Below are 170,629 nucleotides of genomic sequence, written 5' to 3' on the forward strand. Positions count from 1 at the left end.
CTCTCGCCCGTCTTGAATGTGCGATTCGTCATGAACAGAATCGTACATCAACTCCCCAAAATGCCGAGTTCTTGCTCAGCCTCGACGGGCAAAACACGCGAGCGCTAGGTCAATCCGCCTTGCCGAAAATATTCCACTTTACCGAAATTCGGAAAGGGCGTATGTGTCGCGGCAACCCGGCCCAAGAAGAGGGGCGTATCGCGATCGTCACGAACGCGGGCCGGGCGGCGGTGGACGCAGGTCACATCGGCGCGAAGAGCTTCGCAGGGCGGAGAGCCGTGAGCGAGAGCATCGCGCATAAGACCGGTGTGATCAGCGTACGGCAAAATCGTGTGGTCCTGACGCCCGGGGTCTGTGCGTCAAGTCTTGTGGTGATGTGTGTCGGCCAACCGGACGCACGCGTCAGCCATCCGCAAGGCGACGGGGGCAATAGTGCAACGCTCCCCGAGGAGAGCACGACATAAGCCGTCAAACCACTGCGCAGGGAAGGCCGGTTGTTGGGCTTCACCTGTATGCCGCTGTGCAGCTTTTTTTAAGCACACGCTTCGCACAGTGGACCGCGGGTGCCAGGTCAGCACCCGGTCTTCCCTGCGCCCTCCTTCAATCGAGGGTGAAGAGAGAACCAAAGCTCGGGCGAGATGAGCCGCGAGGATGCGAAGGTGTGTCTGCGATTTGAGCTGCGAATGATGAGCGACCATGCCACCCACACCCCGTCATTGCGAGGAGCCCTTGCGACGAAGCAATCCAGACTGCCTCCGCGGAGAAATTCCTGGATTGCTTCGCTGCGCTCGCAATGACGATGTTGAGACAGTTGTGTGCCCAAACACCAATCTCGTGCCCCGGACGCAGCGCAGCGTCTCTTCGACGGTGCGCTGCAGAGCCGGGGCCCATGTTGCCGCAGAATGCGTGGCCTCCTGGGTCCCGGCTCTGCGCAGCAACGCGAGCGTTGCAGCGCGTCCGGGACATGCGAGGAACGAGCGTCGCTCGCGCCTCACAGATACCGTGTCAGCTCGGCTTTGACCTGCCCGTACACCGCGTCCTCGATCTGGCTGCGCGTGATCCCGATGTCGCGCAGAGCGCGGTCGTCGAGCTCGGTCAGCGTCTTGACGGCGGAGCGGCGCTCCAGGCGTTCGAACAGCGCGTAGGCTGCGCTGGCGAGCGTTGCAAAAAATCCGCGCGATGAGGATGGGCGTAAGCTCCGCCCGGCAGTTTGTGAGATCAGGGTCATTCTTCTTCTCCGGCAGTCGTCCCGCGCGGCCAAGCCGATGCCGTTGGCGCAGACGCTACGAGCGCTTGCACCTCAGTGCCGTCGGATTGCTCTCGCTCTCCTCGGCTCAATCGCGGAACTTGATGGAACTTAAATGCTCCAGTACACTGCTCGGAGCAAGTAAAACATTGCTCTCGGTGCAATAATGTCCAAGTTCGAGTACGTGAAGCTTGCCGATGCCATTGCCGTCGATATCGCTAACGGCACGTTAAGGCCCGGCGACCGGCTGCCGCCGCAGCGCAATTTTGCCTATGACCGTGGCATCGCGGTCTCGACGGCGAGCCGGGTCTACACCGAATTGCTCCGCCGCGGGCTCGTGGTCGGCGAGGTCGGCCGCGGCACATTTATCTCCGGTGACATCAGGCGCGAGGTCGAGGCCTTGAGCGAGCCGCGCGATGCGCGGATCGATTTCGAGGTCAATTATCCGCTGCTGCCGCAACAATGGGCGATGATCGCCAAGAGCCTTGCAGGGCTCGAGCGCGTCGACGCGCTCGAATCGGCGCTGCGCGTCTCGACCAGCACCGGCACCAAGAGCGCACGCAATGCTGCCGCCGCCTATCTCGCGCGCAAGGATTTCGCGCCGCAGGCCGAGCAGATCGTCTTCACCGCCAACGGCAAGCAATCGCTCGCGGCCGCGCTCGCCGCGCTCGTCCCCACCGGCGGCCGCTGCGGCGTCGAGGCGCTGACCTATCCATATGTCAAGAGCATCGCGGCGCGGTTAGGCGTGACGCTGGTCCCGATTCCCATGGACGAGCACGGCGCTCGGCCCGACGCGATCCAGAAGGCGCATCGGGAGTCGCATCTGTCGGCGCTGTATCTCCAGCCCATCATCCAGAACCCGCTCGGAGTCACCATGAACGCGACGCGGCGCGCCGACATCATGCGCGTCGCCGAAAAGCTCGACCTCACCATCATCGAGGACACCGTCTACGGCTTCCTCGCCGACGATACGCCGCTGGCGGCGCTCGGGCCGAACCGCTGCATCGTGCTCGACAGCTTGTCCAAGAAGGTCGCGCCGGGCCTTGCGCTCGGCATTCTCGTGGCGCCGCCTCATTTGCGCGAAAGCGTGATGAGCGCGGTGCGGACCGGCGGCTGGATCGCTTCCGGCCACGCGCTCGCCTCCGGGCAGCGGCTGATGGCCGACGGCACCGTCGCCGAGTTGACCCGGCTGAAGCGGATCGACGCCGCGCGCCGCCAGCAGACCGCGGCACGGCTGCTGGCCGGCTACCAGCTCGCCGCCGATCCGCGCTCCTATCATCTGTGGCTGACGCTGCCGCCGCACTGGCGCTCGCAGACCTTCGTGGCGGCGGCAGCGAGGCGCGGCATCGCGCTGACGCCGTCCTCCACCTTCGCCATCGCCCACGGCCACGCACCGAACGCAGTGCGCCTCGCTCTCGCCCCGCCCAGCTTCGAGCAGCTCGATTCCGGCCTGCGCACCATCGTGTCGCTGCTCGGCACCAAGGAAGAGGATTTCGACTCGACGGAGTAGCGACCGGTCTATGGCAGTAACGACCGGGGCAATTGATCGAAGCCATAGCTCCGCGGCTGGTTGCGGCGCAGGAAGCCGCCGACCTGCCAGGCGAACAGCGCGGCAAAGCCGATGATGAACAGCGCGCCCGCGAGCTCGCCGATCATCAGCGCGCGGATCAACAGGGCCGTCATCGCGACCGTCAGCACCGCCAGGAATGCCAGCACGACCGCATAGGCGGTGCGGCCGAGCCCGGCGGTCAGCGCCGCGCGGCTGCCCGCCTTCGCCATCCGCGCATGCAGCGCGACGATGAAGGCGCGAAAGCCGTTGTCCTGCGGCGCCATCAGCGCCGCAGTCTGCCAGCTCGTCGACAGGATCGCGATACGGCGGCCGCTGGTGTGACTGACATCGGCGCGAAAACGGTGCTGCTGCATCGAGACCGGGCGGAACGACAGCCGGATCGCGGAGATCTCGTCATAGCGCCACAGGCCCGAGCGCCCGCCGACGTGCCAGGACAGCCCCTGCTCCGTCAGCGCGAAGCGGTGCGCCGAGCCGATCAGCGACGCCTTGTAGGCATAGCTCGTGGCTGAAGTGGTCTCAGCTTGCGAACCCTGCATCTTCACAATCAATCCCGTCCGCGATCCGCTTGCGCGGGCGCCCTCGCCCATCCTACAAGCGGGGCATGGCTGAGACGACATTTTTTCCGCGCCGCCTGATTCTCGGCGCCGCAATGATCTCAGGCGTGCTGCTGGCACTTGCGGTGCACATGCTGGGGGCGCGCTACGGGCTCGACCTCGGCGGGCTCTGGCACTCCGACACGCATGAGTTCATCCCCGCGGGCGCCGCGATCGCGTGGTGGCTGATTGCCACGGTCGGCTTCTCCGGCGGCTATTTCACGGCGACGTTGATGCAGAGTGCCGTCTCCGGCCAGATCCCGCAACGGATGCGGCAGTTCCTGATCGCGGTCGGCGTGCTGCTGCTTGCGGGCGCGGGCCAGGTGGCCTCGGCGCCGAGCCCGGTCCCGACCGTCTCGGGCGTGCTGGCCGGCCTCGCCGCGCTGTGCCTCGGCGCCGTGATGGCGTTCTGCGGCGCGCACTTCGCGCTGCGCCGCGGCTAACCTTCAAGCCAACGCGCGCAGCCGCGGGCGGTCGAGCATGATCGCCACGTCGGAGGCGGGCCGCGGCCTGCTGAACAGATAGCCCTGCGCCTGATTGCAGCCCTCGCGCCTGAGCAGCTCGAGCTGGGCGTCGTTCTCGACGCCTTCCGCGGTGGTGACGATGCCGAGGCTGCGGCCAAGGCCGGTCACGGCGCGGATGATCGCCATGGAATCCTCGCGCGTCGCCAGCTCCGACACGAAGGAGCGGTCGATCTTGATCTTGTCGAACGGGAAGCTGCGCAGGTAGCTCAGCGACGAATAGCCGGTGCCGAAATCGTCGAGCGAGATCCGCACCCCCAGGCCACGCAACTCGTGCAGCGTGGTCAGCGTCGCCTCGCTGTTCTGAAGCAGCACGGATTCGGTGATCTCGAGCTCGAGACGGCGCGCCGGGAGTCCCGAGGCGGCCAGCGCCGCGATCACGGATGTGATCAGGTTCGGATTCCTGAATTGGACCGGCGACAGATTGACGGCGAGATCGACATCGACAGGCCAGGTGGCCGCGTCAGTACAGGCCGAGCGCAGCACGAATTCACCGAGCTGGACGATCAGTCCGGTCTCCTCGGCCAGCGGAATGAAGTCGATCGGGGCGATCAGGCCGCGCTGCGGATGGTTCCAGCGCAGCAGCGCCTCGAAGGCGACGACCCGACCGCTGGCGACGTCACGGATCGGCTGATAATACGCCTCGAACTCACTGCGCTGCAGCGCCGCGCGCAGATCCATCTCCAACAGGCGTCGCGCCTGCGCGCGGGCGTCCATGCCGGTCTCGAAGAAGCGATAGGTGCCGCGGCCGTCCGCCTTGGCGCGATACAGCGCGAGGTCGGCATTCTTCAACAGCTCGTCCGGATCGCTGCCGTCCTGCGGCGACAGCGAGATGCCGATCGAAACGCCGATCACGATCTGATGGTCGTCGATCTCGTAAGGCGCCGAGATCACCTCGACGAGACGCCGGGCGAGCGATCGCGCAGCGGCTTCCTCGGAACGTCCGATCTGGACCACGGCGAACTCGTCGCCGCCGAGCCGCGCCACGGTGTCGCTTTCGCCGACGGCGGCGGTCAGCCTGCGCCCAACCTCTCTCAGCAGCGCGTCCCCGATCGGATGGCCGAGCGAGTCGTTGATGTCCTTGAAGTGGTCGAGATCGAGACAGAGCACGGCGAGTTGGTCGCCTGATCTGGTCCGGCGCAGTCCCTGCTCGAGCTGCTCGTGGAACAGCACGCGGTTCGGCAGGCTGGTCAGCGCATCATGGCGCGCCATGTGCGAGATCTTGGCCTGCGCGTCCAGCCATTCGGTGATGTCCTCGAAGGTCGCAACCCAGCCGCCGCCCTGCATCGGCTGGTTGACCACCCGGATGGAGCGGCCGAACCGGTTGACGACGTCGGTCGTGGTGCGGCCCTCGCGTGCGTCGGCGACGAGCCGCGCGAAGAATTCATCCGCGTCGCCCTGCCACTGGCCCTTGGCCTGCTCGTCCCGCAATATCTCGACCAGCCGGCGCCCGGTCAGCGCGATGTCGGTGCGGCGAAGCATCGCCGCGTAGCGCTCGTTGAACAAGATGATCTTGCCGTCGGCATCGAACATGCACAGCCCCTGCGACATGTTCTCGAGCGCGGTGTCCAATACCATTTGCTGGGCCCCCAATTGGCCCCTGGCACGCCGGTCGAGCAGCGCAGCCACGAGTGCGATCGCGATGATCGCGACCGCAGCGCTGGCGGTGAGGAAGGACAGCGAGGCCGGCGGGATCGACAGACCGCCGATCGCGAGCGTCGGATCCGGCGTCAGCAGCACCGCGCCCATCGCGGTAAAATGATGTGCGACGATGGCGACCGTCAGCAGGGCAGTCGCCGTCAGCGCGTGGAAGAGGTCGTCGCGTCGCGCCGCCACGAACAGCGCAAGTGCCGCTAGCAAAACTCCTGATAGCACCGAGACGGCGACCGTGCTTCCGATCCAGTCCACCCGCGCGGGCATCTCCAGCGCCGCCATGCCGGTGTAATGCATCGCCGCGACACCGGAGCCGACGATGGCGCCGCCGAGAACGATCCACACTGCGCGCGAGGACGATGCGGCGATGCTCAGTCCCACGAAGGTCACGGAGATCGCGAAGATCAAGGACAGGATGGTTACCGGGATGTTGTAGGCACCCGCGCCTCCCGGCCCGTAGGCGAGCATCGCAATGAAATGCGTCGCCCAGATGCCGCATCCGCTGACGGCGGCATCGAGGCCGAGCCAGACCAGACGCCCGACGCCCTGCGTCGCGCGCGCCCGGTGGAACAGGCTGATCGCCGCCGCGCTGGCGAGCAGGCACACCGCGCCGCCAAGCGCGACGAGCCGCAAATCGTGCTCTTCGGTGAGACAGTAGAGAACTTGATACATCGCGGGCCCCTATGGACCCGCACTTGAACCGACAGAGGTGGACAGTCGGTAACCGGCCCCCCACCCGTTGCGGCAATGGTGAACGGAAGATTTGCCCATTCACTCGGATTGTTCATCCTCGCACCGGCATGCTGCACGTCGGTTGCAGCCCCATGCAAAACATGCAAGCGCCGCGCGGATGTCCGCGCGGCGCCATCCTGGTTCAGCTTGGGCTAGCTCGCCGCGCGCAAATTCACCTTGCTCTCGGCGAGTGCCGTCAGCTTCTTGTCGGTCGCCTTCTCTTCCTCCAGCGTCTTGGCGAGCACACTGGCGCAGTCGTTGCGGCCGAGCTGCTTGGCCCAGGCAATCAGGCTGCCGTAGCGCACGATCTCGTAATGTTCGGCGGCCTGCGCCGCGTTGATCAGCGCGGCATCGAGCACGGCCTTGTCGGCGACTTCACCGGCGGTCTCGTCGGCCTCCTCGATGATGCCATCGATCGCCGGGCACTCGACCGCCTTCACGGCGACGCCATGCATCTTGAACACCTCCTCGAGCCGAGCGACGTGCTCCTCGGTTTCCTTGAGGTGCGTCAAAAAGCCCTGTTTCAATTGGGGATCGGTGGCCTTGCTCGCCATCTTCGGCAGCGCCTTGGTCAGCTGCTGCTCGGCATAATAGATGTCCTGGAGCTGGTGCACGAACAGGTCGTTCATGGATTTGATGTCTTTTGTGAACAGTCCCATCGTTCCGTCCTCTCGGATTTCTGGAACACGACGGCAGCGGCCCTGCACGAAAGCGCTTATTCCGCCATGTTCGGTTGCTGATTGGGCACAACGAGCGCGCGGCAGCGACGTTCCAAAAAGGCCCGTATTCGCTTTGCGCTGGAACAATGCGGACAGCGCCGAGGTCTGAGATCATGTCAGCATACGAAATGCGCGAGCCGGCCGGGTTCACGTTTCATATGCTTAACGCGCCTTCCGATGTGAACCGCGTATGACAAAAGGGCCGGTCCAGCGCAGAACCTATTGTTGTCAAGGGCTGCACAAGCCGCTGTTTTTGCCTTAAATGAGCTGGATCATGCCTAGCGATCGATGCCTGCCTTTGGCCATGATCGCACCCGACTGGCCAATGCCTGGCCCGGTCGGCCTTGCCCCCCGTCGGGAGGATGAATGCACGGACTGCTGCCCGCGCTGAAGCGCGGCTTCACGAGATGGATCGGCTGGCGACGGCTCGGAGTTGCCGCGAGCATCTTCATCATCGCCTTCGCGATCACCACGCTGGTGCGGACCCTCAAGGGCATCGATACCGGGGTCATCCTGACCGCGTTGACCGAGATTCCTCGCGGGAGTATCGGGCTCGCGGCGATCTGCGTCTTCTTCGCGTTCTGCACGCTGACATTCTACGACTATTTTGCACTGCGAACGATCGGCAAGAAGCACGTGCCCTATCGCATTGCGGCGCTCTCCAGCTTCACGTCCTACTCGATCGGCCACAACATCGGCGCCACCGTCTTCACCGGCGGCGCGATCCGCTTCCGGATCTATTCGGATTACGGGCTGAACGCGATCGACGTCGCCAAGATCTGCTTCCTGTCGGGCCTGACCTTCTGGCTCGGTAACATCTTCGTGCTCTCCATCGGCCTGGCCATCCATCCGGATGCGGCGTCCTCGATGGATCAGCTTCCCCCGTCGATCAACCGGCTGATCGCGCTCGGCGGCCTTGCCTCGATTGGTGCGTATCTGGTCTGGCTCTGCATGGGCGAGAAGCGGCGCGAGCTCGGCCAGAAGGGCTGGAAGGTGGTGCTGCCCTCGGCGCCGCTGACGCTGGTGCAGATCCTGATCGGCGTGGTCGATCTCGGCTTCTGCGCCTTGGCAATGTACCTGCTGATGCCTGCCAATCCGCCCATCGACTTCATGTCGCTGGCCGTGGTGTTCATCCTGGCGACGCTGATCGGCTTTGCCAGCCATGCGCCCGGCTCGATCGGCGTGTTCGATGCCGCCATGCTGGTGGCGCTGCCCCAATTCGGCCGCGAGGAGCTTCTGGCGACCCTGCTGGTGTTCCGCATCCTCTATTTCGTGATCCCGTTCGGCCTCGCCATCTCGATCATGGGCACGCGTGAGCTCTGGATGAACGTGGTCGCGCCGTGGCAGGAGCGCCGGCGGCTGGCGGAGGCCTGCGCCCAGGCCAATCTGCCCCAGCAGGTGGCCGCGATGGAGCGCGAGCGGGCGCTGCGGCAGGCCGGCAAGCGGTAGGCGGATCCTCAAACCCGTAAGACAAAGGTTGCAGGCGGGGGAGCAATCCTCTCTTATTTCCGCCTCAACTTTGCCGTTGAACACGCGGGCCATGATCCCTCATCCCCTTCGTACCCTTTCCGCAGGCGCCCTGCTGCTTGCGGGGATTCTGGTCGCCTTGCCGCCCGGGCGCGCCGCCGCCCAGGACGCCGGCGCCCTGCAGATCAGCTGGGAGGTGCGCAACCGCTTCCGCCTGTTCCGCGAGGAGCGCGACTTCCTGCTCCATGTCGAGAACGCGCGTAACCGCAACATCCTGGCCGCTGAGCAATCGCTGGAGCTCCAGAGCGAAGGCCGTGGCTGGGCCCGCAACATGGTCAACCGCCTCTGCATCGACCTCCAGGGCCGGGTCAACCAGCCCTGCACGCGCGACAACACCAAGGAAAACTACCTCACCCCGATCGACCACCCCGTCACCGTGCGCCTCATTGGCGCGGTGCCGGTCGGCGCCACCTGCGCCTGGTCGTTCGACGACGGCGACGGCCCGCAGCAATCGACCTTCGACTGCGCCGAGCCGATCAACTTGCGTGTCCGCTACGGCAAGCAGACGGTCGCAACCGTCGACGTCTCCTCCGGCTCCGATCCGACCCAGCGCGTCCAGACCGAGATCCAGGTCCGCGACATTTTCGTCGCCGGCCTCGGGGACAGCATCGCTTCCGGCGAAGGCAATCCGGACCGGCCGCTGGCGCTGTCGGACGAAGGCTTTTGCTTCCGCTCCTATCTCGGTACCGCCGGTGCGCAGTACTACCGTCCGAGCCGCCACGGCTTCAAGGGCGGCCGCGCCTGCGAGGCGCCGGATACGCTCGCCAACTGGCAACGCTACAGCGCGCTCTGGTTCGACGCGCCCTGCCACCGCTCGCTGTACAGCTACCAGACCCGCACCGCGCTGGCGCTCGCGGTGCGCTACACCCACATCGCCGTCACCTATCTGCCGCTCGCCTGCACCGGCGCCAGCATCGGCAACGGGCTGCTCGGCTCGCAGCGCGCCCGCGAATGCCCACCCGGCAAGACCGGAGTCTGCAACACCAGCGTGAATGCGCAGGTCGCCGAGCTGCGCGAGGCGCTGACCGCGGCGAAGAAGCGCCAGCCCGACCGTACGCTCGACCTCGTGCTGCTCTCGGTTGGCGCCAACGACGTCTATTTCTCCGGTCTCGTCGCCGACGTGATCGTCGAGACCGCGACCGAGCGCGCGCTGTTCCGTCGCTCCGGCGTGATGGCGAGCGTCGACGATTCTCGCGATGCACTGGCGCGCGAGCTGCCGCAGAATTTCGTCAAGCTGCGCGAGGCACTGAAGCCCCTGGTCGGCGGCGACCTTTCGCACGTGGTCTATGTCTCCTACGCCAATCCCGCGCTCGCCGATGGCGGCGTGCCCTGCCGCGGTGGCCGGGCCGGCTTCGACATCCATCCGTCCTTCAACGCCGATCCGCAGCGCCTCGCCCGCGTCTCGACCTTCGTCGACACTGAATTTCTGCCGCAGTTGAAGGGGCTCGCCACCTGCACCGGCGGCGCGCTGTGCCGCGATGTCGAAGCTGACCGCATGACCTTCGTCGATGCGCATCAGGCCGCATTCGCCGATCACGGCTTTTGCGCCCATTCGGGCAACGATCCCGAATTCGACCGCGCCTGCTTTGCCGAGAACGGCCAGAGCTTCAATCCCGATATCGTGAGCGCAGCGAGCCAGCCGATGCTGTGTGGCCGCGGCGCCTCGGAATATCGCGCCTATTTGCCTCGCGCGCGCTGGGTCCGCGACGCCAATGACAGCTATTTTGCCGCGATGACCTATCCGCAAGGATTGCCGGCGGCGAGCCAGCCGACCGACATCCACGACGCGACCTGGGGCGTGCTCTCCGCCGTCTATGGCGGCGCCGTGCATCCGAGCGCGGAAGGCCACGCCGCGATGGCGGATGCCGCCCTGCCCGCCGCGAGCGCCGTGCTCGGCCTCGACGCCGTGCCGCCGGGCGTGACGCGGGGCTTCCTGCCGCAGCTGTTGCCGAGCGCAAGGCAGTAGGGCCAGGCGCCGAGCTCTCTCCACACGTCATTGCGAGCGCAGCGAAGCAATCCAGAATCCCTCCGCGGAAAAATTCCTGGATTGCTTCGTCGCGAGAGCTCCTCACAATGACGAGTGCTGAGCTCGCGTCTCGTCACCTCACCAATCGTTCCCCCCGACCTGCCGTTCCATCAATCCAAAAACGGCATCGATCGATACTGCCTTGAACTTGGACACTTTGCCGCGCGCGCCTCTAGGACTCGTCTCGGGGAAACGGGCCGAGACTTAAGGGAGGCGCCTGATGAGCGCAGTGGTGTCCGCAGCGGACGTGAGGAGGTCTCGCGTCAGGCTGTTCATCGTGACCATGTTGTTCCTGGTCACCACCGTCAATTATGCCGACCGCGCCACGCTGTCGATCGCTGGCCCCGCGCTCTCCAAGGAGCTGCATCTCGATCCCGTCGCCATGGGATGGATCTTCTCGGCCTTCGGCTGGTCCTATGTCGTGGCGCAGGTGCCGGGCGGCTGGCTGCTCGACCGTTACGGCTCGCGCCTCGTCTATGCCTTCAGCATCATCATCTGGTCGCTGTTCACGCTGATGCAGGGCTGGGTCGGCTTCCTCAGCGCCGGCGCGGCCGTCGCCGTGCTGTTCGCGCTCCGCCTCCTTGTCGGCGTCGCGGAAGCGCCCTCCTTCCCCGCCAATGCGCGCATCGTCGCGGCCTGGTTTCCGGGCAACGAGCGCGGCACCGCGTCGGCCTTCTTCAACTCGGGTCAGTATTTCGCCACCGTGATCTTCGCGCCGCTGATGGGCTGGATCGCGCATGCTTACGGCTGGCGCTTCGTGTTCTTCGTGATGGGCGCGCTCGGCATCGTCATGGGCTTCGTCTGGCTCAAGACGATTTACGGACCGAAGGAGCATCCTTCGATCAACGACGCCGAGTTCGAGTACATCAAGGAGGGCGGCGCGCTGGTCGATCTCGACGCGCCCAAGAACGATCTGCCGCGCGCACGTGCGCCCGAGACCGGCTCGGGATGGGACCACATCCGCCAGCTGCTCTCCAACCGCATGATGCTCGGCGTCTATCTCGGCCAGTACTGCATCAACACGCTGACCTATTTCTTCCTGACCTGGTTTCCGGTCTATCTCGTCAAGGAGCGCGGCCTGTCGATCCTGCAAGCCGGCTTCGTGGCGACGCTGCCGGCGCTGTGCGGCTTCATCGGCGGCGTGCTCGGCGGCATCATCTCAGACGCGATCCTGCGCAGGACCGGCTCGCTGACCATGGCGCGCAAGATCCCTATCGTCGGCGGCATGCTGCTGTCGATGTCGATCATCGCCTGCAACTATGTCGACGGACAGGCTCTGGTGGTCGGCTTCATGGCGCTTGCCTTCTTCGGCAAGGGCATCGGCGCGCTCGGCTGGGCGGTCGTCTCCGACACCTCGCCGAAGGAAGCCGGCGGCGTCTCCGGCGGCCTGTTCAACACCTTCGGCAACCTCTCCTCGATCACCACGCCGATCGTGATCGGCTACATCCTGGCCGCGACCGGCTCGTTCAACGGCGCGCTGGTGTTCGTCGGCCTCAACGCGCTGGTGGCGGCGTTCGCCTATCTCGTCATCGTCGGCAAGATCGAGCGGGTGGCGCTCAAACGTTCCTCCTGAGGGCTCCCATGGGAGCTTGACCAGGCAACTCAACGGCGGCCCTCAAAAGCCGCCGTCTTTGTTTTTGGGGGTAATCGATGCTAGAAGTGCCAGGGAAACGCCTTATTCATCTAAGGCATGTATCGATGTTCGACCTCAACCAGCTCCGCTGTTTCGTCACGGTGGCGGAGGAATTGCATTTCGGCCGCGCCGCCGCGCGGCTGAACATGACGCAGCCGCCGCTGTCCCGGCAGATCCAGGTGCTCGAGCACATCATCGACGCGCCGCTGCTGGAGCGCACCAGCCGTTCGGTGCGCCTCACGCCTGCGGGGCGCAGCTTCCTGCCGGAGGCGCGCCGCATCCTCAAGCTTGCGGAAAGCGCGTCGCAAGTCGCCCGCCGCATCGCGCTCGGCAAGACCGGCTCGGTGAAGATCGGCTTCACTGCGGCCGCCGCCTATGGCTTCCTGCCGGAACTGGTCGCAGCCTGCCGCGCAAAACTGCCCGAGGTCGATTTCTCGCTGAAGGAGATGGTGTCGGGCGACCAGTTCGAGGCGCTGACCTCGGGCCAGATCGACGCGGGCCTGCTCAGGCCGCCGATCGCGCGTCCCGAACTTGCCAGCCGCCGCGTCGTCGCCGAGCCCCTGCTCGCCGCGATCCCGAAGAAGCATCCGCTCGCCAATGCCGACAGCATCACCATCAAGGATTTCGACGACCAGCCCTTCGTGATGTATTCGCCCTATGAGAGCCGCTACTTCCACGATCTCCTGGTGGCGCAATTCACCCGCGCCGACGTGCTGCCGCGCTATGTCCAGCATCTCAGCCAGATCCACTCGATCCTGGCCATGGTGCGCGCCGGCCTCGGGCTTGCCATCGTGCCGGCCGCGGCTGCAGGCCTGAAGATCTCCGACGTCCGGCTACGCCCGCTGAAGCTGCGGGGCCGCGTGCCGGTCGAGTTGTTCATGGTCTGGCGCCGCGACGACGAGAATCCGCTGCTCTCGGCACTGGTCAAAATCGCCGGTGAACTGTCCTCCGCGGAGGTGGCGGAGGATTGATGCTCAATCCGCATCGGTCGATATAGGCTTTGGCTTGGACCCGCATCGAACGGTCTCCTAAACCACGGCGCATGGACGCGCCGGCCTTAAGGCCCGTGTCCTCCACAACACGCACGAAGGGAACAGCGCCCGTGAGCAAGATGACCCCGCAGGAGATGGCCAAGAAGATCGGATCCGGCCTCCTGTCCTTTCCCGTCACGCCGTTTAGGGCGGACTACTCCTTCGACGAGGCGACCTACCGCGCCAACATGGACTGGCTGTGCGGCTACGACGTTGCCGGCCTGTTTGCCGCCGGCGGCACCGGCGAGTTCTTCTCGCTGACGCCATCGGAGGTTCCGCAGGTCGTCAAGGTTGCCGTCGACGAGACCAAGGGCCGCGTGCCCGTGCTCGCCGGCACCGGCTACGGCACCGCGATCGCCCGCGAGATCGCGATTGGGGCCCAGAAAGCCGGCGCCGACGGCCTGTTGCTGCTGCCGCCCTATCTCACCCATGCCGAGCAGGACGGCCTCGCCGCCCATGTCGAGGCGGTCTGCGCCGCCGTGAAGATCGGCGTCATCGTCTACAACCGTGACAACGCCATCCTCCAGCCCGACACGCTCGCGCGCCTTGCCGAGCGCTGCCCGAACCTCGTCGGCTACAAGGACGGCATCGGCGACATCGAGCTGATGACCCGCGTCTACACCAAGCTCGGCGACCGCCTGACCTATGTCGGCGGCCTGCCGACGGCCGAGACCTTCGCCCTGCCCTATCTCGACATGGGCGTGACGACCTATTCCTCGGCCGTCTTCAACTTCGTGCCGGAATTCGCCACCAATTTCTACACGGCCGTGCGCAAGCGCGACCACGCCACGATCCAGGCCGGGTTGAAGGATTTCATCCTGCCGCTGATCGCGATCCGCAACCGCAAGAAGGGTTATGCGGTCTCGATCATCAAGGCGGGCATGAAGGTGATCGGCCGTGACTCCGGCCCGGTCCGCCCGCCGCTGACCGACCTCACCGAGCAGGAGGTCGCGGAGCTGACCGCGCTGGTGAAGAATCTGCCCGCCATCCCATCGTCACAACAGGCTGCAGAATAGGACGACAACAAGGAGGAGCGTGCGATGGCCCCAACTGATATCTCAGGAGCACCTGTTATCACGGCGATGCAGGTGATCCCGGTCGCGGGCCGCGACAGCATGCTCCTCAACCTCAGCGGTGCACACGCACCGTTCTTCACCCGCAACATCGTCATCCTCACCGACAATGCCGGCCACACCGGCGTCGGCGAGGTGCCGGGCGGGCAGAAGATCTGGCAGACGCTCCAGGACGCCCGCGATCTCGTCATCGGCAAGACCGTCGGCGCGATGAACAACATCCTCGCCGACGTCCGCACCGCCTTCGCCGACCGCGATGCCGGCGGCCGCGGCAAGCAGACGTTTGATCTGCGCGTCATGATCCACGCGGTGACGGCGATCGAATCGGCGTTGCTCGATCTGCTCGGCCAGCACCTCAACCTGCCGGTTGCGGCGCTGCTCGGCGAGGGCCTGCAGCGCACGAGCGTCGAGACGCTGGGCTATCTCTTCTTCGTCGGCGACATCAGCAAATCCAAGCTGAACTATGTCCAGGGCGAGACCGGCAAGGCGGAATGGTTCAACCTCCGCCACCAGGAGGCGATGACGCCGGAGACTGTGGTGCGGCTCGCGGAAGCCACCCATGACCATTACGGCTTCGCCGACTTCAAGCTGAAGGGCGGCGTGCTGCGCGGTGAGCAGGAGATCGAGGCCGTCACCGCCATCGCAAAGCGCTTCCCGAACGCACGCGTCACGCTCGATCCCAACGGCGCGTGGTCACTGGACGAGGCGATCCGGCTCTGCAAGGACATGCACGGCATCCTCGCCTATGCCGAGGACCCCTGCGGCGCGGAAGGCAGCTTCTCCGGCCGCGAGATCATGGCCGAGTTCCGCCGCGCCACGGGCTTGCCGACCGCGACCAACATGATCGCGACCGACTGGCGCCAGCTCTCCCATGCGCTGCGCCTGGGGGCGGTGGACATTCCGCTGGCCGATCCCCATTTCTGGACCATGCAGGGCTCGGTGCGCGTCGCCCAGACCTGCCGCGACAACGGCCTGACCTGGGGCTCGCATTCCAACAACCATTTCGACATTTCGCTGGCCATGTTCACCCATGTCGGCGCCGCCGCACCCGGCAAGGTCACCGCGATCGACACCCACTGGATCTGGCAGGACGGCCAGGCGCTGACCAAAGAGCCGCTGCAGATCAAGGGCGGCAAGATTGCCGTCCCCGACCGGCCGGGCCTTGGCATCGAAATCGACAGGGCCGCTATCGACGTGGCGCATGACCTCTACAAGCAGCATGGACTTGGCGCCCGGGATGACGCTATTGCCATGCAGGACCTGATCCCCGGCTGGACCTTCGACGACAAGCGTCCCTGCCTTGTACGGTAAAACACTCTGGAGGAAACGATGACTGCGATCCTGAAGAACTTCATCGGCGGCGAATGGGTCGACGGCTCCGGCGTCACCAAGAACATCAACCCCTCCAACACCAACGACGTCGTCGGCGAATACGCCAAAGCCGACAAGGCGCAGACCGAGAAGGCGATCGCCGCCGCCAAGGCCGCCTTCCCCGCCTGGGCCCAGTCGACGCCGCAGGTGCGCTATGACGCGCTGAACAAGATTTCACTCGAAATCCTCGCCCGCAAGGAAGAGCTCGGCCGCCTGCTCGCGCGCGAGGAAGGCAAGACCCTGCCCGAAGGCATCGGCGAGGTCGCCCGCGCCGGCCAGATCTTTGCGTTCTTCGCCGGCGAGGCGCTGCGCCTGATCGGCGAGAAGGGCGCCTCGGTGCGTCCCGGCCTCGACGTCGAGCTCACCCGTGAGCCCGTCGGCGTCGTCGGCATGATCACGCCCTGGAATTTCCCGATCGCGATCCCGGCCTGGAAGATCGCGCCCGCGCTCTGCTACGGCAACACCGTCGTGTTCAAGCCGGCCGAGCTGGTGCCGGGCTCCGGCCATGCGCTTGCCGAGATCATCACCCGCTCGGGCATTCCCGCCGGCGTGTTCAACCTCGTGGTCGGCTCCGGCTCGGTGGTCGGCCAGACCCTGCTCGATCATCCCGATGTCGCAGCGATCTCCTTCACCGGCTCGGTGCAGACGGGGCGCAAGATCGCGCAGGCCTGCGTGCTCTCGAACCCGATGAAGAAATTCCAGCTCGAGATGGGCGGCAAGAATCCGCTGGTCGTGCTCGATGACGCCGACCTCAAGACCGCGGTCGAAGTCGCCGTCAACGGCGCCTATTTCTCGACCGGCCAGCGCTGCACCGCCTCGTCCCGCCTGATCGTCACCGAGGGCATCCACGACCGCTTCGTCGCGGCTGTGGCCGAGCGGCTGAACAGCCTGTCGGTCGACGACGCGCTCAAGGCCGGCGTGCATATCGGCCCCGTGGTCGACCAGAGCCAGCTCGACCAGGACCTGCGCTACATCAAGATCGGCCAGGACGAGGGCGCCAAGCTCGCCTTCGGCGGCGAGCTGCTCAAGCGCGAGACGCCCGGCCACTACCTGCAGCCGGCGCTGTTCACCGAAGCCAACAACAACATGCGCATCGCGCGCGAGGAGATCTTTGGCCCGGTCGCCGCCGTCATCCGCGCCAAGAACTACGAAGAGGCGCTGGCGATCTCCAACGACACCGAATTCGGTCTTGCGTCGGGCATCTGCACCACCAGCCTGAAATACGCCTCGCACTACAAGCGCAACAGCGAGTCCGGCATGGTGATGGTCAACCTGCCGACCGCCGGCGTCGATTATCACGTGCCGTTCGGCGGCCGGAAGGGCTCGAGCTACGGCGCCCGCGAGCAGGGCTCGTATGCGCGCGAGTTCTACACGACGGTGAAGACGGCTTATACGTTCCCGGGCTGATATCCGTAGGGCGGGTTAGCACCAGCGTAACCCGCCTCTTGGTTCCGAGCGTTGAGAGAAGCGGCGGGTTACGCCTTCGGCTAACCCGCCCTACAAGACGGAGTCCTCCCATGGACCAGGACGTCGCAGCGAAAGAGCAGCCCCGCTACATCAAGCTCAACGAGCGCGATAATGTCGCGATCGTGGTCAATGATTTCGGGCTTCCCGCCGGCGCCCGCTTTGCCGATGGGCTGACGCTGCGCGCCTTCGTGCCGCAGGGACACAAGACGGCGCTGGTTGATATCGCAGAAGGCGCGCCGATCATCCGCTATGGCGAAATCATCGGCTATGCGCTGTCGCCGATCCTGGCCGGCGAATGGGTGGACGAGGCGCGCATCCGGATGCCGGAGGCCCCTGACCTCGACAAGCTCGAAATCTCCACCGCCGTCCCCGCACCGCTGCCGCCGCTCGAAGGCTTCACCTTCGAGGGCTATCGCAATCCTGACGGCTCGGTCGGCACCAAGAACATCCTCGGCATCTCCTCGTCCGTGCAATGCGTCAAAGGCACGATGGAATATGCGGTGAAGCGCATCCGCGCCGAGCTGCTGCCAAAATACCCCAACGTCGACGATGTCGTGCCGTTGACGCACGCCTATGGCTGCGGCGTCGCCATCACCGCGCCCGACGCGGTGGTGCCGATCCGTACGTTGCAGAACATCGCGCTGAACCCGAATTTCGGCGGCGAGATCCTCGTCGTCGGCCTCGGCTGCGAGAAGCTCGCGCCCGAGCGGCTGGTGCCGGAGGGCGTCAGCGACGCCATCGTGCGGATGCAGGACGAAGCCTTCGACGGCTTCGGCGCCATCGTCGACGCGATCATGACCCAGGCCGAGGCCCGTCTGAAGGTGCTCAACGCCCGCAAGCGCGAGACCTGCCCGGCCTCCGATCTCGTCATCGGGCTGCAATGCGGCGGCAGCGACGCCTTCTCCGGCGTCACCGCCAATCCCGCCGTCGGCTTCGCCGCGGATCTGCTGGTACGCGCTGGGGCCACCGTGATGTTCTCCGAAGTGACCGAGGTGCGCGATGCCATCCAGCTGCTGACGCGCCGCGCGATCAACGAGGACGTCGGTCGCGCGCTGGTGCGCGAGATGGCCTGGTATGATTCCTATCTCGCCCGCGGCGGCGCCGACCGCAGCGCCAACACCACGCCCGGCAACAAGAAGGGCGGCCTTGCCAACATCGTCGAGAAGTCATTGGGCTCGATCGTCAAGTCCGGATCGAGCGCCATCACCGGCGTGCTCTCGCCCGGCGAGAAGGCGACGCAGAAGGGCATGCTGTTCGCGGCAACGCCCGCCTCCGACTTCATCTGCGGCACGCTTCAGCTCGCCTCCGGCATGACGCTGCAAGTGTTCACCACCGGCCGCGGCACGCCTTACGGCCTTGCGGCGGCGCCCGTGATCAAGGTCGCAACCCGCAGCGAGCTCGCCCGCCGCTGGAAGGACCTGATCGACTTCGACGCCGGCCGCATCGCCACCGGCGAGAAGACCATCGAGGAGACCGGCTGGGACCTGTTCCGCCTGATCCTCGACGTCGCCTCTGGCCGCACCAAGCCGTGGTCGGATCGCTGGGGCATCCACAACGATCTCACGCTGTTCAATCCGGCGCCGGTGACCTGAGGCTCGCGAGGCGGCTTCACTGACCTCCGATCAAGTGCATGTCACCGAACGTGACGGGCAGACTGCGCGTAATGAGATCGACGACGGCCGCGCGCAGGCGCTCGCTCGACGCGGCACCGCCCAGCGTCTCGTCTATCGGCCCGCTCGGACCGGCCAGTTGCATGGTTCCGGTGTTGTCGAGCGGCGCGGCCGCCCGCTTCTCGATCACGTCGAACGATCTGCCATCGATGATGCGAACTTCGTAGAGCGCGTGGATCATACCGTAGTCTGCAAGCAGCGTCCGGTATTCGGCAAGCCCGACGCCCTCGACGTTGCGACCGTTGCCGAGTTTCGATCTCGCCCGGGTGATGACGATGTACGCGTCCAGCCCCTGCGGGGCGACATCGCTGCGGACCAGTTCCTTGAACGGATCGCGGCGCAGGAGATTGACGGGCGCAACCGGCGAATCCCTGATTGCTGCGAACGCGGCGCGCCTGTAGCTCACCGGCTGCACGCGAAAGCGCCCGTCCAGCAGCCTGCTCGCCTGCTGGACGATCAAGTCGTCCAGCGCCCACGCGCTGATCGACAGGCTTTGCGCGGTGGCGCCCAGTCGGGTCAGACCGGCTTGCGTCAGACTCATCTCCTCGCCGATCGCCGAGACGATACCGACGGTCTTGATCGCCTGGAGACGGCTCGCGCGCGTCTCGAAGGCCGCGGCGGCGCCGAGAGCGACGCAAGCGGCGGCGAGGCCAATCCATAGAAAAGCGGTGCGGCGCATGGCCTATCGAATCCTGAAGTCGAACGAATAGGACGCACCGAGGCCGACGGTGGTCTGGTTCGACGATCCCCGCAGCTTCACCAGCGGGCTGTCCGCGGCATCACCGAGCAGCTTCTCATACTCGACATAGGCATGGACCTCCCACTGCCGATTGATGCGGTAGGAGATCTGGCTGCCGAAGCCGACCGAGTGTGCGCCACCTTTGGCATTGTAGGTCGGCAATCCCGATGCCAACGCCTGCACGGCGTCGACTCCGAAATAGGGCGCGGTCGCCTTGGTGCTCTTCCAGGTGAAGCGCGGACCGGCCGAGATGGTCAGCCTTTGAATCAGTGGCACGATGACGTCGGCGGAGACGTCGGCGACCGTGCCGGTATGCCCGCCGATGCCCTGGCGCAATTCGCTACGCAGGCGCAGCCAGTCGACGGGATAATATTCGACGAAGCCGCCCAGCTCGTAGGCGGCCTTGACGTCGCCAAGCCCGGTCAGCTCGGCATATTTGCCGCTCTTGCGCGACGAGACGTACTTGAACGCAGGCCCGGCGCGAAAATTGCCGACGTCCAGCAGCGCGATGCTGGCGCTGTCGCGCGGCCCCCGAAACTGGTCGACCGATCCGGCACGGCGGATGGCGAAGATCGGAATCGGGAGGAACTTTCCGTCCTTCGACCCGACGAAATCGGGCATGTACTGTCCGCCGATACCCACCATGACCGTCCAGTTTCCGGAGGGCGACGGCAGCATCGGCAACTCGAACGGCGGCGCCGGCAGCGTGACCGTGGTCTGCGCCGATGCGGCGTGAGGGATCGTCACGATCGCACCGAGTGCGGCAACGAGGGCGGTCGTCCGCCGCGCATTCACCGTGAGGCGGAAGGCGGCTTCGTCAAAATGCGTCATTACGGGGCCCCCGGACCGGCCTTGCTGGCCTGGTCGACTGATGTGGTTCGGAGCCCCAGCATGTGGTCCGGCAAAATTGCCCCAAGATTGCAAGGAGAGAGCCGCTGACCGGATCCGTTCCATTGTGCGACGGGCGCGGGCCACCGAACCAACATTGCCCGAACATTGCCGAGACGCGCTCCCGCGCCGAAACTTCGGCCGGCACCGCCGCCGGCCCGCTCGCGTCTGCCTTTCATTCGCCAAGCTCGCTGCCTTTATGGGAACCCTGCGCACGAGCCGAAACGCCAGACTTCGGCCAGGGAGCGTCACGCTCGGGGTTTGTTGCCCAGCAGAGTCTAAGGACGACCCGCGTGCGTTCCCTCGTGATCGAAGACGAACCGCAGATCGGCGCCTATGTCAGTCGCCTGCTCGGACAATTGCACGGAATCGTCGACATCGTCGGCTCGATCGCCGATGCACGTCAGGCGCTCGACAATTTCAAATATGATCTCGCGATCGTCGACCGGATGCTGCCCGACGGCGATGCGCTCCAGGTGGTCACGGCGTTGAGCCAGTCGTCGGAACGTCCCGCGATCATCATGCTGACCTCCAAGGACGCCAAGGAGGATGTCGTCGACGGCCTCAACGGGGGCGCCGACGACTATCTCGGCAAGCCGTTCGAGCCGCAGGAGCTGATCGCGCGGGTGCGCGCGGTGCTACGGCGGCCGCGGCTGCTCGCGCCTTCGGTGCTGTCGCTCGGCAATGTCGAGCTGCATCTCGGCAGCAACGAGGCCGTCGTCGCCGACACCAAGATCCTGCTGCGACGGCGTGAGGCGCTGATCCTGGGGGCGTTGCTGATGCGGCGCGACCGCGTCATCACCCGCGCCGCCCTGATCGAGGAGATCTACGGCTTCGACGACGAGATCGAGTCCAACACGCTCGAAGCGCAGGTCTCGCGCCTCCGCAAGAAACTGACCGAGCTCGGCGGCGACGTCGAGATCCGCAGCATGCGGGGCATCGGCTACATCCTGCGGCTGGCAACACCGCGATGAGGTCGATCGCCAGAACCTTTGCGCTGTCGCTCGGCATCGCCGCGACGACGATCTTCCTGATCATGGTCGGCATCTTCGTCACGCGCTACCCGCTGGAGGAACGCGAGTTCAGGGCCTGCAGGGTCGTGGCGACCGTTCTCGATCGTGCCACGCTGATCGAAGGGCAAAACCTGACGGTGCGTCCGACTCCCGCTCTTCAGGAATTGAAGGCGGACAGCCCGAACCTCTGGTACGTCGTGTCCGCCGGCGATCTCGTCAGCGAGTACGGCAGCGAGCACCGGCCACCGCTTCCGTTCGCATTCCCCTATCGCGGGCCCGTCGGCCTGTCGGTCTTCAGCACACTCGATCAGAACAGCACGTTTTGTCTCGCCGTTGCGCAACGGGGCTCCGTGCGGCTCTCGATGATGGCCGGCGAGCCTCAGGTTCGCTTTGGCCGGATTGCAAGAAGCTTCCTTGTCCGCAACATGTTTTCCATCCTCCTGGTGGCGCTGGCCTTTGCGGCAACCGTCGCGATCGGTTCGGCGCTTGCCGCGCGTTTCGTCTCACGCGGCATCGAGCGGGTCGCGCGGCGCGCCCTCGCGATCGATCCGTCGGCGCCGCAAGGACTGATATCCTTGTCCGAGGTTCCCTCGGAGCTGAAGCCGTTGGTCGAGGCGCTGAACCGCGCCTTCGGCGAGATCGACGCCTATATCAGGATGCAACGCCGCTTCCTCGGCAACGCCGCCCACCAACTCCGCACGCCGCTCACGCTGTTGCGTGCGAAGATCGAGGACGTGCCCGAGCCGGCGCTGAAGGCCGAATTGGTGCGCGACATCAGGCGCCTGACGTACCTGGTCTCGGCCATGCTCGACCTGGCCCGGCTGCAAAATCATGCGATCGTGAAGCGGCCGATCGATCTCGCCCAAATCACGCTCGACGTGCTGGCCGATTTCGGTCCCTCGGCACTGGACGCCGGCATCGAGCTCGCGCTGGAGCAAGACGGGAAAGGTCCGCTTCTGGTCCAAGGCGTGGACGCCGCGATTCGCAGTGCGCTTGCCAACCTCGTCGGCAACGCGCTCATTCACGCCCATGGCGCGCAACGCATCGTTGCCACGCTCAGCCGCGATGGCATCTCGATTCACGATGACGGTGCGGGCCTGCCCGGTGGCGCCGAACACGGGCTGACCGAGCCGTTTCAGACCGGCAACGCCGCCGCCGACGGCGCGGGCCTCGGCCTGTCGATCGTCCGCGAGATCATGGCCGCCCATGGCGGCGAGCTGGTCATTTCCTCCGCGCCCGGCCGTGGCACGACCGTGAGCCTGCGCTTTCCCGCGGCCACCGCGCCGGTCAAAGCCCCGCAGCTCGATCTGCAAGAGCACTAAGCAAGGCGCATCGTCGGTCCACGAAACCGTCCGGAAACATTGGCGCCAAATGCTTCTTGATCGTTTCGTCCTTTCGCATCAAGCAACCAATATGTGCGCCGGAGGCGATCGGAATGTTTGTACGCGAGCGAACCTGCTCCGGCGTCGACGCGACCAAACCTCCGATTGACATCTTCAACGGAGATTTTCCAATGCGTGCTCTCACAATGATTGCCGTCGCCAGCGCCGTGATTGCGAGCGCGACCGGTGCCTTCGCCACCGAGCTTCCCTCTTACGAAGTGACGTCGTTTCCGATCTCGACGACGCAAGTGCAGGTGCTCGGCGGCGCCGGCGTCGAGGAGCAGTCGGCCGCACCGACCATGATCGTCGCCGGCATGCCCGCCTCGCCCGCACAGCTTTCGGTGTTGTCGCCGCGGGTCAAGCGGCTGGCGAGCGCCGGTGCGACGAGCGAGCAGCGCTGATCGCGAGCGACGCAAGGCACACGACCTCATCTTGTCATTCACGCATTCGCGCGCCGGCATCAACCGGCGCGCGCTCGATTTATAGCAATACTAATTCCAAATCTGATGATTGAGGGACCATTGCGTCCTTCTCCACTTCAAGCCCGGGAATGCTCTTGTTAGTCGTGCCCGTCAGGAATGATGGGGTCGCGAATGACAACATATCTAAGGACGGCAACGAGATTGATCGGCGGCGCGCTGCCGCTGTTGGCGGGCCTGATCGACGCGGCGCCAGCCGAGGCGCAATCATCGTCGCAGGAATTGCCCGCCGTCGTCGTCGAACAGCCGTCGTCGCGATCGAAAGCCGGAGCACGTCCGCCCCGCTCGCAGCGGGCCGGGCAGACAGCGAACCGACGCCGTCAGACCCAGCCCGCACAGTTGAACGCCAATACACCGGCGGCGGGCGCTGCTGCTGCCGAGACCGCGACGGGCCCGGTGCAGGGCTATGTGGCAAGTCGCAGCGGCACCGGCACCAAGACCGACACGCCGCTCCGCGAGACGCCGCAGTCGATCAGCGTGGTGACCGCGGAGCGCATCATCGACCAGGGCGCGACCACCGTGCAGGAAGCGTTGCGCTACGTGCCAGGCGTGTTCGCCGACGCCTACGGCGCGGATTCGCGCGGCGACTATCCGCGCATCCGTGGCCAGGATCCGAACATCTATCTCGACGGCACGCGGATGGTGAACACCTGGAATTTCAATGAATGGCGCCCGGAGCCTTATACGCTGGAGCGTATCGAGGTTCTGCGCGGCCCCTCTTCCGTGCTCTACGGCGACACCTCGACGGCAGGCTTGCTGAACCTGATCTCGAAGCGGCCGCGGGCTGAATCCGCCAGCGAGATCGGCGTGCAATATGGCAGCTTCAACCGCAAGCAGGTGCAGCTCGACTCCACGGGAAAGCTGACAAAGGACGGCGAGTGGCTCTATCGCTTCATTGGCGTGTTCCGCGACAGCAACATGCAGACGGATTACGTCAAGGATGATCGCATCGTGCTCGCGCCATCGCTGACCTGGCGCCCGACCAACGATACCAGCTGGACCGTGCTCGGCACCTACCAAAAGGACACGAGCGGCTCCTCCACCGCGTTTCTGCCGCATGAAGGCACGCTCTATCCCGGCCCCAACGGCTTCATTCCGGTCAACCGCTTCGCCGGCGAGCCTGGCTTTGACAAATACCAGACCGAGACCGGGGCGATCAGCAGCTTGTTCGAGCACAGCTTCAGCGACGGCCTGAAGATCCGGCAGAACCTGCGCTACGCCCATGTCGAGGGCATCTACCGGTCAATGTGGCCGGATCTGAACTTCGTCGATCCAAGCGATCCGAACTATCCATTCCTCGATTCCAGCCGACGTACCATGGCACGCAGCGTATGGAGTCGTCAGACGGTCAAGGACAGCCTGACCTCAGACAGCAATGCCGAGCTGAAATTGCACACCGGGCCGGTCGCACACAAGGTGCTGTTCGGTATCGATTACCGCCAGATCAACGAGCGTGCGCAATCGGGCTTCGCCACGGACTCGACGCCGTTCGATCTCTACGCGCCGGTTTACAGCGGCGTGACGGCGCCGGCGATGTCTGCCGAACCCGATCTCCGTCAGACCCAGCTCGGCCTCTATGCACAGGACCAGTTGCGGCTCGGGCCATGGCTTGCGGTCTTCGGTCTGCGCCACGACTACGTCACCAGCGACACGCAGGGTTTACCGGTCGAGAACTACCAGGCGACCACCGGCCGTGCCGCGCTGATGTACGAACTGCCGTTCGGCCTCACGCCCTACGTCACCTATGCGCAGTCGTTCAACCCCATCTTCGGCGGGGGCATTTGCGCCACCGCGTGCGCGCCGCAACGCGGCGAGATGGTCGAGCTCGGCTTCAAGTACAATCCGACACCACGCAATGCGATCAACGGCGCAATCTTCGACATCACCGAGAAAAACCGGCTGACGAGCGATCCTGACAATCCCTTGCTCTCGATCCAGACCGGCAAGGTCCGGATCCGCGGCGCCGAGCTCGAGGTGCTCACGAACATTACTCCGGATCTCGATCTGATCGCCGCCTACACCTATCTCGATGCCCGCGTCGAAAGCGGCGACAATGCCGGCAAGCATGTCGAGACCGTGCCGGACCACCAGGCCTCGCTGTGGGCGAAATACCGCCTCACCTGGTTTGGCCTGCCGGGCGTCACCGTCGGCGGCGGCGTGCGCTACATCGGGCAATCCTGGGACGGCACCGACACCCTCCGCACGCCGGACTACACTTTGTTCGATGCCATGGTCCGCTACGACAATGGTCCCTGGCGGCTTCAGGTCAATGGCAGCAATCTCTTCGACAAGCGTCACGTCACCACGTGCCGTGCGCTCGGCGATTGCTTCCTCGGTATCGGCCGTACGGTGCTCGGCAGCGTGACCTACAGATTCTAGGACCGATCTCTACGTCATGCTGCCCGGCATGAAGCAGCGCACGCGCGGATGACCGTCGATATAGTGCTTCCACACCATGGTGCGGCCGATCTTGTTCGGCACGGTGATCACGGCACCATCGGGCACCACGACCCACTCGTCGTCGATGCGGACGCGGTAGCGACCGCGATCGGATTCCCAATCGGCGTCGGCAATGATGTAGCCGTCGGCGTCGGTGCAGCATTGTCCGAATTCGCTGTGCAGGCTTTCGAACCAGGGTTTCAACGGCGAGTTGGCGTAGCGCCCGTCATCGCGCGCCAGCGCCGAGGTCGCCAACACCGCTACCAGGCCCAGCGCTGTCAGGGCCAGCAACGGCGCTGCACCCAATCTTGCAAATCGCAATCTTGGAAGTCGCATATCGTCTCCGCGGGTCGAAGTGATCGCCGCGAGGGACGATGCGTGCCGCCCACCTTCCGCGGCTCAGCGAAAGGCCTAGAGGGCAGCGACTCATTCCCCCAGCCGCTTGCGGACAGCTATGCAAATCCGGCGCCAGCACGCATTCCGGGCAACTACTGGAGCGGGCCCGGGGCGCGTTCGTCTTTCGGCGAATAAATCGCTGCTGATCTTACTGCTTGGGCGCCGGCGCCATCATCCCGCCGCCGCTCTTCTTCGTCGCGGGTGCTGGCGGCTTGGTGGCCGCAGCCTGCGCGGGCAGATATTTTGCGACGATGGCGGGATCGACCTGGGCGATGTTGGCGTCAGGCAGGCGCGTCCAGGCCTCGTCCTTGCCGAGCAGCGAAATTCCGAGATAGCCGCGCAGCGTCAGGGTCTGGCCATCAGGACTGACCCTCATGTTGGCCTTCCAGATCTGGCCGTCACGCGGATTGAGCACGTTGCCGCCTTCGTACTTCATCCCTTCGCGCTTCATGTTGCGGACGAAGGAGATGCCGAGCACCGGCGCGTTCTTGCGATCGTCGGTGCACTTGCTGCAGACCTCGTTCGGGTCGTCGCCGGGCCGCGGGAAGGTTTTTGCGATCACGCCTTCGAAGACGCCGTTACGGTCGACGAAGAGGAACCATCCGACCGTCTTGCCGTCTTCGACCTTCTGCCACAGGCCCGCCGCCGTAGGCTCGGCGGTCTGCGCTGCGGACGGCGTCACCGTCGCGAGCGACAATGCCAGCGCGAGGAAGGGGAGCAGCCGAAAGCTGGAGGGATTCCGCATTAGATCACCTTGTTATTCCACGACCGGAATGGCCGCAGACTACGGCGATTTCGCGAACGGTTCCAGCACCAGAAACATGGGGCATTGCCTTCCCGCCCCGCCGCATCAGTTGACACCGAGTTTCTTTTGCAGGCTGGAGGACGAGGTCGTGTACTGGAACACGAGCCGCTTCTCCGGATAGACGTAGCGATGGGCTTTTTGCGACATCAGCGCGCCCTCGTGGAAGCCGCACAGGATCAGCTTGAGCTTTCCGGGATAGGTGTTGATGTCGCCGATCGCGAAGATGCCCGGCACGTTGGTCTCGAACGCGGATGTCTCGACCGGCACCAGATTGTTCTCCAGCGCAATGCCCCAGTTCGCGACCGGACCGAGCTTCATGGTCAGTCCGAAGAACGGCAGCATGGTGTCGCAGGCAATGTCGATCACAGCGTTGTCGTTGCCCTTGATGGTGGCGCCGGTGAGCTTGCCCTCGGCGCCGGAAAGAGCGGTGACCTGGCCGAGCCGGAGATCCATCTTGCCAGCGGCGACCAGCGCGCGCATCTGCTCGACGCTGTGGGGCGCGGCGCGAAACTCGTCGCGCCGGTGCAACAGCGTGATGCGCTTCGCGATCGGATGCAGATTGAGCGTCCAGTCGAGCGCGGAATCGCCGCCGCCGACGATCAGCACGCTCTTGTCGCGGAACGTTTCCATCTTGCGCACGGCGTAATGGACTGACGTGCCTTCATAGGCCTCGATGCCCGGCACCGGCGGACGCTTGGGCTGGAACGAGCCGCCGCCGGCCGCGATCACCAGCACCTTGCACTCGAACACCTTGCCCGCATCCGTGGTGCAGCGAAACAGGGGATCGCCGATCTTCTCCACGGTCTCGACCATCTCGCCGAGATGGAAGGTCGGATGGAACGGCTTGATCTGCTCCATCAGAGCGTCGGTGAGCCCCTGCCCCGAAACCTGCGGAATGCCGGGAATGTCGTAGATCGGCTTTTCCGGATAGAGCTCGGCGCACTGGCCGCCGATCTTGTCGAGGATGTCGACGAAATGCGCCTTCATGTCGAGAAGGCCAAGCTCGAAGGCGGCGAACAGACCGCAGGGGCCGGCGCCAATAATCAGCACATCGGTTTTGATCGCGTCGCTCATGTCGTCTCTTTGTCTGTGGTTATCAGCTGGACGGCGCCCTTTGGGCAGAGGTGACCCTGCCTGTCTAGCCAACGGGGATGGATCAGGGAAGGCATAAAAGCGGGAGCACCCCGCAACCGCGCCCACTTGCCGGGGCAGGATAACTGGGCTGTAACGAGCGAGGATATGACGGAGATCAATCGGTGAACGCACCAAGTCGCCTCGATACGACGCCGCGCCTGGAGGACTACCCCTACCGCCTCAGCGACAACGTCCGCTTCGGCGATCTCGATCCCAACCAGCACGTCAACAACGCGGTCTACGCCACCTATTTCGAGACCGGCCGTGTCACGCTGATGAAGAGCCCGGAGTACGGGCTGACGCCGCCAGGGCTCGCCTGGATCATGGTGCGGCTCGACATCCATTTCCGCGCCGAGCTGCACTGGCCGGGCACGATCGAGCTCGGCCTCGGCGTGGTGAAGTTAGGGCGAACGTCGGTGACCTTCGAGCAGGTGGTGTTTTCGGAAGGGCGATGCGTGGCGTCGGCGCAGGCCATCGCCGTCATGATCGATGAGGCCTCGCGCCGGCCGACACCGCTGACCGACGAGGTGATCCGCAATCTCAAGCCGTGGTGGCGGCGCGGAGCGGGCGAACCATGATGCGCCACGCGGCGCTCTGGCTTGTGCTGGCCGTTCTGGCCGCGCAGCCCTCCGTGGCCGAGGACTACCATCGGGAGGATCTGCGCATCGCGATGCCGGCGGCGGGCCCGCGCGGCCTCGAAGCGTTGCTGATCCGCCCCGCGGGCACACAGGCTTATCCGCTCGCGCTGATCAGCCACGGCACGGCCACGGATGCAGTGCAGCGGCGCGATCTCACCCCTTACCGCTTCTACCAACAGGCCGTCGCATTCGCACGCAGGGGATTTGCCGCGCTCGTCGTGATGCGTCGCGGCTACGGCGACTCGGGCGGCACTCACGCGGAGCGCGCCGCCTGTTGCGCCACCGCAAGCATTCTGCGCACGGAAAGAATGGCTGCGGACGATCTGCGCGCCGCGGTTGCAGCCATGGAGCATCGCCCTGATGTCAGCTCGCACGGAATGATCGCGGTCGGAGTTTCCACGGGAGGCCTCGCAACCGTCGCACTGACGACGAACCCGCCCCCTGGCCTCGCGGCGGCGATCAGCTTCGCCGGCGGCATTCGTCGCGACAACGCGAGCGATGCCCAGAAAACTGCCGACCAGGCGGGATTGGTCGACGCGTTCCGCACGCTGGGCGCAACGTCGCACGCACCCATGCTGTGGGTCTATGCGGCCAACGACAGCTATTTCAGTCCGGAGCTTGCCGGCCAAGCGTTCGACGCGTTCTCAGCCGCCGGTGGACGCGCGCAGCTGATCGAGGCACCGGCTTTCGGCAATGACGGCCATGATCTGTTTCATGGCGGCGTCACGGTCTGGCAACCGATGGTGGACGCCTTTCTGCATCAGCAAAATCTGGGCAGAAGTAAACCTCTGGCAGCGCCGCTCCTGCCCGATCTGCCGGTTCCGCCGCAATTCGGCAGCCGAGGGCGCGCGGCCTTTTCGGAGTACATGGCCGAGGGCCAACACAAGGCATTCGCAGTCTCGAAGAACTTCTATGGCTACTCGGTCGGTCGGCGATCGGTCGAGGATGCCAAACAGCGCGCGCTATCCGGATGCGGGAAACTCGCGCCCGATTGCGCGCTATATGCGGTCGACGATCAGCTCTCTGGACCGGCGACGGCCGCCGCTGAGCCCGTCAGGCCTGACGTTCCGGCGTCGTCACGATGAGACCGTCGAGATCGTCGGAGACCTTGATCTGGCAGGACAGGCGCGAATTCGGGCGCACATCGAAGCCGAAGTCGAGCATGTCCTCCTCCATCGGCGTCGGGCTGCCGACCTTCTCGCGCCAGGCTTCGTCGACATACACATGGCAGGTCGCGCAGGCGCAGGCGCCGCCGCATTCGGCCTCGACACCGGGAATGCTGTTGCGGATCGCGGCTTCCATCACGGTTGCGCCGTTCTCGATTTCCACCGTGCGGGTTTCGCCCTTGTGGTCGACAAAGTGAATCTTGGCCATGTGTGCTCGTGCTGCCGCGGTGCTGGAATGAAGGAGGGTCCGGGCTGTCCTATAACGGGTCGATCAGCCCGGCGCCATAGGGTTTTGATGCGAAGTGAATCCCGCTTTGCGGCAAGAAAATGCGTCAAAACAAGCAACTAGAGGCCGGCTCGGCCGCTTGGCCTCAAGCCTTCAGGATGGCCTCGATGGCGGCGCGGGCCTCGGTCACGGCCTCCTTCAGCGCGGCGAAGGCATGGCGCTCGTTGTGACCGGTCTGGATCGCGGTTTCCAGGCTCGCTGCGGCATCCGCCACCGCAAAAGCGCCGATCCCGCGGGCCGAGCCCTTGAGCTTGTGGGCAAGTGCACTGGCATCAGTCGGCAGCATCGCCATCGCCGCCATCAGGCGGACCGCCTGCTCGGCGAACATGGCCAGCACTTCCTGTTCCAGCTCCGCGTCGCCGAGCGTCATCCGGGAGAGGTGGTCGAGGTCGAGCGGGCTGTCGATGGGTGCAAGCGGGGGCGAGGGCATCCAGTCCATCCGTTGCAGTTCAGGCGTCATGGCGCAGGCCCCGGCATAGCGCGATGGTTCCGCCGGTCCGGCGGTAGTTTCTCCTTACCCAAGCATGGAAATGGTTAACGAAATGTTTGGGCTGTTTGACGCAGATCTGCCGGTTTATTGACGAAAAGTTGCCGCAATCGGCCGAGACCGGTGGAGAATTTCATTGATTGCTAAGGCGTTAGGGCGCGATCCTGTTAACGATGATTAAGATTGTCTTAATCGCGGGCATTTCATTCGCGACGCTCTGCCAATAGGATGTTGCAGAAATTGGCGGACAAGCCGTCCGGGTGGGGACGGCTCGGAGATCCGCGCAAGCGGCATGATCCGGTCTGTGGGCTTGCGTAGCGCGCAGGGCTCGCGGGGGGACGCGTACAAGTAACGAGGGCTCGGACTGAACATGGCGAACACTCCGAAAAAGGTCAAAGACCCCACAGAAGTTGCGCTTTCTGCGATCCAGGAAGCCCTCAACATCAGCGACACGGCTGCGGACACCAGCCGCAACGCCTCGATGCGCAACGAGACGGCGTCCTCGGTGGCGCCGCCGGCGCCCCCGATCTTCGACGAGCCGAGCTTCGAGCCGCGCCCCGCCGCCAACGAACGGTCGACCGTGTTCGATCCGGTCGAGGAGCCGCGCTCTTCGCGCCGCGCCGCCAATGACGACCGCGAGACCATCGGCCAGCTGCTCCAGGCGCTGCAGAAGGGCCGCCCTGCCCGCAGCGTCTATACCTTCGCCACCATCTTCGCCGGCGTCTGGCTCGCTGCCTGCGCTGCGCTGACGTTCGGCTTCCTGCCCTCGATACAGGCCGCCATGGGCCAGAGCGGCGGCGTGCTCGTCATCGCCGGCCTGATCGCGATGTTCTTCGCGCCGATCATGCTGTTCTACTTCCTCGCCAGCCTGGTCTGGCGCGGCCAGGAAATGCGCATGATCGCGCAGGCGATGGCGCAGGTCGCGATCCGCTTCTCCGAGCCCGAAGGCTCGGCCTCCGATTCCATGGTCACCGTCGGCCAGGCCATCCGCCGCGAGGTCGCGGCGATGGGCGACGGCATCGAGCGTGCGATCGCGCGTGCCGGCGAGCTCGAGACGCTGGTCGCCAACGAGGTCGCCGCGCTCGAACGCGCCTATTCCGACAACGAAGTGCGCATCCGCGCCCTGCTCCAGGACATCGCGCATCAGCGCGACAATCTGGTCGGCCAGGCCGAGCAGGTCCGCAGCGCCATCTCCGGCGTGCAGATCGATCTGCGCCACGACATCGCGCTGATCTCGGACGCGATCGCCTCACGCGTCGACGAAGTCGCCAAGTCCATCACCGGTGCGCTGGAAGAGCGCGGCGCCCACATCACCAGCGCGCTGAGCAATGCCGGCGACAACATGATCCTGGCGCTCGGCGAACGCGGCGGCGACCTGCTCGACCGCCTCGAGGAGGCCAGCAACGAGACCACGCGCGCGGTGCTCGACGCCAGCGAGCGGCTGACCACCAGCCTCAACTTCAAGACCGGCCACGTCCACGACGAGTTCGTCGACCTCGCCGACCGCGTCCACGAGATGCTGAACGAGCGCATCGACCGCATCACCGGCGAATTCGAGCAGCGCTCCGCCGCGATCGTCGACGGCATCTCCGAGCGCACCGAGCAGGTGCACGACAGCTTGAAGAATTCCTCGGACTCGCTGCTGCTCGAGCTCGAGCTGCGCTCCAACGACCTCTCCTCCAAGATCGACGACGCCGGCAACCGCCTCGCCGGCCAGATCATGACGAGCGGCGACAAGGCGAGCGAGGCGCTCGACGCCACCGTCAACACCCTCGTCGCCAAGGTCGTCAGCCAGACCGAGACCGCGCACGACTCGCTGTCGCTGCAGATGAGCGCGTTCGACGAGCTGGTGCGGAACCAGGGCACCGAGCTGGTCGAGAAGTTCGCCCGCGACTCCGGCACGCTGGGCGCCCTGATCACGCGCCACATCTCCGAGTTCGACCGCACCGTGAAGACCTTCGGCGGCGAGATCGTCGAGCGCATGGGCCAGCGCACGCAGGACATCCATGAGTCGCTCAAGACCTATGTCGACAATTTCGACACCCGCTTCACCGCGAACGGTGGCGAGATCACGGCCGTGCTCGACCAGCGCCTGGTGCAGTTCGAAACCACGATCGGAGAACGCGTCAGCAATCTCGACGCCTCGCTGAACGGCAAGATCTCCAGCCTCGACTCGACGATCGAAGGCCACATCAAGACCTTCGACGAGCAGCTCGGCGGCCGCGTCACCGCGCTCGAACAGTCGTTCGACACCCGTGCGAAGTCGGTCACCGAGACCGTCGACAGCCGTCTCGACACGCTGGCGACCACACTGACGGACGGCGCCACGCAGGCGATCCAGTCGATCGACTCCCGCCTCACCCACCTCACGACCTCGCTGACCGATGGCGCATCCCAGACCATCCAGTCGATCGACACGAGGCTGACCCACCTCACGACGACGCTCACCGGCGGCGCGTCGCAGGCGCTCGAGTCCATCGACTCCCGCCTCACCTACCTCACCACCGCGGTGACGAACGGCGCTTCGCAAGCGGTGCAGTCGATCGACACGCGCCTGACCCTCCTGACCTCGACCCTCACGGACGGCACCGCCCAGGCGATCGACGCGGTCGACCGCCGCATCACCGGCGTCACCGAGATCATCGACGGCCGCAGCACGCACCTGACCGACACGGTCACGGCGCGCTTCCAGGAGATCCATCAGGTCATCGAGACCAAGGTCGGCTCGGTCGCCAGCGACATCGACGTGCGCGTGGCGCAGTTCGAGGATCTGCTCGGCTCGCGCGTCGAGGCCGTCGCCGGCCGCATCGAGAGCAGCGGCCGCCAGGCCAGCGAGGACATGATGTCCCGCGCCGAGATGATCTCGACCGCGATCCGCTCGCATGTCGAGGACGCCGAGCGTTCGCTCACCAACCTCGTCGTCAACACCAGCGAGACGATCCAGACCGGTGCGCGCACCGCCCAGCAGTCGCTGATGACGGTCTCCTCCGACGTCAACGCCCAGCTCAAGATGACCTCCGCCGAGGTCGAGCGCGCGCTGACCGCGGTCGGCACCGGTTCGGCGAACTCGATCCTGAACAGCGCCCGCGAGGCGCAGTCGACCCTGGTCGCAGCGTCGGGCGAAGCCTCCAGCCAGATCAAGGGGCTCGCGGCCGACGTCGAACGCACGCTGTCGGCGGCAGGCTCCGCCACCGCGGCCTCGATCCTGGCCGGCGCCCGCGAGGTCCAGACCACCCTCGTCACGGCGTCCTCGGACGCGGCCAACCACGTCAAGACGCTCACCGCCGACGTGCAGCGCTCGCTGTCGCTGGCCGGCTCCACCACGGCGGAATCGATCACCGCTGGCGCTCGCGATGCGCAGAGCACGCTGATCGCGGCCTCGGCCGAGACCGCCAACCAGATCAAGGCGCTGTCCTCCGACGTGCAGCGTTCGCTCACGATGGCCGGCACCTCGACCGCCGAGATCCTCACCAGCGGTGCCCGCGAGGCCCAGAACACCCTGGTTGCCGGATCCTCGGATGCGGCGGCCCAGGTCAAGTCGCTCACGGCCGATGTGCAGCGCTCGCTCTCGATGGCCGGCACCTCGACCGCCGAAACCATCACCGCCGGCGCTCGCGAGGCGCAGAACGTGCTGGTGACGGCGTCCTCGGAGGCGGCGAACCAGGTCAAGTCGCTCGCGGCCGAAGTGCATCGTTCGCTCTCGCAGGTCGGCCAGTCGACCGCCGAGACCATCACCACCAGCGCCCGCGATGCCCAGACCACCCTGCTCACGGTCTCGGCCGAACAGACCAGCCAGGTCCGTTCGCTCGCGGCCGAGATGCAGCGCGCGCTGGCGACCGCCGGCGGTGCCACCATCGAGGCGCTCACCAGCGGCGTGCGCGAGGCCCAGGGATCGCTGATCTCCGCCTCGACTGACGCGGCGAGCCAGATCAAGTCGCTGACCACCGATATCGAGCGTACGCTGACCGCGGTCGGCGCCGACACCGCCTCGACCATCCTCAACAGCGCACGTGAGGCCCAGACCTCGCTGACCTCGACCTCGGCGGATGCCGCGAGCCAGATCCGCACGATCTCGACCGAGATCGAGCGTACGCTGAGCGCGGCCACCGCGAACGCGACCAACGACATCCAGACCAGCGCGCTCAACGCCCAGAACGCGCTGATCACGGCCTCCAACGAGGCGAGCTCGCGGGTCAAGTCGAGCTCGTCCGACGTCGAGCGCTCGGTGCTCGCCGCCAGCTCCAGCTTCGGCCAGGCCATGACCGGCAAGACCGACGAGATCGTCACCTACGTGCAGCAGCAGGCCGACCGCCTGTCGAACATGATCGATGCCAAGCGCGGTGCGCTGGTCGATGCGATCGGCTCGAAGACCAGCCAGCTCACGCTCGACATCGACCGCGTCACCTCGGACGCACTGAAGTCGATCGAGACGCGCGGCCAGGCCTTCTCGCAGACCATGATGGGCAACGGCTCGGAAGTCGCCCGCACCATCAACGCGGCGAGCGAGATCGCCACCAGCGCGGTCGGCAAGTCGCTCAAGGACCTCGAGCAGGCCTCGCGTTCCGCGATCGACCAGTCGCGCCAGGTCTCGATTGCGGCCGTCACCGAGATGCAGGAGACCAGCAAGATCCTGCGCACCGACACGGTGGCGCTGTTCGAGCGTCTGCGCGAAGGCAACATCCTGCTCCAGGAGGTGCTGACCGGTGCGCACGACAACCTCAACTCGCTCGAGCGGGCGCTGGTGACCCGTGTCGCCGACTTCGTCTCGGCGATGAACGACGTCACCTCGCGCAACGGCGCGGCGACGCAGAACCTGGAAGAGCAGCTCAACGTCTTCAACAGCAAGACCACGAAGGCGCTGCAGGATCTCGGCGAGCTGTCGACCCAGTTCGACGCGCACGGCAAGGCGCTGGTCGACGCCGCGCAGGTCGTCGAGCAGAGCAACAAGAACACCACCGCCTCGCTCGCCGAGCGCAAGCAGGCGCTGGAATCGCTCGTCACCACGATCGACCTGCGCACCGCCGATCTCGACCAGCGGCTGTCGCGCTTCACCGGCCTGCTCGATGAATCGCTCGCCGCGGCCGAAGAGCGCGCCCGCGACATCGCCCGCGTCGTCGCCGAGACCGCCGGCGCAGGCTCGGCCGCGATCACCCGCCAGTTCGAGGCGGTGCGGTCGGCGTCCGAGGAAGAGCATCGCCAGACCATCGAGGCGATGCACGACATCTACCGCCAGACCACGGACGAGGCGGACGCGATGTTCAAGCAGTCGACGGAGAAGTTCACCAACCTCGTCTCCAGCATGAAGCAGATGGCCTTCGAGATGCACAACGAGCTCGAAGCCACCCGCAACGAGCTGCGCCGCGGCGTGCTCGAGATGCCGCAGGAGGCCGCCGAGAGCACGGCGCAGATGCGCAAGGTGATCGTCGACCAGATCGAGGCTCTCGCCGAGCTCAACCGCATCGTGGCCCAGCATGGCCGCGGCCTCGACGTCACCACGACGAGCCGTGCCAGCGTGCAGCGCCAGGAAGAGCCGATGATGGCCGCGGTCGGCGTCCGCGCCACTGAGACCCGGATGCGGGACACCGGCAGCGCCTCGACGCTGCCGCCGCCGGACTTGGGCATGCCGGCCGCGCGCCGCACCGAAGCACCGCCGGTCGCGCCTGCGGGCAACGATCAGGGCCGTGACGGCTGGCTGTCGGACCTGCTCAACCGGACCGACGCCAATCAGGGCGCACCGACTGGTCAGGCTTCCCGTGGCCGCGCCGCACCCGCGCCGCAGCCGCAGGCTCCGCAAGCAAGCAGCAATCCGCTGGAATCGCTGTCGCTCGACATCGGCCGGCTGATGGACCGCAACCTCGCCGCCGAGATGTGGGACCGCTACCAGCGCGGCGAGAACAAGGCCTTCACCAAGCGCCTCTACACGCCCGCCGGCCAGAAGGCCTTCGACGAGGTCGCCCGCAAGTACCGCGCCGACCGCAACTTCAAGGGCACCGTCGACCGCTACGTCGCCGAGTTCGAGCGCCTGCTCGACGAAGTCGCCCGCGACGGCCGCGGCCCGCAGGAGCTGCGCAGCCACCTGACCTCGGAGACGGGCCTGGTCTACACGCTGCTGGCGCATGCAGCGGGGCGGCTGGGGTAAGCGGCTCGCGAATGGCGAGTGGCGAATAGCGAATGAAAGACGGAGCCCTCGCGGGCTCCGTTTTTGCTTGAGGGCGTCGTTGCGAGGAGAGATCGTAGCCCGCATGGCGCGCAGCGGAATGCGGGGAGCCAAGCAAAGAGCCCCGCATTACGCTTGCGCTCCATCCGGGCTACGAGAGCGACACATCCTCGCTCTCGTGCCCCGGACGCAGCGCAGCGCCCTTCGGCGGTGCGCTGCAGAGCCGGGGCCCATGTTGCAGCGGACGGTGTGGCTTGCTGGGTCCCGGCTCTGCGCAGCAGCGTTACACGCTGCAGCGCGTCCGGGACATGAGAGTGCGCGGCAACCCCACCTTGAGCCGTCATTGCGAGGAGCTCTTGCGACGAAGCAATCCAGACTGCCACAGCGGAGACGGTCTGGATTGCTTCGCTTCCACCTTCGCTCTTCGAGCTACGGCGGACAAGTCGCTCGCAGCCCGGACGACCGCCCCAGGACAGTTCGGAAACACGCCCCGCATCGACGACAAGTACCGATAGCGATTGGTCACCCGAGATGGGTTGACGATAACGGCTTGGTTGGTAGTGATTCGATAGGGATTGCACACACCGTTGGGCGGCCTTCGTCAGAAGGCAATCGTCGATTTGCTAAGTCGGTCCGACTAAATTCATGCCGTACTGTTGGGAAGCCAGCTCAATAAACGACTGAATGGTTTCTGATGATTCCTTACGACACGTTTCGGCATCGCCAACGATCATCAAAAAACCTAGCTTTCCAGATCGGTAGTATATTCCAACTCCTCTCGTCCCTGTGCAGGACGAAAGAAGAGAAAAGCCCGATTGCCCCTCTTCTGCACTGAGAGATACTATGCCGGCTTGCATGTACTCCAACTTGCCGGATGGCCATGCATCGCAAACCCGAATGACATTCCCGCCGATAGCGCCCACAGCCGTGTTCCTCTGCTGAACAAGTTCTTCCATGGCCGAGCTGACTTCCATAAATTCGATCTGACCTTTACTGTCGCTCGTCTTTTCGATCTGGAAAGTCCCATCGGGCTGCTGCACGTACTGTTCTTTAGGCGGGTCATACGGCTTTCTTAGTGCGTTCATCTGCTTATATTGAGCCTGGTCCCCAATGTACGCCCGCTCGCAGCGCTGTATACCTTCGGCGGTGATGTGGGCTAACCCATTGCTGCTAACGCCCAATTGCAGAACGAGAAATTCACAGTCCGGTTTTTCATCAGCCGCAGAGCTTAGGCTTTGCTGGTAGTCGTCCGACAGCTTCGCGCAGACGTCTACGTCAGGATCGGTCTGCAACGCACGCCACACGTTGGAGACTATACTTAGAGCCGTCTCGGCAGAGTTCGAGGACGAAAAGCCAATCGCAATCTTGTCATTCAGAATTTGAATCTTGAGACCGTGGAATTCGCCATTTACAGCACCAGTTGGATTTCCCTTAACCTCTAGTAATGGGGTTAGCAGGGTATCTCCCACCATGAAGCCTATTTCTGCATTGGCCATCCCGACTATGAGCGTCATAAGTCTCTACTCCAACCATTTCGCTCGTGGGCATCGTACCCGCCGTCGCCACGGCCAGCCTACTTTCTCTCTTTAACGAAGCACAACGTCTGTTCGGATGGACGGTTGTGGCGCAGGCATTCGCTTTCGCGAAGTCGTACGCTGCTTTTCTTGCGCCGTCGTCAGGCTCACCGGGTGGGAAAAGATCGGCGAATGTGTCGTGATGAATACAACACGCCGCCCCGGGCGCGAGCGCACTCAATTCCGCCTTCAGATCAGATAAAGTGAAAGCCACAAAATAGCTCCTCGTTTGTAAGGCGAGCTCGTCCAAAAAGGCAACTCTTACGTTTACTCGTTTGCCACGTGAGGTGCAAATTTGCACGAACCATCCATCCCCATGAGGAACGGCAGAAGGTCTTTGACGAAGCCGCCCGCGACGGCCGCGGCCCGCAGGAGCTGCGCAGCCACCTGACCTCGGAGACGGGCCTGGTCTACACGCTGCTGGCCCATGCGGCGGGACGGCTGGGGTAAGCAGCAACTGGCGAATAGCGAATAGAAAGCGGAGCCCTCATGGGCTCCGTTTTTGTTTGGGCTCGTCGTTGCGAGGAGAGATCGTAGCCCGCATGGCGCGCAGCGGAATGCGGGGAGCCAAGCAAAGAGTCCCGGATTACGCTAGCGCTCCATCCGGTCTACGAGAGCGGCGGACACTCTCTCCACATCGTCATTGCGAGGAGCCCTTGCGACGAAGCAATCCAGACTGCGCCCACGGAGACGGTCTGGATTGCTTCGCTACGCTCGCAATGACGTGGGTTAGAGCTGCGCAGACCGCTACTGCTACCGCCGGCCGTTCGCGGCGGGCGTGGGCTTCGGCGGCTCGGGCGGCGGGGCGGGTTGCGACGAGTTGCTGGCGCCGAACAGCACGCGGGTGGGGTTGCGGTCGAAGTTGTTCACGGCGCGGCTGATGTCGCCGAGGGTGCGGCGGCCGTCGGACATCAACGCACCGGAGCGCTTGTCGAAATCGTCGGCGAGCTCGCGGATCGACTTCACCGCCTGGAACAGCTCGCCGCCGTCCTTGCCGCCGGCGAGCGTGTTGAGGCCGAGCATGAGATTGTCGGCCTTGAGCATGACGCCGTCGACCTTGGCCATCACGCCGTCGATCTTCTCGGAGTTGCGCGCGAGCGAGTTGGTGAAGGTCTCCAGATTCTTCAGCGAGTTCTTCACCGATTCCTGATTGTCGGCGACGATCTTGTTGATGTTCTGCAGCGTGCCGCGGATCGCCTCGGTGACGTCCTGCAGCTTGTTGGGGTCGGCGGTCAGCGTCGGGATGCCGTCCTGGTCGAGCGGCGGCGGTGCCGCGGCCTCGTCGCCGCCCTTGAGCGAGATCGCGGCAACGCCGGTGAGGCCCTGGAATTCGAGGCCGACCAGCGTGTCCTTGCGGATCGGGGCATTGTTCTCGATCATGGCGAGTGCGACAACCCGCCGCGGGTTGTCCAGCTTCACCGAGACCACCTCGCCCACCCTGATACCGTTGAAATTGACGCTGCCGCCATTGCGCAGGCCCGCCGCCGGGCCCTCGAACACAACGCGCAAGGGGCTGCGCTGCTTGGTGGTGTGCAGCGACTGAAACCACAGCACGAAGCCGATCGCCGCGGCGATCACCGCCAGCGTGAACGACCCGATCAAGACGTAATTCGCCCGCGTTTCCATCAGGTGCTCCGGCTACTCATCCCAGCTACTCAACCCAGCTCTCAACCCATGACCGCGCGGGCGCGCTTGCCATGGAAATACTGCCTCAGCCAGGGATGCTGCGAGGCCTGCATGTCGGCGATCGACCCTGCCGCAATGATCTTACCGTTCCCTAAAACGGCGATGCGGTCACACGCTGTGTAAAGGCTGTCGAGGTCGTGGGTTACCATGAAAACCGTCAGCCCCAAAGTGCGCTGGAGCGTCCGGACCAGCTCGTCGAAATCGCCGGCGCCGATCGGGTCGAGGCCCGAGGTCGGCTCGTCCAGGAAGACGAGGTCCGGATCGAGCGACAGCGCGCGCGCCAGCGCCACGCGCTTGATCATGCCGCCTGAGAGCTCGGACGGGAAGCGCTCGGCGACCTCAGGCTTGAGGCCGACCATGGTGAGCTTGGCCATGGTGATCTCGTCCATCAGCCGCTGCGAGACCCGCAAATATTCGCGCATCGGAAACTGGATGTTCTGCCGCACCGTCAGCGAGGAGAACAGCGCGCCCTGCTGAAACAAGACGCCCCAACGCCGCTCGACGTTGCGGCGCTGCGAGGTGCTCGAGGAATCCAGGTCGACGCCGAACACCTCGATGGAGCCAGCGACCTTCGGCACGAGGCCGATGATGGTGCGCGTCAGCACCGACTTGCCCGCGCCCGATGGGCCGACAAATCCCAAAATCTCGCCGCGCTTGACGTCGAGGTTGAGGCCGTCGAGCACGCGTGTCGAGCCGAACTGCACGGTGATATCGCGCACGCGGATGATGGGATTTTGCATCTCGCCTGTCATCGTCACATCCCGATCGAGGCGAAGAAGATGGCGAAGACACCGTCCATGACGATGACGAAGAAGATGCCCTTCACCACCGAGGCGGTGGTGTGCTGTCCGAGCGATTCCGCGCTGCCCTGCACCGCGAGCCCTTCGACGCAGGCGACGATGCCGATCACCGCGGCCATGACCGGGGCCTTGACGATGCCGACGATGAAATGGTCGATCGAGATGGCATCGCGCAGGCGCAGCAGGAAGGCCTCGGGCTCGACGCCGCCATAGAGCCAGGCGACGAGCCCGCCGCCATAGAGCGCGGCCATCGCGCCGAGGAATGCGAGGATCGGCAGCGCCAGCACGAGGGCCATCATGCGCGGCAGCACCAAGACCTCGATCGGATCGAAGCCCATGGTGCGCAGTGCGTCGATCTCCTCGCGCATCTTCATCGAACCGAGCTCGGCGGTGTAGGCGCTGCCCGAGCGGCCCGCGACCATGATCGCGACCAGGAGCACCCCGATCTCGCGCAGCACCAGCACGCCCAGCATGTCGACCACGAAGATGTCGGCGCCGAATCTTCGGAAATGGAAGATGCCTTGTTGCGCGATGATGCAGCCGATCAGGAAGGTGATCAGCACGATGATCGGCACCGCGCGCCAGCAGACCTGCTCCATGTGATGCACGGTCGAGGTCAGGCGAAACGAGCGCGGGTGGATCAGGACGCGAAACCATGCCGCGAGCACGGCACCAAGCATGTCGACGAGGCCGGCGACCGTCCCGCCCACACCGGCCACGGTCCGGCCGATCTGCTCGAGCATGCCGGTGATGGTCACCGTGCCGCTGTCGACCGCGGTCGTCGCTCTGACCCGCCGCACCTCGTCGACCAGGCTGGAATAGTTGGCGGAGAGCCCCGCGATCTGCGCCTCGACGGGCCCTTTGGTCAGGCTGCGGCGCAGCCGCTCGATCAGCCAGGCACCGAACGTGTCGAGCTTGGCGACCTCGGAGACGTCGATGAAGATGCTCTGGGGACTGCCAGCGAGCTTCTCGGCGTCGGCCACGATCCGCTCCAGGACCGGCGCGAAGCTCGCGGTCCAGGTCCCAGTGGCGCAAAGTGCCAGCGCGTTGCCCTTGGCGATCCGTTCCAGCTTCGGATCGCTGTTCAAGATGTCCGCTCCCGTGCCGGGGCGGAGAAAATCAGATGGTTGCGCACGCGCCCTTACCCAGAGAAGGTATCCCCAAGTGGTTAATGTTAGTTGCTAGAGGTAACTAGCAGGTTCAGATTTCGCCAGAGTTCAAAATGACTTCCATGAAATTTGCGTCCCTGGCGGCGCGAATCGAGCGCTTCCCGATCGCGGGCAGCTTTACCATCAGCCGGGGGGCCAAAACCGAGGCCGTGACTGTCGTGGCGGAGGTCAGCCGGGACGGGCTGACCGGCCGCGGCGAGTGCGTGCCCTATTCCCGCTATGGCGAGACGCCGGAGGCGACGCTCGCGGCCATCCAGGCGATGCAGGAGGTCGTGGCCGGCGGTATCAGCCGGCAGGCCCTGCAGGCGGCCATGCCGCCTGGGGCGGCCCGCAACGCCCTGGATTGCGCCTTGATCGACCTGGAGGCCAAGGCGGCGGGCCTGCGGGCCTGGAGCCTGCTCGACCGCCCCCTGCCGGGGAAGCGCATCACCGCCTACACGATCTCGTTAGGGACCCCCGAGGCCATGGCCGCGGCGACCGCCAAGGCGGCGCACCGGCCGCTGCTCAAGATCAAGCTCGGCGGCGACGGCGATCCCCAGCGGATCGCGGCGGTGCGCAAGGCCGCGCCCGAATCCGAGCTGATCGTCGATGCCAACGAAGCCTGGACCGAGGCCAATCTGGAAGCCAATCTCGCCGCCTGCGCCGCCGTCGGCGTGACCCTGGTGGAGCAGCCGCTGCCGGCCGGGAAGGACGAGGCGCTGGCGCGGATCAAGCGGCCGCTCGCAGTCTGCGCCGACGAGAGCGTCCACGATCGCGCCTCGCTTGCGCCCTTGCGCGAACGCTACGACGCCGTGAACATCAAGCTCGACAAGACCGGCGGCCTCACTGAAGCGCTGGCCATGGCCGATGCGGCGCAGTCGCTCGGCTTCGAGATCATGATCGGCTGCATGGTCGCGACCTCGCTGTCGATGGCGCCGGCGATGCTGGTGACGCCGCAGGCGCGCTTCGTCGATCTCGATGGTCCCTTGCTGCTCGCGCGCGACCGCGATCATGGGCTACGTTACGACGACAGCCTGGTCTATCCGCCGGATGCCTCGCTGTGGGGCTGAGCATTGAGCCGATGCCGTGCCGACCAGATCAGGAGCGCGCCACCAGCAGCCATCGCGGCCATGACGTAGTACAGGCCGTCGCCGATGCGGGCGTAGATCGCGCCTGACGCGATCGAGGTGGTCGCGCCCAAGAGGCCGTTGCAGGCGGCGTAATAGCCCTGCCCCCGCGCGATCTGATGCGAGGGCACGCGCTGCACCAGCAGATTCATGGTGCCGACGATGGTCATGCCGAAGCTGAGGCCGTGGCCGAGCTGCACGATCGCGAGCAGCGCCAGCGGCGGCTCGCTCGCGGTGACGATCCAGCGCACCACCGCGCTCAAACCTCCGATCGCGATCATCGTGGATGGATGCAGCGAGAAGCGCGGCGACAGCGCGAACACGACGATCTCGGCGATGACGCCCAGCGTCCACAGCCCCGCGATCGTCAGCCCACTGATGCCATGGAGCTGCCAGTTGATGGCCGAGAAGGTGTAATAGGCGACGTGACTGCCCTGGATCAGCGCGGCCGAGGCGATGATCGCCCAGAAGCCGGCATCGCGCAGCAGCGCCTTGCCGGCATGCCGCTCCGTCGTCCTGCGCCTGACATCGTCGAGCGGCTGAAGCAGCAGACTGACTGCGACCGCAACGACCGCCCATGCCACGATGATCCAGATCAGGTCGCGGGCGGCGATGCTGTCGATGAGATAGCCGCAGGCGAGCGAGCCGGCGGCGAAGGCCGCCGAGCCCCATAGCCGCAGCGGTCCGTAATCGAGCCCGTAACGGGCGACGCCGCGTAGCGCATAGGCGTCGGTCAGCGGCATCGTCGGCGTCCACATCATGCAGGTCAACGCATAGATCAGAAACAGCGCCAGCGGCTGCTGCTGCAGGCCGACTGCCGTAAATCCGATCGCCGTCGCCAGCACCGACACCATCATGGCGGCTCGGATGGCATGCCGCTTTTCGGCAAAGGCGGTCACTTGCGGCAGCGTGGTGAAGCGCGTGATCGCCGGCAGCGCGTTGATGAGCCCGATCCAGGCGGCATCGATGCCGATCGCCTTCAGCCACACCGGAAAGAACGGCAGATGCGTGCCCGAGACCGCGAAGACGGCCGAATAGAACAGGGCGAGGCTGACGGCGAATCGCCGTTTCCTGGATGCCGCGATGGGGATTTGTGATTCGGACTGCATCAAACCAATTGCGATTCGGTCGATATCGTGGTGATCGTTACAATAACGCGTAGTGATTTGCGCGAAGAGATCGCCATGGCCAACGAAGCATTTGCCCTTTCGCCTATGTCGGCCCGCGCGGCCGAGCCGAACGAGCAGGATTACGAGGCGATCCGCGAAGCCTTCATGGAGACCGCGCGCGGCCGCTGGTTCCTTGGCGAATACGCCAAACGCAACCGCAATGCGGACACCCGCATGGTTCTCGATGCGGTCGCGAAGATCGAAGAAACCCTTGCGGCGCAGCGACAACCCGTCGTCGAAGACCGCCTGCCCGACGCATTGGTCGAGATCCGCCGCGCCATCCGCGAAGCCGAGACCATCGCGATCGCCGCGTTCGACCCCGCAGCGATCGAGGCCAGCCTCGCGGCGATTCCGCGCGGCGTGCGCATCATCAAGGAGATCTCGTGGCGCTGGCGCGAGATCGGCGCCGACGGGCGAATCTGCGACCTCATTGATTCGCAGCTCGCCTCGATAGAGGCCGCCTGCGGACAGGTTTCGACCATTGACCCCCGGGTCGAGCTCAAGATTGCCTTCGATCTGCTGAGGGATCGGGTCGAGCAGACCGACGTCGGCGCAACGCCGCAGGCGGCGCCTTCGGCTCCAGCGCAAGAGGCGCCCTCACCCGCCGCTGAAGCCCCGCCTGTCGAGACCGCGCCTGCAGCAGCCGCAGCGGCAGAGATGGCCAGCGAAGCGCCCGTGGCTTTTACGGAGTCGCCGCCGGACGTCGCGGCAGCTGCCGAGCCCGATGCCGCCGTTGAAGTGGCCGGCGCCACCGAAGCGTTCGCCGAGACCGAACAGGCACCGCAGGCGGCCGTCGCTCCGGAGGTTGCGGCCGAAAGCGAGATCGCCGTCGAAAACGCCGCGCTCGACCATGTCGGGCCGGAAGATGCCCGGCCGGAGGCCGTCGCGTTTTTTGAAGAGCCGGCCACGGACACCGCCGCCTTCGCGGAAGACGCCGACGCGAATGCCGCTGACGCATTCGCGCTCGACGCTGCCGCGCAAGCCGAGGACGACGCCGTGCTCGAGGCCATCGCGCTGGAGATGGCCGCGCCCGATCCCGAGTTCGACGAGATCATCGCGCCGGTCGAGATGGAAACGGCCGTTCCGGAGCCGAGACCCGCGGAGACCGCAGCACCGGTCGCCGCCGAGCTTCGGGATCCGGTCGCTTCTCGGCCGATCGTTGCCCCGGCGATGGAAGAGCAGGCCGCGGACGCACCGATCGCGATGGATTCGCTCGCGCGCCTCACCGACGCCATTGCGGAAGCCGCCGCCGAAGTGATGGAGCAGCAGGCGATGGCGGCGACGGCGACATTCGCCACAGCGCCAACGGCGTCGCTGCCACCGATGCCCTCGCCGCTGTCCGGATCCTCGACCGAGTTCTCGCTCGGCGCCACCATCCTCGCCAGCGGCATTCTGCAGAAGCCCCGCGCCCCCGCCAACGATCCCCTCGCGCCGATCCGCCGTATGACCCAGGCCGAAAAGATCGCGTTCTTCTCGTAAGGGCGAGTGCGTGTCCCGGACAAGCTGCAACGCGCGAGCGTTGCAGCGCAGAGCCGGGACCGAGAAGCGCCGAACTTCTGTGCAACATGGGCCCCGGCTCAACAGCGCACCGCTGAAGGAGCGCTGCGCTGCGTCCGGGGCACGAGGCGAGCATTGAGGCGCACACACTCTCGCCGCATCGTCGAAGCCTCATCACCCGCAATTCCACACCGCTCCGATCGGCGTACGCGTCCAGCACGGACCAAAGCTGCCGCCGTTGTAGCGGCCGCCGTTGAAACCCGGGCGGCCGAAATAGTGCCACTCGCCGTCCCAGCGGTAATATTGCGGAACCGGGTCGATGTACCAATGGCGCCGGTCGGCGCGCGACATTCGGCGCATCGCGTCCTTCTGCTTGTAGAGCGGAATGCTGTTGCTCAGCGGCTGGCGATAACCCGGCAGGAAGCCGTAGCCTTTCCAGACCGGCTTGGGACGCTTCTGCACGGGTTCAGCGGGCGCGACGGCCGGCAACAACGACAGGATGAATGCAACAGACAGGCACATAAGGCGAGACATGAATCGACAATAATCGGCCGGTTGTGCGGAGGCCATTCAAATTCAAGTGCAGAATTCTCGGCAACCTTGAATGATTCCGCCTAACCGATCACGCCCTTCCTGATCAGGAAGCAGCCATAGCCCCTGCTGTCGCCGACCTGCACGACGCCGAAACCCGCCGCCGCCGCGCGATAGAAATCCGCCCGTGAGAGCTTGCCGGGACTGACGGGACCGCCGCTGGCGCGTTCGATCTCGGCCAGCACGGCGCGCTGCACATCGGGCACACGGTCGGGATTGTCGACCGGCATCATCACGCGCACCGGGTCGGGATCGAAATCATCGAGCGGATAGACCGACATGATGGCGCGGACAGCCGTCTCCATCGTCATGCCCGGCAGCTGGATCAGGCGCTGCGACGACGTAGAGCGGGCGATGTGCGTGGCCGGGTGGTTGGCGTCGACGACCACGAGGTCGTCGCCGTGGCCCATGGAGGCGAGCAGCCAGAGCAGGTCGGGCGTCAGGATCGGATCGATCGATTTCAGCATGTCCGGCGGTTCCTGTTATCGGTCGTTCACCATAGCAGGTTCCAAGCGTGATTCAGATCACATCCGCCGCCATGGTGATGGGGATCACGGACCTCAAACTCGAACGCGGCCAGGCTTCCTCGCAACCAATCTCGCATCGAGATCAGTGCCAAAGGAGCACGCCATGTTCCGCCTCAAGCCTTTCCTGATGACGGCTAGCCTCGTGGGAAGCCTGTTCGGCTTCGCCTGCGAGCCCGTTTCCGCGCAGGTCGCCCCGGTCCAGCCTGCCCCCACCGCGCTGCAAGGCCCGGAGCAGCGGGTGGCGCTAGTGATCGGCAATGCGAACTACCAGAACGCGCCGCAGCTTGCGAACCCCGACGACGACGCGCAATCGATGGCGCAGTTCCTGAACTCCGCCGGCTTCGAAGTGGTCTCGGCAACCGATCTGACCCAGAACGACATGCTCCGCGTCGTCCAGGACTTCTCCGCCAAGGTCACGTCGCGCGGTCCGAACACGGTGGCGATGGTCTATTACGCCGGTCACGGCGTGCAGCTCGCCGGTGAGAACTATCTCGTTCCCGTCGATGCCAAGGTGTCGAGCCCCACCGAGCTCGTCAACAATTCGGTGCGCCTGGTCGACGTGATGTCGACGCTGGAGACGATCCCGAGCCGCATGCGCATCGTCATCCTCGACGCCTGCCGCAACAACCCGTTCCCGCAAGTCAACGATGCCGGCCGCGGCCTTGCCATTGTCGATGCGCCGAACGGCTCGATCGTCGGTTACTCGACCGCGCCCGGCGCCGAAGCGCTCGACGGCACGGGCGGCCACAGCCCCTACACCCAAGCCTTCCTGAACGTCGCGCGCGAGCCCAACGTGCCGATCGAGCAGCTGTTCAAACGCGTGCGCCTGCAGGTGAACCAGACCACCAGCGGCGCGCAGATCCCGTGGGAGAGTTCGTCGCTGACGAGCGACTTCACCTTCTTCGGCGATACCGCCGTCGCCGCCAACCGTGCGCCGGTGAAGGCGCCCGTCGTACAGATGGCCTCCAACCTGCCGAGCCGCTCGACGCGCCAGGCCTATGACTACGTCGTGTCCGAGGGCCGGCCGGAATATTATCAGGAGTTCATCCAGATGTATCCGCACGACCCGCTGTGCGACCACGTCCGCTGGCTGCTCAACAACCTTCTGCTCTCGCAGGCCTGGCACAAGGCGGTGCTGGTGAACTCGCCCGTCGCGTACAAGAGCTTCTACGACAGCTACGGCAACAGCCCCTATGCGCAAGTTGCGCTGAAGCTGCAGGCGCAGCCGAAGCAGATTCCCTTGATGCAGGCGACCAAGTTCCTGGCGCCGCAGAACATTGCCCCGACCTTCAAGATCGGCAATCTCGGCCAGCCCAAATACATGCCGTTGCAGCAGGGTAATGGTGGGCCGCAGATGGGCGGCAACGTGCCGGTCGTGCAGAAGCCGGTCGACGGCAATGTCATCGGCAAACCCGGCAATGGCGGCCAGATCGTCAACCTGCCCTCTGGCAATAACCAGCCGAACGGCACGCCGTCGCAGATCCCGGGCAAGATCGTCACCCTGCCCGCGCCGACCAACACCAACACGAATGGCGGCACCGGCAAGATCGTGACCCTGCCCCCGACCGCCAACACGCCGAATGCCAGCAACGGCAAGCCGGGCAAGATCGTGAGCATGCCGGTGAATGTCGGCAAGGGCGGCGCGAACGTCGAGTCGAAGCCGGTCAATGTTCAGACGCAGAACAATCCGATCCGCATCAACAACGGCGTGAAGATCACCAACAATCCGGTGAGCAAGGTGCAGGTCCAGAACAACGTGCAGAACAACCGTCCGCAGCTCAACACCATGCCGAGCCGCATGGTCAACAGCAACACCAACTTCCGCCAGTCGATGAACCAGGCGCCGAGCATGAGCGGCGGCAACAATCGCCGGAGCTTCATGCACTGACGGTGCGCAAACGTAGGCAAGACAAAGGGCGGAGCAGCGATGCTCCGCCCTTCTTCATGCGAGGGATTCGAACGTGGCGATTGAAATCAGGCCACCAGCTCCGCGAACAGATCGGCATCGACATTGCCGCCGGAGAGCACGATGACGACGTTCTTGCCGGCAACGTCGAGACGTCCCGCAAGCAGCGCGGCGAGACCGACCGCGCCGCCGGGCTCCACCACGAGCTTGAGCTCACGATAGGCGAAGGCGACGGCGGCACCGACTTCGGCATCCGACGCAGTGACGCCGCGTGCGAGCAGCTTGCTGTTGATCGCAAACGTCATCTCGCCGGGGATCAGGGCCATCAGCGCATCGCAGATGGTGCGGCCCGCGGGCGGATGCGGCTCGCGATGGCCTGCGGTCAGCGAAATGCCGTGATCGTCGAACGCCTCGGGCTCGGCCACGACGATCTGGGCCTGCGGATAGCGCGCCTTCACCGCCGTCGCGACGCCCGCGATCAGGCCGCCGCCGGAGGCTGGCGCCACCACGATGTCGGGGCTAAGGCCGAGCGTTGCCATATCTTCCGCGATCTCGCGGCCGGCGGTGCCCTGGCCCGCGATCACGAAGGGATCATCGTAAGGCCTGACCAGCGTCGCGCCGCGCTTCTCGGCGATGCCGCGCGAGATCGCCTCACGATCGTCCTTGTCGCGATCATAGAGCACGACCTCGGCGCCGTAGGATTTGGTGCGCTCGCGCTTCGACAACGGCGCGTCCGCAGGCATCACGATGGTCGCCTGCATGTCGAGGATTTTTGCCGCCGCCGCCACGCCCTGGGCGTGGTTGCCGGAGGAGAACGCGACGACACCGCCGGCGCGCTTATCCTGCGGGATCGAGAACACTTTGTTGAAGGCGCCGCGGAACTTGAACGAGCCGGTGCGCTGGAGCATCTCCGGCTTCAAGAACACCTTCGCACCGACGCGCTCGTTGAGCACGGGAAAGGACAACAGCGGAGTGCGGATGGCGTAGGGCGCGATCACGCGCGCTGCGGCATCGATGTCGGCAGGGCCGATCGGGAGGAGCTGTTCGGTCATGTCCGAGCTTATCGCGGCCGATGAGGCCCGGGCAAGACACCTGCGCGCGGGGATTTAGGCCACGAAGCGCGGCTGTTCCGCACCGGTCCGGCCCGGCAGCACGGCGCCAACCGCCTCGATGCTGGCCACGAAAGCCCTCGCCGAGGCCTCCCAGGTATAGTTGGCGGCGAAGGCCACGCAGTCCTGCCGGGAGATGTCGAGTGCGGCGAAACAGGCGCTGCGCAGATCGTGATCGAGAGAGCCGACCGGCGCATTGCCGATCACGTCGCGGGGGCCCTTCACCGGGAAGGCGGCCACCGGAAGGCCGCTTGCCAGCGCCTCCAACAGGACCAGGCCGAACGTGTCGGTCTTGCTCGGGAACACGAAGACGTCGGCCGCCGCATAGATGTCCGCCAGTTCCTCGCCGTGCTTCTCGCCGAGGAAGATCGCATCGGGATAGGCCTCTTCCAGAGCGGCGCGTGCCGGGCCGTCGCCCACGATCACCTTGGTGCCGGGCAGATCGAGGTCGAGGAACGCTTCGAGATTCTTCTCCACCGCAACGCGGCCGACCGACAGAAAAACCGGCGCCGGCAGGCAGAGGTCGATAGCGCGGGGATGGAACAAATGGGTGTCGACGCCGCGTGGCCATAGCACGACGTTGTCGAAGCCGCGGTCGGTCAGCTCGCGCGCGAGCGCCGGCGTTGCCGCCATCACGGCGCGGCTGGGGCTGTGGAAACGGCGCAGCGCCCGCCAGATCAGCGAGCCCGGAACCGGCACGCGGGCGCGGATATATTCGGGAAAGCGGGTGTGGAAACTGGTCGTGAACGGCAGCCTGCGCTGGCGGCAATAGCGGCGGACCATCAGGCCGATCGGCCCTTCCGTTGCGATGTGGATGCTGTCGGGACGCGCCTCCTCGATCAGCTCTACGATCCGCGCCGGGCGCGGCATGGCGAGGCGCACGTCGCGATAGCTCGGCATCGCAAAGGTGCGGAACGATTGCGGCGTCAGGAACGCGAATTCGACGCCGAGACTTTTGCCGGCATCGGCGAGTTTGGTCAGCGTCCGAACCACCCCGTTGACTTGCGGGTGCCAGGCGTCGGTCGCGACCAGGATGCGCATCAGGCGGCCTCTGTCATGCAGCTCTGGCTGCAACCTGCGGGACGGTTGCCGGCTTCTGCAAATGATCCGCCCAGGTGATGATCTCGAAATGACCGTCATCGTGCTCGACGAGCGCGGTGCAGCTCTCGACCCAGTCGCCGCAATTCATGTAGCGAATGCCGCCCTCGTCGCGGATCACGGCGTAGTGGATGTGGCCGCAGATCACACCGTCGGCGTCGTAGCGTCGCGCCTCGGCGGCGAGCGCCTGCTCGAACGCGCCGATATAGTTGACGGCGTTCTTGACCTTCTGCTTGGCCCATTGCGACAGCGACCAATAGGGCACGCCGAACAAGCGCCGGAAGAAATTGACGAAGCGATTCATCTGGATCGCGAAGTCGTAGGCCTTGTCGCCGAGATGGGCGAGCCAGCGCGCGTTCTGCACTACGAGATCGAAGATGTCGCCGTGGATGACGAGATAACGCTTGCCGTCGACGCCAGTGTGGACGGTGTTCTCGACCACGTCGATGCCGCCGAAATGCGTGCCGTAATAGTTGCGCAGGAATTCGTCGTGATTGCCGGGGATGTAGACGACCTTGGCGCCCTTGCGGGCCTTGCGCAGCAGCTTCTGTACGAGGTCGTTGTGCGATTGAGGCCAGTTCCAGCTCGATTTCAGCGCCCAGCCGTCGACGATGTCGCCGACGAGGTAGATGGTATCGGCATCATGGTAGCGCAGGAAGTCGAGCAGAAGATCGGCTTGAGAACCGCGGGCTCCGAGATGAACGTCGGAGATGAACAACGTGCGAAAGCGCCGCTCCGGGCTCTCGTCACTCACATCGTAACTTCCCATGCGTCAGCCTGTAACAATGTCCCGTGACAGGGGAATGACCGATTGAACCCTTGAGGCACCTTCAGATACGAATCACGCCTTGCCTCGCCCACCCCGCGAATATCAGTCGGATGCGACAATCAGGCGACATGGCGCCGCAGGGGGTGGATCAGATTGACACTGGAAGCCGCGAGAACAGGTGCGCTCCCTCTCCCGCTTGCGGGCCCGCTTGCGGGAGAGGGTTGGGGAGAGGGTGTCTCCCCAATCGATAGTCTCCGTGTGGAGAGAGCCCTCACCCGCGCCTTCGGCGCGACCTCTCCCGCAAGCGGGAGAGGTTGAGCAAGCCCGCGTCAGTAGAACTTGTGGAAATGATGGATCGGGCCGTGGCCGTGACCGACGGTGAAGCGGTCGGCAGCGCCAATCGCGGCGCCGATCCAGGCCTTGGCGTTGCGCACGGCGCTTTCCAGATCCTCGCCTTTGGCCAGCCCTGCCGCGACCGCCGAGGACAGCGAGCAGCCGGTGCCATGGGTGTTGCGGGTGGCGAGGCGAGGCGCGGCGAGCGCGATCGTGTGGTCGGCGTCGATGAGATAGTCGATGCTGTCCGCACCCTCACCGTGCCCGCCCTTGATCAGGACCGCACGGCAGCCGAGCGCCAGCAGGCGCCGCCCCTGGCTTTCGATCTCGGCCTCGCTTGCCGCGACCTGCTCGTCGAGCAGCGCCGCAGCCTCCGGCAGATTGGGCGTGATCACGGACGCCAGCGGCATCAGCCGGGTGCGCAGGGCGTCGATGGCCTCGGATGCCAGCAGGCGGTCACCCGATGTCGCCACCATCACGGGATCGAGCACCACGTGCCCAGGTTTCCAGCGCGAAAGCGCCGCCGCGATCGCATCGATGCTGGCGACTTGGGCCACCATGCCGATCTTCACGGCACCGACCTCGAGATCGGCGAACACGGCATCGATCTGTGCGGTGACGAAGTCGGCAGGCACGGCGTGAATGCCGGTGACGCCGCGCGTGTTCTGAGCCGTCAGTGCCGTGATGGCGGAAGCGCCATAAACCCCGAGCGCGGCAAAAGTCTTCAGGTCGGCCTGGATGCCGGCGCCGCCGCTCGAATCGGAACCGGCGATGGTGAGTGCGACCGGGTTCGTCATCGCCGGGCACATTTGCTGGATAGGGACACCGCCATGGCCTGTCCTAGCGCGACCGTGGAACACCGGCAAGCGCGCCGAGCCCGCGGCCGACCGTGATTCGCGATACCGTGGCGCGCTCGCCGAATCAGGCGGACATTGCGGGGCTCGCCCCGCAATGGTGCGGGCTTAAAAATGCAACCACGCCGGAGCCTTGGTATAGTCGTGAACCTGCTTCGCCGATGAGAGGTGGTGGAACTATTTGCGGGCCGCCCGGCCGCAAGCCGCCTGGAACGGAATCTTGGGGTGGAACGATGTGGGCCTTTTTTGAACGTCTCCTCGACTCGTCCATGCTGTCACCGCACGGCATCTGCCTGTTGTGGGAGCCTGAGCTGATCTGGCTCCACGTCGTTTCCGACGTCTGCATTGCCGCCGCCTATTTTTCGATCCCGTTTGCCCTCGCGATCCTGGTCACCAAGCGGCGCGACCTCAAATTCGGCTGGGTCTACTGGGCCTTCGCGATCTTCATCATGGCATGCGGCCTGACCCACGTGCTGTCGATCTACACGCTCTGGGTTCCGGTCTACGGCATCGAGGGCATCGTCAAGGCAGCGACAGCGGTGGCATCCGTGGTCACGGCGGGCGCGCTCTGGCCGCTGCTGCCGAAGATCCTGGCGATCCCCTCGCCGTTCGAGTTGCGGCAGGTCCAGGCCGCGCTCGAGGAGGAGGAAATCAAGACCCGGGACGCCACGCTGCTGCTCCAGCAGGTCAGCGACGCACAGCGCGCGATGCGCGAGAGTGTGGCGCGCCTCACCGCGATCGTCGAGACCGCCGTCGACGGCGTCATCCTGCTCGATGCGCAGGACCGCATCCTGCTGTTCAATCCGGCCTGCGAGCGCTTGTTCGGCTACTCTGCCGACGAGGTGATGGGCCGGAACGTCGGGATGCTGATGCCCGAGGCCGGCGCTGCGCCCGACAGCCACGCGCGGCATTTCGCGACCGCGGGCGAGGCCATTGGCCTGCGCAGGGACGGATCGACCTTTCCGATGGAGCTGTCGGTCGGCCAGGCGCGGCAGGACGGCGAATTGATCTTCGTCGGCATCGTCCACGACCTGACCGCGCGCAAGCTGACCGAGCGGCAGCTGCAGCAGGCGCAGAAGATGGAGACGGTCGGTCAGCTCTCCGGCGGCATCGCTCACGACTTCAACAATCTCCTCACCGTCATCATCGGCAACGCCGAGCACTTGAGCGAGCAGCTCAAGGCTCGGCCCGATCTGCGACGCTTTGCCGACGACATCTGCCAGTCGGGCGAACGGGGCGCCGAGCTGACGCAGCGGCTGCTCGCATTCAGCCGCCGCCAATTGCTGCAGCCTCAGTTGATCGATTGCCGCGGCCTGCTCGATTCCATGTTCAAGCTGCTCAAGCGCACCTTGCGTGAAGACATCGAGATCAGGACGAGCTCCGGCCCCGGTACGATCGTGGCGTTTGCCGATCGCGCCCAGCTCGAATCCGCCGTGCTCAATCTCGCGCTCAATGCGCAGGATGCCATGCCTGCAGGAGGACATTTGTCGCTGAGCACGGAGCTGACCGCGATCGACGAGGACTATCGCGTCCTTCACCCCGAAGTCGCAGCCGGCCCTTACGCGTTGATCTCGGTCACTGACGACGGCGAAGGCATGACAGCTGACGTCATCGCGCGCGCGTTCGAGCCGTTCTTCACTACCAAGGAAGTCGGTAAAGGCTCGGGTCTCGGCCTCAGCATGGTCTATGGCTTTGCGAAGCAATCAGGCGGCCATGTCTCGATCTACAGCGAGACAGGCCTTGGGACGACGGTCCGGATCTATCTGCCGCGCGCCGACACCGGACAATCGCAGGCCGACCTGTCCGATGGCGAGGACGCAGCGCCGCGAGGATACGAGACGATCCTGATCGCCGAGGACGATCCGTTCGTTCGCTCCTCCGTCATTCGCAGGGTGGAAGCGCTTGGATATCGCGTCGTTGCCGCGGTCAACGGCAAGGAGGCCTTGCAGCAGCTGCGCACCGACCCCAGCATCGACATGCTGTTCACCGATATCGTGATGCCGGGCGGCATGAGCGGCTGGGAGCTCGCCGATCAGGCGCGGCGGATTCGTCCCGCGCTGCCGGTCCTGTTCACCTCGGGCTACGCACTGGAGACCCTGGTCGAGCAGGGCCGTGCGCATGCGCAGGCGATCGTGCTGACCAAGCCCTATCGCAAGGTCGAGCTCGCCCAGCGGCTCAGGGATGCATTCGCCGCGGCGGTCGTGACGTCCTGAAATTCCGACCGGCATCTGGCGGCCGGCAAGTCCGCTTGCTAAACCATGCCGGTTTTGGCCTATTAGCCGCCAGATACGCTTTCGGAGTGCCCGCGATGGTTCCTTTTTTCGTCCAGATCAAATGCAAGCTCGGACAGTCCTATACGGTCGCCAATGCGCTTGCCGAAGCCGAGATCGCTTCCGAGATCTACTCCACGGCCGGCCAATACGACCTCCTGGTGAAGTTCTACGTCGACAAGGACACCGACATCGGCCATTTCGTGAACGAGAAGGTGCAGGTGCTGCCGGGCATCCAGGACACCCTCACCATCATCACCTTCAAGGCGTTCGGCGCGAGCTGAGCTCGTAAGCTAACCGGCTTCCTTGCCAGCTTCCTTGCGCTTGGGCCGCGGCGGCCCCTCCACCGGCGGCAGCGATTTGAGGTAGTCCGCCATCGCCGCAAGGTCCTCGTCGGACAATTGCGAGGTGTTCTTGATCACACGCCTCATCGCGCCGCCGACGCTGTCGCCGTCGGGCAATTCGCCGTTTTTGAGGAAATAGGCAATATCCTTCGCGCTCCACTCGCCGAGGCGCTTCTGTGTGATGTTGGGCACCCAGCCCTCGCCTTCCGGATTGGGCCCGCCGGCAAAGCGCTGCCCCGAGCGGATGCCGCCGAGCGCGTTGCGCGGGCTGTGGCATTCGGCGCAATGGCCAAAACTGTTGACGAGATAGGCGCCGCGATTCCATTGCGGCGACTTCGCACCGTCGGCAATCAGCGGCTTGTCGTCCAGAAACAGGAATTTCCAGATCCCGACATTGCGGCGGATGTTGAAGGGAAGGCTCATGTCGTGGTCGCGCACCTTGCCGGTCACAGGCGCAAGCGTCTTCAGATAGGCGAAGAGATCGAGCACATCCTCGCGCCTTGCGTGCCGATAGGACGTATAGGGAAAGGCAGGAAAATAATGCTGCCCGCCCGGCGAAACGCCGAGCATCACCGCGTTGACGAAGTCGGTGTCGGTCCATTTGCCGATGCCGTCATTCGGGTCGGGGGAGATGTTCGGCGCGTAGAACGTTCCGAACGGCGATTTGATCGCGACGCCGCCGCCGAGCCTGACACGATCGGGCTGGTCGGGCGTGGCATGGCAGGACGCGCAGCCTCCGGCGTTGAACATCGCCTCGCCATTGGCAAGGTTTGCCACATGGGCCGGCGCATTGCCCGCCGCTGCCACCACCGGCGCGCTGAGCCACCAATAGACGCCCGCGGCAGCGAGCGCAGCGAGCAGCCCTCCGAGAATTGTTCGTTGCAACATGCAGATCCATTCACGCGTCGCGGCAAACTTATGCCCGATATCGTCGCGGCTCCAACCACGAAGAATTTAGCCCGCCCTCGCCGGAAACGGGAATAAACTGAAATGCCGGCTGTTGGAAGTTTGTCAGCCCAAACGGGTTCAGCAGGGAGAATGTCATGAACAAGACCGTCATCGCCGTGTTAGCGCTCGGTGCCGTCGCTTTTGCGGGCCCAGCCACCGCCGAAAAGCTGAAAGCAACGCTCGACGGCAAGTCCGAAGTGCCGGCAACAACCACCAGCGGCACCGGAACCGCCGATCTGGATTATGATGCCGCCAGCAAGAAGCTGTCCTGGACCGTCACCTATTCCGGGCTCTCCGGCCCTGCGACCGCCGCGCATTTTCATGGGCCTGCGGAGGCCGGCAAGAACGCCGGCGTCGCAGTCGCGATCCCGAATGCGACGGCGAGCCCGGTGAAGGGCGAAGCGGTGCTCACGGACGCGCAGGCCGCCGATCTGCTCGGCGGCAAGTACTACATCAACATCCACACCGCGGCCAATCCGGGCGGCGAGATCCGTGGTCAGGTGACGAAGTAAGCCCAATGCTGCTTCGCCGTGCGAAGGCCGGACGCAGGAGGGGCGTCCGGCCTTTTCGATTCGGGGTGCGCTCTAAAGCATGATCCGGAAAAGTGCGCAGCGGTTTTCCGAAAAGATCATGCTCAAACAACAACCTAAAGCGCGATGGCGATTCATCCTAACCGCATCGCGCTTTAGGCCGCGTTCAGCGCCTGCGTGAGGTCGGCGATCAGGTCCGACGGGTTCTCGATGCCGATCGACAGCCGGATCGTGGAATCGAGCACGCCGATCTTCTGGCGGATGTCGGCGGGAACGCCGGAATGGGTCATGGTTGCAGGCAGGCTCGCGAGCGACTCAGTGCCGCCGAGACTCACCGCCAGCTTGAGGATCTGCAGTGCGTTGAGGAATTTCACGGCGGCCTCCTTGCCGCCGACGATGTCGAAAGAGAAGGTGGAGCCCGCCCCCAGGCACTGCCGCGCGAACGCACGGCCGGCCGGCGACGTCTCCTCGTGATGACCGAGGTAGTGGACCTTGGCGACCTTGGGATGATCGCGCAGGAAGTCCGCAACGAGGCGCGCGTTGCTGTTGGCCTTCTCCATGCGCAGGCTCAATGTCTCCAGCGAGCGGTTGATCATCCAGCAGGAATGCGGATCGAGCTGGGTGCCGATGGCGCCGCGCAGCGCCTTGATGCCCTTCATGATCGCCTTCGAGCCGAGCGCTGCACCCGCGATCAGATCGGAATGTCCGCCGACATATTTCGTCAGTGAATACAGCGAAATATCAGCGCCGTGCTCGATCGGCCGCTGAAACACCGGCCCGAGCAGCGTATTGTCGCAGGCGATGATCGGCGTGTGCCCTTGCGCCTTTCCGATGGAATCGGCGACACGGCGGATCATGGCGATGTCGACCAGGCCGTTGGTCGGATTGGCCGGCGTCTCGATCAGGATCATCGAGACGCGACCCTTGGCCATGGCCTCTTCCGCGGCCTGCTTGACCGCGGCTTCGTCGATCCCGTCGGCGAAGCCGACGGCGCCGATCGACAGGCGCGCCAACGTGTTGGTCAGCAGCGTTTCGGTCCCGCCATAGAGCGGCTGGGAGTGCAGGATGACGTCGCCGGGGCGGACGAAGGCCAGGATCGTGGTCGCGATCGCCGCCATGCCGGACGAGAACAGCGCGCAGCTCTCGGTGCGCTCGTAGATCGAGAGCCTGTCCTCGACGATCTCGCTGTTGGGATGATTGAAGCGCGAATAGACCAGGCCCGCGCCCATGCCCTCCGGCGGCTCGCGCCGGCCGGCAACGAAATCGAAAAAGTCCTGCCCGTCATCGGCCGTCCTGAACACGAAGGTGGAGGTCAGGAACACCGGCGGCTTGATCGCGCCTTCCGACAGCTGCGGATCATAGCCATAGGTCAGCATCAGCGTCTCGGGATGCAGCATGTGATTGCCGATATGCGTCTTCGACGGAAACGGTTTTGCCATGGCCTGTCTCGCTGTTGATTGAGATCCTCGCCGCGCGCTGGAACTCCTGATGTCATGCACTCGGGAACAGGATGCGCCGACTCGCATCAACGCCGCGGCCGTCGGTACGAAGATAACTGCTCCGGCAGCGATCCGTCAGACCTTGCGAACAGAAAAGGGCGGTCGCTTTCGCAACCGCCCTTCGATTCCCGTAGCCCGGATGAGCGAAGCGACATCCGGGTTAGGTCCATCAACTCGCACAGGCTTCCCGGATATCGCTTCGCTCATCCGGGCTACGAAGCCTCTCTTCGGCCTCAGCCGTTCTTGACGCGGTAGGTCTCGTGGCAGCCGCCGCATTCCTTGCCGATGGCCGGCATATTCGCCTTCAGCGAGTCCAGGTCCTTGATCTTGCCCTTGGCTTCGCCGACGAGCTTGGCGAAGCCTGCGATCTTGGCGTCGAAGCCGGCCTTGTCCTCCCAGACCTTCGGCGAGGTCGAGTAATCACCGTCGAGCTTCACCCCCTTGGCGCTGGCCGGAAACAGATTCGGCAGCTTCTTGGCGGTATCTTCGAACTGCGCCAGCGCGCTGTCCACGGTGGCCTGGTCGTAGGGCTTCTCGCCCTTGACCATCGCCGACATCGCGCCGGCGTTCTTGCCGTTGCCCTTCATGAGGGTCTGGACCTCCTTGACGGCGTCCTGTTGCGCCCAAACGGCGCCCATCCCGAGCAGCAGCGAGCCCCCAACAACCAACACTCGCTTCATTCGCAAAATCCCCTTCGCTGAGACAGGATCGTGCCGACCCCACATTGAGCCAACCCCGACTGGCAGTTTTCATTCCATCCAGAGCGCGACGATAAATCGGCGCACCCTGGATCATTGGCCGAGCCCGCAAAACGCGTTCCGCGTTTACTTGGACTTACAGGCTGTGACGGCGGTGGTGCTCGTTGATGGCGATCCACACTCGCTCCGGGGTTGCCGGCATGTCGATGTGGTCGATCTTGTATTCGCGCCAGAGCGCATCGACGATGGCGTTGACGACGGCCGGACAGGAGCCGATCGCGCCGGCCTCGCCCGCCCCCTTCACGCCCAGCGGATTGGTCTTGCAGGGGACATTGGCGGTCTCGAACACGAAGGCCGGGCCGTCCGCCGCACGCGGCAGCGCGTAGTCCATGAAGGTTGCGGTGATGAGCTGGCCGTCACTGGGTCCATAGACCACCTGCTCCATCAGCGCCTGGCCGATGCCCTGCATGGCGCCGCCATGCACCTGGCCGGCCAAGAGCAGCGGATTGAGCGTCTTGCCGAAATCATCGACGATCACGTAGTTGACGATCTTGATGATGCCGGTGGCCGGATCGATCTCGACCTCCGCCAGATGCGTGCCGTTCGGATAGGTGCCGTCGGCGCTGGCGAAGGTCGCGCTGCCGTTCAGCTTCGACGGATCGGCGCCGGGCCGCTTGGCGAGGTCTGCAAAGGAGATGGAGCGGTCGGTGCCGGCGATCCGGATCACACCATCGGTGATCTCGAGGTCCCCGGCGCTCGCTTCCAGCGCCTGCGCTGCGAACTCCTTCAGCTTCTTGCCAAGCTCGCCCGCAGCGCGCTCGACGCAGACACCGCCGGTCGGGATCGAAGCCGAGCCGCCGGTGCCGAGGCCCGTCGCGATCTCGCCGGTGTCGCCCTGGCGGATATGCACGCGCTCCGGCGGCAGGCCGAACTGCTCGGCGACGATCTGCGCATAGGCGGTCTGATGGCCCTGCCCGCTCGATTGCGTGCCGATCAGGACAGTGACATCGCCACTGGGATCGAGGCGGACGTTGGCCGTCTCCTCACCCATCACGCCGCAAATCTCGACATAGCTCGCAAGACCAATGCCGCGGATCAAACCCTGCTTCTTGGCCGCCTTGGCGCGCTTTGGAAACTCCTTCCATTCCGCGATCTCCATCGCGCGCTTGAGATGCGCGGCGAAGTCGCCGGAATCATAGACCTTGCCCGTGGCCGTCTTGTAGGGCAGCGCCTTCGGTGGGATGAAATTCTTGCGGCGGATCGCATCCGGCGTCATGTCGAGCTTGCGCGCGCAGGCGTCGACGAGGCGCTCGATGACATAGGCGGCCTCGGGCCGTCCGGCACCGCGATAGGCGTCGACCGGCACGCTGTGGGTGAAGATGGTGCGCACGCGGCAGTGAAAAGCCTGGATGTCGTAGAGGCCCGGCAGCATGCCGGCGCCGCCATGGGGAATGTAGGGGCCGAAGGTCGACAGATACGCGCCCATGTCGCCCATCAGGTCGCAATCCATCGCGAGGAATTTGCCGTCTTCAGTCAGCGCCATCTTCGCGGTGGTGACGTTGTCGCGGCCCTGCGCATCGCCCATGAAATGCTCGGTGCGGTCGGCCGCCCATTTCACCGCCTTCTTCAGTTGCCGCGCCGCGACCGCCATCAGGGCGTATTCCCGATAGGGAAACAGTTTTGTGCCGAAACCGCCGCCGACGTCGGGGCAGATCACCCGCATCTTGTCGGTCGGGATGTTGAGCACGTTCTGGCAGAGGATGTCGCGCAGGCGATGGCTGCCCTGGCTGCCGACGGTCAGCGTCAGTTGATCGCGCTTGGCGTCGTATTCGCAGACCGCCGCGCGCGTCTCCATGAAGTTCGCGACCACGCGCGGGTTGACGATGGAGATTTCGGCGACCGCATGTGCCTTGGCGAAGGCAGCTTCCGTCGCGGCCTTGTCGCCGATCGAGACGTCGAACAGCACGTTGCCGGCCTTGTCCGGCCAGACCTGCGGCGCCCCCTTCTTGACGGCGTTGACGACGCCGGTCACTGACGGCAGCGGGCTCCATTTGACGTCGATCGCCTCGATCGCGTCGCGGGCCTGATCAATGGTCTCGGCGACGACGAAGGCGACGGCATCGCCGACATGGCGCACTTCGCCCGCAGCCAGGATCGGGTAAGGCGGGCCAGTAAACGGATCAGTCTCGAGATTGAACAGGCAGGGCAGATTGCCGAGATCCCCAACGTCATCGGCGGTCAGGATCAGCGCGACGCCGGGAAGCCCGCGAGCACGGCTCACATCGACGGTGTATTTGGCATGCGCATGCGGCGAGCGCAGCATCAGGCAGCGCAGCGCGGCCTGCGGCGCGTAATCGTCGGTATAGCGGCCCTTGCCGCGGATGAGCGCGTCATCCTCTTTACGCAGCACGCTTTGGCCAACGCCGAACTTGATGGGAGCCGCCATTTTATCTTCCCGTTCTCATGGTTGTTTTGCCGGCATATTGCCGTGGAAAAACTGGCAAGGCAAACGGGTTTAGGTGGCCGTTCCCATGGAGATCGATGATTCGAGGCGGCCCTCGCCGGTCTGGGGCAACCCCGCCGCGCAGCCGCGCCAGAGCCGTGTCAGCGGCTGAACTTCCTGACCATAAGATATTTATCATACGTGGCGTCACCTATGCGGATGGCAGCGGGATCCGTGCCGTAGATTTCAAACCCATTGCGCTTGTAGGTCCTGATTGCGGCGGTTGCTTCGAGCAGGACCTCAAGATGCACCTGCTCGACGCATGCCTCGGCGTGGGCGAGAAGCTCTTTGATGAGGCGATCTCCGACACCCTGACCTCGGCCGTCTTCCCTCACGTAGACCGTGAAGATGTGGCCCCTGTGCCGCGATCGTCGATCTGGCGATACGTAGAAGCCGCCGACTCCGATCATATCTCCGCATTCAAAGGCGCCTAAGATCACTCCGCTCAACCAACGGCGATAGGCCCCCAGCACCGCCTCCCCGCCCTCGTCCTCTTCACGAGAACCAAACGTTTGAGGGTGCGTCCGAAGCGCCTCGGCGCGAATGTCGCGAAAGAGTTCGAGATCATCGACAGTCAATCGTCGGATTTCCACGTCCGTCTGGGCACACGCAGCATGCGATATCATGATCGCCTCCTCTCCTTGTCGCAGCGAAGGTCGGGGGGTGACGGCCGTCACAGCCCACCACGGCCCCACAAAGCCCTCACATTGTCCCTCAACCTCTCGATCGCGCGTTCAGGCGCGATGCGGTCGAGCTCGCCGCGCGTCAAGCCGATATCCATCAACTCCCTGTCGCTGAGGTCCTGCAAGGTGATGCGCGGGCGCCGCTCCTGAAACGCAAGCCGGTATCGCCTGAGCAGGCTCAGGACGATGGAGAGATCGAGGCTGCGCCCTGCGGCGTCGCGCTCAATTTCGGATGAGATGTTCGTCTGTTGTGGTGGCATCGGACGCTCCTGCTGTTGTGCCGGCAGGGAGCGTGGCCAAAAGAAAAGGCCCCGTCCGATGCCGGCGGGGCCTGGTGGAAAAGATGTCGTTGAATTCCTAGCGCACGACTCCTTCCACGGCCCAGCCGAAGCGGGTGATGTGGTTGCAGGTGACGATGCGCGACGATTTGATCATGCAGCGCTGATACCACGGCAATCGCGCAAAATCAAGAGATGTATGGATGCTGCTTGCAGCCTGGAGGCGAGTGCGTGCTCGCCTAGCCCCGCACCAGCGAGACCAGCCAGTTGCGGCCGAACAGGATGAGGATGGCGAGCGCGTAGACGATCGTCCCTCCGACGGCGAGCAGGAGCAGAGTCACTTCGTCCCGGAAATGTATCGCGCCAAGCCAAGATCCACTGAACCGCGCGATCAGCCAGAACGCGGCAGCCAGGATGATCCCGGTCAGCAGGAATTTGACGAGCGACGTCAGCCACGCGCGATCCGGCACGAGAAAGCCGCGCCGCACGGCGAAGAACAGCACGAGCAAGAGATTGGTCCAGACGCCGATGGCGGTCGCCAGTGCAAGGCCGATCTGGGCCAGCGTTCCCATCAACGCGACCTTCAGCGCGACGTTGACGGCGATGCCCGTCAGCGACGCCCGAACCGGCGTTGCCGTATCCTTGCGCGCATAAAAGGTCGCCACCGCGCTGCGGATCAGCACGAACGGGATGAGGCCGATCGCATAGGCCGCGAGCGTGGCGCCGGCGGCAGCGGCATCGGCCTTCGAGAACGCGCCGCGGGCGAACAGCGCGCGCATGATAGCGTCGGGCACGGTGATGAAGGCGGCCACGAACGGGATCGAGAACAGCAGCGTGAAATCGAAAGCGCGGCGCTGCGCCTTCATCGCGCCGTCATGGTCGTTGGCGGTGATCCGCCGCGACATCTCCGGCAGCAGCACGGTGCCGATGGCGATGCCGATGACGCCGATCGGGAGCTGGTTGAGACGGTCGGCATAATAGAGCGCCGACAGTGCGCCGGCGGGCAGGAAGGTCGCGATGATGGTGTCGGCAAACAGCGCGACCTGCGTGCCCATCGAGCCCAGCGTCGCAGGTCCCAACGCTTTGAAGAAGCCACGGACGTCTTCGTCGAGCTTCAGCGGGGCAAAGCGCGGCAGGCCACCATGGCGCGCGAGGTCGCCGGCGAGCAGGAAATATTGCAGGAAGCCCGAGATCAGCACGCCCCAAGCGGCGGCATGACCCGCGGTCGGAAACCAGACCGCAACCGCCAGCGTCATCATCATCGCGACGTTGAGGAAGATCGACGCCGCCGCCGCGCTGGCGAAGCGTTGCATCACGTTGAGCATGCCGCCATAGAGCGTCACCAGCGTGATCAGCAGCAGATAGGGAAAGGTGATCCGGGTCAGCTCGATCGCGAGCTTGCGCTGCTCGGCATCCTCGCTAAATCCTGGCGCGAGGATGCTCATGGCCTGCGGCATGAACAACCAGGCGGCGATCAGCAGCAGAACTTGCGAGGCCAGCAGCAGCGTGAAGATGCGGTCGGCGAACAGTTTTGCCGCCCCCTCGCCGCGCTCGCCATGGACATGGGCATAGGCCGGCACCCAGGCGGCGTTGAAGGCGCCCTCGGCGAAGATCGCACGGAAATGATTGGGCAGACGCAGCGCGACGAAAAAGGCGTCGGCCATGGGGCCGGCGCCGAGGATCGCCGCGAGCATGATGTCGCGGGCAAATCCCGTCAGCCGCGAGAGCAGCGTGTAACCACCAACCGTGAAGATGCGTCCGAGCATGCGGACACTTCTAGAGGCTTATCGGGCAAGCGATAAGCCTTTGAACGAAGATCGGATCAAAAAAGAGGGCCACCTCTCCCCGGCGGGGAGAGGTGAAGCAAAGATCAGCCCGCCAGCGCGCCGCGCACGGCGGCGATCACGCGCTCCTGGTCGGCTTCGGTCAGGTAGGCGTGCATGGGCAGGCTGATGACATCCTGCGACAGGCTCTCGCAGCCAGGCAGACCGCCGTCGGCGACCGGATATTGCTTGTAGGCGGTCTGCTGATGCATCGACTTGCCGTAATAGATCGCGGTCGGCACGCCCTGGGCTTTTAGCGCGGCAGCGAAACCATCGCGGTCGGTGCCCTCAGGCAGACGGATCGTGTACTGCGCCCAGACCGAGGTGTTGCCGGGCGCCAGACGCGGCACGGTGACGACGTTGCTAAGCCCGCGCGCGTAACGTTCCGCAACCCTGTTGCGGGCGGCGATCTCGTCGTCGAAAATCTTCAGCTTCTCGATCAGGACCGCGGCCTGCATGGTGTCGATCCGGCCGGTCAGGCCGAGGCGGACGTTGTCGTATTTGTCGACGCCCTGCCCGTGCACGCGGATGCTGCGCAAGGTCGCCGCGAGCTCGTCGTCATCGGTGAAGATCGCGCCGCCGTCGCCGAAGCAGCCGAGCGGCTTGGCCGGAAAGAAGCTGGTCGCGGTGGCGAGGCCGAAGGTGCCGAGCTTGCGGCCCTTGTAGCTCGCGCCAAAGCCTTGCGCGGCGTCGTCGAGCACGAACAGGCCTTCGGCCTTGGCGATCTCGGCGATGGCATCGTGATCGGCGGGCTGGCCGAACAGGTCGACCGGAATGACCGCGACTGGCCTCAGGCCGGCCTTCCGCGCAGTCGCGATGCCGCGCTTGAGCGACTCCGGGCTCATGTTGAAGGTGGCTTGGTCAACGTCGACATAAACTGGCGTCGCGCCGGTCCGCGCCACCGGCGAGGCGGTCGCGATGAAGGTGAAGGACGGACAGAGCACGGCATCACCGGGCCCCACATTCTTCGCCATCATCACCATCAGGATCGCGTCGGTGCCGCTGGCGCAGCCGATCACATGCTTGGCGCCGCTGTAGGCCGCAAGCCGCTTCTCGAGCTCGGCGACTTCAGGGCCATTGACGAACTGGCAGTGGTCGAGCACGCGCTTGACGGCCGCATCGAGCGAGGCGCCGAGCCGGCGGCGCTGCGAGCCGACGTCGATGAAGGGAATGGGTTCGGAACGCAGATGCTGGTTCATGGTCTGGTTCTTGGCGGCTTCTTGATTGGTCGACATGGAAAATGATCAGCCGGCGACGCGGCGCGGACCCTTGCGGGCGGACGACGTCGCCGCAGGCTGCGACGGCGTTTCGAGGCACTGCGTCGCGATCTCGAGGCTGGCGACGCCCTCGTCGCCGGTGACCGCCGGCGTTTCGCCATTGCGCACGGCCTTGAGGAACGCGATCAGCTCGGCACGGAGCGGCTCGTCATGGCCGACCGGCAGATGCCGCATCGAATAGCTGCCATCGGGCTTGAAGCCGAAGCACTCGGTGACCTGGCGCGTGAGCAGATCTCCCATCACGTATTTGCCGCGGGTCGCGACCGTGACGCTGCGCGCCTTGAACGGCGTCAGCCAGTTGGTGTTGATGTGCGCGAGCACGCCGTTGGCAGTGCGGAACTGCAACAGCGCGATGTCCTCGCGCTCGGCGACCGCGCTCGACAGCTGCGGCTGCACCTCGACGATGTCGGATTCGGTGAACCAGCGGATCAGGTCGATGTCGTGCACGGCGAGGTCGATGACGACGCCGACATTGGACATGCGCGGCGGAAACGGGCCGACACGCGTGATCGCGATGGAGAGAATATCCTCGCCCGCGATCGCCTGCTTGACCGCGGCGACCGCCGGATTGAAGCGCTCGACATGGCCGACCATCAGCGTCACGCCGGCCTTTTGCGCGGCGGCGACGATCTCGCGGCCCTCTTCGACCGTGGACGCGATCGGCTTCTCGACCAGGACGTGAATGTTCTTGGCAATGCAGGCGAGCGCGACTTCGTGATGCAGATGGGTCGGAGCTGCGATGGTGACGGCGTCGACGCCTTCGGCGAGGAGCTGGTCGAGCGTCTCGAAGCCTTGGCAGCTCGCAAGCTCGGTGGTGCGCGTCCGGTGCGGCGGCGAGGGATCGACAATGCCGACGAGGCTGACGCCGGGAAGACCGCTAAGCACGCGCGCGTGGTTGCTGCCCATCACGCCGGCGCCAATGACGCCGACGCGCAAGCCGGCCTTTGCCGGTGCAGATCCTTTGGAACTCATCTGAGCAAACCCCGATTCAACGCAAATCCCCGGCGCGCTTCTAGCACGGACGCCACATTTGTGGCGAATGCCACCTTGGCGGCCCGGACACGATTTGATTCAAAAAGTTACACGTTCCCCGGGCCTTAGGACGAAAAAATACCGCCAGTTGGGCCCGGGTCGCGTGATTCGGAGTTTGCTGGTTACGACCTTTGATAGTCGTCTTCAATCCGGATGATGTCGTCTTCCCCGAGATAGCTTCCAGTCTGGACCTCGATCAGTTCCAGCATGATTTTACCGGGGTTCTCCATGCGGTGGACGGCGCCCATCGGAATGTAGATCGACTCGTTCTCGTGCACGGTCTTCACGGTCTCGTTGACGGTGACGCGGGCTGCGCCGCGAACCACGATCCAATGTTCGGCGCGATGATGGTGCTTCTGCAGCGACAGCCGCCCGCCCGGCTTCACCACGATGCGCTTGACCTGGTGGCGCTCGCCATTGTCGACGGACTGATAGCTGCCCCAGGGCCGGTGCACCTTGAGGTGCTCCTCGGTGACCTTGGGCGCGACCGCCTTCAGCCTGGTCACGAGACGCTTCAGGCCGTTGGCGTCCTTCTGGCGCGAGACCAGAACCGCATCGGCGGTTGCGACCACGACGAGATCGTCGACGCCTTCGAGCGCGACCAGCGCCTGGTCGGTGGTGACGTTGCAATTGCGAGAGTCCTCGAACACGGCAGCACCGTGCGCGGCGTTGCCTTGCGCGTCCTTCTCGGACAATTCCCACACCGCGTGCCAGGAGCCGACGTCGGACCAGCCGCACGACACCGGCACCACGGCGGCGCGCGCGGTCTTCTCCATCACCGCATAGTCGATCGAGATCGCCTTCGCCGAACCGAATGCCTCGGGCTCCAGCGTGACGAAGCCGAGATCGCGGCCGGCATTGTTGACGGCGTTGGTGACGGCCTCGACGCTAGCCGCATCGACCCTGCGGTATTCGTCGAGCAGCACGCTGGCCGGGAACATGAAGTTGCCGCTGTTCCAGAGATAGCCCGAATTGACGTAATCGGATGCCTTCACCGCGTCCGGCTTCTCGACGAAGCGCGCGACCGCATGCACCTCGCCGGAGATCACCTCGCCCGGGTTGATATAGCCGTATTCGGTCGCCGGCCGCTCCGGCTTGACGCCGAAGGTGACGATGCGCCCGGTGCTCGCGGCCGCAAGGCCCTCGCGGCAGGCGGCGACGAAAGCGGCGGTGTCCTGCACCACGTGATCAGCGGCGAGCGCGAGCACGATGGCTTCACTGGCGCGGTTCTGCGCGAACGCCGCTCCCGCGGCAATCGCAGGTCCGGAATCGCGCCGCATCGGCTCGAGGATCACGTCGGCCTCGATGCCGATCTCGGCGAGCTGCTCCAGCACCATGAAGCGATAGGACGCATTGGTGATGACGATCGGCCGGTCGAACAGTTGAGGATCGGAGACGCGCAGCAGCGTATCCTGGAAGGTCGAGCGGGTGCCGAACAGCGGCAGGAATTGCTTGGGCCGCACTTCGCGCGAAGCCGGCCACAGCCGCGTGCCGGCACCGCCGCACATGATCAGGGGGATTATGCGTTTGTCCATCGTCATCTCAAACCTTGAAGTAGTCCCGATACCAGGTGACAAAATTGTGGACCCCATGCTCGATCGGCGTTGACGGTGCAAAGCCGGTGTCGCGCATCAAATCCTCGACATCCGCGAACGTTTCCAGCACATCTCCCGGCTGCATCGGCAGCAATTCTTTGATCGCCGTCCGGCCCAGCTCCCGCTCCAGAAGACCGACGACGTGCATCAGTTCCTCCGGATGGTGATTGCCGACATTGTAGACCTTAAACGGCGCATTTGCGGCAGCCGGATCGTCCGCGGGCACAAGATCGACCAGCCTGGATACTACACGCGTCACATCATCAATATAGGTGAAGTCGCGACGCATCTTTCCATGGTTAAAGAGCCGGATCGGCTTGCCCGCCATGATGGCGTTCACGAACAGAAACATGGCCATGTCGGGCCGACCCCACGGGCCGTAAATGGTAAAGAAGCGCAGCCCCGTGACCGGCAGGCGATAAAGATGGCTGTAGGACTGCGCCATCACCTCGTTCGCCTTCTTGGTCGCGGCGTAGAAGCTCACGGGATGGTCGGTGCGGTCCGCAACCGCAAATGGCAGTTTTGTGTTGGCGCCATAAACGGAGGATGACGAGGCGTAGACGAGATGACGACAGCTATTGTTGCGGCAGCCCTCGAGCACGTTGAGAAAGCCCACGAGATTGGAATCGGCGTAGGCGTGCGGCTGCTCGATCGAGTAGCGTACGCCGGCCTGCGCCGCGAGATGCACGACCTCGGTAAAGCGATGCTGCGCAAACAGCGCCGCCATCGCCTCACGGTCGGCAAGATCGGCCTCGACGAAGGAGAAGCGGGAGTCGCTCTGCAACAGCGCAAGACGCGCCCGCTTCAGCGCCGGATCGTAATAGCTGTTGAGATTGTCGAGCCCGATGACGGACCGGCCCTCGCCCAAAAGCTGTCGGGCGACGTGGAATCCGATGAAACCCGCAGCGCCCGTGACCAAAATCGCCTGATCCGTCATCTTGTTCCCATGGGGATAGCCAACCCGCGATGCCTGTTTTGCCGCGGTCTTGAGGGGGTCGCAATAGCCTGGCCGCCCTTTCACAACGGCTATTGCAAGATCGGCGCCAAAACCATACCAAAGCGGCCGAATTCGGCGCTCGCGTCGGGTTGCCTCAAATCTTCGCAAACCCTGTTCATGCGGGCGAGATGCGCCGAATCCTGCTGTCGACGGCCAAAATCCTGATTTCCGCGGCGCTGCTCTATCTGGCGCTGCGCAAGGTCGATCTGTCCGAACTGTTTTCGCGCTTCACCGTCACCAGCCTGTTCTGGATCGGCGTGGCGATCGCGATCACGTTCCTGCAGATCTTCGTCGGCGTGCTGCGCTGGCGCGAGATCAGCGCCGTCTGCGGCGCTCCGCTCGAGCTCCGCCGCGCCATGCGCTACAACGTGATCGGCTCCTTCTTCAACCAGACCCTGCCGTCGGCGATCGGCGGCGACGCGGTCCGGCTGTGGCTCGTCGCGCGCGCCGGCGCCGGCTGGCGTGCGGCGACCTACTCGATCTTCGTCGACCGCGCGATCGGCTTGATCGCGCTCGCGATCGTGATCGTCGCGAGCCTGCCCTGGAGCTACACCCTCATCACCGATCCGCACGGGCGCTCGGCGCTGCTGCTCGTCGACCTGCTGGCGCTCGCGGGCGGCCTCGGCTTCCTGATCTTCGGCGCACTGAAATGGCGCTGGCTGAAGACCTGGTGGGCCACGCATCACCTTCACGCCTGCGCCGTGATCGCCAACCGCGTGATCTTCAGCCGCACCCGCGGGCCGATCATCGCAATCCTGTCGGTGCTCGTTCACGTGCTCGCCGTCGTCATCGCCTGGTGCGTGGTGCAGTCGATTGCGGCCCCGGTTCGCTTCAGCGACGTCTTCCTGCTGGTGCCGCCCGTGATGCTGATCACGATGATGCCGATCTCGATCGCCGGCTGGGGCGTGCGTGAAGCCACGATGGGCCTGGCGTTCGGCTTCGCGGGGCTTGCCGCCAACGAGGGCGTCAACATCTCGCTGCTGTTCGGCGCCGTGTCCTTCATCGTCGGCGCGGTCGGCGGTCTGGTCTGGATCCTCAGTGCGGAGAAGGCCGCGCAAGGCTCGGCGCCGATCGGAGTGCCGGAGTGACGATGCTCGTCTCGGGTCCGGACCCTGCGGCCGGACTGGTGCTGCTCGCGCTTGCGCCGGCCGGGCTGGCCGCCCTGATCTCCGCCGGCATCACCTGGTGCAGCATGCCGTTGCTGCAACGCTATGCGTTGGCGCGTCCGAACGCGCGCTCATCACACGAGCTTCCAACCCCGCAAGGTGCGGGCATCGCGGTCGTCGCCGCCACCCTGCTTGTGGGCTGGATTTACGCCTGGATTCCCCTGCCCCTGATCGGTTCCGCGGTGCTGATCGCTCTGGTCGGGCTCGTCGACGACATCAGGCCGCTGCCGGTCGTGGTCCGGCTCCTGTTGCAGGCGGCGGCTGTGGCCGCCGTCGTGCTCACGACACCGGAGGCGCTGCGGATCGTTCCAGCCCTGCCGCTCGCCGTTGAACGCACCCTCCTTCTCATCGGCGGCGTCTGGTTCGTGAATCTCGTCAATTTCATGGACGGGCTCGACCTCATGACCGTGGCGGAGGTGGTGCCCGTGACGGCCGCGCTCGCATTGCTCGGATGGTATGGCGACCTCTCTGCGTCCGCAGCGTGGCTGGCAACGGCCCTGTGCGGCGCCATGCTCGGCTTTGCGCCGTTCAACAAGCCGGTCGCGAAGGTGTTCTTGGGCGATGTCGGCAGCCTGCCGATCGGCCTGTTGCTCGGCTGGTGCCTGCTCGAGCTTGCCTGGCACGGGCAACAAGCTGCGGCGCTGCTGCTGCCGGCCTATTACCTTGCGGATTCCACCATCACGCTGTTTCGGCGCATCATCAGGCGCGAGCCGTTCTGGTCGGCCCACCGCACGCACTTCTATCAACGTGCAACCGACAACGGGTTCACGGCCCCGCGGGTGATCGGCGAGGTGTTCGCGCTCAATCTCGTGCTGGCGCTACTTGCCATCGTCACCGTTCGCGCCGCCTCGCTGACGATCACGATCGTGTCCTTGTTCGCAGGCGCGGCCGCGGTCGCTTTGGTGCTGCAGCGTTTCTCGCGCCCTCAGGCGTCCTGAGCCGACAGCGCCAGCCGCAACCCTTCGTCGAGCGAGACCTGCGGCTCCCAACCGGTCGCCCTCGCCTTGGAAGTGTTGAGCTCGAGCGAGCCGATCAGGCTGTCAAGCGTATCCTGCCGGCCCATGACGCTGAGCAGCGTAGAGAGCAGGCTCGGCGGCATGCCGAACAGCCGCAGGCGCTTGCCGGACGCTTCGGCCAGACGCGTGATGAATTCGGGTGTCGAGACCTGCTCCCTGTCGGCCACGAGGAAGATCTCGAAATTGCTGGCGGGATCGGGATGACCGAGCCGGCGCAGGATGAACGACGACAGGTTCTGCACGGCAAGGAAGGCGCGCTGGTTGCGGATCGCGGCAAAGGGCAGCGGCAGCCCGAGATCGACCGCGCGCGTCAGCAGCGCGAAATTACCCTTGGCGCCTGCGCCATAGATCAGTGGCGGCCGGATCACCGAGATCTTCATGTCGTTGTCGCGCGCCAGCGTTCTCAAGCCCGCCTCGGCTGCGGCCTTGGACATGCCGTAGAGTCCGCGCGGCGTCAGGATGTCGCTCTCGCTGAACGGGGCGCGGCCCTCGTTGCTGCGGCCATGCACGAGCACGGTGCTGATGAAGATGAACTGGCGCACGCCGGCCGTCGCCGCACAGCGCGCCAAATGCAGCGTGCCGGTGATGTTGACGTTGCGGTAGAGCTGGACCGCGTGCTCCTCGTGTTTGTGGTGCACGCGCGCGGCGAGATGGACGACGGCGTCGACGCCTTCCAGCGCGGTCTGCCAATCGGTCTCGGGACCGATCGTTTCGATCACGACCTCGTCCCCGACACCATCCGGACTGCGAACCGCGCGGCGGACCGACCATCCCTCGCGAGCGAGCGCCGGCACGATATGACGACCGAGGAAGCCGCTCGCTCCCGTCACCAGCACGACCGATCTCTTCTCGTTCATCGTTGCTCCGACAGATTCGGGTTGCGCAACAATTCGTCGATCAGCGCCGCATAGGCATTCATCGCGGTCGTCCTGTCGAATCGCGATGCCGCCTTCACCGCGCGCGCTGCGATGGTGCCATTGTCGGACCGGGACGCCACACGGATCGCGCCTGCGAGCTGATCGGCGCGGCCCGGCGTCACGACCCAGCCGAGCCCATTCTCCACCACCGTCATGGCGGCCTCGGCCTCCGGCTCGGACACCAGCACCACGGGACGGCCAACCGCCAGCAGATTGTAGAACCGGCTCGGCACCGACACTCCCGCAACGTGCTTCCGGTACGGAATGATCCAGAGATCGGCGGACGCCAGAAACGCTTCGAGCTCGGAATCCGCGACGCGCCCGACAAAGGAGACATTGGGCAGGCTCGCCGCCTCTTGCAACTGCTTCAGCCGTTCGAAGCCGATGCCCCAGCCGGACAGCAGGAAGTGAATGTCCGCCTCGTCCTTGAGAAGCCGCGCCGCCTCGAACACGATCTCGGGATCATGGGTGAAGCCGAGATTGCCCGACAGGCCGACGACGAAGCGCGCGGCAATCGCCCTGCGGAACGGATTGTCCGGCGTGACCGGCCGCGGCGCGGGCACCAGCGTCGCCCAGTTCGGGATGAAGCGGATCTTGTTCCGCCTCATTCCGGAATAGCTCAGCAGCGGCCGTTCCGCATCGCGCCCGATGGTGATGACGGCATTGAGCGCGCGGAACATCAGGCTGTTGGCGGCCCGCATCGTCCGCGCCACCAGCGAGCCGGGCCTCAAGAGGCCCGCCATCACCAGCACGTCGGGAAAGAGGTCGTGCAGGATCAGCGCCGAGCGCGCTCCCTTGAAGCTGGCTGCCGCCGCCGCCGCGTAAGGCAGCATGAACGGCGCGGTGACCGTGAGCACGACATCCCCTCGCCTCAACTCTCGCATCAATGCGAAGAACGTGCGCGCCGCGAACAGGAGCTCGGACGCTCCGCGACGCACCAGCGCCGCCTTGCCTGCCATGCGGTTCTTGATGGCGACGACGCGCGGCTTGCCCGGTCCGGCCTGCGAGGCCTGCAATGCGCCCGGCCAGCCCGAGAGCACGACGACCTCGTGCCCGGCGGCGAGACGGCAGGCGATCTCGGCCATGATCGCCGCCGTCGTACTGGTATCCGGTGGATAATGCTGGCTCGCGACGACGATCTTGCCGGAGGGCTGCATGGTCAGGCCGCGGTCGACCCGAATTCGGGCACCGCATCCTTGAGGATGGTCCTGATGGTGGCGCGATCGTCGCGCGCGATCGCCTGCTCGAGCGCGGCGGTCCACTTGCGCAGCGTCTGCATCGGCGGCTCGTTCGGCTGCGCGGCCATGATGCCGGCAACGCCGATCTCGCGGGTCGGCTCCTCGGAAGCGAACAGGATCTCGTGGAGCCGTTCGCCCGGCCGCATGCCGGTGAACACGATCTCGATGTCGTAGCCGGGTTGCAATCCGGAAAGGCGGATCATGCGCTCGGCGAGATCGACGATCTTCACCGGCTGGCCCATGTTGAGCACGTAGACCGAGACGTCGGGACGCTGCGTTCCGAGCGCATGCGTGGCCGCGGTGATGACGAGGTCGCAGGCCTCGCGGATGGTCATGAAGTAGCGGACCATGTCGGGATGCGTCACCGTCACCGGGCCACCGGCCTCGATCTGCGCCTTGAATTTCGGCACCACCGAGCCGTTCGAGGCCAGCACGTTGCCGAACCGGACCGAGATCAGCCGCATCGGCGGCCTGGCCCCGCGCGCGGCGGCTGCGAGGTCGTGATCCAGCGCCTGGCAGTACATCTCGGCAAAACGCTTGGTCAGGCCGAGCATCGACACCGGCTCGATCGCCTTGTCGGTCGAGATCATCACCATCGCCTCGGCGCCGGCCGCCACGGCGGCATCCGCAACGTTGATCGAGCCGAAGATGTTGGTCTTGACGCCCTCGCTCCAGTCGCGTTCGAGGATCGGCACGTGCTTGAGCGCGGCGGCGTGGAACACGATGTCCGGCTTGAACTCCGCCGTCAGGCGCATGATACGCTCGCGGTCGCGAATGTCGGCGATCCGCCCTTCGATCTCGGCGGCCGCGCCTCGCGCGGCGAGCGCCTCCGTGATGGCATAGAGCGCCGGCTCCGAGTTTTCCACGATCAGGAGCCGCGCGGCGCCGAAGGCAACGACGCGCTCGCAGATCTCGGAACCGATCGAGCCGCCGCCGCCGGTGACGATCACCGCCTTGCCGTTGATCAGCGCTTCCAGGCGGGCATAATCGATCGTCTCGCTCGGCCGCAGCAGGAGGTCCTCGACCGCAACGGCGGTGAGCCGCGGCGTATCGCCGCTCTCGAGCGAGGGCATCCGGTTGACGATCACACCCAGCTTGCGCGCCCGCATCAGGATCGATTCCGGGTGCGCTTCCGGCTCGAATGCCGACGGCGTCATGACGAGGCGCGCGATCGGTTTGTTGCGCTTGGCGAAGTCGGCGATGATGTCCTCGACGTCGTCGATGCCGCCCAGCACCGGCACGTTGCGGATGAACTGGCCGCGGTCGGAGCTCGACGGCGACAGTACGCCGACCGGCCAGATGCGCTTGATCGCTCCGCTCTCGATGCCGCGGAGCAGCACCTCGGCATCCGCGGCCCGGCCGATCAGCAGCGCCGGCGCGGCCTCCTCGCCTCTCGCGTGACGCCGCACCCGCGTATAGCGGAAGTAGCGGTAGGCCATGCGCAGCGCGCTGAGGAAGGAAATCTCGAGGAACCAATACAGGACAATCGTCACCTTGCCGAGGAAGAAGGCGCCGCGGACGTTGGGGGCGACGAAGATGTAGTCGAGCACGAGCAGGGCGACCGTCAGCACGGTCGCGACGCGGATGATGTTCAGCGCGTCAGGCAGCGAGATGAAGCGCCATTTCGTCGTGGTCAGGTTGAAGATGAAGAACACGACCACGCTGAAGGCGAGGAAGTAGGGCAGGATCTGGAACAGCAGCGGCAAGCGGGCGAAGAACCCGTCACCACCCTCGAATCGCAGATAGAAGGCGGCAAAAAGCGCCGCCGCGGTCGCCAGCAGGTCGTGGAGCGCGATCAGGAAATTGCGCAAGGTGAGATGCGAAAGACGCGTCATCCGCCGACCGATGAAAGCCCCAGTGAAATGCAACCTGACCGCGCTGATAGCCCATCTGGACCAGACTTGCCAGCCGCGCGGCCGCTCAGGAACCGGCTTCCCCCATCTTCGCCTCGCTCTGTTGTGCCCGGATCGCCATGCCGCCGGCGACGCCGACGCCGATGACGTACATCCAGCCTTCGTGGAAGTCGAACAGATGGGAGTTGAACAGCGAGGTGAAGACGTTCTGCACAACCACCAGAAGCCCGATCCAGTTGACGAGCCCGTCGCCGCGGAACAGCCGCAGATGCAGGATCCAGATCGCATAGAGAACGACGATGCCGATCACGCCCCACTGCACGGCGACGTTCAGCGTCTGGTTATGCGGATTGCCGATCACCTCGGCGGAGGCCTGGTTCAGACCGCCGGGCGTCGCGACGCGCTCGAACAATCCGCGCGTCGAGCCGGTGCCGTGCCCCTTGATCGGCGCTTGCGCGAAGAAGCCGAGCGACTTCCGCCAGAATTCGAGCCTCAAGCCCGCCGAGCTCGGCTCACCCCTTTCCACATAACGCGTGTAGTCGCTGCCAAACGTCTCGGCGGTGCTGCGCAATTGCGGCGAGGCCTGCCAGGCAAGACCGGCGCCGACGAGCAGAGCGGCAGAGATGAGCGCAATGCTGCGCCATTTGAGGTGAAGCAGCGCGAACACACCGAACATGATCGGAACGGTGACGAGCGCGGTGCGTGACACCACCACGAAAACCATGTTGACGAAGAAGCTCAGCGCCAGCACCGTGAGCAGCCCGGCGAACCAGTATCGCTTCTCGCGCAGCAGCGTCACGATCGGATAGGCGAGTGCAACGGCGCAAAGCGCGAATTCCTGGCTCTGGTCGATGTAGTTCTTGACGAAGATGCCGCGTTCGGGCGGATCGGTCTTGAGCGCAAGATCCGGATAGAAGGCGACCAGCCACGACATCACCGACAACAAGGCGCAGGACACCAGGAAGGCGATGAAGATCCAGTGGCCGCGCGGCGACTGCTCGAAATGATAGAGCAGAACCGGCAACACGAGCAGCTTGACGGTCGGATTGACCGCATAGAAGCGTGCGCCCCAGGTCGCGTCCGACCAGAGTGTCCCCACAAGCGCGAGCAGGACCAGCGCGATCGGCGCAATGCAGATCGGACGCTTCAGCGATTGCAGGAACCCGCGGACGTCGAGGAACGGCAGCATGCAGAGCAGCATCAGCGCATTGAAGATCCCCGCAAGCGAGGTCGACCAGGGCAGCGAGGCTGCGGTCAGGACCGCGAATATATCGACGGTCTCGCGCCAGGCGGCCGGGCTGCGCAAACGGCGAAGCAACATTTCGCTGGTCGTCTCGTGTGCGAGCGCAGTCACTTGTCGCCTCCCCGGGCGCGATGCACCAGCGCCGTCGTGCTGAAGCCCTGGAGGATATCGACCAGCACGACCGTGCCGCCGGCTTCCTCGACGATCTCGTGGCCGACCACCTGCTCGCGGGTGTAGTCGCCGCCTTTCACCAGCACGCCGGGCTTGATCCGGCTGATCAGGTCGATCGGCGTGTCCTCTTCGAAGATGACGACGAGATCGACGGCCTCGAGCGCGGCGAGCACCTCGGCACGCGCGCGCTCGTCCTGGACCGGCCGCTCGGCGCCCTTGAGCCGCCGCACCGAGGCGTCGCTGTTGAGCCCCACGATCAGGCGGTCGCAGGCCGCGCGCGCCGCCGTCAGCACCTTGACGTGGCCGGGATGCAGGATGTCGAAACAGCCATTGGTGAAGCCGACGCGCTGGCCCTGCCGCTTCCATTCGGCGAGCTGCGCGTCGAGCGTATCAGGCTCGAGCACGATCTTCTCCTCGGCCGCGAGACTGGCATGCGGAAGGATCTTACGGCGCAATTCGGCCGCGCTCACGCTGGCGGTGCCTTGCTTGCCGACGGCGACGGCCGCCGCCGCGTTGGCCATGCGCAGCGCCGTATCCCAGTCCGCGCCGGTCGCAAGCGACACCGCGAGCGCGGCGGCGACGGTGTCACCGGCGCCGGAGACATCGCGCACTTTCACCGGAAAAGCCGGAACGTGAACGGCCTCGCCGCCCCGCGGCACCAGCGTCATGCCGTGCTCGCCCTGGGTGACCAGGATCGCGCTGCAATCGGCGAGCCGCATCACGTCCTCGCTGGCATCGACGATGCTCTGCAGCGTATCGGCGCGGCTGCGCGTCGCCTCCGAGAATTCCTTGCGGTTGGGCGTGAGCAGCGTGGCGCCGCGATAGATCGCCCAGTTCAGGCTCTTGGGATCGACGATCACGGGCTTGCCCATTTTTCGCGCGGCGTCGATGGTGTGGCGGATGACGCGCGCCGTCAGCACGCCCTTGGCGTAGTCCGAAAGCAGCACGATGTCGGCGCGCGCGATCTGCGGCAGGATCGCCTCGATCAGCCTGGTCTCGATCTCATCGGAGGCAGGTAGTGCCTGCTCCCAATCCGCGCGCAGCATGTGCGTGGAAAAATGTTCGGAGACAAAGCGGACTTTTCGCGTGGTCGGCCGCGACGGGTCGCACACCAGCACGTTTTCGATTGCAGCAAGCTCACCCAGCGCCGCCTTGAGCTGGGCACCGGCATCGTCCTCGCCGACGAGGCCGACGAAGATGCAGCGCGCGCCGAGCGAGGCGACGTTGCGCACGACATTGCCGGCACCGCCGATATGGATCTCGCTGCGCTGTGCAGCGATGACAGGCGTCGGCGCCTCCGGCGAGATCCGCGACACCTCGCCGTAAACGAACTCATCCAGCATGATGTCGCCGATGCAAAGCACCGTGCGGTCCGAGATGGCCTGCGCGAGAGCGTCGAAATCGAGAATAGGCGTGGGCATGGTCTTTGCGCCTCAAGTGCTCATCGGAAGCGGTCGGGCTGGTCGAGATAATCTCCGACAAAGGTCTTGACCGCGTCCTCGAGCGTCGTGAAGCTGCCGTTGTAGCCGGCGCGGTGGAGGCGATCGACCTCGCTCTGGGTGAAGTACTGGTAAGCCCCCCGGATCTGCTCGGGCATGTCGATGTATTCGATATTGGGCCTGGTGCCGAGCGCCGCATAGGCAGCGAGCATCAGATCTCTGAAGCTGCGCGCCTTGCCGGTTCCGACGTTGAAGAGTCCGGACACCGCCGGCGTCGCGAGCAGCCACATGACCACGCGCACGACGTCGTCGACATAGATGAAATCCCGGCGCTGATCACCGTCTTCGATGCCTTCACGATGCGACTTGAATAATTGCACTATGCGGCCGGCCTTGACGTCGTCGAAGCGGCGCGCCAGCACGCTCATCATCGAACCCTTGTGGTACTCGTTGGGGCCGAACACGTTGAAGAATTTTAGCCCGGCCCATTGCGGGGGCAGCCGATCGCCATTCGCTACGCGCTCGGCAACAGCAAGATCGAACAGGTGCTTGCTCCAGCCGTAGAGATTCATCGGCCGCAGTTTCTTCAGCGCCGGCAGCGAGGCGTCGTCGTCAAAGCCTTCCCTGCCGTCGCCATAGGTCGCCGCCGAGGAGGCGTAGATGAACGGCACCGCGTTCATCGTGCACCAGTCCAAGAGGCGCATCGACAGGCGGAAGTTGGTCTCGATCACGAGGTCGCCATCGGTCGCGGTGGTCGCGGAAATCGCCCCGAGATGGATCATGGCCTCTAACTTGCGGCCCTTCAGCCAGTCGAGCAACTCGGCCGGCGGAACAATATCCGCAAGCTGGCGCTTGGCGAGGTTGCGCCATTTGCCGTCGTTGCCCAGCACATCGCAAACCACGACATCGCTGCGGCCGGCGTCATTGAGCGCGGCCACGACATTCGACCCGATAAAACCGGCCCCGCCGGTCACCAGCAACATTCCGAAATCCCTGCCCGATTTTTGCGACCCGGTCCTGCCGTAGCGCATGAGCCGCCAAAGTGTAAGCGGTTTTGGGATTGAGCGGTCTGCTGGCTTTACCTGCCGGCCCGGAGCGGCTACCGAACCGCCACAATTAGATTGCCCGGCCCCATTTAACGAATGAACCAAAATTCACAACTTAGCGGAGATGCGGATCGGAGCGACACGCGCCCGATTCTGATCATTCCATACATGTGGATCGGCGATTTCGTCCGGAATCACACCGTCGCGCGGGTCCTGAAGGAGCGTTGGCCGAACCGGCCGGTCGATCTGCTGACCACGTCCCTATGCGCCCCGCTGGTCGATTACATGCCCGGCGTGCGCGAAGGCATCGTCTGGGACCTGCCGCGCGGCCGGCTCGCCGTGAGCCGCCAGCTGGCCTTGGCAAAACTCCTGCGCGAGCGGAACTACGGCACCGCCCTGGTGCTGCCTCGGACCTGGAAGGCCGCCATCGCACCCGCCCTCGCCGGTATTCCTGAACGGGTCGGGTTCGTCGGCGAGTTCCGGTTCGGTCTGATCAACCGCTGGCGCTGGGGCGAGAAGAAGCTGCCCCGTTTCATCGACAAGAATGCCGCCCTGGCCCAACCCGACGGCGCCCCCCTGCCCCCGGAATGGCCGGTGCCGCAATTGCGCGTCCCCGCCGAGGACATCGTCCGCTGGCGTCAGGCCAACGGCCTCGGCGCCGGAGCCGCGGTGGCGCTCGCCCCAGGCTCGGTGGGGGTCTCAAAGCGCTGGACGTCCTATCCGGAGGCGGCCCGGCTCCTGGTCGAGCGCGGGCTGGAGGTCTGGGTGGTCGGCGGCCCCGCGGAAAAGGGCCTCGCCCAGGAGATCGTCGCCGCAGGCGGCGCGGGCGTACGTGACCTCACCGGCAACGACTTACGCAACGGCGTGCTGGCCATGGCCGCGGCCGGCGTCGCCATCTCCAACGATTCCGGCCTGATGCACATCGCAGCCGCCCTGGGCACGCCAACCATGGGCATCTTCGGCCCGACCAGTCCCTATCTCTGGGCGCCGCTCAACGGCCTTGCTGCGACCGTGGTGCAGGACAAGGAAGTGCTGTCCTGCCAGCCCTGCCAGAGCACGGTGTGCAAGATGAACGACCACCGCTGCATGCGGAATATCGCGGCGAGCGAGGTGGTGGCGATCGCGCAGCGGGTGCTGGGGGAAGCGGGGGCGAAGGCGAATAACTAGGCGCCGCTGGCGAATGCGGTCCGCATCGCCGCCGAACCAGCACGATCAAGCACAATCAAGCATGCGCACGTGCCAGCTCATATGGCGCTGTCAAAGCACCAATGGGAATGTTCCACTCCCTGCTGATAGTTCGGATCATGTCCAGCGTCAGTGGACGGATGCGATTCAAAATTTCGGACGCCCGATTGCGTCCGATCAGAGCTGCCAATTCTGTCTGCGAGCGCCCCATGGACTCAATTGCGAAATGAAGAACGTCGATTGGATCGCCGTGAGTGGTCGCGAAGTGATTGTCCTCGTACTCCTTGATGAGCGAAGACAGAACCTCGAAGCGATCACCGTCAGGCGTGCCGGGAGCAGGCTCGGCCTCGAAATAGCGGGATACTTCGCCGATAGCCCAATCGTAATCCTGTTCATTGCGAAGAGGCCTTACGTCCATCATCACACGGTCTCCGCGTCTATTCCGTCGTACTCTGCGTGCGTGCCGACAAACTTGATGAGAGCTGTTTTGAACTTGTACGAGAAGTGAACCACAAGGCGATAGTTGTTGCCGCCTATGTCGAAGATGGCTCTGTTGTCGCCAACGAAGTCGATGTTGTTTCCAAACGCTCTCTTCAGGTCTGCTGGGCCACTCCAGTCACCCTTGGAAACGATTTCGTACCAGGTGCCCAAGGGGGTCTCCGCTTGGGGGTATCGCTCCCAAAAGATCTTGAGTGCCCTTCTCGCTATTACGTTCATAGCCATAGCACGTTCCCACTACGGGATCAACGCAAATTCCCAAAACGGGAACAGAGTCCTACATCGACGCATGTCCGCAGCGTAGCGGGACGGGCCATCAAGCCATTGATTTCGTTAAGGCCGTCTACTGTGCATGGGGTTGTTTTCGCGATTTTTGTTCGCGACCACGAGCGCGACGGCTCAGAGCAGCGGCCGATAGACTTCCCCGATCCGCGCCGCTTCGGCATCAAGGCTGAATCGTTCGCGCACCCGCGCCCGCCCGCGCTCGCCCATCGCCGTCGCCGCGGCCACGTCGCGCATCAGCGGATCCAATGCCGCAGCCAGCGCATCGGCATCACCGGTCGGGATCAGCACGCCGCTCACCCCATCCTCCACCACAAGCTCGGCCGCACCGGCGCGTGCGGCGACCAGGGCACTGCCTGCCGCCATCGCCTCGATCAGCGTCAGGCCAAAGCCTTCGTTGCGCGAGGTGAAGGCGTAGATCGTCAGCCGCTGGTACCAGCGCTGCACCGCTTCGATCGGCAGCTCGCCGGTGATGACGATGCGCGATTGCAGGCCGGCGGCCTCGATCCGCTTTTTGAGATCATTGGCAAAGGGCGTCTGCTCGGCCGTGACCTGGCCGACGATGACGGCGGTGAAATCCGGATGGCGCGGCAACAGCCGGCACATCGCATCGACGAACACATCGGTGCCCTTCTGTGCCCGCACGCGGCCGAAGCAGCCGATGGCGTAGCGGCCCGGCAGACCGCTTTCGGCGAAGGCAGCAGCACGATCGATCGGTGGCGTGTAGACGTCGGTGTCGACGCCGTGCGGGATCACGGTCGCCTTCACCTTCAGGAACGATCCCGAGATGTCCGATGTCGCGATGATCGCGTCCATGCGCCGGATCAGCCAGCGCGTGATCCAGCTGTGGTGCCGCTGCGCCGCCGAGGTGAACACGAGTTTCAACGGCCAGCCCAGTGCACGCAACGCGACGCCTGCGATCATCTCGTTGTTGCGCCGCGCATGCCAGATCAGCGGCGCCTTGCGGCGCCATAGCTTCAGGAAATCCGTAACGGTCAGCCGCGCGATCCCCGCCGGCGCATCGGACCCGAACCACGCGGCGCGGTACAGTTTCGCCAGACGCGGCGCCACCATCCGGTTGGTCGCGGTGACCCCGGAATAGCGCCTGTGCAGATTTGGCACGATCACTTCGAGATCGCCGGGGAAATTCGCCACGTCACGCTCCGTTTCGAAGGTCCCCTATACGCAACATTAAGCATAGTGACCAGTTCAGGGCTGCCGATACCCCCTCTTCACCACGCAGACGTTAGCTTGCAGCGTTGATCGAAGACGGGTGAGATCATGACTGTGCTAGTCACCGGCGGCGCCGGCTATATCGGAAGTCACACGGTCCTCGCGCTGGCGGAAGCCGGCGAGGACGTCGTCGTGATCGACGATCTCTCGACCGGTTTCTCCGCCTATCTGCCCGAGGGTGTGCCGCTGTTCATCGGCGATGCCGGCGACGAGAACCTGCTCGAAGGCGTGATCGCGCAGCACAACATCGAGAGCATCATCCATTTCGCGGGCTCGGTCGTCGTGCCGGATTCGATGCGCGATCCGCTCGGCTACTACCGCAACAACTTCATGACCGCGCGTAACCTACTCAATGTCGCAGTGAAGCGCGGCATTGGCCGCTTCATCTTCTCCTCGACCGCCGCCGTCTACGGAGATCCGGACCAGGTCCCGGTGCCCGAGCACGCGCCGACGCGACCGCTGTCACCTTACGGCTCGTCAAAGCTGATGACCGAGATCATGCTGCACGACGTCGCCGCCGCCTACGGCATGCAGTACGTCACCTTGCGCTATTTCAACGTCGCCGGCGCCGATCCGCAGGCGCGCATCGGTCTCGCCACCGTCGGCGCCACGCATCTGCTCAAGATCGCGGTGGAGGCGGCGACCGGCCAGCGCGCCAAGATCGACGTATTCGGCACCGACTATCCGACGCCCGACGGCAGCTGCATTCGGGACTTCATCCACGTCACCGACCTGTCGCAAGCACATCGCTCGGCCCTTGCCTACTTGCGCAACGGCGGTGCCTCGACGACGCTAAATTGCGGTTATGGCCGCGGCTATTCGGTGCTGGAGACCATCGACGCCGTGAGGCGGGTTTCGGGCCGCAGCTTCGCCGTGCAATACGCCCCGCGCCGGCCCGGCGACATCATGACCATGGTCGCCGACACCAGCCGCATCCGCGGACTGCTCGACTGGAAGCCGCAATACGAGGACCTCGAGACGATCGCAGCCCACGCTTTGGCGTGGGAGGACAAGCTGTTCCACGAGCGCCATGTCGAGCTCCGCCACGCCGCCTCGGCCTAGAATCATCCCAAGCGCAAGCCCTTAATTGGGCTTGAAAAACCCCGCTTGAGCGGGCACAGAGGCCCATCGATCCCTGACGCGCGGGCAGGCTTTTGTCCTGCGCCGTCAATGGACACCGGATGGCCCAGTTTCCAAAGAAAATCACTGACGATCCCTATGCGGCAGCGACCCTGATTCGCCGCCTGGTCACGGAACAGGGGGTCGTCTACTGGCGGCGCTATCTCGTCGCCTTCGCGCTGATGGCGGTCGCCGCCGGCGCAACCGCCTGCGCGACCTATGTGCTCGGCCAGGTCATCAACCAGGCCTATGTCGACAAGAACATCCCGGGCATCGCGATGTTCTCCGGCATCACGGTGCTCCTGCTGTTCATCAAGGGCGTGGCGACCTACGGCCATATGGTGATCCTGACCAAGATCAGTAACGCCATCCTCGCTACCAATCAGCGCCAGCTGTTCGCCAAGCTGATGCGCGAGAGCGTCGGCTTCTTCTCCGAGCGGCACTCCTCGGAATTCCTGGCGCGGCTGACGGCTGGCGCCAAGTCAATCACTGACGTGCTCAACATGCTGGTCAACGCCATCGGGCGCGACCTGTTGATGCTGCTCGCCATGATCGGCGTGATGGTGTGGCAGGATCCGCTGATGTCGTTCATCGGCCTCGTCGCGGTGCCGCCGGCGATGCTGGTGTTGCGCAAGCTGGTCAAGCGCATCAAGGGCCTTGCCTTCAACCAGTTCACCGGCACCGCCGACATCATGGAGACGATGCAGGAATCGCTGCAAGGCATCCGCACCGTCAAGGCGTTCACGCTCGAAGACACCATGCAGAAGCGCATCGACGAGAACATCGCGATCGTCGAGCGCAACGCCAACAAGATGGCGCGCGTCGCCAACCGCTCCAATCCGCTCATGGAGATGCTCGGCGGTTTCGCGGTCGCCGGCTGCCTGATGTACGGCGGCTACAGCGTGGTCGCGCTCAACGCCACGCCCGGCGCGTTCTTCTCCTTCATGACCGCCTTCCTGATGGCGACCGAGCCGGCCAAGCGGCTGGCGCGACTCAACATTGATCTCAACAGCCAGCTGGTCGGCGCGCGCATGCTGCTCGAGGTGGTCGACAGCCCGGCGAGCGAGCAGTCTGACGACGACAGGCCGGCGCTGAAGCTCACCGACGCGCGCATCGAGCTGCGCGACGTCAGCTTCGCCTACCGCACCGGCGAGACCGTGCTCGACCGCATTAGCTTTGTTGCCGAGCCCGGCAAGGTCACCGCGCTGGTCGGGCCCTCCGGCGGCGGCAAGTCGACCGTGCTGGCGCTCCTGCTGCGGTTCTACGAGGTGACGCAAGGCGACATCGTGATCGACGGCCAGTCGATCGGCGCGGTCTCGCGCAAATCGCTGCGCGCGCAGACCGCCTATGTCGGCCAGGATGTCTATCTGTTCCGCGACACGATCCGCAGCAACATCGCCTTCGGCAAGCCGGGCGCAAGCGAGGACGAGATCATCGACGCCGCGAAAGCGGCTTGCGCGCATGATTTCATCATGGGCTTCCCGCTCGGCTACGACACGCCGGTCGGCGAGCACGGCACCCAGCTGTCCGGCGGCCAGCGCCAGCGCATCGCGGTCGCGCGCGCACTGATCAAGAACGCGTCGATCATCCTTCTGGACGAAGCCACCGCGGCACTCGATTCGGAGTCCGAGCGGCAGGTGCAGGAGGCGATCGAGCATCTCTGCCAGAACCGCACCACCATCGTGATCGCGCATCGCCTGCACACCATCATGCACGCAGACAGCATCCTGGTGGTCGAGGGCGGCGAGATCGTCGAGCAGGGCCGGCACGACGAACTGCTCCGCCGCGGCGGCCGCTACGCCTCGTTCTTCCGCCTGCAGCATCACCATTCCGGCGCTCTGGCGCCGATCGGTGCAACCGCATAGAGTTCGTTCCACCTCAAGAGCAGCGAGATCGCTAAATGAACGCCGCCTCCTACGTCATCCCGCTTCCGCCCCAGGCTTCGCTTCCCGTCGTCGGGGAAAGCGGCCGTTATCCGGTGCGCCGCATCTGGTGCGTCGGCCGCAATTATCTCGAGCACATCCGCGAGATGGGCAATGACGAGCGCGCCCCGCCGTTCTTCTTCGCCAAGCACGCCGACATGCTGGTGCCCGACGGCGCCACCATCCCCTATCCGCCACTGACCAAGGACCTGCATCACGAGGTCGAGCTGATCGTCGCGATGAAGAGCGGCGGGCTGAACATCCCGGCCGACAAGGCGCTCGACCACGTCTACGGTTACGCCGTCGGCATCGACCTCACCCGCCGCGACCTCCAGATCGCCTCGCGCAAGAAGGAGCGTCCGTGGGAGATCGGCAAGTCGTTCGACTATTCGGCGCCCTGCTCCGCGGTGCAGCCGGCCTCGAAGATCGGCCATCCCGCCAAGGGCAAGATCTGGCTGACGGTCAACGGCAAGGAGGCCCAGAAGGGCGATCTCACCGAGCTGATCTGGAACGTGCCCGAGATCATCTGGCAGCTCTCCCAGCAGGTGAAGCTCGCCGCCGGCGACATCATCATGACGGGGACGCCTGCCGGCGTGTCGCAGCTCCAGCCCGGCGACAAGCTCGAATGCGGCGTCGACGGCGTCGGCACGCTGAAGGTCGCGATCGGCCAGCCGGAGTAGGCTGGGATCGTAGGGTGGATTGGCGAAAGCGTAATCCACCACCATCCTGGCTGTGGCGAGATGGTGGATTACGCTGCGCTAATCCACCCTACACGCTACCAGGCCTTCACTGGGCGATTGGCATGGCTTGCCTGCGGCACACCGCGGTTGAGCGACATGTGGGAATGGACACACAGCCACCCATCGTCCTTTCTTGAAAACACCATCGTCGCTCGGCCGGGGCGCGCAAATGCGCTGCCATCTTGATGATAGCCCGTGCTCGTCCACGGCGCGATCACTGTCGCCATCGTGCCATCGGCGGACGCCAGAACCGAAGTCTGATCGAGCACGAAGCGGAAGTCGGCCGTCTTCGGCCAGACGTTGTCCCATTGCGTCGAGACCCACTGATCGAGGCCCGGGATGACATCGTTGTGCGTGCCGAAGGCGAGCACGTCCGGATGAAACAGCGGCCGCGCTGAAGCGTAATCGACCTCGCGGACATAGCCCGCGAAGGTCTCCAGCCATTGGCGGAAGAACTGAACGATCTCCGCGTTCGCGACCGGCAAGGGGCTCATCGCGAGGGCCCGATCACCGCAGCGCCGACAGCACGATGAGGCCGAGGATCAGCGCCGTCAGCGAATATTTCAGCGCGTAGTAGACGTTGCGGTTCCACGCCTTGACCTTGCGGCTGCCGAGATGGATCTCGTAGAGCTTGCCGAACACCTTGTTGAGCACGCCGACATTCTCGCCCTCGACGTTCTGGGTCGCCGACGCCTTGACGATGTGGTGGCTGACCCAGCGGTTGATCGCGGTCATGAAGCCGAACTTCATCGGGCGCTCGACGTCGCAGAACAGGATGATGCGGTTGACGTCGGTCGCATTCTCCGCGCTGTGGATGAAGGTCTCGTCGAACATGAAGGCTTCGCCGTCGCGCCAGACGCATTCGACGCCGTCGACCAGGATCCGGCACTTGTTCGAGTTCGGCGTGACGAGGCCAAGGTGATAGCGCAGCGAGCCCGCGAATGGATCGCGATGCGCGCCCAGCTTGCCGCCCGGCGGCAGCATCGCGAACATCGCGCCATGGACGCTCGGGATCGACTTGAGCAGCTGCACCGTCTTCGGGCACAGCGTGTTCGCGGACGGCAGGAAGTCGTCGTACCATTTCAGGTAAAACCGCTTCCAGCCGCTCTTGAAGAAGGAATAGAAGCCCCAGTCGTTGTTCTTCGCGGCCGCGCGGATAAAACCTTCGTCGAACAGGCGCACCGCCTCGTCGCGGATGGTCTCCCAGTTCTCGCTGAGCGGCTTCAGCTCCGGAAACTGATCGACCGAGATCACCGGCCTGTTGGGCACGGCCGAGCCGGCATACATCAGCACATTGTAAGGTGCGAGATAGGTCGAGTGATCGCCGAGCTGGCGCGCGAAGCGCAGCCGCTGCTTGCCGCGGAAGTGAACATAAATGGTCGAGGCCGCAAGCACATAAAGAATGACAAGTTGCGGCGCAAAAAGCTGTTTCAACATCTCCCCGTTCCCCAGTGAACCCAGCGGGGACGTCATCTACTCCGCGCCGGCCCGGGCGGCAAGATATTCACCGGTGGGTTGAGGTTCACGCTGGCGCGAGCGCGGGGACGAAACGGGCTGGACCCGGATCGGAACTGAGCCAAATCACGCGCGCGACAGCGCCTGGAGCCCCTTGAAGGTCAGGCGCTTGGGGTCGGTGACGCCGGCAAGATAGAGACGGCGGATGAAGGCGATGACGGCGTCGCGGTCGCAATCGGTCAGCGCGACGACGGCGTCGACTGCGATTCTCTGGGCTTCCATTGGGCTTACCTCGGCCTTGCGAGTCACCCCGGCCGAGGCAGGCTAGGACCCGCTGGTTAATCGGGCATTAACTGGTCGGGCGTTGACCGGTTCAGCCCGTTCGCCGAAGACGCAAACGACATCGGCGCCGTTGCGTGCCGCCCGCCCCGCCCTCGCCGGTCTCCTGATTTCGATCCGCGCTATTCGGCGCCGGGCGTTCTCGCATTGCTTGTCATGGATTTCAGTAGTTCGGTCTGCTGTCGCACCAACTCGCATTGCTTTCGCGCATGTGAGCCCGACAACTCGATCCACTGCGAGAGCGTTCTCACGCGGCTCAACTCGCGCGTATACTGCAGGGCCGCACCTGCATTCATTTTCATCAATTCGAGCACGAGGGCATGGCACTCAGCAGCAGCTCCGTCCAGGATGTCGCCTTCCGGATTGGCAATATCCTTCGTGTATTCGAACGCTGTATGCAGGCCTAAGTTCATTGCCTCGAAGGCACGCGTCTGCATCTCTTTGGCGATCTCCACGGCGAGAGTGGAGGTGTCGGCACTTTGGAGTGGAGTCGAAGGCAATTCCACCTTGGTAGACGGGCGCGCCTCGGCGCCGTCGACTATCGCGGGAATGGGCGTATCCGCAGGCATCTTTCGAGCCGGCATCTTTCGAGCGGGCGTCTTGGCTGCCCCCCTGCTCCGGTGTCCATCGGCCGCCAGGATGGCGACCGGATCCGTGGACGTCTCCAAGAGGCTCTCGTCGACGGTACGGCCCACGGCCGCAGTCAGATCCACCAGCGACCGACGTCTGGCGCGTACGCCATCAGCAGGCTGTCTCGACCGCGTCTTGCCCATGATGTTTCGGCTCCGTGAACATGTTTTTCGAAATCCACCGCCACAGCTCAACGATCTCGTCCGAAGCTTTTCCCTCCGGCGCAAACTCGGTGACCCCCAAGCCTAACCCAAGCGCATCCTGGTGGTCGTTGCGCTGTCCGATGAAGGGGAGCGCAAGCACGCCAAGCGAGTTGAGCGACGTCGCAGCTTCACTCAGCCGGCACCCACGTGTGGGCGCCTGATTGAGGACGAAGGCAAATCGGCGGTTACCCCTGCGAATGGCCAACAGCGTAGGGATGGCAGCTTCGATATCGGCCGGGCTTGGACGGGCCGGAATGAGACAAAGGTCGGCATTGGTGATGGCGCGGAGCGCCAGGGCGTTGTTCGTGGCGGCCGTGTCGATGATTACGAGCCCAATCCCTTCAGCCCGGAGCCGAGATAGCACCGGCTCGATCTCCGCCGGATCAGCAACGCACTCGACATGAGGAAAGGAATTCTCACGACGCTGTTTCCATCTTGAGATGGTGCCCTGCGCGTCTGCCTCAATGAGAGCGACCCGCTCTTCACGTTCCATCGCGGCCACCGCAAGCCCAACGGCCAGCGTACTCTTGCCGCTTCCGCCTTTTTGCGTGACCAGAGCAAGCACGTGCACGTCCCGCGCTCCCATCAATGCCAGCGACGCGGAACTCAGGCGCTGTCGGAAGTAAATTGCATGCGACGCAACAATACTACTTCAAGTCGCGGTTCACCTCAAGCGATCGATGGGTTCCACCGGCAACATACGGAAATCAGGAATACCGCATCACGCCGTCGTCGATCCGGCCGAAACGTAAGGAGACGATGTCGAGCGCGTAGTTCTGGTAGAGCCGCCACGGCCGCTTCGAGCCCTGCTTCGGCATTTTTGCGACCGCGCGCTGCACATAGCCCGAGGTGAAATCGAGCGAGGGCTGAAGAGCAACGGCTGGATCGTCATTGTGCGGCATGCACTGCCGGAAATTGTGCCGGTCCATGTAGTTGATGAGCCGGCAGACATATTCGCAGGTGAGATCGCATTTCAGCGTCCAGGACGCGTTGGTGTAACCGAAGGCCGATGCCATGTTCGGAACGTCGGCGTACATCATGCCCTTGTAGGTCAGGGTATTGGCGAAATCGACGGCACGGCCGTCGACGCTGACCTCGAGGCCGCCGACGACCTGGAGCACCAGCCCCGTCGCCGTGACGATGATGTCGGCCGCAAGCTCGCTGCCGTCCTTGAGGCGAATACCGTCGCGCGTAAACGTGTCGATCTCATTGGTGACGACGGCGGCGCGCTGCTCGCGGATCGCCTTGAACAGATCGCCGTCGGGCACGAGACACAGCCGCTGGTCCCAGGGATTGTAGCGCGGGGTGAAATGAGTCGCGACGTCGTAGTCGGGGCCGAGCGCCATGCGGACGCCGCCGAGGATCAGGTTCTTCACCTTGTCCGGCCTGCGCCGGCTGAGCTGGAAGAAGAACATCCCCCACATCACGTTGCGCCAGCGGATGACATGATAGGCAAGCCGCGTCGGCAGATTGCGGCGCAATTTGTTGGCGACGGGATCCTGCGCCGGACGCGATACGACATAGGTCGGCGAACGTTGCAGCATGGTGACCTGCGCCGCTTTCTTGGCGAGCTCCGGCACCAGCGTCACCGCGGTCGCGCCCGAGCCGATCACGACGACGCGTTTGCCCGAATAGTCGATGTCCTCGGTCCATTTCTGCGGATGCACGATGCGGCCGGCGAAATCAGCGGCGCCCTTGAACTCCGGCGTGTAGCCGGCCTCGTATTTGTAATAGCCCGAGCACATGAATAGGAAATTGCAGGTGAAACGCACGAGCTCGGTCGCGCCCGAGCCTGTGATACGCTCGGCTTCCACCGTCCAGCGTGCGTGTGGCGTCGACCACGAAGCGCGCTTGACGCGATGACGATAGCGGATGTGCTTGTCGATGCCGTTCTCGGCGGCGGTCTCGCGCACATAGTTCAGGATCTGCGGCCCGTCGGCGATCGCTTTCGGATCAGTCCACGGCTTGAACGAATAGCCGAGCGTGAACATGTCGCTGTCGGAGCGGATGCCGGGATAACGGAACAGGTCCCAGGTGCCGCCGATGCAGTCGCGGCCCTCCAGAATGACGTAGCTCTTGGTCGGGCACCTGGTCTGAAGATGATAGCCCGCCCCGATGCCGGATAGCCCGGCACCGACGATCAGCACGTCGAAATGTTCTTTTTGCATGGTTTCCTCCGCCGACGAGGATTGTCCGCCCGCCACTGCTGGCCGTCAATTGGCAATCAGCCGTGCAGCAACTGCAAAGCGAGTTGAATTCCATGTGCCGAAACAATGAAGCCCCGGATCGCTCCGGGGCTTCTCGTCGATGATCGATCGGACCAGTCAATCAGTAGCGATAGTGGTCCGACTTGTACGGGCCTTCCTGCTTCACGCCGATATAGTCGGCCTGGTCCTTGCGCAGCTCGGTGAGCTTGACGCCGATCTTGGCGAGATGCAGGCGCGCGACTTTCTCGTCGAGCGTCTTCGGCAGCACGTAGACTTCCTTCTTGTACTTGCCGTCGTTGTTGTTGGCGTAAAGCTCGATCTGCGCCAGCGTCTGGTTGGTGAAGGACGCCGACATCACGAAGGACGGATGGCCCATCGCGTTGCCGAGGTTCACGAGACGGCCCTCCGACAGCATGATGATGCGGTGCTTGTCGGGGAATTCGATCTCGTCGACCTGCGGCTTGATGTTGGTCCACTTCAGATTGCGCAGCGAGGCGATTTGGATCTCGTTGTCGAAGTGACCGATGTTGCAGACGATGGCGCGGTCCTTCATCGCGCGCATGTGCTCGATGGTGATGATGTCCTTGTTGCCGGTGGCGGTGACGAAGATGTCGGCGCGGGGCGCGGCGTCTTCCATGGTCACGACCTCGTAGCCCTCCATCGCGGCCTGCAGCGCGCAGATCGGATCGACTTCCGACACCATGACGCGGCAGCCGGCCTGGCGCAGCGAAGCGGCCGAGCCCTTGCCGACGTCGCCGAAGCCGGCGACCATCGCGACCTTGCCCGACAGCATCACGTCGGTGCCGCGGCGGATGCCGTCGACCAGCGATTCACGGCAGCCATAGAGGTTGTCGAACTTCGACTTGGTGACGCTGTCGTTGACGTTGATGGCCGGCCACAGCAACGTGCCTGCCTTCTGCATGTCATAGAGACGATGCACGCCCGTGGTGGTCTCTTCCGAAACGCCCTTGATGCTCTTGGCGATCCCCGCGAAGTAGCCCTTCGGCTTTTCCTTGAGCTGCTTCTTCAGCAGCGCGAAGAAGACTTCCTCTTCCTCGGAGCCGGGCTTGTCGAGGAAGGCGGCGTCGCCGTTCTCGGCGCGCAGACCGAGATGGACATACATGGTGGCATCGCCACCGTCATCGAGGATCATGTTCGGATGACCGCCGCCATGCCAGTCGAACAGCTTTGCGGTGTAATCCCAGTATTCGGTCAGCGTCTCGCCCTTGACGGCGAAGACGGGAATGCCGGCAGCGGCGATCGCGGCGGCAGCGTGATCCTGCGTCGAGTAGATGTTGCAGGAGACCCAGCGAATGTCGGCGCCGAGGGCGGCCAACGTCTCGATCAGCACGCCGGTCTGGATCGTCATGTGCAGGGAGCCGGCGATGCGGGCGCCCTTCAGCGGCTGCTTCGGTCCGTACTCCTCGCGGGTGGCCATCAGGCCGGGCATCTCGGTCTCGGCCAGCGAGAGTTCCTTGCGGCCGAAATCGGCGAGCGAAATGTCCTTGACGATGTAATCGGTGAAGCCGGGCTTCGCGTTCATTGGGGGTTCCTGTTTGTTTGGTTCGTCATTCCGGGGCGCTCGTGAAACGAGCGAACCCGGAATCCGGAAGTTCGAGATTCCGGGTTCGCCGCTGTCGCGGCGCCCCGGAATGAAGCAAGAGAACTTAGAGCGCGCGCTTGAGCTGCTCGACGAGGTCAGTCTTCTCCCAGGAGAAGCCGCCCTCGTTGTCCGGCGTGCGACCGAAATGGCCGTAGGCCGAGGTGCGCGCGTAGATCGGGCGGTTGAGGTCGAGATGGCTGCGGATGCCGCGGGGCGTCAGATCCATCGCCTTGGCGGCTGCCTTCTCGAGCTGGTCCTCCGACACCTTACCGGTGCCGTGGGTGTCGATGTAGATCGACAGCGGACGCGCCACGCCGATGGCATAGGCGAGCTGGAGCGTGCAGCGGTCGGCAAGACCGGCGGCAACGATGTTCTTGGCGACGTAGCGCGCCGCATAAGCCGCCGAGCGGTCGACCTTGGTCGGATCCTTGCCGGAGAACGCGCCGCCGCCATGCGGGGCCGCGCCGCCATAGGTATCGACGATGATCTTGCGGCCGGTCAGGCCGGAGTCGCCGTCCGGACCGCCGATGAAGAACTTGCCGGTCGGGTTGATGTGCCAGATCGTCTTCGGCGTGATCCAGTCCTTCGGCAGCGCCTCGCGCACATAGGGCTCGACGATGTCGCGAATCTGCTTGGACGAGATGTCCTCGACCAGGTGCTGATGCGAGACCACGATCTCGCGCACGCCGACCGGCTTACCGTTCTCGTACTGCACGGTGACCTGGCTCTTGGAGTCGGGGCCGAGCACCTTCTCCTTGCCGGAGTGACGGGCTTCGGAGATCAGGCGCAGGATCTTATGAGCGTAGAAGATCGGCGCCGGCATCAGATCGGGCGTCTCGTTGGTGGCGTAACCGAACATGATGCCCTGGTCGCCCGCGCCCTCTTCCTTGACCTCACCCGGCTGCAGCGCATCGACGCCCTGGGCGATGTCGGCCGACTGCGGATGCAAGAGGATCTCGATGTCGGCCTTCTGCCAGTGGAAGCCTTCCTGCTCGTAGCCGATGTCCTTGATCGCGCCACGGACGACGCTCTCGATCTGCTCGTTGGTCACCGACTTCGGACCGCGGGTCTCGCCGGCGATCACCACCTTGTTGGTGGTCGCGAGCGTCTCGCAGGCAGCGCGGATCTGCCAGGGGTCGATGCCGGCCTTCGGCCCTTCGCGGTAGAACAGGTCGACGATCTCGTCGGAAATGCGGTCGCAGACCTTGTCCGGATGACCCTCGGACACGGACTCGCTGGTGAAGAGATAGGACGCGCGCATCAGTAACCCCTTGTTCCGCCGCTAAACCGGCGGGCGTTTGCGATGTTTACCTGTGGATGATGTCAATCACGCCGGCGCGAGATGACGTAGGATTCGTCGAGAAACCAGAGCCCATTATACTTTCGCAGCACGTCCCTGGCGGCATCCAGAGTGCGGCCGTTTTGAGTCATTTCTGTCAACCGGTCGTCCTCAATCTGAGCGACATACACCGCCGCATTCCACGCTGCAAAGGCCGTCGAGGTTCCGATCGTACCGGTTACCTCGTTGGGCAGCGCTTCCATATCATACCTGAAGATCGAACGGTTATCCGCATAAGCATTAAAATTTAGGTCGCGGCCCACCGATCCAAGTTCATACTTAACCGCACGCAGTAGCTCATGACGGCTGACCGAGAAAGGATTTTCTCCAGGCCAGATCGCCTGGATCATTTCCATGCCCGGATCCTGGCCATGGGAGTGGATACCGATCAGCCGCCCGCCCGGCCGGAGCGCCCGCGCCAGAGGTGCGATGATCCGTTTGGCCCGGAAATTGACCGAGGACAGGGCCCGGTAGGGCTGCGACGCGATGACGAGGTCGAAATTGGCCTCGGTCTGGCCCGGCCGCGGAATGGTCGAATCCAGCAGGAACCTGTGGTCCTCGCGATACAGCACCAGAACCACGGGCCGTTCATACAGCGGCATGGCCGTGCGCGGGCTGATCGCGGCGCGCCAGTTCTGCTCCAGAAACGGCCTCAGCTCCGCGATCTGCTGCTCGAACTCGCCGGATGAGGCGCCCCGCAGCGGGACCTCGTGCCAGACGGTCGCCGCCGCCGCCGCAGGCGATGCCGGCGTGAGCCAGGGCGCCTCCGAGTAGAACATGTTGGTGAAGACGAACACCGACGCCGGATGCTCGAAAATGCGATCCGGCACCTTCTCCAGCGTCAGGCGCAGGTCTTCCAGACTGAGTTCCTTGCCGGCGACGTAGAACGGCATGTGCGGAAAGCGCTGATGCGTCGCGCGCAGCACGCGCGCCAGCACCGTGCCATCGCCGACACCGGCGTCGAACAGGCGCAAGGCCGGCGGGCGTGGATGGATGGAGGCAAGCTCCAGCGCAACCCGATCCGCGACCACCCGCTTCTCGCTGCAGGTGTGGACGAACAGCAGGTATTTCTGCCGGTTCTCGAAGAAGCGGAAATTGCCGCGCGGGTCGCGCTTTTCCGGCGGCACCTGCAGGCCCCGTGGCGGCGGCACGCCGCCAGCCATCGATGCCGCCATATAGGCCTGGATCCGCTCCAGCGTGTCGATGGTGATTCGCTTACCCTCGCGCAGGCGCTGCACCAGCTTCCCATCGTTCACCGCACGCCGGCCGAACGTCGATTCCGCCATGTCCGCCTTGCGGCAGAACTCCGTGATCTGGCTCAGGATTTCGTCGTTTTTCATGGAGTGGGACGCGGTGGGCAGACGGATTGGGACCTAGGTCCTAGCAAATTCTGCCCACTCAGGGAATAGCCGATCGGGCCGCGTCAGCCGCGGTCCTCGCCTTTGCCGACGCGATCGCGCCGGCCAGGCTGCGCTCGACGACGAAGGCGCGAACTCGCCGCTCTCTCGCGCCATGCGGCGCGCCAGGTCTGGAGGCTCAGCAGATGATGACGTGGGTGCGGGCCGAAGTGGTGTCGGTCACGAAGGATAAGCACGCGCGTGGGTGATGCTGCCGGGCGAGGTCTCCGACGGAGAAGTGAGATACCCGCGTGCCCCGGACCCAGCGGAGCGCTTCTTCAGCGGCGCGCTGCAGAGCCGGGGGCCACATCTACGAAGAGCAAGTCTGGCAGCAGGGGTCCCGGCTCTGCGCAGCAACGCGAGAGCATTGCAGCGTCCGGGACACGAGTGAGGCCTGGGCCTAGCTGCGGCGCTCAGTTACCCCACACTTCCTTCGCGATCTCGACCGCGAGGCTGAGCTTGGCCCACTGCTCTTCCTCGGAAAGGATATTGCCCTCTTCCGTCGAGGCGAAGCCGCATTGCGGGGAGAGCGCGAGCTGCTCCAGCGGCGCGAACTTGGCGGCTTCTTCCAGGCGGCGCTTGATGTCGTCCTTCTTCTCGAGCTCGCCGAACTTCGAGGTGATGACGCCGACCACGACGACCTTGTTGCCCTTGGGCAGGAAGCGCAGCGGCTCGAAGCCGCCGGCGCGGTCAGAGTCGTATTCCAGGAAATAGCCGTCGTAATTGGTGCCGGCGAGCATCGTCTCGGCCACCGGCTCGTAGCCGCCCGAGGAGATCCAGGTCGAGCGGAAATTGCCGCGGCAGACATGCGTCGTCACCACCATGTCGGCGGGCTTCTCGGCCAGCGCGTAGTTGATGATGCGCGCATAGATCTGCTGCAGACCGTCCGGATTGTCGCCGCGTTCGCGCGCCTTCTGCAACTCGTCCTGCGAGCAGAGATAGGCCCACACGGTGTCGTCAAACTGGAGATAGCGGCAGCCGGCATCATAGAATGCCTTCACGGCCTTGCGATAGGTCTTGCCGAGATCCTCGTAGAAGGCGTCGAGATCGGGATAGACGTCCTTGGAGATCGACTTGCGGCCGCCGCGGAAGTGCAGCACCGCGGGCGACGGAATCGTCATCTTGGCGGTGACGTGGGCCTGGTCGGCCACCTTCTTCAGGAATCGGAAGTGGTCCAGCATCGGGTGGTCGTCGGGAAAGTCGAGCTTGTCGATCACCCGCACCGCGTCGTGACGGGTCTGCACGCCCGCGAACTGGATGCCGGTGTCGGGATGAAACAGCTCGCAGCCAGTGAGCTTGGCCAGGAAGTCGAAATGCCACCAGGAGCGGCGGAATTCGCCGTCGGTCGCAAGCTTCAGGCCGAGCGAGGCCTGCTTGTGGACGACCTTCTCGATCTCCATGTCCTCGATCTTGCGCAGATCGTCGGCTGAGATCTCGCCCTTCTCGAGACGGCTGCGGGCTTCCTTGATCTTGGCCGGACGCAGGAGGCTGCCGACCTCGTCGGCGCGGAAGGGGGCTTTGGTTCGCTGCATTTGTTACTCCCGGATATTATTCTAGTGGGCCGCCGCCCCTGCGACACCGAGGTGGCGCTCCAGGACCGACGGGTCGGCCTTCAGCGCGGCACTCGGGGCGTCGTGGACGATCGTTCCGCGCTCCAATATCACAACGCGGTCGGCCAGCCCCAGAATCTTTTGGGCATTCTGCTCGACGATAATCGAGCAGATGCCACCCGCCCGGGTGATGGTGCCGATTGCCTTGAGCAACTCCTCGACGATGATGGGGGCAAGGCCCTCGGTCGGCTCGTCCAGCAGCAGCACTTTCGGATTCAGGGTCAGCGCACGGCCGATCGCCAGCATCTGCTGCTCGCCGCCGGAGAGCTGGTTGCCGAAATTGCTCCGCCGCTCCTTCAGCCGCGGGAACATCTCGTAGACCTTCTCGACCGTCCAGGGACCGGGCTGCGCCACCGCGGTCATGTTCTCCTCGACCGTGAGCGAGCGGAAGATGTTGCGCTCCTGCGGCACCCAGCCGATGCCGGCGCGCGCGCGCTGGTCGGCCCGGAGCGATGTGACATCGGTGCCGGCGAGCGTGACGGTGCCTGCGAAGCGGCGGGTGACGCCGACGATGGAGTTGATCAGCGTGGTCTTGCCGGTGCCGTTGCGGCCGAGCAGCGCCAGCACCTGCCCTTCCGCGAGACGCAGCGACATGTTGGGCAGCACCACCGCCTCGCCGTAGCCGGCGCGCAACGCCTCGATCGCGAGCAGGTCAGACATTGACCGCCTCCTCGCCGAGATAGACGGCCTTGACCTGCGGATCGCGCGCGACCTGCTCGGGCGGGCCCTCGGTCAGCAGCGCGCCCGAGACCAGCACCGAAATACGGTCGGCAAAGGAGAACACGAGGTCCATGTCGTGCTCGATCAAGAGCACGGTGACGTCACGCGGCAGGCTGCCTACCACGGCGAGAATGTCGTGACGCTCGCTCTCGGGCACGCCGGCCGCGGGCTCGTCGAGCAGCAGCACGCGTGGCTTGGCGGCGATCGCGACCGCGATCTCGAGCAGGCGCTGCTTGCCGTAAGGCAGCGTCACGGTCTGCTCGTTCATGACGTCGAGCAGGTGGAAGCGCGAGAGCAGATCGGCGATCTCGCCGTTGACGTCGCTGCGCGTGCCCATCCGCCGCCACCAGTCGCCGCCATGGCCGAGGCGCTCGGAGACGGCCAGGCCGATGGTCTCCAGCGGCGTGAGATCGGGATAGAGCTGATTGATCTGGAAGGTGCGCGACAAACCGCGCAGCACCCGCTTGTGCACGGGAAGATCGGTGATGTCCTGGCCTTCGAGCAGGATGCGGCCCGAGTTCGGCTTCAATACGCCGGTCAGCTGGTTGATGACCGTGGTCTTGCCGGCGCCGTTCGGGCCGATCAGCGCGTGGCGGGCGCCCTGCTCGACCTTCAAGGACAGATCGCGCGTGACGCGCAAGCCGCCAAACTGTTTTTCGAGATTTTGGGTTTCGAGCGCGATGGTCATGCCTCGCTCTCCGGCACGGCGACGACCGCTTTACGTCCTGCAACCTGCTTGATGATCAGGTTGGGCACGTACAGCACCCAGCGGTGCAGACGCTGGCGGCCGACCAGCACGATCACGACCAGCACGAGACCGATCCAGAACTGCCAGTATTGCGGCGTGATGGTGGAGAACAATTCCTGCAGCATGCGGAACACCACGGCGCCGATCAGGCCGCCATAGAGATAGCCGGTGCCGCCGATCACGAGCACCAGCATCAAGTCCGCCGAGCGTTCGAAGGCGAACACGTCGAGGGAGGCGATCGCGGTGGTCTGGGTGAACAGCGCGCCGGCGACGCCGGCATAGAACGCCGCCAGCGTGTAGATCGCGATCAAGCGGCGGTTGACGGGGATGCCGATCGCAGCAGCCCGCAGCGGATTGTTCTTGATCGCGCGCAGCGACAGGCCGAACGGCGAATGCACGACGCGGCGAGCGAACAGAAACAGCAGGAACAGGACGGCCAGCGAGTAGAAGAAACCGGCCTTGCCGAACATGTCGAACGGAATCTGGCCGAAGATCGGCTGCATCTCGATGCCTTGCAGGCCGTCGGTGCCACCGGTGATGTTGGAGAAGCGCTCGGCGAGCGCTTCCAGCAGCAGCGCGATGCCGAGCGTCACCATCAAGCGCGTGAGGTCGACACCGCGGATCACCAGGAAGCTGGTGGCAAAGCCGAGCACCATTGCGGCCAGCCCTGCGACGATCAGCGCCAGTACGGGCTCGTTGATGATCCCATGAAGCGCGAGAAGTCCCGCCGCATAGGCGCCGACGCCGAAGAAGGCGGCGTGGCCGAGCGAGACGATGCCGGCATAGCCGAGGATGAGATCGAGCGACATCGTGAACAGCGCCAGCCGCAGGATGTCAGTCATGATCAGATAGCGCGTAGGAAAGGCGAAGCCGCAGGCCAGCACGATCAGCCAGAAGGCGATTTCGCCGTAGTGCCAGCGCGCCTGGCGCTGGGCGTGATAACCGACGTCGGAAGCAGCGTTCATCGGCGTACTCAACGCGCGGCCGTGCGGCCGAACAGGCCGTTCGGGCGCCAGATCAGGATCACGATCATCATGGTGTAAATCACGAAGGGGCCCATCTTCGGCACGTAATATTTGCCGGCGACGTCGCCGATGCCGAGCAGGAGCGAGGCCAGGAACGGGCCGGTGATCGAGGAGGAGCCGCCGACGGTGACCACGATCAGGAAGTAGATCATGAACTTCAGCGGGAAATACGGATCGAGGCCGAGGATCTCGGCGCTCAGCGCGCCGCCGAGACCGGCGAGCCCGCAACCGAATGCAAAGGTGAAGGCGAACACCTGCGGCACGTTGATGCCGAGGCCGCTCGCGGCGCGGGGATCGTCGACCGCGGCGCGCAGACGGCTACCGAAGCGCGTCTTGGCCAGCACCATCTGCAGAGCGATGGTCAGCAGACCGCAGATCACGATGATCATCAGCCGATAGCGGCCGATGCCGACCCCAAACAGGTCGAACTGGCCCTGGAGCGCCGCGGGCAGATTGATGAACACCCGTGATGATCCCTGGATGTAGTCGACGGCGGCGACCGACATGAATGTCAGCCCGATGGTAAACAGCACCTGATCAAGATGGCTGCGCGTATAGAGGTGGCGGTAGAGCGTCCGTTCGAGCGCGATGCCGATCGCAGCGGAGGAGACGAAAGCGAGCGGCAGGGCAGCGAAGAACGGCCAGCCCATCCGGTTGACCAGCACCATGCAGACATAGCCGCCGGCCATGGCGAAGGCGCCATGGGCGAGATTGACGAAGTTCATCAATCCGAGCGTGACCGCGAGCCCGCAGGCGAGCACGAACAGCAGCATGCCGTAGGCAACGCCATCGAACAGGTTGGTGAGGATTGAGGTCATCGGGAGCGGGTGAACCTTGGTAATCACTCGTCATTCCGGGGCAGCGCGGATCGCTGAACCCGGAATCTCGTTTCAACAATTTCGAGACCGGATGCGCGCTAAGCGCGCTCCGGGATGACGCGCTTTCGCGCGTCACTTCTTGGTCTTGCCGAGATCCTTGACGGCCTCGAAGGTCGCGAACTCGACGTTGTAGAGCTCGCCGTCGACCTTCTCGACCTTGCGAATGTAGATGTTCTGCACGATGTCGCGGGTCTCGGGGTCGATCGAGATCGGGCCGCGCGGGCTCTCCCACTTCTGGCCCTTCATGGCTTCGACCAGCTTGGTGCCGTCGGTGTCACCACCCGTCTTCTTCAGCGCCTCGTAGATCAAGTGGATGCCGTCATAGCCGCCCACTGCCATGAAGCCAGGACGGTTGCCGAACGCCTTCTTGTAGGCTGCGACGAAATCCTTGTTCATCTGCGAGGGGTGCGCCGCGGAGTAGAGATGCGCGGTGACGGTACCGAGCACGGCGTCGCCCATGTTGTTGAGAAGGTCGTCGTCGGTGACGTCGCCCGGCCCGATCACCTTGATGCCGGCCTTGTCGAGACCACGCTCGGCATATTGCTTCATGAAGTTGCCGCCCTGGCCGGCCGGCACGAACACGAAGATCGCGTCGGGTTTTGCGTCCTTCATCCGCTGCAGGAACGGCGCGAAGTCGGGATTGGCGAGCGGCGTCTTGACCTCTTCGACCACCTCGCCGCCGCCGGCGGTGAAATTCTGCTTGAAGAAGTTGAGCGCGTCGTTGCCCGGCGCATAATCCGAGGTCAGCGTCGCGACCTTCTTGATGCCGTTCTTCACCGCCCAGTCGCCGATGATGGTCGAGGATTGCGCCAGCGTGAAGCTGGTGCGCACGATGTAGGGCGAGCGCTCGGTGATGATGGAGGTGCCGGCTGCCATGACGACTTCCGGGATCTTGGCCTGCGTGGCCAGCGGCGCAGCCGCGAGTGCGGCCGGCGTCACGCCGAAGCCGGCGATGAAATTGACCTTGTCGTTGACGATCAATTCCTGCGCAGCCGTCTTGGTCTTGTCCGGGATCGCGGCATCGTCCTTGAGGATAATCTCAATCTTCTTGCCGGCGACGGTGTCGCCCTTCTGCTGCATGTAGAGCTTGATCGCGTTCTCGATCTGCTTGCCGGTCGAGGCCTGGCCGCCGGTCATCGGCAGGATCAGGCCGATCTTGACGCTGTCCTCGGCTTTCGCAGGCACGATCGCCGCAAGGCCCGCGATGGCCGCAACGGCAGCGGTCCAAGCAGTCCTGGAAGTTGCCTTATGAGACAGTTGTTTGCATTCGAACATCAGATGTCCCTCCCCTTCATTCCCAACTCTTGTGTCCTGAACCGAGTGCCCGGCCCTTGCCTTAAACTAAGCCCGCGCGCGGGTGACAATCGTGCGTCACATGGGCGTCTTCCGCGCCCTTCTTGTCAATCGGACGTTTGGCGACCCACCGGCGCCAATGTCCCATCGACTGGAAGCGGTGCAGAGGGTCACGCCGGGGTTACCCAGGCAATTCCCTCCTGGCCGCCTTCATTTGTACGAATGTACAAAGAAAATGGACTTGTCAACGAAAACCCCGGCACCCGACCTAGCCATGTTGCCGCGAGCCTCGCATTGCAGTCTAGAAGCTGCAGGAATCGCGTGGATGGAGGATTTCGTCTTTCCTTTGCAGAATTTATACATCGGCGCGCGCTGGCTGACCGCAACTCGGTAGCATATTACCTATCTCGAATAAGTCTATTTTACCTTGTTGAAGCTACTCTTCCTCGCGCCGGCCCGAGTTGGCGTCCAAAGACCGAACGCGTGCGCGCCCAGACAATGTCCAAGACTTTTCGTTCAGCCCTCGTCCTCGTCACGCTCGCTGCGGGACTGTCCGGCTGCGGGACGGTCAACGAAAAACTCTCCGCCGGCATGGGCGATTACGTCCCGCAATGGGCCGGCGGCCTGCCGGCCGATGCCCCGCCGCGTGCGGGCACGCCGCAATACGACGCCTATATGCGGGAACGCGAACGCAAGCGGCTGCTGCCCGCGGCGGATCGCGAGAAGGAAGAGCAGGCGCAAAAGGGCGCGACGGGGGCTACGTCGGCTGGCGCGGTGCGGTAACAGCCTCGCCACTCGCCATTCGCTAATCTACGAACACCACGGTCTTGCGGCCGTTGAGAATGACGCGGTCGTCGAGATGGTAGCGGATCGCGCGCGCGAGCACGCGGCGCTCGATGTCGCGGCCCTTGCGAACGAGGTCTTCCGGCGTATCGCGATGACTGATGCGCTCGACGTCCTGGTCGATGATCGGGCCTTCGTCGAGGTCGCGCGTGACGTAATGCGCAGTGGCGCCGATCAGCTTGACGCCGCGCTCATGGGCCTGGTGATAGGGTTTTGCGCCCTTGAAGCCCGGCAGAAACGAGTGGTGGATGTTGATGCAGCGCCCCGAAAGCTTCGCCGACAGATCATCCGACAGGATCTGCATGTAGCGCGCGAGCACGACGAGGTCGGTCTTGGTGTTGCCGACGAGGTCCATGATCTGGCCCTCCTGCTCGCGCTTGGTGTCCTTGGTCACAGGCAAATGGTGGAACGGGATGCCGCCGAGATCGAGCCCGGCATAGGCCTCGCGCGGATGGTTGGAGACGATCGCGGTCGGAATCATCGGCAATTCGCCGGTGCGCCAGCGATAGAGGATGTCGACCAGGCAATGGTCGGACTTCGACACCAGCAGCATCACCTTGCGATGGGCAGCGCGGTCACGCATCTGCCACTCCATGCCGAAACGCTCGGCGATCGCAGCGAAGCCGGTCTGCAGCGCCGACAGTTCCACGGCAAGATCGGCGGCGGTGAACACCACGCGCATGAAGAATTTCTTGGTCTCGACGTCGTCGAACTGCTGGGCATCGAGAATGTTCTGTCCGTTATGCGCGAGGAACGTCGACACCGCCGAGACGATGCCGGGACGATCCGGACAGGACAGGGTCAGGACATATTGATGATCGGGCATGTTGATGAACAGGCTTGGCTCGTGATGAAGGTTTGGGCAGCGGAACTGTCCGCGAGTTGCGCCTGCTCTAGCATCGACCCTGGCCTTGCGCCAATCCCAAGACTTGCTTCGATATAAAGCGCGGAGTCAGGATGAACGGACCATTGCATTGACTGACCTGGAGCACGCCCATGGCCGACCGCTTGAACGGCACCCGCATCCTGATCCTGGAAACCCGCGAGGAGGCGCAGTTCTCAAAACTTCTGGCCGAGCAAGGCGCCGAGGTCGTGCAGTGTCCGATGTTCACCATTCACGATGCGCCGGACCCGGCCCCGGTCGAGGCCTGGATCCGCCGCGCCATTGACAAGCCCCTCGACGATCTCGTGCTGATGACCGGCGAAGGCCTGCGGCGAATCATGAAGCTCGCGCGCGCCCGCGACCTCGACGCCGCCCTCGTCGCGGCGCTCGCCAAAGCGCGAAAGTTCACCCGCGGCCCGAAGCCCGGCAAGGCATTGCGCGAGGTCGGTCTGGAAGCGCAGCAGACCACGGAGAAGCCGACCACCGAAGGCGTGATCGAGATGCTGGGCAAGCTCGACCTCAGCGGACGTCGCCTCGGCCTCCAGCTCTATCCGGACAAGGATCACAGCGAGCTGACCGGCTCGCTCGCCGCGCAAGGCGCCGCGGTCGATACCGTGCTGCCCTATGTCTACGATTCCAGGGCCGCGGATGCCAACATCGTCGCGGCGATCGACGACATGGCCGCGGGGCGGATCGATGCTCTCGCGCTGACCAATCTCGGCCAGGTCCGCCGCCTGATCGAGGCCGCGAAGGCGCATGGTAGCGAGGCCAAGCTGCGCGCGGGCCTCGAACAGACGCTGATCGCGTCAGTCGGCCCGGCGGTCTCCGGCGAGCTCGCCGCGCACGGCCTGCGCACGGACGTCTCGCCGGCGGAAGACGCGTATTTCATGCGTCCGCTTATCTCGGCGATTGCCGTGGGGCTGGCGGCGAAGAAGCCGAAAGTGCCGGCGAAGTGAGAATGTACAGCAGGGTCGTGCTGGAGCAGGATCCTATCCTGCGCACGACACGATGCATGCACGCAATGCCTTCGACGCCGCGGAGAGGTGCATCAAACTCAATGACGGCGTGACCGGCGAGGAGACGGCAGACTCCCCGCGCCGAATAAAGCGCCTCCGAGAGGCAGATTTGGCCGGCATCGGCCAACACTTGCACGCGCGCCGCAACATTCACAGTCTGCCCGAAGTAGTCCAGATTTCGTTGAGGGTCACGACCGCGATGGCGACGCCTGCGGAGAGGAAGCCGCGGGTTGAGCGCGTTGAGCAAAGTATTTGCACCGTCGACCAAGCGACGATGCTTAGCTTGCCACTTGCGAGGCGGCCGACATCAATTCCTGGGCGCTCGGCATCCCGAACATGCGCTGGCCGCCTTCGGGAACCTCGGTAAAGGTCCAGCGCACCACCCCTTCCCGATCGAGCAGGAACTGGCCGAACAACTGGCCCTGGCCGGTTGCCGCCATGCGTTGATCGGCCTCCATCATCTCGTAGCCATCCTTCTTGTTGAGCTGCTCGGCGGCCGCCAAACGATTCATCGGCCCCGGCAATTCTCCGGGAATGTCCACTTGCATGCTCATGACCACATCCATGCCGACCTTGCGCGGCCACTCGGTTTCCTTCTCCGTGAACTCGAGATTGGGTAGGCCGAACGCGCGGTGCGAGACCCGCTCGGGGTCGGACGCGGCGAGCAGATTGGGCAATGGATGATAGCGGAAGTAGAGCCGCGCGCGCTCGATGGGCGTATTCACGATCGTGAGACTTTCGATGCCCTTGTCGCGCAGGGCTGCGTCTAGTTGCGCCTGTGCCGCGATATGGCGCCGGCAGAACGGGCAGTGCAGACCTCGAAACAAGCCGATCAATATCGGACTATGCCCGCGAAAATCCTGGAGCGCGATCTTTCCATCGCGTGTGATGGCATCCAGCACGACGTTCGGTGCGCGATCACCCGGTTGAAGCGGTCCATCGACGTGAAGTTCTGACATGGTTGAACTCCTTCATATGACCTAGTCAAGAAATGGCAGTACGATCAGCCCGGCGGGATCAAGCCCGTGGCGGGCACAGACATCATGGGCCAGCGCGAAATATCGGTCGGCCTCGGGCATGTCGCCTCGATCAAGGCTCAGTGTCGCAAGACCATCATAGCACGGAAAGAGCTGCTGCGGTTCGCCGGTTTCGTTCGCCACCTCGATTGCCTCATTGTAGCAGAGGGCGGCCAGGTCGGGGCGGAAATGGCATTGATGGATTTGCCCGAGCACGATCAAGGGCACGGAGAGATGCTCCCGCTGATCGAGCGCACGGTCGATTTCGATCGCCTTCTCGGCAGCCGGCACCCCCTCCTCGGTACATCTGTCCGTGAAGGTGCAACACGCAACGGCAAAATTGGCGAGAAGACGCGCCTGGAAGCCGAGATCCCCGATCCGACGCGCGACATCCAGTCCACGCCGGCAGACCTCCACGGCTTTCGCCGGGTCGACAATCGTGTAGAGCACACCGAGATTGGTGTAGCCGCGGCAGGCTACGTTAAGGAGGCCAGCGGCTTCGGCAGCTGCGACACTTTGCTCTACATCGCGCACCGCCTCCTGGTGTCGTCCAACCCGCGCCAGTGCAACCCCCTTGGTATTGAGAGCCTCCGCAATGGCGCGCGCCGCCTCGAGCCCGGCGTGCTGGTCGGCGTCGGCAGGCACGGATCGGGCATAGCCAAGCGCCTCGTCTGCCCAGCTCGCGGCGGCCACGTGATCGCCCGTGCGAAACGCGAGACGGCCGCGCTCCTGCAAGAGATGCGCCCACTCGATGGGCGCGTCGATCCCTCCAAGCAGTTTGGCAGCCTCGGCGTAATGCGTTTCCGCCTTGATCCGCTTGCCGGCGTCCCACAGCAATCGGCCAAGCTTGCGAAGAATCCGCGCTTCGCCGATCCGGTCCTCTGCGGCGCGGTGCCCCTCCAACGCGCTCTGATAATGCTCCTCGGCCGTATTCCGCCGGCCAGCCGCGCCACAAAGGTCCGCAATCCGCTCGTACAGGATCAGACGTTCCGGCTCCCCCTCGCCGTTGGCCAACAGCACGGCGAGGGCCTGTCGGTAGAGACGGATGGCATCGTCGTTGGCATAGCTCGCGCGTGCGCGGTCGCCGGCGGCGCGCAGATAGCGCGCGCCCTTCGGCTTGCTCGCACTCAGACTGAAGTGATGTCCGAGCAGTATGAGATCCTCGAGGCGCTCGGGCTCATTGCCATAGAGCCGCTCTAGCGCGGCACCAATCCGTCCGTGAAGCTCGATCCGGCGCTGCAGAAGCAGGTTTTGATAGATCACGTCCTGAAGCATGGTTTGGGTGAAACGGTAGGTCCGCAGCGAAATCGAGTTCGAGCCTGCGATCTCCTCGATGATCTCCGCGTCGCATAGAAGTTCGAGCCCTGCTTCAACCCTCGCTGGCTCGGTTGTCGCCGCACCAAGCACACCCGCATCAAAACGCGGGCCGATTACCGCGGCCTCCTGTGCCAGAAGGCGGACCAGATGGGGCAACCGGTCGAGGCGCGCCAGCAACAACGCCTGAATGCTTGCCGGAATATCGGCGGCGGCTTTATCCGACTTCATCCGCCACTGCGCGCCGTCGCGTTCCAGGGTGCCGGCCTCGATGAGGCCGCGTATGATTTCCTCGAGGAAAAGCGGATTGCCGCCGGCGCGATCGAGGATCCGACTGAACAGACGTCCCGGCGGTTCACGCCAACCGTGCCTGAAGTAGGCCGCGAGCAGCCTCTGTCCGTCAGCGTCGCCAAGCGGAAGCAGCCGAAGGGTCGTGTGACTGATCCTGCTCGAACCGAACTGGTCAAGTTCCAGCGTCGGCCGATGCGTAAACAGCAGCATCAGCCGCGTCCGCTCAAGTCGGTCCATCAGGAACCGCAACGCTTCAAGAGAGACCGCATCGGCCCAGTGCAGATCCTCGACGATGATCAGCAGCGGCGACAGTGCCAGACGGCGTTCGAAGAATGCCGGCGGAGCTGTTCGGGCTCGACATGCCTGAGCAGGGCGTTGGGGTCGCCGAGGCCGAGTACGTGCAGATAGAGGGGCATCAGGCGGGCGGCCTCGTCAGTCGCGAGGCCAAGCTCCGACAGCGCTTCGGCGACCTTCGCTTCCGCCTCTGCAGCGCTGGCCTTCTGTGCGATGCCATAAGCGCTACGCAGCACGGCGGCGAGCGCGCCGTAAGACTGTTCGCCGAGCGGCGAGCAGACCGCCCGCCGGACCGCCAAGTCTGCGAATCGATCCTCGTCACGGATGCGGGCGAGGAACTCGTCGACCAGCCGCGTTTTCCCAATGCCCGCTTCGCCAATCAGCCGCACCAGTTGAGCCGCGCCGCCGCGCGCGCGATCAAGGCTGCCGATCACCCGCGCAAGCTCGGCGTCGCGCCCGACCAGCGGTGCATCGAGGCCCAACGTGTCGAGGCCGCGTGCCGCGCGGGGCGTATCGAGCGGTCCCTTCAGACGATGGACCAGAACGCTGCCCATCTTGCCCTTGAGCGAGACCTCGCCAAGCGAGTCATAGGAGAACGCATGCCGCGTCAGGCGGTGGGTCAGCGGCCCGACCAGCACCTCGCCCGGCGCCGCCATCGACTGCAACCGCTGCGCGGTATTCACGGTGTCGCCGGTCACCGAAAAGGATTTGGCAACGCCCACGCCTAACCCGCCCGCGACGACGTGCCCGGTGTTGATGCCGACATGGAGCAGCAGCGGTGAACCGGCATAGGCTTTTGCGCGCTCGCTGAGGCGCGCCGTCCGGCTAATCATGTCGAGGGCAGCGCGGACCGCCCGCTCGGGGTCGTCCTCGTGCGCGGCCGGCGCACCAAACAGCGCGAGCAGCGCATCGCCGATGAATTTGTCCACGAAGCCGCCAAAGCTCTGCACCGCAGCCGTCAGTTCCTCGAACAATTGGTTCTGAAGCGTCTGCATGACCTCGGGGTCGAGCCGCTCGCTCATCGCAGTGAAGCCGCTGAGGTCGGCAAACAGCACGGTGATGGTACGGCGGTTTGCTTCGCTGTCGATCCTATCGGACCGCGGACGACATGCTTGTTGCGGGTCGGCCGGCGGTGCCAGCAGTGGCGAGGAGGCCCTGATCGGCGCTGTCGGCCGGCTCGGCCGCGCCTCTCCCCCATCTTTGAGGGCCTCACCGACGAGGGCGCCGCATTTCGGGCAATAGGCGAAATCCGGTGCGCATGCATAGCCGCAGCTGGGGCAGGCGTTGGGCTGCTTCGTGCCGCACTTCGGGCAGAAGGCAAAGCCGCTCTGAACCTCGGAACCGCAGCAAGAGCAGTTCATGGGTCAAGACCTCGCGAAAATCGCGACGGCGCGATCTCCTGGACTACCGGATGGGTCCAGGAACCTAGCGAGCATGGGCTCGTTGCATTGGAAGAGCAAGCGGTGGTTGGTTAACGGACGTGGTCGCGGCTTCACTCCTCCCGCAACTTCGCAGCCTTCCGATGTCAAGGATAGTGACCTCGCCATACCCCGGCCGCAACAACACATCCTTCTCCAGCCTGTTCGTGCGCGGCGGCGCACTGATGTGCATTGCGCTACATGGCTCCGTTCCCCACCAGCACGAACGGCGCCCAGACGCCGGGCTGCGCATTTGCGCCACCCTTCGCAATCAGGGCCGAGATCGAGCGGCGCAGCGCCTCGGCGCGGCCGATGTCTGGATGCGCGTTGAGGGCATCGATCGTGCCAGTCGTGATGACCACCGCCGCGTCGGAGTTGACCGCCCAATGCGACACCAGCAGCGCGCGCGTGCCCGCATAGAAGAAGGCCCGTGCGAGACCTGAGAAGGCCTCCGAATTGGCCGCCTGCCCTCCGGCGGTGTTGCAGGCCGACAGGATCACCCATTCGGCATCGAGCTTGAGGCCCGAAATCTCCGACGATGCGAGATAGCCGTCATCTGCTGGCGTCGCGGCCATCGGCGGGCTCAGGATCAATCCGGGCTCGATCGAGCCGCGCACCTGTCCCGCAAGCGCGCCATGCGTCGCGAAATGAAGGATGCGGTATTTTGCGAGGTCGCCGCTCTGGCTGAGCGTCTTCATCCTCGCCTCCGAGGCATCGCCCGCGAGAACGACATCGCCCTTCACGGGCACGAAGGTGTTGGCCACCGCGCACAATTCGAGCGCGGTTTCCGGCAGCGGCATCTGGCGCCTGAGCTGCGCAATGTCCGCTGCGCCACCGGACAGCGCGTCGACGGCGCGAAAGCGCCTTTGCGCGACCTGGCTCCGTGTCGGGATGGCGTCGCAGGTCTGGATCTGGCGCGCCAGCTTGGCGCGCGCGGTCGAAAGCTCGCTGCGGCCATCGCCGTCGAGCGTCGGATTGCCGACACCAAGGAACGGCCTCGACGCCGCGCTCCTGCGTGCGACCTGGCGCAGCGCCTTGAGGCTGGAGACGGACGGCAAGACGGTGGTCGCAAATCGCCTGACCAGCCATGGTGCCTTCGTGAGGTCTCCACCTGCCGCGGGCTTGTCCGTCAGCAGGACCTGGAACGGCAGCGTCGCCAGTGGGCCCGACGGCACCAGGATCAGTTCCTTGCCATCGATCTCGCGCGCGACCGGCCCGAGCAAGGCTTGGTAAAGGGCAAAGGCGCGCTCCTGATCGAACGGCAGTGGCTCGTCTGCGCCCAATGGAGTGTTGCGGCCGAGCTTCTGCGGGCATGTGGATGCCTTGTCCAGCCACGCCTCCGCGTCGAGACCGCAGCGCAGGGCACTGACGGCGTCGTTGAGCTGCTTCTCGCCGAGGTCGGCCGCATGCCAGCGCACATCCGAGCGCATCACCGTCCAGACAAAAGTGGCGCGCGACGTCGTCGTGAACAGCAGCATCGCCTCGTTGGGACGAAGCTGCTTCTGGACGTCCTCGATCGCGATCGGCGTCTTGGTCACCAGCGCCGCATAGTCCGGAAACTGGGCGGCGATCGTCCGATCCAATTCCCGGATCTGACCTGCAATGTCCGCGGCACGGGCACGAAGCGCCTGCTCCGCAGCCGCATTGCGCGCGGCACTGGCTTGCGAGATCGCCGCCACCAGCATCTTGTCGGTCGCCATCGCTTGCGCGCCGAGATCCTGCCGTTCTCGAACGCGCGCCGCGAGATCCCCGCTGCCATCCGCGACGCGGGCCGACATTCCTGCGATCGCGCGCGCGGCCTGCTCGTCACCGATCCATTGTGCCGTCTCGAACGCCTGCGACCGCAACGCGTCCTTTTGCTCGTCACTGGCGCGCGCGAGATCGTAGGCGGCAACGATCAAGCCCGGATATGGATTGGTGTCTTCATGGGCCCTGAGATCGCCGCGGCCGTCCTCGCCGAACTCCGCGGTACGACGGCCGTTCTGGATTGCCACCGCACGCGCGAACGCGTCGCGAGCCTGCTGCCAATCCTTTAGATCAAGAAAATGGGCGCCGAGATTGGCAAAGCTGCTGGCGACATCAGGATGCTGCTCGCCGAGCGCACGCAGGCGGATATCCAGCGCGCGCCTCAGAAGCGGCTCGGCCTCCTGCGTCCGGCCGGTGCTGTCCAGGATGACGGCCAGATTGTTCAGGCTGTTCGCGACCAGCGGATGGGAGGCGCCGAGGGCGGCTTCGCGCAGCGCAAGCGAGCGACGGGCGAACGGTTCAGCCTCGGCGTATCGACTGCCGTCGCCCATCAGCGTCACCAGATTGTCGAGAGCGATAGCGACGTCGAGATGGCCGGGACCGAGGGCTTTCTCTCGAATGGCGAGCGATTTGCGCAAGAGCTGGTCGGCCTCCTGCTTGCGATTGAGACGGGCCCAGACCTCTGCAAGATTGTTCAGCGCCGTCGCCACGTTCGGATGCGCCGCACCAAAACTCTTTTCCTGAATGGCGAGCGCCCGTGTCAGCAGTCCCTCGGCCTCGGCAGCCCGGCCCTCGCGGGAAAACACCAAGGCAAGATTGTTCAGGCTCGCGGCGGCGTCGGGATGATCCGGCCCCAGCGCCTTCTCCCTGATGGCCAGGGCTCGCCGGGCCAGCTGCTCGGCATCCTGAAGCCGCCCCTGTGCGCGCCGGAGCTCGCCGAGATTGCTCAGCGATGCGGCCAGATAGATGCTGTCCGCGCCGTGCTGCTTCTCCTGGAGAGCGAGCGCTTCGGCAAAGTTCGCATCGGCCTCACGCAATCGGCCTTGCGCGCGATTGACCTCCGCGATGTTGTTGAGCGTCACCGGAATCATGATCTCGGCCTGTCCCGGCGACTTCCTGAACACCGCAAGGGCGCGACTGAACATATCGAGCGCCTCGGTCTCCTTCATCTGACGGTGCCGGAGATTGCCGAGCTGCATGCGCGCCAGGGCTGTCGTGAGGTGGTCGGGGCCCAGCACGCTCTCGTCGATGGCGATGGCGTGTGACATATCCCGCTCGGCCTCGCTCAACCGGTTCAGGCCGAGCTCGAGCTGGCCGAGCGTGCCGAGCACGGCGGCGACTTCGGGATGATTGGGCCCGAGGCTCTTCTCGCGAATCGCAAGTGCCCGTCTCAGCACGGCTTCGGCCTCGGTGGTCTCGCCTTGCGCCTGGAGCGACTGACCCAGCACCACCAGCGTGGTTGCCGTCAGCGGCGACTGCCGGCCCGAGCCCTTCTCAGACTCGGCGACGAGCTTTCGTGCCAGCCCGACCGCCTCGCCATAGCGGCCTTCCTTGGCCAGCGACGTGATGCGCTGCATCAACGTCAGCATGTCCTGTGGACCGGCCCGGCATGCCGACGCGAGGACGCTCGCGAGAATCAGAGAACCCAGAAGCCGCGCGACGAACGTCTGCCAACGTACCCATGCTGTGATTGCTCCGCTCCCCCGAGCCCGCCGGCTCTTAAGGGCCATAGCAAGATGAAAACTCTGTGACCGCACCATGCGCCGTCTTCGCAAGCCGTGACGCGCGCACCGCGGGCCGGCATGCCGAAGCCAACGCGCATGGCGGCATGCGGCAGCTTCGATTGACACGGGCATCGCGTGCGCTACGGTCTCGCCCAGAAGAAAAAACAAGAAGGAATCGCCGTGGCACGCGTCATCGCGTCGTGAGCGCAACCGCGCGGTCTTCGGCACTCGCGCCATTTCGCATCCGCAACTATCGCTTCCAGTGGCCGTCCGACCTGCTCACCTCCTGGGCGTTCGAGGTCGAGACGCTGGTGCTCGGCTGGTACATCCTGGTCGAGACCGGCTCGGTGCTGCTGCTTACCGTGCTTGCATCGCTCCAGTTCGTCGGGACCTTGGTCGCGCCGGTATTCGGCATGATCGGCGACCGCATCGGTCATCGCGATCTCCTGGTGGTGATGCGCCTTGCTTATACGGCGCTCTCGTCAGCCATCATGGTTTTGGCGCTGACCGGTCATCTCTCGCCATTGAGCGTCATGATCATCGTCGCGATCATGGGACTGATCCGCCCTTCGGATCTCGGCGTCCGGGGCGCGCTGCTCGCCGAGATCATGCCGGCCGAACAGTTGGTGGGCGCCATCAGCGTTGCGCGCACGACCCAGGACAGCGCCCGCATCGCCGGTGCGTTGACGGGCGCCGGGCTGTTTGCCCTCCTCGGCATCGGCCTCGTCTATGTGGCGATCGCCTGTCTCTACTTCGTGGCCGCGCTTCTCATGCTCTGCCTGACCCGGCCGAAAAGGACTATCGCCACGAGCGATCTTCCCGCGGACAGCCACGCCATTTCGCGATTGTTCGGCGACCTCAAGGAGGGGATCGTCTACGCCTGGAGCGGCCCGGGAATGCGCGCCGCGCTCTGCGTCGCCTTTCTGGCCAATCTCACCGCTTTTCCGTTCACCGGCGGATTGCTGCCCTACATCGCGCGGGAGATCTTTCAGACCGATCAGACCGGCCTCGGCTATCTCTCGGCGAGCTTCGCCGTCGGCTCTCTGATCGGCTCCATCACGCTGAGCCTCGTCGGCGGAGTGCGCATTGCCCGGCTCCTGATCGGCGCGACACTGGCCTGGTACGCCATGCTGCTGGTCTTCGTCGAGGTCAGGACCATGCCGGTCGCGATGGCCTGCCTGGTGCTCGCCGGCGTCGCGCAGAGCATGTCGATGATCTCGGCGGCCGTGATCCTGATGCGGACGGCGAGCGCACATCTGCGCGGCCGCGTCATGGGCGTGCGCATGATGGTGATCTATGGCCTGCCGCTCGGATTGCTCGCGGCCGGCAGCCTGATCGACATCATCGGCTATTCCGCGACCGGCTCGCTCTATGCGGCCTCGGGTATCATTGCGATGCTAGCCATCGCGATCCTCTGGCGCGCCGATCTTTGGCCGTCGCACGCCCCCGCCAATGCGCGCTAGAGCTCCGTTCCGATGAATCGGAACGGCTCTCTAGATTCTCGTTTTGACGCGTTTTCTTCACGCGAACCGGTATCCACTTCGCTCGAAAACGCTCTAATCCCCGTACCCGCGCAGCCGCTCGATATCGAGGATGGTGACGCCGCCATATTCCAGCCGCAGCAGTCCCTCCTTCTCCAGCCGGTTCAGCGCGCGGTTGGCGTTCTGGCGGGACATGCCGGAGAGCGCGCCGATCTCCTCCTGGGTGATCTCCAGATGCGCGGTCGATTCCGGATAGAGGATCGGGTTGTACAGCGAGGCGATGCTGCGGGCGAGGCGCGCGGTGGCATCCAGCGTGCGGTTGACCTCGAGCATGCCGATGAACTGGCCAAGCCGTTCGTTGAGCTGGCGCACCAGGAAGCGGTTGAAGCCGACGCTGTTCTCGAACAGCCACATGAAGGCGCTGCGTTCCATCAGGGCGACGCGGCTGTCGCGCAGCGCGACCACGTCATAGCGGCGCGGCTCGTTCTTGAGCACGCTGCCCTCGCCGAACCAGGCTCCTGCCGTCAGCCCGGCTAGGCTGGTCTCCTTGCCGTCGCGCGAGACCCCGCCCATGCGGGCAAGGCCGCCCACCATGCCGGCCCAATAGGCAAAAATATCGCCGCGCATGAATACGGTCTCGCCGGTGCCGTAGGACCGCTCCGTGATTCCGGCACGCGCGACCTCGATCTCCGCTTGCGTGAGCTCGCGCGACCAGGCGGCGACGCGCTTCAGATGCTCTTCTGAAATCATGATCTCGCCGCTAACCGCACCGTTTCGTCGCTCCGCCCTCTGCTGCAATGCAACATGATGGTTTGGACCGCCATCGACGAAAGATGAAGGCCACTGCCGCCCGGCAAACTTTGTCGCAGAATTGTCAGCCGGGAGACATTTCTAAATAGCGCTTTCCACTATTGAGGACCACCTCGGGCGATGCAGCTTTTGATCCCAAACGGGAACGAGAGTGGTGCGGCTCCGGTCGAGACCATCTGCTGCATGGCCTCACCGGCACCACCGTACTAGGATCGCCGGGCAGGAACGGACGAAGAGCGCCGCTAAAGTGCGCCATCACCGGGAGGGTTTGGTTTGGTGCCTACCAGTCTTGAAGTGCGCGGCGTGTCCTTGCGATTCGGCGGCGTCCGAGCGCTGACCGACGTCGGCTTCGCCATCAGGGAGGGCGAGCTGTTCTCGATCATCGGCCCCAACGGCGCCGGCAAGACCTCGATCGTGAACTGTATTTCCGGCCGCTACAAGCCGACCGAAGGCCAGCTGTTCTACCAGGGCCGCGACATCACCGGTTTGACCCCGAATGCCCGCGCCTCGCTCGGCATCGGCCGCACCTTCCAGAACCTGGCGCTGTTCCACCACATGAGCGTGCTCGACAATATCATGGTCGGACGCCATCATCTCCTGAAGAACAATTTCCTCACGGGCTCGCTGTACTGGCTCACCGGCGCGCGCAAGGAGGAGCTCGAGCACCGCCGCAAGGTCGAGGAGATCATCGACTTCCTCGACCTCCAGTCGGTGCGAAAAGCCACCGCCGGCACCCTCTCCTACGGCCTGCGCAAGCGCGTGGAACTCGCCCGCGCCATGGCGCTGGAGCCGCGCCTCATCCTCCTCGACGAGCCGATGGCCGGCATGAACTTCGAGGAGAAGGAGGACATGGCCCGCTACATCGTCGACCTCAACGAGGAGTTCGGGATGACGGTGGTGATGATCGAGCACGACATGGGCGTGGTGATGGACATCTCCCACCGCGTCATGGTGCTGGATTTCGGCAAGAAGATCGCCGAAGGCGATCCAGCGACCGTGCTCGCCGATCCCCACGTCAGGCGCGCCTATCTCGGCGAGGAGGACGAGGTGCTGGTCGATCCCGACGATGCTTCGCCGGCGCAGGAGAGCGCGGCATGATGGATTACGCAGGCCGCGTCGCGCAGGCCGACACCTATCCGAAGATGCTCCGGCTCAATGCAAAGGAGCATGGAAACGAGATCGCATTGCGCGAGAAGGATCTCGGGCTCTGGCGGCTGTTCACCTGGAACGACTATCAGACCCGCGTGCGCGACTTCGCGCTCGGTCTTCTCGAAATGGGCCTTGGCCGCGGCGACGTCATCGGCATCATCGGCGACAACCGGCCGGACTGGGTGGCGGCGGAGGTGGCGACGCACGCCATCGGCGGCCTCAGCCTCGGACTTTATCGCGACGTGCTCGACGAGGAGGCCTCCTATCTGCTCAACTATGGCGAGGCGCAGCTCGTCTTCGCCGAGGACGAGGAACAGGTCGACAAGCTGCTCACCCTCGCCGAGCGTGCGCCGAAGCTGAAGCACATCATCTATTCCGATCCGCGTGGGATGCGCAAATACGACGATCCCAGGCTGATGTCGGCCGAGAAGTTTGCCGAGCTCGGCCGGGCACGTGCCGCGCGCGACCCGGAGCTTTACGACAGACTGGTCGATGCCACCAAGGGCGAGGACGTCGCGATCCTCTGCACGACGTCGGGCACCACGTCCCATCCCAAGCTCGCGATGCTCGCCGCCGGCCGCGTGCTCGGCCACTGCGCGACCTATCTTGCCTTCGACCCCAAGGGTCCGGACGACGAATACGTCTCGGTGCTGCCGCTGCCGTGGATCATGGAGCAGGTCTACGTGCTCGGCAAAGGCCTGCTCTGCCGGATGAAGATCAACTTCGTCGAAGAGCCGGATACGATGATGAACGATCTGCGCGAGATCGCGCCGACGTTCGTGCTGTTCGCGCCTCGCGTCTGGGAGTCCATCGCGGCCGACGTCCGCGCCAAGGTGATGGATGCGACGCCCCTCAAGCAGCGCCTGTTCGACGTCGGCATGAAGTCGGGGCTTGCTGCGCTCGAACAGGGCAAGCGCTCCGGCCTTGCCGACGCGATCCTGTTCCGCGCGCTGCGCGACCGTCTCGGCTTCACCCGGCTGCGCTCGGCCGCGACCGGCGGCGCGGCGCTCGGCCCCGAGACCTTCAAGTTCTTCCAGGCCATGGGCGTGCCGCTGCGCACGTTGTACGGCCAGACCGAGCTGCTCGGGGCCTACACGCTGCATCCCGAGGGCAAGGTCGACCCTGATACTACCGGCGTGCCGATGTCCGACAATGTCGAGATCCGCATCGACAATCCCGACGTCCACGGCGTCGGCGAGATCGTGGTGCGGCATCCCAACATGTTCCTCGGCTATTACAAGAATCCCGAGGCCAGCGCCGCCGACGTCAGGGACGGCTGGATGTTGTCGGGCGATGCCGGCTATTTCAACGCGAACCAGCAGCTCGTCGTCATCGACCGCATCAAGGATCTCGCCGAGACCTCGCGCGGCGAGCGCTTCTCGCCGCAATTCATCGAGAACAAGCTGAAATTCTCGCCCTATATCGCCGAAGCCGTCGTGCTGGGCGCCGGCCGTGACGCGCTCGCGGCGATCATCTGCATCCGTTACTCCATCATCTCGAAATGGGCGGAGAAGAACCGCCTCTCCTTCACGACCTACAGCGATCTCGCCTCGCGGCCCGAGGTCTATGCGCTGCTCCAGAAGGAGGTCGAGACCGTCAACGCCACGCTGCCGCCGGCCCAGCGCATCTCGCGCTTCCTGCTGCTCTACAAGGAGCTCGACGCCGACGACGGCGAGCTCACCCGCACAAGAAAGGTGCGCCGCAGCGTCATCAACGAGAAATATGCTGGGATCATCGACGCCATCTATCGCGGCGATGCCGACATCCCCGTCGACACCGTGATCCGCTTCCAGGACGGCACGACCCAGCGCGTGCGGACGACCCTGCGCGTGGTGGATCTCCGCGGGCATGGGCAGATGGCGGAGGCGGCGGAGTGATTTCTTTTTACACCGCGCTCACCCGTCTTCGCTTCGCGAAGCCACCCTCTCCCACAAGGGGAGAGGGCGCACCGTCATCGCTTCAGCACTTTGCGCGGACATCGACATGAACACCGGCTTCCTCATCCAGCTCCTGGTCAACGGCCTCGTGGTCGGCACGCTCTATGGCGTGGTCGCAATGTCGTTCGTGCTGATCTACAAGGCGACGCAGGTCGTCAACTTCGCGCAGGGCGAGCTGCTGCTGGTCGGCGCCTGGGTTTGCTGGGCGCTGCTGGCGAAGTACCAGGTGCCGTTCTGGATCGGCATGCCGATGACGCTGGTGTTCATGTTCGTGTTCGGCATTGCGGTGCAGGTCCTCATCCTGCGACCGATGATCGGCGAGCCCATTATTTCCGTCATCATGGTGACGATCGGGCTCTCCACCGTGCTGCAGGCGACGCTGAAATGGATGTTCGGCGTCAATCCCCAGCCGTTCCCGCGCGTGTTCGAGAGCCAGTCGGTCAGCCTGTTCGGCCTCCAGATCCAGACTGTCTATGTCATGAGCCTCGTGGTGTCGGTCGCGATGATGATCGGCATGGCCTGGTTCTTCCGCGCCTCCAAATATGGTCTTGCGATGCGCGCCACCGCGTTCAACCAGCAGGTCGCGCAATCGCTCGGCATCTCCGTCAAGAGCGTGTTCGCGATGGCCTGGGCGATCTCGGCGACGGTGTCGGCGGTTGCGGGTGTCGTCGTCGCCGTCGTGAACGGCGTGTCCTCGGGCCTTGCCGCCTACGGCATCAAGGTATTTCCGGCGGCGATCCTCGGCGGGCTCGACTCCGTCGGTGGTGCCGTGCTCGGCGGCATCATCATCGGCCTGCTCGAGAACGTCGCCCAATATGTCGACAGCGAGTACCTGCACTGGGGCAATCTCTACGAGATCGCGCCGTTCTACGTCCTCATCATCGTGCTGATGATCAAGCCCTACGGGCTGTTCGGCACCCATGACATCGAGCGGATCTGACCCATGGCCGGCCCTGCCCTCATTCCTGCTGGTGATTTCCGCACCTCGTACGCGGTGGACACCACGATCTTCCCGACCACCACCAGCCGCAACTTCGCCATCGCGGGCGTAGCGCTGCTGTGCCTCGCGCCGCAATTCTTCAGCGGCTACTGGCTCAGCATCCTGATCCAGATCGGCATCTTCTCGATCGCGGCACTCGGCCTCAACATCCTCGTCGGCTTCACCGGCCAGATCTCGATCGGGCACGCCGCCTTCTTCCTGCTCGGCGCCTTCACCTCGGCCTACATCTCCAACAACGCGCCGATCCCCGTATTCTTCGCAATCCCGCTCGCTGGCGTCGTCACCGCGCTGGTCGGCCTGATCTTCGGCATCCCGGCGGCGCGGCTGAAGGGGCTGTACCTCGTCATCGCAACGCTCGCCGCGCAATACATCCTGCTCGATTTTTTCTCCCGTGCCGAATGGTTCTCCGGCGGATCGGTGCCGGCGAGCGCGGAGCCGTTCTCGATCTTCGGCTACACGCTGCGGGGTGACAGACAGTATTTCTACGTCGTGCTGGCCTATGTGCTTCTAAGCTACATCCTCGTCACCAATCTGATGCGCACCCGCGACGGCCGCGCGCTGGTGGCGATCCGCGACCACTATCTCTCCGCGGAGATCATGGGCATCAACCTGACGAAATACCGCACGCTGTCGTTCGGACTCGCCGCCTTTTTCGCCGGCATCGCAGGCGCGCTCTACGCGCATTACCAGCTCGTGGTGTCGCAGGAGGGCTTCGGCATCGAGCGCTCGATCCTGTTCCTCGCCATGATCATCATCGGCGGTACCGGCTCGATCATGGGGACGCTGATGGGCACCGCCTTCGTGGTGCTGCTGCCGGAGTCCATGGAATTCATCAGCCTGTACCTGAAGGGCGGCGCGATCGACAAGGCGCTGTCGCTCAACACCAACATCACCTTCCTGCGCGAGATCGCGATCGGGGTGATCATCATCGCGTTCCTGATGTTCGAGCCTGACGGGCTCGCGCATCGCTGGCGGCAGATCAAGGCGTACTGGAAACTCTACCCGTTCTCGCATTGAGCGCGGGCAACTAACTTCGCTTAAACAATAAACAGGAGGAACCGACCCATGACGATGAAGTCCCTTTTGAGCACCGCATCGCTCGCCATCGCGATCGCCGCATTTTCGGCGGGCGCGCAGGCGCAGATCGCGATTGGGCACCTCGCCGACTATTCCGGCGGCACCTCCGACGTTGGCACGCCCTTTGGCCAGGCCGTCGCCGACACCTTCGCGTGGGTCAACAAGAACGGCGGCGTCGGCGGTAAGCAGGTCAACCTCGACACCAACGATTATGGCTACCAGGTGCCTCGCGCGATCGCGCTGTACAAGAAATGGTCGGCGCCAGACAGCAAGGTCGCCGCGATCATGGGCTGGGGCACCGCCGACACCGAGGCGCTGACCGGCTTCCTCGCCCAAGACAAGATTCCCGACATGTCCGGCTCCTATGCCGCCGCCCTCACCGATCCCGAAGGCGTCAGTGGCAAGGCCAAGCCCGCGCCCTACAATTTCTTCTATGGCCCGAGCTATTCGGACGCGCTGCGCGCGATGCTGATGTGGGCCGCCGAGGACTGGAAGGCCAAGGGTAAGTCCGGCAAGCCGAAATTCGTGCACATGGGCGCCAACCATCCCTATCCCAACGCGCCGAAGGCCGCCGGTGAGGCGATGGCGCAGGAGCTCGGCTTCGAGGTGCTGCCGCCGCTGGTGTTCGCGCTCGCGCCGGGTGACTACAGCGCGCAGTGCCTGAGCCTGAAATCCTCGGGCGCCAACTACGCCTATCTCGGCAACACCGCCGCCTCCAACATCTCGGTGATGAAGGCCTGCAAGACCGCCGGCGTCGAGATCCAGTTCATGGGCAATGTCTGGGGCATGGACGAGAACGCCGCCAAGACCGCAGGCGATGCCGCCAACGGCGTGATCTTCCCCTTGCGCACCGCGGTGAGCTGGGGCGGCGATGCGCCCGGCATGAAGACATTGATGGAAATCTCGAAGATGTCCGACGCCAGCGGCAAGGTTTATCGTCCCGTGCACTACGTCGCGGCCGTCTGCTCGGCGCTCTACATGAAGGAGGCGATCGACTGGGCCGCCAAGAACGGCGGCGCCACCGGTGAGAACGTCGCCAAGGGGTTTTACCAGAAGAAGGATTGGGTGCCGGCCGGAATGGAAGGCGTCTGCAATCCCTCGACCTGGACCGACAAGGACCATCGCGGCACGCTGAAGGTCGATCTCTATCGCACCAAGATCTCGGGCGCGACCGACGGCGACCTCAACGATCTCATGACCAAGGGCACGATTAAGCTCGAGAAGGTCAAGACCGTCGAGCTGCCGCGTAAGCCGGAATTGCTGGGTTGGTAATGCAAACTCAGACGTTATGGCCGGGCAAAAGCGCGAAGCGCGTCTTCGCACAGATGTCCCGGCCATCCACGCCTGACCTTACGGCAAGTACGTGGATGCCCGGGACAAGCCCGGGCATGACGAGCGTAGCAATTTGGTAGACACACCGATGACCGATACCCTCGAAGCGTCCCGCACCAAGCCAACCGCCGTGGCGTCCGCTCCCCTCCTCGCCGTGCGCAACATCGAGGTCGTCTATGACGACGTCATCCTGGTGCTGCGCGGGCTCAGCTTAGAGGTGCCCAAAGGCGCGATTGTGGCGCTGCTGGGCGCCAACGGCGCCGGCAAGTCGACGACGCTGAAGGCGATCTCGGGGCTGCTCAAGACCGAGGACGGCGAGGTCACGCGCGGTGAGATCCTGTTCGAAGGCGAGCGCATCAACGGCATCGATCCGGACAAGATCGTCCGCCGCGGCATCTTCCAGGTGATGGAGGGCCGGCGCATCGTTGCCGACATGACGTCGCTGGAGAACCTCAAGCTCGGCGCCTTCACCCGCAGGGATCGGGAGGTCGATTCCGACCTCGATATGGTCTTCAACTACTTCCCGCGCCTGAAGGAGCGTACCGGCCTTGCCGGCTATCTCTCCGGCGGCGAGCAACAGATGCTTGCGATCGGCCGCGCGCTGATGGCGCGCCCGAAGATGATCCTGATGGACGAGCCGTCCATGGGTCTGTCGCCGCTGCTGGTGAAAGAGGTGTTCTCGATCATCCAGAAGATCAACCGCGACCTCGGCGTCACCATCCTCCTGGTGGAGCAGAACGCGCGCGCCGCGCTGTCGGTGGCGAGCCACGGCTACATCATGGAGCAGGGCAAGGTCGTGCTCGACGGTACCGCCGACGAATTGCGCGACAACGAGGACGTCAAGGAATTCTACCTCGGCGGCGCCGGCGACCAGCGCAAGAGCTTCAAGAACCTCAAGAGCTTCAAGCGGCGCAAGCGGTGGCTCTAACCCAGCACCTGCTCCGCTTCCGTGACTGCGCAGAGAACATGATAGAACGACGACGCGGGAATGGTGTCGATCAGCGACTTGCCGTCGCGATCGAACTGGTCGTACCAGCCGCCCCTTACGGGATGGCTGAGATAATGCCGTTCGAGCCGCACCAGCGCCGCACGCGCCTCGTCCGCCGCACCCGCCTCGCCGGACTCGGCCTGCGCGATCCACGCCTTCGCGATCTCGGTCTGCGGCCAAAGTCGGCGCGTGCTGCGGCGAATGTTGCCAGTATCGCCCCCCTCGTCGATCAAGCAGCCGGTGGCCTCGTCGCGATAGCGCAGCGCGGTCGCCAGGAGTTCGGCGCGCCGCTGCCCGGTCGGGCAACCCGTGATGCGTTCGAACCCCTTCAGGAGCCAGACCCACTCCGCCTGGTGGCCCGGCTCGACGCTGACCGGCTCGATCTTCGACCAGTCCTCCTCGAAATACTCGGTCAGGATGCGCTTCTGCTTGTCGTAGAGATTGGCCAGGAACAGCGCGAAGAATTCGCCGGCACGGTTCTGGAACGACAGATCATGGGTCGCGTCGAAACACGCGATCATCGCCTCGAACAGATGCATGTGCGGGTTCTGCCGGCGCGGCAGCGACACCGGCAGGCCTTCGTGCACGCCGCCATGCGGCGAGCGGAGATGGCCGTCGAGGAAAGCGAGCAGCGCGTCGATCTCGGCACGAACCTGCGCGTCCTGGTCGAGCGCGTAGACGGTCGCGAGCGCGAACAGGATGAAGGCGTGGTCGTAGGCGTCGCGCCGGCCGTCGAGCACCGCGCCCTCCGGCGTCAGCCGGTGCACATAACCGGGCCGGCCGTCAGGCGCCCTGGCTTTGGCCAGCAGATGCTCCAGCCCCTTCAGCGCGATGGCGCGCCCCTCGGGGTACCAACCCATCTGGGCGGCCTTGGCATAGCACCAGATCTGGCGGGCCTGCACGAACACGCGCCGCGGAGCGGCCGCATCCGCAGTACCGTCGCGGTGCAGCCGGTCGATGAAGCCGCCCGCGGCATGATCCCAGCCGACCGTCGACCACAGCGGCAGCGCCTCGCCAATCATGCGGCGCTTCAGGCGCGCGACGACATCCGCAGCCTCATCTGCCGCAATGTTTCCTACGTCCGCCATCGGGTCCCCTTCACGCCTCGCCAATGGCGGTCTGATACCCATGCCGGTGGCGGCGCGCAACGGATGCCAACACGGAAAGAACAACCATGACCGCCCATTACGACGCCCGCGAGACGCGCGAGCCAGCAGCGCGCGAGGCCGATCTGTTCTCCCACCTGCCGGAGGTGCTGCGAGCCGCGATAGCCGCCCCCGCCTATGCCGAGCGGCTGAGGGGTCTCGATCCCGCCGCCGTGACCTCCAGAGCGGCACTGGCGGGTCTGCCGGTGTTGCGCAAGTCGGAACTGCCCGCCCTGCATAAGGCCTCTGCGCCCTTCGGAGGCTTCGTGGCGGCGGCCCCCGGCTCGTTCGCCCGCCTCTTCACCTCCCCAGGGCCGATCTTCGAGCCGGAGGGACGGCAGGCCGACCCCTGGCGCGGCGCAAGGGCGCTGTTCGCGGCCGGGTTCCGCCCCGATGACGTCGTCCTCAACACCTTCAGCTACCATCTCACCCCCGGAGGCTTCATCTTCGATGCATCGGCGCGTGCGCTCGGCTGCGCCGTGATCCCGGCAGGGCCCGGCAATACGGAACAGCAATTCGAACTGATCGAGGCCTACCGGCCGGTCGGCTACAGCGGCACGCCGGACTTCCTGAAGATATTGCTCGATGCTGCGGCGAGCTCGGGCCGCGACGTCTCCTCGATCAAGCGCGCGCTGGTCTCAGGTGCCGCGTTCCCGCCCTCGCTCCAGGCCGAGATCAAGACGCGCGGCCTCGACGCCTACCAAGCCTTCGGCACCGCCGATCTCGGCCTCATCGCATTCGAGACCGAGGCGCGTGAAGGCATGGTCGTCAACGAGGACCTGATCCTGGAGATCGTCAAGCCAGGTACCGGCGATCCCGTGACGCCAGGCGACGTCGGCGAGATCGTCGTCACCTCGCTCGACCCGCACCATCCCTGGATCCGGCTTGCGCTCGGCGACCTCACCGCGGCCTTGCCCGGCACGAGCCCGTGCGGGCGTACTAACATGCGCATCAAGGGCTGGATGGGCCGCGCCGACCAGACCACCAAGGTCAAAGGCATGTTTGTCCGTCCCGAGCAGATCGCCGAGATCGGCAAGCGGCATTCCGAGCTCGGAAGACTGCGCCTGATCGTCACCCGACAGGGCGAGGCCGACGCGATGACACTGAAAGCGGAAACTGCGACCGCGAACGACGCCCTGCGCGAAGAGGTTGCGGCCAGCTTGCGCGCCGTGACGAAACTCGGTGGAAGCGTCGATCTGGTCGGTCCCGGCGCCCTGCCGAACGACGGCAAGGTGATCGCGGACGAGCGCTAACGCTGACCTTGTTCCGGTAACAGCGAATATTTCGCAAAGCTACGCTCTGCTCAGGAGCAAAACTGCGCAAAACCCCCGGAATATCCGAGGCTTACGCGCCCTGTGGCGAGCGCCGGGCGGAAAATAACAGGGAATTCCGAACCGCTATCAGGGAATTCACAAGCAAAGAACAGGGAATCGGCCGAGCCGAAGCAGGGAAAAGCCGATCAACGGCAATGGAAATGGCCGGAGAGCTCTCCAGCTTGCGCGCCTCGAGCGATCCTTCTTCTCGTGAATGCAGAGCAGTTTGTCACGCCCTTGTGATGGAATTCGAAAACGCGATGGGAGACCTCTACATTCGCCAATTGGACTCGCCCGCTACCCCCATAGCCCTCCGAATCCGCAATATCGGATTTTGAGCGTTTACCACCCCGGTGCGCCGCGCTGCGCTGAAGCTCCATCTTGGGCTAGCGTTTCTCCGGACCAGCGAACCGAAGGAGAGACGAACATGGGTGTCCCGTTTGATCAGCAGCGGCTTCAAGACGATCCGCCATGGCACGTCCGGCACGACCTTCCCACCAAGAAGGGCCGTGGTCGCCCGCCCAATCACCCAGCGCTGCAGGACTTTACCCTGGAGCAGATCGACAGGATCTATCCGTGGCTTTGCCGGCGGCTCAAGGCAGATCAAGCGGCCCGGTTACGCACCGCCGATCATATCGCGACCAGCGAGCGCGCTTACGGCCTGTTGGCATCTTGGGCACATAAGCGCCTCAAGAATATCGATTGGAAGAGCCTCCGGAATAAGCACACTCATTGGAAGAATGGGCGCCTACATCCCGACGACCGCCGCAGGGATTCGGAGGACTTCGAAGCGGAGATCGAGCGCCAGTTCCCGCGTCCTCCCGTTCGTGCACCGTAACCGCTAATTTCCGTGAGCGAATTCGGCCGCCTCATCTGCAAAAACCTCCCGGGGCATTCCGCCTCAAGCGAACTCAATTCGGGAGAGAACCTTTGCAGATCGAGCAGCTGTCAATTGACACTTTAAAGTCCTACGCCGGCAATGCCCGGACCCATTCGGCGAAGCAGATCAAGCTGATTGCGGAGAGCATCAAGCGGTTCGGCTTCAACAATCCGATTCTTATCGATGATGACGGTCAGGTCATTGCAGGCCATGGCCGTCTTGCAGCCGCACGCCTGCTGAACCGCGAGACGGTGCCCTGCGTCCGCCTCTCGCATCTTAGCGAGACGGATAAGAGGGCCTACATTCTTGCGGACAATCGCCATGCCGAAAAGGCGGGTTGGGATAACGAGATCCTTGCCATCGAATTGAAGCAGCTCGCCGACGTGGGGTTCGACATCGATCTCACGGGATTTGAAGCCGCCGAGGTCGATTGCATTATCGAAAACTTCGACGACGAGAGCGAGCAGCCCGAAAACAGGATTCCGGAGTGCGGTGATGGTCCACCCATCAGCCGCGTCGGGGACATGTGGCGGCTGGGAAAGCACGCCCTTTTCTGTGGGGATGCGACCGATCGCGCGGTCTACGACACCCTCATGGATCGGGAGCGGGCCGAGTTCGTTTTCACCGACCCACCTTACAATGTTCGCATCGGCGGAAACGTCTCGGGGCTGGGCGCCATCCAGCACCGTGAATTTGCCATGGCCTCAGGGGAGATGAGCGAGGAGGAATTCACCACGTTCCTCTCCAGGACATTCGGGCTGCTTTGCCGCTACTCCAGGGACGGCTCGATCCATCAGATCTGCATGGATTGGCGTCATATGCGGGAAATGCTGCTTGCAGGGGATCGACACTATGCGGAGCTCAAGAACCTCTGCGTCTGGAACAAGACCAACGCCGGCATGGGCTCGTTCTACCGCTCCAAGCATGAGCTGGTGTTCGTCTGGAAGAACGGATCGGCCGCGCATACCAACACATTCGAACTCGGCCAGCACGGGCGCTATCGGACCAATGTCTGGGACTATGACGGCGCAACCAGCATGCGGGCCGGTCGCATGGAAGAGCTGAAGCTGCACCCGACCGTGAAGCCCGTCGCGATGGTGGCCGATGCCATCAAGGACTGCTCCAAGCGCGGTCAGATCGTGCTTGATCCCTTTTGTGGCAGCGGAACGATCCTGATTGCAGCGGAGAAGATCGGTCGCTGTGCCCGCGCAATCGAGCTCGACCCCACTTACGTCGATGTCGCCGTGCGCCGTTGGGAGCAGTTCACCGGAAGGAAGGCTCTGCTTTATCCCATGCAGGAGACCTTTGAGGAGCTGGCGGAGATTCGGGCGGCTTGACCGACTCACCCTGGCAGCGCCCTGCATTTCAAGACGAGATGACCGCTCGCGGCACCAACCTCGCCCCGCTGATACGCGCAGCAATTTTCGTGAGCGCCTCCTTGGAAGCGAGATGGTAGTCCGCTCAAAGGTCATAAACCCATCTCGGGAACAGCAAATGGACGATGAAAGCGACTCCGCTAAGCCTCATGCGCTTCACGAAATACAGGCGCCCTATGAGGTCGGCTACAAGCACCCGCCGAGGCATACGAGATTTCCGAAGGGTCGATCAGGCAACCCAACGGGGCGACCGAAGCGGCCTGAGGGGATCTTGATCCGCGACATATTCGATAGCTCTCAGATTTTGAAGGATGGACGCAAGATCTCGACACGAGAGGCATATCTGCGGCGAATTTTGAAGGGAGCGATGGAAGGCAATGCAACCGCGTTCCGGATCTTTCTGAAGTTGATGCGCGAGGCCGGGCTTTTTCGCAAGGAGACCTCCAAGCATCCGCACATCATTTATTACGACGATCGCACTCCCTCGGAATTTCCAGAGAGCTACGAGGCGTGGAAGCAAAAGAATGCAGCGGAAAGGGCAACCCAGGCCGGCAAAACGGAAGCAGGTCACGAACCCGCGAGAGAACCGGGGTCTTGCAGCCCCAAGCCCAAGATCAGGAACAGCGCATCGACGGCCCGCCGCAAGACCTCCGGTGCGGAGGACGAAAATATGATCGCACTATTCAAGCGGCTTGTGGCCGAGCGTAAGACAATCAAACAGAATGGCAGTAGCCGCAGTGTGACTCTAGCTGAACTCATTCTCCTGAAGAACTGCAACGCGGCTTTGCAAAATGATGCAGCAGCATTCGGCAACATTCTTCGCTTGGCCGAGCAAGGCGGCGAATTTCTCGATCGCGACGATCCTGCCAAGGTGGGTAAGCCTCTGCTCATGCCCCGCAAGCGGTTCGAGACCACGGAGGAACTCTTGGCCTTTTATGGCGCCAGCATTGTTGAATTACCCAAGAAGCCCGCGAATTAGGTCGTCGACGCTCCGAGACACTTGAAGCAGGTTTCGCCGAGCTTGCAGCGTTGCTCGGCCCTTTGCCCACGCTGTTGGCGCATGACTCCCGCCTGATCCGTCCGCCGGGTGACGATGACCCAGACTCCCCGCCGAACCAGAGATATCGTTCAGGTCCCAAAGTGCCGCGGTCGACCCAGCCAAATCAGGCTGCCTTCCGCGTTTCCAACAGCTTGGTGGAGGCGCCCACGCCCGCAATGCGGAGCCTGCGATGCTCTATTTGACGGGACGGACGGATAGCGGAGAGCTGATCGGTATGGATGTCCGCGCGAGCAACCATTCAGCGCTAGCCAAACAGCCTAATCAGCAACTCATTTACCCCGCTCAAAACCTCAAAGGAAGTCTTCCCCACGTCACGGTGCATGGGACGTTCGAGCTTCTGCCCGTTGCTGTCCGCCCGCGTATGCCGGCTGACCTTCGAGCCCAGATCCGGCAGTCGTGCTCCTGGCTGGCCACCGAACCAGAAGTAGCGCTCGACGGCCAGCGTGCGCTGGTCAACCTCGAGCCAAATGACACAGCCGCTGGGCTTATCAAGCAGCCGGGTGCTGACGGTCACGTGCCGGACCGCCGAGCCGGAAAAGGTCGACTTCAACTGGATATGCCGGAGGACCCCGTTGGCTTCGAGCACGATGTCGTAGCCACCTCGGTCCACCTCGCTCTTGAGCACCTCGATGTCGTGGCGGCCCTGCCGCCAGCGCGCGGCCATGAGCTCCCCGAGCAACAGATGGAAGAGCGCCTGCTCCCGCACGCTGGAGGCGCTGGAATGGAGCGTGACGGGATTCTGATTCAGTTCAACTAGCACTGTGGAACTCCTTGGGTTGAGCGACGCCTGCAGTTGCGCTCCGCTCGCCGCACAAGTCCAGCGTACAAAGCGCCCTGCCGCTCAGGTTCGCACCTGAGGGTTAATCTGATCCTATTTTGGGATAATCCTGATACGGGATCAAATTCACTGCCGCCGAATCAATGCGCCCGGCGGCCAATGGAAAAGTCGCTCAAATCCGCCGAATATGCCCGCTTCATCGCACTTCTTGTCGCAACGCGGCACAGAGCGGGCATCCGCCAGCAAGCTCTCGCCAAGAAGCTGCGCAAACCGCAGTCCTTTGTCGCGAAGTATGAGGGCGGAGAACGCCGTCTGGACGTGATTGAATTCATCGTCATCGCCGAGGCGTTGGGGGCCGATCCAATCAAACTGCTGCGTCGGCTGCTGCGAACCAGGACGAGTTAGGCAGCCCGCCAATCCGCTCCGAGCGGCCGCGCTTCGGCGGCCCGGATCATTTTGTGCTCCAACACGCCCACATTGAGCCAAGAGATTGCGCAAAATCCACTGGACTTCCCGGCAGATCAGAGCGTGCGTGGTTTACCAACCAAGTAGCGGGCGGATATGGATACAAAATCAATTGCACCGGTCGTCAAAGCCTGTTTCGCCGAGATGCAGGTCAAGCTGAAGCAAGCTCGGCAGATCGCCAAAGCCGCGGAGGCATGTGCGGAGGCCGGTAGCCTTGAAGAAGCAGTTCAGCTCTCCATGGGCATCGAGCAACTCATTTATGATGCGGACCGCCTTCACGACACTGCTACGCTGCTCGGCCGAATGATCACGGCGGACCGCTAGCATCCCAGCTCCTCACAACCGTGCCAACGCGGACAGCGCTCCTCAGAAGATCCATCTTGAAGAGTCAAATCCGGAGGAGTTCTATGTCTCCATAGCCTGCGTCGGGATGAGGTGAAGAATGGGTAACGCGCTCATCGTTCACAAAGCTCATCTGCCAAAAGCGCTCCTTGGTGTTCGGGCAGCTCAATATGTCCGCATGTCAACCGACCGGCAACAATACTCGATTCAGAATCAGGCCGCTGTCATCGCTGCGTACGCGCACGCCCACAACTTTACGCTGGTTCGCACCTACAAGGATGAGGGCGAGAGCGGGTTGCTCATCAAGAACAGGACCGGCCTGCTTCAATTGCTTGAGGATGTCGAGACCAACCAGACCGATTTCGGCCATCTCCTGGTCTACGACGTCAGCCGATGGGGCCGATTCCAGGACGTGGACGAAAGCGCGCACTATGAGTTCGTGTGCAGACGCGCTGGTATCAAGGTTGCCTATTGCGCTGAGCAATTTGAAAACGATGGCAGCATGCTTGCGAGCATCGTCAAGAACATCAAGCGAGTGATGGCGGCCGAGTACAGCCGCGAGCTTTCGGCGAAGGTTTACGCCGGTCAATGTCGCTTTGCGCGGCTCGGCTACAAGCCCTGCGGCCGTGCCGGCTACGCGCTGGTACGGGAGCTCGTCGATGACAAGATGCAGACAAGAGGGGTGATGAAGAAGGGCGACCGCAAGTACATCCTTACCGACCACATCCGCATAAGACCAGGTGATCCGAAGGAAATCGCCGTCGTGAAGTGGATATTCCAAAGATTCTTGGAGGTTAGGTCTGAAACTGTGATTGCTTGGGAGCTCAATCAGAAAGGACTCGTCTCGAGCACAGGCGCGCCATGGACCCGCGCCGCGGTGGGCATTGTTCTTAGAAACGAGAGCTATATCGGAAACCTCATCTTCAACCGCAAGTCCCAAAAGCTACGGCAGCCCGCCGTGAGAAATCCTCCTGAACAATGGATCAGAAGCGAGGGCTGTATCGAACCCATCATCGATCGCGAGGCCTTCTTCAATGTCAGGAAGATCATCGAGCGACGACGCGTTGATCTGTCCGAGGAGGAGATGCTCGTTCGCTTGCGCAAGACCCTTCTCAGAGAAGGCCGCCTGACGCCGGCCATTATCGATCGAACTCCGGGACTTCCCTGCTCTGCGACCTGTCAAACCCACTTCGGCAACTTTCGAAATCTATATCGGTTGCTCGGCTATACCCCGAAGCGGAATTACGATTTCCTCGACTCGCGTCCTGTTTGGTCCGAGCTGAGGGAAAAACTTGTCGAACAGGCCGCCGTCGCGATTAAGGCGGCAGGCGGAAGCATCAGTTCGGGTGGCTGGAGCGATTGCCTGCGTGTGAACGGGACAGCCTGTCTATCGGTCAGGACTGCCCGTTGGACACCCGGCCAAAAGCCAAGTCATGCACCGCACTGGAGCATCGAGCGCGAGGCGTGTCTTCCTGGCGGCTGGATTGCCGCCATCCGACTGTCCGAGCACAACAAGGCTGTACTCGACTACGTCCTGTTGCCGACCGACGGCAAAGTGAAGCGCACGATCCGCTTTTCCGAAGCAGCGCGGGCGCAGCGAGGAATTGTGCGATTCAAAACGATCTCCGGCCTTGTTCAAGCGATCACCCGTCGGCTTCTAAGAACACGCTCCAACTCCCAAGCCACGCCCGCGCCCCGGAACAAGAAGCCGAAAGCGGCGCGGTCCAAACCCAGACGGATTCAGGGGCGGCGCTGACACCAGCGACCTCTTGAGATCTTGTGCTAGCGCTCTGGTTGAGCTTTGATGCTCGCTTTAGGACCGGGTGTTATGGGCGCCAAATCGATAGTCGCAAAAATCCTGAGAGACGAGCTGGCCTCGATCGGAATCCGATCGCTGACGGTCCAGGAGTCAGAGAGGATCGCCGCTCACATCTTCGAGCGGATCACTGATCTTGAATTGGAGCTTGCCGCACGTGACTTAGCCTCCGCGCGCCGCGATCGTGACTAGCTTTCGCGCGCTTCGACGGTGCTATTCCACGTAGCAAGCAAGGTGACACAGCATTTCGATCCATCGAGCAGAGCTTGGACAGGCCAGCGATCGAGCCTTGGCCGATACCGCAATCGAAAGCGACGACAGCATGCTCGCGAGCACCTTTTGGCCGAGCGTCTAGACTGGTCAGCTTCACGGACGAGCTAAAGAATGAGCAACCCATCCTCATTCACGGTTGTGTTCCGCTGCGCTACGCTTCGCGGGCGACCATAAACCGGTCCAATCTCAGTTAACTCCCCGCTGGCCCCAGGCCGGCGGGTTTTTCTTGACCCTTGATCCGAAGACCCCGGTTCACGATGGAGATCTTAACTTGGGTTTAAGGCCTATTGCGCGGCAGCATCACCCTGGCTAAAAGGGGCCAGCATCAGAGTCAGTTGCGTTCAAGAGTCATGATTACGTACAAGCAGTATCACATCCAGCGATTTGAGCACGGCCATAGGGGCTGGGTTGCCCGCATTACGCGGGCGGATGGCCAAAACATCCGCACCATCCTGCCAGCGTCTGAGCATCCTTACCTTGATACGAAGCCCACCGCTTCCGCAGAGGAAGCTGAGAAGCTCGCCAAAGAAGGCATCGACTTCGGCGGAGTGGTTTGACGGGCACGTCCGCACTTTGCAGGCGAGAGCTCGCCGCAGCGTTAGAAGATCGCTCACCTGGTCGTGACTTGCACTACCCTTTGATGGAGAGAGCGCGGCATAAATCATGCAGCGCCAACTGTCGATTCTTTTCCAGCCTGTCACCTGCGGCTCATAGCGAGATACCCTGCTTCCCCAGCCACGCCAGCGCGGCAGAACAAACGGCTGAAAGCAAAGCGGTCCAAAACCAGGACCGCCCACGGGCGGCACTGATCGAACGCAGATACAAGAAAGCTCCAAGAAGCTTCCCGTAGTTTTTGCGGAACTCTCCGTTAAGCTTAGCTACTTCCGGTAGATCGGACAAAGCCTTGCATTCATCGGCCATTGGCTGGGCTCCATTGCGGCTGGACCAGCATCTCATAAACCACTGTTTTGCCCGACGGCGCAACCGAAATTTCGGTTTTTTCGATGCACGCCGTTTGGCGGCCGCTGATCCTCGTAGGCCGGTTGTCAAGCCAAATGCCGATGTAAGTTACTGGGGCGCCTACCTCAGACCGGAATCCGGCCAGCGAGGAACTTCATCTGCGGGCCTCGACCGGCGAAAGTTCTCCCGCACCATCGCGTAGACCACAAAAAGGCCGATGGTGATGGCGACCGCCAGCAGCGGGAAAATGTAGTTCATACAGCCTCCAAGACTTTGAACCATAGCAGAGGAACGCGAACCGTCCAATCGGGGCGATGTATCCCGGCTTGAGGGGCACTTTGCGGTTCCCGCCGCTATGGCCTCGATCTGTTGTGATCCCTCAAACTTTGTACCGCTTCACTCGTTTGAGCCCCCGCCGCTGCCGCGAGAGCGCAGTCTTCTCATACCGCTCCAAGCTTGACAGAAATCTCATTTGCTTTGGTTCAGCGCCCTCAACCACCGCCAGGATCAGACCTAGCCTCAGAGCTCGCAGCCGATCCTGTCGACTCCTGGCTTGAGCCAGATCTTGAAGCGCGGCTTCCATATCCGCGCCAATGAGCTCCTCGGCAAGAACTGCGTCGAACCCAACGAAACCCGAACCAGCGGCTTCGTCCCAACGAGATAATCCATGCCGATAAGCGTTGCGGCTTGCTATTGCTTTCCCAGCGCTTGTTTGCGGGCCGGTACTTTTCGCTGCGTTTGCGCGATTGGCTTCGATTTGTCGTTTTGACGCCAATGTCCCTCCCGGATTTCACTAACTAGCGATCGATCCGTCGATCGCGAAATCGACGGCATCAATCCTCATTCCTGGCAACTCCGCGACGTGACAGTACTTGAGGCGGGGGATCGGGTGATCGGTCTGTTAACAGCGGGGCGATGAACGAATGGAGGTTTGCCCCATCAAACAGATAGGCTGCGATGCCGGCCGCTTGCGCCGCATCAAGATCACTCTGTTTATCGCCAATCATGAAGCTATCATCGATATCCACCGGGTACCGCTCAAGCAGGGCTCTAATCATCCCTGGCTGCGGCTTACGACAGTTGCAGAGGAAACGGTAGCGCTCAATCAAGCCGTCCGGATGGTGGGGGCAGAACTCAAACGCATCGATATGCGCACCAATGATAGCAAGCTCACGCGACATCCATTCGTGCAAACTGCGAACATGCTGTTCCTCGTAAAATCCCCGCGCAATTCCTGATTGGTTCGTCACCACAAATGCAAAATACCCGGCGTCATTGACTGCTCTTACGGCCTGTTGGGCTCCTTTCACCCAGCGGATCTTGTCCGGATCAAAAGCATAGCCGTCGTCCTCGTTGAGAACGCCGTCACGATCAAAGAAGACTGCCGGACGCATCAGAATCTTATTGGCCTAAGTTGGACTGAACACAGCCGATCTTCCGACAATCCCGGCTTCATTTCAACTTGCCGCGCGATTGGACGGAAGCGTTCTCTGCGCCACGTCTTTTGCATCCAGCTCTTTGCTGTTCATCCGTAAATTGGCTTCGTTTTGTCGCTTTGATGCCGATCAGTCACCCCTCTGGTCCTTGCCCTAAGCGCGGAGAATAAGAGCCGTTCCCACCGCTAAAACGAGCAATAAAGTTGCTGCAGAAAGGACTGGCATTCAACCGCGATTGGAGCGTTACTGATTCGACCGGACGCCAACGCCAATTTATCGCGCCGGTATCTCGCCTCGCGGACGCGGGGCTTCAGGCAGTGCGGCAAATAAGCCGCTTGGTCTTGCGTAGGAGATACCGGTGACAATGGTTCAAACGAATGGCGCAGACGCGCCAAATCAAATCATCAGATTCAACCCGAATGACCGCCGCCATTTCATCGGCGGCTCGGATGCCCGCATCATCATGGGGGAAGACCAGGATGTCCTTATCCGGCTCTGGCGAGAGAAGCGCGGAGAGGTCGAACCGGAAAATCTCTCGGACAATCTGATCGTTCAGCTCGGAACCGTAACCGAGGTCTTGAATCGTGCGTGGTACCAACGCGCTAGCGGGCACACCGTCAAGGACATTCAGAAACGTGTTCGGCACCCTGTGCACAAATGGATGGCCGCAACGCTAGATGGGACCGTCGAGCAAACCGGCGCCGTCTTCGAAGCCAAATTCATGCTGCCCTGGGCCTTCACCGAGGAAGCCGCGGCCGAGAAACATATGGCCCAGCTGCAGCACAACATGTGGGTCACCGCGTCCCGTAGCGCGGTGCTCTCGATCATCACCGGTGGCGGCAAATGGGTCGAGATCACGATCCACGCTGATCCGCTCTATCAGCACCTCCTACTCACGGCCGAAAAGAAGTTTTGGCGCTGCGTCCAAAGCGGCGAACCGCCCGTCCTCTTCAATATCGAGACGCCCCGCCCGAGACTCGAAGCGGTGAAAGTCGTCGATATGTCAACCTCCAACCGATGGGCGGAACTGGCGGCGACCTACCTGCGGACGCGAGAGGCCCATGGCGAGCACGAGACGGCCAAGGCGGATCTGAAAAAGCTGATGCCGGAGGATGCCAAGGAAGCGGCCGGCCACGGCATCAAAGCCAAACGTTCGAAATCGGGCGCGATCAGCTTCGAGGCTCAGCTGGCGGAGGGCTCCCGTGCATCAGTCCAGTGAGCGCATTGGGACCATCGCAGCCGCCCTCGCCCGGGCCCAGGCTGAACTGATGAACCCCGAGAAGACCCTGACCGCCGTCATCAGGTCGCCCTTCCCGCGGGAGGACGACCGGACCTTCCGCTACGCCTCGCTCGCGAGCGGCCTGGACATTGTCCGCAAGACGCTGAGCCAGCAGGAAATCGCCACCATTCAGACCACCCGGATCGAGCAGCCGACCGGGCAGATTCACCTCACCACCCTCCTCGCCCACGCCTCCGGGGAATGGATCTCCTCGGACCTTCCGGTCTGCGCCGCCAAGGAAGTCGAGGCGCCGCATCGGATGGGGGCGGCCCTGACTTACGCCCGCCGCTACGCCCTGTTTGCCTTGGTCGGAATTGCCGGTGAGGACGATTTGGACGCCCCGGACCTCATGACCGGTCCTGCCGCCACTGAGCCGAAGACCGCGCCAGGACCGAAAAGAAGGCCACCTCGCGGCGTCCTGAACCGCCCCCCGGTATTGCCGCCCGAACGCTCCGCCAAGCTCCTGGACCGGCTCCTGGGCGAGCTTGCCCTGCGCAAAGGCGGCGAGGACCTGCTCACTTGGGCCAAGCTCAGTCTCCCACTCAAGAACACCCTTCTGGAGGCGGATGCCCGCGTTCTCGAGGCCGCCTACCAGAAGAGGTTCGAGGAAGGACAAATCCTACCCGAGGAACTTCTTTCGCAGGCATCCAGCAACGTTGAGGCGCCTGCCAACGCCTCGCAGGACGGCCTCGCCTTCCCGAAGGAGCCGCCTCGGAGGCGAAGCAAGGATCACCTTGCCTTCATCCGCAGCCAGGGGTGTCTGGTCTGCCAGAAGACCCCCGCCGACGCGCATCACCTGAAGTTTGCTCAACCACGCACCTTGGGACGCAAAGTCAGCGACGAGTTTACCGTGCCGCTCTGCCGATCCCATCATCAATCCCTGCACCGACATGGGGACGAAAGGGCCTGGTGGACCAATTTGCAAATTTCGCCTCTGCCGACCGCGAAAGAGCTTTGGGATGCCAGCCCGGTCCATCTGACGAACGGAGCAAGCGTTGCTGCACCGACGCGTCGTCCGCCGGAGGCGCGGGGTTAATGACCAACCCTATCGCGCTTACTCAGCCGCAATCGGCCAGCGCCTTGCCACCTCAATTCGAAGCACTACGTCCTCCGCCTCAACTTCTGTCCGGAGAGAACATCGATCACTATCACGCGCTCCAGGCTGCAATCCTCCGCGACGTTAATCCGCAATCGGCGATCGAATGTCTGATCGCTATCGATATCGCCGAGTTCACCTGGGAGATCCTGCGTTACCGGGTAATGCGTCACAGGCTGCTAACCACGTACCGCCAAAAGGCAATCGAGATAACGCTCAGCCGCATTGATGTGGCAGGCAGCTCTCCCGAAGTCCGACGAAATGCCGAATTTTACACCGTTCAGAATGCTTTGGATTGGCAACTAGACCCGAACGCCGCAGCTGACATTGACGCCCGGCTTCAGGCCTACGGGTTCGATCAACACGCGGTCAGCATGGAAGCTTATGTTCAGGCGCGGGAGATCCTCTCATTGTTTGAAGCACTACTCAGTGGAGCCCAGCAGCGGCGGCTGTCCCTACTGAAAGAGCTGAACACGTTCCACGGAAAAGCTGAGGACACTTTCGCATCCCGGCCACGCTTCTCAAGAAAAAGCGCGCACGTGCCTCACCAAGGAAGATAAATGGCGACAAATAAAACCGTTGCGACTCGCATGGCGATCCAAAGCAAGCCCATGATGGTCCCAGATAAAGCTACCCACTGCACTGATCCGCGTTATCCCCCACACCGCGAGGTTTCCTTTAACCGTCTTAGGATCCGCACGTCGACATCGAACCCCAGATCAACTCCTATGGCTTCGATCAATAATCACTTGACATGGAACTATGCGTGCAGTCCCGAGAGATCCTGTCCTTAGAATCGCTCCTGAACGGAGTGCAGCTTCGGCGTTTGGTGTGCACTCACCAAATATGTTATGTGGTAACCTTGGAAGCCCCCAGGAGCGTGCCGCCGCTACAAGGAGCGCGGACATAACCGTGCAGCCAGTCGTCGCAGCGCCGGAAAACGGAAATGAGAGATGATTGTTTGGCTTGCGTCGTATCCGCGCTCGGGAAATACGCTTCTACGAACCCTCCTCAAGCAAACCATGGGGCTGTCCTCTAAGTCGGATTCCATGGACGAAAACCAGCACGCCAAAGAAGACGGAAGTTGGTCGCGAATAGTAGGGGTTGATGGATTCGCTTCTGATTGGATAACCTTTTATCGGCAAGCATGCGACACAGACGAGGTTCATCTCGTCAAGACCCACAATCCACCGATCGACGATCAGCCAGCAATCTATGTCGTTCGAGATGGTCGCAAGGCGTGTCTGTCATATCATCATTTTGACCGAGAATTTCGCGGCGGCGGGTCGTCGCTTGTCGAGATCGTTGCAGGCATCGATCGCTACGGCGACTGGTCAGCTCACTATCGCGCGTGGAACGGTCGAAAAAACACCCTTACCGTTAGGTACGAAGAACTTATAACGCCCTCCCTTGGCACGCTGTCAAGTCTCGCGAATGTCGTTGCACATCGCGGGCCAATTGCGTCATGGCAAAATCCTTTCGACAGGTTGCACGCCGAAGATCAGGCATTTTTTCGTGAAGGCAAAACCGATTGGGAAGGAGCTCCTGAATGGACCCCTCTGATCGATGCTCTTTTTTTTCATCTACATCGGACGTTGATGGTTGAACTGGACTATGTTGGTGATACCGAGGCACCCCAATGTCCCGACGAAATGAAAACACTCGTCAGCGCCACTAGAAGACTCGCCACCGAGAACAAGTTACTCGAGACAGCCTGCTCTGAGCGTTTGAATTTGGTCAGAAGACTCGATGGCGAGAACAAGTTGCTTGAGGCAGCCTGTTCCGAACGCTTGGATTTGATCAAAAGACTCGAGAACGAGAACAAATTTCTCGAGACAGCCTGTTCTGAACGCTTGAGTTTGATCAACCGATTGGCGTCGGAGTGTGAGCAAATGAGGCAACGCTCCGTCGGGCAATCCGGCGGATAGCGCAGCACGGGACTCAGCCACGACGTGCGATCCGCAGAGCGAATAGAGGCGCCCCCCGAGCTACCTCTCGGTATCAACCTTTCCAGGGCTCCCGCTATTTAGTATTTTGGCAGGAAGAGCAGCTTGACGCCGACTCAGCGGATGAGTTGGCGAATTGCCTTTGCTCCTGTGGCTGCCGAGGTTATCCGACACGACGATGTCGCCGGGACGAAGGACGGGCAGTAGAGCCTTCTCGACATAGGTACGAAAGCTCGCGCCATCGATCGCCCCCCCGATGAACCATGGCGCATTGATCCAGGTGTGGTGCAAGGCGGCCAGTGAGGTCGTGGCCTTCAGCGGGCGAAACCGTGCACGACGACCGTCGGCGAGCGCGCGAGGAGGCTCAAGATGATCCGCCTCAGGCACGGCTTTTTTTATGGCTTAGAATGTTTCCGCTCAATAGTTCTGACTCGACTCTGCCTCTCGCGGTCAGCAGCCGCCGAATGGAGGAGAGGACCTTACGCCAGAGGCGAGCGAGACGATGATCCACCGTGATCGGCGCAACCTGCTCTTGCTCTCTGCACCGGTTATGAAGCTGCTGTATTAGCTCTAAGCGTTCCTGGCATATAGCTTCCAGCTGCCGGATTAGCTCTAGGCGATCGTGGCATACAGTTTCCAGCTTCCGTATCTCGTCCATTCGTTGCTCGCAGGTGCGATAGAGCATGGACATCTCACTCCGATATTCAGCCAAGGTCACCGCGTAATCGACAGGCCTGCGAAAATTCGCGCGGAAGAAATTCGCAATGGAGAGCATAACCAGTTCTGCGCGCTCGCCGATCGGGGCGACTAGGGTGAGGGCGCTCCTCAAAATAAAGGCCTTCTTTTGAAGCCCAAGAGTGAACTTTTCCCATGCGGTCAGGTCGGCTTGATCGCGGTGAAAGGACGAACGAACGCGATAGCGGTAATCACGGAGAAGTTCCGGGAGGGCTACAATGCGCCCGAAGCTCGCAAGCGGTGTCAGAATGCTATATTCGCAATCCAGGACTCTTGACCGACCACGTACAACCGCGCAATCGAATGAAATCCTGGATAACGCGTCTCTACGATAAAGGCCGTAGATCACCATCTGACTCAGCGGCTGAGGCCACCGGAAAAATTCTTTGCGCGACTGCCGCCAGGGGCGATCCGGCGAAATTTTGTCAAGCGTCGTCGGGGATTCAGAACCCGGCTCCCAATAGTCTAGCGCTCTAAACCCGGAGCCGCACAGAACCACGTCGGGATGTTCTTCCAAGTATTGCACGGTGCGGCTGATATAATCGGCCGCCAAGGCATCATCGTGGGCCAGCCACGTAAAATATTTGCCAGAGGCTCTTTCCAGCGTCAGCCGGAAATTGGCAACGGCGCCAACATTCTCGCCGTTGGCGAAAACACGAACGCGATTGCGAGCATCCGCGCTCGCGATAGCGCGGCATTTCTCTAGAGTGTTGTCCGTCGACTCATTGTCTGACACGACGATTTCAAGATTAGGATAGTCCTGCCGGAGCGCTGAAGTGATTGCTTCAGCGACGTGGCCCTCGCCATTGAAAACGGGAATGCCGATCGTGACGAGCGGCAGATCGGTTGCCGGCATTAAAAACCCTTACAAACCAAGGCAATTACACTCGATAACAGTTTTCATGCATTATCGTCGGTAGCATCTCATGACCGTGGGGCAAATGCAACCTTGTGAACCTCATCTGTCCGAACGCTACCTGAACTTAACGCTGGCGATCCGGATCACGTAAAGCGGCTGGCGGCTACATCGTTCACCTCTATCCGTTAAACCTGTAAGGCCATCGTCTTACGGTGAAAAGTTTGGCCGAGGAATAGCGGCGAGTGCGCAACGAATTCCCGCGTGACGACGATCAGGCCCTTCGGCAACGCTTCACTCGCCGCCGCCTCTTGATCGTCCGCAACGCTCCCAGCCAGCAAGAGATCGCTGTCATTCAGACCTCAGAAACAAGCTGATTTGGGAGTCCCAAATCGATTCAGGCTAATCTCATCCCGCTTTACCCACTCCTCTGGGGAATGGATGGGCCTCGGACCTGTTGGTCTATCCCGTCTGAGAATACGCTGCACGACCTTGCACGTTCTTCTCAGGTAAGTTTCACTGGGCCGAGCCTGCACGAACTAAGGTTTGATGGCAGTCGCTGTCTGACGAATTCCAACCGGCAAAGTGAGAAATCTTCTCATTCTCCTTTCCAACTTGATGCTTGCGGATAGTAATCGACTTTCAGCTGCATCATGGATCGATTGGCGTACAAGATTTTCGTTCGGCGATATGCCGAAGCGCAGTCTATTGAGCTTCTTTGTCGCCCAAAATCCGGGGTAAGCAAGGAAGCCAATTGCGCTCTGCTCGATGAGTCTGAAGCCGGCTCCGAGCAACAAATTTCTTACAGAACGTCGAGTGTAGCGGCGAAAGTGCATGAGGCTTGCATCATATGCATCGTATAGGGTGGGCCCTCCCGGGACTTCCATGTAGAAAATGCCACCAGATTTTAAAATTCTGAAGACCTCTCGCGCTGCTTCTTCGTCGTCGTCAATATGCTCGAACACGTTAAGCGCGACAACGGCATCATGTGAGCAGTCTGGCAAATCGTTCGATGTGATATCGATGGTAGCGATTCGTTCGGACGAGATGCTCCGTAATCGTTCCACTACATCTGGCAGAAAATCTGATCCCGTTATGGTTGAACGTGGGAAGGATTTACGAATGTCGTTCAGCATGAAGCCGCTTGAGCTTCCGAGTTCGAGGATTGATGCATCTGCTGGAATTCGGCCTTCCAGTGCCTTAATTCCACAGTCGCGCGAATATACGTCGATGCTAATGCCTGCTCCGGCTGCGCTCTCATGCAGTTTAGTGAGGTCATCAGACCATCCGGCCTTTGAGTTCATCAGCATTCCTCGGCTCTAAAGCGTCGCACACTATTATTCTGTCTTGCCGCAGAATCCTAGGCGAGAAAGTGGCGGCCGACCTTTCGAAGCCGAACCAGCCCGCTCCAGTCCAACCGGAGTTGAACAGATGAACTACAGCATCAATTGGGTGCTAAAGCTGCGACGAAATGCTGAGCGTGAAGTGTTGAGTATCTCGGCTAACGATATAGACAGTAACAGCTTCACTGCACTAAGCCTACATAGTGGGCCAGCTTGGGGATGATGGAATAACGACCTGCGTCGCACCAATGGATTGTTGCGAGCATGAAGAACAAAACGACTGGCCCTTCCAGCCAACGGCGCAGGCTACAAAAGCTAGACACGGCAGCAAAGGCGAGCCCAACGATTGCTGCCTTCAAGAACGAATCGGTGGAAATAAAGGCAGTATACGCGGCCATTGTTCCAATCACAGCAGATCGGAGCGCGATGCGCAAGGCATTCATCACGACTCTAAGTTCAGAATCCGTTGCGAGATAGTCAAAGTCTTGCACGTCCGCGATCTGCCCCGGCCTTAGTGCTCCGTCCGCTCGCGCGCATTGGGCAAGTGGAGCTCGCAAAAGTCAATCAAAATGGAGGAGGAATTAGCCGACATCCTTGCTGGCAGTTCGTCTGCGCCCTTATAATTGCTTTGATAAACCTGATAGACGGCGGCGGACTCCGATTGTTCTGAGCGGCGGAAGGCATACTGCCGCTTGACCAGACCGGCCTGAAGAAACACAGGCCCCCTAGACAATCAAATCTGATTTGATCGAACAATGCGGAGCCATTCCAATCCAATCCCGAGCAGACGGGTATCAGCACTTGCACCAAGTTCCGCGGGAGACGTTGGGTTCTCGACACGAAATTCGAGTTCTACATGTTCCTTCGATTCGCGAGAACTAAGAGGAATTTCCCACCTATGTATATGTGAGCCCGATTTCATAATGGTCTTCCTAAACAGGACCGTGTTCCTAGAACGGCATTCGAAATCAATAGATTTGTGATGCTGATAAAGAAAGGCTCGCATACAACATTCCACCTGAAACGCGTTCTCTTCGACGCCCGAAATACCAAATCGGAGAAGCATATAATTGTTGATCGACCACGTTCCCCACGTCTCAGGTGCTCCCCAGCCATACTCAAGTCCGGGAACTCCATTTCCCTCTTCACAAAAAAACAGCTTCTCTTCCCAAGCAGCAGAAGGAATATCGAACTTGGTGGACTCTAATAAGTGCAAGCTCTTCACGTCATCCAAAGGTTTAAGCAAATTGCGCTCAGTGTAGGCCACAGCATCGCTCACATGATCTATTCCAGCGGCATCGCAATCTATTATGTGAAGTGTCCGTTGTTCCCCACGAGGCGTTTCACCAGGGATCATGGGCGGCACGCAATCGATGGGCGCGGGGAACGAGATGTCGCCGACCGAAAAATGATGCTTAGCAGCAAGCTCTTCGACAGCGCGCATGGTCTCCTGATAAAACCACGGGCGATCATTAATGGCGGAAGCTACCGACTGTGCTAGGCGCCGAAAATCTATATTTATCTGCTTATCGTCAAGAAAAAGCAGATCTCGCACCAGCAGCGCGTCATTTGCCAGCATCATTTCAAGATTATTGTTGGCTGGCACTAAGCGTGAGTCGAAATTGATATGTCCGAGCGCAACTTTGACCTCTTCGGCAGAAATCCATCCTGGCGGCGAGAGCGTTACGTTGTGTCCAGTGCTATGGCCCGATAAGCCGGCAATCGATAATGGTCGATTGATCAATATGAATTGCTTCGAGCACGCAGCGTTTACAATTCCAGACGTCACATCCGGCGTTACCCCAAGGAAGTATCTGCCCGTCTTCTTAATTACCTGATCGACGAGAGAGCGCGACACGAATGAATTATAGATCATGGGTAATTGCGAATAATGCAACTTAAAGTTATAAAAGGCAAGCAATTGCTGCCGCGAATCGATCAGTTTAATCTCAACATTCGAATGAACATCCGCGAGCAAACGATTTTTGCGTTCAGAGATGATGTGGCTACCCCAGTAATAGCTGAAAGGCCGCCAGCTAACGATGTCGGCCTTGTTGTGACCGATGAGACCGCTAGCTATCTGACATGCATCAGAGAAAAGTCCATCATCGTCTCCGATAAAGGTGATGTACTCCCCCCGAGCGTTTGAGAGTGCCAACTCCCAATTGCGTGACATTGGCAGGATCTCGTCTGACCAAAAATGTCTTATTCGGTCGTCACCAAGACTGGCGATGATGTCCTCAGTCTGCCTATCCCTGCCATTATTCTGAACAACGATTTCGAAGTCGCGTTGGGTCTGATTGACCAAGGTCCGCAGCGCATACTGAAAAGTGTCGGGCCGACGCAGCGTCGGTAGAACGAGCGAAAAAAGCGGCATTTCATCCCATACACCAGACGATTGCGACTATATTCCTATATGCCGCAATTTGCTTTGAGCGTCAAAACTAGCGAGTAAACAGTCACATGTCCATGAACGATTCATCCCCAACCTTGAGTCTTTGCTCGCAAATGATTACATATTTGAGCTCAACTGCTTGCAAATTCGCCTCATGCAAGCAAATGTGAATCAATGCGGCGTTGCGCATAAGATGCATCAACGACGCCCTTTCCTAAGAGCCAAATTTGCGCATTCTGCTTACAGGGGCCAGCGGCTTCGTCGGAAGATGGACAGTCGCAGCTTTGGCCAAGCACAAGGTGGAGGTTTTCGCGCTCTCCCGCAAACCTGTTCCCGCCCAGAAAAACGTATACCCGTTGGCATTAAGTGTGCTGGATGGCCAGCAAATTCGACAAGTGTTCGACGATGTTCGAGCGACCTGCGTTGTCCATCTTGCCTGGGACGTCAGTCACGGTTCATTCTATACCGCTTCGACAAATCTGGATTGGGCTGCCGGGTCCATCAATCTCTACCGCTATGCTGTTGAGGCTGGGGCAACCCGCTTCGTTGGGATTGGTAGCTGCGCAGAGTATGCGCCGGAGCCGGGAACCGATTGTGACGAGCAGACCTCAGCCATTTCCCCCACAAGCCTTTATGGCATTGCGAAAGACGCAGTCCGCCGCGTGACAAGTGCGCACGCACAAACCAACGGAGTATCCTTTGTCTGGGCCCGCCTTTTTCATCTGTTCGGCCCCGGCGAGCCGCCAGAGCGCCTAGTGCCGTCAGTCTGCCTACAGTTGGCGCGAGGCCTTGGTGCTCCAATTTCATCGGGAAATGATATTCGGGATTACATGGACGTTCGCGACGCCGCTGAGGCGCTCGGCCGGCTTGTGCTATCCGACGTAACGGGCGAAATTAATATAGGTAGCGGCCATGGCATCTCGGTAGCCGAAGTCGCGCACTCCCTAGAGAGCATCGCGGGGCGACCTGGCCTTCTACAACGCGGCGTCCTGCCTGATCGTACAAGCGAGCAGCCACGTTTGGTCGCCAACACAAAACGACTCAACAAAGAGGTAGGTTTCACTCTATCGCGTCCACTCCGCGATCGTCTGGCAGAAACATACCGGATGTGGGAAGCACTAAGCGAGCAAACGATATGATCCCTGCTTGCCCCATCTGCGCGACAAAACGCAATTCTGTTCTGGATCAACGTGAACGCGTTCCCGTTTTGCAGAATCGTGTTTGGCCAGACCGTGCCTCGGCGCTCTCAGCTCCCGCGGGCCGTTTGGATATGCGACTCTGTGCGAATTGCAACTTCGCTTGGAACGCCGCCTTCGATCCCAAGCTGATGGTTTACGACTCATTCTATGACAATAACCAGCTAGTCTCCGAGGTATTTTCCGACCACGTCGATGCAATGGTTCAACGCATCATTACTAGTCTAGATGAAAGCGCCGAAGCGCACCTCGTCGAAATTGGTTGCGGACAGGGCGACCTTCTAAGGCGCCTAGCGAGAGCGAACCGTTTTGCAAGTCTGACCGGATTCGATCCAGCCTTCAAGAACGCGCTTGAAGGCCACGACGCAAATATGACAATCCATACATGCTTGTTCGACAACGATACGTTGAACCTGCTGCGTCATCCGATCGATATCATAGTCGCTCGGCATACTATCGAACACATTCACCGGCCTCTCGACTTCTTGCGCACCATTCGGGCCGCAGTCGATGCCACACGTCCGACGAAGATCTTCCTTGAAACACCGGATATCAATTGGATTGTGGAAAACTTTCAGCACCAAGATCTATTTTACGAACACTGTTCGATCTTTTCGAAGCGGGCGATGCATTTTGGATGCCAAGCAGCCGGCTTCAATCTTTGCGCAATAACTTCGGTGTTTTCAGATCAGTATCTGTGGGCAGAAATCGACACCGGTGACTCGCAATTGATCGCAGAGCCAACCGCACCCTCACTACTCACCGCGGATGGATTTCGTGCGAAGAGGCTCGACTTCGTGGAGCGCTGGCGCGATCAGATAGTAACTCTTGGGAAAGAGGGCCGTGTTTGGCTTTGGGGCGCATCTTCAAAAGGCGTGACTTTCGCGCTACTCGTCGATCCCGATGGCGAACTTTTGGCTGGTGCGATCGATATTAATCCGAAGAAAGTCGGACAGTTCATGCCATTAACTGGCGTACAGGTTTGCGATCCAACCCAACTCGAAAGCGGCGATAGCGTAATCGTCATGAATCCGAACTACCTCGCAGAAATTTCTAACAGGATTGCCTCTCAGCAGAAATCGATTCGCCTGCTGACACTTGATACAGCACATTTGGAGATGTCGGCATGAAGATCACGTTCGACCTTGATAGACTGGAAGTCTCAACGACGGAAGGCAACAATTATCCAATGTACTCCGATTACGCCTTCGACCTCATCAAGGATCTTTGGCTAAAGGTCGGCTGGAACCAGAAGTATAATTACACTTTCTCGTGGCTCGGCGCGCCGATAATTCAGTTACCTGACGATATGATCCGCTACCAGGAGGTGGTTTATGCTCTCCAGCCTGATATTATTATTGAAACGGGCATAGCGCATGGTGGCTCACTGATCTTTTCTGCCAGCCTGTGCCGCCTGCTTGGGCGTGGCCGTGTCGTAGGAATCGACATAGAGATCCGTCCGCACAACCGACAGCGAATGGAGACTCACACTCTCGCGGACCTGATTACACTTATCGAAGGCTCATCGACTGCCCCAGAGATCGTGGCTCGTGCTCGAGCGCAGGTCCAGCCGAACGACCGCGTTTTAGTAGTGCTGGATTCTAACCATAGCTACGACCATGTCACGAGTGAATTGCGTTCTTATGCACCGCTTGTCTCCGTAGGCTCCTATATAGTGGCAACTGACGGGCTGATGCGCGACTTGGCACAGGCGCCACGCGGCCAACCAAACTGGGAGCGCAACAACCCGGCAACCGCCGCCAAGGATTTCGTTGCCGCGAACTCCGATTTCGTGATTGAAGAGCCGGTCTGGCCATTTAACGAGTCGAACATTACTGGGAATGTTACGCACTGGCCCGACGCTTGGATCAAGCGCATTCGCTAAAGCATCGACGGCACGTATAGTCTGAATCTCTACAAGAGCAAAAGACTCAACCTGTTGGGCTAAACCGATGAAAGCAGTCATTCTCGCCGGAGGCCTTGGGACCCGCATTGCGGAAGAAACCGCCATTCGCCCCAAACCCATGATCGAGATTGGAGGCAAGCCCATCCTGTGGCACATCATGAAGACTTACGCTCACCATAACGTAACGGAGTTCATCATCTGTCTCGGTTACAAAGGCTACATGATTAAGGAATATTTCGCCAACCAAGTTCTGCACAACTCAGACGTCACAATCGACAATCGCAACAACCGGGTGATCTATCACGGATCGTCGGTAGAGCCTTGGGTCGTGACACTTGTGGACACCGGGGAGAGTACGCTCACCGGCGGCCGTTTAAAACGAGTACAGCGGTTCCTCGACGCAGACCAGGATTTCTGTATGACTTATGGCGACGGCGTGGCCGACGTCGATATCCGGAGTCTGATAGCGTTTCATCAACGACACGGACGTGATGCAACATTGACTGCCGTCATTCCGTCGGGCCGCTACGGGGCGCTCGATCTCGATGGGACGCGGGTCAACCGCTTTCTTGAAAAGCCACCCGGCGATCATATGCTGGTCAATGGTGGTTACTTCGTCTTAAAGCCGGCAGCGCTGGACCGAATAAAAGGTGACACGACGGCATGGGAAACCACGCCGCTAGAGGGGCTCGCAAACGACGGCCAGCTAATGGCATTCCGCCACACCGGCTTCTGGCAGCCGATGGACACGTTACGCGACAAGAATGTTCTAGAAGACCTCTGGAAAAGCGGTCGTGCGCCCTGGAAAGTCTGGCAGTGACAGTGCTTCCCCAATTCTGGAAAGGAAAACGGGTCCTGGTGACGGGGCATTCCGGGTTCAAAGGGAGTTGGCTTGTCCTCTGGCTGACACGTATGGGAGCGCAAGTGTCGGGCTTTTCTCGACCGCCGGCCACTGAACCTAATCTCTATACAATCGCGGAAATTCATAGTCTCGTATGCTCAGGTTTTGGCGACCTGCAAACCTATGCCGACATCGAGGCGGCAGTAGTGCGTTCCGCCCCTGAGATTGTGATACACCTTGCAGCTCAGCCCTTGGTTCTCAAATCCGTACGAGAACCCGTGGAGACCTTCGCGAGCAATGTCATGGGCACAGTCAATCTGCTGGCTGCGCTACGCCAGTCGCCACGCCTAAAGGTAGTTCTTGTCGTTACCACCGATAAGGTCTATCGTAACAACCACGTACCTATCCCATTTCGCGAGAGCGATGCACTCGGTGGGCACGATCCCTATTCAGCATCGAAGGCGGCAACCGAACTGGTTGCAGCGGCTTTTGCAGATAGCTATTTCCAAGCTCAAGGCGTGTCGGTCGCGACAGCTCGTGGCGGCAATGTGATCGGCGGTGGTGATTTTTCAGAAGAACGCCTTGTGCCAGACATATATCGAGCAGTCACGACAAATGGCAAACTGGTCCTGCGACATCCCGAAGCTATCCGTCCCTGGCAACACGTGCTTGATTGTCTTTGCGGTTACTTAACGTACGCGCAGCAGCTTCATGACGGAAGAGGCCTGCCGCGCACAGTCAATTTCGGCCCCTCGGCGGCCGAACCAATCGCGGTGGCCACGATGGCCAATGCAATGCTGGAAGCGCTAGGGCGGTCTCCGCAATGGCGCGTCGATCGCCCCGCATCGTCTGTGGAAATGCAGCATCTCACTTTGGATTGTCGTCTAGCGCACGATGTGCTCGGCTGGCGCAACCGGCTCCCAGGCATGCAGGCCGTTCGGGCTACCGCAGACTGGTACCTTGCGTTTCGGAATGGCGAAGACATGCTCGCTTACACTCTAGCCTCGATAGATGACTTTCTGACGCGATGAATAGTGAACAGCATCATAGTTGCAGATTTTGCGGGACACCACTGTGCCATACATTTGCCGATCTCGGCACGACTCCACTCGCCAATCGCAATGTGCGCCAAGAGGAGATTGTAACGGAACGGAAGTTTCCGCTGATCGCACGCGTCTGCCAGGCATGTCTTCTGGTGCAGATCGACGACTCAGTTCCGCCAGGCACGATCTTCTCTGATTATGACTACTTCTCATCGTATTCGACTAGTTGGCTAGCGCACGCGCGGAATTATTGCGACGCGATTCGACTGCGGCTTGGCCTTGGGCGCGGCTCATTCGTTGTAGAGATCGCGTCCAACGATGGTTACCTGTTGCAGAATTTTTCAGACCTAGAGATGCTCGGAATTGAACCGGCAGCGAATGTTGCAAAGTTCGCCAATGATAGGGGTATTCCGACAGACGTCGCTTTCTTCGGCATCGAGACGGCCCGGCGCATCGTCCGAGAGCACCGACGCGCAGACCTGATCGTTGCTAACAATGTCCTCGCGCATGCCCCCGACACGCGTGACTTCGTGGGTGGCGTGGCACTGCTCCTATCCAAGAATGGCACTGCAACTTTCGAGTTTCCGCATTTGCTGCGTCTGATCCAAGGACTGCAGTTCGATACCATCTACCATGAGCACTTCTTCTATCTTTCACTGCTGACCGCTGAGCGCATCTTCCACGCCTGCGGTCTACGGATCTATGACGTGGAGGAACTATCAACCCATGGCGGTTCTTTACGCCTATTGGTTTGCCATCGATCTGCTGCCCAGGCAGAGTCTGACAGTGTGGAGATCATGCGCAACAAGGAGCGCGCGGCCCTCCTCGATAGGCTCGACGGCTATCGCGAATTCGACAACCGGATCGCCGGGGTGAAGGATGGCTTTCTGAGTTATCTTCAGTCAGCCAAAGCATCTGGTCGCCGGATCGCCGCTTACGGAGCTGCCGCCAAAGGCAACACATTTCTAAATGTCTGTGGTGCCGGATATCCAGAGATCGAAGCGGTATTTGATCGCAATCCAACCAAGCAAGACAAGTTCACACCGGGATCGCACATACCCATCCTGTCGCCGGACCGGCTGGGCGAGATACGTCCGGATGATCTCGTGATCCTTCCCTGGAACATCGCTGATGAAATCATGGATTCGATGTCGTGCATTCGACATTGGGGTGGACGCTTCGTTTTGGCAATACCAGAGGTTCGAATTTCCTAGGTCGGCTAGTGGAGGCGTGGGATGCGCTTTGAAGCGACGCCCGTTTCAGGAGTTTTCTTGATCTCTACGGATCTCCTCCAAGATGATCGCGGCTTTTTTGCTCGAATCTTCGATCCGGATATCTTTGCCGCGGCGGGCGTCCCCTTTCATCCGTGCCAAGTCAGCCTGTCGCACAACCGGAGCAAAGCTACATTGCGCGGTATGCATTACAGCCTCACTCCTGAAAACAAACTGGTTCATTGCACGCGCGGCAAGATCTACGATGTGGCGCTTGATCTGCGACGGGGCTCCCCCACATTCCGCACTTGGTTTGGGTTAGAGCTGAGTCCAAAGGACGGTACCGGGCTCTTTCTTGCGCCGGGCGTCGCACATGGCTATCTCACGATTGAGCCTGACAGTGACGTGCTCTATCACACCGACTGTTCGTTCAATCCGGCAGCGGCCGCGGGAGTGAGATGGAATGATCAGGCTTTCGGCATCGTTTGGCCCATGACCCCGGCCGTGATTAATGCCCGCGACGCTGGCTACCCCGACTTCGAGATTTCACCTCGTGATCACCGGCCTCCTGCGGACTAGAATTGGCTCGACATCCGATCAAGACGTAATGAATCTATGCCCAGAGACTTGCTCAATTGATTGGAAACCCCGCCGAGTCTATAATTATCAGCACTCGGTTCTTTCGATGAGGTCCTAATGTCGCGTCTTGAACGAATCTTCGTCGCTGGCCATCGTGGGATGGTCGGCTCCGCAATCGCGCGCAAACTGCACGAACGCGGCGATACGGCCGTAATCGCGCGGACCCGCAGTGAACTCGATCTCGCCGACCAGGCTCAGGTCCGCGACTTTTTCGCCAACGAGAAGATCGATCGGGTTTATCTTGCTGCGGCGCATGTGGGTGGGATCCTGGCCAACAACACCTATCCAGCCGAATTCATTTATCAGAACATCATGATCCAGACGAACATCATCCATGAGGCGTGGCGCGGGGGCGTCGAGAAGCTGCTATTCCTTGGCTCGAGCTGCATCTACCCTCGGCTCGCTCCACAGCCCCTGACGGAGGACAGTCTACTCACGGGCGTGCTGGAGCAGACGAATGAGCCGTATGCCATCGCAAAGATCGCGGGCATCAAGCTGTGCGAGTCTTATAACCGGCAATACGGCACCGACTATCGTAGCGTGATGCCAACTAATCTCTACGGAATAGGCGATAATTATGATGCCGAGAGAAGCCACGTCATTCCCGGACTGCTACGGCGCTTCCACGAGGCAAAACAAAACGCCGCTCCGGAAGTGGTAATCTGGGGTACGGGCAAGCCGATGCGTGAGTTTCTCTATGTCGACGACATGGCCGAAGCTTGCCTTCACGTGATGGACCTAAGCGCCGATACTTATCAGAGGAATACCCAACCCATGCTTTCGCACATCAATGTCGGCACCGGCGAGGACCTCACCATCCGCGAACTTGCCACCATCATTGCAGAGGTGATCGGCTATCGGGGACAAATCGCTTTCGACAGCACCAAGCCGGACGGAGCGCCGCGCAAGGTGATGGACGTCAGTCGTCTTCGAAATCTGGGCTGGCGCGCCCGCACCGGTCTTAGAGAAGGGCTTGCGCTGGCCTATGCGGACTTTCTCGCGAGCACCCGACGCTGATGGCCGTGAAGCCGCTTGTGACAATTGCTGTCCCCTCTTACAATCAAGGTCGCTTCCTTGAGGCCGCGTTGACGTCCATCTTTGTGCAGAATTTTCCCGCAGAGATCTATGTCAATGATGGCGGCTCAACCGATGAATCGGTCGAAATCATTTGTCGTTACGCTGACCGCTTGGCGGGGTGGCGCAGCCATCGCGACAACGGCCAGTCTGCCGCGATCAATGAAGGTATTGCCCGCGGTAGCGCCCCCTATGTCGCGTGGCTGAACAGCGACGACCTACTCGAGCCCGGCGCGTTAAGACGGCTGTTGTGCGCCTTGGAACAATTTCCTCAAGCACCTGCTGCCTATGGCAGGGTTTGGAACCAGACCGACGAAGGAGTGCGAACCCCGGTTTGGGTCGAACCGTTTAGCGAGCGACGCTTGGCCCTCCGATGCATCATCTCGCAGCCGGGCACCCTCATGCGCCGGACGGCATGGGAGGCTGTGGGCGGCCTCGACGATCGTTTGCGGATGGCGATGGATTACGATCTATGGTGGCGACTATATCGCGGCTTCGCTCCACTCGCCTTTGTGAACGAATTCGTGGCAACCAATCGCGACCACAAGGGGACTAAGACGAACACCCAGCGCGTGCTGCATTATCGCGAGGCCATAGCGATCGTTCGCAAATATCACGGCCGGGTGCCGCTGAAATGGTGGCTTGCTCAACCTTACGCAGTCTGGATGAAAGCGCTCGCCAATTGGATCAAGCAGGCGCAGCATTAGACGTACGACACAGGCGGTCTTCAGCGAAAAGGTTTCGGTTGGCGTAGCGGGACTATAGCTTGTAGCCGGCGGCAATCGCGTCGTCCGCAAACATTTTAACAGTCTCAAGCGAATAATCATCTAGGCTCTTGCCTACCAGAGGCAGTTTCTTGAGGATGTCATTGGTCACTGTGATGATATGGCAACCAATCGAATCCGCGTGGAATATATTGAGCAGCTCGCGCGGGCTGGCCCAGATCAGTTCCGAGGCCGGAGCGGCCTTCAGCAGTTCGACCGCAGCAGCCATCATGGCCAGCGGATCGCGGCCGGTATCGGCGACGCGACCGGCAAAGATCGATACATAGCTAGGCACATTTGGATCGAGCGCGGCGACGACGTCACGCACTTGGCCCAGGGTCATTAGCGCGGTGACGTTGAGCTTTACCTTCTTCGCGGTGAGCTTCTCGATCAGTTTGTAGCTGGTCTGGCGCTTTGTATTCATCACAGGAATCTTGACGTAAACGTTGTTGCCCCAGCTGGCAATCTCAAGCGCCTGGCGTTCCATTTCCTCAAAGTCGTCCGAGAACACTTCAAGCGAGATTGGACGATCCGGAATGGCTTTTACGATGTCGAGGGAAAACGCTTTGTAGTCGGTGATTCCCGCCTTGCGCATGAGGGTCGGATTAGTCGTCAGACCCTTCACGAACGGCTTGGCATACATTTCCAGCATGCCGGCCCTGTCGGCACCGTCGGCGAAAATCTTTACAGTCAGATCCTCAACTTTCTTCATTGTTGGTCTCGCTCTCTATGATTTTTAGCGCTTCGCTTGTCGATGATACCCTATAGTCGTAGTTCGTCGGCACCGCCTCGCGATAACCGCGGTCGATAAAGATCGTCCTGCTCCCTGCCGCCCGTCCGGCATCAACATCGCCTTTGCGATCGCCGATCATATAACTGCGCGGCAGGTCAACACCGAATTCCGCCGCGCCCACAAGCAGCATCCCTGGTTTCGGCTTGCGGCAATCACAGCCGTCGGCATTATCGTGGTAACAGACGATGAACCTATCGATAGCTGGTATCTCCCGTGCGATCGCCGCATTAATGCTTTCCACCGTCGATTTCGGCGTCGTGCCGCGCGCGACGTCCGGCTGGTTTGTCACCACGATCAGGATGAAGCCGCGATCCTTAAGACGCTGCAACTGACCGCCAACACTATCATAGATCTTCAGGTCCTCGACACGCGCGGGAGGATAGGATTTGCCCTCGCGAATCACAGGGTGATTCAGCACGCCGTCACGATCGAGGAAGATAGCTCGTGTTGTCATTTCGTCGGGTCTGTCCTGGCCGTAGATTCCCATTTGGTCTGGTTGGCCTTCAGCTTCGGATGCGAGACCAGCAGATGCCATACCACCGCCTGGAATGCTTCCGAATGCGGGGTGACATTATCCGGGTTGACTGTCGGTACGATCACGCAGGCATCCGCGACGGTCGCCGTGTAGCCACCGTCGCGGCCCACCACGCCCATAATCTTCGTACCCACTGACTTGGCAAGCTTCAGGGCCGTCACGAGATTCGGGCTTATGTTCTTTTCCAGATTGCCACCGCCCACCGAGAACACGAAGATCGCGTCATTAGCGCGCAGCTTGCTGACCTTCAGCCATTCAGCAAAGATCGTGGCCCAACCTTCGTCATTGGTGCGCGCCGTCAGTTCCGATACGTTATCGGTGGGCGCATAGCTTTCGATGCCAACGATCTTGCGGAAGTCATTCACGGCGTGACCACAGTTGCCAGCGCTGCCGCCAACACCGAGGAAGAAGATACGCCCTCCCTCCGCCTTCACCGTTGCAAGCAGATCTGCCATCTTTTCAACCGGCGCAACATCCATCTTCGCAATGATGTCTGCCGATTCACGCATGTACTGTGCGGCGTAACTCATGACTTCCCCTCACCCCTGAAATAGTCCGCCGCCTCGGCGAGACCTTTGTGCGAGCCGATTTCGTAAAACCGCTCCTGAACCTCGAAACCGGCGAGTTGTCCGGTCACCGACAATCGATGATAAACGTCACCCAGGTCGAACGCATCGTCGCCGCTATGCCCCGTTAGAATGTCCGCCGATAATGCACCGAGGCCGTAGTCGATATGTTTCATGTCAGGCATGGGGGCGCGCTTGTTGTACTCCACAATGACGTTGTCCGCGAACAGAACATTGCTCTTGTCCCACTGCCCCTCATTGCGCTGCACGGTCATCAGCGCCGGCTTGCCGCTCCGCAGAAAACTTTCCTCCACGGCGGAAAAGTCGATCGGCAGGTAGGAGTCTCCATACAGGACCAAAAATTGCGAGTCCAGAAGAGGCAATGCCTGCCTCAGAGCCCCACCGGTTCCGAGCAATTTTGGCCAATCCTGCGAATAGGACACCGACAATCCGACAGCCAAACCGTCGCCTACCGCCTCCCGAATCTTTTCTCCGAGATAACCGACACAGAGGACCACCCGTCTGGCGCCCTGGTGGCGCAAATAGCGCAACTGTCGCAGGATGAAAGGCTCGCCGGCCACGTCAACGAGCGCCTTGGGAATCGTCTCTGTGATCGGCCTCAGCCGCGTGGCCAAGCCTCCAGCCAGGATCGCGACCGGCAGCTTCACGAGAACAGAACCTTTGTTCCCTCGAAGTCGAAGGTGAAACGCACCTCTTCCAACCCGACCTTGGCCATCGCATGGCGCAGCCTATTGCGGTCGCTGGCGTAGAACAACAGGAACCCGCCGCCGCCGGCGCCAACCAGCTTGCCACCCGTTGCGCCGTTCCTCATGCCAATGTCGTACCACTCGTCGATGTGGGAGTTGCTCATGCCGCCCGAGCGGCGCTTCTTGTGCTCCCAATGCTCGTGCATCAGCGCGCCGAACTCTTCTGTCTTGCCGCTCTCAAGCAACAGCTTGCTCTTTAGACCCAGCTCCTTGACAAAGTGCAGGTTGGCAATCATGTCCTTATCACTGCTCTTCGTCCTGGTGTTCTGATCCCTCAGAATCGACCCTGCGCTTCGCGAAAAGCCCGTGAAGAACAGCAATAGGTTGTCCTCCAGATCGAACTTTGTATCCATTGAAATGTTCAGCGGCACGACTTCGACACTGTCGTCGGGATTGAACGTGAAGCAGGTCAATCCGCCACAGGCGGCAATGTATTGATCCTGTTTGCCGATCGGTTCACCGAGGCGATCGATCTCAATTTCGCAAGCGAGTTCGGCCAGATCCTTCGGATCGATGTGGCGCATGCGATGAACGTAAAGCGCTTTCAGCAGAGCTGTCGTAAAGCTGCCCGACGATCCCAGACCGGTGCCCGAAGGTATATCCGCAAGCGCCGTGATCTCGACCTGAGGCGTTTTGAAGCCCAGCATCTTGATCGCTTCGCGAATGATCGGATGCTGGACTTCACTGGTCTCCTGAATGTGCTCGAGCTGCGAGTACTTCAGATAGATGCCTTCGGTGAAAGGTCGCATCACATTGATGTAGACATACTTGTTGATCGCGCCGGCGATCAGGAAGCCGCCGTGTTCGCGGTAATACGACGGTAGATCGGTGCCGCCGCCGCCGAGGCTGATTCTCAACGGACTACGGGTCGTAATCATAACCGGATATCCTGTAAATCTCTTCGATGATACGCAGCGCCTCGATGGCATCACGCACGCTTGCGCCGGGCTGCCGCTTCAGCCGAATATCTTGTATAAACTCGGAAAATTCAACTTCCCAAGAGTTATCTTCCATCGGATATTCCCAGCTGGTCGTTTCCGGGGGGCCCATCTGCGGCAGCATCCTGTAGAACGTCAGCCGCTCCGTGCCATAGCTGCCACCGAGGCCGTTGATATCGATTTTACCGTGGCGACCGTATATTTCGAGGGAGAACGTATTTTTCCATTCAGTGCAACTCGCATGCAAGAAAGCAACCTTACGCTCGGCAGTCTTGAGTAGCAGGAAGCCATTGTCGTCCACCGGCATCTTCCAGTAATAGGTCGCGGCGAAACCATTGACTTCGGCGAAATCGCCCAGAAACCAACGCGCCAGATCAATCAGATGCGGTCCCTGGTCGATCAACTCGCCGCCGCCTGATTTCTTCGGATCCGATCTCCATTCGCGATCGTATCCAACTCTGCCGCCGTGCCCGTACCGCGCGCGCAGGAACATCAATGGTCCCAATTCACCCGATTTGACCAGGGCCTGCGCCTTTTGCAGCGCACGATGGTAACGATGATTGAAACCGATCCGCACCAGACAACCATTCGTGGCGGCAGCCTCGGCGAGGCCGGCCAGCTCTGCTGCATTGCGCGCACCAGGCTTCTCGATCAGGATATGCTTGCCAACTCCGACCGCGCCATGCGCGATCTCGGCTAGCGTATCGTGCAAAGTTGCGATTATCACGATTGATACGCTGGGATCGGTAATGGCCTCACGCCAATCGATCACCGCCTTGCAGCCTTGCGATGTCGCCGCCAGTCGGTCGGCCCGCTCCTGTACTATGTCCGCACATACCACGAGCCTAGCGTTCCCGAGGGCCTTGGCACGCTTATGGCCGATCAGCCCACAGCCGATGATTGCGACGCCCGGTCCGCTCACTTGTCTCCCCATGACTTATTACGGTCACGTCCTGTGATCCGGCGAAGCGTAAAGACATCGCTGTTGTTTAATTCCTCGAGATGCTGCGGCCAGTCTTGCCAGCGGTCCCACTGAGCGGCGATCAGCTTGCCGGTGATGCCGTCGCTGTCGGCCGAGCCAAGGAACACACACAGCGCGGCGCCGACATCGAGCGGCGTTCCTCCCTCGCCTGCGATCCTCTTCATCCGGTCAAAGAATTCCTGGCCGACCCTGTCGGGACCCGCGTTGAGCAACTGCTCCATCATGTGTGTCACCAGCGCCCCAGGCGCAATTGCATTGACATCGATACGATCGTCCTTGCACTCTAACGCAAGCGATTCAGAAAATCGTACAACGGCAGCCTTCGATGCTGCATAGGCAGTAATCGCGGGCATCGGGTTGGTGGCGCCCCCCCCTGAAACATTGATGATCTTGCCATAGCGCTGGCCGCGAAACATCGACATGGCCGCGCGCGAGGCGTAGACAACACCGAATAGGTTGATGCGGATGGCGTCGATCCATTCATCCATATCGGCATTTTCGATTTTGCCCATCGGACCATAAACGCCGGCATTGTTCACCAGGATATCAAGGCGCGGAAACTCAGCCTGAACCCTGGCGAACAACCGATCGACATCTGCCAACTGGCCAACGTCGGCAGCCACGGTGATAATGCGTGAGCCACCAGCCAGGAGTGGCTCTAGCGCACGCTTCTGCTCGGCAAGCTTATCAGCACTGCGCGCGCAGAGCACCACGCTGGCTCCGTTGATGACATACTGGCGCGCAATCTCCGCGCCCAGCCCCCGGCTTGCGCCCGTTACAACAGCAGTTCGGCCCTTAAGCTTCATCGTGCTTTGCCTGCAATGATATAGTTGACCGCCGCGATCTTCGACATTTGTTTGGATGCAAAAGCATTTTGGTCGATCAGCAAAGCGCGCTTCATCGTCCGCACCAGCCTGCCAAAATCAAGTTCGCGAAATTCCGGCCACTCAGTGGCAAGCACCACGGCTTCACTGTTCACGAACACAGCATCTATCGATGGCGCGATCGTCACCAACGAATGCAGTGGGTCCGGCAGACTGGCCACCTGCGGATCGTACACGGTGATATCGGCCCCCGCCTCGATCAGCTCTCCGATGACCTCAATTGCGACAGAACGCCGTATCGCATTCGTGCCGGCCTTGTAGGCGAGACCCAGCACGCCGACCTTCTTAGCCTTGAGCGCGCCAAGCTGACCGCGCAAATGCCTAACCACCCAACCCTTGTGATAAGCATTGCTTTCGAGCACAGCCGCGAGCACCGGAACTTGAGCGCCGACGTCTTTGGCAATAATCTTCAGGAACTGCACGTCACGCGCCAGGGTGCCCCCACCGAAGGCGGCCCCTGCCCGTACATAAGCCTTCTTGCCGATACGTGGATCGAGGCGCAGCGCGCCTTCGACCTCGCTCATGTCGGCGCCTACGCCCTCGCACAACGTGGCAACTTCGTTCGTGAAGGTAACGCAGGTCGCGAGATAGGCATTCAGCGCGTGCTTGACCATTTCCGCAGACTCGACTCTGAGCCAGAGCAGCGTATCGCAGAATGGTTTGAGAACCGGCTCGATGACCTGCCGCGCCCAATCCTCGCGAATGCCGATAACGATACGTTCGGACTTGGTGAACACTTGTATCGCATCGCCGAGTCGCAAATTCTCCGGAGAATAGGCGAACGACACCTTGCGGCCACCGGCGACCTTGGCGAAATCCCGCTCGAGTTGCGCCGTGCTGCCGACCGGCACTTGAGACGAGATCAGAACGACGGTCCCATCGTTCAGATGCGGAAACGTCCCTCGGATGCGATCGAGCACGTACCGGACATCAGCAACGTCGTCGTTGTCAACTGGTGTATCGAAACTCACCCATAGCAGGTCAGTCGATGCAATGGCCGCCGCCAAATCGCTTGTGAAGCTGAGATGGCCGTCGTGCAGTCCTTGCGCGAGCATCGCATCGAGACCGGGTTCGAACAGCGGCGCTTTCGCTGCACTCAATTTGGCAGCAGCCTGAGCGTCTTCGGCGAGCCCGACGGTCTTTATGCCGCGTGAAGCCAGACACGCAGCCGTCACCGATCCAAGGTGCCACAGTCCGTAAACGCAAACGGTCATGGGCGCGCCTCGAACACCCAGGGGTTGGCACGGAGATAGTCGAGAGTGATCTCTATGCCATGCTTGATCGAGACCTTCGGCCTCCAGCCCAGGGCACGAATGCGGCTGCAATCGAGGAAGATGAAGGGATTGTCGCCGATCCAGCCACGTTCACCACCGGTATATTCAAGCTTCGGCTCCAGTTGCAGCCGCTTCGATATCCAACCGATCGACTGATTGACTTCACAATACTCGTCCTGGCCGAGGTTGAAGATATTCACTCGATCGGTGGCGCGTTCGATGGCAATGAAGATAGCGTCGATGCAGTCCTGCACATAGAGGTAGGACTTGCGCTGCTTGCCGTTGCCAAGCACTTCGAGCCTCGACGGGTCGGCGGCAAGCTTCTGGTAGAAGTCGAACACATGGCCGTGGGTGTAGCGTTCGCCAAGAATCGAGACGAAACGGAAGATGAAGCCTTGGAAGTCAAAGCCCTCGCAATAGGAGGTGATCAGCCCTTCCGCTGCGATCTTCGAATTGCCGTACAGCGAAGTCTGCACCGGGAACGGCGCATCCTCTGGTGTCGGAAACACCTTGGCCTCTCCATAGACTGAGCCGGTCGACGAGAAGGCAATCCTTTTGATGCCATGGACGCGCATCGCCTCCAGCACGTTGAAGGTCGCGATCAGATTCTGCTCGATGTCCTTAAATGGATGGTGCGTGCCAAACCGAACGTCTGCGTTCGCCGCCAAATGAAAGACCATATCGCAACCCGCGATGGACGTACGTAGCACATCGTTATTCAACAAGTCGCCTTCGATCAGCTTGAAATTGGCCGACATCAACGCACCTTTGAGGAAGCGGCTTTGTCCGGTGACGAAATTGTCATAGCCGACGACACTGTGGCCAGCTGCAAGCAGCCTATCAACGAGATTGCTGCCGATGAAGCCAGAAGCGCCGGTTACGAATGCCCGCATACATCCCCCTTGAAAGACCCAGACCAACTCCAGCAGAAGCCGGTTCTGCCGCCAGCACGGTTGAGAAGACCACAGCAACTGCGGCCGCCTGCCGCATCATATCGGCCAAGGATAGATCACAAGCAAGGTCAAAAAGATAGTTCAATCCCGCGATGGCGAAACAGCGCAGCAGTTGCACACCGATCCGCCTGGAAAGTGGAAACTTCGAGGCGGAAATTTCAACCGCCATAGAAGCAAGAACGTCAAAGTCGCCGACACAGAGGCATGGTCATGCAAGTCAGGAAATCGTCCAAAAGGCGAGCGAATTAACGATCCGGACAGGCTCCGTAACTTATGGCCGCTTCCAAAATAGCAAAGCTCATCCTCGTCCGACCGCGCCCAACTGGCGATCAGAGGCTACCGTTGAAGCGTCAAGATCCTCCGCGAAGTTTATCTTCTTATCGATGATGTACATCGGCCTGCGCTTCGATTCATCGTAGATCCGGCCAATATATTCGCCGACCAGTCCAAGTGCGAGCAATTGTACGCCCGAGAAAAACGACACCACCAGCACAGTTGTCGGCAAGCCTGGCGACAAGTCGAAGCCAATTAGTTTTTGCAGGACGTACCAAAAACCGAGCAAGAAGCTGATTGCGGCAACAACGAAACCCGCCATCGACATCATTTGCAATGGCCGACTGCTGAAGCCTACAAGACCGTTGATACCAATCTTGAGCGAGCCGACCAGACGGTTGTAATTTCCGGTCCCCTTAAGGCGGGCGTCGCGACTATAGAGAACCGCAGCTTGCTTGAAACCAACAAAAGCTACCATGCCTCGCAGAAACCCGTGAGTCTCCGACAACCTACGTAACTCCTCAATGACCCTTCGCGACATGATGCGAAAATCACCAGTATTGCGTGGGATCTCAACGTCACTCAGCCGGTTGATAACCGAATAGCCGAGGTACGAAACAGCTTTCTTCACAAGAGTCTCGCCCTCTCGCGAGGAGCGCATTGCGTAAACGACCTCATAGCCTTCAGTCATTTTGGCGTAGAGACGCTCGATCATCTCCGGCGGATCCTGTAGATCCACATCAATCACGACACATTTTCCGCCAACGCAGTTCAAAATACCGGCCATTGTCGCGGCAGGCTGTCCAAATCGACGAGAGAACAAAAGTAACTTGACGGCCGGATTACGTTCGATCTCACGCAAGATCACAGCCTCAGTATCATCGGGTGACGGGTCGAGCGAGAAAATAACCTCGTAACTCAACCCCATCCGAGTCATTACAGCTTCGGTTCGGTCCAAAAATGGCCTAATATTCCCTGCTTCCTTGTATACTGGAACCACAATCGACAGCTCGACGCCGGACGAATATCCTATGGAGACACACTGAGTTGCAGACATGATTCCGATCCTGGACTTACAAGGAACTAACAATCGCGATCTGAGCCCATCCGCGCATTGAGCCGCTCTATAGCGTGCGGCCAGGGTCCGCTCCAGTGGTCAAATCACGCCCTCACTTGATAGGCTTCTCCGACGAAATCTGAAGGGATTTATTATGAAGTCGCACACTCTTACACCCTTTTGCGCAAAGCTTTTATCAGCCGTCCCGCGAATCTTCGAGCAAGCTGAACCGAACGGGCGTGCACTGCACTAGGCCGCCACCGCCGAGCTCCCCCAGCGACGCTCGCCCCCTGAGCTTGCAAAGCAGCAAGCGCAGCAAGGTTTCTTCTCGCTTCTGCCAATGCTGCGTTCGCCCCCTGAGCTTGCAAAGCAGCAAGGTCAGCAAGATTTCTTCTCGCTTCTGCCAAAGCTAAAGTGCTCGCATGCATACCATCGAAATTGGTGATCGAAGCTAGAATCTTTCCTAGCAGTTCGGCCGCGGTCGGCTCGGCCGACACTTCAAGGTAAGATGAATTGTCTCGAAGCCAATTAAAACACCAATCCCCGAAACCTCCAAGGTCCTCCCGGCTCGCGAGCTCCTCACTGGCGAAACGACGAACCTCCGCCAGAAAGGACGGGAGCTTTTGGTCGTCAAGAAGGGCAAAGCTCTGCAGAAAAGTGCGACCGGTCTTTAGCCAGCGATCCTGGGACCATCCTTGTTCGTGGTCGAGGTGAAAAACCAACGGTGATTGGGGCCGCAAAAGTTCTATATTTTCTACTGCAAAAGCGGCCGGCAGCCAGTAATCCCACCACGGCTGCCCAACCGTCAAGTCGCGCGGGATGGTGGCAGCGCGAGCCATCGATGGCGCGAAAAAGAACGCATCAAAACCGAGGCAGGTTTGCCCAGTCGGCAGCAGCGATATCGGATCGATATTTACCCGCTCCACCATTACGAGGCCACGACGAGCCCCCTTCCTTACCCCGCTGACGAACGACGGGTATCCAAGGAAGAAACAATCTGCATTGATAATAGCGACCAAATCATCATGGCACCGCCCCGCATAATCGAGGAACTCGCCAATTCCAGGCCTAACGTTAGAAGACAGAACGAAACTGACGGGGTAAGCTAGAGGCTTAAGCTGCTCGATTTCCGTCGCCGAATTGATGCTGACGATCCGAAAGCCAGCCGAAATCCACGATTCGATACAAGCACGCTGATACACAGTCCCAAAATCGCGTCCAGCAACCATCCGCTTCATGGTCGGCGGCAAAGAAGTAATCATCGTCGAGGCGAACATCAATTGGTCTCAGCCCGCCCGCTGTTTCGGCCGCTTTGGATCATGGCACGATTCTAATTGAGCGCAAAAGCGCGGAGACGCGCCGCCCATCACCATTTGGAAGTTGATTCGACTTGATGAAGTTGATCTCAAGCTTCACCGGTCCCTCCGCAACGGGAACTTGGATTTCAAAGTCGCCAGGTTGCAGGGTTTGGTCGATTGCCCCCTCACTCCCTCCCTTAATCTCGATCTTCTGGTCCTCCAACCCAAGATTGCTCGGCACCATACCCGACAGAACGACTTTCCCAGCAACGACAGGCGACTGCACGAGCAATGTGCTCTGCGGAGCCTCCCAGCCGTCCGCATATATTCCATCGGAAGCCATCACCGCGCTACCCGCTGACGCGAAGGCAGAAACTGCGTGCTGGCCGACGGCCATTCCATCCTCCATGGACAGCGACGTCAGCAGCGCCACAGCGGGGCGCGCGTCTCCCGGAGGTAACCGGCCTATATTCGAAAATTTAAATTGAATTCGGGATGCGCCAGCCTTCACCGGCAGCCAGAGTTCAAAGCTGCCAGCCTCGAGGTGCTTCGTTACGGATCCGCCACCGTCAACACTTAGCGTCAGATCGACATCATCGAGTCCAACACCTCTTTGAAATTGACCGCGCATCCTTACATACTTTGCGGTCTCGGAAGACAGCACAAAAAAACCTTGGTCGCCGAGCCAACCATCTTCATACATCCCGGAGAATTGCAGCGCGTCGTTCGCAAGGTCAGCCGGGAAGTGCTCCAGGCGCGAAGGCGGCTGCAAAAGCTTGTCGTTGGCATCAACTAAGCGAATACGACGAACCAAGCCAGTCATTTGCCTATAGTCCAGCGGGACGTCCTGTCCGTAAAGCTTCATCAAACCGCGACGAGGAGTTGCTAGCGGCTGCGCATCGACAGCCATGTCCAGCAATATATAGAATTTGCCGTCATAGCGAATAGGAACGACGGCATCGGAAACCACTCGGCCGGCACCATAGCCCAAGAATCCAATCGATTTCGCCGCTTCGCCGACGACCTTCACCGGAGGAAGGCGCCTTTCTGTCCCCGCAAAAGTGGATGAAGTCATGCTCAACTGCAGACGAGCCGCAGCACTTGGGTTATTGACCCGAAAAAGCAAATACCTTCCCGCTGCAGCGAACATTTTTCCTGCGAAGTAGATGTCCTGCTCCGGCGCATAAACCGATACAATTCCAGTCTCGGGCAAGTAGTAGTAACTCCCCAAGTTTGAATCGATTAGCGTCAAGCGGTTGCCGCTTGCATCGCGATCGGACCAGATATCAACTTCAGCTCCCCCCGGAATAGTTTTGTTGTATTCTTTCGTGAGCCGACTAATCGTTACAGACTTGCCGTCAACATCAGATGCCGCAAACGGCAATGCCGATTGTTTTGGACCAATTTCTTCCAAGCTGCGGGCCGTGTATTGCGTGATTCCAAATAACTTATGAAGAGGGTTCCTTTCGGACCCTTGCAAAGCAAGATCAAGTCTCCCATTGAAGAATGACGGCCGCGCCTCGAACGTCCGTGCGCACCCTTCCCTCGCCCCCAGAATTTTCATCAATGGGGGCAATGGCGTCTCGTAGGTCACGTTGCAGGTTTCAAGCGATCGGTCGTCGAGAAGACGAGTCAAAACTCTATCGCTGGATCCGTGCGGGATAGCATTTCCACCGCCACTACTTTCCCGCCAAGCACTCGCAACGTATCTTGCATCCGTCAAGCAGACGCAAAATGAAGCGACAACGACCAGATAATTTATGATTTTCTGCTTGAAATGCGCGACCGCAAAGATGATGGCGAACCATATAAAACTCTGTGCAAACATCGCAATTTTGAAAAGCCCAAAATCGTTCCGCTTAGCTACGACAACGGCAGTAACAATACACATGATTGCAAGGAAGGCTGCGAACGATACTCGCCTTCGGAAGCCTTCAACAACACCTCCCAAAGCAACTGCGCCCAATGCTATGCTTGCGGCAATCCCAAAAGACAAGAAGGGTTCACGATCGCTCGCCCCAAGCGGTAAGAAGCCGAACAAGATCGACAGCCCGCTGGGAACGATGAAGTAAGGAAAAATCGACACACCTTCGTAAACGCCTTGCGATGCACTGCCATGAAGCTGCGACAGCATATAAAGGAAAAAGCTGACAAGATACGGCGCCGCCAGCAACGCAGTTACAACGGTGAGCAACAGCACGCTCCGCCAGGAGCGCCATCCCCAATCATTTCGACGGAAATGCCAAACATGGAAAAGCAGAAATGCCATGACAAAAAATGGAACGGTCTCGGGATAGATCAGCCAATAGGCTGCCGCGACCACAGCCGTCAGGAAAAGATGCCCCTTCGAACGCAGCTCAGTGAACGGCGTGAATGCCAAACTTGCGGTGCCACACATGAACGCCAACCCGATAACCTGGGCAATCAACTGCTGATGCACAGCATATAAGCTGAGAGGTGCCAAGGCCGTGAGGCAAAGGCCGGCGAACAGATATCGCCGTTTATCGAATGCGGGCAAAGCGACCGCGGCGGCGGCACCGCAAAGAGCTCCGTGAAATGCGAGGATCAATGGCATAAAGAGAAGAAAGGGACTCTTCCCAGAAACGGCTGCGAAGAAAGAGAGCAACAAATCAGCGCCTGGACGGCCGTTCCCCGCCACAACCAGAAACCAAAGATAGCCGGGATAGTCCTGGCCGGATCTCAAAGCGTTAATCGAGGGTTGTTGGAAAAACCCGTTGTGCAGCAGACGTATGGCACTGAGATTATAGTTCGCCCAATCATCATTAGCGTTGGCAAGCCAATCCAAGCCAAATCGTAGGGAGGGAAATCCGGACAGAACGACTGATACGACAACTGGCAAGACAAAAATCAGATCCTGACGCAACCATGCCGGCCATCTCCACAACCATACACAGATGGAAACAAAAAGGACAACCGCACACAGAGAGCGCGCGAACGCTTCAACGGGAATGCCAGCAACACTCAGCCAAAAGGTTGGCAAGAGCGTCGCTGCTACTCCGACTGTTGGCGCCAGAAACAGCGACCGCAGCGGTCCCAAGCCCGGAGCCGTGATCGCAATCAGCGACCAGCCCACGATCGTCCAGAAAAGCAAAAAGGCAAAGGTTAACGTGAGTGGCACAACAGTCATTTGAAACCCTGAGAGAACTTCGGCGATGAGACCTACTGTCATCTCGAAGGAAAGACGAACTTTTCCCCAGATCTGGCACTTCCCGATATAGAGACGATTTTAGTCGCCTCAGGGAGCCAAATCCGGTTGTGCAGCACCATCAACCTAACCTTCTAGATAACAGAAAACGCAACAGATACAAAGAATACGTCCCTTTTCGACAGCCGGTCGCCTCTTAATTAGCCCGACACGCCGCCAGGTACTAGCGCGGCTCCTGCCAACATTCAGACGAGTTGCGGGAATTGCGACGATTGTCTTAAGTCAACTCTGGAACTCTCGGACATAAGACATTGCGCGGCAAATGTTTATGATCTAAACGCCAATTGGACTATGGCTCCAACGGGAGGGGTCGGCCGGCAGGTGTTCCACCAAGAGATTTCCGCATATGAGAAAACGGTCTGCGTTGATCACTGGAGTCACCGGTCAGGATGGTGCTTATCTTGCGGAACTTTTGCTCTCAAAGGGCTATTCGGTTCACGGTATAAAGCGGCGGACGTCGCTCTTGAATACCGATCGCATCGACCATCTCTACCACGATCCTCACGTGCAGGGCCTGGATTTCACCCTTCACCATGGCGATCTTACCGATTCCTCAAGTCTGATCCGAATCGTCGAAGAGGTACAACCCGACGAAATCTACAATCTGGCAGCGCAGAGCCACGTTGCGGTTTCGTTTGAAGAACCCGAGTATACCGCGAATTCCGACGCGCTTGGAACGCTGCGAATTCTTGAAGCACTGCGCATTCTGGGCTTAGAGAAAAAATCGCGCTTCTACCAGGCATCTACATCCGAACTGTACGGATTGGTGCAGGAGACCCCCCAAAAGGAAACCACACCGTTTTATCCGCGGTCGCCATACGCAGTGGCAAAGCTATATGCCTATTGGATCACGATCAATTACCGTGAAGCATACGGAATGTATGCCTGTAATGGTATTCTGTTCAACCACGAGTCCCCGCTCCGCGGTGAAACTTTCGTCACGCGCAAGATTACGCGCGCGCTCGCGCGAATCAAGCTCGGCTTACAGGAACGCGTTCACCTCGGAAATCTAGACGCGCGGCGCGATTGGGGCCACGCGCGCGATTACGTCGAGATGCAATGGTTGATGCTCCAACAGGATGAGCCCGAAGATTTCGTCATTGCGACAGGTGAGCAGCATTCAGTTCGCGATTTTGTCAACTTTGCCGCCGAAGAAGTAGGCATAAGTGTCCGCTGGGATGGGCGTGGCGTGGACGAGAGGGGATACGACGCCTCAACTGGCGCGTGCATCGTAGCAATCGATCCGCGTTATTTCCGTCCTGCTGAAGTCGAGACGCTGCTCGGCGATGCATCGAAGGCAAAGCAGAAACTCGGATGGAGTCCTCGTACACCCTTTCGAGAGCTTGTCGGAGAGATGATGCGTGAAGATCTCAAGCTCGCTGAGCGCGATGAGCTTGTTAAGAAGCATGGCTTTCGGTTCTTCAACCGACATGCATTGCCGTTCGCGTAAGTCCAATTTCGGCGAGAAGTTCACTTGCGGGTATTGCACGCCTATAAAATCTATCGACCAGATATCGAGGGAGGTGTACCGGCTGTCATCGCGAACTTAGTTGGGCATTCGGTACCGGACGTCGAGCAGTTTGTTCTGACGGCGCGCCGCTGCGGATGGGGCCGGAACATCGAGATCGACCGCACGCCCGTTCGGGCCGTGGGCTCTTTCGGCACATTATTTTCCACACCGATGGCGCCAAATTACATACCCACTCTGATCCGTCGTGCGAGGCGATCGGATATTGTAGTGCACCACGCTCCCCTGCCCCTCAATGACGCGGCACTGGCCTATGGTTTACCTGATCGAGTAGGCCTGATCATCTATTGGCATGCCGAAATAGTTGGATACCCGCGCCTTAAGAGAGTGGTTACGCCGATGATCCACCGCGTTCTGAAGCGAGCTGACCAGATTATTGTAGCTGGTCAACGCATGATCGATCATTCGCCCTTCCTGCAGTCTCATAGAAAAAAATGCATCGTGATTCCATTCGGCCTAGACGCGGCTTATTGGAACGCAATTGATTCTCCGAACGCGCGGAGATATTCGTCCCGTCATATCGTCTCACTTGGCCGATTGGTCGGATACAAAGGCTACGATGTGCTGCTTCGTGCGCTGGTTTCACTTGATGCAACTGCCACGATCATCGGCGAAGGTCCGCTTCTGAACGGGCTGCAGGCGTTGGCCAACGATCTTGGAGTCGCCGATCGGGTTCGTTTTGCCGGCCGCCGCTCCCGTGACGAAATTCGACAGCTATTCCATTCGGCCTGTCTGTTCGCCTTTCCATCGGTCACGACGGCCGAAGCCTTCGGACTGGCCCAGATCGAGGCAATGGCAGCCGGCTTGCCGATCATCAACACCGACCTTCCAACAACGGTTCCGCTGGTTGCCCGCCACAACATGGAGGCCTTAACCGTGCCGCCCGGCGATCCGACCGCCCTTGCTACCGCGCTCGGGCGTCTATTGAGCAATCCTGCACTCGCCGAGCGGCTCGGGCGCGCGGCCCGAACACGAGCATTTTCTGAATACGACCAATCAGTCTATCGCGCACGCGTGATCGAAGTCTATGAACACGTCTATGCTCGTAGATCCAAACGTGCCAGGTAAAAGCATCCCACAATGCAAGATGCTTTTCTCGCTTAGGGGAATGAGGTAACTCACCGAAATAACGTCGGAATTCGCCGGCTAACAAATAGATAGTCAAGTATGTCACCTACAATACAATGGCGGATCTTGTGAGCAGGACGGTTACGCGCGCAGGGAGCCGCTTTGCAGTCGGCGCGGCGATTGCAGATTTGGCAACCGGTGCTGCCATGTGGCCACTATGGGTACGGCTGGGTTGGAATGACATACTACAGCGTTACCGCCGCTCTATGCTTGGCCCATTCTGGTTGACCGCTAGCATGGCCGTTATGGTGATCGTACTCGGCATTCTTTATGCGGAACTCTTTGCTACCCCTGTCCATGAGTTTCTTCCTTATGTCTGCGTGGGGTTACTGACATGGACGCTGATCTCAAGCTTCCTTATCGAAGGAGGAGTGATGTTCACCGGCGCGGAATCCTACATCAAGCAGGTCCGCCTACCGTATTCAGTTTATGTCTTCCGCTCGACATGGAGCAAACTGGTCATATTCGCACATAACATCGTCATCTATGTTGGGGTGTTGGTCTATTTCCAGATATGGCCAGGAGCGGTCGCTTTATTAGCCCTTCCAGGCCTCTTTATCATTCTCATCAATGGCGGAGCGATTACACTCCTGATCGGAATGATCTCTGCCCGGTTTCGCGATGTTCCTCAGCTGATCAATTCCGTTGTACAGATCGTCTTCTTTATTACGCCTATTATGTGGAAACCGGAACTATTGCATTCACGAGCTTATATCGCGGATTTCAACCCGTTCTTTCACCTAATCGAAGTGGTGCGATTGCCCTTGCTCGGCGGTATTCCATCGGTGAGAACCTATACGGCGCTGGTGATGATTACCGCCGTCAATTTAACGGTTGTCGGTCTTTTCTTTTCGCGCTTCCGGGCGCGTATTTCGTACTGGGTTTGACAACCATGGCAATACAAACCTCTTGTTCCAGCGACCGCAGCGACCTCTCACTCAGGAACGTCAGTGTCTCCTTCCCTATTTATCATGGCGGCTCGCGCTCCCTTAAGAAGAGCCTGCTTTTCAAGGGCTCAGGCGGCCAGCTGGCCAGTGATGCCAATCAGCGAATTACCGTCGAGGCGTTGCGCGATGTATCCCTATCATTCAGCCGCGGAGATCGCGTCGCGCTAGTCGGCCGGAACGGCGCTGGGAAGACGACCCTGCTGCGCGTGATGGCCGGCATCTATGAACCCGTGTCCGGAGAGGTTGTCACCTGCGGGCGAATTTCGCCTATGTTCGACATTAGCCTCGGCATCGATGGCGACATTTCCGGCTACGATAACATTCGCCTGCGCGGTCTCATCCTCGGCCTATCTGCCAAGGAAATTGACGAACGCCTCGTTGAAATCGCAGCATTCACTGAGCTCGGCGACTATCTCGATATTCCAGTGCGAACGTACTCGTCCGGGATGATGAGCAGACTAACCTTCGCTGTTGCGACCTGTTTCGCGCCCGAGATTCTGCTCATGGACGAATGGATTGTCGCGGGCGACGCGAGCTTCTTAGCAAAGGCTCAGCAGCGAATTGAAGATTTTGTTGGGAAAGCCGGCATTCTTGTTCTTGCCTCCCACAGTGATGAGATTTGCCGCCAGTGGTGCAATAAGGGGGTTTGGATGGAGCGTGGCCAAGTCAGGATGACCGGAGATATCAACACCGTCTTAGACGAATACAATCGAGCATAATCATGCCGGACTAGGCTTCGCACGGGCTCGAGTAAGATCAAGTGCCACACTGACCGTCACGACATGCAAAAACTGACTAAACGATCGATCATCATCAGCTGGTGGTAGAGAAACGCTAGCTACGAGATCAATCTCATCTCTCCTGCAGCTGATGGTAACCGGCACGAGGCCCCCACCTCGCGGTCGTGAGCTTGGTCTGCGATACAGCCTGGCATGAGCTGATCGTTGGGAGTGAATCGATGGCAGATGCCAT

147 protein-coding genes and 3 pseudogenes are annotated in these 170,629 nt (G+C 62.4%); 65 read left to right on the forward strand and 85 right to left on the reverse strand.

What is annotated here, in order from left to right; translation table 11 throughout:
• Positions 1 to 71 precede the first annotated feature (71 nt).
• Positions 72 to 464, forward strand: a complete 393-nt coding sequence (locus IVA79_RS24260) for a hypothetical protein (RefSeq protein WP_247557904.1) — start codon at positions 72 to 74, stop codon at positions 462 to 464.
• A 527-nt stretch (positions 465 to 991) separates the two neighbouring features.
• Here IVA79_RS24260 and IVA79_RS24265 read toward each other — a convergent pair.
• Positions 992 to 1,228, reverse strand: a complete 237-nt coding sequence (locus IVA79_RS24265; RefSeq protein ID WP_247557598.1) for a DUF1127 domain-containing protein — start codon at positions 1,226 to 1,228, stop codon at positions 992 to 994.
• A 184-nt stretch (positions 1,229 to 1,412) separates the two neighbouring features.
• Between IVA79_RS24265 and IVA79_RS24270 the strand changes: the two genes are divergently transcribed.
• Entirely contained in the window at positions 1,413 to 2,756 is a 1,344-nt protein-coding gene (locus IVA79_RS24270) for a PLP-dependent aminotransferase family protein (RefSeq protein ID WP_247557600.1), read from the forward strand.
• Positions 2,757 to 2,764: 8 nt separating this feature from the next.
• On the opposite strand, the gene IVA79_RS24275 is transcribed toward IVA79_RS24270, so the two are convergent.
• Positions 2,765 to 3,352 carry a hypothetical protein gene (locus tag IVA79_RS24275; RefSeq protein ID WP_247557602.1) on the reverse strand — a complete coding sequence of 196 codons (588 nt, stop codon included), beginning with the start codon at positions 3,350 to 3,352 and terminating at the stop codon, positions 2,765 to 2,767.
• Between the two features lie 65 nt (positions 3,353 to 3,417).
• Between IVA79_RS24275 and IVA79_RS24280 the strand changes: the two genes are divergently transcribed.
• Positions 3,418 to 3,852, forward strand: coding sequence for a hypothetical protein (locus tag IVA79_RS24280; RefSeq protein WP_247557604.1), 435 nt, complete (start codon positions 3,418 to 3,420; stop codon positions 3,850 to 3,852).
• A gap of 3 nt (positions 3,853 to 3,855) precedes the next feature.
• On the opposite strand, the gene IVA79_RS24285 is transcribed toward IVA79_RS24280, so the two are convergent.
• Together IVA79_RS24285 and IVA79_RS24290 are read right to left on the reverse strand one after the other, a co-directional pair.
• Positions 3,856 to 6,255 (reverse strand): EAL domain-containing protein, encoded by a 2,400-nt coding sequence (locus tag IVA79_RS24285; protein ID WP_247557606.1) that lies wholly within the window; start codon positions 6,253 to 6,255, stop codon positions 3,856 to 3,858.
• A 212-nt stretch (positions 6,256 to 6,467) separates the two neighbouring features.
• Positions 6,468 to 6,974 carry a ferritin-like domain-containing protein gene (locus tag IVA79_RS24290; RefSeq protein WP_247557609.1) on the reverse strand — a complete coding sequence of 169 codons (507 nt, stop codon included), beginning with the start codon at positions 6,972 to 6,974 and terminating at the stop codon, positions 6,468 to 6,470.
• 426 nt (positions 6,975 to 7,400) lie between these two features.
• On the opposite strand from IVA79_RS24290, the gene IVA79_RS24295 reads away from it, so the two are divergent.
• The 8 genes from IVA79_RS24295 to garD all read left to right on the forward strand — a co-directional run bounded on the left by IVA79_RS24295 (position 7,401) and on the right by garD (position 18,754).
• Positions 7,401 to 8,483, forward strand: a complete 1,083-nt coding sequence (locus IVA79_RS24295) for a YbhN family protein (protein ID WP_247557611.1) — start codon at positions 7,401 to 7,403, stop codon at positions 8,481 to 8,483.
• 91 nt (positions 8,484 to 8,574) lie between these two features.
• On the forward strand, positions 8,575 to 10,527 hold the full coding sequence (locus IVA79_RS24300) for a hypothetical protein (protein ID WP_247557613.1): 1,953 nt from the start codon (positions 8,575 to 8,577) through the stop codon (positions 10,525 to 10,527).
• 280 nt (positions 10,528 to 10,807) lie between these two features.
• Complete coding sequence (locus tag IVA79_RS24305; RefSeq protein ID WP_247557615.1) at positions 10,808 to 12,160, forward strand: MFS transporter; 1,353 nt, start codon at positions 10,808 to 10,810, stop codon at positions 12,158 to 12,160.
• Positions 12,161 to 12,285: 125 nt separating this feature from the next.
• Positions 12,286 to 13,191, forward strand: a complete 906-nt coding sequence (locus tag IVA79_RS24310; RefSeq protein WP_247557617.1) for a LysR substrate-binding domain-containing protein — start codon at positions 12,286 to 12,288, stop codon at positions 13,189 to 13,191.
• A 131-nt stretch (positions 13,192 to 13,322) separates the two neighbouring features.
• On the forward strand, positions 13,323 to 14,267 hold the full coding sequence (kdgD, locus tag IVA79_RS24315; protein ID WP_247557619.1) for a 5-dehydro-4-deoxyglucarate dehydratase: 945 nt from the start codon (positions 13,323 to 13,325) through the stop codon (positions 14,265 to 14,267).
• 24 nt (positions 14,268 to 14,291) lie between these two features.
• Positions 14,292 to 15,635: a glucarate dehydratase gene (gene gudD / locus IVA79_RS24320; protein ID WP_247557621.1), complete on the forward strand. Its 1,344-nt coding sequence runs from the start codon at positions 14,292 to 14,294 to the stop codon at positions 15,633 to 15,635.
• An 18-nt stretch (positions 15,636 to 15,653) separates the two neighbouring features.
• Positions 15,654 to 17,102 carry an aldehyde dehydrogenase family protein gene (locus tag IVA79_RS24325; RefSeq protein ID WP_247557623.1) on the forward strand — a complete coding sequence of 483 codons (1,449 nt, stop codon included), beginning with the start codon at positions 15,654 to 15,656 and terminating at the stop codon, positions 17,100 to 17,102.
• A gap of 110 nt (positions 17,103 to 17,212) precedes the next feature.
• On the forward strand, positions 17,213 to 18,754 hold the full coding sequence (gene garD / locus IVA79_RS24330) for a galactarate dehydratase (RefSeq protein WP_247557625.1): 1,542 nt from the start codon (positions 17,213 to 17,215) through the stop codon (positions 18,752 to 18,754).
• A gap of 16 nt (positions 18,755 to 18,770) precedes the next feature.
• Here the strand turns inward: garD and IVA79_RS24335 are convergent, their stop codons facing one another.
• A complete protein-coding gene (locus IVA79_RS24335) occupies positions 18,771 to 19,511 on the reverse strand; it encodes a hypothetical protein (protein WP_247557627.1) in 741 nt (246 codons plus the stop codon).
• Positions 19,512 to 19,514: 3 nt separating this feature from the next.
• Entirely contained in the window at positions 19,515 to 20,402 is an 888-nt protein-coding gene (locus IVA79_RS24340; protein ID WP_247557629.1) for a MipA/OmpV family protein, read from the reverse strand.
• Between the two features lie 350 nt (positions 20,403 to 20,752).
• Here IVA79_RS24340 and IVA79_RS24345 point away from each other — a divergent pair, with 350 nt between their 5' ends.
• The 4 genes from IVA79_RS24345 to IVA79_RS24360 all read left to right on the forward strand — a co-directional run bounded on the left by IVA79_RS24345 (position 20,753) and on the right by IVA79_RS24360 (position 25,712).
• The gene (locus IVA79_RS24345; protein WP_247557631.1) at positions 20,753 to 21,433 is read left to right on the forward strand and encodes a response regulator transcription factor; all 681 of its coding nucleotides are present in this window, start codon (positions 20,753 to 20,755) and stop codon (positions 21,431 to 21,433) included.
• Positions 21,430 to 22,794 (forward strand): HAMP domain-containing sensor histidine kinase, encoded by a 1,365-nt coding sequence (locus IVA79_RS24350; RefSeq protein ID WP_247557633.1) that lies wholly within the window; start codon positions 21,430 to 21,432, stop codon positions 22,792 to 22,794. Before IVA79_RS24345 ends, IVA79_RS24350 begins: the two co-directional genes overlap by 4 nt.
• A 191-nt stretch (positions 22,795 to 22,985) precedes the next feature.
• Positions 22,986 to 23,255 (forward strand): hypothetical protein, encoded by a 270-nt coding sequence (locus tag IVA79_RS24355; RefSeq protein WP_247557635.1) that lies wholly within the window; start codon positions 22,986 to 22,988, stop codon positions 23,253 to 23,255.
• Positions 23,256 to 23,447: 192 nt separating this feature from the next.
• The gene (locus IVA79_RS24360) at positions 23,448 to 25,712 is read left to right on the forward strand and encodes a TonB-dependent siderophore receptor (RefSeq protein ID WP_247557637.1); all 2,265 of its coding nucleotides are present in this window, start codon (positions 23,448 to 23,450) and stop codon (positions 25,710 to 25,712) included.
• A gap of 9 nt (positions 25,713 to 25,721) precedes the next feature.
• Here the strand turns inward: IVA79_RS24360 and IVA79_RS24365 are convergent, their stop codons facing one another.
• The 3 genes from IVA79_RS24365 to IVA79_RS24375 all read right to left on the reverse strand — a co-directional run bounded on the left by IVA79_RS24365 (position 25,722) and on the right by IVA79_RS24375 (position 28,047).
• Entirely contained in the window at positions 25,722 to 26,093 is a 372-nt protein-coding gene (locus tag IVA79_RS24365) for a hypothetical protein (RefSeq protein ID WP_247557907.1), read from the reverse strand.
• 223 nt (positions 26,094 to 26,316) lie between these two features.
• The gene (locus IVA79_RS24370) at positions 26,317 to 26,913 is read right to left on the reverse strand and encodes a DUF2147 domain-containing protein (protein ID WP_247557639.1); all 597 of its coding nucleotides are present in this window, start codon (positions 26,911 to 26,913) and stop codon (positions 26,317 to 26,319) included.
• A gap of 105 nt (positions 26,914 to 27,018) precedes the next feature.
• Positions 27,019 to 28,047 carry an NAD(P)/FAD-dependent oxidoreductase gene (locus IVA79_RS24375; protein WP_247557641.1) on the reverse strand — a complete coding sequence of 343 codons (1,029 nt, stop codon included), beginning with the start codon at positions 28,045 to 28,047 and terminating at the stop codon, positions 27,019 to 27,021.
• Between the two features lie 182 nt (positions 28,048 to 28,229).
• Here IVA79_RS24375 and IVA79_RS24380 point away from each other — a divergent pair, with 182 nt between their 5' ends.
• Positions 28,230 to 28,685, forward strand: coding sequence for a thioesterase family protein (locus IVA79_RS24380; RefSeq protein ID WP_247557643.1), 456 nt, complete (start codon positions 28,230 to 28,232; stop codon positions 28,683 to 28,685).
• On the forward strand, positions 28,682 to 29,830 hold the full coding sequence (locus IVA79_RS24385) for a CocE/NonD family hydrolase (RefSeq protein ID WP_247557645.1): 1,149 nt from the start codon (positions 28,682 to 28,684) through the stop codon (positions 29,828 to 29,830). Before IVA79_RS24380 ends, IVA79_RS24385 begins: the two co-directional genes overlap by 4 nt.
• On the opposite strand, the gene IVA79_RS24390 is transcribed toward IVA79_RS24385, so the two are convergent.
• The gene (locus tag IVA79_RS24390; RefSeq protein WP_247557647.1) at positions 29,799 to 30,119 is read right to left on the reverse strand and encodes a 2Fe-2S iron-sulfur cluster-binding protein; all 321 of its coding nucleotides are present in this window, start codon (positions 30,117 to 30,119) and stop codon (positions 29,799 to 29,801) included. The two genes, IVA79_RS24385 and IVA79_RS24390, sit on opposite strands and share 32 nt — an antisense overlap.
• A 163-nt stretch (positions 30,120 to 30,282) precedes the next feature.
• A complete protein-coding gene (locus IVA79_RS24395; RefSeq protein WP_247557649.1) occupies positions 30,283 to 30,657 on the reverse strand; it encodes an Hpt domain-containing protein in 375 nt (124 codons plus the stop codon).
• Between the two features lie 397 nt (positions 30,658 to 31,054).
• Here IVA79_RS24395 and IVA79_RS24400 point away from each other — a divergent pair, with 397 nt between their 5' ends.
• Positions 31,055 to 36,823 (forward strand): apolipoprotein A1/A4/E family protein, encoded by a 5,769-nt coding sequence (locus IVA79_RS24400; RefSeq protein ID WP_247557651.1) that lies wholly within the window; start codon positions 31,055 to 31,057, stop codon positions 36,821 to 36,823.
• Between the two features lie 641 nt (positions 36,824 to 37,464).
• On the opposite strand, the gene IVA79_RS24405 is transcribed toward IVA79_RS24400, so the two are convergent.
• Entirely contained in the window at positions 37,465 to 38,355 is an 891-nt protein-coding gene (locus tag IVA79_RS24405; protein WP_247557653.1) for a hypothetical protein, read from the reverse strand.
• 342 nt (positions 38,356 to 38,697) lie between these two features.
• Here IVA79_RS24405 and IVA79_RS24410 point away from each other — a divergent pair, with 342 nt between their 5' ends.
• A complete protein-coding gene (locus IVA79_RS24410) occupies positions 38,698 to 38,865 on the forward strand; it encodes a hypothetical protein (RefSeq protein ID WP_247557655.1) in 168 nt (55 codons plus the stop codon).
• A gap of 303 nt (positions 38,866 to 39,168) precedes the next feature.
• Here the strand turns inward: IVA79_RS24410 and IVA79_RS24415 are convergent, their stop codons facing one another.
• From IVA79_RS24415 to IVA79_RS24425, 3 genes are read right to left on the reverse strand one after another with little or no spacing between them, the layout of a single operon-like run.
• On the reverse strand, positions 39,169 to 40,041 hold the full coding sequence (locus IVA79_RS24415; RefSeq protein ID WP_247557657.1) for an MlaD family protein: 873 nt from the start codon (positions 40,039 to 40,041) through the stop codon (positions 39,169 to 39,171).
• 41 nt (positions 40,042 to 40,082) lie between these two features.
• The gene (locus tag IVA79_RS24420) at positions 40,083 to 40,853 is read right to left on the reverse strand and encodes an ABC transporter ATP-binding protein (RefSeq protein ID WP_247557659.1); all 771 of its coding nucleotides are present in this window, start codon (positions 40,851 to 40,853) and stop codon (positions 40,083 to 40,085) included.
• 2 nt (positions 40,854 to 40,855) lie between these two features.
• A complete protein-coding gene (locus IVA79_RS24425; RefSeq protein WP_247557661.1) occupies positions 40,856 to 41,989 on the reverse strand; it encodes an ABC transporter permease in 1,134 nt (377 codons plus the stop codon).
• A gap of 134 nt (positions 41,990 to 42,123) precedes the next feature.
• Here IVA79_RS24425 and dgcA point away from each other — a divergent pair, with 134 nt between their 5' ends.
• Positions 42,124 to 43,119, forward strand: a complete 996-nt coding sequence (dgcA, locus tag IVA79_RS24430; RefSeq protein ID WP_247557663.1) for an N-acetyl-D-Glu racemase DgcA — start codon at positions 42,124 to 42,126, stop codon at positions 43,117 to 43,119.
• Here the strand turns inward: dgcA and IVA79_RS24435 are convergent.
• Positions 43,089 to 44,285, reverse strand: a complete 1,197-nt coding sequence (locus IVA79_RS24435; protein WP_247557665.1) for a major facilitator superfamily domain-containing protein 6 — start codon at positions 44,283 to 44,285, stop codon at positions 43,089 to 43,091. The two genes, dgcA and IVA79_RS24435, sit on opposite strands and share 31 nt — an antisense overlap.
• 75 nt (positions 44,286 to 44,360) lie before the next feature.
• On the opposite strand from IVA79_RS24435, the gene IVA79_RS24440 reads away from it, so the two are divergent.
• Positions 44,361 to 45,824, forward strand: coding sequence for a hypothetical protein (locus IVA79_RS24440; protein WP_247557667.1), 1,464 nt, complete (start codon positions 44,361 to 44,363; stop codon positions 45,822 to 45,824).
• Between the two features lie 192 nt (positions 45,825 to 46,016).
• Here IVA79_RS24440 and IVA79_RS24445 read toward each other — a convergent pair whose 3' ends face one another.
• Together IVA79_RS24445 and IVA79_RS24450 are read right to left on the reverse strand one after the other, a co-directional pair.
• The gene (locus IVA79_RS24445; RefSeq protein WP_247557669.1) at positions 46,017 to 46,376 is read right to left on the reverse strand and encodes a hypothetical protein; all 360 of its coding nucleotides are present in this window, start codon (positions 46,374 to 46,376) and stop codon (positions 46,017 to 46,019) included.
• A gap of 80 nt (positions 46,377 to 46,456) precedes the next feature.
• Positions 46,457 to 46,900, reverse strand: coding sequence for an RbsD/FucU domain-containing protein (locus IVA79_RS24450; protein ID WP_247557671.1), 444 nt, complete (start codon positions 46,898 to 46,900; stop codon positions 46,457 to 46,459).
• A gap of 163 nt (positions 46,901 to 47,063) precedes the next feature.
• Here IVA79_RS24450 and IVA79_RS24455 point away from each other — a divergent pair, with 163 nt between their 5' ends.
• A complete protein-coding gene (locus IVA79_RS24455; protein ID WP_247557673.1) occupies positions 47,064 to 48,848 on the forward strand; it encodes a caspase family protein in 1,785 nt (594 codons plus the stop codon).
• A gap of 86 nt (positions 48,849 to 48,934) precedes the next feature.
• Here IVA79_RS24455 and IVA79_RS24460 read toward each other — a convergent pair whose 3' ends face one another.
• From IVA79_RS24460 to thiD, 4 genes are all read right to left on the reverse strand, one after another.
• Entirely contained in the window at positions 48,935 to 49,918 is a 984-nt protein-coding gene (locus tag IVA79_RS24460; protein ID WP_247557675.1) for a threonine/serine dehydratase, read from the reverse strand.
• A gap of 54 nt (positions 49,919 to 49,972) precedes the next feature.
• Complete coding sequence (locus IVA79_RS24465; protein WP_247557677.1) at positions 49,973 to 51,016, reverse strand: glycosyltransferase family 1 protein; 1,044 nt, start codon at positions 51,014 to 51,016, stop codon at positions 49,973 to 49,975.
• Between the two features lie 13 nt (positions 51,017 to 51,029).
• Positions 51,030 to 51,842, reverse strand: coding sequence for a UDP-2,3-diacylglucosamine diphosphatase (locus IVA79_RS24470; RefSeq protein ID WP_247557679.1), 813 nt, complete (start codon positions 51,840 to 51,842; stop codon positions 51,030 to 51,032).
• A 329-nt stretch (positions 51,843 to 52,171) separates the two neighbouring features.
• Positions 52,172 to 52,972, reverse strand: a complete 801-nt coding sequence (gene thiD, locus IVA79_RS24475) for a bifunctional hydroxymethylpyrimidine kinase/phosphomethylpyrimidine kinase (RefSeq protein ID WP_247557681.1) — start codon at positions 52,970 to 52,972, stop codon at positions 52,172 to 52,174.
• A 326-nt stretch (positions 52,973 to 53,298) separates the two neighbouring features.
• On the opposite strand from thiD, the gene IVA79_RS24480 reads away from it, so the two are divergent.
• Entirely contained in the window at positions 53,299 to 55,242 is a 1,944-nt protein-coding gene (locus IVA79_RS24480) for a PAS domain-containing sensor histidine kinase (protein WP_247557683.1), read from the forward strand.
• A 95-nt stretch (positions 55,243 to 55,337) separates the two neighbouring features.
• On the forward strand, positions 55,338 to 55,583 hold the full coding sequence (locus IVA79_RS24485) for an Lrp/AsnC family transcriptional regulator (protein WP_018317369.1): 246 nt from the start codon (positions 55,338 to 55,340) through the stop codon (positions 55,581 to 55,583).
• 9 nt (positions 55,584 to 55,592) lie between these two features.
• Here IVA79_RS24485 and IVA79_RS24490 read toward each other — a convergent pair whose 3' ends face one another.
• Positions 55,593 to 56,531, reverse strand: a complete 939-nt coding sequence (locus IVA79_RS24490) for a cytochrome c (RefSeq protein ID WP_247557685.1) — start codon at positions 56,529 to 56,531, stop codon at positions 55,593 to 55,595.
• A 155-nt stretch (positions 56,532 to 56,686) separates the two neighbouring features.
• Here IVA79_RS24490 and IVA79_RS24495 point away from each other — a divergent pair, with 155 nt between their 5' ends.
• A complete protein-coding gene (locus IVA79_RS24495) occupies positions 56,687 to 57,103 on the forward strand; it encodes a CHRD domain-containing protein (RefSeq protein WP_247557687.1) in 417 nt (138 codons plus the stop codon).
• Positions 57,104 to 57,276: 173 nt separating this feature from the next.
• On the opposite strand, the gene IVA79_RS24500 is transcribed toward IVA79_RS24495, so the two are convergent.
• The 10 genes from IVA79_RS24500 to IVA79_RS24545 all read right to left on the reverse strand — a co-directional run bounded on the left by IVA79_RS24500 (position 57,277) and on the right by IVA79_RS24545 (position 69,446).
• Complete coding sequence (locus IVA79_RS24500) at positions 57,277 to 58,560, reverse strand: cystathionine gamma-synthase family protein (RefSeq protein ID WP_247557689.1); 1,284 nt, start codon at positions 58,558 to 58,560, stop codon at positions 57,277 to 57,279.
• A gap of 293 nt (positions 58,561 to 58,853) precedes the next feature.
• Positions 58,854 to 59,300 (reverse strand): cytochrome c, encoded by a 447-nt coding sequence (locus IVA79_RS24505; RefSeq protein WP_247557691.1) that lies wholly within the window; start codon positions 59,298 to 59,300, stop codon positions 58,854 to 58,856.
• A 154-nt stretch (positions 59,301 to 59,454) separates the two neighbouring features.
• Entirely contained in the window at positions 59,455 to 61,764 is a 2,310-nt protein-coding gene (locus IVA79_RS24510) for a xanthine dehydrogenase family protein molybdopterin-binding subunit (protein WP_247557693.1), read from the reverse strand.
• 158 nt (positions 61,765 to 61,922) lie between these two features.
• The gene (locus IVA79_RS24515; RefSeq protein ID WP_247557695.1) at positions 61,923 to 62,447 is read right to left on the reverse strand and encodes an N-acetyltransferase; all 525 of its coding nucleotides are present in this window, start codon (positions 62,445 to 62,447) and stop codon (positions 61,923 to 61,925) included.
• A gap of 47 nt (positions 62,448 to 62,494) precedes the next feature.
• Positions 62,495 to 62,764 (reverse strand): DUF1127 domain-containing protein, encoded by a 270-nt coding sequence (locus IVA79_RS24520; protein WP_247557697.1) that lies wholly within the window; start codon positions 62,762 to 62,764, stop codon positions 62,495 to 62,497.
• A gap of 257 nt (positions 62,765 to 63,021) precedes the next feature.
• On the reverse strand, positions 63,022 to 64,548 hold the full coding sequence (murJ, locus tag IVA79_RS24525; RefSeq protein WP_247557699.1) for a murein biosynthesis integral membrane protein MurJ: 1,527 nt from the start codon (positions 64,546 to 64,548) through the stop codon (positions 63,022 to 63,024).
• A gap of 104 nt (positions 64,549 to 64,652) precedes the next feature.
• On the reverse strand, positions 64,653 to 65,840 hold the full coding sequence (locus IVA79_RS24530; protein ID WP_276577527.1) for a DegT/DnrJ/EryC1/StrS family aminotransferase: 1,188 nt from the start codon (positions 65,838 to 65,840) through the stop codon (positions 64,653 to 64,655).
• A 9-nt stretch (positions 65,841 to 65,849) separates the two neighbouring features.
• A complete protein-coding gene (locus IVA79_RS24535) occupies positions 65,850 to 66,854 on the reverse strand; it encodes a Gfo/Idh/MocA family oxidoreductase (protein WP_247557702.1) in 1,005 nt (334 codons plus the stop codon).
• Between the two features lie 182 nt (positions 66,855 to 67,036).
• Positions 67,037 to 68,449, reverse strand: a complete 1,413-nt coding sequence (locus IVA79_RS24540) for a mannose-1-phosphate guanylyltransferase/mannose-6-phosphate isomerase (protein ID WP_247557704.1) — start codon at positions 68,447 to 68,449, stop codon at positions 67,037 to 67,039.
• A gap of 7 nt (positions 68,450 to 68,456) precedes the next feature.
• Positions 68,457 to 69,446 carry an NAD-dependent epimerase gene (locus IVA79_RS24545; RefSeq protein ID WP_247557706.1) on the reverse strand — a complete coding sequence of 330 codons (990 nt, stop codon included), beginning with the start codon at positions 69,444 to 69,446 and terminating at the stop codon, positions 68,457 to 68,459.
• A gap of 188 nt (positions 69,447 to 69,634) precedes the next feature.
• Between IVA79_RS24545 and IVA79_RS24550 the strand changes: the two genes are divergently transcribed.
• Positions 69,635 to 70,594, forward strand: coding sequence for a lysylphosphatidylglycerol synthase transmembrane domain-containing protein (locus IVA79_RS24550; RefSeq protein ID WP_247557707.1), 960 nt, complete (start codon positions 69,635 to 69,637; stop codon positions 70,592 to 70,594).
• 2 nt (positions 70,595 to 70,596) lie between these two features.
• On the forward strand, positions 70,597 to 71,610 hold the full coding sequence (locus IVA79_RS24555; RefSeq protein WP_247557911.1) for a glycosyltransferase family 4 protein: 1,014 nt from the start codon (positions 70,597 to 70,599) through the stop codon (positions 71,608 to 71,610).
• Here IVA79_RS24555 and IVA79_RS24560 read toward each other — a convergent pair.
• The 6 genes from IVA79_RS24560 to rfaD form a co-directional block, all read right to left on the reverse strand.
• Positions 71,598 to 72,545: an NAD-dependent epimerase/dehydratase family protein gene (locus IVA79_RS24560; RefSeq protein ID WP_247557738.1), complete on the reverse strand. Its 948-nt coding sequence runs from the start codon at positions 72,543 to 72,545 to the stop codon at positions 71,598 to 71,600. The two genes, IVA79_RS24555 and IVA79_RS24560, sit on opposite strands and share 13 nt — an antisense overlap.
• Positions 72,542 to 73,762 carry a glycosyltransferase family 4 protein gene (locus IVA79_RS24565; protein ID WP_247557740.1) on the reverse strand — a complete coding sequence of 407 codons (1,221 nt, stop codon included), beginning with the start codon at positions 73,760 to 73,762 and terminating at the stop codon, positions 72,542 to 72,544. The genes IVA79_RS24560 and IVA79_RS24565 overlap by 4 nt, the downstream gene beginning before the upstream one ends.
• A 2-nt stretch (positions 73,763 to 73,764) precedes the next feature.
• Positions 73,765 to 75,678 (reverse strand): SDR family NAD(P)-dependent oxidoreductase, encoded by a 1,914-nt coding sequence (locus tag IVA79_RS24570; protein ID WP_247557743.1) that lies wholly within the window; start codon positions 75,676 to 75,678, stop codon positions 73,765 to 73,767.
• An 85-nt stretch (positions 75,679 to 75,763) separates the two neighbouring features.
• Positions 75,764 to 77,050, reverse strand: coding sequence for an O-antigen ligase family protein (locus tag IVA79_RS24575; protein WP_247557745.1), 1,287 nt, complete (start codon positions 77,048 to 77,050; stop codon positions 75,764 to 75,766).
• Positions 77,047 to 78,531: a D-glycero-beta-D-manno-heptose-7-phosphate kinase gene (gene rfaE1, locus IVA79_RS24580; protein ID WP_247557747.1), complete on the reverse strand. Its 1,485-nt coding sequence runs from the start codon at positions 78,529 to 78,531 to the stop codon at positions 77,047 to 77,049. Before rfaE1 ends, IVA79_RS24575 begins: the two co-directional genes overlap by 4 nt.
• 20 nt (positions 78,532 to 78,551) lie before the next feature.
• Positions 78,552 to 79,532, reverse strand: coding sequence for an ADP-glyceromanno-heptose 6-epimerase (rfaD, locus tag IVA79_RS24585; RefSeq protein WP_247557749.1), 981 nt, complete (start codon positions 79,530 to 79,532; stop codon positions 78,552 to 78,554).
• Positions 79,533 to 79,691: 159 nt separating this feature from the next.
• Between rfaD and waaF the strand changes: the two genes are divergently transcribed.
• Entirely contained in the window at positions 79,692 to 80,762 is a 1,071-nt protein-coding gene (gene waaF / locus IVA79_RS24590) for a lipopolysaccharide heptosyltransferase II (RefSeq protein WP_247557751.1), read from the forward strand.
• Positions 80,763 to 80,817: 55 nt separating this feature from the next.
• On the opposite strand, the gene IVA79_RS24595 is transcribed toward waaF, so the two are convergent.
• From IVA79_RS24595 to IVA79_RS24605, 3 genes are all read right to left on the reverse strand, one after another.
• Positions 80,818 to 81,201 carry an XRE family transcriptional regulator gene (locus IVA79_RS24595; protein WP_247557753.1) on the reverse strand — a complete coding sequence of 128 codons (384 nt, stop codon included), beginning with the start codon at positions 81,199 to 81,201 and terminating at the stop codon, positions 80,818 to 80,820.
• Positions 81,201 to 81,497, reverse strand: coding sequence for a type II toxin-antitoxin system HigB family toxin (locus IVA79_RS24600; protein ID WP_247557913.1), 297 nt, complete (start codon positions 81,495 to 81,497; stop codon positions 81,201 to 81,203). The genes IVA79_RS24595 and IVA79_RS24600 overlap by 1 nt, the downstream gene beginning before the upstream one ends.
• 180 nt (positions 81,498 to 81,677) lie before the next feature.
• Positions 81,678 to 82,715 carry a glycosyltransferase family 4 protein gene (locus IVA79_RS24605; RefSeq protein ID WP_247557755.1) on the reverse strand — a complete coding sequence of 346 codons (1,038 nt, stop codon included), beginning with the start codon at positions 82,713 to 82,715 and terminating at the stop codon, positions 81,678 to 81,680.
• 126 nt (positions 82,716 to 82,841) lie between these two features.
• Between IVA79_RS24605 and galE the strand changes: the two genes are divergently transcribed.
• The 3 genes from galE (at position 82,842) to IVA79_RS24620 (ending at position 86,514) form a co-directional block, all read left to right on the forward strand.
• Complete coding sequence (gene galE / locus IVA79_RS24610) at positions 82,842 to 83,855, forward strand: UDP-glucose 4-epimerase GalE (protein ID WP_247557758.1); 1,014 nt, start codon at positions 82,842 to 82,844, stop codon at positions 83,853 to 83,855.
• Positions 83,856 to 83,974: 119 nt separating this feature from the next.
• Positions 83,975 to 85,777: an ABC transporter ATP-binding protein gene (locus IVA79_RS24615; RefSeq protein WP_247557760.1), complete on the forward strand. Its 1,803-nt coding sequence runs from the start codon at positions 83,975 to 83,977 to the stop codon at positions 85,775 to 85,777.
• Between the two features lie 35 nt (positions 85,778 to 85,812).
• Positions 85,813 to 86,514, forward strand: coding sequence for a fumarylacetoacetate hydrolase family protein (locus IVA79_RS24620; protein WP_247557762.1), 702 nt, complete (start codon positions 85,813 to 85,815; stop codon positions 86,512 to 86,514).
• Positions 86,515 to 86,609: 95 nt separating this feature from the next.
• Here IVA79_RS24620 and IVA79_RS24625 read toward each other — a convergent pair whose 3' ends face one another.
• From IVA79_RS24625 to IVA79_RS24695, 15 genes are all read right to left on the reverse strand, one after another.
• Positions 86,610 to 87,068 (reverse strand): nuclear transport factor 2 family protein, encoded by a 459-nt coding sequence (locus IVA79_RS24625; RefSeq protein ID WP_247557764.1) that lies wholly within the window; start codon positions 87,066 to 87,068, stop codon positions 86,610 to 86,612.
• Positions 87,069 to 87,081: 13 nt separating this feature from the next.
• Complete coding sequence (locus IVA79_RS24630) at positions 87,082 to 88,011, reverse strand: aspartyl/asparaginyl beta-hydroxylase domain-containing protein (protein ID WP_247557767.1); 930 nt, start codon at positions 88,009 to 88,011, stop codon at positions 87,082 to 87,084.
• 144 nt (positions 88,012 to 88,155) lie between these two features.
• A complete protein-coding gene (locus IVA79_RS24635; protein ID WP_007612486.1) occupies positions 88,156 to 88,311 on the reverse strand; it encodes a hypothetical protein in 156 nt (51 codons plus the stop codon).
• Between the two features lie 179 nt (positions 88,312 to 88,490).
• The gene (locus IVA79_RS24640) at positions 88,491 to 89,141 is read right to left on the reverse strand and encodes a hypothetical protein (RefSeq protein ID WP_247557769.1); all 651 of its coding nucleotides are present in this window, start codon (positions 89,139 to 89,141) and stop codon (positions 88,491 to 88,493) included.
• On the reverse strand, positions 89,110 to 89,766 hold the full coding sequence (locus IVA79_RS24645; protein ID WP_247557771.1) for an AAA family ATPase: 657 nt from the start codon (positions 89,764 to 89,766) through the stop codon (positions 89,110 to 89,112). Before IVA79_RS24645 ends, IVA79_RS24640 begins: the two co-directional genes overlap by 32 nt.
• Before the next feature lie 142 nt (positions 89,767 to 89,908).
• A complete protein-coding gene (locus tag IVA79_RS24650) occupies positions 89,909 to 91,369 on the reverse strand; it encodes an NAD(P)/FAD-dependent oxidoreductase (protein WP_247557773.1) in 1,461 nt (486 codons plus the stop codon).
• A gap of 160 nt (positions 91,370 to 91,529) precedes the next feature.
• Positions 91,530 to 92,951: an adenosylhomocysteinase gene (ahcY, locus tag IVA79_RS24655; protein WP_247557775.1), complete on the reverse strand. Its 1,422-nt coding sequence runs from the start codon at positions 92,949 to 92,951 to the stop codon at positions 91,530 to 91,532.
• Between the two features lie 124 nt (positions 92,952 to 93,075).
• A complete protein-coding gene (gene metK, locus IVA79_RS24660) occupies positions 93,076 to 94,272 on the reverse strand; it encodes a methionine adenosyltransferase (RefSeq protein ID WP_247557777.1) in 1,197 nt (398 codons plus the stop codon).
• 62 nt (positions 94,273 to 94,334) lie between these two features.
• Positions 94,335 to 95,690: a hypothetical protein gene (locus tag IVA79_RS24665; RefSeq protein ID WP_247557780.1), complete on the reverse strand. Its 1,356-nt coding sequence runs from the start codon at positions 95,688 to 95,690 to the stop codon at positions 94,335 to 94,337.
• Between the two features lie 470 nt (positions 95,691 to 96,160).
• Positions 96,161 to 97,279, reverse strand: coding sequence for a cobalamin-independent methionine synthase II family protein (locus IVA79_RS24670; RefSeq protein ID WP_247557782.1), 1,119 nt, complete (start codon positions 97,277 to 97,279; stop codon positions 96,161 to 96,163).
• 21 nt (positions 97,280 to 97,300) lie between these two features.
• Positions 97,301 to 98,017, reverse strand: a complete 717-nt coding sequence (locus tag IVA79_RS24675) for an ABC transporter ATP-binding protein (protein WP_247557784.1) — start codon at positions 98,015 to 98,017, stop codon at positions 97,301 to 97,303.
• Positions 98,010 to 98,765, reverse strand: a complete 756-nt coding sequence (locus IVA79_RS24680; protein ID WP_247557786.1) for an ABC transporter ATP-binding protein — start codon at positions 98,763 to 98,765, stop codon at positions 98,010 to 98,012. The genes IVA79_RS24675 and IVA79_RS24680 overlap by 8 nt, the downstream gene beginning before the upstream one ends.
• Positions 98,762 to 99,790, reverse strand: coding sequence for a branched-chain amino acid ABC transporter permease (locus IVA79_RS24685; RefSeq protein WP_247557788.1), 1,029 nt, complete (start codon positions 99,788 to 99,790; stop codon positions 98,762 to 98,764). The genes IVA79_RS24680 and IVA79_RS24685 overlap by 4 nt, the downstream gene beginning before the upstream one ends.
• Before the next feature lie 8 nt (positions 99,791 to 99,798).
• A complete protein-coding gene (locus IVA79_RS24690) occupies positions 99,799 to 100,668 on the reverse strand; it encodes a branched-chain amino acid ABC transporter permease (RefSeq protein WP_028143352.1) in 870 nt (289 codons plus the stop codon).
• A gap of 132 nt (positions 100,669 to 100,800) precedes the next feature.
• Complete coding sequence (locus IVA79_RS24695) at positions 100,801 to 102,003, reverse strand: ABC transporter substrate-binding protein (protein WP_247557791.1); 1,203 nt, start codon at positions 102,001 to 102,003, stop codon at positions 100,801 to 100,803.
• Positions 102,004 to 102,519: 516 nt separating this feature from the next.
• Between IVA79_RS24695 and IVA79_RS24700 the strand changes: the two genes are divergently transcribed.
• Positions 102,520 to 102,804, forward strand: coding sequence for a hypothetical protein (locus IVA79_RS24700; RefSeq protein ID WP_247557793.1), 285 nt, complete (start codon positions 102,520 to 102,522; stop codon positions 102,802 to 102,804).
• A gap of 22 nt (positions 102,805 to 102,826) precedes the next feature.
• Here the strand turns inward: IVA79_RS24700 and purU are convergent, their stop codons facing one another.
• Entirely contained in the window at positions 102,827 to 103,690 is an 864-nt protein-coding gene (purU, locus tag IVA79_RS24705) for a formyltetrahydrofolate deformylase (protein WP_247557795.1), read from the reverse strand.
• 170 nt (positions 103,691 to 103,860) lie between these two features.
• On the opposite strand from purU, the gene IVA79_RS24710 reads away from it, so the two are divergent.
• The gene (locus IVA79_RS24710; protein WP_247557797.1) at positions 103,861 to 104,703 is read left to right on the forward strand and encodes a uroporphyrinogen-III synthase; all 843 of its coding nucleotides are present in this window, start codon (positions 103,861 to 103,863) and stop codon (positions 104,701 to 104,703) included.
• Between the two features lie 43 nt (positions 104,704 to 104,746).
• Here the strand turns inward: IVA79_RS24710 and IVA79_RS24715 are convergent.
• From IVA79_RS24715 to IVA79_RS36890, 4 genes and pseudogenes are all read right to left on the reverse strand, one after another.
• Positions 104,747 to 104,941, reverse strand: a pseudogene (locus IVA79_RS24715) (adenylate/guanylate cyclase domain-containing protein); the annotation flags it as partial.
• A 100-nt stretch (positions 104,942 to 105,041) separates the two neighbouring features.
• On the reverse strand, positions 105,042 to 105,722 hold the full coding sequence (locus IVA79_RS24720) for a redoxin family protein (RefSeq protein WP_247557799.1): 681 nt from the start codon (positions 105,720 to 105,722) through the stop codon (positions 105,042 to 105,044).
• 21 nt (positions 105,723 to 105,743) lie between these two features.
• A pseudogene (locus IVA79_RS24725) lies at positions 105,744 to 109,039 on the reverse strand (adenylate/guanylate cyclase domain-containing protein).
• A 254-nt stretch (positions 109,040 to 109,293) separates the two neighbouring features.
• Complete coding sequence (locus IVA79_RS36890; RefSeq protein WP_276577528.1) at positions 109,294 to 112,419, reverse strand: CHAT domain-containing protein; 3,126 nt, start codon at positions 112,417 to 112,419, stop codon at positions 109,294 to 109,296.
• A 347-nt stretch (positions 112,420 to 112,766) separates the two neighbouring features.
• Here IVA79_RS36890 and IVA79_RS24750 point away from each other — a divergent pair, with 347 nt between their 5' ends.
• A complete protein-coding gene (locus IVA79_RS24750) occupies positions 112,767 to 114,029 on the forward strand; it encodes an MFS transporter (RefSeq protein ID WP_247557801.1) in 1,263 nt (420 codons plus the stop codon).
• A gap of 93 nt (positions 114,030 to 114,122) precedes the next feature.
• Here IVA79_RS24750 and IVA79_RS24755 read toward each other — a convergent pair whose 3' ends face one another.
• Positions 114,123 to 114,797, reverse strand: coding sequence for a Crp/Fnr family transcriptional regulator (locus tag IVA79_RS24755; protein ID WP_247326519.1), 675 nt, complete (start codon positions 114,795 to 114,797; stop codon positions 114,123 to 114,125).
• Between the two features lie 336 nt (positions 114,798 to 115,133).
• On the opposite strand from IVA79_RS24755, the gene IVA79_RS24760 reads away from it, so the two are divergent.
• From IVA79_RS24760 to IVA79_RS24785, 6 genes are all read left to right on the forward strand, one after another.
• Positions 115,134 to 115,955: an ABC transporter ATP-binding protein gene (locus IVA79_RS24760; RefSeq protein ID WP_247557804.1), complete on the forward strand. Its 822-nt coding sequence runs from the start codon at positions 115,134 to 115,136 to the stop codon at positions 115,953 to 115,955.
• Entirely contained in the window at positions 115,952 to 117,883 is a 1,932-nt protein-coding gene (locus IVA79_RS24765; protein ID WP_247557806.1) for a long-chain fatty acid--CoA ligase, read from the forward strand. Before IVA79_RS24760 ends, IVA79_RS24765 begins: the two co-directional genes overlap by 4 nt.
• A 106-nt stretch (positions 117,884 to 117,989) precedes the next feature.
• Entirely contained in the window at positions 117,990 to 118,883 is an 894-nt protein-coding gene (locus IVA79_RS24770; RefSeq protein ID WP_247557808.1) for a branched-chain amino acid ABC transporter permease, read from the forward strand.
• Between the two features lie 3 nt (positions 118,884 to 118,886).
• Positions 118,887 to 119,960: a branched-chain amino acid ABC transporter permease gene (locus tag IVA79_RS24775; RefSeq protein ID WP_247557810.1), complete on the forward strand. Its 1,074-nt coding sequence runs from the start codon at positions 118,887 to 118,889 to the stop codon at positions 119,958 to 119,960.
• Positions 119,961 to 120,008: 48 nt separating this feature from the next.
• The gene (locus IVA79_RS24780) at positions 120,009 to 121,292 is read left to right on the forward strand and encodes an ABC transporter substrate-binding protein (protein ID WP_247557812.1); all 1,284 of its coding nucleotides are present in this window, start codon (positions 120,009 to 120,011) and stop codon (positions 121,290 to 121,292) included.
• 148 nt (positions 121,293 to 121,440) lie between these two features.
• Entirely contained in the window at positions 121,441 to 122,280 is an 840-nt protein-coding gene (locus IVA79_RS24785; protein WP_247557814.1) for an ABC transporter ATP-binding protein, read from the forward strand.
• Here the strand turns inward: IVA79_RS24785 and IVA79_RS24790 are convergent.
• Positions 122,277 to 123,428, reverse strand: a complete 1,152-nt coding sequence (locus IVA79_RS24790; protein WP_247557816.1) for an AGE family epimerase/isomerase — start codon at positions 123,426 to 123,428, stop codon at positions 122,277 to 122,279. The genes IVA79_RS24785 and IVA79_RS24790 overlap by 4 nt on opposite strands.
• Before the next feature lie 86 nt (positions 123,429 to 123,514).
• Here IVA79_RS24790 and IVA79_RS24795 point away from each other — a divergent pair, with 86 nt between their 5' ends.
• The 4 genes from IVA79_RS24795 to IVA79_RS24810 all read left to right on the forward strand — a co-directional run bounded on the left by IVA79_RS24795 (position 123,515) and on the right by IVA79_RS24810 (position 128,033).
• Positions 123,515 to 124,738, forward strand: a complete 1,224-nt coding sequence (locus tag IVA79_RS24795) for an AMP-binding protein (RefSeq protein ID WP_247557818.1) — start codon at positions 123,515 to 123,517, stop codon at positions 124,736 to 124,738.
• Between the two features lie 487 nt (positions 124,739 to 125,225).
• On the forward strand, positions 125,226 to 125,636 hold the full coding sequence (locus IVA79_RS24800; protein ID WP_247557820.1) for a hypothetical protein: 411 nt from the start codon (positions 125,226 to 125,228) through the stop codon (positions 125,634 to 125,636).
• Positions 125,637 to 125,728: 92 nt separating this feature from the next.
• On the forward strand, positions 125,729 to 127,015 hold the full coding sequence (locus tag IVA79_RS24805) for a DNA methyltransferase (protein ID WP_247557822.1): 1,287 nt from the start codon (positions 125,729 to 125,731) through the stop codon (positions 127,013 to 127,015).
• A gap of 157 nt (positions 127,016 to 127,172) precedes the next feature.
• Entirely contained in the window at positions 127,173 to 128,033 is an 861-nt protein-coding gene (locus IVA79_RS24810) for a DUF5681 domain-containing protein (RefSeq protein WP_247557824.1), read from the forward strand.
• A gap of 325 nt (positions 128,034 to 128,358) precedes the next feature.
• Here IVA79_RS24810 and IVA79_RS24815 read toward each other — a convergent pair whose 3' ends face one another.
• A complete protein-coding gene (locus IVA79_RS24815) occupies positions 128,359 to 128,874 on the reverse strand; it encodes a hypothetical protein (protein WP_247557826.1) in 516 nt (171 codons plus the stop codon).
• A gap of 177 nt (positions 128,875 to 129,051) precedes the next feature.
• Here IVA79_RS24815 and IVA79_RS24820 point away from each other — a divergent pair, with 177 nt between their 5' ends.
• The 4 genes from IVA79_RS24820 to IVA79_RS24835 all read left to right on the forward strand — a co-directional run bounded on the left by IVA79_RS24820 (position 129,052) and on the right by IVA79_RS24835 (position 132,345).
• On the forward strand, positions 129,052 to 129,297 hold the full coding sequence (locus tag IVA79_RS24820; protein WP_247557828.1) for a helix-turn-helix transcriptional regulator: 246 nt from the start codon (positions 129,052 to 129,054) through the stop codon (positions 129,295 to 129,297).
• A gap of 156 nt (positions 129,298 to 129,453) precedes the next feature.
• Positions 129,454 to 129,681 carry a hypothetical protein gene (locus IVA79_RS24825; protein WP_247557830.1) on the forward strand — a complete coding sequence of 76 codons (228 nt, stop codon included), beginning with the start codon at positions 129,454 to 129,456 and terminating at the stop codon, positions 129,679 to 129,681.
• A 118-nt stretch (positions 129,682 to 129,799) separates the two neighbouring features.
• Entirely contained in the window at positions 129,800 to 131,455 is a 1,656-nt protein-coding gene (locus IVA79_RS24830; protein WP_247557832.1) for a recombinase family protein, read from the forward strand.
• Positions 131,456 to 132,138: 683 nt separating this feature from the next.
• Entirely contained in the window at positions 132,139 to 132,345 is a 207-nt protein-coding gene (locus IVA79_RS24835; RefSeq protein WP_247004913.1) for a hypothetical protein, read from the forward strand.
• Positions 132,346 to 132,868: 523 nt separating this feature from the next.
• On the opposite strand, the gene IVA79_RS24840 is transcribed toward IVA79_RS24835, so the two are convergent.
• Together IVA79_RS24840 and IVA79_RS24845 are read right to left on the reverse strand one after the other, a co-directional pair.
• Entirely contained in the window at positions 132,869 to 133,006 is a 138-nt protein-coding gene (locus IVA79_RS24840; protein WP_247557834.1) for a hypothetical protein, read from the reverse strand.
• 575 nt (positions 133,007 to 133,581) lie between these two features.
• The gene (locus IVA79_RS24845) at positions 133,582 to 134,145 is read right to left on the reverse strand and encodes an HAD family hydrolase (RefSeq protein WP_247557917.1); all 564 of its coding nucleotides are present in this window, start codon (positions 134,143 to 134,145) and stop codon (positions 133,582 to 133,584) included.
• Between the two features lie 403 nt (positions 134,146 to 134,548).
• Here IVA79_RS24845 and IVA79_RS24850 point away from each other — a divergent pair, with 403 nt between their 5' ends.
• From IVA79_RS24850 to IVA79_RS24865, 4 genes are all read left to right on the forward strand, one after another.
• On the forward strand, positions 134,549 to 135,403 hold the full coding sequence (locus tag IVA79_RS24850; protein ID WP_247557919.1) for a YqaJ viral recombinase family protein: 855 nt from the start codon (positions 134,549 to 134,551) through the stop codon (positions 135,401 to 135,403).
• Positions 135,387 to 136,499: an ERF family protein gene (locus IVA79_RS24855; protein WP_247557836.1), complete on the forward strand. Its 1,113-nt coding sequence runs from the start codon at positions 135,387 to 135,389 to the stop codon at positions 136,497 to 136,499. Before IVA79_RS24850 ends, IVA79_RS24855 begins: the two co-directional genes overlap by 17 nt.
• Positions 136,499 to 137,119, forward strand: coding sequence for a hypothetical protein (locus tag IVA79_RS24860; protein ID WP_247557838.1), 621 nt, complete (start codon positions 136,499 to 136,501; stop codon positions 137,117 to 137,119). The genes IVA79_RS24855 and IVA79_RS24860 overlap by 1 nt, the downstream gene beginning before the upstream one ends.
• A gap of 393 nt (positions 137,120 to 137,512) precedes the next feature.
• Positions 137,513 to 138,487: a sulfotransferase domain-containing protein gene (locus IVA79_RS24865; RefSeq protein WP_247557840.1), complete on the forward strand. Its 975-nt coding sequence runs from the start codon at positions 137,513 to 137,515 to the stop codon at positions 138,485 to 138,487.
• Between the two features lie 137 nt (positions 138,488 to 138,624).
• On the opposite strand, the pseudogene IVA79_RS24870 reads toward IVA79_RS24865, so the two are convergent.
• The 5 genes and pseudogenes from IVA79_RS24870 to IVA79_RS24890 all read right to left on the reverse strand — a co-directional run.
• Positions 138,625 to 138,757: pseudogene (locus IVA79_RS24870) on the reverse strand (IS630 family transposase); the annotation flags it as partial.
• A 127-nt stretch (positions 138,758 to 138,884) separates the two neighbouring features.
• Entirely contained in the window at positions 138,885 to 140,096 is a 1,212-nt protein-coding gene (locus IVA79_RS24875; protein ID WP_247557842.1) for a glycosyltransferase family 2 protein, read from the reverse strand.
• A 539-nt stretch (positions 140,097 to 140,635) separates the two neighbouring features.
• Complete coding sequence (locus tag IVA79_RS24880; RefSeq protein WP_247557844.1) at positions 140,636 to 141,400, reverse strand: methyltransferase domain-containing protein; 765 nt, start codon at positions 141,398 to 141,400, stop codon at positions 140,636 to 140,638.
• A 221-nt stretch (positions 141,401 to 141,621) separates the two neighbouring features.
• A complete protein-coding gene (locus IVA79_RS24885; protein WP_247557846.1) occupies positions 141,622 to 141,930 on the reverse strand; it encodes a hypothetical protein in 309 nt (102 codons plus the stop codon).
• Positions 141,931 to 142,172: 242 nt separating this feature from the next.
• Positions 142,173 to 143,816 (reverse strand): glycosyltransferase, encoded by a 1,644-nt coding sequence (locus tag IVA79_RS24890; RefSeq protein WP_247557848.1) that lies wholly within the window; start codon positions 143,814 to 143,816, stop codon positions 142,173 to 142,175.
• Between the two features lie 245 nt (positions 143,817 to 144,061).
• On the opposite strand from IVA79_RS24890, the gene IVA79_RS24895 reads away from it, so the two are divergent.
• The 9 genes from IVA79_RS24895 (at position 144,062) to IVA79_RS24935 (ending at position 152,451) form a co-directional block, all read left to right on the forward strand.
• Positions 144,062 to 144,973, forward strand: a complete 912-nt coding sequence (locus tag IVA79_RS24895; RefSeq protein ID WP_256465653.1) for an NAD(P)-dependent oxidoreductase — start codon at positions 144,062 to 144,064, stop codon at positions 144,971 to 144,973.
• Complete coding sequence (locus IVA79_RS24900) at positions 144,970 to 146,160, forward strand: class I SAM-dependent methyltransferase (protein ID WP_247557852.1); 1,191 nt, start codon at positions 144,970 to 144,972, stop codon at positions 146,158 to 146,160. Before IVA79_RS24895 ends, IVA79_RS24900 begins: the two co-directional genes overlap by 4 nt.
• Positions 146,157 to 146,915, forward strand: a complete 759-nt coding sequence (locus IVA79_RS24905; RefSeq protein ID WP_247557855.1) for a CmcI family methyltransferase — start codon at positions 146,157 to 146,159, stop codon at positions 146,913 to 146,915. The genes IVA79_RS24900 and IVA79_RS24905 overlap by 4 nt, the downstream gene beginning before the upstream one ends.
• A 67-nt stretch (positions 146,916 to 146,982) precedes the next feature.
• Positions 146,983 to 147,756: a glucose-1-phosphate cytidylyltransferase gene (rfbF, locus tag IVA79_RS24910; RefSeq protein WP_247557857.1), complete on the forward strand. Its 774-nt coding sequence runs from the start codon at positions 146,983 to 146,985 to the stop codon at positions 147,754 to 147,756.
• Complete coding sequence (gene rfbG, locus IVA79_RS24915) at positions 147,753 to 148,808, forward strand: CDP-glucose 4,6-dehydratase (protein WP_247557860.1); 1,056 nt, start codon at positions 147,753 to 147,755, stop codon at positions 148,806 to 148,808. Before rfbF ends, rfbG begins: the two co-directional genes overlap by 4 nt.
• Entirely contained in the window at positions 148,805 to 150,034 is a 1,230-nt protein-coding gene (locus IVA79_RS24920; RefSeq protein ID WP_247557862.1) for a class I SAM-dependent methyltransferase, read from the forward strand. Before rfbG ends, IVA79_RS24920 begins: the two co-directional genes overlap by 4 nt.
• A 21-nt stretch (positions 150,035 to 150,055) precedes the next feature.
• Positions 150,056 to 150,610, forward strand: coding sequence for a dTDP-4-dehydrorhamnose 3,5-epimerase family protein (locus tag IVA79_RS24925; RefSeq protein WP_247557865.1), 555 nt, complete (start codon positions 150,056 to 150,058; stop codon positions 150,608 to 150,610).
• 117 nt (positions 150,611 to 150,727) lie between these two features.
• Positions 150,728 to 151,687: a GDP-L-fucose synthase gene (locus IVA79_RS24930; RefSeq protein ID WP_247557867.1), complete on the forward strand. Its 960-nt coding sequence runs from the start codon at positions 150,728 to 150,730 to the stop codon at positions 151,685 to 151,687.
• The gene (locus IVA79_RS24935) at positions 151,687 to 152,451 is read left to right on the forward strand and encodes a glycosyltransferase family 2 protein (RefSeq protein ID WP_247557869.1); all 765 of its coding nucleotides are present in this window, start codon (positions 151,687 to 151,689) and stop codon (positions 152,449 to 152,451) included. Before IVA79_RS24930 ends, IVA79_RS24935 begins: the two co-directional genes overlap by 1 nt.
• Before the next feature lie 52 nt (positions 152,452 to 152,503).
• On the opposite strand, the gene IVA79_RS24940 is transcribed toward IVA79_RS24935, so the two are convergent.
• From IVA79_RS24940 to IVA79_RS25000, 13 genes are all read right to left on the reverse strand, one after another.
• Positions 152,504 to 153,220 carry a transaldolase gene (locus IVA79_RS24940; RefSeq protein ID WP_247557871.1) on the reverse strand — a complete coding sequence of 239 codons (717 nt, stop codon included), beginning with the start codon at positions 153,218 to 153,220 and terminating at the stop codon, positions 152,504 to 152,506.
• Entirely contained in the window at positions 153,207 to 153,755 is a 549-nt protein-coding gene (locus IVA79_RS24945; protein ID WP_247557873.1) for an HAD-IIIA family hydrolase, read from the reverse strand. The genes IVA79_RS24940 and IVA79_RS24945 overlap by 14 nt, the downstream gene beginning before the upstream one ends.
• Positions 153,752 to 154,366, reverse strand: a complete 615-nt coding sequence (locus IVA79_RS24950; RefSeq protein ID WP_247557875.1) for an SIS domain-containing protein — start codon at positions 154,364 to 154,366, stop codon at positions 153,752 to 153,754. Before IVA79_RS24950 ends, IVA79_RS24945 begins: the two co-directional genes overlap by 4 nt.
• Complete coding sequence (locus tag IVA79_RS24955) at positions 154,363 to 155,070, reverse strand: nucleotidyltransferase family protein (RefSeq protein WP_247557877.1); 708 nt, start codon at positions 155,068 to 155,070, stop codon at positions 154,363 to 154,365. Before IVA79_RS24955 ends, IVA79_RS24950 begins: the two co-directional genes overlap by 4 nt.
• Positions 155,067 to 156,047, reverse strand: a complete 981-nt coding sequence (locus IVA79_RS24960) for a GHMP kinase (protein ID WP_247557879.1) — start codon at positions 156,045 to 156,047, stop codon at positions 155,067 to 155,069. Before IVA79_RS24960 ends, IVA79_RS24955 begins: the two co-directional genes overlap by 4 nt.
• On the reverse strand, positions 156,031 to 157,029 hold the full coding sequence (locus IVA79_RS24965; RefSeq protein ID WP_247557881.1) for a Gfo/Idh/MocA family oxidoreductase: 999 nt from the start codon (positions 157,027 to 157,029) through the stop codon (positions 156,031 to 156,033). Before IVA79_RS24965 ends, IVA79_RS24960 begins: the two co-directional genes overlap by 17 nt.
• Complete coding sequence (locus tag IVA79_RS24970) at positions 157,026 to 157,895, reverse strand: SDR family oxidoreductase (RefSeq protein ID WP_247557883.1); 870 nt, start codon at positions 157,893 to 157,895, stop codon at positions 157,026 to 157,028. The genes IVA79_RS24965 and IVA79_RS24970 overlap by 4 nt, the downstream gene beginning before the upstream one ends.
• A complete protein-coding gene (locus IVA79_RS24975) occupies positions 157,892 to 159,187 on the reverse strand; it encodes a nucleotide sugar dehydrogenase (RefSeq protein WP_247557885.1) in 1,296 nt (431 codons plus the stop codon). Before IVA79_RS24975 ends, IVA79_RS24970 begins: the two co-directional genes overlap by 4 nt.
• Complete coding sequence (locus IVA79_RS24980; protein WP_247557887.1) at positions 159,184 to 160,140, reverse strand: NAD-dependent epimerase/dehydratase family protein; 957 nt, start codon at positions 160,138 to 160,140, stop codon at positions 159,184 to 159,186. The genes IVA79_RS24975 and IVA79_RS24980 overlap by 4 nt, the downstream gene beginning before the upstream one ends.
• Complete coding sequence (locus IVA79_RS24985) at positions 160,088 to 160,369, reverse strand: hypothetical protein (RefSeq protein ID WP_247557889.1); 282 nt, start codon at positions 160,367 to 160,369, stop codon at positions 160,088 to 160,090. The genes IVA79_RS24980 and IVA79_RS24985 overlap by 53 nt, the downstream gene beginning before the upstream one ends.
• 129 nt (positions 160,370 to 160,498) lie before the next feature.
• The gene (locus IVA79_RS24990) at positions 160,499 to 161,530 is read right to left on the reverse strand and encodes a glycosyltransferase family 2 protein (protein WP_247557891.1); all 1,032 of its coding nucleotides are present in this window, start codon (positions 161,528 to 161,530) and stop codon (positions 160,499 to 160,501) included.
• Positions 161,531 to 161,700: 170 nt separating this feature from the next.
• Positions 161,701 to 162,807 (reverse strand): hypothetical protein, encoded by a 1,107-nt coding sequence (locus IVA79_RS24995; RefSeq protein ID WP_247557893.1) that lies wholly within the window; start codon positions 162,805 to 162,807, stop codon positions 161,701 to 161,703.
• Positions 162,808 to 162,847: 40 nt separating this feature from the next.
• Positions 162,848 to 166,018 (reverse strand): hypothetical protein, encoded by a 3,171-nt coding sequence (locus IVA79_RS25000; RefSeq protein ID WP_247557895.1) that lies wholly within the window; start codon positions 166,016 to 166,018, stop codon positions 162,848 to 162,850.
• Between the two features lie 382 nt (positions 166,019 to 166,400).
• Between IVA79_RS25000 and gmd the strand changes: the two genes are divergently transcribed.
• The 4 genes from gmd to IVA79_RS25020 all read left to right on the forward strand — a co-directional run bounded on the left by gmd (position 166,401) and on the right by IVA79_RS25020 (position 170,376).
• On the forward strand, positions 166,401 to 167,504 hold the full coding sequence (gene gmd, locus IVA79_RS25005; protein ID WP_247557897.1) for a GDP-mannose 4,6-dehydratase: 1,104 nt from the start codon (positions 166,401 to 166,403) through the stop codon (positions 167,502 to 167,504).
• A gap of 24 nt (positions 167,505 to 167,528) precedes the next feature.
• Positions 167,529 to 168,650 (forward strand): glycosyltransferase, encoded by a 1,122-nt coding sequence (locus IVA79_RS25010; RefSeq protein WP_247557900.1) that lies wholly within the window; start codon positions 167,529 to 167,531, stop codon positions 168,648 to 168,650.
• Positions 168,651 to 168,856: 206 nt separating this feature from the next.
• The gene (locus IVA79_RS25015) at positions 168,857 to 169,597 is read left to right on the forward strand and encodes an ABC transporter permease (RefSeq protein WP_247557921.1); all 741 of its coding nucleotides are present in this window, start codon (positions 168,857 to 168,859) and stop codon (positions 169,595 to 169,597) included.
• A 5-nt stretch (positions 169,598 to 169,602) separates the two neighbouring features.
• Positions 169,603 to 170,376, forward strand: a complete 774-nt coding sequence (locus IVA79_RS25020) for an ABC transporter ATP-binding protein (RefSeq protein ID WP_247557902.1) — start codon at positions 169,603 to 169,605, stop codon at positions 170,374 to 170,376.
• Positions 170,377 to 170,629 lie beyond the last annotated feature (253 nt).

The organism is Bradyrhizobium sp. 138, from assembly GCF_023074075.1.
Lineage (GTDB): Bacteria > Pseudomonadota > Alphaproteobacteria > Rhizobiales > Xanthobacteraceae > Bradyrhizobium.

What these genes read in the sequence shown, in the direction of transcription:
- rfbF (WP_247557857.1), top strand. Translation starts at nt 146,983, where the DNA reads ATGAAAGCAGTCATTCTCGCCGGAGGCCTTGGGACCCGCATTGCGGAA.
- IVA79_RS24400 (WP_247557651.1), top strand. Translation starts at nt 31,055, where the DNA reads ATGGCGAACACTCCGAAAAAGGTCAAAGACCCCACAGAAGTTGCGCTT.
- IVA79_RS24980 (WP_247557887.1), bottom strand. Translation starts at nt 160,140, where the DNA reads ATGCGGGCATTCGTAACCGGCGCTTCTGGCTTCATCGGCAGCAATCTC.
- gudD (WP_247557621.1), top strand. Translation starts at nt 14,292, where the DNA reads ATGGCCCCAACTGATATCTCAGGAGCACCTGTTATCACGGCGATGCAG.
- IVA79_RS24340 (WP_247557629.1), bottom strand. Translation starts at nt 20,402, where the DNA reads ATGACGCATTTTGACGAAGCCGCCTTCCGCCTCACGGTGAATGCGCGG.
- IVA79_RS24275 (WP_247557602.1), bottom strand. Translation starts at nt 3,352, where the DNA reads ATGCAGGGTTCGCAAGCTGAGACCACTTCAGCCACGAGCTATGCCTAC.
- IVA79_RS24595 (WP_247557753.1), bottom strand. Translation starts at nt 81,201, where the DNA reads ATGATGGACGTAAGGCCTCTTCGCAATGAACAGGATTACGATTGGGCT.
- IVA79_RS24295 (WP_247557611.1), top strand. Translation starts at nt 7,401, where the DNA reads ATGCACGGACTGCTGCCCGCGCTGAAGCGCGGCTTCACGAGATGGATC.
- IVA79_RS24755 (WP_247326519.1), bottom strand. Translation starts at nt 114,797, where the DNA reads ATGATTTCAGAAGAGCATCTGAAGCGCGTCGCCGCCTGGTCGCGCGAG.
- IVA79_RS24485 (WP_018317369.1), top strand. Translation starts at nt 55,338, where the DNA reads ATGGTTCCTTTTTTCGTCCAGATCAAATGCAAGCTCGGACAGTCCTAT.
- IVA79_RS24310 (WP_247557617.1), top strand. Translation starts at nt 12,286, where the DNA reads ATGTTCGACCTCAACCAGCTCCGCTGTTTCGTCACGGTGGCGGAGGAA.
- IVA79_RS24350 (WP_247557633.1), top strand. Translation starts at nt 21,430, where the DNA reads ATGAGGTCGATCGCCAGAACCTTTGCGCTGTCGCTCGGCATCGCCGCG.
- IVA79_RS24865 (WP_247557840.1), top strand. Translation starts at nt 137,513, where the DNA reads ATGATTGTTTGGCTTGCGTCGTATCCGCGCTCGGGAAATACGCTTCTA.
- IVA79_RS24840 (WP_247557834.1), bottom strand. Translation starts at nt 133,006, where the DNA reads ATGAACTACATTTTCCCGCTGCTGGCGGTCGCCATCACCATCGGCCTT.
- IVA79_RS24670 (WP_247557782.1), bottom strand. Translation starts at nt 97,279, where the DNA reads ATGCAGCGAACCAAAGCCCCCTTCCGCGCCGACGAGGTCGGCAGCCTC.
- IVA79_RS24775 (WP_247557810.1), top strand. Translation starts at nt 118,887, where the DNA reads ATGGCCGGCCCTGCCCTCATTCCTGCTGGTGATTTCCGCACCTCGTAC.
- IVA79_RS24880 (WP_247557844.1), bottom strand. Translation starts at nt 141,400, where the DNA reads ATGAACTCAAAGGCCGGATGGTCTGATGACCTCACTAAACTGCATGAG.
- IVA79_RS24695 (WP_247557791.1), bottom strand. Translation starts at nt 102,003, where the DNA reads ATGTTCGAATGCAAACAACTGTCTCATAAGGCAACTTCCAGGACTGCT.
- IVA79_RS24510 (WP_247557693.1), bottom strand. Translation starts at nt 61,764, where the DNA reads ATGGCGGCTCCCATCAAGTTCGGCGTTGGCCAAAGCGTGCTGCGTAAA.
- IVA79_RS24820 (WP_247557828.1), top strand. Translation starts at nt 129,052, where the DNA reads ATGGAAAAGTCGCTCAAATCCGCCGAATATGCCCGCTTCATCGCACTT.
- IVA79_RS24515 (WP_247557695.1), bottom strand. Translation starts at nt 62,447, where the DNA reads ATGATATCGCATGCTGCGTGTGCCCAGACGGACGTGGAAATCCGACGA.
- metK (WP_247557777.1), bottom strand. Translation starts at nt 94,272, where the DNA reads ATGCGCGCGTCCTATCTCTTCACCAGCGAGTCCGTGTCCGAGGGTCAT.
- IVA79_RS24385 (WP_247557645.1), top strand. Translation starts at nt 28,682, where the DNA reads ATGATGCGCCACGCGGCGCTCTGGCTTGTGCTGGCCGTTCTGGCCGCG.
- IVA79_RS24460 (WP_247557675.1), bottom strand. Translation starts at nt 49,918, where the DNA reads ATGACCGAACAGCTCCTCCCGATCGGCCCTGCCGACATCGATGCCGCA.
- IVA79_RS24445 (WP_247557669.1), bottom strand. Translation starts at nt 46,376, where the DNA reads ATGTCTCGCCTTATGTGCCTGTCTGTTGCATTCATCCTGTCGTTGTTG.
- IVA79_RS24540 (WP_247557704.1), bottom strand. Translation starts at nt 68,449, where the DNA reads ATGGACAAACGCATAATCCCCCTGATCATGTGCGGCGGTGCCGGCACG.
- ahcY (WP_247557775.1), bottom strand. Translation starts at nt 92,951, where the DNA reads ATGAACGCGAAGCCCGGCTTCACCGATTACATCGTCAAGGACATTTCG.
- IVA79_RS24335 (WP_247557627.1), bottom strand. Translation starts at nt 19,511, where the DNA reads ATGCGCCGCACCGCTTTTCTATGGATTGGCCTCGCCGCCGCTTGCGTC.
- IVA79_RS24640 (WP_247557769.1), bottom strand. Translation starts at nt 89,141, where the DNA reads ATGGGCAAGACGCGGTCGAGACAGCCTGCTGATGGCGTACGCGCCAGA.
- IVA79_RS24970 (WP_247557883.1), bottom strand. Translation starts at nt 157,895, where the DNA reads ATGAAGCTTAAGGGCCGAACTGCTGTTGTAACGGGCGCAAGCCGGGGG.
- IVA79_RS24355 (WP_247557635.1), top strand. Translation starts at nt 22,986, where the DNA reads ATGCGTGCTCTCACAATGATTGCCGTCGCCAGCGCCGTGATTGCGAGC.
- IVA79_RS24995 (WP_247557893.1), bottom strand. Translation starts at nt 162,807, where the DNA reads ATGTTCGCCTCGACGATGATTACTTCTTTGCCGCCGACCATGAAGCGG.
- IVA79_RS25000 (WP_247557895.1), bottom strand. Translation starts at nt 166,018, where the DNA reads ATGACAGTAGGTCTCATCGCCGAAGTTCTCTCAGGGTTTCAAATGACT.
- IVA79_RS24290 (WP_247557609.1), bottom strand. Translation starts at nt 6,974, where the DNA reads ATGGGACTGTTCACAAAAGACATCAAATCCATGAACGACCTGTTCGTG.
- purU (WP_247557795.1), bottom strand. Translation starts at nt 103,690, where the DNA reads ATGCCCGATCATCAATATGTCCTGACCCTGTCCTGTCCGGATCGTCCC.
- IVA79_RS24635 (WP_007612486.1), bottom strand. Translation starts at nt 88,311, where the DNA reads ATGGAAGCCCAGAGAATCGCAGTCGACGCCGTCGTCGCGCTGACCGAT.
- IVA79_RS24265 (WP_247557598.1), bottom strand. Translation starts at nt 1,228, where the DNA reads ATGACCCTGATCTCACAAACTGCCGGGCGGAGCTTACGCCCATCCTCA.
- IVA79_RS24270 (WP_247557600.1), top strand. Translation starts at nt 1,413, where the DNA reads ATGTCCAAGTTCGAGTACGTGAAGCTTGCCGATGCCATTGCCGTCGAT.
- IVA79_RS24480 (WP_247557683.1), top strand. Translation starts at nt 53,299, where the DNA reads ATGCTGTCACCGCACGGCATCTGCCTGTTGTGGGAGCCTGAGCTGATC.
- IVA79_RS24325 (WP_247557623.1), top strand. Translation starts at nt 15,654, where the DNA reads ATGACTGCGATCCTGAAGAACTTCATCGGCGGCGAATGGGTCGACGGC.
- IVA79_RS24710 (WP_247557797.1), top strand. Translation starts at nt 103,861, where the DNA reads ATGGCCGACCGCTTGAACGGCACCCGCATCCTGATCCTGGAAACCCGC.
- galE (WP_247557758.1), top strand. Translation starts at nt 82,842, where the DNA reads ATGACTGTGCTAGTCACCGGCGGCGCCGGCTATATCGGAAGTCACACG.
- IVA79_RS24850 (WP_247557919.1), top strand. Translation starts at nt 134,549, where the DNA reads ATGGTTCAAACGAATGGCGCAGACGCGCCAAATCAAATCATCAGATTC.
- IVA79_RS24300 (WP_247557613.1), top strand. Translation starts at nt 8,575, where the DNA reads ATGATCCCTCATCCCCTTCGTACCCTTTCCGCAGGCGCCCTGCTGCTT.
- IVA79_RS25015 (WP_247557921.1), top strand. Translation starts at nt 168,857, where the DNA reads ATGTGGCCACTATGGGTACGGCTGGGTTGGAATGACATACTACAGCGT.
- IVA79_RS24360 (WP_247557637.1), top strand. Translation starts at nt 23,448, where the DNA reads ATGACAACATATCTAAGGACGGCAACGAGATTGATCGGCGGCGCGCTG.
- IVA79_RS24285 (WP_247557606.1), bottom strand. Translation starts at nt 6,255, where the DNA reads ATGTATCAAGTTCTCTACTGTCTCACCGAAGAGCACGATTTGCGGCTC.
- IVA79_RS24835 (WP_247004913.1), top strand. Translation starts at nt 132,139, where the DNA reads ATGATTACGTACAAGCAGTATCACATCCAGCGATTTGAGCACGGCCAT.
- IVA79_RS25020 (WP_247557902.1), top strand. Translation starts at nt 169,603, where the DNA reads ATGGCAATACAAACCTCTTGTTCCAGCGACCGCAGCGACCTCTCACTC.
- IVA79_RS24420 (WP_247557659.1), bottom strand. Translation starts at nt 40,853, where the DNA reads ATGACAGGCGAGATGCAAAATCCCATCATCCGCGTGCGCGATATCACC.
- IVA79_RS24390 (WP_247557647.1), bottom strand. Translation starts at nt 30,119, where the DNA reads ATGGCCAAGATTCACTTTGTCGACCACAAGGGCGAAACCCGCACGGTG.
- IVA79_RS24620 (WP_247557762.1), top strand. Translation starts at nt 85,813, where the DNA reads ATGAACGCCGCCTCCTACGTCATCCCGCTTCCGCCCCAGGCTTCGCTT.
- waaF (WP_247557751.1), top strand. Translation starts at nt 79,692, where the DNA reads ATGAACCAAAATTCACAACTTAGCGGAGATGCGGATCGGAGCGACACG.
- IVA79_RS24780 (WP_247557812.1), top strand. Translation starts at nt 120,009, where the DNA reads ATGACGATGAAGTCCCTTTTGAGCACCGCATCGCTCGCCATCGCGATC.
- IVA79_RS24520 (WP_247557697.1), bottom strand. Translation starts at nt 62,764, where the DNA reads ATGCCACCACAACAGACGAACATCTCATCCGAAATTGAGCGCGACGCC.
- IVA79_RS24370 (WP_247557639.1), bottom strand. Translation starts at nt 26,913, where the DNA reads ATGCGGAATCCCTCCAGCTTTCGGCTGCTCCCCTTCCTCGCGCTGGCA.
- IVA79_RS24975 (WP_247557885.1), bottom strand. Translation starts at nt 159,187, where the DNA reads ATGACCGTTTGCGTTTACGGACTGTGGCACCTTGGATCGGTGACGGCT.
- IVA79_RS24530 (WP_276577527.1), bottom strand. Translation starts at nt 65,840, where the DNA reads ATGTCGACCAATCAAGAAGCCGCCAAGAACCAGACCATGAACCAGCAT.
- dgcA (WP_247557663.1), top strand. Translation starts at nt 42,124, where the DNA reads ATGACTTCCATGAAATTTGCGTCCCTGGCGGCGCGAATCGAGCGCTTC.
- IVA79_RS24600 (WP_247557913.1), bottom strand. Translation starts at nt 81,497, where the DNA reads ATGAACGTAATAGCGAGAAGGGCACTCAAGATCTTTTGGGAGCGATAC.
- IVA79_RS24900 (WP_247557852.1), top strand. Translation starts at nt 144,970, where the DNA reads ATGATCCCTGCTTGCCCCATCTGCGCGACAAAACGCAATTCTGTTCTG.
- IVA79_RS24470 (WP_247557679.1), bottom strand. Translation starts at nt 51,842, where the DNA reads ATGGGAAGTTACGATGTGAGTGACGAGAGCCCGGAGCGGCGCTTTCGC.
- IVA79_RS24790 (WP_247557816.1), bottom strand. Translation starts at nt 123,428, where the DNA reads ATGGCGGACGTAGGAAACATTGCGGCAGATGAGGCTGCGGATGTCGTC.
- thiD (WP_247557681.1), bottom strand. Translation starts at nt 52,972, where the DNA reads ATGACGAACCCGGTCGCACTCACCATCGCCGGTTCCGATTCGAGCGGC.
- IVA79_RS24860 (WP_247557838.1), top strand. Translation starts at nt 136,499, where the DNA reads ATGACCAACCCTATCGCGCTTACTCAGCCGCAATCGGCCAGCGCCTTG.
- IVA79_RS24920 (WP_247557862.1), top strand. Translation starts at nt 148,805, where the DNA reads ATGAATAGTGAACAGCATCATAGTTGCAGATTTTGCGGGACACCACTG.
- IVA79_RS24960 (WP_247557879.1), bottom strand. Translation starts at nt 156,047, where the DNA reads ATGATTACGACCCGTAGTCCGTTGAGAATCAGCCTCGGCGGCGGCGGC.
- IVA79_RS24795 (WP_247557818.1), top strand. Translation starts at nt 123,515, where the DNA reads ATGACCGCCCATTACGACGCCCGCGAGACGCGCGAGCCAGCAGCGCGC.
- IVA79_RS24950 (WP_247557875.1), bottom strand. Translation starts at nt 154,366, where the DNA reads ATGAGTTACGCCGCACAGTACATGCGTGAATCGGCAGACATCATTGCG.
- rfaE1 (WP_247557747.1), bottom strand. Translation starts at nt 78,531, where the DNA reads ATGCCCACGCCTATTCTCGATTTCGACGCTCTCGCGCAGGCCATCTCG.
- IVA79_RS24280 (WP_247557604.1), top strand. Translation starts at nt 3,418, where the DNA reads ATGGCTGAGACGACATTTTTTCCGCGCCGCCTGATTCTCGGCGCCGCA.
- IVA79_RS24435 (WP_247557665.1), bottom strand. Translation starts at nt 44,285, where the DNA reads ATGCAGTCCGAATCACAAATCCCCATCGCGGCATCCAGGAAACGGCGA.
- IVA79_RS24555 (WP_247557911.1), top strand. Translation starts at nt 70,597, where the DNA reads ATGCTCGTCTCGGGTCCGGACCCTGCGGCCGGACTGGTGCTGCTCGCG.
- IVA79_RS24465 (WP_247557677.1), bottom strand. Translation starts at nt 51,016, where the DNA reads ATGCGCATCCTGGTCGCGACCGACGCCTGGCACCCGCAAGTCAACGGG.
- IVA79_RS24395 (WP_247557649.1), bottom strand. Translation starts at nt 30,657, where the DNA reads ATGACGCCTGAACTGCAACGGATGGACTGGATGCCCTCGCCCCCGCTT.
- IVA79_RS24565 (WP_247557740.1), bottom strand. Translation starts at nt 73,762, where the DNA reads ATGCAGCCCTCCGGCAAGATCGTCGTCGCGAGCCAGCATTATCCACCG.
- IVA79_RS24675 (WP_247557784.1), bottom strand. Translation starts at nt 98,017, where the DNA reads ATGTCTGACCTGCTCGCGATCGAGGCGTTGCGCGCCGGCTACGGCGAG.
- IVA79_RS24375 (WP_247557641.1), bottom strand. Translation starts at nt 28,047, where the DNA reads ATGAGCGACGCGATCAAAACCGATGTGCTGATTATTGGCGCCGGCCCC.
- IVA79_RS24450 (WP_247557671.1), bottom strand. Translation starts at nt 46,900, where the DNA reads ATGCTGAAATCGATCGATCCGATCCTGACGCCCGACCTGCTCTGGCTG.
- IVA79_RS24625 (WP_247557764.1), bottom strand. Translation starts at nt 87,068, where the DNA reads ATGAGCCCCTTGCCGGTCGCGAACGCGGAGATCGTTCAGTTCTTCCGC.
- IVA79_RS24800 (WP_247557820.1), top strand. Translation starts at nt 125,226, where the DNA reads ATGGGTGTCCCGTTTGATCAGCAGCGGCTTCAAGACGATCCGCCATGG.
- IVA79_RS24785 (WP_247557814.1), top strand. Translation starts at nt 121,441, where the DNA reads ATGACCGATACCCTCGAAGCGTCCCGCACCAAGCCAACCGCCGTGGCG.
- gmd (WP_247557897.1), top strand. Translation starts at nt 166,401, where the DNA reads ATGAGAAAACGGTCTGCGTTGATCACTGGAGTCACCGGTCAGGATGGT.
- IVA79_RS24505 (WP_247557691.1), bottom strand. Translation starts at nt 59,300, where the DNA reads ATGAAGCGAGTGTTGGTTGTTGGGGGCTCGCTGCTGCTCGGGATGGGC.
- IVA79_RS24545 (WP_247557706.1), bottom strand. Translation starts at nt 69,446, where the DNA reads ATGACGGATCAGGCGATTTTGGTCACGGGCGCTGCGGGTTTCATCGGA.
- IVA79_RS24905 (WP_247557855.1), top strand. Translation starts at nt 146,157, where the DNA reads ATGAAGATCACGTTCGACCTTGATAGACTGGAAGTCTCAACGACGGAA.
- garD (WP_247557625.1), top strand. Translation starts at nt 17,213, where the DNA reads ATGGACCAGGACGTCGCAGCGAAAGAGCAGCCCCGCTACATCAAGCTC.
- IVA79_RS24925 (WP_247557865.1), top strand. Translation starts at nt 150,056, where the DNA reads ATGCGCTTTGAAGCGACGCCCGTTTCAGGAGTTTTCTTGATCTCTACG.
- IVA79_RS24680 (WP_247557786.1), bottom strand. Translation starts at nt 98,765, where the DNA reads ATGACCATCGCGCTCGAAACCCAAAATCTCGAAAAACAGTTTGGCGGC.
- IVA79_RS24990 (WP_247557891.1), bottom strand. Translation starts at nt 161,530, where the DNA reads ATGTCTGCAACTCAGTGTGTCTCCATAGGATATTCGTCCGGCGTCGAG.
- IVA79_RS24720 (WP_247557799.1), bottom strand. Translation starts at nt 105,722, where the DNA reads ATGTCAGAACTTCACGTCGATGGACCGCTTCAACCGGGTGATCGCGCA.
- IVA79_RS24500 (WP_247557689.1), bottom strand. Translation starts at nt 58,560, where the DNA reads ATGGCAAAACCGTTTCCGTCGAAGACGCATATCGGCAATCACATGCTG.
- IVA79_RS24810 (WP_247557824.1), top strand. Translation starts at nt 127,173, where the DNA reads ATGGACGATGAAAGCGACTCCGCTAAGCCTCATGCGCTTCACGAAATA.
- IVA79_RS24875 (WP_247557842.1), bottom strand. Translation starts at nt 140,096, where the DNA reads ATGCCGGCAACCGATCTGCCGCTCGTCACGATCGGCATTCCCGTTTTC.
- IVA79_RS24825 (WP_247557830.1), top strand. Translation starts at nt 129,454, where the DNA reads ATGGATACAAAATCAATTGCACCGGTCGTCAAAGCCTGTTTCGCCGAG.
- IVA79_RS24550 (WP_247557707.1), top strand. Translation starts at nt 69,635, where the DNA reads ATGCGCCGAATCCTGCTGTCGACGGCCAAAATCCTGATTTCCGCGGCG.
- IVA79_RS24455 (WP_247557673.1), top strand. Translation starts at nt 47,064, where the DNA reads ATGTTCCGCCTCAAGCCTTTCCTGATGACGGCTAGCCTCGTGGGAAGC.
- IVA79_RS24405 (WP_247557653.1), bottom strand. Translation starts at nt 38,355, where the DNA reads ATGACGCTCATAGTCGGGATGGCCAATGCAGAAATAGGCTTCATGGTG.
- IVA79_RS24490 (WP_247557685.1), bottom strand. Translation starts at nt 56,531, where the DNA reads ATGTTGCAACGAACAATTCTCGGAGGGCTGCTCGCTGCGCTCGCTGCC.
- IVA79_RS24305 (WP_247557615.1), top strand. Translation starts at nt 10,808, where the DNA reads ATGAGCGCAGTGGTGTCCGCAGCGGACGTGAGGAGGTCTCGCGTCAGG.
- IVA79_RS24985 (WP_247557889.1), bottom strand. Translation starts at nt 160,369, where the DNA reads ATGGCGGTTGAAATTTCCGCCTCGAAGTTTCCACTTTCCAGGCGGATC.
- IVA79_RS24945 (WP_247557873.1), bottom strand. Translation starts at nt 153,755, where the DNA reads ATGACAACACGAGCTATCTTCCTCGATCGTGACGGCGTGCTGAATCAC.
- IVA79_RS24685 (WP_247557788.1), bottom strand. Translation starts at nt 99,790, where the DNA reads ATGAACGCTGCTTCCGACGTCGGTTATCACGCCCAGCGCCAGGCGCGC.
- IVA79_RS24650 (WP_247557773.1), bottom strand. Translation starts at nt 91,369, where the DNA reads ATGCAAAAAGAACATTTCGACGTGCTGATCGTCGGTGCCGGGCTATCC.
- IVA79_RS24630 (WP_247557767.1), bottom strand. Translation starts at nt 88,011, where the DNA reads ATGTTGAAACAGCTTTTTGCGCCGCAACTTGTCATTCTTTATGTGCTT.
- IVA79_RS24830 (WP_247557832.1), top strand. Translation starts at nt 129,800, where the DNA reads ATGGGTAACGCGCTCATCGTTCACAAAGCTCATCTGCCAAAAGCGCTC.
- IVA79_RS24535 (WP_247557702.1), bottom strand. Translation starts at nt 66,854, where the DNA reads ATGAGTTCCAAAGGATCTGCACCGGCAAAGGCCGGCTTGCGCGTCGGC.
- IVA79_RS24935 (WP_247557869.1), top strand. Translation starts at nt 151,687, where the DNA reads ATGGCCGTGAAGCCGCTTGTGACAATTGCTGTCCCCTCTTACAATCAA.
- IVA79_RS24615 (WP_247557760.1), top strand. Translation starts at nt 83,975, where the DNA reads ATGGCCCAGTTTCCAAAGAAAATCACTGACGATCCCTATGCGGCAGCG.
- IVA79_RS24890 (WP_247557848.1), bottom strand. Translation starts at nt 143,816, where the DNA reads ATGCCGCTTTTTTCGCTCGTTCTACCGACGCTGCGTCGGCCCGACACT.
- IVA79_RS24665 (WP_247557780.1), bottom strand. Translation starts at nt 95,690, where the DNA reads ATGAAAAACGACGAAATCCTGAGCCAGATCACGGAGTTCTGCCGCAAG.
- IVA79_RS24940 (WP_247557871.1), bottom strand. Translation starts at nt 153,220, where the DNA reads ATGAAGAAAGTTGAGGATCTGACTGTAAAGATTTTCGCCGACGGTGCC.
- IVA79_RS24930 (WP_247557867.1), top strand. Translation starts at nt 150,728, where the DNA reads ATGTCGCGTCTTGAACGAATCTTCGTCGCTGGCCATCGTGGGATGGTC.
- IVA79_RS24495 (WP_247557687.1), top strand. Translation starts at nt 56,687, where the DNA reads ATGAACAAGACCGTCATCGCCGTGTTAGCGCTCGGTGCCGTCGCTTTT.
- IVA79_RS24440 (WP_247557667.1), top strand. Translation starts at nt 44,361, where the DNA reads ATGGCCAACGAAGCATTTGCCCTTTCGCCTATGTCGGCCCGCGCGGCC.
- IVA79_RS24570 (WP_247557743.1), bottom strand. Translation starts at nt 75,678, where the DNA reads ATGACGCGTCTTTCGCATCTCACCTTGCGCAATTTCCTGATCGCGCTC.
- IVA79_RS24690 (WP_028143352.1), bottom strand. Translation starts at nt 100,668, where the DNA reads ATGACCTCAATCCTCACCAACCTGTTCGATGGCGTTGCCTACGGCATG.
- IVA79_RS24415 (WP_247557657.1), bottom strand. Translation starts at nt 40,041, where the DNA reads ATGGAAACGCGGGCGAATTACGTCTTGATCGGGTCGTTCACGCTGGCG.
- rfaD (WP_247557749.1), bottom strand. Translation starts at nt 79,532, where the DNA reads ATGTTGCTGGTGACCGGCGGGGCCGGTTTTATCGGGTCGAATGTCGTG.
- IVA79_RS36890 (WP_276577528.1), bottom strand. Translation starts at nt 112,419, where the DNA reads ATGCAGCGCATCACGTCGCTGGCCAAGGAAGGCCGCTATGGCGAGGCG.
- murJ (WP_247557699.1), bottom strand. Translation starts at nt 64,548, where the DNA reads ATGCTCGGACGCATCTTCACGGTTGGTGGTTACACGCTGCTCTCGCGG.
- IVA79_RS24770 (WP_247557808.1), top strand. Translation starts at nt 117,990, where the DNA reads ATGAACACCGGCTTCCTCATCCAGCTCCTGGTCAACGGCCTCGTGGTC.
- IVA79_RS24700 (WP_247557793.1), top strand. Translation starts at nt 102,520, where the DNA reads ATGTCCAAGACTTTTCGTTCAGCCCTCGTCCTCGTCACGCTCGCTGCG.
- IVA79_RS24560 (WP_247557738.1), bottom strand. Translation starts at nt 72,545, where the DNA reads ATGAACGAGAAGAGATCGGTCGTGCTGGTGACGGGAGCGAGCGGCTTC.
- IVA79_RS24765 (WP_247557806.1), top strand. Translation starts at nt 115,952, where the DNA reads ATGATGGATTACGCAGGCCGCGTCGCGCAGGCCGACACCTATCCGAAG.